The sequence below is a fragment of the Pseudomonas sp. 10S4 genome, from assembly GCF_034344865.1.
Lineage (GTDB): Bacteria > Pseudomonadota > Gammaproteobacteria > Pseudomonadales > Pseudomonadaceae > Aquipseudomonas.
Window position 1 is genome coordinate 977,093 of sequence record NZ_CP133774.1, and the last position, 230,686, is coordinate 1,207,778.

Sequence of the window (230,686 nt, forward strand, 5' to 3'; positions counted from 1 at the left end):
TGCTGCACCTGGGCTTGCCGGACAGCTACGTCGAGCACGCCAAGCCTGCGCAGATGTTGGCTGAGTGCGGGCTGGATGAAGCAGGGATTGAATCTTCAATTCGTCAGCGCCTGCAACTGCTCAACATCTAAACGCAAAACCCTGTGGGAGCGGGCTTGCTCGCGAAAGCGGACGGTCAGTCGACTTAAATGTTGATTGATCCACCGCCTTCGCGAGCAAGCCCGCTCCCACATTGGTTTTGAGCAACCTTCAAATGTGTGTTCGCTGCAGATTGCCAATGGACTGCCAATGAAACTCTCCCGCCTCGCTTTAACGCTGACGCTCCTGCCGGCCGGCCAACTCCTGGCCAACACCTTCGAACGCGACCAAGCCCTGAAGCTCCCCGATGTGTTGATCAGCGCCAACCGCCAGGTCGAAGCACGCAACGACAGCAGCGCCGCCAACACGGTGTTCACCCGCGAAGATATCGACCGACTGCAACCGGACAGCGTTACCGATCTGCTGCGTCGGGTGCCGGGTGTGCAGGTCGGGCAAACCGGCGGGCGCGGCAGCTTGCCGGGGATTTACATTCGCGGCACCAAGTCGGCCCAAACGCTGGTGCTGGTGGACGGCCAGCGCATCGGCAGTTCCACGTCTGGCGACAGCAACCTGCAACACATCAACATCGAACAAGTCGAGCGCGTTGAAGTGCTGCGCGGCTCCCGCTCGGTGATTTATGGTAGCGATGCGATAGGCGGGGTGATTCAGATTTTCACCCGTCGCGGTGGTGAACAAGGCCTGCAACCGCGCCTGCACATGGGATTCGGCAGCAACCAGACGTGGGAGCGCAGTCTTGGGCTGTCCGGTGGCGATGAGAAAACCCGTTTCAACCTCGGCGCCAGCCTCGATGAAACCGCCGGGATCAATCGCACCCACGAGTCGTATCCCAGCGACAGTGATCACGACGAGTACCGCAACAAATCGGTGAGTTTGAGCCTGAGTCATGCGCTGACCGATGACATCGAAATCGGTACCAACCTGCTGGATAACACCGGCAAAAGCGAGTTCGACAACCCGTTCGGCCGCTTCGACACGACCACCTTCAAATCCGTCCAGCAGCAGCCTTACAGCGATTTCGACGTCAGTAGCGTCAGCAGTTATGTCGACGCGCGGGTCAATGATCGGTGGAAAACCCGCGTCGAGTTCGGCCACAGCGAAAACAGCGAGAAGACCCTCGACAAGCTCAGCGACGAACGCATGGTGTTCAACACTTACCGCGACTCGGTGAACTGGCAGAACGACCTGACGCTCAACGAGCGCAATAGCCTGATCCTCGGCGGCGACTGGTACGAAGACCGGATCAACAGCAGCACGCCGTTTGACGAGGACAGTCGCTGGAACCGCGCGGCGTTTATCCAGCATCGCTATCAGGCGGACAGTTTCTCCACGGAACTGGGCCTGCGCCGGGACCAGAATCAACAGTTCGGCGGCCAAAACAGTTGGAGCGGCACGTTCACCCTGCCGTTGAATCCGGATAACGACGTGCTGCTGACCTACAGCGAAGGCTTCCGCGCACCGACTTTCAACGATCTGTATTACCCGGACTTCAGCAATCCAGACTTGAAGCCTGAAACCTCGAAAAGCTATGAACTGCAATGGCGCAGTCAACTGACCGAGGCCAGCCGACTGGAAGCATCGCTGTACCGAACGAACCTGGAAGACGCGATTATCTTCGGCAGCAACAACCGCCCGCAGAACGTTGCTTCGGCACGCATCAACGGTTTCGAAGCAGCGCTAAAGCAGGAACTGTTCGGCTGGCAGAGCAACCTCGGCGTGTCGATCATCGACCCGCGAGATCGCGACAGTGGTCACACCCTGGCCCGTCGTGCCCGGCGAACATTGAGCCTGGATCTGGATCGACAGTTCGATCGACTGAGCCTCGGCGCCAGTTGGCAGGCGGTCAGCGGCAGCTACGACGATGAGAACAATCAGCAGCCGTTGGGCGGCTATGCGTTGCTTGGGTTGCGAAGTAGCTGGGCGTTGAATCGGGAAGTGAAGCTTGATTTGAAGGTGGATAACCTGCTCGACAAGGGTTACAGCCGGGCGTTGTATAGCTATGACGGCAGTCAGTATGGGTATCGCGAGGAAGGTCGGGCGTGGATGTTTGGGGTGACCTGGACGCCGGAAATCTAAAGGCCAACTCGGTCAATTGTGGCGAGGGGGCTTGCCCCCGTTGGGCTGCGAAGCGGCCCCAATCCAGCCACCATGTTTTGTCAGACACACCGCATCAACCTGATTGCGACTGCTGCGCAGCCGAACGGGGGCAAGCCCCTCGCCACAGGTTATTGGTCCGGCGCGATGATTTGGCACAATTTGGCCGTCGCCTCGATCATCTGCCCACTCGGCCGCTCCAGGCCTTTATCCGTCACCAACAACAATTGCCCGCGAGCCACCGCCGCCACCTGCGGCCACGCCTTCCAGGCATCGAGCTGCGCCTGATCACCGGCCAGAATCACCTCGGGATTGCGCTGCAGCACCGCCTCCACGCTCACCTGCGGCGCTGGCAATGTCAGGTCGGCAAACACATTGCGCGCACCGCACACTTCAAGCGCATCGCTGATGATCTGCCCACCGCCGACGGTGTACAACGGCCGATCCCAGACTTGATAGAACACCTGCAACGGCGTGTCCCGTCGATAGCGTTGGCGCAGGTTATCCAGCTTTTGTCGCAGGTCCGCCGCTAACTTCACGCCCCGCTCCGGTCGGCCGAGCTGTGTGGCGATGGATTCAATCTGTGCGGTGAGTTGTCCGAGGTTATGCGGTTCGGCGACGTAGGTAGGAATGTTCAACCGCTTGAGCTGTTCACGCTGCGCCGGGCCGACGCTGCCGGGCCAGAGCAACAGCAGATCGGGCTTGAGGCTGAGCAATCGCTCCATGTCCAACTGACCGTAGCGGCCAACGGAAGGCAGATTTTTGAGTTCAGCAGGACGCTCACCGGCATCCAGCACACCGACCAACAGGTCTGCCGAACCCAGTTCAACCACGATTTCAGATAGAGACGGCGCCAGGCTGACCACCCGCTCGACCGCAGCCGCCGAGCCACTGACGGCGAGCAGCAACACCGCCAGCCAATGACGAAGCATCAGCCGAGTTGACGCGGAATACGGTAGAGGTAGAACAGCACCGTAGTCGACAGCGCCAGCAGCACCAGTGGCACCGCTTCGAGACCGACGAACACCGCTAGCGCACCGATCCACGCCGGCAGGCCGGCAGCCAGGAACGCCGTGCGACGCTTGGCGGCCAAGGTAATCCAGGCAGCAGGTTCTTCAGGGGTGTCGAGGGCTTTCTGGGTGGCGATCAGCGCATGTTTATAGCCACTAAAGAACTTCAGGCTGACAAACATCGAGGCCACACCGGCGATGAACAACGGCATCGCCAGCACCGGCAGGATCGCCTCGCTCTGGCCAAACACGCCGTTGATCACGAACAGCGGCAACAAGGCCAGCGCCAGGTATTGCCACCAGCTGAACGACAGTCGGCGCCGAACCTGGCCGCGGGTCACGCCCGATCTGCCTCGCCCTGATGCTCGTTGCCCATCATGTGGTCGAGCTTTTTGGCCTTGGTGGCCAGGTAGAGTTTGTTGTGCGGGTTGTGCCCGGTGTGCAGCGGCACGCGCTCGGCGACCACGATACCCATGTCGGTCAAGGCTTTGACCTTGCGTGGGTTGTTGGTCATCAGACGCAAGGATTTCACGCCCAGGTGCTGAAGCATCGGCAGGCACATGGCGTAGTCACGCTGGTCGGCGGCAAAGCCCAGACGCTCGTTGGCTTCAACGGTGTCGGCGCCGCCGTCCTGCAACTCGTAAGCGCGGATTTTGTTCAGCAGGCCAATGCCACGACCTTCCTGACGCAAGTACAGCAACACGCCACGGCCTTCGCGGGCGATGGCCTGCAACGCTGCTTCAAGCTGAGAGCCGCAGTCGCAACGCTGGCTGAACAAGGCATCGCCGGTCAGGCATTCGGAGTGCAAGCGGCCGAGCACCGGCGCACCGTCATCGAACTCACCCAGACTGAGCACCACGTGCTCTCGGCCATTTTCTTCATCGAGAAAGCCGTGCATGGTGAATTGCGCAAAAGGCGTTGGCAGCTTGGAAGCGGCGACAAAAACGACAGGCACCGGTGTGCTCCTGATCAATAAGTACTGGAGATTCGCAGACGCGGCATTGTAACAGCAGGTTCTAACCGACGCTTAGGCTGAATTATGGGGCATAACGATCAAAAAGTTTGATCACTGCGTCAACAACACCATTTCCCTGTGGGAGCGGCGGTGCGACGATTCGACTTGCTCGCGAATGCGGTGGATCAGCCTGCATCAATGTTGACTGACCCACCGCATTCGCGAGCAAGCCCGCTCCCACATTGACCGTGTTCAGTCAGTGCCAAACGGATACGGCTGTTTCCACTTGGCGAAGACCGGTTTCAACTGGCCGCTTTTCACCAGCCGTTCCATGCGCTGGTCGAACAACGCCATCAACGCGCGGGCCTTGGGGTTGTCGGCAAAACACAGGAACAATGGCAACTCGGCGATGTGGGTTCGACGAAACTGCGACGGATCCTTGGCCCGGGCGACCATGTAATCGACTTCGGTCAGCGCATCAATGTAATAGTCGGCGCGGTTGTGGGTCAGCATCGACAGGATTCCGGTGCGCCGCACCACTTCGTTGAAGCGGTGAATGTTCGGCAGGTAATCCTGATACTTGTAGCCGCGAACCCAGGCCAGTCGATAGTTGCCCAGGGTGTCGAGGGTCGGCGCCGGATTGCTCGCCAGGCCCAAGGCATAGATGTGATCGGTGTCGAAGTTCCAGTGCGGATAGAGCAGATCGCTGGTTTCATCCCGATAGGAACCGACACAGGCGTCCACTTCGCCCCGCTGGGCCAGGCCCACGGCGCGCGTGTAAGGTTCGGTGCGGATGTCCAGCTTGACACCCGCCGGCTCGAAGATCGCCCGCAGCAGATCCCAGCCCAGGCCGTGGCCGTCAGCAGCGGTGTAGTCTTCCCAGTCTTCGCTGGCCAGATGAATCACGGACGGCGTCGGCGCGACATCCCCCGCCTGGGCGAGTGAGCAAAACATCGCGAAAACCACCATCAACCAGCGTCGAGCCATCCCTAGTTCCCCGGTTTGCCACTCAGGCAAAAAGCCAAACCAGACCCTGCATCCCCAGCCATGCAAAGACCCCGGCCAATACGTCATCGAGCATGATCCCGACGCCGCCATGCACGTGGCGGTCGATCCAGCGAATCGGCCACGGTTTGAGGATGTCGAAGAAGCGGAACAACAAGAACCCTGCCAGCAACCAGTACCAACCTTGCGGCACCAGCCACAGGGTGATCCACATCCCGACCATCTCGTCCCAGACGATGCCTTCGTGATCATGTACTCGCAAATCGTCGGCCACTTTGCCGCACAGCCAGAAGCCGAACAGCATGGTGATGCCGAGCATCAGCCAGTAACCCCAGTCGGGCAACATCTGCCACAACGGAATAAAGGGTAGCGCAACTAACGACCCCCAGGTGCCCGGTGCTTTTGGCAAGGTGCCCGAGCCGAAGCCGAACGCCAGGAAATGCCACGGATTACGCCAGACCGAAGGCGGTACGAATTCCGCCGGGGTCTGTTTGGGATGATCTGTCACGGTGTCTCCCGAAAATGTTGATAGCCCCGGGTTTGCGGGGTGATGTCTTGTCCATCGGCGTCCAGCAGCACAACGCCCTGCCCGGTCACGACCTGGCCGACCACTTGGATCGGCCAACCGTCGGCCAGCAGTCGGGGCAATTCGACGGGCGGCAAAGTAAAGGCCAGCACGTAGTCGTCACCACCGCTCAGGGCCGCGTCTTCAGCGCCCGATTGACCGAGGAACGCCACTAACGCCGTCGATACAGGCAGCTTACTCCGCTCAACCTGAATGCCGACCTTCGACGCGAGCGCAATATGCCCACAATCGGCGAGCAGGCCGTCGGAGATGTCCAGCGCCGAGGTAGCTTTGCCGCGTAACGCCTGACCGAGGGCCAGTTGCGGTTGCGGCGCCCAGTAATGGGCCAGCAACGGATCGGCGATGGCCGCTTCAGTAGTCCGCTGACCAAGCACCAGCGGCAAGGCCCCGGCGGCATTGCCCAGCTCACCGCCGACACACAGCAAGTCGCCCGGCTGCGCGCCACTGCGGGTCAACGCCTTGCCGACCGGCACACGGCCAAACACGGTCATCGTCAGGCTCAACGGCCCACGAGTGGTGTCGCCACCCACCAGCGCCACGCCACAGCTCTGCGCCATGACGTTCAAACCACGGGCGTAGGCGTCCAGCCAATCGGCGGTCACCGTCGGCAACGTCAGGGCAAGGGTAAAGGCAATGGGAGTGGCGCCCATGGCGGCCAGGTCACTGACCGCTACAGCCAGCGAGCGCTGACCGAGCAAAAACGGGTCGCAAGGATCTGCGAAATGCACACCGGCAACGAGGGTGTCGGTGGAAATCGCCAACTGTTCCCCGGAGGGAACAGCCAGCAAGGCGCAGTCGTCGCCGATCCCAAGGGCAACGCCCTCGCCGCCCTGCGCACAAGGCGCGGCGGCGAAGAAATTGCGGATCAGCTCAAACTCGCCCATGGCATTTCCAAGCACTGATCAAAGGATCAGCGCTTGAACGCCTTCACTTCAGCTTCACGCAGACGCGGGGCCAGCTTGTCGAGTACACCGTTGACGAACTTGTGGCCGTCGGTGGAACCGAAGACTTTCGCCAGCTCGATACCTTCGTTGATCACAACGCGGTACGGCACGTCGACACGCTTGATCAGCTCCCAGGTCGACAGGCGCAGAACGGCCAGTTCAACCGGGTCCAGCTCTTCGATCGTAATGTCCAGGCACGGGGCCAGGGCAGTATCGATCTCGGTGCGGTGCGCCGGAACGCCGTGCAGGATGTCGTGGAAGTAGGCGGCATCGACATCGCTGAAATCGTTATCGACCCGAAACTGCGCTTCGATCTCGTTCAGCGATTGCTTGGCCATGTGCCATTGATACAGCGCTTGAGTCGCGAGCTGACGGGCTTCGCGACGCTTGACGCTTTTCGATGGCTTGCCGGCATCCGCAGGCTTTGGATCGCGCGGGTTGAAACGATCACTTTCGTCGCTAATCACTTGGCCTCCAACTGCGCCAGCAGGCTGACCATTTCCAGAGCGGACAGGGCAGCTTCAGCACCTTTGTTACCGGCCTTGGTGCCGGAACGTTCGATGGCTTGCTCGATGGAATCAACGGTCAGGACGCCGAAAGCGACCGGTACGCCGAACTCCATGGACACCTGGGCCAGGCCCTTGGTGCATTCGCCAGCCACGTATTCGAAGTGCGGAGTACCGCCACGAATGACCGCGCCCAGGGCGATGATTGCCGCGTACTCGCCCTTCTGAGCGACTTTCTGCGCAACCAGCGGAATTTCGAAGGCGCCAGGCGCACGGATGATGGTGATGTCGCTTTCGCTCACGCCATGGCGAACCAGGGCATCAACTGCACCGCTAACCAGGCTTTCAACGACGAAGCTGTTGAAACGGCCCACTACCAAAGCGTAGCGGCCTTTAGGGGCGATGAAGGTACCTTCGATGGTCTTCAGGGTCATTCGTTAGATCTCTTAAAGAGCCGGGACGCGTTTTCTACGCGTCCCTCAGTGATGTGTTAACCGCGAATCAAGGACTGGAAACACCCAGTCATTATTCGGAGGGCACGTATTCTACAACTTCCAGATCGAAACCGGATATCGCATTAAATTTCATTGGCGCACTCATCAGGCGCATTTTGCGCACGCCCAGGTCCCGAAGGATCTGCGAACCGGCACCGACGATGCTGTAGGTGGTCGGTTTTTTCGCCGGTACGTGTTCCGCGGTTTCGCGGATGTGTGCCAGCAACACGTCGCCATCGAGCGGGTGACCGAGCAATAGCACCACGCCGCTACCGGCCTCGGCGACCGCAGCCATGGCGGCGCGCAGGCTCCAGCGGCCCGGTTGCTTGACCATCAGCAGGTCGCGCAACGGGTCCATGTTGTGCACCCGGACCAGGGTCGGTTCTTCAGCGCACACGGTGCCCAGGGTCAGGGCCATGTGCACGTCGCCTTCCACGGAATCACGATAGGTCACCAGGTTGAATTGGCCCAGTTCGCTGTCCAGTGGCTGCTCGGCAATCCGCTGAACGGTACGTTCGTGGATCATCCGGTAGTGAATCAGGTCGGCGATGGTGCCGATCTTGATGTTGTGTTCGGCAGCAAAGGTTTCCAGTTCAGCGCGACGGGACATGGTGCCGTCGTCGTTCATCACTTCGCAGATCACACCGCTCGGCTCGAAACCGGCCATGCGCGCCAGGTCGCAGGCCGCTTCAGTGTGGCCGGCGCGAGCAAGGGTGCCGCCGGGTTGGGCCATCAACGGGAAGATGTGGCCCGGGCTGACGATGTCTTCAGCCTTGGCGTCCTTGGCGGCAGCGGCCTGCACGGTGCGGGCGCGGTCGGCGGCGGAGATGCCGGTGGTCACGCCGGTCGTGGCTTCGATCGACACGGTGAACTTGGTGCCAAAACCGGAACCGTTGCGCGGCGCCATCAACGGCAGCTTCAGCAGTTCGCAGCGCTCGCGGCTCATCGGCATGCAGATCAGGCCACGGGCGTGCTTGGCCATGAAGTTGATGTGTTCAGGCTTGCAGCACTCGGCGGCCATGATCAGGTCGCCTTCGTTCTCGCGATCTTCGTCATCCATGAGGATGACCATCTTGCCTTGGCGGATATCTTCAACCAGTTCTTCGATGCTATTGAGCGCCACAAGGCACCCCCTTGAGTCAGGATTTGAGGTAGCCGTTGGCGGCCAGAAAGCTTTCGGTGATGTTACTGGAGCTTGGCTCTGCGGCCTTGTCGCCCAACAACAGGCGCTCCAGATAACGTGCCAGCAAGTCCACTTCCAGATTCACCCGGCGACCTGGCTGGTAAGACGCCATGATGGTTTCGCTCAGGGTGTGGGGAATGATCGTCAGCAAGAACTCGGCGCCATCGACTGCGTTCACGGTCAGGCTGGTGCCATCGACGGTGATCGAGCCTTTATGGGCGATGTACTTGGCGAGGTCTTTCGGCGCGCGGATGCGGAATTCCACTGCGCGAGCATTTTCTGTACGGGCAACCACTTCGCCCACGCCATCGACGTGACCGCTGACCAGGTGCCCACCCAGACGTGTGGTCGGGGTCAGGGCTTTTTCCAGGTTGACCGGGCTGCCGCTTTTCAGGTCGTTCATGGCGGTGCAGTCGAGGGTTTCGCGGCTGACGTCTGCCGCAAAGCCATTGCCTGGCAGTTCAACTGCGGTCAGGCATACGCCGTTGACCGCGATGCTGTCGCCCAGTTTGACGTCGCTCAGGTCGAGCTTGCCGGTTTCTACGTATACCCGCACATCTCCGCCTTTTGGGGTCAATGCACGAATACTGCCGATGGATTCGATGATGCCGGTAAACATGGAGTCCTCCTCGAGAACAAGGCTGTCGCGTGGCGCAAGCCGGGAATTATACGCTCGCTGCTGGCACAGGTATGGCGATGACTCGCCAGTCATCGCCAACCGCGCGAATTTCGATGATTTTGAGCTCGGGCGCATCCTTCATTTGCGCGAGCGGCCAGTCCAGCAATGGGCGCGCGGACGAGCCTAAAAATTTGCCGGCAATAAAGATCTGGAATTCATCCACCAGACCTTGCTGGGCAAACGCGCCGGCCAGACGCGGGCCGGCTTCGACCAAGACTTCATTGACCCCACGATGGGCGAGTTCGACCAGCAATTTGCGCAAGTCGACCAAGCCATCGTCGCCGGCCACGATCAGGCATTCCGGGCCGTTGGCATATTGCTCTTCGATGGCCATGCAGGTGGCGACCAGCGCCGGGCCAGCCTTGAAGAACGGCGCATCCAGCGGCACGCGCAAACGGCCGTCGATCAGCACACGCAGCGGCGGACGGCTCATGGCCAACGCGGTTTGTTCAGCGTCCAGACCCAGTTCAGCGGCACGCACGGTCAACCGCGCATTGTCCGCCAGCACCGTGTCGGCGCCGGTCAGCACCACGCTGGCCTGGGCACGCAGGCGTTGTACCGCCGAACGGGCGGCCGGGCCGGTGATCCATTGGCTTTCGCCGCTTTCCATCGCCGTGCGACCGTCCAGGCTCATGGCCAACTTGACCCGCACGAACGGCAAGCCGTGTTCCATGCGCTTGAGGAAGCCTTCGTTGAGCTTGCGCGCTTCGCCTTCCAGCACACCGCTTTCGGTAGCAATACCGGCCTGGGCCAATCGCGCCATGCCGCGACCGGCGACCGACGGGTTAGGGTCCTGCATCGCCGCAACCACACGGGCGACACCGGCGTTCACCAGCGCATCGGCGCAGGGCGGCGTGTGACCATGGTGGCTGCAAGGTTCGAGGGTTACGTATGCAGTGGCGCCGCGAGCCTTATCGCCAGCAGCGCGCAAGGCGTGGACTTCGGCGTGAGGTTCGCCGGTGCGCACGTGCCAGCCTTCGCCGACAATCTGCCCGTCCCGCACGATCACGCAGCCCACCCGAGGGTTTGGGTGAGTCGTGTAGTGACCTTTGCGCGCCAGTTCCAGCGCGCGGGCCATGTAATGGGCGTCGAGGATGGCTTGTTCTGGGGAGGTGGTCATTCTTTCACCGGCTCACGGGCCAGGCGATCGATCTCTTCGCGGAACTCGTTGAGGTCCTGAAAGCGCCGATACACGGAAGCGAAGCGAATGTAGGCGACTTCGTCGAGCTTTTGCAGCTCGGCCATCACCAGTTCACCGACCACGAGGGATTTGACCTCGCGTTCGCCGGTGGCGCGCAGTTTGTGTTTGATGTGCACCAGCGACGATTCGAGGCGTTCGACACTCACCGGACGCTTCTCCAGCGCCCGCTGCATACCGGCGCGCAGTTTTTCTTCGTCGAACGGCTGACGGCTGCCGTCGGTTTTGATCAGGCGCGGCAACACCAGTTCGGCGGTCTCGAACGTCGTGAAACGTTCGCCGCAGGCCAGGCATTCACGCCGGCGGCGCACCTGTTCGCCCTCGGCGACCAGACGCGAGTCGATGACCTTGGTGTCGTTGGCACCGCAGAAGGGACAGTGCATGGTGGCAGGCAACAAAAAAGGGAGGGCCATGGTAGCGCATCCCGGTGGCAAGACAAGCCATAGGGTTTGCGGTATACAGACGAGCTATTATGGATGTCACCTTGCTGGAGCCTTAAATGTCCCTAAGACCGCTCGTCCTGCTCAGTATTTTAAGCCTGCTGGTGGCCTGCGGCAGCAATGCACCCAAGCCCCAGCCACCGACGCCGGGCCCCGCGCCGCAACAGGCGCAGAAAAAGCCAAGGAGTCGGCTGACCTCGGCCCACTGCCCGCTTTTCAGCGTGAACTGAGCGGCACCCTGCAAGGCGTGCCGGCCGGTGCCGAAGTTGAGCTGGCGTTGCTGGTGATCGACGACAAATCCCGTCCGCAACAGTTGCTGGCCAGCTCCAGCCTGATCGGTACCAACCAAGTGCTGCCGTTTCGCCTGCGTTTCAATCCGGAATCCTTCCCGGTCGGCGCTCGCGTTGAACTACGTGGCCGCGCCAGCCAGTCCGGTCAGTTGATATTGCACTTGCCGGCCGTGCGCGTTGAGCAAGCCACCACCCAGGCCTTGGGCCAGCTGCAATTCGTCAAAGCACCATGATTGCACCGCTCGACCTGCAACAGGCATTGGGTGAACTGCTCGGTGACGCACAGCTTGTTGCTTGTGAGTTGCCGGACACTGACTTGAAGCTTTGGCTGATCGACGGCGACAACATGGATCGCGCCTTCAGCCCCGAAGAAACCCGGCGGATTCTGCACGAGCCGCCGTACTGGAGTTTCTGCTGGGCCAGCGGCTTGGCGGTGGCGCGTTATCTCGCTGAGTTTCCTGAGTGGGTCAAAGGCAAACGGGTGCTGGATTTCGGCGCCGGTTCCGGCGTGGCGGGGATTGCCGCCGTGAAAGCCGGGGCGCTGGAAGTGGTGGCCTGTGACCTGGACCCACTGGCGATTGCCGCGTGTCGGGCGAATGCTGAACTCAATGATGTGGAGCTCAATTACTCGGCGGATTTCTTTGCCGAGGCGGATCGGTTTGATCTGATTCTCGTCGCCGACGTGCTGTATGACCGGGCGAATCTGCCGCTACTCGATGAGTTTTTGAGTCGTGGCCAGGAAGCGTTGGTCGCGGATTCGCGGGTGAGGGATTTTCGTCATCCGTTGTACCGGCGCATCGAGATGCTCGAGGCCATGACCTTGCCGGACCTGGCCGAGCCCGAAGAGTTTCGGCATGTGAGCCTTTACCATGCGCGGCGCGGCTAGAAGCATCGCGAGCAAGCTCGCTCCCACAGTTGTTTTGTGTCGATCACAAAATCCTCGTTCGCCACAATTCCAATGTGGGAGCGAGCTTGCTCGCGATAACGTCCTGTCAGCCAATACCTCTCCAACAGCCACCCCGCTTCCGGCCAGCCCCCACCAAGCCGTATAGTTGCCTCATTCACGCTTCCAAGAGATCCCCCATGAGTCAGGAAACGCCGTACATCTTCGACGCCACGACTGCTGATTTCGACCAGTCGGTGATCGAGAACTCTTTTCACAAACCGGTGCTGGTGGATTTCTGGGCCGAATGGTGTGCGCCATGCAAGGCGCTGATGCCGATGCTGCAAACCATCGCCGAGAGTTATCAGGGCGAGTTGCTGCTGGCCAAGGTCAATTGCGACGTCGAGCCGGACATCGTCTCGCGCTTCGGCATTCGCAGCCTGCCGACCGTGGTGCTGTTCAAGGACGGTCAACCGGTGGACGGTTTTGCCGGTGCGCAACCGGAATCCGCCGTCCGCGCGATGCTTGAACCGCACGTACAAATGCCGCCGCCGGCCGCTGCCGATCCGTTCGAACAGGCTCAGGCGTTGTTCGACGAAGGTCGTTTCGCCGACGCCGAAGCCATCCTCAAGGTGCTGCTGGGCGAAGACAATACCAACGCGAAAGCGCTGATCCTTTATGCGCGTTGCCTCACCGAGCGCGGTGAATTGGGTGAAGCGCAAACCGTGCTCGACGCGGTCAAGACCGATGAGCACAAAGCCGCCCTGGCCGGCGCCAAGGCGCAGATCCAATTCCTGGGTCAGGCCAAGGATTTGCCGGATGCCGCCGACCTGAAAGCGCGCCTGGCGAAAAACCCGCAGGACGATGAAGCGGTCTATCAACTGGCGATCCAGCAACTCGCTCGCCAGCAATACGAGCCGGCGCTGGATTCGCTGCTGAAGCTGTTCATCCGCAACCGCAGCTACAGCGAAGGCTTGCCGCACAAGACCTTGCTGCAGGTGTTCGAATTGCTGGGCAACGATCACCCATTGGTGACCACGTACCGCCGCAAGTTGTTTGCCGCGCTGTATTAAAGATCAAAAGATCGCAGCCTTCGGCAGCTCCTACGCTGGCTCGCGCCAGCTATAGAGCGGCGTATCCCCGCCGCTCACTACTTTCACATCCGCACAATGACGCAAGCGCACTAGCAAGCGTTTGCCCGAGGCCGCGCTGCCGGTCAGTCCTTCCAGTTGTTCCAGCAAATCCGGCCCGCTCAATTGCCCGGCCTTGCGCAGCAGGTCCTTGGCAATCTGCCACAGCGCCTCATCCTGGTTCACAGGTTTGGCTGCAGGGGCGCTGGCCTCTTCGGTTTTGCTCACCTGCAACTGCGCGCCGAGCCGTGCCCAGTCGCTATCGTCCAGCTCCAGGGTCAAATCCACCGGCCAGTCGCCGATGCTTCCGCGTATTCGCAACATAGGTCTGCTCCTGCACATTTCTGACATGCATGCTCCCATGGGTCTTGTGCAACGCCAAGCGGACGGTCAAACTCTCCGCACTTTCGTTATAAGATTACATAACAAACTCTTCACTTTACTTTCCGGAGACCCGCCATGCGTCGTCTGCTGCTCGCTCTGCCGTTTGCCCTGTTGCCGCTGGCCGTTGCTCATGCTGCCAATGAACCTGAACACGGCAGCCTCGGCGCCCATGAACATGGCGTCGGTCGCCTGAACGCGGCGCTGGACGGCCAGACCCTGGAGCTGGAGCTGGAAAGCCCGGCGATGAACCTGGTGGGCTTCGAACACGCCGCCACCACTGACGCCGACAAAGCCAAAGTCGCCGCCGCCCGTGCACGCCTGGAAAACCCGCTGGTGCTGTTCAACCTGCCTGCAGCGGCCGGTTGCAAGGTCGCGACCCAGGAACTGGAAAGCCCGCTGTTCGGCGACAAGCCTGACGCCGACGATCATGACGACGATGACCACGCCGAAGCGGACAAGGACGGTCACGAGCATCACCATGACCACAGCGAAATCCACGCCCACTACCAATTCAGCTGCTCGGCACCTGGCGCGCTGAAGACCCTGGACCTGGCGACGATCTTCAATACCTTCCCGGCGACCCAGAAAATTCAGGTACAACTGATCGGCCCGAGCGGCCAGCAAGGCGTTGAAGTGACGGCGAAGGCTGCATCGCTCAACTTCTGATCAACCCCCGCCCCTTGTAGGAGCGAGGCTTGCCCGCGAAGAGGCCGTCACATTCAGCAGAGATGTCGACTGTAAGATCGCTTTCGCGGGCAAGCCTCGCTCCTACAGGGATCGGGGTTGTAGCTGTAATCAAGACAAACCCATGAAATCGGCGCTATGACCCAAGCACTCATCGAACTGTCCGACCTGGGCTTCAGTTGGCCCGGTCACCCGCCGCTGCTGGATATCCCGGCCTTTCGCCTGGAAGCCGGGGAAACCCTGTTCCTCAAGGGCCCCAGCGCGCAGGCAAGACCACCCTGCTCGGCCTGCTCGGCGGTGTGCAGAAGCCCGATCGTGGCAGCATCCGTTTGCTCGGCCAGGAACTGACCGAGCTCGGTGCCGGCGCCCGTGACCGTTTCCGCGTCGATCACACCGGCTACATCTTCCAGCAGTTCAACTTGCTGCCGTTCCTCTCGGTGCGCGAGAACGCCGAGTTGCCCTGCCACTTCTCCAAGCTGCGCGCCGAACGGGCGAAACAGCGCCACGGCAGCGTCGATCAAGCGGCGGCCACCCTCCTCGCTCATTTGGGCTTGAAGGATGAAAGCATCCTCAGCCGCCGCGCCGATTCGTTGTCCATCGGCCAGCAACAACGGGTCGCCGCCGCACGGGCGTTGATCGGTCAGCCGGAACTGGTGATCGCCGACGAACCGACCTCGGCCCTGGATTACGACGCTCGCGAGAACTTCATTCGCTTGTTGTTCGCCGAATGCCGCGAAGCCGGGTCGAGCCTGTTGTTCGTCAGCCACGACCAGAGCCTCGCGCCGCTGTTCGATCGCAACCTGTCGCTGGCCGAGCTTAATCGCGCCGCCACCCCGTTCGAGGTCTGAGATGTATTTGTTTCGTCTAGCCCTGGCCAGCCTGGCTAACCGCCGCTTCACCGCGATCCTCACCGCGTTCGCCATCGCCCTGTCGGTCTGCCTGCTTTTAGCCGTTGAACGTGTGCGCACTGAAGCCAAGGCCAGTTTCGCCAGCACCATCAGCGGCACCGACCTGATCGTCGGCGCCCGCTCCGGTTCGGTGAACCTGTTGCTGTACTCGGTGTTTCGCATCGGCAACGCCACCAACAACATCCGTTGGGACAGCTTCGAACACTTCGCCAACAACCCGAAAGTGAAGTGGGCGATCCCGATGTCCCTCGGCGATTCCCATCGCGGTTATCGGGTAATGGGCACCACCGAGGCGTACTTCGAGCATTATCAGTACGGCCATCAGCAACACCTGGAACTGGCCGACGGCCGCGCCTTTGCCACCGACCCGTTCGAAGTGGTTCTCGGCGCCGAAGTGGCGGATGCCTTGCACTACAAACTCGGCGACAAACTGGTGCTGGCCCACGGCGTGGCCGTGATCAGCCTGGTCAAGCACGACGACAAGCCATTCACCGTGGTCGGCATTCTCAAACGCACCGGCACCCCGGTGGACCGCACGTTGCACATTAGCCTCGGCGGGATGGAAGCGATCCATATCGACTGGCACAACGGCGTGCCCGCGCAGGGCAAAGGCCGGATCAGTGCCGACCAGGCGCGCAACATGGACCTGACACCGCAAGCGATCACCGCGTTCATGCTCGGTCTCAACAGCAAGATTTCGACCTTCGCGGTCCAGCGTGAAATCAACGAATTCCTTGGCGAACCGATGCTGGCGATCCTGCCGGGCGTTGCATTGCAGGAGCTGTGGAGTTTGATGAGCACGGCGGAGAAAGCCCTGTTCGTGGTCTCGTTGTTTGTGGTGTTGACCGGGTTGATCGGCATGCTCACGGCGATTCTCACCAGCCTCAATGAACGGCGGCGCGAGATGGCGATTCTGCGTTCGGTGGGTGCACGGCCATGGCACATCGCAACGCTGTTGGTACTGGAGGCGTTTGCCCTGGCGTTGTCCGGAGTGATTGCCGGCGTGGCGTTGTTGTATGTGTGCATCGCGGCGGCGCAAGGTTATGTGCAGGCCAATTACGGCTTGTACTTGCCACTGTCATGGCCGAGCGAATATGAATGGACGTTGCTCGGTGGCATCCTGATCGCCGCGCTGCTGATGGGCAGCGTGCCGGCCTGGCGTGCGTATCGCCAATCGTTGGCCGATGGCCTGTCGATCCGTTTATGAGGACGTTAAAGATGCCCCGCGCTCTGTTCGCGCTGTTGATGCTGGTCGCCCTGCCGCTGTGGGCGGCCGAGCCGAAGGATTTGACCTGGCAGGAAATGATCCCGCCGGACGCCCCGGCGGAAGTGCCGAACATGACGCCGCTGCATGATCTGTCACAGATGAGCAGCGCGCTTGAATCGGCCCCGGCCGCCAAGCAGGATTTGCCCAATGCGCCGGTGGTGAAAAGCCTCGATGGCAAGAAGATCCGACTGCCGGGTTATATCGTGCCGCTGGAAGTGAGCGAAGAAGGTCGCACCACGGAGTTCTTGCTGGTGCCGTATTTCGGCGCCTGCATCCACGTGCCGCCACCGCCGTCGAACCAGATCGTGCATGTGAAAAGCGAGGTCGGTGTGAAGCTCGATGAGCTGTATCAGCCGTACTGGATCGAAGGTTCTTTGCAGGTAAAGGCGTCCAGCAGCGAATTGGCGGATGCCGGGTATCAGATGAATGCCGACAAGATTTATGTGTATGAATTGCCGGAGTGAATCCGGTAGTCATGTTGTGTTGGATAGATAGCCATCGCGAGCAAGCTCGCTCCCACATTGGATCTGTGCATAGACACAAATCCCCTGTGGGAGCGAGCTTGCTCGCGATGAGACCCTCAAAGGTTCCACGAAAACTGGACCCATCACTGTTTCATTGAGCTGAATCAAAAGACCGTATCAGATGGCTCTTTACCATTGGACATCGAACATTTTCAACGTCCTTTGGAGCCCCCATGAACAAGTCCTTGCTCAGCGCTTCGCTGTTTGCCCTCGCGCTCGCAGCCCCGCTCGCCCACGCCTTCGACGCTGGCGACATCATCGTTCGCGCCGGTGCAATCACCGTCAACCCGAAAGCCAGCAGCTCCAGCGTCAAGGTCGATCAAGGCCCATTGGCCGGCACCAACCTGGGTGGCAAAGCCACCATGGACAGCGACACACAGTTGGGCCTGAACTTCGCGTACATGGTCACCAACAATGTCGGTATCGAGCTGCTCGCCGCCTCGCCGTTCGAGCATGACGTGAACCTCAAAGGCACCGGCCTGGGCGCGGCCAACGGCAAGCTCGGCACCCTCAAACACCTGCCACCGACCCTGAGCGTTGTTTACTACCCGCTCGACAACAAGTCTGCCTTCCAGCCGTATGTGGGCGCGGGTATCAACTACACCTGGATCTACGACGAGAAGCTCAGCAACGAAGCGCAAGCCAACGGGTTCAGCAACTTCAAGGCTAAAAACTCCTGGGGCATGGCGTTCCAGGTCGGGGCTGACTACATGCTCACCGACAACATCATGCTCAACGCCCAGATGCGCTACATCGACATCAACACCCGTGCGACCGTGGAAAACGACGCCGTGGCGCCAGGCACTCGGGCCAAGGTCAATGTGGATGTGGACCCGTTCGTGTACATGGTTGGCCTGGGCTACAAGTTCTAAACCCCGATTTGTGGTGAAAGCTAAGACTGTGGCGAGGGGGCTTGCCCCCGTTTGACTGCGCAGCAGTCACCATCAGTTTTGGGGCCGCTTCGCAGCCCAACGGGGCAAGCCCCTCGCCACAAGTTCATCGCCTGCCAAGGCGGTGATGTTCGAGCAATAAAAAAGGCGCCTCAACAGGCGCCTTTTTCATGGCCGCGAAAAACTTAGCGACCCAACAACCGTGCCAAGCCAACGCTCATCGGGGTCTGCGCTGGATAAGTAAACCGCTCCAACAAACGCCGGTTGTTCGCCCGCGAGTGACGGATGTCACCAGAACGCGCCGGACCATAACTTACCGGCGGCAACTCACCGACCACCTGGCCAAGCGCTTCCAGCATCTGCTTGAGCGTGGTGGCCTGATTCCAGCCGACGTTGACCGCGCCAACTTCGATCTGTGGTTTCTCGATCGCCTGCACCAGCAAATCGACCAGATCTTCAACGTAGACAAAATCCCGCGTCTGCTCGCCATCACCGAACACGGTGATCGGCAGGCCTTTCTGCGCACGCTCGCTGAAAATGCTGATCACCCCGGAATACGGCGAGGACGGGTCCTGGCGTGGGCCGAAGATGTTGAAGAAGCGGAACACTACCGGCTCCAGGCCATGCTGGCGGCGGTAGAAATCGAAGTAGTACTCGCCAGCCAATTTGTCCGAGGCGTACGGCGTCAGCGGCGCCTTAGCGGTGTCTTCGTCAATCGACTCACCTTCGCCGTTGTTGCCGTAAACCGCCGCGCTGGAGGCAAACAACACCCGTTTTACGCCGGCCTGACGCATGGCCTCGCAGACATTCAGGGTGCCGATGAAATTGCTCTGGTGAGTCTTCACCGGATCGTCCACCGACGCCTGCACCGAGGCCACGGCGGCCAAGTGCGCGACAGCACTGCAACCGATCATCGAGCGGGCGACCAATGCTGCGTCGGCGACGTCGCCAACAATCAGTTCGACCTTGGGGTTGTCCAGCGGCAGGTTAGTGCGTTTGCCGGTGGACAGGTCATCGAGAATCCGCACCGAATGGCCTTGGGCAAGCAAGGCATCAGTGAGGTGCGAACCAATGAAACCGGCGCCGCCGGTGATTAAAACAGGGCCGTCAGCCATGGCGATAAAACCTATCCAGTAAGCCCGGGAGCGCCGCGCGCCAGGCGCGGGGCTTGATCCCGAAGGTGTGCAGAATTTTCTTGCAGGCCAGCACCGCGTGTTGCGGTTCTTCGGCAGCGTCGGGCCGCGCAGCGTGTGCCTGGGCGGTCGGCGCTTCGATGGCCAGTTCGTGCAGGTTGCGTGCTTCGGTGATGATCGCCTGCCCTAATGCCAGCGGCGTGGTCGCCTCATGTCCGGCGTAATGATAGGTGCCCCACAGCGGCGCTGCACAATCGAGTTGCTTGAGCACTGAAATGATCACCCGAGCCGCATCGTCCACCGGCGTCGGATTACCCCGGCGATCGTCGGCCATCAGCAGCTCTTCAGGCGTCTCGGCCCGGGCGAGGAAACGCCCGAGGGTGCCGTCGGGGCTGTCGTCGAGCAGCCAGCCGAAGCGCAACAACACGTGTTGCGGGCAAGTGGCACGCACGCTTTGCTCGATCCGCCACAAGGCCTGACCGCGCAGGCCCAGGGGCACCGGCTCGTCTTTTTCGCTGTAGGCCGTGGCCCGCGAGCCGTCAAACACTCGATAGCTCGAAGGCTGCAGCAGCACGATGTTGTGGTGCTGGCACAGTTCGGCCAGGCGCTCGACCGCGCGTTCTTGCCCGGCCAGACGCTGTTCACTGACCGTCTCCGCCTGGAACCAGTCGAAATAGTAGGCGAGATTGATCAGCGCGTCCGGGCGGGTGTCGTCGAGCAGTTGCGTCAGGCTCGCGGCATCCCAGCCGTCTTGTGGTGGGCGGGGGCGAGGAAACCGATGTCTTCCTCCGCACCGAGGCGAATCAGCGCCTGCCCAAGGGCATTTCCGCCGCCCAGTAACATAAGGCGCATTCGCATAGAGTCAGCAGGCCCAGTCTGATTGGAACGATGGCTGTATCGACAGCGCCGGCAGGCGATGTCGTCGATAGTTGCCGGAATCGTTGCATTTTGCGGGTTTAGTGCGCAACCGTCATCCGTAAAGTGTAGATCGCCGGAATTCGCTGCGCCTCTGTGGCGAGGGGGTTTGCCCCCGCTGGGCTGCGAAGCGGCCCCAAAAACAGGCAACCGCATTTTATCTGACGCGCCGCGTCGGCAGATTTTACGACTGCTGCGCAGCCGAGCGGGGCAAGCCCCCTCGCCACAGGGATACCGGTCGGCTCCCAAGACTTGCATCTTCCCCACCCCGCCCGCATAAATTACTGCATGAACCTGCCCATCCCCGCAGACAGTGCCCTGGCTGGCTTTCACCCTGCCGTCAGTGCCTGGTTCAGCAAGACCTTCCCGACGGTCACCGCCGCCCAGGCTCGGGCGTGGCCGTTGATTCGCCAACGCCGTTCGACCTTGATCGCTGCGCCCACCGGTTCCGGCAAAACCCTGACCGCGTTCCTCGCCGTGCTCGACGATCTGGTTCACCAAGGGCTAGAGAACAACGGCAAGCTGCCGGACCAAACCCTGGTGGTCTACGTTTCGCCGCTCAAGGCGCTGTCCAACGACATACAGATCAACCTGCAAAACCCGCTGGCCGGCATCACCGAGCAATTGCGCGTGATGGGCCTGCCCCAATTGCAGATCAACACCGCCGTGCGTACCGGCGACACCCCGCAAAAAGATCGCTCGGCGATGCGCAAGACCGCGCCGCACATTCTGGTGACCACCCCGGAATCCCTTTACGTGCTGCTCGGTTCCGATTCCGGCCGAAAAATGCTCGGCACCACGCGCACGGTCATCGTCGACGAAATCCACGCCATCGCCGCGAGTAAACGCGGCAGCCACTTGGCGCTGAGCCTGGAGCGCTTGCAGGCGCTCTGCCCGCAACCACTGATGCGTATCGGCCTGTCTGCCACGCAAAAACCCATCGAAGCGGTCTCGCGCTTTCTCGTCGGCCGCGACCGGCCCTGCGAAATCATCGACATCGGCCACGCCCGCCCAAGGGACCTGGGCATCGAAGTGCCGCCAGTGCCGCTCTCGGCAGTGATGGCCAACGATGTTTGGGAATTGGTTTACGACCGTCTCGCCACCCTCGCTCGTGAACACCGCACCACGCTGATTTTCGTCAACACCCGGCGCCTGGCCGAACGCCTGAGCCGGCACTTGAGCGAACGTTTGGGCAAGGACGCCGTGGCCGCGCACCACGGCAGCCTGGCCAAGGAGTTTCGCCTCGACGCCGAACAACGGCTCAAACGCGGCGAGCTGCAAGTGCTGATCGCCACGGCCTCGTTGGAGTTGGGGATTGATATCGGCGATGTCGATCTGGTCTGTCAGATCGCCTCGCCGCGTTCGATTGCAGGCTTTCTGCAACGGGTCGGTCGATCCGGGCACCAGGTCGGCGGCACGCCCAAGGGCCGGTTGTTCGCCACTACCCGCGATGACTTGATCGCGTGCGCCGCGCTGCTCGACGGCAGCGCGCCGGGGCGAACTCGACACGTTGCTGATCCCCGTGGCGCCGCTGGACGTGCTGGCGCAGCAGATCATCGCCGAGGTCAGTTGCCAGGAATGGCAGGAGCAGCCGCTGCTGGAAATGTTCCGCCATGCCTCGCCCTACGCCAACCTCGACGAAAAACACTATCAAGCGCTGCTGCAGATGCTTGCCGAGGGCTACAACGGTCGCCAGGGCATCCGTAGCGCTTATCTGCATCGCGACGCCGTGAGCCGCACCCTGCGCGGTCGCCGTGGCGCCAAACTGACCGCCGTCACCAGTGGCGGGACGATTCCGGACAACGCCGACTACAGCGTGCTGCTGGAGCCCCAAGGGCTGAACATCGGCAGTGTCAACGAAGACTTCGCGGTGGAAAGTATCGCCGGCGACGTCTTCCAACTCGGCAACACGTCCTATCGAATCCTGCGGGTGGAAACCGGCAAGGTCCGGGTCGAAGACGCCCAAGGCCAGCCGCCGACGATTCCGTTCTGGCTCGGAGAAGCGCCGGGGCGCAGCGCGGAGTTGTCGTTTGCCGTGGCGCGCCTGCAAGCGCAACTCGATGAACTGCTCGGCGCCACCCCCGGCAATTTGCAACCAGCGCTCGACTGGCTGACCGAAATCCTCGGCCTGAACCTGGCCAGCGCCGATCAACTGGTGGATTACCTCGCTCGCGCACGCCTGACGTTGGGCGCCCTGCCGTCTCAGGACACGCTGCTGATGGAGCGGTTTTTCGACGAGTCCGGCGGCACCCAACTGATCATCCACACCCCGTTTGGCAGCCGAATCAACCGCGCCTGGGGCCTGGCCCTGCGCAAGCGTTTTTGCCGCACCTTCAACTTTGAATTGCAGGCTGCCGCCAGTGAAGACGCCATCGTCCTGTCGCTGTCCACCAGCCACAGCTTTGAACTTGATGACGTCTGGCGCTACCTGCACAGCAACAGCGCCGAGCACCTCCTGATTCAAGCGGTGCTCGAGGCGCCGTTGTTCGGCGTGCGCTGGCGCTGGAATGCCGGGGTGGCGTTGGCGCTGCCGCGTTATAGCGGCGGACGCAAAGTCCCGCCGCAGATCCAGCGGATGAAAAGCGAAGACCTGATCGCCAACGTGTTTCCCGATCAGATCGCTTGCGTCGAAAATCTTGCGGGCGAACGGGAGATTCCCGACCATCCGCTGGTGGAACAAACCCTCGACGATTGCCTGCACGAAGCCATGGACGCAGGCTGGCTGACACTGTTACGGCGTATGGAACGGGGCGAAATCCGCCTGATCAGCCGCGATTTGCCGGCGCCCTCGCCGCTAGCGGCAGAAATTCTCAGCGCCCGACCCTACACCTTTCTCGACGATGCGCCGCTGGAGGAACGCCGCACCCAAGCGGTGCTCAACCGGCGCTGGAGCGACCCGCAATCCACCGATGACCTCGGCGCACTGGATGCCGAAGCGATTCAAGCCGTACGCGATGAAGCCTGGCCAGCGCCCACTGGCATCGATGAAATGCATGAGGCGTTGATGAGCCTGGCGTGCATCAGCGATGCCGAAGCTAAAGCCAACCCTCATTGGCTCGATTGGCTGAATGCCCTGGCCGACAGTGGCCGCGCCAGCCGTTTGCAGATCAATGCCGGGCAATCGTTGTGGTTGGCGCTGGAGCGGTTGACCTGCCTGCGGGCGATTTATCCACAGGCGATTTTGCTGCCGCCGCTGGAAGCGTTGCCCGGTTTCGATGAAGTCTGGGAAACCGATGAAGCGGTGCTGGAAGTGATCCGTGCGCGGCTCAGTGCGTTTGGGCCGTTACCGCTGAACGCGATTGCCGAACCGCTGGGCTTACCGGCGACTCAGGTCACTCAAGCCCTGGCGCAACTGGAGCGCGAAGGCTATGTGCTGCGCGGGCAATTCAGCCCCGGCGCCGACATTGAGGAATGGTGCGAACGGCATCTGCTGGCGCGGATTCATCGCTACACGGTCAAGCGGCTGCGCCGGGAAATCGAGCCGGTGGCGTTGCAGGATTTCATGCGATTTCTGTTCGACTGGCAGCATTTGTCCAGCGCTACACAAGGTCAGGGCAATGCAGTGTTGCCGGCGATCATTGGTCAATTCGAAGGCTACCCCGCTGCCGCTTCAGCCTGGGACAGCGACATTCTGCCGGCGCGGCTCAAGGACTATTCGGCGAGTTGGCTGGATGACCTGTGCCGCAGCGGCAAACTGGTGTGGACACGCCTGACCGCCCGCAACAAGAGCGCCAGCACGGCGCTGCGCAGTACGCCGATTCTGCTGTTGCCGCGCAGTCAGGTCGGGTTGTGGAGCGGGCTGACCGAACAGACGCCGATCAGCGAGTTATCACCCAAAACGCAAAAGGTCTTCGAGGCGCTGAGCCAGCACGGCGCATTGTTTTTCGATGAGCTGATTCATGAAGCGCACCTGCTGCGCACCGAGCTGGAAATCGCCTTGCAGGAACTGGTGGGCGCCGGATTGGTGAATGCCGACAGCTTCGCCGGGCTGCGGGCACTGATCACCCCCGCGAGCAAACGCCAGCAACGCAGCAGCCGACGTGGGCGCGGAGCGTTTGTCGGCGGCATGGACGATGCCGGGCGCTGGGCCTTGTTGCGACGCGGGCCGCCGGCGCCGGTTGTGGATAACAAACGCCCGGCGCCGACACCCGCCGATACGCTGGAACATATCGCCATGACCTTGCTCCGGCGCTACGGCGTGGTGTTCTGGCGCTTGCTTGAGCGTGAGGCGGACTGGTTGCCGAGCTGGCGCGAATTGCTGCGCACCTTCCATCGGCTGGAAGCTCGCGGGGAGATTCGTGGCGGGCGGTTTGTCAGTGGTTTGGCGGGGGAACAGTTTGCATTGCCCGAGGCGATTCCGTTGTTGCGCGAAGTTCGGCGTCGGCCCCATGACGGGAGTTTGATAGCGGTGTGCGGGGTTGATCCGTTGAACCTTGCAGGGACGTTGCTGCCGGGAGTGAAAGTGCCGGCGCTGGCGAGTAATCGGTTGGTGTATCGAGATGGGTTGCCGGTGGCAGCGGAGATTGCCGGCAAGCAGGTTTTTGGTTGGAGCTGGAGCAGCAGGCATCTGCCGAATTACATAGCAAACTCATCCGACATTGAGGTTGGCTGGGCAGGCCTCTTCGCGAGCAAGCCCGCTCCCACAGGGGATGTGTGTCGGTTACAAAGCTTCGGTCCGACATCGATCCACTGTGGGAGCGGGCTTGCTCGCGAAGGGGCCATCAGCACCAACCCACATCATTGAGTACGAGGCTGATCCGGCAACAACACCGGCGAATTGTCCGGCGCCGGCCCCTCTTCTTCCACTTCATCCATCCCACGCTTCGGAATAAAAACCTGCTGTGGATAAGTCTGCGCGAAATGCACCCACGGGCTGTTATCCACAAGCTTTTTCAGCCGCTGGTTAAACGCCCGGCTCACCGCATATTGCCCGCCCGAAACGGTGCGGAACTGCGCCGTCAGCACCACGCCGTTAAGGTCCATCTTATCGACGCCAAACACATCGAGCGGCCCTTGCAGGTTGTACTTGAGAAACGCGTCGTCACGGATCGAATCCCCCGCTTCGCGGATCAGCTCAATGGCCTTGTCCACGTCAGTGTCGTAGGTGAACTGCACCGAGAAAAACGCATAGGCAAACTGCCGCGATTGGTTGGTCACAGCCTTGATCTGGCCGAACGGTACCGAGTGCACAAAACCCTTGCCGTCCCGTAGGCGCAAGGTGCGGATGGTCAGGCCTTCGACGGTGCCGGCGTGGCCGGAGTCGAGTACCACCCAATCGCCGATCGACAGCGTGTCTTCGATGATGATGAACAACCCGGTGATCACGTCCTGGACCAGTTGCTGCGAGCCGAAACCGATGGCCAAACCGACCACACCGGCACCGGCCAGCAGGGGTGCGACGTTGATCCCCAGATTGGCCATGGTGGTGATCGCACAGATCACCACCAGGATGATTTTGACCGCGTTGCGCAGCAGCGGCAGGATGGTTTTTACCCGCGTACTCGGTTGGCGCGCCGCGCGTTTGCTGACCGGTGGTTTCAACGCTTCCTGAATCGCCGTGTCCATTACCACCCACAGCAGCCAAGTCACCAGGAAGATCAGACCGATGCTGCTCAGCGAATTACTGATTGCCCGGCCTATGGAATTTTCCTCTGCGAATTCGAACAGCGACACGCCCCAGATTCGCCCAAGAATCTCGATGAACGCTACCGCCATGACGATCCGCAGCAGCGCGTGCAGCAAGCTGAGAAAGCGTTCCTTGTAGGCGCTGCTGCGCTGGATTTTTTCGACTTTCCGGGATTTGAACAGGTGCTGGAAAATCGTGCTCAGGAACACCGTGGCAATCAGCAATATCGTGGTGAACAACGCACAGCGCAGGACTTTTTGATTGTCCTCGCCGACGCCGATCAGGTTGATCGCCGAGACCATCACCATCAACAGAATCGGCCAGTACCAGAGCCCGGAAAAGATCCGCAGGGATTCTTGCAGAGACGGTTGTTTGAGCCGTTGGGCCAATGGGCGGTTGCGAATCAGATGCGCCACCGGGCGTCTTAGACGGATGACCAGATAACCGAAGATGATCGAGGCAAACAACCCGGTAAACACTGCGACGCTGCTGGTGATATTGCCACCCAGTTGCCGGGCGATCTGCGGACTGGTCAAGGCATCGCTAAGCGCTGCGAGGAAGCCGATCAGGAACAGTGGTTTGGGGCCGTAGTCACGAATGATCTGCACCGCTGGGCGCTTGTGGCCGGTGTTGAACATGACGATCACGCAGAGCAGCATCGAGGTCGAGAAAATGCCGCTGCTGGTGGCGTAGGCAAAACACAGCGCCAGTGCTCGGCCGGCCGAGGCAGGCAGGAAGTGGCTGACATAAAGGGTCAGTGGCAGGCTGGCGATCGCCGGCAGCGTGTATGGCATCAAATAGCCGAGCAAGTCCTGGCTGCGTTGGCGGGTGCGCAGCCAGTGGCCCTGGACCAGACGCTTGGCCGCGAGGCCGCCGAGGACCGTGAGCAAGGCAAAGGTGCCGAGCCAGACACCGGACAGCATCAGGAAATCGCCGGCCACACTCCAGCCGGAACGCGTCGAGGGCTGGTTGACCAGTTTGTCGACTTCATCGGCCGCCCGATCGGCACGCAGGCGCCAGGCGTCCACCAGGTTTTCGTTGAGGTCGAGTTTGTCCTGCACGTCGTCGATACTGGAACTGATGGCCCCGAGCAGGCCGCCCTGGACCAGCGGCTCAGGCTTGGCCGGTGCTTGTGCGGTAGCAGCAGCGGGAATGCCCGGCAGCGTGACGGCTTCGAGCTCGCCGCTGCCCAGAATCAGCAGCGCCCCCAGCAGTATCGCGGTCTTGATCTTGAACAAAACGCGGAGCTCCTTGAAAAGGGTCTGTAAGGAACTGATCGGGAAATGGCGGGCAAGTTCGGTTTTGACCGCGAGATAGCAGTCACCGCAGTTTCCATGTGGGAGCGGGCTTGCTCGCGAAAGCGGTCATTCATTCAACATTGATGCTGACTGACCCAACGCTTTCGCGAGCAAGCCCGCTCCCACAGGGTCTGTGTTGCCTGGTCGATCTTTGCGCACCAGGCAAATATCAAATGCCTACCCCTGTATTTTTCCGCACAACCCAAACCCCGACACTGCGCTCCATCAATCACCCACCGGAGTTGCAGTCATGCCCATTGCCTTGCTCGCGCTGACCCTCAGCGCCTTTGCCATCGGGACGACCGAGTTCGTCATCGTTGGCCTGTTACCTACCATCGGCGCCGACCTCGGTGTCAGCCTGCCGTCCGCCGGCCTGTTGGTCAGCCTCTACGCCCTGGGTGTCGCCATCGGCGCCCCGGTGCTGACCGCCCTCACCGGCAAAGTCCCACGCAAATTGCTGCTGTTGTCGCTGATGGTGCTGTTCACCCTCGGCAACCTGCTGGCTTGGAAAGCGCCGAGCTACGAATCGCTGATCATCGCGCGGATCGTCACCGGCCTGGCCCACGGGGTGTTTTTCTCGATTGGCTCGACCATCGCCACCAGCCTGGTGCCGAAAGAAAAAGCCGCCAGCGCGATCGCCATCATGTTCACCGGCCTGACCGTGGCGCTGGTCACTGGCGTGCCTTTGGGGACCTTCATCGGTCAACATTTCGGCTGGCGTGAAACCTTCCTCGCCGTGTCGGCGTTGGGTGTGATCGCGTTTATCGGCAGCCTGATCTACGTGCCGAAAAACATCGCCCATAGCAAACCCGCCTCGCTGTTGCAGCAATTGCAGGTGCTCAAACAGCCACGCCTGTTGTTGGTGTACGCCATGACCGCGGTCGGTTACGGCGGCTCGTTCATTGCCTTCACCTTCCTGGCACCGATTCTTCAAGACATCTCCGGTTTCAGCGCCAGCACCGTCAGCCTGGTATTGCTGGTGTACGGCATCTCGGTGGCGGTCGGTAACATCTGGGGCGGCAAACTGGCGGACAAACGTGGGCCGATCAGCGCCCTGAAAATCATCTTCGCCCTGCTCGCTGCGGTGTTGTTTGTGTTGACCTTCACTGCCGGCAATCCATGGCTGGCGCTCGCTACCGTGCTGGTCTGGGGCGCGGTCGCGTTCGGCAACGTGCCGGGGTTGCAGGTGTATGTGGTGCGTCAGGCCGAGCATCACACCCCGCATGCGGTGGACGTGGCTTCCGGGCTGAACATCGCAGCGTTCAACCTCGGGATTGCCGGGGGAGCGTGGGGTGGTGGTTTGATCGTCGCGAATATGGGGCTGATTCACACCGCGTGGATTGGTGGGCTGGTGGTGTTGGTGGCCCTGGCGTTGACGATGTGGAGTGGGCGTCTTGATCGCCTGGGTCCGGTCTACGCCGAAAGCACAACGCGCATCGTCGTCGGTCACTAAACCCTGTGGGAGCGCGCTTGCTCGCGAATACGCTGGATCAGTCAGCATTAATGTTGCCTGACACACTGCTTTCGCGAGCAAGCCCGCTCCCACAGTTGATCGAGGGTGATCCTCCAAGTGTTTACCGTCCGTAGTCCCGTCGAAACTTTCTGGTTTGCCCGGCAGTCATCCAAAGACAACGGCAGTAAGAGGGTCATTCGACGGGAGGGCACATGGCGGCGATTCATATCGGAATTTCAGGCTGGCGCTACACACCGTGGCGCGGGGGCTTCTACCCGAAGGGGTTGACCCAAAAGCGCGAATTGCAATTCGCCTCGCGGGCCGTCAACAGCATCGAAATCAATGGATCGTTCTACGCCCTGCAACGGCCCGAACGTTATGCCCTGTGGTACAGCGAAACCCCGCCGGGCTTCGTCTTCAGCGTCAAGGCCCCGCGTTTTATCACTCACATCAAACGCCTGCGGGACATCCATAAACCCCTGGCGAATTTCTTCGCCTCCGGGGTGCTGGAGCTCAAGGAAAAACTCGGCCCGATCCTCTGGCAATTCCCGCCCAGTTTCAAATTCGACGCCGAGTTGTTTGAACATTTCCTCGAACAACTGCCCCACAACACCGAGCAGGCCGCCACCCTCGCCCGTCAGCATGATTCGCACTTGCACGGCCACGCCAGCCTGAAGGCCCACGGGAAAAAGCCGCTGCGCCACGCCGTGGAAATTCGCAACGAGAGCTTCGTCGACCCGGCCTTCATTCGCCTGCTCAAGCGCTACAACGCTGCCCTGGTGATCGCCGACACCGCCGGCAAATGGCCGTACCGCGAAGACCTCACCAGCGATTTCGTCTACCTGCGGCTGCACGGTGCCGAAGAGCTCTACGCCAGCGGCTACACGCCCCAGGCGCTGAAACATTGGGGCGACCGGATCGACGCCTGGAATCACGGCCAGCAACCGAGCGACCCACACTTGATCGCGCCAAGACAAAAGCCCAAGGCGCGCAAATCCCGGGAAGTGTTCTGCTACTTCGATAACGACATCAAAGTCCGCGCGCCCTTCGACGCCCGCAGCCTGCTGGAGCGTTTCCATCTCGACAAAGACCTCGCCACCCGCCCCGGCGAACCTGCTGCCGAAGGAGTGCTGCCATGAGCATTTCCGAACCGGTCGGCGTCACCGACGAGCAGCAATCCATCATCGCTACCGTACGCCGGTTTACCGTGCTGACGGTCAACACTCACAAGGGCTTCACCGCGCTCAACCGGCGCTTCATCCTGCCCGAGCTGCGTGAAGCGGTGCGCAGTGTGTCCGCCGACGTGGTGTTTTTGCAGGAAGTCCACGGCACCCACGAACAGCATCCCCGGCGCTACAGCAACTGGCCGATGATGCCGCAATACGAATTCCTCGCCGACACGCTGTGGCCGCAGTTCGCCTATGGCCGCAACGCGGTGTACCCGGCGGGCGATCACGGCAATGCGTTGCTGTCGAAATTCCAGATCATCCGCCACGACAACCTCGACGTGTCCATCAGCGGTCACGAAAACCGTGGCTTGCTGCATTGCGTGCTGCGCCTGCCCGGTGACGGCCAGGAAGTACACGCCATTTGTGTGCACCTCGGGCTGCATGAAGCGCACCGCACGGAGCAACTGAAGCTGCTGGCCCGGCGCATCGCAGAGCTGCCAGGCGATGCGCCGGTGATCGTCGCGGGCGACTTCAATGACTGGCGCCAACGGGCCGATACCGTGCTCAAACTCTGTGGCTTGCGCGAAGTCTTCGCCGAACACCAGGGCAAACCGGCCCGCAGTTTTCCGGCGCGCTGGCCGGTATTGCGCCTGGACCGCATCTACGTGCGCAACCTCAAGGCCAGCCGTCCGCAAGTGCTGGCGGCGCGGCCCTGGTCACATCTTTCCGACCATGCCCCGCTGTCGGTGGAGATCGAGCTATGAACAATCCCTCGATGGAAAAAGCCACTGCGGAACAGATTTCCGCGCCGCCGCGGGGCGAGCCGGCGGCGGTCGACGTTGTCTACGGCTGGCACGGGAACAACCGGGTCGAACTGCTGGAAAATGGTGAGGCGTACTTTCCACGAGTGTTTGAGGCGTTGCGCCAGGCCCAGACTGAAATCCTGCTGGAGACCTTCATTCTGTTCGAGGACAAGGTCGGCAATGAGCTTCAGCAGATTCTGATTGAAGCGGCCGGGCGTGGCGTGCGCACCACCGTCAGCCTCGACGGCTTTGGTTGCGGCGAGTTGAGCACGGGGTTCCTCGCCGACCTGAACAAGGCCGGCGTGCATATCCAGATGTTCGACCCGGCGCCCAAGCATCTGGGCATCCGCACCAATTGGTTCCGGCGCTTGCACCGCAAGATTGTGGTGGTCGACGGCACGATTGCGTTCCTTGGCGGGATCAACTTTTCCGCCGACCATTTGGCCGATTTCGGCCCCGAGGCCAAGCAGGATTTTGCCGTTGAAGTACAAGGCCCGGCGGTGGCGGACATTCATCACTTCGCGCTGCTGCAAAGTGGTCGCCCGGCCCGGGCCAAGTATTGGTGGCAACGGCGCAAGCAACGACGTGCGGAACTGGCATTCAACGACCATGACGGTCAGGTTCGGCTGGTCTACCGCGACAACGGTGACCATCGCACCGACATCGAGGAGGTTTATCGGCAAGTGTTGCGCAGTGCTCAGCGCCGCGTCGTGATCGCCAACGCCTACTTCTTTCCCGGTTTTCGTCTGCTGCGCGAGATCCGCAATGCCGCGCGCCGTGGCGTCGATGTGCGGCTGATTCTGCAAGGTCAGCCAGACATGCTGGTGGCGAAGATTGCCGCGCACATGACCTACGACTATTTGCTCAAGGCCGGCGTGCAGATTCACGAATATGGCGACCGCCCGTTGCACGGCAAAGTCGCACTGGTGGACGAGGACTGGAGCACGGTTGGTTCGAGCAACCTCGACCCGTTGAGCCTGTCGATGAACCTGGAAGCCAATGTGTTGATCCGCGATCGCGCGTTCAACCGCGAACTGTTCAAGCGCCTTGAAGATTTGAGTAATAACCACTGCAAAGCCATATCCCCGGACAGCGCCCCGCGCGGGCGGGTCTGGCACATGACCGTCGGTTTTCTGGTGTTTCACTTCCTGCGACATTTTCCGGCATGGGCCGGGTGGCTGCCGGCGCACAAGCCACGCTTGAAACCCTTCATCCATCGGGCCGGGAGCGACAGCCATGAGCCGCGCTGAAGCGCACGCCGCCGCCCACGCCGAGCGCCAAAACAAGTCCCGTTGGAGTCGCTGGAAAACGCCGCTGACGGTGCTGTTTTTCCTCGCGCTGATCGTGCTGTTCACGATGCTCGCCCAGCGTATCGAATGGAACGAAGTGTTCGACACCCTGGCCGATTTCAAGGTGCGCACGCTGATCATCGCCTCAGGGCTGACGCTGTTGAGCTTTCTGGTTTACGCCTGTTTCGATCTGATCGGCCGCACCTACATTCGCCAGGACCTGACCTGGAAACAGATCTTGCCGGTGGGGATCATCAGCTACGCCTTCAACCTCAACCTGAGTGCCTGGGTCGGCGGCATCGCCATGCGTTATCGACTGTATTCGCGGCTCGGGGTGAGCAAAGGCAACATCGCGAAAATCCTCGGCTTGAGCCTGGCGACCAATTGGTTTGGCTACATGGTGATTGCCGGCGCAGTGTTCAGCAGCGGTCTGGTGCGAATGCCGCCGGGCTGGAAGTTGAGCAGTGATGCGTTGCAAGGCGTCGGGGTTTTATTGTTGGTGGTGAGCGCGGGGTATCTGGCGGCGTGCCAGTTTTCCAAGCGGCGGGAATGGGCGATTCGCGGGGTGGAAATTAATCTGCCGTCGCTGCGCATGGCGGTGCTGCAACTGGCGCTTGGGGCGCTGAACTGGTCGTTGATGGCGGCGGTGATTTTCACTCTGCTGCCGAGCAAGCTCGACTATCCGCTGGTGCTGGGGGTGTTGTTGATCAGTGCGATTGCCGGGGTCATTACGCACATTCCGGCGGGGCTTGGGGTGCTGGAGGCGGTGTTTGTGGCGCTGCTGCAACATGAGGCATCGCGCGGGAGCCTGGTGGCGGGGTTGCTGGCTTATCGGGCGATTTATTTCATTTTGCCGTTGTTGATTACGCTGGTGATGTATTTGGTGGTGGAGGCCAAGGCGAAGGCGTTGCGGATTGAGAAGAAGCCTTCTTGAGACGTGTGGTGAAGCGAATGCCGCCTTCGCGAGCAAGCCCGCTCCCACATTTGATCGCGGTCTAATGTGGGAGCGGGCTTGCTCGCGAATGATCGTGAGACCACCACACATTCAACTGGATTGAATAATGCTCAACCGCTCACCCACCACCATTTCCGTAATCCAGTCCACCAGGATCGAGGTGTAGGCCTGTTGCGAAATGGGGTCGCTGAGGGCGTGATCGGCGCCGTCGATGATGCGGTGAGTCAGCGAATGAGTCTGCTGGCACGCCGCCCGATAACTCATGATGGTCGCGTGAGGGATGTGGTCGTCGGTCTCCGATTCCACCAACAACACATCCCCGGTAAACGCCGCGCAGGCATGCAGCGCCCGATTGTTGTCGGCGTGCACCAGCGTGCTGCGGTAATCGAGCAAATCCACCTTATCCAGATCGCGCTTGGGCGTGTGCCATTGTTCGTCGCGATACAGCGCCGGCACCCGCAGCGCCAGCCAGCGCACCGGGCGCAACGAGGTGAGAATCGCCGCCAGATAACCACCGTAACTGGTGCCCACCACCGCAATCGCCGAGGTGTCGAGGGCCGGGTGTGCGAGCAAGCGGTCATAGGCTGCCAGCAGGTCACGTAGGTTGTCATCGCGGGTCACTTTCGACAACGAAATGCCAGTGCCACCGGTATGCCCGCGCAGGTCGAAGGTCAAACAGACACAACCCAAACCGGCGATGCCTTTAGCCCGCTCCAGGTCCCGCTCCTGACTGCCGCCCCAGCCGTGCACAAACAGCACGCCCGGGACTTTCGATTTGGGACTGAGCACGTGCCCGACCATTTGTTCGCCGTCAATGTCGATTCCAATGGTTTCGCTTCTAGCCGTCATAGGATTTAACCGTTACGTACTTGAGAAGAAAGTCGCCGTTTTCCGCCGGGCCGCGATACACCTCGATGGCGTCCGCCGGCAGCGGCTGGTCGATGTAGGTCTCCACCGAAGACACGCAAATCGCGGGCATCCCAGGGTCGTTGACGAAACTCTGCAACGCCGCGACTTCGGCGCTGCTGGCACCGCCCATGCGCCAGGATTGTTCGAGCACGCCGCTGCGCTGCTTGCCGTTACTGTCCAGGCCTTGGGCGATGTCGTAGTTGCGTCGCGAGGCGTAGAAACCGGGATAGGCCTCGTCGGCGGCACTGTCGAACACCTGGGCTTGCTGGATCGCCAACCGCACATCGTCGGGCAATTCCAGTTTCAGTAAGTCTGCGTAGTAGCCCTGCACCACCAGCAGGTTGGAACCACCATAGACCTGCTCGCCCTGACTGTCCTCGGTCAAGTATTGATCACCGCAGTAGCTCAACACTTTATCGCCGATGAACGCCTGGCCGACGCTGTGGGTGACGACCTTTTGCAGATCCTGCTCCAACACTACGCCTTCGGTGAAGAGCTGTTCGGCGTCGGGCCGGGCGAGGATGGCGTCGAACTGGTCGAGGCTCTTGATCACTTCCTGACCACGCCCGGCGCAGGCGTGAATCGGCTTGAGGCGGATCGGCCCGCTGTAGAGCAAGTGCTCCGCCGCCGGCCGGGCGTCCTCAAGGGAAAATACGCTGAGACCATCGAGCACGACACTGCGCACCCGCTCGGAAAACAGCGGCGACCAGCCTTGCGGCGCATGAGCCAACCTATTGAGCAAACCGTGGCTGATGGCTTTGGTGCAGATGAAGTCATGGTCGACGTAGCCGCCCCACAAATCTTCGGGTCCTTTGACGCCCAATTGCCGAGCGGCCGCCGCGCCCACCAGCGTCTGGGTTGGTAGCAGGTAAAGATCACGACCACTGTGGAGTTCGAGGTCGTAGCTGCCGCCGTACTTGAGCCCGAGGATCTGCGCCAGCCAACGGGCCAGCGCACGATTGGTTTCGACTTCGTGCAACGGGGCTTGCGGTCGCACGGAATGGGCAACGACCAGTTTTTTGCGATTTGTTGGGGTCATGCGTCCCCCTCAATCTGCGCTTGATGAATGTAACTGGAGGGGTGCAGAGATCAGGCCAACGGTGGCTGAGGGCAAACGGCTTTCAAATCAGTCGCTTGCTCAAACGGTGATGGCGTTGAGCCTGTTTGATTCTGCACGAAGGCCTTCAAGACTCCGGCATTTTGCACGACCGGAGCCTTACACAAATCCAATGTGGGAGCGGCGGTACGACGATTCGACTTGCTCGCGAAGGCGATGTGTCAGGCAACATTTATATTGACTGACACGACGCCTTCGCGAGCAAGCCCGCTCCCACAGTTTGATCTGCGCTGATGTTTGCTACCGGGCCACAGCGACAGGCGGTGTCACCCCAAACCGAGCCCGATAATCACTCGGCGCCAGCCCGGTGATTTTCTTGAACGTGGCGCGAAACGCGCTCGGGTCCTGATAGCCCACCGTCCAGGCGATGTGGTCGATGGTGCCGTTGGTGAATTCGAGCATTTCCCGGGCCTTGCCGACCCGCAGGTGCTGGCAATACTCGGTGGGCTTCAACCCGGTCGCCGCACGGAATCGACGCAGGAAGGTGCGCTCTTCCAGCCCGGCCCGCTCGGCCATCGCCGTCAGCGACACATCGGTCGCACCGGTGCTTTGCAGCCAATGCTGGACCTTGAGAATCGACGCATCGCCATGGCTGAGAATCGGCGCAAAGTTACTGCCGCATTGGCTGGCACTGTCGCTGTGCTCCACCACCAGAAACCGCGCGGTGCTGGCGGCGATGCTTGGCCCGAGCAAGCGGTCGACCATACGCAGACCCAACTCGGACCAGGCCATCAGCCCAGCGGTGGTGATCAGGTCACCGTCATCGACGATGGGCGTATCGGCCTTGAGCTTGATCGCCGGGTAGCGTTCGGCGAAGGTTTTAGCCGAGGTCCAATGGGTCGTGGCGCTGCGCCCGTCGAGCAGGCCACTTTCGGCCAGCAGGATCGAGCCCACGCAAACGCCGCCCAGCGTTGCCCCTTGCGCATGTTGCTGACGAATCCAGCGGATCAGCCCTTGGGGTGCCTGACTCTCGGAAAACCCGCCAATCGATGGCGGGATCATCACCGCCACCAACGTCTTGTCCGGGCCGGGATGGCTGTCATACACCCGCTCGGGCGCCTGATCGCCTTCGACCCGCCAATGACTGACTCGCAGCACCGGCAACTGCGCCGCCTGATGCTCGGCGGCGATCCGGTTGGCGACCCCGAACAGGTCCGTCAACCCATGCACCGCCGCCATCTGCGCGCCGGGATAGATCAGCACGCCCAGTTCGGCGACTGCCCTTTCTACGCCCATTGTCAGTTTTCCCCTTCTATTGTCGGTGCGGCCAATCCTCGGAGAGTCGGTGAGCGCCAATACTTCATTCCACGCCCACACACACTTCGAGGAAACACCCATGGCCAAGCAAGCGCTCATCGTAGTCGATATCCAGAACGACTACTTCCCCCACGGCAAGTGGCCTCTGGTCGGTGCCGACGCTGCGGCGGACAACGCCGCCCGGATCATTCAGGCCTTCCGCGATGCCGGTGATTCGGTGGTGCACATCCGCCACGAGTTCACCTCCGACGACGCGCCGTTCTTCACCCCGGGCTCCGAAGGCGCGAAGCTGCACCCCAAAGTCCTCAACCGCACCGACGAGCCGGTGGTGCTCAAGCACTTCGTCAATTCGTTCCGCGAAACCGATCTGGAAGCCATCCTTGATGAGCAAGGCATCGAGAACCTGGTGATCGTCGGCAGCATGAGCCACATGTGCGTCGATGGCGTTACTCGTGCAGCCGCCGACCTTGGCTACACCGTGACGGTGATTCACGACGCCTGCGCCACCCGCGACCTGGAGTTCAATGGCTTTACGGTTCCAGCGGCTCATGTTCACGCCGCTTTTATGTCGTCTCTGGGTTTCGCCTATGCCAGCGTGGTCTCCGCTGACGAATTCATCGCCGCCAGCCACTAACGCGCCCCTCTGAAACAACTCGAAAAACAAAAGGCCCGCAGCGTTCTCGCGCTGCGGGCCTTTGCGTTTTGGTTCATCAAAAAAACTCACGCGTGAGCTATTGAGAGGTGCAAAAAATCACTGTAGTGTTTCTCACGCGTGAGATTTTCACAACGGAGTCACCAGTATGAAAAGCCGCTCTCCATCAGGTCCGCCTGCCGAGTCTGTTACCGATACAGCGAGCCGCAAGGGAGAGCGCTCGAAACCGTCCGCGAAAAAACCGTCGAGCTTTTATATGAAGCAGATGCGTGCGGGCCTGGGTGCTGCCGGTTATGTGAAACACGAGACTTGGGTGCTTCCCGAAAACCGAAGCCTGCTCAAGCAGATGGAGAAACAGCTACGCCAACCGATTCTGGCTGGCTCATTCATGTCGGAGAATTACATGAGCGCAGGTACTAACTGGAACATCGACCGCCTCTTCAGCGCCTTCCAGGCCCTTGATGAAGTGGTTTCGAACGACATCACTCTGTCCCTCGTCCAGGGCTCCGAGTCGAGCATCAAGCTGGAAATGAACGACTTCGGTGGCTTGCCAATTTACATCGCAGTCGTGGGCGAGCAGATCATCGTCGACACCGTGCTGGTGGACGTCGAGACGATCAAGGACGTACCGGCCTTCAACGATGCCGTCCTGCGCAGCCGTGAGTTGTTCCCGTTGTCCTCGATCGGTATCGAGTCGATGCCCAACGGGCAGGTCGTCTACAACATGTTCGGCGCGCTCAGCTCCGATTCGAGCCTGACCAACGTCGTGACCGAGGTCAAAACCCTCGTCGACAATGTGCAGCGCGCCAGCGAAGCCTTTGAACGTTTCTTCCATTAATTTTTCAGGAACAGGGAATATCCAATGACACAGTCCATCTGGAGCAAATTGTTCACCGCGCTGCGTGGCGGTGCCACCGAAGTCGGCGAATCCATCGTCGACCAACAGGCCCTGCGCATCCTCGACCAGGAAATTCGCGATGCTGACAGCGCCCTGGCCAACGCCAAGCGCGAGCTGGTCACCATCATGGCCAAGCACAAACTGTCGGCTGACCGCGTGGCCGAGTACAACGCCAAGATCAAGGACCTGGAAACCAAGGCCATGGCCGCGATCCAGGCCAACCGTGAAGACCTGGCGATGGAAGTGGCTGAAGCCATTTCGACCCTGACCAATGAACTCGATGTCGAGCAAAAGCAGGCCACCGAATTTGGCGGTTACGCAGACAACATGCGCAAAGACATCACCAAGGCCGAAAGCCGCATCAAAAGCCTGCGCCAGCAAGTGGACATGGCCAAGGCCCGCGAAAGCGTACAGAAAGCCCAGGTCAGCGCTTCGATCGCCAGTGGCGGCGCCAACGGCAAGCTCGAAACCGCCGTCGGTACACTGAACCGCCTGCAGGCCAAGCAGCAGCAACGCGCTGCTGAACTCGAAGCCCAGGACGAACTGGCCGACGCTTCGACCGGCACTGACCTGGAGCGCAAACTGCGCGAAGCCGGCATTACCCCGGATTCGGGCAGCGCCAACGCGATCCTCGATCGCCTGAAGAAGAAATCGGCTGAGTAACACGGCCCTGCGCTGATGCCTGGCGCATAACCTGTGGGAGCGGGCTTGCTCGCGAAGACGGAATGCCAGTCGACACCAATGTTGCCTGACACACCGCTTTCGCGAGCAAGCCCGCTCCCACATGGATTGCGGTGTTTAGTTTTCTTTCGAGTCGAGGTCAAGGATGGATGCCGTGAAGGGTTTCAAGACAATTGCCGGCGTGGCGATCTTCATGGTCGCATTGCAAGTGCTCAACGCCGTGACCGGCTACAGCCTTGTTGCATTTGGCCTGGTCCCGAGAACACTGCACGGGCTGGTCGGCATCATCACTTCACCCTTTATCCACGCCTCTTTCGCGCACTTGAGCGCCAACCTGATTCCCTTTTTGATCCTCGGCACCCTGGTCATCGTCGAAGGCTTCAACCGATTCTTGGCCGTCAGCGCGATCATCATCGGGCTGGGCGGTTTGCTGGTCTGGCTATTCGGGTTTTCCGGATCACACATCGGCGCCAGCGGTTGGGTATTCGGGCTGTGGGCGTACATTCTGTCCCGCGCCTGGTTCCAGCACAGCTGGGGTAACTTGATCACGGCCGGTGTGGTTGCCTTGTTGTATGGCGGCCTGGTCTTTGGCTTCCTGCCGCGTCAGGGGATTTCCTTCGAAGGCCATATCGCCGGGGCATTTGCAGGGTTTATTGCAGCCAAAGTACTTCTCTCGGCGCCCGGCAACAGGTTTAATGCCGCCCGGTAAAGGCAATAGAACGTTCAGGGTTCGGGCCTGCGCATTGCCAGGAACGAGTCATCCCACGGAGTCAGGGACGTAATGTCGATTTTTCTTTTATTACGCGTGTATGCCGCGTCCTTCTTCCACCGATTCGGCTGGGCAGGACTGGCGATTGCCTTGGGCGTACACCTGAGCACGGCCTGGCTTGGCCTGGTGCTTCTGGGCGAACAACACCTCACCACCCCCGCCACGTTTACCTACTTCTACCTCACCACCACGCTCACTGTCGGCTATGGCGATCTTGCGCCACAGACGTCGGCGGGACGCATTTTCGTGGCTACCTGGGTCATGCTCGGGGGCATTGCGCTGCTGACGGCAGCCATCGGCAAAACCACCAGCAGCGTTATCGATGTATGGAGAAAAGGCATGAAGGGCAAAGGCGATTTCACCGGCAAGGTTGGCCATACGGTTCTTATTGGCTGGGCGGGTTCGTCCAGCGAACGGGTCATTGAGCTGTTGCTTCAGGATGAAACCTCCAACGACAACCTGATCGTCATTTGCGATTGCGACCTTGAAGAAAACCCCATGCCGGGCAAAGCCGCGTACATCAAAGGTGAAAGCCTGTCCTCTGCGGCACTGTTATTACGCGCCGGCGTTCCCGGCGCCGAGCGCGTTCTGGTGCGCACCCATTCCGACGACCTGACCCTGGCCACGGTGCTGGCGGTCAATCAGTTGAAACCTGTCGGTCATGTGGTCGCCCACTTCAATGAAAGCGAAATCGCCGCGCTGGCCAGCTCTTACGCGCCCAGCCTGGAATGCACCTCAAGCATGGCCATCGAGATGCTGGTGCGCGCGTCGCAGGACCCAGGCTCATCCGTGGTCATCAACGAGTTACTGTGCGTGGGCCAAGGCGCCACCCAGTACCTGATGAAACTGCCGCAAAACTATGTGGCGACCTTCGGCGATCTGTACGCGCAAATGAAAGAACGCCACAACGCAACCCTCATCGGCTATCGCGCCAAGGGTGCGCAACAACCTTCGATCAACCCGCCCAGTGCCACGCGCATTGAGGGCGGCGAACTCTTCTACATCGCCTCCACTCGCCTCAAGGAAATCTCCAATGGGATGGTTTAAACAGTTAATGGGGCTTGAGGCCCCGGCCCCGACGAACTCGCAGTGGACCGCCAATGACAGTCCGCAGATTCTCGGCCCTCTAGGTCTGGCACAGGGTAAAGGTGTGATGTTCGACACCACCCTGAGATTACTGCTCGACGAAAAAACCACCGTGACCATTCCGGTAGCCTCCCAGCAGATCTGGAGCGTCGGCACTGTCGATCTCGGGCAGTCGACCTGGCTGTCGCGCTACTACATGAACGACGAAGACTACTGGCTGCAAGTGCACACCACCGGCGACGTCGCCGGGCAGGTCGAGTCGGTGATTCTGTTCAATTACCTCAGCTACGTGACCATCAACAGCGAAGCCGAGTTGAGCCGACTGGCCGGCCCTCAAAGCCTGATCGGGCTGCCGACCTACACCCATAACGGCATCGAATACACCCGCGAGTGGGGCACCGAGAACGGCCAGACGGAATTGGTCCCGCTCAGCGAGCGCGTCGTCAACCCGGACGAGTCCTACACCATTGAGCACCGCTCGATGCTGTATGCCCGCGAAACCGGCCTGACCGATCGGCGCGAGTTGTTGCTGTTTTCCGTGGAGGAAGACGCAGAAGGCACCATCAGCCTGAGCACCTCGCTGGGTATTTCGCTGTACACAACCGATCTGAACATTCTTTAAAAAGGAAGATTCCCATGCTTGAAGCGCTCTCCATCTCCCTGAACAAGGCCGCCGTGGTCGGGTTTGTTTTGTACATCCTCGGTGCCGCCGTGCTGTTCGCGCTGTTCCAATTCGTCTACACCCGCATCACACCGCACAAAGAATTCGAACTGATCCGTTCGGGCAACGTTGCGGCTGCAATTGCCCTGGGTGGCGCGATCATCGGCTTCGCTATTCCGGCCAGCAATGTGATTGCCTACTCGATCAGCATCCTCGACTTCGTGGTCTGGGCGGTGATCGCAGCCTTCGTCCAGTTGCTGGCATTCCTGATGACCAGCCTGGTGCTCAAAGGCACTTCCGAACGCATCCGCAAAGGTGAAGTCGCTGCCGGCATCTATGTCGCAGCGGTAGCCATCAGCGTCGGCATGCTGAACGCCGCGTGCATGACTCCTTCCCAGAACTGATCGCGCCACGGAGATTGTGATGAAACGAAGCAAGTACGTTCAGCTCTCGCTGGCCGCGTCGGTCGCCATGGCGATCTCAGGCTGCGGGCCGACGGAAAAAACCTACGAGATACACAAGAAGTACAACTTCCAGTCTGTTCAGCAGTGCGCGGATGAAAAGCTCCCGGTCGACATCTGTTCCGACGCCTACATGAAGGCCATGGCCCAGCATCGAAGCATTGCGCCGGTGTACGACAACCAGGCCGATTGCGACGCCGACTTTGTCGCCGACTGGTGCCAGCAGGATTCCGCCGGCAAGTTCATCCCCAAGCTCGGCGGTTTCGAGCTGAGCGCCGATGGCGAGGTGACACAGGCCGAAGTAGACGCGGCCAAGGCCAGACTCCCCGCGTCGGAAGCCAGCGCCGCAAACTCGGGCTCGGGCTTCTCCGGCAGCAGCCTGCTGACCGGGCTGCTGATCGGCAACATGCTCAGCAACAACCGCAACAGCTACTACTCCGAGCCGGTCTACCGCTATCGCGATGATCGCGGTAGCTACTCAAACTCAACGCTCAGTCAGCGCGTCTCGTCAGGCTCGACCTTCAACCGGTCGAATCAGGCGCGGTACGGCAGCAGTAGCAGTTACACCGACAGCATCACCCGCAGCAAGCCGGTGTCCGTTGCATCGTCCACCTCCCGCGGCGGCTTCGGCAGCCAGGCCAGCGCACGCAGTGGCTGGGGTGGATCGGGCAAGAGTTCTGGCGGTTCGAGCAGCTAAGGGAACATAGCCATGAAGAAAATCCTCTGCGCAGAGCGTCATGACTGGAAGCAGACCGCCGAAAGTCTCGGCTTTATGTTCCATACCATCGACGACGAACCCTATTGGGACGAGAGCGCGTACTACCAGTTCACGCTCAAACAGATCGAGAACGATCTCGAAGACCCGACCACCGAGCTTCATGACATGTGCATGGACCTGGTGGCCCGCGTGGTGCAGAGCGAGGAACTGTTGGAGCGCCTGAGCATTCCCGCGCCGTTCTTCGACCTGGTGCGCACTTCATGGCTCGAAGGCCACCCGCACTTGTATGGACGGATGGACTTCTCCTACAACGGCACCGGGCCGGCCAAGTTGCTGGAACTCAACTACGACACGCCGACCAGCCTGTATGAGGCGTCGGCGTTTCAGTGGGGCTGGCTGGAGCAGTGCATCGAACGCGGTCTGCTGCCCAAGCATGCCGACCAGTTCAACAGCATCGACACCAAGCTGCATCAGGCCTTTGCTCAACTGCAGCTCACGCAACCGTTCTACTTCGCCTCGATGAAAGACTCGCTTGAAGACAAAGGCACCACCGACTACCTGCGCCTGATCGCGGAAAAGGTCGGCATCGAATCACGCCACATCGATCTCGAAGACATTGGCCTCACCAGTGATGGCCGTTTCGTCGACCTCGAAGATCGCTGGATTCCACACCTGTTCAAACTGCACGCCTGGGAGTTCATCTTCCACGAACCCTTCGGCGCGGCGATTGCCCAGAGCGATACGCAGTTTTTCGAGCCAGCCTGGAAATCGATCATCTCCAACAAAGGCATCCTGCCGCTGCTGTGGGAATTCAACAAAGGTCACCCGAACCTGCTCGCGGCGCACCTTGATACCGATCCAAGCAAAGCGGTGCCCAAAGGTTGGGTGCGCAAGCCGTACTTCTCCCGGGAAGGCGCCAACATCGAGTTGCAAACTGCCGACGGTCTGATCGTGAAAGAGGACGGCCCCTACACCGACGCGCCGTTTATCCTTCAGGAATTCGCCCCGTTGCCGAAGTTTGGCGACAGCTTTACGTTGGTCGGCTCGTGGGTGATTGGCGACCAGGCGGCCGGCATTGGCGTGCGGGAAGACAACAGTTTGATCACCAAGGATTCAAGCCGGTTTTTGCCGCATTTGATCCTTGATTGATCAATCCTTCGCCTACAAAACGGCCCGGTGCCATGTATCGGGCTTTAGGGTGAAACTAGACAACGACAAGACTTACGACTGAAAAGCCGGATAATGGCAGCCAATTCGTCTAGCCCGTTATTCTGGTAATCCCCCATGGAAATCAAGGTCAACTTTCTCGACAACCTTCGGCTTGAAGCAAAGTTCGATGACTTCACAGTCGTGGCCGATCAGCCTATCCGCTACAAGGGCGATGGCTCGGCACCTGGTCCGTTCGATTACTTTCTCGCTTCATCGGCTTTGTGTGCGGCTTATTTCGTGAAGTTGTACTGCGACACTCGCAGTATTCCTACCGAAAACATCCGCCTGTCGCAGAACAACATTGTTGATCCGGAAAACCGCTACAACCAGATTTTCAAGATTCAGGTCGAGCTGCCTGCGGACATCTCCGACAAGGACCGCCAGGGCATCCTGCGTTCCATCGACCGCTGCACCGTGAAAAAAGTGGTGCAAGCCGGGCCTGAGTTTGTGATCGAAGAAGTGGAAAACCTCGACGCCGACGCCCAGGCGTTGTTGATGCCTGCTTCCAATTCAGCGGCGGGCACCTATATCGCGGGCAAAGATCTGCCGCTGGAGCAGACCATTGCCAATATGTCAGCCATTCTGGCTGACCTGGGCATGAAGATTGAAATCGCTTCGTGGCGCAATATCGTTCCCAATGTATGGTCGCTGCACATCCGCGACGCGCACTCGCCGATGTGTTTCACCAATGGCAAGGGCGCGACCAAAGAAGGCGCGTTGGCGTCGGCGCTGGGCGAGTTTATCGAGCGTCTGAACTGCAACTTCTTCTACAACGACCAGTTCTGGGGCGAAGACATCGCCAATGCGGCGTTTGTGCACTATCCGGACGAACGTTGGTTCAAGCCTGGCCGTAAAGATGCACTGCCCGCCGAAATTCTCGACGAGTACTGCCTGAAGATTTACAACCGCGACGGCGAGCTGCGTGGCTCCCACCTGATCGATACCAACTCGGGCAATGAGGAACGCGGCATCTGCTCGCTGCCGTACGTGCGCCAGTCGGACGGCGCGGTGGTGTATTTCCCGTCCAACCTGATCGAGAACCTGTTCCTGAGCAACGGCATGAGTGCCGGTAACACGCTGGCCGAAGCCCAAGTGCAGTGCCTGTCGGAGATCTTCGAGCGCGCGGTAAAACGCGAAATCATCGAAGGCGAATTTGCACTGCCGGATGTGCCGGCCGATGTGCTGGCGAAGTATCCCGGGATACTGGCCGGTATTCAGGCGCTGGAAGAGCAAGGGTTCCCGGTGTTGGTGAAAGATGCGTCCTTGGGCGGTGAATTCCCGGTGATGTGCGTCACGCTGATGAACCCGCGTACCGGCGGTGTGTTCGCCTCGTTCGGCGCGCACCCGAGCCTGGAAGTGGCGCTGGAACGCAGCCTGACCGAATTGTTGCAGGGCCGCAGTTTCGAAGGCCTCAACGACCTGCCTCAGCCGACTTTTGAAGGTCATGCGGTGACCGAGCCAAATAACTTCGTCGAGCACTTTATCGACTCCAGCGGCGTGGTGTCGTGGCGCTTCTTCAGTGCCAAATCGGATTACGAATTCGTGGAGTGGGACTTCTCCGGCCAGGGTGAAAACTCGAATGCCGAGGAAGCCGCAACCTTGTTCGGCATTCTCAAAGGTATGGGCAAGGAAGTGTACATGGCCGTCTACGAGCATATCGGCGCCAAGGCGTGCCGCATCCTCGTGCCGGACTATTCGGAAATCTATCCCGCTGATGACCTGATCTGGGATAACACCAACAAAGCGCTGTTCTTCCGCGCCGATATCCTGAACCTGCATCGCCTGGAGGAAAGCGAACTGCAAGCGCTGGTTGAACGTCTGGTGGAAAGTGAGCTGGACGACTACACCGACATCACCAGCTTGATCGGCATCGAATTTGACGACAATACGGCTTGGGGTCAGCTGACAATCCTGGAGTTGAAGCTGCTGATTTATCTCGCGTTGCAGCAATTTGAAGAGGCGAAAGAGGCGGTAGAAATGTTCCTGCAGTACAACGACAACACGGTTGAGCGTGGTTTGTTCTACCAGGCGGTCAATGTGGTGCTGGAGATGAAGCTGGACGAAGACCTGGAACTGGAAGACTACGAGGCCAATTTCCGCCGGATGTTTGGCACCGAGCGCACGGATGCAGCGATCGGATCGGTGGACGGCAGCGTACGCTTCTATGGCTTGACGCCGACCAGCATGAAACTGGAGGGGCTCGACCGGCACCTGCGGTTGATCGATAGCTACAAGAAACTGCACTCGGCACGGGCCAATGTGACCACGTTGCCCCGTTAACAGCGCCAACAAAAAAGCGAAGCCAGATGGCTTCGCTTTTTTTGTTTACGGTTCTGAAAAAGCTGCGGATCAGAACGGGATATCGTCATCAAAGCTGTCGAAATCCGGAGCCGGTTGCGGCGCTGCCTGCTGTGGAGGCGGAGCCTGACGCGACTGTTGCGGTGCCGACTGCTGAGGACGTGGCGCCTGCTGACGTGGGGCCGGGGCGGACTGCTGGTAGTTATTGCCCCCGCCTTGCTGATCGCCCTGCTGTGGACGGCCGCCCAGCAGTTGCATGGTGCCTTGCATGTCGACCACGATTTCAGTGGTGTAACGCTTGATACCGTCTTTTTCCCACTCGCGGGTTTGCAGTTTGCCTTCGATGTAGACCTGCGAACCTTTACGCAGGTATTCACCGGCGATTTCGGCAACCTTGCCGAACATCGATACACGGTGCCATTCGGTCTTCTCGACCTTCTGACCGGTTTGCTTGTCGGTCCATTGTTCGCTGGTCGCCAGACTCAGGTTGGTCACGGCGTTACCGTTAGGCAAGTAGCGAACTTCGGGATCCTGGCCGCAAGTACCGACCAATATGACTTTGTTAACCCCACGGGCCATAACGTTCTCCTAGGCTACGCACGCTTCCCCGGCCGGGTTGTTCACCAGGCGCTCAAGGGTGGTGCGATCCAATAGTTCTGTGTCCAATTTGATGTAAATCGCCGCTTCGTCTGCAACGATCACTGCATCTGTTACCCCTACGACGGCCTTCAGGCGCTCAACCAGACCCGCTTCGCGGATCGCCTCGGGCGACAGCGGCAAGCGCAGACTCGTCACGTAGGGAGGTTCGCGCATGGTAACAGCAAAGGCCAACCAGAGGGCAGCCAGGCCAGCGCATCCGAGGAAGACAACCGACAAACCGCCATGCTGGAACATCCAGCCGCCGAGGATCCCGCCCAGCGCCGAACCGAGGAACTGGCTGGTGGAATAAACCCCCATCGCAGTGCCCTTCCCGCCCGCTGGTGAAACCTTGCTGATCAGCGATGGCAAGGAAGCTTCCAGCAGATTGAACGCGGTGAAGAACACCACCGTACCAATCACCAGAGCTCGCAAGGTGTCGCCGAACTGCCAGAAGAATAGCTCAGTGAGCATCAGCGTCGTCACGGCGCCCAATAAAACTCGTTTCATTTTGCGTTTCTTCTCGCCGTAGATAATGAACGGGATCATGGCGAAGAAGGAGATCAGCAGCGCGGTCAGGTACACCCACCAGTGCTGCTCTTTGGGCAGCCCGGCTTTTTCGACCAGAGCCAGGGGCAATGCAACGAAGCTCGACATCAACATCGCATGTAACACAAAAATGCCGAGGTCCAGGCGCAGCAGGTCCGGGTGCTTGAGTGTCGGGATCAGCGCCTGGCGCGCAACGCCGGACTCACGGTGCTGCAACGGGCCGGTGGCGCGCGGCACCATGAACATCACGATCACGATGCCGAACAGCGCCATGCCGCCGGTGGCGAGGAACAAGCCAGACAGACCGAACGCACGGGTCAGCAACGGTCCTACAACCATGGCGACCGCGAACGACAGACCAATTGTCATGCCGATCATGGCCATGGCTTTGGTCCGATGCTGTTCCCGGGTCAGGTCTGACAGCAGCGCCATGACCGCCGCGGAAATCGCCCCGGCGCCTTGCAGCACTCGACCGGCGATGACGCCCCAGATCGAATCGGCATTGGCCGCCAGCACGCTACCCAGGGCGAAAACGATCAGCCCCAGATAAATGACCGGACGCCGGCCGATACGATCGGAAATGAAACCGAACGGAATCTGAAAAATCGCCTGGGTCAGGCCATAAGCGCCAATCGCCAGCCCTATAAGGGCCGGGGTCGCTCCAGCCAGGTCCATCCCATAGGTCGCCAGAACCGGCAACACCATGAACATGCCAAGCATACGGAAGGCGAACACCAGGGCCAGACCGCTTGCTGCGCGGGTCTCACTGCCACTCATGCGTTCGCTGTGGGGATCGTGCATGGAAAAACCTCATGTGAACCGGCGGCGATTCTACCAGTCCCATCGATTGACGGGGTATATCGCGACGCTATGACGCGCATAGATGACGCACTCTTCATGTAAGCCTGTGCAACCCGCATTTGATAGTGTGCATCCATCCAGTATTTGGCCGTATACTCCTACGTTTTCGACGCCCGCCGAGCGAGGCCACTTTGGACAAGATCCTGATTCGTGGGGCCCGAACCCACAACCTGAAGAACATCGACCTGACCCTGCCACGGGACAAACTGATCGTCATCACCGGCCTGTCCGGATCCGGCAAGTCGTCCCTGGCTTTCGACACGCTGTACGCCGAAGGCCAGCGCCGCTACGTCGAGTCCCTGTCGGCCTATGCCCGGCAGTTCCTGTCGATGATGGAAAAGCCTGACGTCGACACCATTGAAGGCCTGTCGCCGGCGATCTCCATCGAACAGAAGTCGACCTCGCATAACCCGCGCTCGACGGTCGGCACCATCACCGAAATCTACGACTACCTGCGCCTGCTGTACGCCCGCGTTGGTATCCCGCGCTGCCCGGATCACGACATTCCACTGGAAGCGCAGACTGTCAGCCAGATGGTCGACCTGGTCCTCGCGCAACCGGAAGGCAGCAAACTGATGCTGCTGGCACCGGTGATTCGCGAGCGTAAAGGCGAGCATCTATCGGTTTTCGAAGAACTGCGCGCCCAAGGTTTCGTTCGGGCCCGGGTCAACGGCCGGCTCTGTGAGCTGGACGAACTGCCGAAGCTGGATAAACAGAAGAAGCATTCGATTGATGTAGTGGTCGACCGCTTCAAGGTCCGCGCCGATCTGCAACAGCGTCTGGCGGAGTCCTTCGAGACCGCGCTGAAGCTGGCGGACGGTATCGCGCTGGTTGCACCGATGGACGACGAGCCGGGCGAAGAGATGATCTTCTCCGCACGCTTCGCCTGCCCGATCTGCGGCCATGCCATCAGCGAGCTGGAACCCAAGCTCTTCTCCTTCAACAACCCGGCCGGCGCCTGCCCGACTTGCGATGGCCTGGGCGTTAAGCAGTTCTTCGACATCAAGCGACTGGTCAATGGCGAACTGACCCTGGCCGAAGGCGCGATACGTGGCTGGGACCGGCGCAACGTCTATTACTTCCAGATGCTCGGGTCGTTGGCGTCCCACTACAAGTTCAGCCTGGAAGTGCCGTTCAACGACCTGCCGGCCGATCAACAGAAATTCATCCTGCACGGCAGCGGTTCGCAGAACGTCGACTTTAAATACCTGAACGACCGTGGCGACATCGTCAAACGCTCGCACCCGTTCGAAGGCATCGTGCCGAACCTGGAACGTCGCTACCGCGAAACCGAGTCCGCCTCGGTACGCGAAGAGCTGGCCAAATTCCTCAGCACCCAGCCTTGCCCGGATTGCCGTGGCACCCGACTGCGTCGCGAGGCGCGGCACGTTTGGGTCGGCGAGAAGACCTTGCCGGCAGTGACCAATCTGCCCATCGGCGATGCCTGTGAGTATTTCGGCGTGCTGAAGCTGACTGGCCGACGTGGCGAAATTGCCGACAAGATTCTCAAGGAAATCCGCGAGCGTCTGCAGTTCCTGGTTAACGTCGGTCTCGACTATCTGTCGCTGGATCGCAGTGCCGACACGTTGTCCGGCGGTGAAGCCCAGCGTATTCGCTTGGCCAGCCAGATTGGTGCGGGCCTGGTGGGGGTTCTGTACATCCTTGACGAACCGTCGATTGGCCTGCACCAGCGGGACAACGATCGCTTGCTCGGTACCCTCAAGCACCTGCGAGACATCGGTAACACGGTGATTGTGGTTGAGCACGACGAAGATGCGATTCGTCTGGCCGACTACGTGGTGGACATCGGCCCTGGTGCCGGCGTGCATGGCGGGCACATTGTCGCCGAAGGGACTCCAGCTGAAGTCATGGCTCACCCGGACTCGCTGACCGGCAAGTATTTGTCAGGCCGCGTGAAAATCGCAGTGCCGGCAAAACGTACACCGCGTAACAAAAAGATGACCTTGTCGCTCAAGGGCGCTCGCGGCAACAACCTGCGCAATGTCGATCTGGAAATCCCGTTGGGTCTGTTGACCTGCGTGACCGGTGTATCCGGCTCAGGCAAATCGACGCTGATCAACAACACGCTGTTTCCGCTGAGCGCCACGGCACTCAACGGCGCCACGACGCTTGAAGCTGCCGCTCACGACAGCATCAAGGGCCTGGAACATCTGGATAAAGTTGTAGATATCGACCAGAGCCCGATTGGTCGTACTCCCCGCTCCAACCCGGCGACCTACACCGGATTGTTCACGCCTATTCGCGAACTGTTTGCCGGCGTGCCTGAGTCCCGCTCCCGTGGTTACGGCCCGGGGCGTTTCTCCTTCAACGTGAAGGGCGGGCGTTGCGAGGCTTGCCAGGGCGATGGCCTGATCAAGGTGGAAATGCACTTCCTGCCGGACATCTATGTCCCGTGCGACGTCTGCAAGAGCAAGCGCTACAACCGCGAAACGCTGGAGATCAAGTACAAGGGCAAGAACATCCACGAAACCCTCGAGATGACGATCGAGGAAGCCCGGGTGTTCTTCGATGCGGTTCCGGCGCTGGCGCGCAAGCTGCAGACGCTGATGGACGTCGGTCTGTCGTACATCAAGCTTGGGCAATCGGCGACCACGCTGTCCGGTGGTGAAGCCCAGCGGGTGAAACTGTCCCGCGAGCTGTCCAAACGCGATACCGGCAAGACCCTGTATATCCTCGACGAGCCGACCACCGGGCCTGCACTTCGCGGATATCCAGCAACTGCTCGACGTACTGCATCGCCTGCGCGACCACGGCAACACCGTGGTGGTGATCGAGCACAACCTGGACGTGATCAAGACTGCGGACTGGTTGGTTGACCTGGGGCCGGAAGGCGGCTCCAAAGGCGGGCAGATCATTGCCGTCGGTACGCCGGAAGAAGTCTCGGAGATGAAGCAGTCTCACACCGGCTTCTACCTCAAGCCGCTGCTGGCTCGCGACAAGGCCTGATTCAGGCCCATGAAAAAGCCCCTGTCACTTTATCGGTGACAGGGGCTTTTTTGTTTCTTGCCTCTGTAGGAGCAAAGCTTGCTCGCGATGGCGATCTAAAAGACGCCAACGCCGGCAAGCCATGCTCCTGCAAAGCAGGATCAGAACTGCGATTGCAGATAATTCTCCAGACCGATCAATTTGATCAGACCCAGCTGCTTCTCCAGCCAGTAGGTGTGATCTTCTTCGGTATCGGCCAGTTGAATACGCAGGATCTCGCGGCTGACGTAGTCCTTGTGCAGCTCGCAGAGCTCGATGCCCTTGCAGAGTGCGGCACGGACTTTGTATTCCAGTCGCAGGTCGGCAGCGAGCATATCAGGCACTGTGGTGCCGACATCCAGGTCGTCCGGACGCATGCGTGGCGTGCCTTCGAGCATCAGGATGCGACGCATCAGGGCGTCAGCGTGCTGCGCCTCTTCTTCCATCTCGTGGTTGATACGTTCGTAGAGCTCGGTGAAACCCCAGTCCTCGTACATCCGCGAATGGATGAAATATTGATCACGCGCCGCCAGTTCGCCGGTCAGCAACGTGTTGAGGTAATCGATTACGTCTGGGTGGCCTTGCATCGCCCTACATCTCCCTGCTTGAAAGTCCGTAGTTTGAACCAAGGCGACTGATTGGTCACTCCGCTTACGCGATAAAAGAGAAGATATTCTGAGAAAAGTGGTTTAAATAACGCAAAAGCCGCCCAAATGAGGGCGGTTCTGCTTATCGTTTAGACTTAGTTAAGCTGTACGCCCAACGCCTTTGCGATTGCTTCTCCATATGCCGAGTCAGCCCTGAAGAAGTGCTGCAGTTGACGGTCAACCACATCGCTGGAAACCCCAGCCATGGCGCCGACAATGTTGTTGACCAGCAGGGTTTTCTGCTCATCACTCATCAGGCGGAACAGCGCGCCGGCGTGGCTGTAGTAATCGGTGTCTTCGCGGTGATCGTAACGATCAGCCGCACCGCTCAAGGCCAGCGCAGGCTCGGCGTAGCGCGGGGCTTGTTTCGGCGACTCTACGTAGCTGTTCGGCTCGTAATTGGGCGTTGCACCACCGTTGCTGCCGAACGCCATGGAACCATCACGCTGATAGCTGTTGACCTGATTACGCGGAGCATTCACCGGCAGCTGCTGGTGGTTGGTGCCAACACGGTAGCGGTGAGCATCAGCGTAAGCGAACACACGACCTTGCAGCATGCGATCCGGCGACAGCCCCACACCCGGGACCATGTTGCTTGGGCCAAATGCAGCCTGCTCCACTTCAGCAAAGTAATTCTGCGGATTGCGGTTGAGCTCCAGTTCACCCACTTCGATCAGCGGGAACTCTTTCTGCGACCAGGTCTTGGTCACGTCGAACGGGTTCTCGTAGTGTGCCGAGGCCTGGGCCTCGGTCATGATCTGAATGCACACGCGCCATTTGGGGAAATCACCGCGTTCGATCGCACCGAACAGATCCCGCTGAGCATAATCCGGATCGGTACCGGCCAAGCGTGCCGCGTCTGCCGGCGCCAGGTTCTTGATCCCCTGCTGGGTCTTGTAGTGCCATTTCACCCAATGACGCTCACCCTTGGCGCTGATCAGACTGTAGGTGTGGCTGCCGAAGCCGTGCATGTGACGGTAGCCGTCAGGGATGCCGCGATCCGAGAACAAGATGGTGACTTGGTGCAGCGCCTCAGGAGAGTGCGACCAGAAGTCCCACATCATTTGTGCGCTTTTCAGATTGCTTTGCGGCAGGCGTTTCTGGGTGTGGATAAAGTCCGGGAATTTCAGTGGATCGCGAATGAAGAACACTGGCGTGTTGTTACCAACGATGTCCCAGTTGCCTTCTTCGGTATAAAACTTCAGCGCAAAACCACGTGGATCGCGTTCGGTATCAGCCGAACCACGCTCGCCACCAACGGTCGAAAACCGCAGGAACGTCAGCGTTTGCTTGCCAACGGACTCGAACAGCTTGGCGCTGGTGTACTCGGTGATGTCACGGGTAACAGTGAACGTACCGTAAGCACCCGAGCCTTTGGCGTGGACGCGACGCTCAGGGATGTTTTCACGGTTGAAGTGGGCAAGCTTCTCGATCATATGAAAATCGTCGAGCAGCAGCGGGCCGCGAGGGCCGGCGGAACGGGAATTCTGGTTGTCGGCGACAGGAGCGCCACTGGCGGTCGTAAGCGTTTTGTTTTGGCTCATGCGATCTTCTTCCTCTGTCAGTTTTGGAACTGCCGGCTAATCGGCTTGGGACGGAGTATTGACCATTGATCAGGAAGGCTACAAATTCATTAACTTGTAGAGATCAATAGAAAAATACTACCAACGAAACCCGTTCGCATCATGACGGCATGAGCCGCAGGGAAGCTTGTATAAACAGCGCTTTTCTTACAGGCACAAAAAACCGGGCACTAGGCCCGGTTCTTCGTTTCAGACTGACGTCTTACTCAGCGGATACAGCTTCACCGCCAACTGGACGATCAACCAACTCAACGTACGCCATAGGCGCGTTGTCACCAGTGCGGAAGCCGCACTTGAGGATGCGCAGGTAGCCACCCTCACGGGTAGCGTAACGCTTGCCCAGGTCGTTGAAGAGCTTACCAACGATAGCTTTCGAACGAGTACGGTCGAAAACCAGACGGCGGTTAGCCAGGCTGTCTGTCTTGGCCAAAGTGATCAGCGGCTCAGCAACGCGACGCAGTTCTTTAGCTTTCGGCAGTGTAGTTTTGATCAGCTCGTGCTCGAACAGCGACACTGCCATGTTTTGAAACATGGCCTTGCGGTGCGAGCTAGTGCGGCTCAGGTGACGACCACTTTTACGATGACGCATGGTTCATTCCTTACCAAACACAACGTTCGGTGATTACGACGATCAGGCAGTCGCCTTGTCGTCCTTCTTAAGACTTGCAGGCGGCCAGTTGTCGAGGCGCATGCCGAGGGACAGACCGCGGGAGGCCAGAACGTCCTTGATTTCAGTCAAGGATTTCTTGCCAAGGTTCGGAGTCTTCAACAGCTCTACTTCGGTACGCTGAATCAGGTCACCGATGTAGTAGATGTTTTCCGCCTTAAGGCAGTTAGCCGAACGTACAGTCAGTTCCAGATCGTCAACCGGGCGAAGCAGGATCGGATCGATCTCGTCTTCCTGCTCGACAACCACTGGCTCACTATCACCTTTGAGGTCCACGAACGCAGCCAACTGCTGTTGCAGGATGGTTGCAGCGCGACGGATAGCCTCTTCAGGATCCAGAGTACCGTTGGTTTCCAGATCAATAACCAGCTTGTCCAGGTTAGTACGCTGTTCGACACGGGCGTTTTCCACCACGTATGCGATACGGCGAACCGGGCTGAACGAAGAGTCAAGCTGCAAGCGACCGATGCTGCGGCTTTCGTCTTCATCGCTCTGACGCGAGTCTGCCGGTTCATAACCACGACCACGAGCTACGGTGAGCTTCATGTTCAGGGCGCCGTTAGACGCCAGGTTAGCGATTACGTGATCGGGGTTAACGATCTCGACATCATGATCCAGCTGAATATCGGCAGCGGTAACCACCCCCGAACCCTTCTTCGACAAGGTCAGCGTAACTTCGTCACGGCCGTGCAGCTTGATAGCCAGACCTTTAAGGTTCAACAGGATTTCAATTACGTCTTCCTGTACACCTTCGATGGCGCTGTACTCGTGGAGCACACCGTCAATCTCGGCCTCGACTACTGCACAGCCGGGCATTGAGGACAACAAGATGCGTCGCAGCGCGTTGCCCAGGGTGTGGCCGAAACCACGCTCGAGAGGCTCGAGAGTGATCTTGGCGCGGGTTGGACTGACAACCTGCACATCAATATGGCGGGGTGTCAGGAACTCATTTACCGAAATCTGCATGGATGCACCTATTTTCTAGCCCTTACTTGGAGTAGAGCTCGACAATCAGGCTTTCGTTGATGTCGGCGGACAGATCACTGCGAGCAGGAACGTTCTTGAAAACGCCCGACTTCTTCTCAGTGTCTACTTCTACCCATTCTACGCGGCCACGTTGGGCACACAGATCGAGAGCTTGGACAATGCGAAGTTGGTTCTTTGCTTTCTCGCGAATCGCGACCACGTCACCAGCACGAACCTGGTACGACGGCACGTTTACGGTTTGACCGTTAACGCTTACGGATTTGTGCGATACCAGCTGACGGGATTCGGCACGAGTAGAGCCAAAACCCATACGGTATACAACGTTGTCCAGACGGCATTCGAGCAGCTGCAACAGGTTTTCGCCAGTTGCGCCTTTCTTGCCAGCAGCTTCTTTGTAGTAGCCGCTGAATTGACGCTCGAGAACGCCGTAGATACGACGGACCTTCTGCTTTTCACGCAGTTGGGTGCCGTAATCGGACTGGCGACCGCGGCGTTGGCCGTGGATACCAGGTGCTGCTTCGATGTTGCACTTCGATTCGATCGCGCGCACGCCGCTCTTCAGAAAGAGATCGGTGCCTTCACGACGAGCCAGTTTGCATTTTGGACCAATGTAACGAGCCATTCTTTACAATCTCCTGGATTACACGCGGCGCTTCTTCGGCGGACGGCACCCGTTGTGCGGGATTGGCGTCACGTCGGTGATGCTGGCGATCTTGTAGCCACAGCCGTTCAAAGCGCGGACTGCGGATTCACGACCTGGGCCTGGACCTTTGACGTTTACGTCGAGGTTTTTCAGACCGTATTCCAGCGCAGCTTGACCAGCACGTTCAGCAGCTACTTGAGCAGCAAACGGCGTGGACTTGCGAGAACCGCGGAAACCCGAACCACCGGAGGTAGCCCAAGAAAGCGCGTTACCTTGACGGTCGGTGATGGTCACGATTGTGTTGTTAAAAGACGCATGGATGTGGGCGATGCCATCAACCACTGTCTTTTTGACTTTTTTACGAGGACGAGCAGCAGGTTTAGCCATGATTAATTTCCTGTCGATTCGCTGGGGCGATTACTTGCGGATCGGCTTACGCGGACCTTTACGGGTACGCGCGTTAGTCTTGGTACGCTGACCGCGCACTGGAAGACCACGACGATGACGCAGACCGCGATAGCAACCGAGGTCCATCAAACGCTTGATTTTCATGTTGATTTCGCGACGCAGGTCACCTTCAGTGGTGAACTTCGCCACTTCGCCACGCAGCTGTTCAATCTGCTCGTCGCTCAGATCTTTGATCTTTGCGGCTGGGTTTACCCCAGTCACTGCACAGATCTTCTGTGCAGTAGTGCGACCAACACCATAGATGTAGGTCAGCGAGATAACAGTATGCTTGTTATCTGGAATGTTAACGCCTGCAATACGGGCCATTCAGTGGGACTCCAATTGACAGCTACCTACGCCCCGGAAGCCAAGAAATAGGGCGCGAGATAATATCGCTGTAATAACAAATAATCAACCCGGCAGCGCACTAGCTGCCGGGCTTGAAGCACAATCACACTCAGCCTTGGCGCTGTTTGTGACGCGGTTCCGCGCTGCAAATTACTCGAACAACACCTTCGCGGCGAATAATTTTGCAGTTACGGCACAGCTTTTTCACCGATGCACGAACTTTCATCACCAACTCCTCGAACCTTATGGGTACTCAGCGCAACATGCCGCTGCCGTAACCCTTCAGGTTGGCTTTCTTCATCAGGGATTCGTACTGGTGCGAAACGAGGTGCGATTGTACTTGGGACATGAAGTCCATCACAACCACGACGACGATCAGCAACGAGGTCCCGCCAAGGTAGAACGGTACGTTTGCTGCAACCACCAGGAACTGGGGCAGCAAGCACACGGCCGTCATGTAAAGAGCACCGAACATGGTCAAACGAGTCAGAACGCCATCAATATAGCGCGCAGACTGCTCGCCTGGACGGATACCCGGAATAAAGGCACCGGACTTCTTCAGGTTTTCCGCTACGTCTTTCGGATTGAACATCAACGCCGTATAGAAGAAGCAGAAGAAAATAATCCCTGCACTAAACAGCAGAATATTCAACGGCTGACCAGGAGCGATCGACTGCGAGATGTCCTGCAACCAGCCCATACCTTCAGACTGACCGAACCAGGCACCCAACGAAGCCGGGAACAGCAAAATGCTGCTCGCGAAAATAGCCGGAATAACACCGGCCATGTTCACCTTCAGCGGCAAGTGGCTAGTCTGCGCAGCGAAGACCTTGCGGCCCTGCTGACGCTTGGCGTAGTGAACAGCAATACGACGCTGACCACGCTCAATGAACACCACGAAACCGATAATCGCTACTGCCAGCAAACCGATGGCAACCAGGGCGAAGATGTTGATATCACCCTGACGTGCAGACTCGAAAGACTGCCCGATCGCTCTCGGAAGACCGGCGACGATACCCGAAAAAATCAACATCGAGATACCGTTGCCAACACCACGCTCAGTAATCTGCTCACCCAGCCACATCATGAACATCGCACCAGCCACAAAAGTGGATACCGCGACGAAATGGAAGCCAAAGTCACCAGTGAACGCAACGCCCTGCCCCGCCAGACCAATGGACATGCCAATAGCCTGAACCAGAGCGAGGACGACAGTGCCGTAGCGGGTGTACTGGCTGATCTTGCGACGGCCAGCTTCACCTTCCTTCTTCAACTGCTCCAGCTGCGGGCTGACGGCGGTCATCAGTTGCATGATGATCGATGCCGAAATGTACGGCATGATCCCCAGTGCAAAGATGCTCATCCGTTCCAGCGCGCCGCCGGAAAACATGTTGAACAAGCTAAGAATGGTCCCCTCATTCTGTCGAAACAGGTCCGCGAGTCGGTCCGGGTTAATACCTGGAACCGGGATGTGTGCGCCTATTCGGTAGACGATAATCGCCAGGAACAGAAAACGCAGACGAGCCCAGAGTTCAGACATACCGCCTTTGCCGAGCGCAGAGAGAGCACCTTGCTTAGCCATTTATTCCTCGAACTTGCCGCCAGCTGCTTCGATAGCCGCACGCGCACCTTTGGTGGCGCCGATTCCCTTTCCGATGGTGACAGCGCGAGTAACTTCGCCGGACAGCATGATTTTCACACGCTGTACGTTGACGTTAATAACGTTGGCATCTTTCAGGGACTGCACGGTGACGATGTCGCCTTCCACTTTGGCCAGCTCGGACAGACGCACTTCTGCGCGATCCATGGCTTTCAAGGAAACGAAACCGAATTTCGGCAGGCGACGATGCAGCGGCTGTTGACCGCCTTCAAAGCCTGGAGCAATGGTGCCACCGGAGCGGGAGGACTGACCTTTGTGGCCACGGCCACCGGTCTTGCCCAAACCACTACCGATACCACGGCCCGGACGATGCTTTTCGCGACGGGAACCCGGCGCTGGACTCAGATCATTGAGTTTCATCGATTAACCCTCGACACGCAGCATGTAGTAAGCCTTGTTGATCATCCCGCGATTCTCGGGAGTATCAAGTACTTCTACAGTGTGACCGATGCGACGCAGACCCAGACCCTTAACGCACAGTTTGTGGTTAGGGATGCGGCCGGTCATGCTTTTGATCAGCGTAACTTTAACGGTAGCCATGATCAGAAGATCTCCTTGACGCTTTTGCCACGCTTGGCGGCAATGGATTCAGGAGATTGCATAGCTTTCAAACCTTTGAAAGTGGCGTGAACCACGTTTACCGGGTTAGTCGAGCCGTAGCACTTGGCCAGAACGTTCTGAACGCCAGCAACTTCGAGGACAGCACGCATAGCGCCGCCAGCGATGATACCGGTACCTTCAGAAGCAGGCTGCATGTACACCTTCGAAGCGCCATGAGCAGACTTCATTGCGTACTGCAGAGTGGTGCCGTTCAGATCAACTTGGATCATGTTGCGACGAGCAGCTTCCATTGCCTTCTGGATCGCGGCAGGCACTTCACGTGACTTGCCACGGCCGAAGCCAACACGCCCTTTACCATCACCAACCACGGTCAACGCGGTGAAAGTGAAGATACGGCCGCCTTTAACGGTTTTGGCTACGCGGTTAACTTGAACCAGCTTCTCAATGTAGCCTTCGTCGCGCTTTTGGTCGTTATTTGACATAACTTAGAACTCCAGCCCAGCTTCACGAGCAGCATCAGCCAGCGCCTTGACGCGACCGTGGTACTTGAAGCCAGAGCGGTCGAAAGCCACCTGCGAGACGCCAGCGGCTTTAGCACGCGTAGCGACCAGCTGGCCAACCTTAGTGGCCGCGTCGATGTTGCCAGTGGCGCCATCACGCAGTTCTTTATCCAAAGTCGAGGCAGATGCCAGGACTTTGTTGCCGTCGGCCGAAATGACCTGGGCGTAGATGTGCTGCGACGAGCGGAACACGCAGAGACGCACGACTTCGAGTTCGTGCATTTTCAGGCGTGCTTTGCGAGCGCGACGCAGTCGAGTAACTTTTTTGTCGGTCATTTGCTATGCCCTACTTCTTCTTGGCTTCTTTACGACGGACGACTTCGTCCGCGTAGCGCACACCTTTACCTTTGTAAGGTTCTGGTGGACGGAAGTCGCGGATCTCGGCGGCCACTTGACCTACCAGCTGCTTATCGATGCCCTTAATCAGGATATCGGTCTGGCTAGGAGTCTCAGCGGTGATGCCTTCCGGCAGTTCGTAATCCACTGGGTGCGAGAAGCCAAGAGCCAGGTTCAGCACTGTGCCTTTTGCTTGCGCTTTGTAACCAACACCGACCAGCTGGAGCTTGCGCTCGAAGCCTTGGCTTACGCCTTGGACCATGTTGTTTACCAACGCACGAGTGGTACCGGCCATTGCGCGAGTTTGTTGATCGCCATTGCGAGCAGCGAAACGCAGCTCACCAGCTTCTTCAACGATCTCAACGGACGAATGGATGTTCAGTTCGAGAGTGCCCTTGGCACCCTTCACCGAAAGCTGTTGGCCTGCGAATTTGACTTCGACACCGGCTGGCAGCTTAACGGGGTTCTTAGCGACGCGTGACATGCTTATCCCCCTTAGAACACAGTGCAAAGAACTTCGCCGCCGACACCGGCAGCGCGCGCAGCACGATCCGTCATCACACCTTTGTTGGTGGAGACGATAGACACACCGAGACCGCCACGAACTTTTGGCAGATCATCGACGGACTTGTACTGACGCAGGCCTGGACGGCTAACGCGCTTCACTTCCTCGATGACCGGACGGCCTTCGAAGTACTTCAGCTCGATGGACAGCAGTGGTTTGATTTCGCTGCTGATCTGATAACCCGCAATGTAACCTTCGTCCTTCAGGACTTTGGCAACAGCTACCTTCAAAGTAGAAGATGGCATGCTTACGACGGACTTTTCAGCCATCTGGGCATTACGGATTCGAGTTAGCATGTCCGCTAACGGGTCCTGCATACTCATGGGCTAGACGCTCCTAATACAAAAAAATAAGCCTTGCGGCTACTACCTTCGCCGAGAAACTCCGCACGTAAAAAGCACGGGCTCAGGCGAGCCGGGTATTCTAGACACACCCCACAAATGAATCAAGCCCCAAAAGGGGCTTGATTCAAGTTCAAGGTCACCGATGGTCAGGATCTTGCAATCCTGAACACCGAGACTTTGACAGTGCTTACCAGCTGGCTTTAACCAGACCAGGTACGTCACCACGCATTGCAGCTTCACGCAGTTTGTTACGGCCGAGGCCGAACTTGCGGTAAACGCCGTGTGGACGACCGGTCAGGCGGCAGCGGTTACGCATGCGCGAAGCGCTTGCGTCACGTGGCTGCTTCTGCAGAGCTACTGTAGCTTCCCAACGCGCTTCTGGACTTGCGTTCAGATCAACGATGATAGCTTTCAGTGCTGCACGCTTCTTGGCGTACTTGGCAACCGTGAGCTGACGCTTCAGCTCGCGGTTTTTCATGCTCATCTTGGCCATTTTCCTACTCCAATCAGTTGCGGAACGGGAATTTGAAAGCACGCAGCAGCGCGCGACCTTCATCATCGTTCTTGGCAGTGGTGGTCAGGGTAATGTCCAGACCGCGGAGAGCATCGATCTTGTCGTAGTCGATTTCCGGGAAGATGATCTGCTCTTTAACGCCCATGCTGTAGTTACCACGACCATCAAAGGACTTGGCATTCAGGCCACGGAAGTCGCGGACCCGAGGCAGGGAGATCGACAGCAGACGATCCAGGAACTCGTACATACGCTCACGGCGCAGGGTCACTTTGACGCCGATCGGCCAACCTTCACGGACTTTAAAGCCAGCGATGGATTTCCGAGCGTAAGTCACAACAACTTTCTGACCGGTGATCTTTTCCAGGTCGGCAACAGCGTGCTCGATGACTTTTTTGTCACCGACCGCTTCGCCCAGACCCATGTTCAGGGTGATCTTTGTAACGCGTGGAACTTCCATCACGTTCGAAAGCTTAAGTTCTTCCTTAAGCTTCGGTGCGATTTCCTTCCAGTAAATCTCTTTTAGTCGTGCCATGGTCTTCTACCTAGCAGTGTTCAAGCATCAACCGCTTTTTGGGTCGACTTGAAGACACGAATTTTCTTGCCGTCTTCTACTTTGAAACCAACGCGATCAGCCTTGTTGGTTTCGCCGTTGAAAATGGCGACGTTAGAAGCGTCCAGTGGAGCTTCTTTTTCGACGATACCGCCTTGTACGCCCGACATCGGGTTAGGCTTGGTATGACGCTTAACCAGGTTCAGACCACCAATAACCAGACGGTTATTAGCGAGAACCTTAAGCACCTTACCGCGCTTACCTTTGTCTTTGCCGGCGATCACGATGATCTCGTCGTCACGACGAATCTTTTGCATGTCGGATCTCCTTACAGCACTTCTGGGGCGAGCGAGACGATCTTCATGAACTTCTCAGTACGAAGTTCACGGGTCACTGGCCCAAAGATACGGGTGCCGATCGGCTCTTGCTTGTTGTTCAGAAGAACAGCAGCGTTGCCATCAAAGCGGATAATGGAGCCATCAGCACGGCGTACGCCGTGGCGAGTGCGGACTACAACAGCAGTCATCACTTGGCCTTTTTTCACTTTACCGCGAGGAATTGCTTCCTTCACGGTAACTTTGATGATGTCACCGATACCAGCGTAACGACGATGGGAGCCACCCAGCACCTTGATGCACATAACGCGGCGAGCGCCGCTGTTATCGGCCACATCGAGCATGGATTGAGTCTGAATCATATAATTTCTCCGACCCCTAGTCCTTAGACTTCCACAGCGCGTTCGAGAACATCAACCAGCGCCCAAGACTTGGTCTTGGCCAGCGGACGAGTTTCACGAATAGTGACTTTGTCGCCGATGTGGCACTGATTGGTTTCGTCGTGCGCGTGCAGCTTAGTCGAACGCTTAACGTATTTACCGTAGATCGGGTGCTTTACGCGACGCTCGATCAGAACGGTGATGGTCTTGTCCATTTTGTCGCTGACAACACGGCCAGTCAGCGTACGGACGGTTTTTTCGGCTTCAGCCATGATTACTTACCTGCCTGCTGTTTGAGCACAGTCTTCACGCGAGCGATGTCACGCTTAACTTGCCGGAGCAGGTGAGACTGCCCCAACTGGCCAGTTGCTTTCTGCATGCGCAGATTGAACTGGTCGCGCAGCAGGCCGAGCAGTTGCTCGTTAAGCTGCGGCGCGTCTTTTTCACGAAGTTCATTCGCTTTCATCACATCACCGTCCGTTTAACAAAGGCGGTGGCGAGCGGCAGCTTTGCAGCAGCCAGGGCAAAAGCCTCACGCGCCAGCTCTTCAGTAACACCCTCGATTTCATACAGGACTTTGCCTGGCTGAATCTGGGCAACCCAGTACTCCACACTACCCTTACCTTTACCCATCCGAACTTCGAGGGGCTTTTTGGAGATAGGCTTGTCCGGGAATACACGGATCCAGATCTTGCCGCCACGTTTAACGTGACGGGTCAGTGCACGACGCGCTGACTCGATCTGACGAGCGGTGAGACGACCACGAGCTACAGACTTCAGCGCATATTCGCCGAAGCTGACTTTGCTACCGCGCTGAGCCAAGCCACGGTTGTGGCCAGTCATCTGCTTGCGGAACTTCGTACGCTTTGGTTGCAACATTTGGCGTACCCCTTACTTAGCAGCTTTTTTACGAGGCGCTGGTGCTTGTGGTTTCAGTTCTTCTTGGCGACCACCAATTACTTCGCCTTTGAAGATCCAAACCTTTACACCGATCACACCATAAGTGGTGTGAGCTTCGTAGTTGGCATAGTCGATGTCGGCACGCAGGGTGTGCAGTGGCACGCGACCCTCGCGATACCATTCAGTACGTGCGATTTCAGCACCGCCGAGACGACCGCTCACTTGGATTTTGATGCCTTTGGCACCAATGCGCATGGCGTTCTGTACAGCGCGCTTCATAGCGCGGCGGAACATTACGCGACGCTCCAGCTGCTGAGCTACGCTCTGCGCAACCAACATACCGTCGAGTTCCGGCTTGCGGATTTCTTCGATATTGATGTGCACAGGCACACCCATTTGCTTGGTCAGGTCCTGACGCAGTTTCTCAACATCTTCACCTTTCTTCCCGATAACGATACCTGGACGAGCGGTGTGGATGGTGATACGTGCAGTTTGGGCCGGACGATGGATATCGATACGGCTTACGGACGCGCTTTTTAGTTTGTCTTGGAGATACTCGCGCACCTTCAGATCAGCGAACAAATAGTCCGCATAAGTCCGACCGTCTGCGTACCAGACGGAGGTGTGCTCCTTGACGATTCCCAGGCGAATGCCAATGGGATGTACTTTCTGACCCATCTCTTCGACTCCGTTACTTGTCAGCAACCTTGACAGTGATATGGCAAGACCGCTTGACGATGCGATCAGCACGGCCTTTGGCACGTGGCATGATTCGCTTCAGCGAACGCCCTTCGTTGACGAAAACGGTGCTGACTTTAAGGTCATCAACGTCTGCGCCTTCGTTGTGCTCGGCGTTGGCTACGGCCGACTCCAGCACTTTCTTGATGATCTCGGCGGCTTTCTTACTGCTGAAAGCCAACAGGTTGAGCGCTTCGCCCACCTTCTTCCCGCGGATCTGGTCGGCGACCAAGCGGGCTTTCTGGGCGGAGATTCGAGCGCCCGACAACTTAGCGGCTACTTCCATCGTTCCTTACCCCTTAACGCTTGGCTTTCTTGTCTGCCACGTGCCCACGATATGTGCGGGTACCGGCAAACTCGCCTAGTTTGTGGCCGACCATGTCTTCGTTCACGAGAACTGGAACATGTTGACGACCGTTATGCACAGCAATGGTCAAACCGACCATTTGTGGCAGGATCATGGAACGGCGCGACCAGGTTTTCACTGGTTTGCGATCGTTCTTTTCCGCCGCCACTTCGATCTTCTTCAGTAGGTGAAGATCAATAAAAGGACCTTTTTTCAGAGAACGTGGCACTGTCGTATCCCTCTATTTACTTGCGACGACGGACGATCATTTTGTCGGTACGCTTATTACCACGAGTCTTCGCGCCCTTAGTCGGGAAGCCCCATGGCGATACCGGATGACGACCACCAGAGGTACGACCTTCACCACCACCGTGCGGGTGGTCGACCGGGTTCATGGCAACACCACGAACGGTCGGGCGAACGCCACGCCAGCGTTTGGCACCAGCTTTACCCAGCGAACGCAGGCTGTGCTCGGAGTTCGAGACTTCACCCAGGGTCGCGCGGCATTCAGCCAGCACTTTACGCATCTCACCAGAACGCAGACGCAGGGTCACGTAGACACCTTCACGAGCGATCAGCTGAGCCGAAGCACCAGCGGAACGAGCGATTTGCGCGCCTTTACCTGGCTTCAATTCGATGCCGTGTACGGTGCTACCAACTGGAATGTTACGCAGTTGCAGAGCGTTGCCCGGCTTGATCGGCGCCAAAGCACCTGCGATCAGCTGGTCACCAGCACTCACGCCTTTAGGGGCGATGATGTAGCGACGCTCGCCATCTGCGTACAGCAGCAGAGCGATGTGAGCAGTACGGTTTGGATCGTATTCAATACGCTCGACAGTGGCAACAATGCCATCTTTGTCGTTGCGACGGAAATCGACCAGACGATAATGCTGCTTATGGCCACCACCGATGTGACGAGTGGTAATACGACCATTGTTGTTACGACCACCAGTCTTCGATTTTTTCTCGAGCAGCGGTGCGTGAGGAGCGCCTTTATGCAGCTCCTGGTTGACCACCTTGACCACAAAACGGCGGCCAGGGGAAGTCGGTTTGCATTTAACGATTGCCATGATGCACCCCTTCCTTACTCAGCACTGCTGCTGAAATCGAGATCTTGGCCTGGCTGAAGGGAGATAACTGCCTTCTTCCAGTCATTACGCTTGCCCAGACCGCGAGCAGTGCGCTTGCTCTTACCCAGAACATTCAGGGTAGTAACACGCTCTACTTTCACGCTGAACAGGCTTTCGACGGCCTTCTTGATTTCCAGCTTGGTTGCGTCAGTTGCAACCTTGAAAACGAACTGGCCTTTCTTGTCAGCCAGAACCGTAGCCTTTTCGGAAACGTGCGGGCCAAGCAGAACTTTAAATACGCGTTCCTGGTTCATCCCAGCAGCTCCTCGAATTTCTTCACGGCCGACACGGTGATCAACACCTTGTCGTATGCGATCAGACTAACTGGATCGGAACCTTGAACGTCACGCACATCAACGTGTGGCAGGTTACGAGCAGCCAGGTACAGGTTCTGATCAACCACTTCAGACACGATCAAGACGTCAGTCAGGCCCATGCCAGTCAGTTTGTTCAGCAGATCTTTGGTCTTCGGTGCATCAACAGCGAAGTCCTGAACCACAACCAGACGATCAGTACGCACCAGCTCAGCAAGGATGGAACGCATTGCTGCGCGATACATCTTCTTGTTCAGCTTCTGGGTGTGATCCTGAGGACGAGCTGCGAAAGTGGTACCGCCGCCACGCCAGATTGGGCTACGGATAGTACCGGCACGAGCACGGCCAGTACCTTTCTGACGCCAAGGGCGCTTACCGCCACCACGAACGTCGGAACGGGTCTTTTGCTGCTTGCTACCTTGACGGCCGCCGGCCATGTAGGCCACGACTGCTTGGTGAACCAGCGTCTCGTTGAATTCGCCGCCAAATGTCAGTTCGGAAACTTCGATCGCTTGAGCGTCATTTACATTTAATTGCATGTCAGCTTCCCCTTAACCGCGAGCCTTGGCTGCTGGACGTACAACCAAGTTGCCGCCAGTAGCGCCAGGAACAGCACCCTTGACCAACAACAGATTGCGTTCAGCGTCCACGCGCACTACTTCCAGGGACTGCACGGTCACGCGCTCAGCGCCCATATGACCGGACATTTTTTTGCCCTTGAATACACGACCAGGAGTCTGGCACTGGCCGATAGAGCCTGGAACGCGGTGGGACACGGAGTTACCGTGGGTATTATCTTGCCCGCGGAAGTTCCAACGCTTGATCGTACCCTGGAAGCCTTTACCCTTGGACTGACCGGTTACATCAACCAGTTGACCAGCGGCGAAGATTTCAGCGTTGATCAGATCGCCGGCCTGGTACTCGCCTTCTTCAAGACGGAATTCCATTACGGTACGACCAGCGGCAACGTTCGCTTTAGCGAAGTGGCCAGCTTGAGCAGCTGTAACACGCGAAGCACGACGCTCGCCTACAGTGACTTGCACTGCACGATAGCCATCGGTCTCTTCAGTTTTGAACTGGGTGACGCGATTCGGTTCGATCTCAATGACCGTGACCGGAATGGAGACACCTTCTTCGGTGAAAATACGGGTCATACCGCATTTACGACCGACTACACCAATAGTCATGTTGTAAACCTCATGAGTGTACGGGGCTTTCACCCGCTATGGCCGCCCATTTCAGAGCGTTACACGACTAAGACCGAGTCTTAGCCGAGGCTGATCTGCACTTCCACACCGGCCGCAAGATCAAGCTTCATAAGAGCATCAACGGTTTTATCCGTTGGCTGGACGATGTCCAGAACGCGCTTATGAGTACGGATCTCGTACTGGTCGCGCGCGTCTTTGTTGACGTGCGGGGAGACCAGAACGGTGAACCGCTCTTTACGGGTAGGCAGTGGAATTGGACCACGCACTTGAGCACCAGTACGTTTCGCGGTTTCCACGATTTCCTGGGTGGATTGGTCGATCAGGCGATGGTCAAAAGCCTTCAACCTGATACGGATTTGCTGATTTTGCATTGGATTTCAGACTCCGGCTGCTATTCCCAGCGAGCGCAATACGCCCGTTAAAAGGAGGCGCAATTCTATAGACGGGTTTCTACAGTGTCAACCCAATAAAAAAGCCCCCGCTAGGCGGGGGCTTTTTCAAGTCATCACTTATTAAGCGATGATTTTGGCTACGACGCCAGCGCCGACGGTACGACCGCCTTCACGAATAGCGAAACGCAGACCATCTTCCATTGCGATGGTTTTGATCAGGGTGACAACCATTTTGATGTTGTCGCCTGGCATTACCATTTCAACGCCTTCCGGCAGTTCGCAGTTACCGGTCACGTCAGTGGTCCGGAAGTAGAACTGTGGACGGTAGCCTTTGAAGAACGGAGTGTGGCGACCGCCTTCTTCTTTGCTCAACACGTACACTTCAGCTTCGAAGGTAGTGTGCGGCTTAACCGAACCTGGCTTGACCAGAACCTGGCCACGCTCAACGTCGTCACGCTTGGTGCCGCGCAGCAGCACGCCGCAGTTCTCGCCAGCACGACCTTCGTCGAGCAGCTTACGGAACATTTCAACGCCGGTGCAGGTGGTGACAACAGTGTCACGCAGGCCAACGATTTCCAGCGAATCCTGAACCTTGACGATACCGCGCTCGATACGGCCAGTTACAACAGTACCGCGACCGGAGATCGAGAATACGTCTTCGATTGGCATCAGGAACGGCTTGTCGATAACACGAACTGGATCTGGGATGTAGCTGTCCAGAGTCTCAACCAGCTTACGAACGGCAGTGGTGCCCATTTCGTTGTCGTCTTGGCCGTTCAGAGCCATCAGAGCCGAACCGATGATGATCGGAGTGTCGTCGCCCGGGAAGTCGTAAGTGCTCAGCAGATCGCGCACTTCCATCTCAACCAGTTCCAGCAGCTCAGCGTCGTCAACCATGTCAGCCTTGTTCAGGAAGACAACGATGTACGGAACGCCAACCTGACGGGACAACAGGATGTGCTCACGAGTTTGCGGCATCGGACCATCAGCGGCGACAACGAGAATCGCGCCGTCCATCTGTGCGGCACCGGTGATCATGTTCTTGATGTAGTCAGCGTGGCCCGGTGCGTCGACGTGCGCATAGTGACGGCTTTTCGAGTCTCGTACTCAACATGGGAGATGTTGATCGTGATGCCGCGCTGGCGTTTCTTCCGGAGCGCGAGTCGATCGTACGCGAAGTCGCAGCTGAACGTTGGTCTTGGAACCGGGAACGTGTCGGAGCAAGGACGCTTGAGTCAGATCGCTGCAGTCAGCGTGGTCTTTCCGTGGTCAACGTGACCGATGGTGCCAACGTTAACGTGCGGGAGATCACGTACAAATTTTTCTTTAGCCACGACAATTAACTCCTTGCCTAAAGGGCTGAATCAGCCTTGTTTTTTGGTAACAGTTTCGACGATATGCGACGGAGCTGTATTGTATTTTTGAATTCCATAGAGTAGCTTGCGCGACCTTGGGACATGGAACGGACGTCGGTCGCATAACCGAACATCTCACCCAACGGAACCTCGGCACGAATCACTTTGCCGGAAACCGTATCTTCCATACCCAGGATCATGCCGCGACGACGGTTAAGGTCGCCCATCACGTCACCCATATAGTCTTCAGGCGTAACAACCTCTACCGCCATGATCGGCTCAAGCAACTCACCACCGCCCTTCTGGGCCAGTTGCTTGGTCGCCATGGAAGCAGCCACCTTGAACGCCATCTCGTTGGAGTCGACGTCGTGGTAAGAACCATCAAAAACGGTAGCCTTCAGGCCGATCAGCGGATAGCCGGCAACAACACCGTTCTTCATCTGCTCTTCGATACCCTTCTGGATAGCCGGGATGTATTCCTTAGGAACCACACCACCCACTACTTCGTTCACGAATTGCAGACCTTCCTGACCTTCGTCAGCAGGAGCAAAACGAATCCAGCAGTGACCGAACTGGCCACGACCGCCGGATTGACGAACGAACTTACCTTCGATTTCGCAGTTCTTCGTGATGCGCTCACGATAGGAAACCTGAGGCTTACCGATGTTGGCTTCGACGTTGAACTCACGGCGCATCCGGTCAACCAGGATGTCCAGGTGCAGCTCGCCCATGCCGGAGATGATCGTTTGACCAGTCTCTTCATCAGTCTTAACGCGGAAAGATGGATCTTCCTGAGCAAGCTTGCCCAGAGCGATACCCATTTTTTCCTGGTCATCCTTGGTCTTAGGCTCAACGGCAACCGAGATAACCGGCTCCGGGAAGTCCATACGAACCAGAATGATTGGCTTGTCAGCGGTGCACAAAGTTTCACCTGTGGTGACGTCCTTCATGCCGATCAAGGCCGCGATGTCGCCAGCGCGCACTTCCTTGATTTCTTCACGGGCGTTTGCGTGCATTTGCACCATACGACCCACGCGCTCTTTCTTGCCTTTAACCGAGTTGATCACGCCGTCGCCGGAGCTCAACACGCCCGAGTAAACTCGAACGAAGGTCAAAGTACCCACGAATGGGTCAGTAGCGATCTTGAACGCCAGAGCCGAGAACGGCTCGCTGTCGTCTGCATGACGCTCCAATTCGATAGTCTCGTCATCCGGGTCAGTACCCTTGATGGCAGGAATGTCGACTGGGGCCGGCAGGAAGTCGATAACAGCGTCGAGAACCAGGGGAACACCCTTGTTCTTGAAGGAAGAACCGCAGACAGCCAAGACGATCTCACCAGCGATGGTACGCTGACGCAGAGCGGCCTTGATTTCCGGGATGGTGATTTCCTCACCCTCCAGGTACTTGTCCATCAGCTCTTCGCTGGCTTCGGCTGCAGCCTGAACCATGTTGTCACGCCACTCTTCAGCCAATTCCAGCAGCTCTGCAGGAATAGCTTCGCGACGTGGAACAGTGCCCTTGTCAGCATCGTTCCAGTAAACAGCTTCCATGTTGATCAGATCGATCTGACCCTGGAAGTTGTCTTCGGAACCGATTGCCAACTGGATTGGCACCGGGGTGTGACCCAGACGCTGCTTGATCTGACCGATCACGCGCAGGAAGTTCGCACCAGCACGGTCCATCTTGTTAACGTAAACAAGACGTGGAACGCCGTACTTGTTGGCTTGACGCCATACGGTTTCCGACTGAGGCTCAACACCCGAAGTGCCGCAGAACACAACGACAGCGCCGTCGAGTACGCGCAGGGAACGCTCAACTTCAATAGTGAAGTCAACGTGGCCCGGGGTATCGATGACGTTGAAGCGGTACTTATCAGCGTACTGCTTCTCGGAACCCTGCCAGAAGGTGGTAATAGCAGCAGAAGTAATGGTAATACCACGCTCCTGCTCCTGCACCATCCAGTCGGTGGTCGCGGCGCCGTCATGCACCTCGCCCATCTTGTGGCTTTTGCCAGTGTAAAAAGGAACGCGCTCGGTGGTGGTGGTTTTACCAGCATCCACGTGAGCAACGATACCAATGTTACGGTAGCGGTTAATCGGTGTAGTACGAGCCATAAAGCCCTCGCAAAATTAGTGACGCTAAAATTAGAAGCGGTAGTGCGAGAAAGCCTTGTTGGCTTCAGCCATACGGTGCACGTCTTCACGCTTCTTAACTGCAGCACCTTTACCTTCAGCAGCATCCAACAGCTCGCCAGCCAAACGCAGAGCCATAGACTTCTCGCCGCGCTTGCGGGCGAAGTCTACCAACCAGCGCATTGCCAGGGCGTTACGACGGGACGGGCGAACTTCGACCGGAACCTGGTAAGTAGCACCACCTACACGGCGCGACTTCACTTCGACCAGCGGAGCGATGGCGTCGAGAGCTTTCTCGAAGATTTCCAGGGGATCGCTGTTCTTGCGTTCTTTAACCTTTTCCAGCGCGCCATAAACGATACGTTCGGCAACGGCTTTCTTGCCGCTTTCCATAACGTGGTTCATGAACTTGGCCAGGATTTGGCTTCCGTATTTTGGATCGTCAAGCACTTCGCGCTTGGCTGCTACGCGTCTTCTTGGCATGGATAAGCCCTCAAACGGTCTTCAGGTTCGCTCGGAATCGGTCCCCTTTCGGGACGCCTCCGACCTTACTCTTATCGACTCAGAAAAATAGAAAATCAGTTTTTACAAAAAGCCGCTACTACTTAGGCTTCTTGGTACCGTACTTCGAACGACCCTGGTTACGACCTTTAACGCCGGAAGTATCCAAAGAACCGCGTACGGTGTGGTAACGAACACCTGGCAAGTCTTTTACACGACCGCCGCGGATCAGTACCACGCTGTGCTCTTGCAGGTTGTGGCCTTCACCGCCGATGTACGAGGAAACCTCGAAACCGTTGGTCAGACGCACACGGCATACTTTACGCAGTGCCGAGTTAGGTTTTTTCGGCGTGGTGGTATACACACGGGTGCATACGCCACGACGTTGCGGGCAGTTCTGCAGCGCAGGCACGTCGGATTTCTCGACGATACGCTTACGCGGCTGACGTACCAGCTGGTTGATAGTTGCCATCTACTAGCTCCACTGTTGTCTTGCGACGCTATTGTCTTGCAAGAAAAGCAAAATGGCAGGAACGAATTCCCGCCAAATTTAGGGGTACAAGAGTCTAAAGAGGATCTTGTCCCCAGTCAAGGCAAGGCCCCGACCTCTCCGCTCATCCAACCTCGACAAATTGTCTCGATTCGATGAACGGAGCGGCCGGGGCCCCACGCTTATTTACTACAGAACTCAGTTACCGCTCGAGTTCAATGCTTCGGTCAGTGCAGCTTCCACTTCACTGGCGCTTACGCGCAACGGTTTGTCAGCTTCACGGCGACGCTTGCGCTCGCTGTGATAAGCCAGACCGGTACCCGCCGGGATCAGACGACCCACGACTACGTTTTCTTTCAGGCCGCGCAGGTAATCGCGCTTGCCGGTTACCGCCGCCTGGGTGAGTACCCGGGTGGTTTCCTGGAAGGAAGCGGCCGAGATGCCAGGACTCGGTCGCCAGGGACGCCTTGGTGATACCCAACAGCACGCGAGTGAACTTGGAAACGAATTTCTCGTCGCCCGCCAGACGCTCGTTTTCTACCAGAACGTGAGTCAATTCCATCTGGTCGCCCTTGATGAAAGTGGAATCGCCGGATTCAGCGATTTCAACTTTACGCAGCATCTGACGCAGGATGGTCTCGATGTGCTTATCGTTGATCTTCACGCCTTGCAGACGATAAACGTCCTGGATCTCGTTCACGATGTACTTGGCCAACGCACTCACACCCAGCAGTCGCAGGATGTCGTGTGGATCGCTTGGGCCGTCGGAGATAACTTCGCCGCGGTTTACCTGTTCGCCTTCGAAGACGTTCAGGTGACGCCACTTCGGAATCAGCTCTTCGTACGGATCGCTACCGTCGTTCGGGGTAATGACCAGACGGCGCTTGCCTTTGGTCTCTTTACCGAACGCGATGGTGCCGCTGACTTCAGCCAGAATCGAGGCCTCTTTCGGACGACGGGCTTCGAACAAGTCGGCAACACGCGGCAGACCACCGGTGATGTCGCGAGTTTTCGAAGTTTCTTGCGGGATACGGGCGATAACATCACCGATCGCAACCTGCACACCATCCGCTACACCAACCAGGGCGTTAGCCGGCAGGAAGTACTGGGCCGGTACGTCGGTACCTGGCAGCAGCAGATCCTTGCCATCGACACCGACCATCTTAACGGCTGGACGAATGTCTTTACCGGCAGCTGGACGGTCTTTGGCGTCGAGTACTTCAATGTTGGTCATACCGGTCAATTCGTCAGTCTGACGCTTGATCGTGATGCCTTCTTCCATGCCCACGTAGGTCACGGTACCTTTCATTTCGGTAACGATTGGGTGAGTGTGCGGATCCCACTTGGCCACGATTGCGCCAGCGTCGACCTTGTCACCTTCTTTAACCGAAATCACAGCACCGTACGGCAGCTTGTAACGCTCGCGCTCACGACCGAAGTCATCAGCGATTGCCAGCTCACCGGAACGGGACACAGCAACCAGGCAACCATCCACTCGCTCAACGTGCTTCAGGTTGTGCAGACGGACGGTACCGCCATTCTTCACCTGAACGCTGTCAGCAGCAGAGGTCCGGCTTGCCGCACCACCGATGTGGAACGTACGCATGGTCAGCTGGGTACCCGGCTCACCGATGGACTGGGCAGCGATAACGCCGACCGCTTCACCGATGTTCACCTGGTGACCACGAGCCAAATCACGGCCGTAGCACTTGGCGCAAATGCCGTAGCGGGTTTCACAGCTGATCGGCGAACGCACGATCACTTCATCGATGCTGTTCAGCTCGATGAACTCGACCCACTTCTCGTCTACCAGAGTACCAGCAGGAACGATGATTTCTTCGGTACCTGGCTTGTACACGTCACGGGCAATAACACGACCCAATACGCGCTCACCCAACGGCTCAACAACGTCACCGCCTTCAATGTGCGGAGTCATTACCAGGCCATGTTCGGTGCCGCAATCGATCTCGGTCACAACCAGATCCTGCGCCACGTCTACCAGACGACGAGTCAGGTAACCGGAGTTCGCAGTTTTCAACGCGGTATCCGCCAAACCTTTACGAGCACCGTGAGTGGAGATGAAGTACTGAAGTACGCTCAAACCTTCACGGAAGTTCGCAGTAATCGGCGTTTCGATGATGGAACCGTCCGGCTTGGCCATCAGGCCACGCATACCGGCGAGCTGACGGATCTGCGCAGCAGAACCCCGTGCGCCCGAGTCGGCCATCATGTACATCGAGTTGAAAGATTCTTGGTCGACTTCGACGCCATGACGGTCGATGACTTTCTCTTTCGAGAGGTTGGCCATCATCGCCTTGGAAACTTCGTCGTTCGCCTTGGACCAAAGGTCGATCACTTTGTTGTACTTCTCGCCCTGGGTTACCAGGCCGGAGGCGTACTGACTTTCGATCTCTTTCACTTCATCAGTGGCAGCACTGATGATGCGGGCTTTTTCATCCGGGATAACGAAGTCGTTAACGCCGATGGAAACGCCGGAAATGGTCGAATAGGCAAAACCGGTGTACATCAACTGGTCAGCGAAGATCACGGTCTCTTTCAAACCAACCACGCGGTAGCACTGGTTGATCAGCTTGGAGATCGCCTTTTTCTTCATCGGCTGGTTGACGACATCGTACGACAGGCCAGGTGGAACAACCTGGAACAACAACGCACGGCCGACAGTGGTGTCGACGATACGGGTGTTCTTGACGCTGCCGCCATCACGATCGTTAACGGTTTCGTTGATCCGCACTTTGACTTTAGCGTGCAGTGCGGCTTCGCCGGCACGGAACACACGGTCAACTTCTTGCAGATCCGCGAACACACGACCTTCGCCCTTGGCGTTGATCGCTTCACGAGTCATGTAGTACAGACCCAATACAACGTCCTGCGACGGAACGATGATTGGCTCACCGTTGGCTGGCGACAGAATGTTGTTGGTCGACATCATCAACGCACGCGCTTCCAACTGGGCTTCCAGTGTCAGCGGTACGTGCACGGCCATTTGGTCGCCGTCGAAGTCGGCGTTGTACGCAGCACAGACCAACGGGTGCAGCTGGATAGCTTTACCTTCGATCAGTACTGGTTCAAACGCCTGGATACCCAGACGGTGAAGGGTCGGTGCACGGTTGAGGAGAACCGGGTGTTCACGGATCACTTCAGCGAGAACGTCCCAAACTTCCGGCAGCTCGCGCTCAACCATCTTCTTGGCAGCTTTGATGGTGGTAGCGAGACCACGCATTTCCAGCTTGCCGAAAATGAACGGCTTGAACAGCTCGAGTGCCATCTGCTTGGGCAGACCACACTGGTGCAGACGTTGAGCTGCGGGCCGACGACGATGACCGAACGGCCGGAGTAGTCAACACGCTTACCGAGCAAGTTCTGACGGAAACGACCTTGCTTACCCTTGATCATGTCAGCCAGGGATTTCAGAGGACGCTTGTTGGAACCAGTGATAGCGCGGCCACGACGACCGTTGTCGAGCAGCGCATCGACGGCTTCCTGCAACATACGCTTTTCGTTACGCACGATGATGTCCGGAGCGGACAGATCGAGCAGACGCTTCAAGCGGTTGTTACGGTTGATCACTCGACGATACAGATCGTTGAGGTCGGAAGTCGCGAAGCGACCGCCATCCAGCGGGACCAGTGGACGCAGATCTGGCGGCAGAACCGGCAGAACGGTCAGCACCATCCATTCTGGAAGGTTGCCGGAACCCTGGAAGGCTTCCATCAACTTCAGACGCTTGGACAGCTTCTTGATTTTGGTTTCGGAGTTGGTTTGCGGAATTTCTTCACGCAGACGGCCAATCTCGTGTTCCAGATCGATAGCGTGCAGCAGTTCACGGACAGCTTCGGCACCCATGCGGGCATCGAAATCGTCGCCAAACTCTTCCAGCGCTTCGAAGTACTGCTCGTCGTTCAGCAGCTGACCTTTTTCAAGGGTGGTCATGCCTGGATCGATAACGACATAGCTCTCGAAGTAGAGAACGCGTTCGATATCACGCAGGGTCATGTCCATCAGCAAGCCGATACGCGACGGCAGCGATTTCAGGAACCAGATGTGGGCAACTGGCGAGGCCAGTTCGATGTGCGCCATGCGCTCACGACGAACTTTTGCCAGCGCGACTTCAACGCCGCACTTCTCGCAGATCACACCACGGTGCTTCAAGCGCTTGTACTTACCGCACAGGCACTCGTAATCCTTTACCGGGCCAAAGATCTTGGCGCAGAACAGGCCGTCACGCTCAGGTTTGAACGTACGGTAGTTGATGGTTTCCGGCTTTTTAACTTCACCGAACGACCACGAACGGATCATCTCAGGCGATGCCAATCCAATACGGATGGCGTCGAACTCTTCGACTTGACCCTGGTTTTTCAGCAAATTCAGTAGGTCTTTCAAGGCCTTTCCTCCTGGCGGAGCAGAGAGCGGGCAATCCTGCCCCGCTCTCGATTCGCGTCACGTGTTATTCGGTTTCCAGATCGATATCGATGCCGAGGGAACGAATTTCCTTGATCAACACGTTGAAAGACTCGGGCATGCCCGGCTCCATACGGTGATCGCCGTCCACGATGTTTTTGTACATCTTGGTCCGGCCGTTCACATCGTCCGACTTCACTGTGAGCATTTCTTGCAGAGTGTAAGCAGCACCGTATGCCTCGAGTGCCCAGACCTCCATCTCACCGAATCGCTGTCCACCGAACTGCGCCTTACCACCCAGCGGCTGCTGGGTAACCAGGCTGTACGAACCGGTAGAACGAGCGTGCATCTTGTCGTCTACCAAGTGGTTCAGCTTCAGCATGTACATGTAGCCAACAGTAACCGGGCGCTCGAACTTGTTGCCGGTACGGCCGTCGGTCAGCTGCATCTGGCCGCTTTCTGGCAGGTCTGCCAGTTTCAGCATGGCCTTGATTTCGCTTTCCTTGGCGCCGTCGAACACTGGAGTGGCCATTGGAACGCCGCCACGCAGGTTCTTCGCCAGATCCAGGATTTCCTGGTCGGAGAAGCTATCCAGATCTTCGTTACGACCGCCGATCTGGTTGTAGATCTCGTCGAGGAATTTACGAAGCTCAGCGACTTTGCGCTGCTCTTCGATCATCCGGTTGATCTTCTCGCCCAGACCTTTAGCCGCGAGGCCGAGGTGAGTTTCAAGGATCTGACCAACGTTCATACGCGAAGGTACGCCCAACGGGTTGAGGACGACGTCGACCGGAGTGCCATTGGCATCGTGCGGCATGTCTTCAACCGGCATGATCACGGAGACCACACCTTTGTTACCGTGACGACCGGCCATCTTGTCGCCCGGCTGGATGCGGCGACGGATTGCCAGGTAAACCTTGACGATTTTCAGCACGCCCGGAGCCAGGTCATCGCCCTGCTGCAGCTTGCGCTTCTTGTCTTCGAACTTGTCGTCCAGCAGACGGCGACGATCAACGATGTAGGCCTGGGCCTTCTCGAGCTGCTCGTTCAGAGCATCTTCAGCCATGCGCAGTTTGAACCACTGACCATGCTCAAGACCGTCGAGAACTTCGTCGGTGATGTCCTGACCTTTCTTCAGACCAGCGCCGCCTTCGGCTTTGTGGCCGACCAGGGCGGAACGCAGACGTTCGAAAGTTGCGCCTTCAACGATACGGAACTCTTCGTTCAGATCCTTGCGGATCTCGTCGAGCTGAGTCTTCTCGATCGACAGTGCACGAGCATCACGCTCAACGCCGTCGCGGGTGAAGACCTGTACGTCGATGACGGTACCCTTGGTGCCGGTAGGCACACGCAGGGAGGTGTCTTTAACGTCGCTGGCTTTTTCACCGAAGATTGCACGCAACAGCTTCTCTTCCGGAGTCAGTTGGGTCTCGCCTTTCGGAGTGACCTTACCAACCAGGATGTCGCCTGCGCCAACTTCAGCACCTACGTAAACGATACCGGCTTCGTCCAGCTTGTTCAGTGCAGCTTCACCCACGTTCGGGATGTCTGCAGTGATTTCCTCTGGCCCAAGCTTGGTGTCACGTGCCACACAGGTCAGTTCCTGAATGTGGATCGTGGTGAAGCGATCTTCTTGAACAACTCGTTCCGACAGGCAGATGGAGTCTTCGAAGTTGTAACCGTTCCAGGCCATGAACGCGATGCGCATGTTCTGACCCAGTGCCAGCTCACCCATATCGGTGGACGGACCGTCAGCCATGATGTCGCTACGCTGAACCCGATCACCTTTACGCACCAGCGGACGCTGGTTGATGCAGGTGTTCTGGTTGGAGCGGGTGTATTTGGTCAGGTTGTAGATGTCGACACCAGCTTCACCGGTCTCAACTTCATCATCAGCAACACGAACCACGATACGGCTGGCATCAACGGAGTCGATCACGCCGCCACGACGAGCCACGACGCAAACGCCGGAGTCACGAGCTACGTTACGCTCCATGCCGGTACCGACCAGCGGGCTTGTCAGCGCATGCAGGAGTTGGTACAGCCTGACGCTGCATGTTCGCACCCATCAACGCGCGGTTGGCATCGTCGTGCTCGAGGAACGGGATCAGCGACGCTGCAACCGAAACTACCTGGCTTCGGCGATACGTCCATCAAGGTGACGTCTTCGCGGCGCCTTGACGGTCGAACTCGCCACCTTCATACGTGACGAACAGCTACCGGAGTTCGTCGATCAGCATCTTCTTGTCGTTCATCGTGGCCGATAGCCTGAGCGATCACGTGATCAGCTTCTTCGATGGCGGACAGGAAGACGATCTCGTCGGTGACCAGAGCCGTCTTTCACCACACGGTACGGGCTTTCGAGGAAGCCGTACTGCGTTGGTGCGCGCGATAGGCGGCCAAGCGAGTTGATCAGACCGATGTTCGGACCTTCCGGCGTTTCAATCGGGCATACACGACCGTAGTGCGAGTCGGGTGTACGTCACGAACTTCAAAGCCAGCACGCTCACGAGTCAAACCGCCAGGGCCGAGTGCAGAAACACGACGCTTGTGGGTGAGTCTCGGACAAGCGGGTTGTTCTGGTCCATGAACTGGGAAAGCTGGCTGGAACCGAAGAACTCTTTCACCGCCGCAGCCACTGGCTTGGCGTTGATCAGGTCTTGCGGCATCAGGCCTTCGCTTTCAGCCATCGACAGACGCTCTTTGACCGCACGCTCAACACGTACCAGGCCAACGCGGAACTGGTTCTCGGCCATTTCGCCTACGCAGCGAACACGACGGTTACCCAGGTGGTCGATGTCATCGACGATGCCTTTACCGTTACGGATGTCGACCAGAGTCTTCAGAACCGCGACGATGTCTTCTTTGCACAACACGCCCGAACCTTCGATCTCGGTACGACCGATACGACGGTTGAACTTCATCCGGCCGACCGCAGACAGGTCATAGCGCTCAGGGCTGAAGAACAGGTTGTTGAACAGAGTCTCGGCAGCGTCTTTGGTTGGCGGCTCGCCTGGACGCATCATGCGATAGATCTCGACCAGCGCTTCCAATTGGTTGCTGGTGGAGTCGATCTTCAGAGTGTCGGAGACGAACGGACCGCAGTCGATATCGTTGGTGTACAGAGTTTCGATACGAACAACCTGGGACTTGGCGATTTTTGCCAGGATCTCGGTGTTCAGCTCGGTATTGCACTCTGCCAGGATTTCGCCGGTTGCCGGATGCACGATGACCTTGGCGGTAGTACGACCCAGGACGTAGTCCAGAGGCATGACCAGCTCTTTGATCCCGGCTTTTTCCAGCTGGTTAATGTGGCGAGCGGTAATACGACGACCCTGCTCGACAATAACCTTGCCCTTGTCATCGACGATATCGATAGCGGCAATTTCACCACGCAGGCGCTGAGGCACCAATTCCAGGCTGATGCTTTCGCCCTGCACGTGGAATACGTTGGTGGTATAGAACGCGTCGAGCACTTCTTCAGTGGTATAGCCGAGCGCGCGCAGCAGTACCGATGCAGGCAGCTTGCGACGACGGTCGATACGCACGAACACGCAGTCTTTCGGGTCGAACTCGAAGTCCAACCACGAACCGCGGTAAGGAATGATGCGCGCGGAGTACAGCAGTTTACCGGAGCTGTGCGTCTTGCCACGGTCGTGGTCGAAGAACACGCCCGGGGAACGGTGCAACTGGGAAACGATTACACGCTCGGTACCGTTGATTACGAAGGTACCGTTCTCAGTCATCAGGGGGATTTCACCCATGTAGACTTCTTGCTCTTTGATGTCCTTGATCGCTTTGTTCGACGATTCTTTGTCGAAAATGATCAGGCGCACTTTTACCCGCAAAGGTACGGCGTAAGTTACACCGCGCAATACGCATTCTTTGACATCAAATGCCGGCTCGCCCAAGCGATAACCGACGTACTCCAGCGCAGCATTGCCGGAGTAGCTGATGATCGGGAAAACGGATTTGAAGGCCGCATGCAGGCCCACGTCGCGGAACTGATCTTTAGTCGCTCCCGCTTGCAAGAATTCACGATACGAATCCAGCTGGATGGCCAGGAGGTACGGCACATCCATGACGTCCGGCAACTTGCTAAAGTCCTTGCGGATACGTTTTTTCTCAGTATATGAGTAAGCCATCAGCGTTCCCCAGCTTGGTCACCTGCTTGTTTGGCCCCTCCCGACGGGAGCAGCCAGAAAATCGTGCAAACCCCATGGTTTGCTCCACCGCATCGGGTGGTTACAGCTCGTTATCAGCACCGACCCAGTCGGCTGCCAGTAACGGAAAAAGGCCGGTGGCAAGAGCCACCAGCCATCAGCCTTTCGCTTAACGCTCGGGCTGGAGGTGCAAGTCGATGCTTACTTCAGCTCGACTTTAGCGCCTGCTTCTTCCAGAGTGGCTTTGGCTTTGTCAGCTGCGTCTTTCGAAACAGCTTCCAGAACCACGCCAGGAGCGCCGTCAACTACAGCCTTGGCTTCTTTCAAGCCCAGACCGGTCAGTTCACGTACTGCCTTGATCACGTTAACTTTCTTCTCGCCAGCTTCCAGCAGCATGACGTTGAATTCAGTTTGTTCTTCAACAACAGCAGCGACAGCAGCTGGACCAGCGGAAGCAGCGGCAGCGGAAACGCCGAACTTCTCTTCCATGGCCTTGATCAGCTCAACGATTTCCAGAACGGATTTTTCGCCGATTGCTTCGATGATTTGGTCGTTAGTCAGAGACATGACTATAAATTCCTGTATTGGGGTGACAGCCTACGCGGCCATCGAAATAAACAATAAACGCTGAAAGGAGTGGCTCAGCCTTAGGCTGCAGCAGCTTCTTTCTGGTCGCGAAGAGCCGCCAGAGTACGAGCCAATTTGCTGGTAGCGCCTTGAATCACGCTCATCAGCTGGGAAATGGCTTCGTCACGGGTCGGCAGGCTTGCCAGTACGTCGATCTGGTTAGCTGCGAGGAACTTGCCCTCGAACGCAGCTGCCTTGATCTCGAACTTATCCTGACCTTTGGCAAACTCTTTGAAGATGCGGGCAGCAGCGCCCGGATGTTCTTTGGAGAATGCAATCAAGGTCGGGCCAGTGAACACGTCGTTGAGCACGTCATATTGAGTGCCAGCAACGGCGCGCTTGAGCAGGGTGTTACGTACAACGCGTACGTAAACGCCAGCTTCACGAGCCTCTTTACGGAGTCCGGTCATAGCGCCTACTGTCACGCCGCGGGCATCAGCCACAACAGCAGACAGAGCAACTTGGGCAGCCTTGTTGACTTCAGCGACGATGGCCTTCTTGTCTTCAAGTTTAATTGCCACGGGAAAAACTCCTGCTTGTTACCGTTTCATCCAACCGGGGCCGGATGTCGTTTTGGTGTCTGATTCGGTAAGGAACCGGGAGCACCATCTGCGTAGGCTTGAGGTTTAAGACTTGCGTCGCCTACGGTCTTGGATAGCCCCCGCCAGGCAGGGACCCCAATTTTTCAATTGGCGCAATCGCTTGCGCCAATTTTTGTCTTACGCTTCCAGCGAACCTTGGTCGATGACCAGGCCCGGGCCCATGGTGGTGCTCAGGGTAATGCGCTTGACATAAATGCCTTTCGAGGAAGCCGGCTTGATACGCTTCAGATCAGAGATCAGCGCTTCAACGTTTTCCTTCAGCTTGACGGCATCAAAGCCGACTTTGCCAACGGAGGTGTGAATGATGCCGTTTTTGTCGGTGCGATAACGAACCTGACCAGCCTTGGCGTTTTTAACCGCGGTAGCTACGTCCGGGGTTACGGTGCCGACTTTAGGGTTAGGCATCAGGCCACGTGGACCGAGGATCTGACCCAACTGACCCACAACGCGCATTGCATCCGGGGATGCGATAACTACGTCATAGTTCAGGTCGCCGCCTTTCATTTCGGCAGCCAGGTCGTCCATACCTACACGGTCAGCGCCGGCAGCCAGAGCGGCCTCAGCAGCTGGACCCTGGGTGAACACAGCAACGCGAACAGTCTTGCCAGTGCCGTGTGGCAGCACAGTAGCGCTACGAACAACCTGGTCGGATTTACGCGGGTCAACACCCAGGTTTACAGCAACGTCAAACGACTCGCTGAACTTGACAGTCGACAACTCAGCCAGCAGAGCAGCAGCGTCTACAAAGTTGTAGGACTTGCCTGCTTCGATTTTGCCGGCGATAGCCTTTTGACGCTTGGTCAACTTAGCCATTACACACCCTCCACGTTAAGGCCCATGCTACGAGCAGAACCGGCGATAGTACGCACGGCCGCGTCCATATCAGCTGCAGTCAGATCCGCGTTTTTGGTTTTCGCGATTTCTTCCAGCTGAGCACGGGTAACGGTGCCAACCTTAACGGTGTTCGGACGAGCGGAACCGCTAGTCAGACCAGCAGCTTTCTTCAGCAGAACCGAAGCAGGCGTGGATTTGGTTTCGAAAGTGAAGCTACGGTCGCTGTAGACAGTGATGATCACTGGAGTCGGCAGACCTGCTTCAATACCCTGAGTACGGGCGTTGTATGCCTTGCAGAATTCCATGATGTTCACGCCGTGCTGGCCCAGAGCAGGACCAACAGGTGGGCTTGGGTTAGCCTGAGCGGCCTTCACTTGCAGCTTGATGTAAGCGGTAATCTTCTTGGCCATGAGGCACTCCAATTACGGGTTCGAACGCCTCGAAAGGCTCCCCGGTTACTTGCGCGTTTATCCCAGTGACGACAAAACCCCACAGCCTAGGGCTGTGGGGTTGGGATGCTTGTTCGGCTAGACCTTTTCGACCTGGCTGAACTCTAGCTCTACCGGAGTAGAGCGGCCGAAAATGAGCACTGCCACTTGGATCCGGCTCTTTTCGTAGTTAACTTCTTCAACCGTGCCGGTAAAATCAGCAAACGGTCCGTCGTTGACACGCACCGACTCACCTGGCTCGAAGAGCGTCTTCGGCTTCGGCTTGTCGCTACCATCAGCAACACGACGCAGAATCGCTTCTGCCTCTTTATCTGTGATTGGCGCTGGCTTATCAGCAGTACCGCCGATAAAACCCATCACCCGAGGAGTATCCTTGACCAAGTGCCAAGTCCCCTCATTCATGTCCATCTGAACCAGCACGTAACCTGGGAAGAACTTGCGCTCGCTTTTGCGTTTCTGGCCATTACGCATTTCAACCACTTCTTCAGTGGGAACCAGAATTTCGCCGAAGCCATCTTCCATGCCAGCCAGCTTTACGCGCTCCAACAACGAGCGCATGACATGCTTCTCGTAACCGGAGTAAGCATGCACAACGTACCAACGCTTAGCCACGGGACACCCTTAGCCGACAATCAAGGAAACAAGCCAGCCGAGGAGGGAATCAAGCCCCCACAACAGCAACGCCATAACCAGAACAACAGCCACAACAATCAACGTGGTCTGCGTGGTTTCTTGGCGAGTTGGCCATACGACTTTACGAATCTCGGTGCGAGCTTCCTTAACCAGTACAAAGAAAGACTTGCCCTTGACAGTCTGCAGGCCTACAAAGGCAGCTACAGCAGCAATGGCGAGCAAAGCAAGTACGCGGTACAGGATCGGCGAAGCAGAGTAATACTGATTGCCAACAACGCCAACAACCACCAAAGCGACTACTACTAGCCACTTGAGCAGATCGAAGCGAGAGCCTTGAGCTTCAGCTTTAGGAGTCATCTATGAAGATCCTGTGAAAAGAAAGCCAGACACACCAAGTGAATCTGGCAGGTCAGGAGGGAATCGAACCCCCAACCTACGGTTTTGGAGACCGTCGCTCTGCCAATTGAGCTACTGACCTAAAACAAAATCAGGCCGACCATTATGCCGGCCCGAAAAAGACATTACAACAATTTACTCGATGACTTTGGCTACGACACCAGCGCCGACGGTACGACCGCCCTCACGGATAGCGAAACGAAGACCATCTTCCATCGCGATGGTTTTGATCAGGGTGACAGTCATTTGAACGTTGTCACCCGGCATCACCATCTCAACACCTTCTGGCAATTCACAGTTACCAGTCACATCCGTAGTACGGAAGTAAAACTGCGGACGGTAACCCTTGAAGAATGGCGTGTGACGACCACCCTCTTCCTTGCTCAGAACATAAACCTCTGCTGTGAACTTGGTGTGAGGCTTGACAGTACCCGGCTTGACCAAAACCTGGCCACGCTCAACATCATCACGCTTGGTACCACGAAGCAAAACACCGCAGTTCTCGCCAGCACGACCTTCGTCGAGCAGCTTGCGGAACATTTCAACACCAGTACAAGTAGTTTTGACAGTGTCACGAAGACCAACAATCTCAACTTCTTCCTGAATGCGGACAATGCCACGCTCAACACGACCAGTCACAACAGTACCGCGACCGGAGATCGAGAAAACATCCTCGATCGGCATCAGGAACGGCTTATCAATAGCACGCTCAGGCTGCGGAATGTAGCTATCCAGAGTCTCAACCAACTTCTTGACGGCAGTCGTGCCCATCTCGTTGTCGTCTTGACCGTTCAACGCCATCAGCGCAGAACCAATGATGATCGGAGTGTCATCACCTGGGAAATCATAAGTGCTCAGCAGATCGCGCACTTCCATCTCAACCAGCTCTAGCAGCTCCGCATCATCAACCATGTCAGCCTTGTTCAGGAAGACAACGATGTACGGAACGCCAACCTGGCGAGACAAAAGGATGTGCTCACGAGTTTGCGGCATCGGACCATCAGCGGCCGAGCAAACCAGAATCGCACCATCCATCTGAGCAGCACCGGTAATCATGTTTTTTACGTAGTCGGCGTGACCTGGACAGTCAACGTGTGCGTAGTGACGCACGGCCGAATCATACTCAACGTGAGCGGTGTTGATGGTGATACCACGAGCTTTTTCTTCTGGGGCGCTATCGATCTTGTCGAAGTCGACCTTTGCCGAACCGAAAACCTCGGAGCAGACACGGGTCAGCGCAGCGGTCAAAGTAGTTTTACCGTGGTCGACGTGACCAATGGTGCCTACGTTAACGTGCGGCTTATTACGTTCGAACTTTTCCTTAGCCATCGAAGCAACTCCCAGCAGAAGAATTGAGCAAGTAACATCAGCCATTAAAACAAAGGCAGATATTTTCATATCTGCCTTGTTATATGGAGCTCTTGAGCGGATTTGAACCGCTGACCTCACCCTTACCAAGGGTGTGCTCTACCAACTGAGCTACAAGAGCGTAACACTGTGCAGGACCTGCAAACTTGGAGCGGGTAGCGGGAATCGAACCCGCATCATCAGCTTGGAAGGCTGAGGTTCTACCACTAAACTATACCCGCGGAGCTTGCAGCTCTCGCTAAAAATGGTGGAGGGGGAAGGATTCGAACCTTCGAAGTCGTAGACGTCAGATTTACAGTCTGATCCCTTTGGCCGCTCGGGAACCCCTCCTAAGCGAGCCGGCATTCTATATCATGCCAGCCTTCTGTCAAGCATTTTCTCATTAAAAACCTGAGGTTAGCTGCGTTGACACCGCTTTTGCACTGTTTACCGTTAAAGGTGTTCACTGCGAAGCGGGCGCCATTCTATGCAAACTATTCGACGGGTGCAACCCCCTCGCACTGCATTATTTTATGTTTTAACTCATTGAATTCTTTGGAAAGGTTTTGCAGTTTCGAGTCATCCAGTAAACGCCGGCCTTCGGGTGCAACACGAAGCCAAAATCCCCCTGATTCAGGGGAGTCCTTTGGCAAGGACTGAACCCTTATATCCATACCGCTCAACCGGCGCTCGATAGCCTGTGCTGTCTCCTGTCGAGCAACGCCTCCGACATAGAGACAATCAGTATCCCCCTGGAGGGGCTTTGCCTTATCTCGAGCGGATTCAGTCGTCTCACTTAACAGGCGAATGTCCTGCTGAGAACCTCGATACAAGCTCAAAGGCGTCACATCCTTCGCACGAAGGGGCGCCTCTTGTTGATGCCAGACGTAATAAAACACATTGAGCACAAGTAACAGCAGAAACAACCAACGCATAAGAAACCTCAGGGCAAAGGACAAGCCATAGCCAAGCCTACAAACACCAGATCGGGAACCACCCTGGCCTCAGGCACGATCTCGGAGACTAGGTCGGCATCACCACCAGTGAGAAATACAGTAAAACTTTCCCCCCAATAGCTACGCGCCAACTGTAGCTGCGTCAGGACAAATCCTCTGAGCATCAAGGAGCAACCCCTTTCAACAGCTTCAACGGTTGTGCGACCAGGTACAAGACTTTCCAGCGCTCGCTCAGCCGCAACATCCCCGTAGCGAATCCGACGCGTATGGGTGCGCAGTTGGTTGCGCATCAAAGGCATTCCGGGACAAATGAACCCGCCTAAATGCTCTCCATCGCGAGCTATAAAGTCCGCCGTGACAGCCGTACCGAAATCCAGCACGAGGCATGCGCCGGAGGCGAGATGAAACCCTCCAAGCATCGCTAGCCAGCGGTCGAGACCAAGCTTTTCGTGATCTTCGTACCCGTTACGAACCCCAGACATCTCGCGAGCAGGCGCAGCGCATGTCACAGACACCCCAAAAGCCCCTGTCAAAAGGGAGATCAGGCTGGTGGTTTCTTCAGCAGTCCTGACACTTACCAATCGACAATGCCTGAGAGCCGACACACCAAATTTTTTCAGACCCTCCAACAATGCGAGATCCGAGTCGACGACCCCTTCTGCAACTACGAGCCGGACGTCCGCGCCGAGTACTCGCCACTTGATAAAGCTGTTGCCACAATCGAGCTCAAGAATCATCACGCAACCTCAAACTGAGCTCGCCACCGCTAAATACTTTTTCCACACCATCCACCTTCAAGCGCAGAGCACCCTGACTATCGATACCTACTACAACGCCATCTATCTGGTTAACGCCTGCGATCAAAGAGACGGCTCGCCCTTGCCATAGATGGTTCTGCTCCCACTCAGCATGAATGGCGGAAAAACCACCGCGCTGATGACGCCCCAGGTAATCCTGTAGCACCAATCCAAGCTCTTTCACCAAGCGATTACGATCAAATACCCGGCCAGATTCAAGACGCATGGAGGTCCACTGCTGATCAACCTCATCGGCCGCCTGCATGTTTACATTGATTCCAACCCCCAACACCACATGACACACATCAGCGGGATCCCCCACCAACTCGAGCAGTATGCCGGCGATCTTTTTTGGCCAACAAGAAGATCATTAGGCCACTTCAACCCCACACCCGCGACGCCCTGCTCCCGCAAGGCGCGCATCACCGCAAGCCCCACCACCAAGCTCAAACCTTCCAGCTGCCGCATTCCACCTTCAATGCGCAGCACCAGGCTGTAATAAAGGTTTTCTGCAAATGGACTCACCCATTTTCGCCCCCGCCTACCGCGCCCGGCAGTCTGTCGCTCTGCAAGCACCAGGAAAGGCGCAGCCTGCCCTCGCTCGATAGCACGCAAGGCTTCTGCATTAGTAGAGTCAATAGAATCGAAGACTTCGACAGGCCAACCACAGGCAGACGATTTGCCATTTATCTCAGCGGGATCAAGCAGCATCAATGGAGCAGCCAATTGATAGCCACGACCACGCACAGCATGGATAGGCAAGCCCAACTCAGCCTCTAAATGCTGAAGTTGCTTCCATACAGCACTACGACTGATACCCAGGGCAACACCCAAGGCCTGACCTGAATGGAATCGACCATCCTTTAGAAGCTTTAACAACGTCAGCATGCAAGTCTCGCCTCACAATGAGGCCCGAATAATAGCCATGCCCCGAGCCGTTGCATAGAAACCATAGAGGTCGGATTTTTCTTCGGGCAAAACAAAACCCCTACCTGCATACGCAGATAGGGGTTTCGGAATTTAATCTTGACGATGACCTACTCTCACATGGGGAAACCCCACACTACCATCGGCGATGCATCGTTTCACTGCTGAGTTCGGGATGGGATCAGGTGGTTCCAATGCTCTATGGTCGTCAAGAAATTCGGTAGCCAGGTCGTTCTCCTTACGGAGTACGCTCCAGCGAATGGGTATGTGATAGATCTCGGTGTTTTGTGAGTGTCTCGAACTTTCGGTTCGTTTCGTCTTCACACACCGCAATCTGGTGCTCTTTCGCTTTTCAGCTCGAAGCAAGCAAATTGCTTGGGTGTTATATGGTCAAGCCTCACGGGCAATTAGTATTGGTTAGCTCAACGCCTCACAGCGCTTACACACCCAACCTATCAACGTCGTAGTCTTCGACGGCCCTTCAGGGGACTCAAGGTCCCAGTGAGATCTCATCTTGAGGCTAGTTTCCCGCTTAGATGCTTTCAGCGGTTATCCGTTCCGAACATAGCTACCCGGCAATGCCACTGGCGTGACAACCGGACACACCAGAGGTTCGTCCATCCCGGTCCTCTCGTACTAGGGAGCAGCCCCTCTCAAATCTCAAACGTCGCACGGCAGATAGGGACCGAACTGTCTCACGACGTTCTAAACCCAGCTCGCGTACCGCTTTAATGGGCGAACAGCCCAACCCTTGGGACCTACTCCAGCCCCAGGATGCGACGAGCCGACATCGAGGTGCCAAACCATGCCGTCGATATGGACTCTTGGGCAAGATCAGCCTGTTATCCCCGAGGTACCTTTTATCCGTTGAGCGACAGCGCTTCCACAAGCCACTGCCGGATCACTAGTCCCGACTTTCGTCCCTGCTCGACTTGTCAGTCTCACAGTCAAGCTCCCTTGTGCACTTACACTCGACACCTGATTGCCAACCAGGTTGAGGGAACCTTTGGGCGCCTCCGTTACTTTTTAGGAGGCAACCGCCCCAGTCAAACTACCCACCATACACTGTCCTCGATCCGGATAACGGACCTGAGTTAGAACCTCAAAGTTGCCAGGAGTGGTATTTCAACGTTGACTCCACCTGAACTAGCGTCCAATCTTCACAGTCTCCCACCTATCCTACACAAGCCACACCGAACACCAATACCAAGCTGTAGTAAAGGTCACGGGGTCTTTCCGTCATGCTGCGCGTAACGAGCATCTTTACTCGTAATGCAATTTCTCCGAGTTCGCGGTTGAGACAGCTGGGAAGTCGTTACGCCATTCGTGCAGGTCGGAACTTACCCGACAAGGAATTTCGCTACCTTAGGACCGTTATAGTTACGGCCGCCGTTTACCGGGGCTTCGATCAAGAGCTTCGCGTTAGCTAACCCCATCAATTAACCTTCCGGCACCGGGCAGGCGTCACACCCTATACGTCCACTTTCGTGTTTGCAGAGTGCTGTGTTTTTAATAAACAGTCGCAGCGGCCTGGTATCTTCGACCGGCATGGGCTTACGCAGTAAATCCCTTCACGCCTCCGGCGCCCCTTCTCCCGAAGTTACGGGGGCATTTTGCCGAGTTCCTTAACCACGAGTTCTCTCAAGCGCCTTGGTATTCTCTACCCAACCACCTGTGTCGGTTTGGGGTACGGTTCCTGGTTACCTGAAGCTTAGAAGCTTTTCTTGGAAGCATGGCATCAACCACTTCGTGTTCTAAAAGAACACTCGTCATCAGCTCTCGGCCTTAGAATCCCGGATTTACCTAAGATTCCAGCCTACCACCTTAAACTTGGACAACCAACGCCAAGCTGGCCTAGCCTTCTCCGTCCCTCCATCGCAATAACCAGAAGTACAGGAATATTAACCTGTTTTCCATCGACTACGCTTTTCAGCCTCGCCTTAGGGACCGACTAACCCTGCGTCGATTAACGTTGCGCAGGAAACCTTGGTCTTTCGGCGTGGGTGTTTTTCACACCCATTGTCGTTACTCATGTCAGCATTCGCACTTCTGATACCTCCAGCAAGCTTCTCAACTCACCTTCACAGGCTTACAGAACGCTCCTCTACCGCATCACCTAAGTGATACCCGTAGCTTCGGTGTATGGTTTGAGCCCCGTTACATCTTCCGCGCAGGCCGACTCGACTAGTGAGCTATTACGCTTTCTTTCAAGGGTGGCTGCTTCTAAGCCAACCTCCTGGTTGTCTGTGCAACTCCACATCCTTTCCCACTTAGCACGCGCTTTGGGACCTTAGTTGGTGGTCTGGGTTGTTTCCCTTTTCACGACGGACGTTAGCACCCGCCGTGTGTCTCCCATGCTCGGCACTTGTAGGTATTCGGAGTTTGCATCGGTTTGGTAAGTCGGGATGACCCCCTAGCCGAAACAGTGCTCTACCCCCTACAGTGATACATGAGGCGCTACCTAAATAGCTTTCGAGGAGAACCAGCTATCTCCGAGCTTGATTAGCCTTTCACTCCGATCCACAGGTCATCCGCTAACTTTTCAACGGTAGTCGGTTCGGTCCTCCAGTTAGTGTTACCCAACCTTCAACCTGCCCATGGATAGATCGCCCGGTTTCGGGTCTATTCCCATGCGACTGAATCGCCCTATTAAGACTCGCTTTCGCTACGCATTACCCTACTCGGGTTAAGCTCGCCACTGAAAATAAGTCGCTGACCCATTATACAAAAGGTACGCAGTCACCCAACAAAGTGGGCTCCCACTGCTTGTACGCATACGGTTTCAGGATCTATTTCACTCCCCTCTCCGGGGTTCTTTTCGCCTTTCCCTCACGGTACTAGTTCACTATCGGTCAGTCAGTAGTATTTAGCCTTGGAGGATGGTCCCCCCATATTCAGACAAAGTTTCTCGTGCTCCGTCCTACTCGATTTCATGACTAAGAGATTTTCGCGTACAGGGCTATCACCCACTATGGCCGCACTTTCCAGAGCGTTCCGCTAATCTCAAAGCCACTTAAGGGCTAGTCCCCGTTCGCTCGCCACTACTAACGGAATCTCGGTTGATTTCTTTTCCTCAGGGTACTTAGATGTTTCAGTTCCCCTGGTTCGCTTCTTAAGCCTATGTATTCAGCTTAAGATACCTAACTTATGTTAGGTGGGTTCCCCCATTCAGACATCTCCGGATCAAAGTCTGTTTGCCGACTCCCCGAAGCTTTTCGCAGGCTACCACGTCTTTCATCGCCTCTGACTGCCAAGGCATCCACCGTATGCGCTTCTTCACTTGACCATATAACCCCAAGCAATCTGGTTATACTGTGAAGACGACATTCGCCGAAAATTCGCAATTACTCACAAACTTTACCTTAGCCTGATCCGTTACCAGTGAAAGTAACGTCCAGTCTATCTTTCTATCACATACCCAAATTTTTAAAGAACGATCTAATCAAAGACTAGAAATCAACATTCACCATCACCAGGATGGAATGCTCATTTCTAAGCTTTCAACAAACAGAAGCAGTAGTGGTGGAGCCAAACGGGATCGAACCGTTGACCTCCTGCGTGCAAGGCAGGCGCTCTCCCAGCTGAGCTATGGCCCCATATTTCTACAGGTGTCCCACACAAGCAAAATTGGTGGGTCTGGGCAGATTCGAACTGCCGACCTCACCCTTATCAGGGGTGCGCTCTAACCAACTGAGCTACAGACCCAATTTCGGGCTGCTTCTTTATCGTCTTCTTCAATGAATCAAGCAATTCGTGTGGGAACTTATGGAGCAGCTGATGTCGTCGATTAAGGAGGTGATCCAGCCGCACCTTCCGGTACGGCTACCTTGTTACGACTTCAGTCCTAATCACCGAATCCCACCTTCGTACAGCGTCCTTCCCGAGAGGGTTAGGCCACCGGCTTCGGGTGTTACCGACTTTCATGACTGTGACGGGCGGTGTGTACAAGGCCCGGGAACGTATTCACCGCAGCGTTGCTGATCTGCGATTACTAGCGACTCCGACTTCATGAGGTCGAGTTGCAGACCTCAATCCGAACTGAGACCGGCTTTTTGGGATTAGCTCCACCTTGCGGTATTGCAGCCCTTTGTACCGGCCATTGTAGCATGCGTGAAGCCCAAGACATAAGGGGCATGATGATTTGACGTCATCCCCACCTTCCTCCGAGTTGACACCGGCAGTATCCCATGAGTTCCCACCATTACGTGCTGGCAACATAGGAAGAGGGTTGCGCTCGTTGCGGGACTTAACCCAACATCTCACGACACGAGCTGACGACAACCATGCACCACCTGTCTCAATGTTCCCGAAGGCACCAATCTATCTCTAGAAAGTTCATTGGATGTCAAGCCTTGGTAAGGTTCTTCGCGTTGCATCGAATTAATCCGCATGCTCCGCCGCTTGTGCGGGCCCCCGTCAATTCCTTTGAGTTTTAGCCTTGCGGCCGTACTCCCCAGGCGGGGAACTTAATGCGTTAGCTGCGACACGGAGACCGTGGAATGGTCCCCACATCTAGTTCCCAACGTTTACGGCATGGACTACCAGGGTATCTAATCCTGTTCGCTCCCCATGCTTTCGCTCCTCAGCGTCAGTTACGGCCCAGAGATCTGCCTTCGCCATTGGTGTTCCTCCTGATATCTGCGCATTCCACCGCTACACCAGGAATTCCAATCTCCCCTACCGCACTCTAGTCTGCCCGTACCCACTGCAGGCCCGAGGTTGAGCCTCGGGTTTTCACAGCAGACGCGACAAACCGCCTACGAGCTCTTTACGCCCAATAATTCCGGACAACGCTTGCACCCTACGTATTACCGCGGCTGCTGGCACGTAGTTAGCCGGTGCTTTTTCTGCAGGTACCGTCACTTTCGCTTCTTCCCTACTAAAAGAGGTTTACAACCCGAAGGCCGTCGTCCCTCACGCGGCGTTGCTGCATCAGGCTTTCGCCCATTGTGCAATATTCCCCACTGCTGCCTCCCGTAGGAGTCTGGGCCGTGTCTCAGTCCCAGTGTGGCCGGTCACCCTCTCAGGCCGGCTACCCGATCGTCGCCTTGGTGAGCCATTACCTCACCAACTAGCTAATCCGACCTAGGCTCATCTGATAGCGCAAGGCCCGAAGGTCCCCTGCTTTCTCCCGTAGGACGTATGCGGTATTAGCGTCCGTTTCCGAGCGTTATCCCCCACTACCAGGCAGATTCCTAGGCATTACTCACCCGTCCGCCGCTCGCCACCAGGTACAAGTACCCGTGCTGCCGCTCGACTTGCATGTGTTAGGCCTGCCGCCAGCGTTCAATCTGAGCCATGATCAAACTCTTCAGTTCAAACATCTTTGGGTTTTTAAGAAACCCTAAACTTGGCTCAGCAATCGTTGGTTACATCTTTGATTTCTCGCGGAGTAACTTGTGATGCTGATAATCTTGTTGACTATCAGTCTGACTCCACAAGCACCCACACGAATTGCTTGATTCAGTTGTTAAAGAGCGGTTGGTTAAGATCTTTCGTCTCAACCGAGGCGCGCATTCTACAGCAGCCTCTGTCACTGTCAAGCGGTTATTTTCAGAAGTTTTCAAAGTTTCCTTTGCAACTTCAACCACTTGCGCTTCCGATCTCTCGTTAGCGGGAGGCGAATTCTACAGCGTTACTCGCTGCTGTCAACACCTCTTTTCCGCTACTTTCGACCGAGAAGATCGAACCGTTAATAGAGCCCTACAACACCGCTCTACCAACTCCTTCTGGGCTTCGATGACCTGAAGCAACTCGCTGTCGAAAACCGCATAACTCTTTGTTTACCAAGGAGTTTTCCGCTTCGACTGCGCCGGAAGTGGGGCGAATTATAGACTTCCAGAATCTGCCGTCAAGCCCTGATTTCAGCTTTATTCGGATTTGAGCGTAATACGCGCAAATGCCTTCTTTCCGGCCTGACAAACATGGGTCGCACCCAGTACGTATATAAAGGTGCGATCGACAACCTCACCATCTATACGCACACCACCAGAATTCAGGAGGTCGCGCGCCACCGCCGAGTTCTTCACCAAGCCTGCCTTATTAAGAACAGCAGCAATCGGCATATCCTCAGCAGCAGTCAATTCGATCTCTGGCAGATCATCCGGCAGTTCGCCTTCCTTCATACGGTTACCCGCAGCACGGTGAGCATTGGCCGCCGCCTCTTCTCCATGGAAACGCGCAACGATCTCTTCAGCCAGCTTGATCTTGATGTCCCGTGGATTGGCACCCGCCTCGACATCCGCACGGAATGCATTGATCTCATCCATGGAAAGGAAGCTGAGCAACTCAAAGTAGCGCCACATCAACGCATCCGGAATGGAAACCAGCTTGCTGTACATGACGCCCGGCGCTTCCTGGATACCGACGTAGTTGCCCAACGACTTGGACATCTTCTTCACGCCATCCAGCCCCTCGAGCAACGGCATGGTCAGAATGCACTGCGGCTCTTGACCATAGCCACGCTGCAGCTCACGACCCATCAGCAAGTTGAACTTTTGATCAGTACCTCCCAACTCGACATCCGCACGCAAGGCAACCGAGTCATACCCCTGAACCAGCGGATAAAGGAACTCGTGAATAGCGATCGGCTGGTTGGTCGTGTAGCGCTTATCGACATCGTCGCGCTCGAGCATGCGAGCCACAGTGTACTGCGAGGTCAGGCGAATGAAGTCGGCCGGCGCCATCTGATCCATCCAGGTGGAGTTGAACGCCACCTCGGTTTTGGCAGGATCCAGAATCTTGAAGACCTGAGTCTTGTAGGTCTCGGCATTTTCGAGGACTTGCTCGCGCGTCAGCGGAGGACGAGTAGCGCTCTTGCCACTCGGATCACCGATCATCCCGGTGAAGTCACCTATAAGGAAGATGACCTGATGCCCCAGCTCCTGGAACTGGCGCAGCTTATTAATAAGCACCGTGTGCCCCAGGTGCAAATCCGGCGCAGTCGGATCGAAGCCCGCCTTAATACGTAGCGGCTGGCCACGCTTGAGCTTTTCGATCAGCTCGGACTCGACCAACAGTTCTTCCGCACCACGTTTAATCAGCGCTAGCTGCTCTTCAACCGACTTCATAACAGACCCGCAAGGCTCGAATTCAAAGGGAACCAACCATACAAGATCGCACGTCAAATACAAGGTTTGCCCGGCGCACGGACGCCAATCCACGGGCAGAATGTCCGCGGACTTGCTTCAGAGATGATTTGGTTATATTTTATACAGTTATTTCATCTTCATCATGTCATTCATCTTTTCCAATTCATCTTTTCAAAGTCAAAAACTACCTATGACCACAGAACCGTCTAAAGCGCCCCCGCTTTACCCGAAGACCCACCTGCTTGCTGCAAGTGGCATCGCCGCCCTTCTCAGCCTGGCGCTCCTGGTATTCCCTTCCAGTGATGTTGAAGCCAAAAAGACGACCCTGAGCCTTGAACTGGAAAGCCCTGCTGAACAACTGACACAAGATCAAGACGCTGCTGACGCCGTCCAAGCCACAAATGAGCCAGCAGCCTCCCCTTTCGCGCAGATCGAAGACAGCGCCGAAGACACCAAGGAAACCGCCCAGGCAGCCCCTGCGCCGCTGGTCGAACCGAAGAAGGCGCCCAGCCACAAAGAAGTGATTGTTGGCAAAGGTGACACCCTTTCGACTCTGTTTGCAAAGGTCGGCCTTCCAGCCGCTTCAGTGCATGACGTGCTGGCCAGTGACAAGCAGGCCAAGCAATTCAGCCAACTCAAGCATGGCCAGAAACTTGAATTCGAACTGGGTCCCGATGGCCAGCTGACTAACCTGCACAGCAAAGTCAGCGACCTCGAAAGCATCACCCTGACCAAGAATGACAAGGGTTATGTGTTCAACCGCATTACCGCCAAACCGACCGTGCGCTCCGCCTATGTTCATGGCGTGATCAACAGTTCTCTGTCGCAGTCCGCCGCTCGCGCCGGTCTGTCCCACAGCCAGACCATGGACATGGCCAGCGTGTTTGGCTACGACGTCGACTTCGCCCAGGATATTCGCCAGGGTGACGAGTTCGACGTGATCTATGAGCAGAAAGTGGTCAACGGCAAGGCTGTCGGCAATGGTCCGATCCTCTCCGCACGCTTCACCAACCGGGGCAAGACCTACACCGCCGTGCGTTACACCAACAAACAAGGCAACAGCAGCTATTACACAGCTGATGGCAACAGCATGCGCAAGGCATTCATCCGCACCCCGGTAGATTTCGCCCGCATCAGCTCGAAATTCTCCATGGGCCGCAAACACCCGATTCTGAACAAGATCCGCGCCCACAAAGGCGTTGATTACGCCGCACCACGCGGTACACCGATCAAAGCGACCGGTGACGGCAAAGTGCTTTTGGCCGGTCGTCGTGGCGGCTACGGCAACACGATCATCATCCAGCACGGCAACACCTACCGTACGCTGTACGGCCACATGCAGGGCTTCGCCAAAGGTGTGCAAACTGGCGGCAACGTCAAGCAAGGCCAGGTGATTGGTTACATTGGCACCACTGGCCTGTCCACTGGCCCGCACTTGCACTATGAGTTTCAGGTCAACGGCGTGCATGTCGACCCACTGGGCCAGAAGCTACCAATGGCTGATCCGATTGCCAAAGCCGAGCGTGCACGTTTCCTGGCACAAAGTCAGCCGTTGATGGCGCGGATGGAACAAGAGAAGGCCACCTTGCTGGCCTCGAGCAAGCGCTAAGCCATGGCGCTCTATATAGGTGTGATGTCCGGGACCAGCCTCGATGGCCTGGACATTGCGCTGATCGAGCAAGCCCCGGCGATCAAGCTGATCGCCACGCACTACATTCCCATGCCTGAATCCCTGCGCGCCGAGCTGCTTGGCTTGTGCGCCAGCGGTCCGGACGAGATTGCCCGCTCCGCCATCGCCCAGCAGAACTGGGTGAAACTGGCCGCACAGGGTATCCACACGCTCCTTGATCAGCAGCAACTCAAACCCCACGACATTCGGGCGATTGGCAGCCACGGCCAGACCATTCGCCACGAGCCTGCACGCGGGTTTACCGTACAAATCGGCAACCCGGCGCTGCTGACCGAGCTGACCGGCATCACCGTGGTCAGCGATTTCCGCAGCCGCGACGTTGCCGCCGGCGGCCAGGGCGCGCCACTGGTCCCCGCCTTCCACGAAGCCTTGTTTGAGACTCAACCAGGCAACCGTGCAGTACTGAACGTCGGTGGCTTCAGCAACCTCAGCCTGATTGAACCTGGCAAACCTGTCGCCGGTTTCGATTGCGGCCCGGGGAATGTCCTGCTGGACGCCTGGATTCACCAACAACGGGGCGATAATTTCGATCGCGACGGCCAATGGGCGGCCAGCGGCAAGGTTGAGCCGACGCTGCTGAACGAGCTACTCAGCGATCCATTCTTCGTGACCAAGGGCCCCAAGAGCACCGGCCGCGAAGTGTTTAACCTGCCTTGGCTGACGCAGCACCTGTCGCACTTGCCCACCTTCGCTGCCGAAGATGTGCAGGCGACCCTGCTCGAACTGACAGCTTTGACCATCACCGAGTCGCTGCAAAGTGCTCAAACGGACACCCAGGAACTACTGATCTGCGGAGGCGGCGCGCACAACGCCACGCTGATGGCCCGCTTGGCGAGTCTGCTACCGAGCGCCAAGGTCCGTAGCACCGCGGCTTACGGTGTCGACCCGGACTGGGTTGAAGCCATGGCCTTTGCCTGGATGGCCCATTGCTGCCTTGAAGGCATCGCCGCCAACCGCCCAAGCGTCACCGGTGCCCGCGGGTTGCGCATACTCGGCGCCATCTACCCAGCTTAAAGACCAGACAGCAAAACGCCGCAGGACTGTGAAGCCCTGCGGCGCTTTGTAATACGGTGAAGCGCGATCAGATCGAGAACGAAGAACCGCAGCCACAGGTCGTGCTGGCGTTCGGATTCTTGATCACGAAACGCGAACCTTCCAGACCTTCCTGATAATCCACCTCGGCACCTGCCAAGTATTGGAAGCTCATCGGATCGACGACCAGACTCACACCTTCGCGCTCGACGATGGTGTCGTCATCGGCCACTTCTTCATCGAAGGTGAAGCCGTACTGAAAACCTGAACAACCACCGCCCGTAACGAATACGCGCAGCTTCAAGCGATCATTCCCCTCTTCATCGACCAGGCTCTTCACCTTGTGCGCGGCACCGTGGGTGAATTGCAAAGCCGTGGGGGTGAAGGATTCGACGCTCATGCTAACTATCTCCCGGCGTTACGCCGCCATAATGCGTGATGACGGGCATTATCCGCTTCTCCTAGAAAATTGGTCAACTATTGTTACGGTATATCAATAAACCCGATCGCCAGTCCGAAATGCAAAAAGGCCCACTTAACGGGCCTTTTTGCTGGGCGGGATAAGGCCCTACGGCAGCATGCCCGCGTGGGACAGTCCCAAGCGTTCATCCAGCCCGAACAGAATGTTCAGGTTCTGCACAGCCTGGCCCGACGCCCCCTTGACCAGGTTATCGATCACCGACAACACCACCACCAGGTCACCGTCCTGTGGACGATGCACGGCGATACGGCAAACGTTGGCACCGCGCACGCTACGGGTTTCCGGGTGGCTGCCAGCCGGCATCACATCGACGAACGGTTCGTTGGCGTAACGCTTTTCAAACAGCGCCTGCAGATCCACCGAACGATCCACGACGTTCGCGTACAGCGTCGAGTGAATGCCGCGAATCATCGGGATAAGGTGCGGAACGAAGGTCAGACCAACGTCCTTGCCCGATGCGCGACGTAGGCCCTGGCGAATTTCCGGCAGGTGACGGTGACCTTTGACGGCATAAGCCTTCATGCTTTCCGACGTCTCGGAGTACAGCGAACCTACCGCCGCGCCACGACCGGCACCGCTGACACCGGATTTGCAGTCAGCGATCAGACGGGAAGTATCCGCCAGACCTGCTTCGAGCAACGGCAGGAAACCCAGTTGCGTGGCGGTTGGGTAGCAACCCGGCACAGCGATCAGGCGCGCTTGCTTGATCTGCTCGCGATTGACTTCCGGCAGACCGTAAACCGCTTCTTCCAGCAACTCTGGCGCACCGTGCGGCTGGCCATACCATTTGGCCCACTCATCAGCGTCTTGCAGACGGAAGTCCGCCGACAGGTCGATGACCTTGGTCCCGGCCGCCAGCAGTTCACCGGCCAAAGCATGGGCAACCCCGTGGGGCGTAGCAAAGAACACCACGTCGCAGGCGCCCAGGGTCTTGATGTCCGGAACGCTGAACACCAGGCCGTCGTAGTGGCCTCGCAGGTTCGGATACATATCAGCCACGGCCAGACCGGCCTCGGATCGGGAAGTGATGACAACCACTTCAGCCTGCGGATGCTGTGCCAACAAACGCAGCAGTTCGACACCGGTGTAACCCGTGCCGCCGACGATACCGACCTTGACCATAAACCTGCCCTCAACGAACCCACTGGAAAGCCGTCGATAATAGGGGCCGCGCGGCCCTGCGACAACCGTCAAGGTGACGTGCGGCGGCACAAGCCTCTACTATTCGGGCTACCGTGAACCTGGGAATAACTAAAAATGCTTTATCTGTGGCTCAAAGCGCTTCACATCGTCAGCATGGTCTGCTGGTTTGCCGGCCTGTTCTACCTGCCGCGACTGTTCGTCTATCACGCGCAAAGCGAAGACACCGTCAGCAAGGAACGCTTCAGCGTCATGGAGCGCAAGCTGTACCGCGGCATCATGGGCCCGGCGATGATCGCCACCCTGGTCTTCGGCATCGCGCTGATCGCCCTAAACCCAAGCATATTCAGCCAAGGCGCGTGGATTCACGCCAAGTTGACGCTGGTGGTGATCCTGATCGGCTACCACCACATGTGTGGCGCACAGGTAAAACGTTTTGCCCGTGGCGAAAACACCCGCAGCCATGTCTTTTATCGCTGGTTCAATGAAGTGCCGGTTCTGATATTGCTGGCTATCGTAATTCTGGTCGTCGTTCGGCCGTTCTAAATCCAATAAGTCACCATTTACCGGGGTACTTCCAATGTCGCTGCCCGCTCTGCTCGAACAACGTTTGCGTCTGCCCGTGGTGGCAGCGCCGATGTTTCTGATTTCCAATCCCCAGTTGGTGCTGGCCTGCTGCCGAAACGGCGTAGTGGGCAGCTTCCCGGCTCTGAACCAACGCGAGAGCAGCGGCTTCAAGGCCTGGCTGGAAGAGATCGAAGCAGGCTTGGCGACACTGGAGAACCCGGCGCCTTACGCGGTGAACCTGATCGTCCACAACAGCAATCCACGGCTGCAAGCGGATCTGGAGATCTGCATCGAGCACAAAGTGCCGATCGTGATCACCAGCCTCGGCGCCGTGAAAGAGCTGGTGGACGCGGTCCACAGCTATGGCGGCCTGGTATTTCACGACGTGACGACTCGTCGCCACGCAGAAAAAGCCGCTGAGGCCGGCGTCGATGGTTTGATCGCCGTGGCCGCCGGCGCGGGTGGCCACGCCGGGACCTGGAGCCCGTTTTCGTTAATCGCCGAGATCCGTCAGTTCTTCGACAAGACCCTGCTGTTGGCGGGTTGCCTGAACCACGGTCACGAGATTCTCGCCGCGCAATTGCTCGGTGCGGATTTAGCCTACTTCGGTACGCGATTTATCGGCACCACTGAAAGTCATGCACCTGACGCCTACAAGCAGATGTTGCTGACATCCAGAGCGGCGGACATCGTCCATACTCCAGCGGTGTCGGGGGTTCCGGCAAGCTTCATGCGCCAGAGCCTTGAAGCTGCCGGTTTCGACACGGCAGCCCTGCAAGGCAAGGGCGAAGTAAACTTCGGCTCCAAGCTCAAGCCTATAAGTGATGAAGCCAAAGCCTGGAAAACCGTGTGGTCTGCCGGTCAGGGCGTTGGGGAAATCGATGACTTGCCGAGTGTCGATGAATTGGTCGCACGGCTGGATGCGGAATACCGCAAGGCGCTGGAACTGGCGGCACAGCTGCCGAAACGCTGGCCGCGCTGAGCTGAAAATTTAGCCAGCCCCACCCGGCTGGCTTTACACTCGATACCTGCAATATTTACTAACTCAAATCCTCGCGACAAGGATGCCTCGCAATGAGCGACAACCGTTTCAAGATCGTTTTCGACGGCGCTCTGCTGCCTGGTGTTGATGTCACCACCGCCAAGCTCAATCTCGCCGAGCTATATAAAAGTGAAGTGGCTGCCGTCGAACGGCTGTTCACCGGCAAAACGGTCACGCTTAAACAAGGCTTGTCGCAAATTGACGCGCAAACCTACCTTCAGGCGCTGACTAAAACCGGCATCGATGCCCGGATCGAAAGCGAATCGTCCATAGAACTGAATCTGGCCGATGCTCACGAACATGCTCCTGCCAGCAGCCAATCTGTATTCGCCGATCCAGCCTCCCCTTACGCACCGCCCCGAGCCGCTGTCGGCGAAAGTCTGCCGGCGTTTGCCACGCTCAAGCCGTTCAGCGTCGAAGGCCGCATCGGCCGCTTGCGCTATCTCGCCTGGACGATGGCCCTGACGCTGGTCATGCTGGCCGTAGGTTCGGTTGCGGCCATACTGGCCATCGCGATCATCAGTGCCGATTCGACCGAAGGCTTGATTATTGGTGGTCTGGCAGCGGTCATCCTGTGCATTGTCATCGGGGTCGTCAGCATCCAGTTCAGTGTCCAGCGCCTGCACGACATCGGCTGGTCCGGCTGGCTCTGGCTGTTGAACCTTGTTCCGTTCCTGGGCAGCTTCTTCCCGTTCGTGATCATGGCTGTGCCGGGAACCAAAATAGCCAACCAATACGGCGCGCCACCTCCGCCAAACAGCTCGGCGGTCAAGGTGCTGGCGTCGCTCTGGGTAGCGGTTATCGCGATCGTCTTCATCGGCGCACTGGCCGGGGGCATTACTGCCATCCAGCAAGAGTACGAAAGCGCTGCCGAAACCAGCTATGACAGTGGCTCGGTGACCACCGACGAAGTTGACGCGGAACCGGCCACCGAGGCCGAGCAAGCACCCAAATCCGCAGACGATGAAGCCGAAGAAGCCCCGGCCCCTGTAGACTCTGCGAAAGAATGAACAGCGCTCCCCGCCCGTGACACCTGCGTCGCCGGCGCGGAGCTGTTGCGATGGAGAACTGCATGACCCGTTACGCTCTGATCACCGGCGCATCCAGCGGCATCGGCCTGGCGATGGCCGAAGCGCTGGCCCGCCGTGGCCGCAGCCTGATTCTGGTGGCCCGACAGCGTGATCAGCTGGAAAGCATTGCGATTGAACTGACCCAACGTTTTGGCGTTGAGGTGTTATTCCGTGCCTGTGATCTGGGTGAGCCGTTAAGGCTGTCCGGGTTTCTACTGGAACTGGAAGAAGGCGACCGCCAGATAGACTTGTTGGTCAACTGCGCCGGCATCGGCACGTGCGGCCCCTTCCTGGCCCAGGACTGGATGACCGAGCAAGACTTGATCGAGGTAAACATCCTGGCGCTCACTCGCTTGTGCCACGCCATCGGAAACAGCATGGCCTTGCAGGGCGGCGGGCAGATTTTGAATGTGGCCTCGGTGGCGGCGTTCCATCCCGGCCCCTGGATGAGCACTTATTACGCGAGCAAGGCTTATGTCCTGCATTTTTCCGAAGGCTTACGCGTTGAGCTGAAGAAATGCGCAGTCAAGGTTTCAGTGCTCTGCCCTGGCCCGACCCGCACCGCGTTCTTCCACACCGCGCAACTGGACACCGGAAAACTGGCGCAAAGCAAACTGCTCATGAGCCCCGAGGAAGTCGCGCTGTACACCGTGCGAGCCCTGGAAAAGAATCGCGCCATCATTATTCCGGGTCGAATTAATCGCTGGTTTGCTTTCCTGCCGCGATTAGGCTCGCGATGGCTGACCCGGACCATCGCCGGCATGGTCAACAAGGCCTATTGCCCGCGCTGAATCCCCTTAAAGGTAAATGGCTGGGCTCCGGTCTACCCCATGGGTACACTCAGGTCAGCCCAAACAACGGAGAAAACAGCTGTGGATACTCTGTTCACCAAGATCATCAACCGGCAAATCCCGGCGAAGATCATCTACGAGGACGACCAGGTACTGGCCTTCCACGACATCGCCCCACAGGCCCCGGTGCATTTTCTGGTCATCCCGAAGAAACCGGTGCGCACCCTCAACGATTTGACCGAGGACGACAAGGCGCTGGCCGGGCATATTCTGTTCACCGCCCAACGCCTGGCGCTGGAACTGGGCTGCGAAGAAGGGTTCCGCGTGGTCATGAACTGCAATGAACAGGGTGGGCAGACCGTCTATCACATTCATATGCATGTACTGGGTCAGCGCCAGATGCACTGGCCGCCGGGTTGATTCACCACTCGCCTCTGTAGGAGCGAGGCTTGCCCGCGAAAAGGGCGACGCGGTTCATTCAGACAGACCGCGTTATAGTTCTTCGCGGGCAAGCCTTGCTCCTACAGGATTGGTTGCAAATGACCCAGCGCAAACCTTCCCCGGCCGATTCGGTTAAACTGGCCGCCGAGATTCTTCCCGGAGGTCAGCATGACTACCCAACGTCACTACTCGCCAATTGACCGTCTTCTGCTGCAAGCCGATGCCGCGATGCGTACCCTGCTGCCTTTCAGTGGCCAGCCGTACCGTCCGTCGCCGGCTATCGTGCAGCCTGAAGCGCAAATGAGCGATGAAGACACCCGGCATGTCGCCGGTCTGATGCGCATCAACCATACCGGCGAAGTCTGCGCCCAGGCGCTGTATCAGGGTCAGGCACTGACCGCCAAGCTGCCGAAAGTGCGCGCCGCCATGGAACATGCCGCCGAAGAAGAAATCGATCACCTGGTCTGGTGCGAACAACGCATTCATCAGTTGGGTAGTCACACCAGCATTCTGAACCCACTGTTTTATGGCATGTCGTTCGGGATTGGCGCCGTCGCCGGGTTGATCAGCGACAAGGTCAGTCTGGGATTTGTTGCCGCTACAGAGCATCAGGTCTGTAAACACTTGAACGAGCATCTTGAGCAACTGCCGGCCGAAGACGAAAAGTCTCGAGCGATTCTTGAGCAAATGCGGATTGATGAAGAACATCACGCCGAAAGCGCGCTGGAGGCTGGTGGTTTTCGATTCCCGGCGCCGGTGAAGTTCGGGATGAGTCTTTTGGCCAAGGTGATGACCAAGAGTACTTATCGGATCTGATAGCTCGGTTGCCTGATAGGACCTCTTCGCACGGTTTATCGAGCAGACCGCAATAAAAAAAGGCGACTACCGCTAAGTAGTCGCCTTTTTTGTACCCGAAAATCTTAGCTCGGCATGTTGCGCGCGTAGAAGATTTCCAGCATTTCGTGTTTCACACGATCAGTCACCTGGGCACGTTGCTCAGAGGACAGACTGTTGGTCGCGTCGCCGAACAGGTAGTTATCCAGTTCGAAGTTCTTCAACAGCATTTTGGTGTGGAACAGGTTTTCCTGATACACGTTCACGTCAGTCATCTGGTAACTGTCGCGGGTGTCTTCGGAGAGGTAATTCTGGATCGAGTTGATTTCGTGGTCGATGAAGTGCTTTTTGCCTTCAACGTCACGAGTGAACCCGCGCACGCGATAATCCACGGTCACGATGTCCGAATCGAACTGGTGAATCAGGAAGTTGAGCGCTTTAAGCGGTGAAATGACGCCACAGGTCGACACGTCAATGTCCACACGGAAGGTTGCAATACCGTCCACCGGATGGATTTCCGGGTAGGTGTGCACCGTGATGTGGCTCTTGTCGAGGTGGGCCAGGATAATCTCGGGCAACGGGCCCGGGGACTCTTCGATCTGGCTGTCGGTCGGGGTTACCGGCTCTTCAGAGATCAGAATCGTGACGCTGGCGCCCTGTGGGTCGTAGTCCTGACTGGCGATGTTCAGGATGTTGGCACCAATGATATCGACAACTTCTGTGAGGATCTGCGTCAGGCGCTTCGCGTTGTACTCTTCATTGATGTACTCGACGTAAGCCTGTTGGTCTTGCGGGGTTTCCGCGTAGCAGATGTCATAGATGTTGAAGCTCAAGGTCTTTGTCAGGTTATTGAACCCGTGGAGCTTGAGTTTGCTTTTCACCGTTAAAAACTCTCTATGTATTGCGGCCCAGGCCGCGTGATCAAGCATGCCCGTCAAATGCGAACAACGCACCTGCGTAGGACGGTTAACACCTCTTCGCGATGGCGATTTTGGTTGTCTGTTCGGGTGTGCGGCCTGTCGGGTGACGGGCCACGACCCTGAAAAAAGTGGCGCATTATGCAGACGTCAGCTATGGATCGCCAGAGTCTGCACCGCTTTTATGATAGTTGAATGTCGAATCAACCGAGTTCGATGATTTCGTAATCGTGGGTAATGGCCACGCCAGCCGCGCCGAGCATGATCGAAGCCGAGCAATACTTCTCGGCAGACAGTTCGATGGCGCGTTTAACCTGGGCTTCTTTCAAGCCTCGGCCCTTGACCACAAAGTGCATATGGATCTTGGTGAAGACCTTCGGATCCTCAGTCGCGCGCTCGGCTTCAAGGAACGCTTCGCAGCTCTCGACGGCCTGGCGGGACTTCTTGAGGATGCTGACCACATCGAAATTGCTGCAACCGCCGACGCCCAGCAGGAGCATTTCCATTGGGCGTACACCCAGGTTACGGCCGCCGGCTTCCGGCGGACCGTCCATGACCACGACATGACCGCTGCCGGACTCACCGAGGAACATGGCTTCGCCAGCCCATTGGATGCGTGCCTTCATCGCCAAGACTCCACTGTCTAAAAAAGGGTCGCCAGCTTAGCACAGGGGCCTGGAATGACAGCGTTTCGCGGTCCTAGGACGCGTGTACCAACTGCGTAGGTAAATTCTCAAATCTTGAGGGAATGTGTCTGTTAAGCTGGCGCCAATTCGCTGGCGCATGGCCAGCTATAAAGCGAATGAAAAAATCGCAGGCTTTACTCGCTCCTACAAAAAAACCAAGACACCGTGCAGTCTTTTCGGGATACAACCATGGTTGCTATTACCCCCACACCCAAGATCAAGAACCTCGACAAGCTGTTGATGCATTGCCAGCGCCGTCGTTATGCGGCCAAGAGCAATATCATCTGTGCCGGCGATCGTTCTGAAACACTGTTCTTCATCATCAAGGGCTCGGTCACGATCCTGATCGAGGACGACGACGGCCGCGAGATGATCATCTCCTACCTGAACGCCGGGGACTTCTTCGGCGAGCTGGGGTTGTTCGAACAGGCCGGCCTGGAACAGGAACGCAGTGCCTGGGTACGCGCCAAAATCGAATGCGAAGTCGCGGAAATCAGCTACGCGAAATTCCGCGAGTTATCCCAACAAGATCCAGACATTCTTTACGTGCTCAGCGGACAAATCGCACAGCGCCTGCGCAATACCACGCGCAAAGTCGGCGACCTGGCCTTCTTTGATGTGACCGGTCGCGTCGCCCGCTGCTTGCTGGAACTGTGCAAGCAGCCGGATGCCATGACCCACCCGGACGGAATGCAGATCAAAGTAACCCGTCAGGAAATCGGGCGGATTGTCGGGTGTTCCCGAGAGATGGTTGGCCGCGTGCTCAAGGATCTTGAGGAACGCAACCTGGTGGATGTCAAAGGCAAGACCATGGTGGTCTTCGGCACGCGTTAAGCCTCGAACATCCCGGCCAGCATTTGGCGGTAGAGCGTGTCGAGGCGTTCCAGTGCATCCGGCGCGGCAAACTTTTCATGCAAGGCGATGTGGCTTTCGGCGCGAACCCGCTGCTCGAGGCCGCACGCCTCATTGAAGCGGTTGACCGCCGCGACCATCGAGTCCCGTTCGTTATCCAGCAGCAACGCCCCGTGCACCAACCCTACCGGACGCTGGCCACCCTTGCTCTGGCGCCAACGCTGGGCGGTGCCAACCATCTTGCGACCGTCGAGGTTGACGTTGAAACGGCCATCGCAGAATGCGCCTTCGACTTCGCCCAACGACGATACGCCGCCCAGCTCATCCAGCAACTGGCAAATCGGATCGCAGAGTCGGCGATAGGCGGTTTCGATTCGGCTCTGGTCGCCCTCACTTCGGGGGGGCATAGACCAGTGCGATGTTGATGGTTGAGGCCGACTGCGGGACCGGTTCACCGCCGGTTTCGCGCAGCAGGACGGGCCAGCCGGCGGCGGCCGATACTTCACAGGCAGCTTCAAATCCTGGCAGGCGATTCAAACGCCGCGGCATGACGAGAGCACGGTCACTGGGTTGCCAGAACAGCAGACCGAATTCCGAATCACCGGTGCAGACATGGGCCAGCAGATCCTGCTCGGCGAGCAGGCCGGCTTCGGTCGTCAGGGAGGTAATCAGGGTCATAAGGAATTCCGTAGGACGTTAAGTCTGTGGTGAGTCTTATGCCGCCATCGCGAGCAAGTCCGCTCCCACAGTGGATCTCCAGTGCTGGCAGATTTCCTGTGGGAGCGAGCTTGCTCGCGATGCTTTTTTCAGTCGAGAGTCGAACCGCTCACCGCAGAACCACGTTCAGGGAAGAACAAACGCTGCAGTTCGGTGCCAGGGCTTTCGGCGCGCATGAAGGCTTCACCAACCAGGAACGCGTACACATCGCTGATTTCCATCAGCTCGACATCGGCCCGGTTGAAAATGCCGCTCTCGGTAATCACCAGGCGATCACGCGGAATGCGCGGCAACAAGTCGAGGGTGTTTTCCAGGCTGACTTCAAAGGTATGCAGGTTACGGTTGTTCACGCCCACCAGCGGCGTGTCGAGGGTTTTCAAGGCCCGCTCCAGCTCGTCGCCATCGTGAACTTCGACCAGCACATCGAGGCCAACGCTTTTGGCCACGGCCGCCAGCTCGGCCATTTTCACGTCGTCCAGAGCGGAGACGATCAACAGCACGCAGTCCGCGCCCAAGGCACGGGCTTCAACGATCTGGTACGGATCGATCATAAAGTCCTTGCGGATCACCGGCAGCTTGCACGCGGCGCGAGCCTGTTGCAGATACGCATCGGCACCCTGGAAGAAATCGATATCGGTGAGCACCGATAGGCATGTGGCGCCGCCCTTCTCGTAGCTCTTGGCGATGTCGGCGGGAACGAAGTTCTCGCGAATCACGCCTTTGCTCGGCGATGCTTTCTTGATTTCAGCAATCACCGCCGGCTGCTTGAGCTTGGCCTGGGCGATCAGTGCCTTGGCAAAACCACGGGGTGCATCAGCGGCCTTGGCCAGGTTTTCCAACTCGGCCAGGCTGACACGGGCGCTACGCTCGGCAACTTCCTGGACTTTGCGGGCCAGAATGTTCTCCAGAACCGTCGGTACACTCATCCCTCATTCTCCACTCGAAATACCGCGGTAAACGCACCCAACTCCTCGAGTTTCTCCCGAGCAAGGCCGGTGTGCAGCGCGTCGTGCGCCAGGGCAACGCCCTCTTTCAAACTTGTTGCATGGTCTGCGGCATACAGCGCGGCACCAGCATTGAGCACAATCATTTCGGCGGCTTTTTGGCCGTTCTCGGTCTTGCGTTTGCCCAAGGCATCGCGAATCAGTTCCAGCGAAGCCGCCGGGCTGTCGACCGACAGACCGTGCAGGCTCTGGCTCTTCATGCCCAAATCTTCCGGCTCGACCCAATACTCGGTGATCTGGTCGTTCTTCAGCTCCGCCACAAAGGTCGGCGCCGCGAGGCTGAATTCGTCCAGGCCATCTTTGGAGTGCACGACCAACACGTGCTTGCTGCCCAGACGTTGCAAAACTTCAGCCAATGGCCGGCACAACGCCTGGTTGAACACCCCCACCACCTGATGTTTCACGCCGGCCGGATTCGTAAGCGGGCCGAGCATGTTGAACAGAGTACGCAGGCCAAGATCCTTGCGCGGGCCGGCGGCATACTTCATGGCACTGTGGTGGGTCTGGGCAAACATGAAACCGATGCCGACGTTATCGATGCAGCGCGCGACCTGGACCGGCGTCAGGTTCAGGTAGATCCCGGCCGCCTCCAGCAGATCGGCGCTGCCGCTCTTGCCCGAGACCGCACGGTTACCGTGCTTGGCAACGGTACAACCGGCCGCCGCGACCACGAAGGAAGACGCGGTCGAGACGTTGAAGATATTCGCACCGTCACCGCCGGTGCCCACCACATCGACGACGCCGTCGAGGGTCTTGAGTTCGACCTTGTCTGCCAGCTCACGCATGACGGACACCGCGCCGACGATCTCGTCGATGCTTTCGCTCTTCATGCGCATGGCCATCATGAACGCGCCGATCTGCGCATCCGTGCATTGCCCGGTCATGATTTCGCGCATCACATCGCGCATTTCATCGGTGCTGAGGTCGAGGTGATCGACGATACGGCTCAGGGCTGTCTTGATATTCATGAAAAGTCCTTAGCGCGTGCCGCCGGTTTGTTTGAGAAAGTTGGCGAACAGCTCGTGACCCTGCTCGGTGAGGATCGACTCAGGGTGAAATTGCACCCCCTCGATGTTCAGCGTCTTGTGGCGCAGGCCCATGATCTCGTCGACCGAGCCGTCTTCAAGCTGGGTCCAGGCGGTCAATTCGAGACAATCGGGCAGAGTTTCGCGTTTAACAATCAACGAGTGGTAGCGCGTCACCGTCAGGGGATGATTCAGACCTTCGAATACGCCCTTGTCCTCGTGGAATACCGGGCTAGTCTTACCGTGCATCACTTGACGGGCGCGCACCACATCACCGCCAAAGGCTTGACCGATGGATTGGTGGCCGAGGCAAACGCCGAGGATTGGCAGCTTGCCGGCGAAGTGTTTGATCGCTTCGATGGAAATGCCGGCCTCGGTCGGGGTGCAAGGACCGGGGGACACGACGATGCGCTCTGGGTTGAGGGCTTCGATTTCGGCAATGGTGAGTTCATCGTTGCGCACGACTTTGACCTGGGAGCCGAGCTCACCAAGGTACTGCACAACGTTGTAGGTAAAAGAGTCGTAGTTATCGATCATCAGCAACATGACGTGGGGAACCTCTTGAATTCACTGACTTTTAAGACAGCCTTCGAATGATTACCCGCAGTGTGCTGCGCTTTGTCAGGTGCTGGAGTGGCGCCAGCAAAGCGGCATTTCATACAGGTAAAGAAGGCGAAGCGGTACAGGTCCGGCAGGGCCGGCAAAAGAATTCAGGCGCGCCAACGCCAGCGGGCGTGTGCCTTGATGACTTGATCCAGGAGTTTGCTGATGATCAACACGGGAAAGGTCTCATTCATACGTCTTGGCACAGTAACTTAGCTGGGCAGAGCGTGCAATATGGCGCACGCCAAGGCTTGTAAAACAATCGAAGGGGTCGCGACGGATGGCAAAAGGCCGGGAGTTTTTGGTACTGTCGTTTCGTTCTCTACAACAATAAATAAAACGGACTTGCTCATGATCAAACAGACGTTGTTTGTACCGCTCACCAGTTGCCTGCTCGCCCTGGCCTGCGCCCAGGCTAACGCGGCACCGACCCCTTACTCGAATTTCATCGTCTTTGGCGACAGCCTCAACGATGCCGGGACCTTTGCCGACACTGGCGGGCCTGCCGGGGCCACCGAGCGCTTCACTAACCGCACTGGCCCGATCTACACCGACGGTAGCGGCGAAGTCCGCTCGTTCAACGCCACGCAGATCCTGGGCGGCAAGCTTGGGTTCACACCGGACCAGACAGCGTCCTCTTCCTCGGCAGTACGCGCCGGTGAAGGCCTGCCCGATGGCAACAACTGGGCTGTGGGCGGCTACCGAACCGACCAGATTCTCGATTCGATCACGAGTACCTCCGCCACCGGCGAACGTACCCGCGCGGGCTATCTGCCGTCGAACAACTTCCGCGCCGACCCGAATGCGCTGTATTACCTCTCGGGCGGTGGTAATGACTTCCTTCAGGGGCGCGTGACCAGCCTGCCCCAGGCCAGCGCCGCCGCCGATCGCCTGGTCAGCAGCGTGCAAACCCTGCAACAGGCCGGCGCCCGCTACATCATGGTCTGGTTGCTGCCGGATATCGGCTTTACCCCGGCTTTCAACGGTTCGCCACTGCAAGCGTTCACGTCCCAGCTCAGCGCCCAGTTCAACACTGAACTGGTGAGCCAACTGCAGACCGTCAATGCCAACATCATCCCGCTGAACATTCCGGTGCTGCTTAAAGAGACGTTTGCCAATCCGGCGCAATTCGGCCTGGCCACCGACCAGAACCTGAGCGCCACTTGCTTCAGCGGCGACGGTTGCACTGCGAATGCCCGATACGGCATCAACAGTGCGACCCCAGACCCGACCAAGCTGATCTACAACGACTCGGTTCACCCAACCGAAGCCGGACAGCGTCTGATTGCCGATTACGCTTACTCCCTGCTGTCCGCACCTTGGGAAGCAAGTCTGCTGCCGGAAATGGCCCAAGGCACCCTGCGCGCGCATCAGGATGAATTGCGCAACCAATGGCTGGCCGACTGGGAGAACTGGCAAGGCGTTGGTCAATGGCGGGCGATTGTCTCTGCCGGCGGACAACATCAAGACTTCGACAGCCAGCGCAGCGGCGGCGCCAGTGCTGACGGCAATGGTTACAACCTGAACGTCGGTGGCAGCTACCGGCTCAACGAAGCGTGGCGAGTTGGCCTCGCGGCCGGTTTCTACAACCAGAAACTCGAAGCAGGCAGTAACGACTCGGACTACAAGCTGAACACTTATATGGGTACGGCGTTTGCCCAGTATCAGCAGAATCGCTGGTGGGGTGACGTAGCCATGACTGCCGGGCATCTGGACTACGACAGCCTCAAACGCAAATTCCAGTTGGGGGTCAACGAACGCGGGGAGAAAGGCGATACCGACGGTTATGTACTTGGTATCAGCGGTCGCCTGGGTTACGACATCGCGCCAGAAGCCACCAGCCCGTGGCATTTGTCGCCGTTCGTGAGCGCCGACTTCTCCAAGGTAGAGGTCAACGGTTACTCGGAAAATGGCGCCGACTCCACCGCGCTGACGTTCGATGACCAGTCGCGCAACTCCCGGCGTCTTGGTCTGGGTATCCAGGGCAAGTATCAGATCACTCCGCAAACCCAGGTGTTTGGCGAACTGGCCCACGAGCGCGAGTACAACGACGATGCTCAGGACGTGACCATGAATCTCAACAGCCTGCCGAACAACCAATACACCTTGGCCGGCTACACCCCGCAGACCAACCTGAACCGCCTGAACCTGGGCGTGAGCCACAACCTCACCAAGGAACTGGCACTGCGTGCCAGCTACAACATCCGCAGGGATGATGACTTTACCCAGCAGGGCGTCAACTTAGGGGTCAGCCTGGACTTCTAAACCTCAGGCATAAAAAACGCGGAGCCCTCACAGGCGCCGCGTTTTTTTGCTGAACACTTATTGTGGCGAGGGGCTTGCCCCCATTCGGCTGCGCAGCAGTCGCAAATCCAGGCGACTCGGTAGGCCTGAAAGAGCTTGGGGCCGCTCCGCGCCCCAACGGGGCAAGCCCCTCGCCACAACAGCTCGTTCACACAGGATTACCGGTGGAATCAGCTTTCCGGAGTTTGCTCGGCCAACGCCACGGCGCGGAACATCGCGCGGCGCTTGTTCAGGGTTTCTTCCCATTCCAGCGCCGGCACCGAGTCGGCAACGATGCCGCCACCGGCCTGCACGTGCAGCTCGCCGTCCTTGATCACCGCGGTACGGATCGCAATCGCGGTGTCCATGTTGCCGTTCCAGGCGAAGTAACCGACCGCACCGCCGTAGACGCCACGCTTGACCGGTTCCAGTTCGTCGATGATTTCCATCGCACGGATCTTAGGAGCCCCAGACAAAGTGCCCGCCGGCAGAATCGCCCGCAGAGCATCCATCGCCGTCAGCCCGGCCTTCAATTGCCCGGTGACGTTGGACACGATGTGCATCACGTTGGAATAACGCTCGATGACCATCTTCTCGGTGAGTTTCACCGATCCGATTTCCGAGACCCGACCGGTGTCGTTGCGGCCAAGGTCGATCAGCATCAAGTGCTCGGCGATTTCCTTGTCATCCGACAGCAGGTCTTTTTCCAGCGCCAGATCCGCCTCTTCGTTGGCCCCGCGTGGGCGGGTGCCGGCAATCGGGCGCACGGTGATCAGGTTGTCTTCGACCCGCACCAGCACTTCCGGCGAACTGCCGACGACATGGAAGTCGCCGAAGTTGAAGAAGTACATATAAGGCGTCGGGTTGAAGCAACGCAGCGCCCGATACAAATCGATCGGCGCAGCCTTGAAGTCGATGGACATGCGCTGGGACGGCACGACCTGCATGCAGTCACCGGCCAGGATGTATTCCTTGATGGTATCGACGGCTTTTTCGTAATCGTCCTGGGTGAAACTCGAACGGAACACTGGGTCAGCCGATTGCTGCTTGCTGAAATCCAGGCCACGGCGCGGGGTGATCGGCTGGCGGAGTTTTTCCAGCAACGCTTCCAGACGCACATGACCTTGTTCGAAGGCATCCTCTTGCGACGGATCGGCCAGAACGATTGCGTGCATCTTGCCGGCGAGGTTGTCGAACACCACCACCGCGTCGGAAACCATCAGCAGAATGTCCGGCACGCCCAGCGGATCCGGGTTCGGGCATTTGCCCAGACGCTTCTCCACATAGCGCACGCAGTCATAACCGAAGTAACCCACCAAACCGCCATTAAAGCGCGGCAAGCCAGGGATGGTCGGCACGTTGTAGCGAGCTTTGAATTCTTCGACGAAGGCCAATGGATCTTCGGCTTCGTGGCTTTCGATCTCGACGCCGTCGTGGGTCACGCTGATGTGGTGATCGTGAACCCGCAACACGGTGCGGCACGGCAGGCCGATGATCGAGTAACGGCCCCACTTCTCGCCGCCCTGCACCGATTCCAGCAGGTAGGAGTTCGGCTCGTCGGCCAGTTTCAGGTAGATCGACAGCGGCGTGTCGAAGTCGGCCAGGGTTTCGCAGGCCATCGGGATACGGTTGTAGCCGGCAGCGGCCAAACGCAGGAATTCTTCGCGGATCATGGGGTAGCCTCGTGGCTTGAGGGTCTAACAGTCAGGTATGCAAACGCGCCGGTATGCCGGCCAGGAACAAGTCAGGCGCGCCAACGCCAGCGGGCCAGGGCCTTGATGACTTTCATCCAGAGTTTGCGAGTGACCACCACGATGGCGTTTCCAGAAGGGGGTTGAACAGCGTCGGGCAACGTTATCTCAGCCGCCAGATCCAGGCAACCGGGAATTAGCTTGCGCAGATCGTCGATCACCAGCGCCGGCGACTCTTCGGCAATCGGCCGGCCATGGTTGTAGCCATAACTCAGCGCCACGCACTTGACCCCGGCCGCTTTCGCCGCCAGCACATCGCTACGCGAATCGCCGACAAACAACGACTGCGACGCCGGGATGTTGGCCATTTTCATCACGAAAAACAGCGCAGCCGGATCGGGCTTCTTCTGCGGCAGGGTATCGCCGCCGATGATCCACTTGAAGTAGCGGCCAATCTTCATCTGATCCAGCAGCGGCGCGACAAAGCGCTCCGGCTTGTTGGTAATCAGCGCCATCTCGACGCCCTGCTTGTGCAGCCACTTCAGGGTGTCGCGCACGCCGGGATAAACCACGGTCAGTTCATGGCTCTCGCTATAAGCCTCCATGAAAATCGCCAGCGCGCCCTCAGCCTCACCGTCATCGACCGTCGAATGGTCGATGCCACCGGCCAGCGCGCGGCGCACCAGCACCGGCGCGCCGTTGCCGACCCACTCGCGCACCGACTCGAGGCCGGCGGGTTGGCGACCCATTTTGAGCAGCATGTTATCCACGGCAACCGCGAGGTCGGGGACCGAATCGATCAGCGTGCCATCCAGATCGAACATCACCAGCCGCGGCAGACGCCCCGGGAACAGCTGCTCAAAGCCACTCATGGGCGAGCCAGCGCCAGTTCGGCGCGCATCTTCTCGATCACTTCCTGGTAGTTCGGCGCATTGAAGATCGCCGAGCCGGCCACGAAGGTGTCGGCGCCAGCGGCGGCGATTTCGCGAATATTGTTCACGTTCACCCCACCGTCGATTTCCAGGCGAATGTCACGGCCGGACGCATCGATCAGCGCACGGGCCTGACGAAGTTTGTCGAGGGTGCCGGGAATAAACTTCTGCCCGCCGAAGCCTGGGTTGACGCTCATCAGCAAGATCATGTCGACCTTGTCCATCACGTACTCAAGCACGCTTAGCGGGGTTGCCGGGTTGAACACCAGGCCGGCCTTGCAGCCGCCCTCGCGGATCAGTTGCAGCGAACGGTCAACGTGTTGCGTGGCTTCCGGGTGGAAGGTGATGTAGGTCGCGCCGGCCTCGATGAGTCGCCAACGATGCGATCCACCGGGCTGACCATCAAATGTGCGTCGATCGGCGCGGTCACGCCGTACTTGCGCAATGCCGCGCAGACCATCGGGCCGATGGTCAGGTTGGGCACGTAATGGTTGTCCATGACATCGAAGTGCACGAAGTCGGCGCCAGCGGCCAGGACGTTGTCCACTTCTTCACCCAGGCGGGCGAAGTCGGCGGAGAGAATCGACGGAGCAATTACGAAGGGCTGCATGACGCACCTTATCTGAGCAGAATCACGATGGCGCGCATTGTATACCTCATGCTTTGACGCGCGCACTGTGACCGCGATGATTGGGCCTGCCTTCAATCGGCATTGTCCGCAGGCTCTAATACGCCGCCCGGTAGATCTTTTCGATATCGACGGCGCTCAATTTACGCGGATTGTTGCGCATCAGGCGCTCGATTCCCGCCGCTTCCACGGCCATCGCCGGGATCGCATCCTCGGGCACGCCGAAGCTGCGCAGGCCCCGCGGGATCTCTACCGCCGCACACAATGCAGTCATCGCTTCCACGGCTTTATCCGCCGCATCGGTGGCACTCAGGTGAGCGATCTTGACCCCCATGGCCTCGGCAATATCCTGCATGCGCTCGACACAGGCCATTTTGTTCCAGGTCATGACGTACGGCAGCAGCAAGGCGTTGCTGACGCCGTGGGCAATGTTGTAGCGCCCGCCCAGCGGATACGCCAACGCATGCACCGCACCGACCCCGGCATTGCCGAACGCCATGCCGGCCATCAGGCTGGCGGTGGCCATGTCTTCGCGGGCTTGCAGGTTGGCCGGGTTGGCATAGGCCTTGGGCAACGCCTGGGTAATCAGCTTGATGGCACCAATCGCCAGCGCGTCGGTGATCGCCGAGGCATTGAGCGACAGATAGGATTCGATAGCGTGCACCAGCGCATCGACGCCACTGGCGGCGGTGACACTGCGCGGGCAGGTCAGGGTCATTTGCGGGCTAACCAATGCCACGTCCGGCAATAGATAGTCGCTGACGATGCCTTTCTTCAACTGCGCGACCTTGTCGGAAAGGATCGCCACGTTGGTGACTTCGGAGCCGGTGCCGGCGGTGGTCGGAATGGCGATCAGCGGCGGGCCTTTGCGCGGCACCTGGTCGACGCCGAACAGATCTTCCAGCGCGCCGTGGTAACCGGCGTAGGCCGCCACGCTTTTGGCAATGTCGATGGCACTGCCGCCGCCCAGGCCGATCAGCCCGTCATGCCCGCCTTCGCGGTAGACACGCATGCAGTCTTCGACGATGGCGATTTCCGGGTCGGGCAGTACGCGGTCGAAAATCTCGTAGGTCCGGTCGCCGAGATGCGCCAACGCCAGCTCTACCGTACCGGACTTGACCAGGGCGGCGTCGGTGACGATCAGTGGGTTGTCGACATCAAGGCGTGTCAGCTCGGCCGCCAGTTGCTCGATGGCACCGGCGCCGGTGATCAGTTTGTGGGCAATTTTGAAAGAGGAAAGACTCATGTGCGCAGCCTCTTATCGCTAGGGGAGCTGGGCACAATAGTAGCTGGGGATTGGGGTTTGTCTGTTATTCAGGCAATGAATGACCAGAGATCTCGAACACCGCACAAAACCAATGTGGGAGCGAGCTTGCTCGCGATGACTGACTGACATTCAACATTGATGTCGACAGACAGTCCGCTATCGCGAGCAAGCTCGCGCCCACAGTTAATCGGTGTGTTGCTTCAGACCTGCGCAGTACGCAGCTTCTCGCTACGGCCACGCAACCATTCCAGGGTCAGCAGCAGGATCACCGAGAAGGCAATCAGCAGCGTCGCAGCGGCAGCAATCGTCGGGCTGAGGTTTTCGCGGATGCCGCTGAACATCTGCCGTGGCAAGGTCGCTTGTTCAGGACCGGCGAGGAACAGCGTCACCACCACTTCATCGAACGAGGTGGCGAAGGCGAACAACGCCCCGGAGATCACACCTGGCGCAATCAACGGCAAGGTCACCCGACGGAATGCCGTCAGCGGCGAAGCACCGAGGCTCGCAGCGGCCCGCACCAGGTTGTGGTTAAACCCCTGCAAGGTCGCCGATACCGTGATGATCACAAACGGCACGCCCAACACCGCGTGCACCACGATCAGCGAGGTATAGCTGTTGCCAAATCCCAGCGGCGCAAAGAACAGATAGCTGGCCACACCAATGATCACCACCGGCACCACCATCGGCGAAATCACCAGCGCCATCACCAGCGCCTTGCCCGGGAAGTTACCGCGGGTCAGGCCAATCGCCGCCAACGTACCGAAGACCATCGCCAGCACCGTGGCCGCCGGGGCGACGATGATGCTGTTCTTCAGCGAGCGCATCCATTCCGCCGAGGCGAAGAAGTCCTGATACCAGTGCAGCGAGAAGCCCTGCAACGGGTACACCAGGAAACTGCCCGAGTTGAACGACAGCGGAATGATCACCAGCACCGGCAGGATCAGGAACAGCAGGATCAGCCCGCAAAGCGTGCGCAAGCTGTAGAACCACACCCGTTCAATGGGCGACATATAAGGACTCAGCATTTCGTTCTCCCCTTAGCTCAAGCGCAGGCGACTGGCGCCCACCAGCCAGTTGTAAATCAGATACAGCACCACGGTCGCCAACAGCAGCAGCCCACCGAGCGCGGTCGCCATGCCCCAGTTGATGCTGGTGTTGGTGTAGAAGGCGACGAAGTAACTGACCATCTGATCGTTCGGGCTGCCCAGCAAGGCCGGGGTGATGTAGTAGCCGATGGCGAGGATGAACACCAACAGGCAACCGGCGCCGACACCGGCATAGGTTTGCGGGAAGTACACCCGCCAGAAACTGGCGAACGGGTGGCAACCGAGGGAAATCGCGGCTCGCATGTAGGTCGGCGAAATGCCTTTCATCACGCTGTAGATCGGCAGAATCATGAACGGCAGCAGGATGTGCACCATCGAGATGTAAACCCCGGTGCGGTTGAACACCAGCTCCAGCGGCTTATCGATAATGCCCATGGCCATCAGGCCGCTATTGATCAGCCCGCCCGATTGCAGCAACACGATCCACGCGGCAACGCGCACCAGGATCGAGGTCCAGAACGGCAGCAACACCAGAATCATCAGCAGGTTGCTTTGGCGCGATGGCAGGTTCGCCAACAGATACGCCAACGGATACGCCAGGAACAGGCAGATCACGGTAATGACCAGGCCCATCCAGAACGTGCGGGCGAAGATGTCGAGATAGATCGCCTGATCCGGGGTGGCCGGGGCCACTTCGCCGAGGTCGTCGATGCGGTGATCGACCGCCGCCAGCAAGTAATACGGCGTGATGCTGCTGGTGTTGCGACGCACAGCCTGCCAATAGGCCGGGTCACCCCAGCGTTCGTCGAGGGCTTCCAGCGCTTCTTTATAAGAAGCCGGCTCAGTGGCGAACGGCAAGGCGCGAGCGGTTTTGGTCAACAGGCTGCGGTAGCCGGCCAACTCCATGTTCAAGCGCTTGGACAGGTCGCCCAAGGTCTGATTCTTGCGGGCTTCAGCGAGGTCTTCGCTGGCAGCCTTGTAAACCGGTTCAGCGGGTAGGCCACGACCATCCCAACCGGCGATAGCCGTCACGGTGCGCGGCATGCCGCCGACTACTTCCGGGTTACCGACGCTTTTGTAGAGCAGCGCCACGATCGGCACCAGGAATACCAGCAACAGAAACAGCACCAACGGCGCAATCAAGGCCTGGGCCTTCCAGCGATTGATCCGCTCGGCGTGCTTGAGCCGCTGCTTCAAGGTGGGGTCAGTGCCCGCGTTCAGGGGAACGGCGATAGCCATGGCGTACTCCGGAAATCTTTGATCAATCGATAATGTGGGAGTGAGCTTTTGTGGCGAGCGAGCTTGCTCGCGCCGGGCTGCGAAGCGGCCCCAAAATTCCGTTAACAACTTCCAATTTTGTGAGTGCTGCGCACTCAAGCGGGAGCAAGCTCCTCGCCACAAAAGCTCGCCCTCACAGGAGGGCGAGCCCTCTAGTTACTTCGCAGCCCAGGAATTGAAGCGCTGTTCCAGTTGCTCGCCGTTGTCAGCCCAGAAGCTGACGTCGATCTGCACCTGGTTGGCGATGTTTTCCGGGGTGGTCGGCATGTCTTTCAACACGTCCTTGTCCAGCAACGGTACGGCCTGGATGTTGGCCGGGCCGTAGGCGATGTTTGACGAGTAGATCTTCTGCTGCTGCGGCATGACCGAGTAAGCGATGAATTTCTTCGCCGCTTCGGCACGGGCTTTATCCAGGCCTTTTGGAATGGCCCATGCATCGAAGTCGTAGATGCCACCGTTCCACACGACTTTCAGGTTGCTTTCTTTCTGTACCGCAGCGATCCGGCCGTTGTAAGCCGAGCTCATGACCACGTCACCGGAAGCGAGGTATTGCGGCGGCTGTGCGCCGGCTTCCCACCACTGAATGCTTGGCTTGAGCTCATCGAGTTTCTTGAACGCGCGGTCCTGGCCGTCTTTGCTGGCCAGCACTTTGTAGACGTCTTTCGGCGCAACGCCGTCGGCCATCAGAGCGAATTCCAGGGTGTACTTGGCGCCTTTACGCAGGCCGCGCTTGCCAGGGAATTTCTTGGTATCCCAGAAATCCGCCCAACTGGTCGGCGCCGAGCTCAGCTTGTCGGCGTTGTAGGCCAACACAGTTGACCAGACGAAGAAGCCCACGCCGCAAGGCTGAATAGCGCCTTTGACGTAGTCTTCGGTTTTGCCGAACAGCTTCGGATCCAGCGGTTCGAACATGTCTTCGTCGCAACCACGGGACAGTTCCGGCGACTCAACTTCTACCAAGTCCCAGGACACACTCTTGGTGTCGACCATGGCTTTGACCTTAGCCATTTCGCCGTTGTACTCACCCGCGACGATCTTGCCGTTACCGGCCGCTTCCCACGGTGCATAGAAGGCTTTGACCTGCGCAGCCTTGTTCGCCCCGCCAAAGGACACCACGGTCAGGTCCGGACCCGCGGCCATCGCGTGTGCCGCACCCATCATGCCCACGACCAGGGCGGTGAATTTCAGGGATCTCAACATTTATTGTTCTCTCCACGTGCAGGGTTGGTGTTGGTATTGCGGGGGCGATCAGTTCGCCTCTAAAAGCGGGTCGAGCGCGCGAACGTGCTCGACCTGCCAGCCAAGCGGAACCACGTCGCCGACCGCGAGCGCAGGATCGAGCTCGGCAATCGGTTGTTTCACGAAGAAGTCGGTCTTGCCGCAGACTTCCAGGCGAACCCGGACGTGGTCGCCCAGATAGATGAATTCCGCCACCCGCCCTGAGAAGCGGTTGACGCAGGACTCGCTCGAACCGTTGAGGCTCACGCGTTCCGGGCGAATCGACAGCGTGACGGGTTCGCCGGTCTTGCCGACGTTGACCGCCAGGGCTTCAACCTTTTCACCGCGCCCGAGTTCGACAATGCAGCGGTCGCCGGTCTGGCTGTGCAAGCGGCCGTTGAGGCGGTTGTTCTCGCCGATGAAGTTGGCGACGAAGGTGTTCTTCGGCTCTTCGTAGAGCGTGCGCGGCGGGGCGATCTGCTGGATTTCGCCCTGGTGGAACACCGCCACACGGTCGGACATGGTCAGGGCTTCGCCCTGGTCGTGGGTCACGTAGACCACGGTCACGCCGAGGCGCTGGTGCAGGTGTTTGATTTCCATCTGCATGTGTTCACGCAGTTGTTTATCCAGCGCACCGAGAGGTTCGTCCATCAGCACCAGTTGCGGCTCGAACACCAAGGCGCGGGCCAGGGCCACACGCTGTTGCTGACCACCGGACAGTTGCGCCGGGTAACGCTGGGCGAAGGCGTCGAGCTGAACCATGCTCAGGACTTTTTTACCTTGTCGCTGACGTCGCTTTTGTTCAAGCCGCGCACGGTCAGCGGGAATGCGAGGTTCTCGGACACCGTCATGTGTGGGAACAAGGCGTAGTTCTGGAACACCATGCCGATGTCGCGTTTGTGCGGCGGCACGTTGTTGATGGAGCGCCCGGCCAGCAGGATTTCACCGGCAGTCGGGGTTTCGAAACCGGCGAGCATCATCAGACTGGTGGTTTTGCCGGAGCCGGACGGCCCGAGCAACGTGAGGAATTCGCCTTTGCGAATATCCAGGTTGAGGTCTTTGACGATCAGGTTCTCGCCGTCGTAGCTCTTCTGCACTCCACGAAAGCTGACCAGAATGTCATTGGCCCCTGCACTTGAATCGACCTGGCTCATACCCACACCTTTGTTGTTGATGACTGCTTGTGGGCTAAGCCTAGTGGACGCTGGGGACCACGCAAATCGGGGCGCAGGAGAGAATCGCCTCAGCCGGATGGAAGGTTGGGGGTAGGGATTGCCCTACACGGATGGCGGGATTGGATAGAGCAGCGGCGAATTTCAAGCGGCAAGCCGCAAGAACAGGCAAAAACAGGTTTTCAGGATGTCGCAAATGGACATGTCACCACGATTCCTGTGGGTGCGGGCTTGCTCGCGAAAGCGGTGTATCAGGCAATATTGATGTCGACTGACACGGCCCCTTCGCGAGCAAGCTCGCTCCCACATTGGACTGCGGTGAAGCTCAGAGGAGTTTGTGTTCCATCGCGTACTTCACCAGTTCCGCCAGGGAGGTGATGTTGAGTTTCTGCATCAGCCGCGCCTTGTGGGTGCTGATGGTTTTGCTGCTCAGGGCCAGTTGCTGGGCGATGTCGTTGACGTTCGCGCCCTGGGCCAGACGCTCGAACACCGAAAACTCGCGCTCCGACAATAAGGAGTGCAACGGCCGTGAATCGGTCAGGCCGACTTCGAAAACCATTCGGTCTGCCAGGTCCGGGTCGATGTAACGCCCGCCCGCCGCCACTTTGCGAATTGCCGTCAGCAGCAGTGCCGGATCGCTGTCCTTGGTCGCATAGCCGGCAGCGCCGACCTTCAATGCACGGGCGGCCATTTGCGCTTCATCGTGCATCGACAACACCAAAATCGCCGGCGGATTGTTCAGCGCGCGAATCCGTGGAATAGCCTCCAGGCCATTGACCCCGGGCATGGAGATGTCCAGCAACACCACTTCGCAGGGCACATGACGCAAGGTCTCGAGCAGTTGCTCGCCATTACTCGCCTCCCCCACCACCAGCAAGTCCTTGGCCAGGCCGATCAATTGCTTGATGCCTTCGCGGACGATGGTGTGGTCTTCGGCTACCAGTACACGGATCACAAGCTTCTCCATTCTTCTTATTTCAGAGCCAAGATCATTCGCGAGCAAGCCCGCTCCCACAGTGAGTTGGGGGGGTTCAGCTATCTGTGCAACAACACAAATCCCTGTGGGAGTGGGCTTGCTCGCGAAAGCGTCAGCCCAAACACCACAAAACCATCAGGCCTCAGCCACCGGCACACGCACACTCAGGGTCGTGCCCTCCCCCGGCTCACTCTCAAGCGACAACTGCCCGCCCATGATCAACACCCGCTCACGCATACCCACCACGCCAAAGGATGTCGGCCTGCCTGTAGCGGGAACAAATCCTACGCCATCATCGCTGACGGTCAGGCACAACTGGTTGCCGTCCAATGCCAATGTCAGTTCGACAGTATGCGCCTGGGCATGGCGCATGACATTGGTCAGTGCTTCCTGAAGAATCCGGAACAAGCCAATCGCCTTGGCATCGCTGAGCACCGGCAGATTCTCCGGCACCTGCACCAGGCACGGGATCTGGGTGCGCGCCTCAAAACGCCGGGCCTGCCATTCAATGGCCGAGGCGATCCCGGCATCGAGAATCGGTGGCCGCAGCGCCGTGGCCACATCGCGCACCAGTTGAAACAACTGAGCGATCAGCCGCTTCATGCTGTTCAAGCGTTCGTTCAGCCCCGGATCGAGCTGGGCGTAGGCCAGTTCGCACATGGAGGTTTCCAGTTTCAACACGGTCAACATCTGGCCCAGTTCGTCGTGAACTTCCCGAGCGATGCGGGCCTTTTCCTCTTCCCGCACGCTCTCCAGATGCGCCGACAACTCACGCAGTTGCCCACGGGAGCTGGCCAGTTCCAGTTCGATGCGCTTGCTTTCGCTGATATCCCAGACGATCCCGTCCCAGACATACGCCCCGCCCTCCAGCCGCCGGGTGATCGCTTTGATCTCGGCCCAGCGCTGTTCACCTGAGCGGGTAAGAATCCGTCCCTGCCAGGACCAGTCGCTGTCGGTGTCCAGCGCGTGATCCTGAGTCCGGTGATAACTGGCCTTGTCGTCCGGGTGCACCAGGCTGCGCAGGCCTTTATCCCGATGGGCCAGGGTCGCTGGCGAGTAGCCGACCAGGCTCTCGCTGCCTTCGCTGATGTAGGCAAAGTCGATTTGCCCGGTCACCGGCGCCCGCTCCAGACGAAAGACCAATCCGGGAACGTTGGCGGCGATCCCTTGCAACCGCGCCTCGCTTTCCTGCAACGCGGCCAGCGCCCTACGGCGCTCGGTGACGTCATTGAGGTAGACCACCAGGTACTCGCCGTCGCGAAAACGCAAGAAACTCAGCGAAACGTCCGCCGGCAAAATGCGGCCGTCGGCCCTTACACAATTGGTTTCGAAACTTTGTGGTGCTTCCTCACTGGCCCGCGCGCTTTTCCACAGGTTCAGCCAGCGGTCCATGTGCAGGCCGGGTTCGAAGTCGATCAAGGGACGGTCAATGATCCCGCCCGCCGGATAGCCGAGCATCGATTCGGCGGCGCGATTGGCGTAACGCACGTGGCTGTCCCAGTTGACCCACAGAATGCCGACCGTACTTTGATCAATCGAAAACTGGGTCAACCGAAGGGCTTCTTCACTGGCTTCGCGCAAAGCGATGTCTTCCCGCGCCGCCAGCAGCCGTTGCTCCAGGCTATGTTGCTGACGTCGCTGCCAAAACACGATGGCCATGCTGCTCAGCAGCAACACCGTCAGCAGCAGACAAAGGTTTTGCCAGAACCCCGGGGACTCGGACAACCGCGGGTACTTCGGTTGCAGCCATTGGTTGTGCAGTTGCTCCAGATCCTTGGCCGGAATCGCCCGCAGCGCGTTTTCGACGATACCGGCCAGCTCCGGCCAGTCCCGGCGCGTGGCCACCCGCAGCAGTTGCGGCAAGCCAATGTCGCCCACCACCACCAACCCGGCAAATTCGGGCTCGGCCGACAAGCGCCCCAGTTGCGCCTCATCAATCACCGCGTAAACGGCCTGCTGACTCAACAGCAACTGCAACGCCTGGCGCTCGATCGGTACGCCTTGGAGGTTCAGATGCGGATAATTGCCGCGCAGATAATCGGCCGTGGCACTGGGCATGCGCACGGCGACGCGGGTCTGGCTGTCGAGTTTTTCCAGCTCCACCACGCCGGTGCTCTTCTGGTCACTGACCACCAGTTGCGGCACGCGCATGTACGGATCGGAAAACTGCCAAAGCCGAAGCCCGCTGGGGGTTTGGGTCAGCCCCGGGGCGATATCGACTTCACCGTCGCGCACCGCCGCTTCCAACTGCTCGACGTCGGGGAAGTTGCGCCAGCTGAGTTCGACCTTGAGCGACTTGGCCAGCCACTTCATCAATTCGACGTTAACCCCGGACAAACGCTGCAAGCGCCGATCGTATTGCGCATACGGCGCCTGCAACACCAGCCCGACCCTCAATTCGTTGTGCTGCGCCAACCATTGCTGCTGGGCCGATGACAACTGGGCAACGTGCGCCGGGGACGTGGGCGCCGCCCAACTCATCAAGGGAAACCACAAACAGCCGATAACCCACAGGCAGCGAAAACGCATCATTGAAGTCCCACACACTGACAAATACTGATCAACCCATTAGGCTGCCGGAATAACTTCTGGCCTGGAATATCCGATGCCCCCTGTCTACCGCCTGGCACTGCCAGCATTGTGCCTGTCGCTGATCCTGCCTTGCGCCTTTTCCGTCGAGGCCGCCGACCCTGCACCTGCCGCTGCGGGAAAACCCGCCGAAGCAAAACCGGTCGAGCGTCAGCCGCTGCTTGAGCGTAGTCAGGAAGAAGCGACGGCACTTGAGCGACAACTCCCCGCCCAGGAACAGCAACAACTTCAGGCCGGGGCCGACTCCTTTCTCGCCTTGTGGAAGCCGGCCAATACCGCCGAGCCCAAAGGCGCGGTGATTATCATCCCCGGCGCTGGCGAAACCGTTGACTGGCCGCAAGTCATTAGCCCTTTGCGTAACAAATTGCCGGACGTCGAGTGGAGCAGCCTGAGTATCACCTTGCCCGACCTGCAAAGCGATGCCATTGCGCCACGTATCGTCTCAGCAGCGCCCGCGCCCAAAACGGCTGAAGCCGCCAGCAAAGACTCGACCACCGCCCCGCCTATCGAACAGGCAACCGGTGGCGAAGCGGAGGTTGCAGACAAAGTCATCGCCGAGACCACCGAAGAACAGAGCAAAGCCGACGCCGAGCGAATCTTCGCCCGCATCGACGCTGCCATCGCTTTCGCAGAACAGCAAAGCGCTCGCCGCATTGTGGTGCTGGGGCACGGCACTGGGGCATATTGGGCTGCGCGTTACCTGAGTGAGAAGCAGACGGCACAAGTGGAGAAGTTTGTGATGATTGCGGCGCAGACGCCGGTAACAGGCAAGCCTCCACTGGCCGAGGTGACGCCGACCTTGAAGCTGCCGACCGCCGACCTCTTCTATATGGATAAGCCGCTGGATCGTAGTGCGGCGCTGGAACGCTTGCAGGCCAGCAAACGTTTGAAGACTTCAGCGTTCAGCCAGGTCTCGCTCAAGGCGTTGCCGGGCAACACCAAGGCTGAGCAAGAACAGCTGTTTCGCCGGGTTCGCGGTTGGTTGAATCCACAGCCTTTGGCGAACTGATAGACCGCGTCGCCCCATTCGCGAGCAAGCCCGCTCCCACTCTAGACCGCGTTCATACAAACAACGCCGATCAAATGTGGGAGCGGGCTTGCTCGCGAAGGCGGCATCACTGACAACACAAATATGTGCTGCTAGCGAAAATCCCGCCGCTCCTTGATCAACGTATAGGCATTGTGCAATTCGCGCGTCTTGTCCGTTGCCTCGCGCACCTGCAACGCCGTCGCCCCGGTTCCGGCAATCTTGTCCGGATGATGACGACTGAGCAGACGCCGATAAGCCCGCTTGATCTGCGCCGGCTCACTGGTCGCCGAAACCCCCAGTAGCCGTAAAGCCTCCTGATAAGTCACAGCGTTGCTGAGCTGGCGTTTCTGCGGCTCATAGTCATGGGCCAATGCCAGTACTTGCTGCGGCGTCCAGCCCAACCATTTGCCCCACTGCGCAAGCAACTCTCGCTCACTGGTACCCGCACGACCATCGGCCCAAACCATCCGCCAACAGGCGCGCAAAACGCCTTCAGCGGCATGGGGCTGGGCACTCAAGCGCCGCAAATACCCCCGCAACCGGTCATGCCCCGATTTACCGCGATTGAACGCGGCAATCGCACGGCGTTGCGCCGATTCAGTCATGTCCAGCGAGCGCATCTCCTGACGCGCCTGCTGGATGTGGCCGTCGACCACGCGCCCGTCGATCTTGGCCAACCGACCGAGCAACACAAACAGCAGTTCATCGTTGCGCAACACCGGACGACCGCCGAGTTTTTCCCGCAAATGCCCCCAGCTCTGCAAGTGCATGCGCCGGTCCAGCGCCTGTCCCAACAAGGCGCCGAGCATGGCCCCCGGAATGCTGGCTATGGCAAAGCCCGCTCCGGCTCCGATCAGAGTCCCTGGCCACAACATGTCAGCGTCTCGCTTCTATCAGAGTTTCGGCCTCGGCCAGGCGTTCGTACGTACCGACATCTACCCAATGTCCGTTCAAACGCTCACCCGAGACTTTTCCGGCGGCCATGGCCGTGCGAAACAGTGGCGCCAGCTTGAATGCGCCGGCAGTGCAGCCATCGAACAAGTCGGGGTGCAGCACCGCGATGCCGCTGTAGGTCAGCGTCTTGGCATCCGGCTGGCCATCGCGAACCTGGCCGTAGACCAGCAGGAAGTCCCCGGCCGGGTGATGCGCCGGGTTATCCGCCAGCACCAAGTGAGCCAGCCCGGCAATGGGTTGGCGCAGCGCGTTGAAGTCGTAATCGGTCCAGATATCACCGTTCACCACCACAAACGCCTCGTCACCCAGCAACGGCAACGCGCGGAAAATCCCGCCACCGGTTTCCAGTGGTTCGCCTTCGGGCGAGTACTGAATGCTCAGGCCATAGCGCGAACCATCACCCAGGTAGTCTTCGATCTGCTGACCGAGCCAGGCGTGGTTGATCACGATCTCGGTAAACCCTGCAGCCGCCAGGGCGCGCAGGTGATACTCGATCAACGGCACGCCGCCGGCACGCACCAGCGGTTTTGGCGTGGTCAGGGTCAGCGGGCGCATGCGTTCGCCTTTACCCGCAGCCAGAATCATTGCCTTCATGCAGTGGCTCCGGAACGCAAACTGGCCAGCAACACATCCAACTCCACCAACTCAGGGCGGCGGGCAATCACAGCTTCTATATAAGCAAAGAAGCGTGGCACGTCGGCGAGGTAGCGCGGCTTGCCGTCGCGGTGGCAGATGCGGGCGAAGATGCCGATCACTTTCAGGTGACGTTGCACGCCCATCAGGTCGCTGGCACGCCGAAACTCTTCAAAGTCAGGCTGGACCGGGATGCCCAGCGCGGCGGCCTGTTGCCAGTAATCTTGCTGCCAGGCGAGCACGCGCTCTTCGGGCCAACTGAGGAACGCGTCCTTGAACAAGCAGGTTATGTCGTAGGTGACCGGGCCATAAACCGCGTCCTGAAAGTCCAGCACGCCGGGATTCGGCACGCTGAGCATCAGGTTGCGCGGCATGAAGTCGCGGTGCACCAACACTTTTGGCTGGGCCAGGGCACTGTCAATCAGCAGATCGCTGACTTGCTGCCAGAGCATTTGCTGCGCGGCGTCAAACTCGATGCCCAGCTCTTGTTTCACGTACCACTCGGGGAACAGTTCCAACTCGCGACGCAGCAACGCCACGTCATAACTTGGCAGCGGCGCCACCATCGGCAACTGCTGATAAGCCAGCAACGCCTGCAAGGCATCCTTGAACAAATCGTCGGCGTTTTCGCTGTCGATCACGTCCAGATAAGTCTTATTGCCCAGGTCATTGAGCAAAAGAAAACCGCGCTCGAGGTCCTCGGCATAAATTTTCGGCACATTTATTCCGGATTTCGCCAGCAGAAAAGCAATATCCACGAAGGGTTTGCAGTTTTCCTGGGGGGCGGAGCGTCCATCACGACGAAACTTCTGCCCTCGCCTTCCCAGCGGAAATAGCGCCGGAAACTCGCGTCGCTACTGGCCGCAGTCAACGTGGCCGGGGGCACGGCGCCCCAACCTTGCGCTGCAAAGAGGGTCGCCAGTTGTTCATCAAGCCAAACTTTCAGGTGTTGCAAGCGTACATCTTGGTCAGGCATTACAAGGGTCTCCGACGGCGCTAGCCGTCAAGCGGGTCATGCTTTATTATCCAGCATCTTTTTCAGACCATCGAGAGGCGTGCGGCCCACACCGCGGGCAGATGGCACGCAGGAAGCCCGGACTAATAAGATGGCATTGAAATCCCCCGCGTTTCGTAAAAAATTTCCGTTGTTGGTTACCGGCAGTTTGCTGGCCCTGCAACCCCTAGCCACTTCCTACGTGGTCGCCGCGGAACAGTATGACTGCTCAGTCTCTGCTTCGGGTGCCTGGAACTGTGCGCCAAAGTCGCCGGTAGCAGCATTGCCGCCGCGGCCCGTCCATGACGGCAGCGCAGTCACCGCCACGGGCGAAGCCCCGGCTGAGACCAGTTCCGGCAACGTCGCCCAAGACACCGGCACCAAGCCGATGCTGGTGACCGAAGCCAAGGGCCGTGGCCTGAAGTCCCGTAGCGCAGACTACAGTCACCTCGACTGGGTTCCGCGTGAGAACCTCACTGCTGCGCAGTTGGCCGAAACCGGTCCTTACTGCTCTGGTTCCTATATCGAACCAATTCGTCCTGGCATGAATGACAAGACGAATAAAAGTGACGCACCGACCTTTATCGGCGCCAAGGCTTCTCGCTATAACACCGAAAGTCAGGTCGGTACGCTGGCCGGTGACGTGGTATTGCGTCAGGGCAGCATGCAGGCCGAAGCCGACGAAGCCAGCCTGTACCAGGCCGAGAGTCGTGGCGAACTGAACGGCAACGTCCGCGTTCGCGACAACGGCGCACTGATCGTGGGCGACCACGCCGAAGTTCAACTCGACACCGGTGAAGCCAAGGTCGATAACGCCGAATACGTGATGCACAAATCCCGTATCCGCGGTAACGCGCTTTACGCCAAACGTGCCGAGAACGCGATCATCCGCCTCAAGGATGGTACGTACACCACGTGCGAGCCGAACAGCAACGCCTGGCAGCTCAAGGGCAACAACATCACCTTGAACCCGGCCACCGGTTTCGGTACCGCGACCAACGTGACGCTGCGGGTCAAGGACATTCCTGTCCTGTACACGCCGTACATCTACTTCCCGATCGACAATCGTCGCCAGTCAGGTTTCCTGCCGCCGACCATCGGCACCGGCAGCGACACTGGCTTCATGTTGGTCACCCCGTACTACTTCAACCTGGCACCGAACTACGATGCCACGTTGTACCCGCGCTACATGAGCAAGCACGGCTTGTTGATGGAAGGCGAGTTCCGTTACCTGACCAAGTCCAGCGAAGGTCAGTTCGGTGCTGCGTACCTCAACGACGAAAGCAACGATCGCGACAAGCAGACCGATTCCGAAAAAACCCGCTACATGTACAACTGGCAGCACAAGGGTGGCCTCGACTCGCGCACTTATACGCAGGTCGACTACACCAAGATCAGCGATCCGTTCTACTTCCAGGATCTGCAGACTGACCAGATTGGCGTGAAAAGCGCGGATTACGTGAACCAGCAGGGTTCCATTTCGTACCGTGGTGACAACTACACCGCTCGTTTGAACGCTCAGGCTTATCAACTGGCGACTATTTCGAACATCACGCCGTACGATCGTCTGCCGCAGATCACCTTTGATGGTGCGCTGCCGTATCATCCGGGCGGTCTGAATTTCGCCTACAACACTGAAATCGTACGGTTTGACCGAGACTTGAGAAGCGGCAAGGTCTTCGACGAGAATGGCGGCCCATTTGATGCGAATGGCGTCCCAGTCGGCACTGACCGTCTTGATGAAAACGTCCAGGGCTTGGCCCGTGCCAATGGTAATCGCCTAAACTTGGCACCTGCCGTTAGCCTCCCGCTGAACTGGACTTATGGTTTCTTGAAGCCAACACTCAAATACCAGTACACGCAGTACGACCTGGACCTGGACAGCACTGGCAAGACCCAGATCGCGGCCCAGACCGCGGATCAGAACAGGCTCAACGGCACTTACGATCGCAACCAGAATCGTGGGGTGCCAATTGCGAGCATCGACAGCGGCCTGTACTTCGATCGTAATACCCAGTGGTTCGGCAAGAACTATCGCCAGACCCTCGAACCGCGCCTGTACTACCTCTATGTTCCTGAGGTCAATCAGGAAGACATCCCGGTATTCGACACCAGCGAATACACCTTCAACTACGCGTCGCTGTTCCGCGACAACCGTTTCTCCGGCTCCGACCGTGTCGGCGACGAGAACAAATTGTCGCTGGGCGTGACCAACCGCTGGATCGAAGACAACGGTTTTGAGCGTCAACGCGTCAGCGTTGGTCAAGCCGTCTACTTCAAGGACCGCGAAGTCCAGTTGCCGGGTATCGACCCGAAAACTCGTCAGGACGCGCACTCCAACGTTTCGCCTTACGCACTGGAGTACGAATATCGCTGGAACCGCGATTGGCGCACCACTGCCGACTACAACTGGGACCCGGACAGCCGCAGCCCGCGTTCGGGCAGTGCGATGTTCCACTACCAGCCTGAAGACAACCCGAACAAGATCATCAACGCCGGTTATCGCTATCGCAATGACCAGGTCCGTTACGACCAGAACAGTGGTACATGGACCGTGGGCGGCGGTAACTTGGGTGTCGAAGGCCAGCCTGGTTTCGTGAAAGACTACTACAAGATCAAACAGCACGATTTCTCGGTGATGTGGCCGATCGTGCCGCAATGGAACGCCATCAGCCGTTGGCAGTATGACTACAACCGCAACCGTACCCTGGAAGCCTTCGGTGGTTTCGAGTACGACAACTGCTGCTGGAAACTGCGCCTGATCAACCGTTACTGGGTTGCCTATGACGAATTCAGTCAGGACGTTCAGCAAAACGAAAAAGGCGACCATGGCGTCTTCCTCCAAATTGTTCTGAAGGGTCTCGGCGGCGTCACCGGCGCCAAAGTAGAGAGCTTCCTCGACAAAGGCATTCAAGGTTATCGTGAACGTGAAGACCAAGCTTTCTGATTGTCTGCGCCCGCTGATGCTGGGCGCGCTGTTCCTGGGTACCGCAGCTAACGCTGCGGTGCAGTCCATCGATAAAGTGGTGGCCATCGTCGACAACGACGTGGTCATGCAGAGCCAACTGGACCAACGCGTCCACGAAGTTCAGCAAACCATCGCCAAACGCGGCGCTGCCGTACCGCCGACCAGCGTGCTGGACCAGCAGGTACTGGAGCGCCTGATCGTCGAAAACCTGCAATTGCAGATCGGCGACCGTTCCGGCATCCGCATTACCGATGAAGAGCTGAACCAGGCCGTCGGCACTATTGCCCAGCGCAATAACATGTCGCTCGATCAATTCCGCGCTGCTCTGGCTCACGACGGTCTGTCTTATGACGACGCCCGTGACCAGATTCGCCGTGAAATGATCATCAGCCGTGTGCGCCAGCGTCGTGTGGCCGAGCGCATCCAGGTGTCCGAGCAGGAAGTGAAGAACTTCCTCGCCTCCGACCTGGGCAAAATGCAGCTGTCCGAAGAGTTCCACCTGGCCAACATCCTGATTCCTACGCCGGAAAGCGCCAACTCCGACGCCATTCAGAATGCTGCCAAACAAGCGGACGCGGTTTACCAGCAACTCAAGCAAGGCGCTGACTTCGGTCAGTTGGCTATCGCCAAATCCGCCAGCGAAACCGCACTGGAAGGCGGCGACATGGGCTGGCGTAAAGCCGCTCAATTGCCACCTCCGTTCGATCGCATGCTGAGCACCATGGCCATCGGCGACGTGACCCAGCCAATGCGTACTCCCGGCGGCTTCATTATTTTGAAGATCCTCGAGAAACGTGGCGGCGAGACTCAGATGCGCGATGAAGTGCATGTGCGTCACATCCTGGTCAAACCGAGCCCGATTCGCGACGAAGAAAAAACCAAGGCGCTGGTTCAGTCGCTCTACACCCGTATCGAAGCGGGCGAAGACTTTGCCGAACTGGCGAAAAGCTACTCGGAAGATCCGGGTTCCGCCCTCAACGGCGGCGACATGAACTGGATCGACCCGAACGCCGTGGTTCCTGAATTCCGCGAAGTGATGGCCAAGTCCCCGCAAGGTCAGCTGTCCAAGCCGTTCAAGACTCAATATGGCTGGCACATTCTGGAAGTCCTTGGCCGTCGCGCCACAGACAGCACTGCCCAGGCCCGCGAACAGCAAGCGATGACCGTACTGCGTAACCGCAAATACGACGAAGAGCTACAAACCTGGCTGCGTCAGATCCGTGACGAAGCGTACGTAGAGATCAAACTCCCTGGTGCAGACCAGGCAGCGCAGTGAAACCCAAGCGTTTCGCGCTGACCCCCGGCGAGCCGGCCGGCATAGGTCCTGACCTGTGCCTGCTGCTTGCCTCGCAAGCCCAGCCACACCCCCTGATTGCCATTACCAGCCGCGACCTGCTCATCGAGCGGGCCGCGCAGCTGGGCGTGGCCGTCGACCTGCTGCCGGTCACACCGGATAACTGGCCGGACGTTCCTGCGCCGGCCAACAGCTTGTATGTCTGGGATACACCGCTCAACGCCAAGGTCACCGCCGGGCAACTGGACAAAGCCAATGCCGCTTTCGTCCTGGAAACCCTGACGCGCGCAGGCCAAGGCTGCATGGACGGGCATTTCGCCGGGATGATCACAGCGCCGGTGCACAAGGGCGTGATCAATGAATCCGGGATCGCCTTTTCCGGGCATACGGAATTTCTCGCCGACCTGACCCATACCGCACAAGTGGTGATGATGCTCGCTACACGCGGATTGCGCGTGGCGCTGGTCACCACTCACCTGCCGCTTCGCGAGATTGCCGACGCAATCACCCCGGAGCGCCTGGAGCGGGTTACGCGGATTCTGCACGCCGACCTGCAAGAAAAATTCGGCATCGCCCAGCCACGTATCCTGGTGTGTGGGCTCAACCCCCACGCCGGTGAAGGCGGACACCTGGGCCATGAAGAAATCGACATCATCGAACCCACATTAGAGCGCCTGCGCGGCGAGGGCATGGACCTTCGCGGTCCCCTGCCCGCCGACACTCTGTTTACCCCCAAATATCTGGAGCACTGCGACGCAGTGCTGGCGATGTACCACGACCAGGGCCTGCCGGTGCTGAAGTACAAAGGCTTCGGCGCGGCAGTCAACGTGACCCTCGGCTTGCCGATCATCCGCACATCGGTGGACCACGGCACTGCCCTGGACCTGGCCGGCAGCGGCAAAATCGACACCGGCAGCCTGCAAGTCGCCCTGGAAACCGCCTACCAGATGGCCGAGACCCGTTTATGACCGAGCACTACCAACACAAGGCGCGCAAACGCTTTGGCCAGAACTTCCTGCACGATGCCGGCGTTATCGATCGCATCCTGCGCGCCATCCGCGCCAAGCCTGAAGACCGCCTGCTGGAAATCGGCCCGGGCCAAGGCGCACTGACACAAGGCCTGCTCAACAGCGGCGCACAGTTGGACGTGGTGGAGTTGGACAAGGACCTGATCCCGATCCTCAACCAGCAATTCGCTGGCATGAGCAACTTCAACCTGCACCAGGGCGACGCGCTGAAGTTCGACTTCAACAGCTTGAACGCCGCGCCGAACAGCCTGCGTGTGGTCGGCAACCTGCCGTACAACATCTCTACGCCGCTGATTTTTCACCTGCTGAACAACGCCGGCATCATTCGCGACATGCACTTCATGCTGCAAAAGGAAGTGGTCGAGCGTCTGGCAGCAGGCCCTGGCGGTGGTGACTGGGGTCGCCTGTCGATCATGGTTCAGTACCACTGCCGGGTTGAGCATCTGTTCAACGTTGGCCCGGGGGCATTCAATCCGCCGCCGAAAGTCGATTCGGCCATCGTGCGCCTGGTGCCTCACGCGGTACTGCCGCACCCGGCCAAGGATCACAAGCTGCTGGAGCGCGTCGTGCGCGAAGCCTTCAACCAGCGCCGCAAGACCCTGCGCAACACCCTCAAGTTGCTGCTGAGCAATGACGAGATCGAAGCCGCCGGTGTCGATGGCAGCCTGCGTCCCGAGCAACTCGACCTGGCCGCCTTCGTGCGCCTGGCCGACAAGCTCAGCGAACAAGTCCTACAGGCGCCCGCCGCCGACTAACAGGCGATGAGCGTTATCGGGTAGGACGCCAGACGCGATGTCTGGTTTACTACCCGGTACTTGGCCTAGACTGAATCCCATCAGCTACGCCCCGCGTCCCGCTTCGTTTTTAAGGCCTCTTGCATGTCCGATCCTCGTTATCAGGTCAACGTCAGCGTCGTCACTCGCTATCTGGCAGAACAATCGCAACCCGAGCACGAACGCTTTGCCTTCGCCTACACCATCACGGTGCAGAACAATGGCGAGCTCGCGGCCAAGCTGCTGTCGCGGCACTGGGTCATTACCGATGGCGACGGGCATGTCGAAGAGGTTCGCGGTGCAGGCGTTGTAGGCCAGCAGCCGTTGATCGGTCCGGGCAACAGCCACACTTACAGCAGCGGCACCGTCATGACCTCCAAGGTCGGCACCATGCAAGGCACCTACCAGATGCTCGCCGACGACGGTAAGCACTTCGATGCCGTGATCGCGCCGTTCCGCCTCGCGGTGCCCGGAGCCCTGCACTGATGGCAACGTACGCCGTCGGTGACCTGCAAGGCTGCCTCGAACCGCTGCAATGCCTGCTCAAGCAAGTAGCCTTCGACCCTGCCAAGGACCGTCTGTGGCTGGTGGGTGACCTGGTCAACCGTGGCCCGCAGTCGCTAGAAACCTTGCGCTTCCTCTATAGCATCCGCGAATCCCTGGTGTGCGTTCTCGGCAACCATGATCTGCACTTGCTGGCCGCCGGGCATAACATCGAACGTCTGAAGAAAAATGACACCCTGCGCGAGATCCTTGAAGCACCTGACCGGGCGGAACTGCTCGAGTGGCTGCGCCAGCAAAAACTCATGCACTACGACGAGCAGCGCGACATCGCCCTGGTCCATGCCGGCATACCACCACAATGGTCGCTGCGCAAAGCCCTGAAGTGCGCTGCCGAAGTCGAATCCGCCCTGCGTGACGACAACCTCTTCGCTCCCTATCTGGATGGCATGTACGGCAACGAGCCGACCAAGTGGAACAGTGACCTCACCGGCGTTGATCGCCTGCGAGTCATCACCAACTATTTCACCCGCATGCGCTTCTGCACCAGCGAAGGCAAGCTCGACCTCAAGGGCAAGGAAGGCGCCGACACCGCGCCGCCAGGTTACGCGCCGTGGTTCAAGTACAAGGAGCGCAAGACCAAAGGCCTGAAGATCATCTTTGGTCATTGGGCCGCCCTTGAAGGCAAGTGCGATGAACCCGGCATCTTTGCCCTCGACACCGGTTGCGTCTGGGGCGGCGCCATGACCCTGATGAACGTCGATACCCTGGAGCGCCTGAGCTGCAAATGCGACGAGCAGGGCCACACCAAACCGCCAGTCGCCTCCCCTATTCCCGAACAAACGTCAGCCAGCGCCCAGCGCTAGACTGCGCTTTCAGCCGAGCCACAGGAGCCCGCCATGAGCGAATTCAAACGTATCCCCCAGAACAGGCCCAGGCCCTGCGCGAACAAGGCGCAGTGGTGGTCGATGTCCGCGATCCGGCAACGTTTGCCGCGCTGCATATCAGTGGTTCGAAGCATCTGGACAACGTTTCCATCTCGGATTTCATCCGCGCCGCCGACCTTGATGCACCGACCGTGGTGGTCTGCTATCACGGTAATTCCAGCCAGAGCGCAGCGGCGTACCTGATTAGCCAAGGCTTCTCCGACGTCTACAGCATGGATGGCGGTTTCGAGTTGTGGCGCACGACTTATCCAGCGGAAACCGCACAAGGCACCGCCGAATAATTTTTGTAACGCGCAAGCCCCGGCCCCCGTGGGCTCGCGCAGTGGCAGACGAACGGTCTGCCACAACTAATTACGTATCTCGCCTTTACCTCCCGAATTCCCAACTATCCTTAAGCGCAGGCCATCCAAAACAGGGGAGAGCCGGTACACCGGCGCGCGGGTCATCGGGAGTAGCTTTCGGGGCAGTCAGCTGCGAAAGAGTTCTGGGGGTAAACAGCAACTGCCTGTTCGGTTGCTGCCAGCAGCGACTGAGTGATCCGGCGTCGGCTCCACGTATCGAGCGAGGTGACGTCATGAGTATCTTTAGCCACTTCCAACAACGCTTCGAGTCCACACGCCAGGAAGAACTCTCGCTGCAAGAGTATCTTGAGCTGTGCAAAAAGGACCGCAGCGCCTACGCCTCCGCCGCCGAGCGTCTGCTGCTGGCCATCGGTGAACCGGAGCTGCTCGACACCTCGGCTAACTCGAGACTGTCGCGAATCTTTTCCAACAAGGTGATTCGCCGCTATCCGGCCTTTGAAGACTTCCACGGGATGGAAGAATGCATTGACCAGATCGTGTCGTATTTCCGCCATGCCGCTCAGGGCCTCGAGGAGAAGAAACAGATCCTCTACCTGCTCGGCCCCGTCGGTGGCGGTAAATCGTCCCTCGCCGAGAAGCTCAAACAGCTGATCGAGAAAGTGCCCTTCTACGCCATCAAGGGCTCACCGGTATTCGAGTCGCCCCTGGGTCTGTTCAACGCCACTGAAGATGGCGCGATCCTCGAGGAAGACTTCGGCATCCCGCGCCGCTACCTCAATACCATCATGTCGCCATGGGCCACCAAGCGCCTGGCCGAATTTGGCGGCGACATCAGCCAGTTCCGCGTGGTGAAACTCTATCCGTCGATCCTCAACCAGATCGCCGTGGCCAAAACCGAACCGGGTGATGAAAACAACCAGGACATCTCGGCGCTGGTGGGCAAGGTCGATATCCGCAAACTGGAAGAATTCCCACAGAACGACGCCGACGCTTACAGCTACTCGGGCGCGCTGTGCCGGGCCAACCAGGGCCTGATGGAATTCGTCGAAATGTTCAAGGCGCCGATCAAGGTGCTGCACCCATTGCTGACGGCGACCCAGGAAGGCAACTACAACAGTACCGAAGGCCTGGGCGCGATTCCGTTCACCGGGATCCTGCTGGCTCACTCCAACGAATCGGAGTGGCACACCTTCCGCAACAACAAGAACAACGAAGCGTTCATCGACCGGATCTACATCGTCAAAGTCCCGTACTGCCTACGGGTCAGCGACGAAGTGAAGATCTACGACAAACTGCTGTTCAACAGTTCGCTGGCCAAGGCCCATTGCGCGCCCGACACCCTGAAAATGCTCGCCCAGTTCACCGTGCTCTCGCGCCTCAAAGAGCCGGAAAACTCGAACATCTACTCCAAGATGCGCGTGTATGACGGCGAGAACCTCAAGGACACCGACCCGAAAGCCAAGTCGATCCAGGAATACCGCGACAATGCGGGTGTCGATGAAGGCATGAACGGCCTGTCGACCCGGTTCGCGTTCAAGATCCTGTCGAAAGTCTTCAACTTCGATCCGCACGAAATCGCCGCCAACCCGGTGCACCTGCTCTACGTGCTGGAACAACAGATCGAACAGGAACAATTCCAGGCCGAAACCCGCGAGCGTTACCTGCGGTTCCTGAAAGAATACCTGGCACCGCGCTACATCGAGTTCATCGGCAAGGAGATCCAGACCGCCTACCTCGAGTCTTACAGCGAGTACGGGCAGAACATCTTCGATCGTTACGTGCTGTACGCCGACTTCTGGATCCAGGACCAGGAATACCGCGACCCGGAAACCGGCGAGATCCTCAATCGCGTAGCGCTCAACGAAGAACTGGAAAAAATCGAAAAACCGGCCGGCATCAGCAATCCGAAGGATTTCCGCAACGAAATCGTCAACTTCGTACTGCGCGCCCGGGCCAACAACAACGGCAAGAACCCGACCTGGCTCAGCTACGAAAAACTGCGAGTGGTCATCGAGAAGAAAATGTTCTCCAACACCGAGGACCTGCTGCCGGTCATCAGCTTCAATGCCAAGGCCAGCAAAGAGGACCAGCAGAAGCACAACGACTTCGTCACAAGGATGGTCGAGCGCGGCTACACCGACAAACAGGTACGACTGCTATCCGAGTGGTACCTGCGGGTCAGAAAATCACAGTAACCCGCTGCCGGTAAGACCGGTTGTCGTCAGCCAGAGGCCTGTGTGCGCATTTTCTGTTACACAGACCTCTGAAGGTGTTCGAAAGTCGCTAGCGAGGTTCAGGCAGCATCCAAAGCGCTTGGGGGAGCGTGAACATCCCTTGGCACCGGTCCGATGCTGCATAACCGCTCGCCCCTTTCAGGACAGCTTCTAAGGAGCAGTCATGAGCTATGTGATCGACCGACGTCTCAATGGCAAGAACAAGAGCACGGTGAACCGCCAGCGGTTCCTGCGGCGTTACCGTGATCACATCAAAAAGGCCGTCGAAGAGGCGGTCAGCCGGCGTTCCATTACCGATATGGAACATGGCGAACAGATCAGCATTCCCGGTCGCGACATCGACGAACCGGTGCTTCACCATGGTCGCGGTGGCAAGCAGACTGTCGTGCACCCCGGTAACAAGGAATTCACCAGCGGCGAGCACATTGCCCGACCACCTGGAGGTAGCGGTGGCAGAGGCCCCGGCAAGGCCGGCAATTCGGGTGAAGGGATGGATGAGTTCGTCTTCCAGATCACCCAGGAGGAGTTCCTCGAATTCATGTTCGAGGACCTCGAGCTGCCGAACCTGGTCAAGCGCAACCTGACCGGGACCGACACCTTCAAAACCGTTCGTGCGGGCATCAGCAACGAGGGTAATCCGTCGCGGATCAATATTATCCGCACTCTGCGCTCGGCCCATGCCCGGCGAATCGCCCTGTCCGGCAGCAGCCGGGCAAAATTGCGCGAAGCCAAAGAGGAGTTGCTGCGACTCAAACGGGAAGAACCGGACAACTTTGGCGACATCCAGGAAATCGAAGCCGAAATCGAGAAACTCAGCGCGCGCATTCACCGGGTGCCGTTCCTCGACACGTTCGACCTCAAGTACAACTTGCTCATCAAGCAGCCGAACCCCAGCTCTAAAGCGGTGATGTTCTGCCTGATGGACGTCTCCGGCTCGATGACCCAAGCGACCAAGGACATCGCCAAGCGCTTCTTCATCCTGCTGTACCTGTTTCTCAAGCGTAACTACGACAAGATCGACGTCGTGTTCATCCGCCACCACACCAGTGCGCGGGAAGTGGACGAAGAAGAGTTTTTCTATTCCCGGGAAACCGGCGGCACGATCGTCTCCAGCGCCCTGAAATTGATGCAGGAGATCATGGCCGAGCGTTATCCGAGCAACGAGTGGAACATCTATGCCGCCCAGGCTTCCGACGGCGACAACTGGAACGATGACTCACCGATCTGCCGCGACATCCTGATCAATCAGATCATGCCGTTTGTGCAGTACTACACTTATGTTGAGATAACCCCTCGCGAACACCAGGCCCTGTGGTTCGAGTACGAACGCATCGCCGAAGCCTTCTCTGACACGTTTGCCCAACAGCAACTGGTCTCGGCCGGGGATATCTATCCGGTCTTCCGTGAACTCTTCCAGCGCAGGTTAGTGACATGACCGCCAAAGAGCAGAAGCGCCACCCCATTTCCACCGGCTCCGAATGGACGTTCGAGCTGATCCAGGCGTACGACAAAGAAATCAGTCGTCTGGCGGCTCGCTATGCCCTGGATACCTACCCTAACCAGATCGAAGTGATCACCGCCGAGCAGATGATGGACGCCTACGCCTCCGTCGGCATGCCGCTGGGTTATCACCATTGGTCCTACGGCAAACACTTCCTCAGCACCGAGAAATCCTACAGCCGCGGCCAGATGGGGCTGGCCTACGAGATCGTGATCAACTCCGACCCGTGCATTGCCTACCTGATGGAAGAAAACACCATCTGCATGCAGGCACTGGTGGTGGCTCACGCCTGCTACGGCCATAACAGTTTCTTCAAGGGTAATTACCTGTTCCGCACCTGGACTGACGCCAGTTCGATCATCGATTACCTAGTGTTCGCCAAGCAGTACATCATGCAATGCGAGGAGCGCCATGGCATCGACGCGGTGGAAGACCTGCTCGATTCCTGCCACGCCTTGATGAACTACGGCGTTGACCGTTACAAACGTCCGTATCCGATTTCTGCCGAAGAAGAACGGCGTCGCCAGAAGGATCGTGAAGAGCATCTGCAGAAACAGATCAACGACTTGTGGCGCACCATTCCAAAAGGTGCCGACAAGTACAGCGACAAGGACAACGCACGCTTCCCCGCCGAACCCCAGGAAAACATCCTGTACTTCATCGAAAAGCACGCGCCGCTGCTGGAGCCCTGGCAACGGGAAATCGTGCGGATCGTGCGCAAGATCGCCCAGTATTTTTATCCACAGCGCCAGACCCAGGTGATGAACGAAGGCTGGGCGACTTTCTGGCACTACACCTTGATGAACGACCTTTACGACGAAGGCCTGGTCACCGACGGCTTCATGATGGAGTTCCTGACGTCCCATACCAGCGTGGTGATGCAACCCGGTTTTGACAGCCCCTATTACAGCGGCATCAACCCCTATGCGCTGGGTTTTGCCATGTACCGGGACATCCGGCGCATGTGTGAACACCCGACCGAAGAAGACTATCGCTGGTTCCCGGACATCGCCGGCACCGATTGGCTGTCGAGCATCAAGTTCGCCATGAGCAGCTTCAAGGATGAGAGTTTCATCCTGCAGTACCTGTCACCCCAGGTGATACGTGATCTGAAGCTGTTCAGCATTCTCGATGACGACCAGAAGGACGATCTGCTGGTCCCCGCCATTCACGATGAGCCCGGCTACCGGACCATTCGAGAAACCCTGGCGGCCCAATACAACCTGGGCAATCGCGAGCCCAATATCCAGATCTACAGCATCGACCGGCGCGGCGACCGCTCCCTGACCCTGCGCCACCAGCAACATGACCGCAAACCGCTGGGCGAGTCCACCGACGAAGTGCTCAGGCACCTGCATCGGCTCTGGGGCTTCGATATCCACCTGGAAACCCTGCAAGGCGACCAAGTGATGAAAGTCCTTCATGTTCCACCCAAAGGCGAGCACAGCGAGGGGAATACGGCCGGCTCGACCTGGCTGTCATTCATCTTTGATACGGTTTGTGCCTCCGCGAGTTCGACGCAACGGTTATTCTGTCGAGCTAACGGAGGTTTTTTATGCAGATTTATAAAGTCGGCGGTGCAGTTCGCGATCGCCTGCTCGGCAAGCCTGTCACCGATATCGACTGGGTCGTGGTAGGTGCCACCACCGAAGAAATGCTCGCCAAGGGCTTTCGCCCGGTAGGCGCGGACTTCCCGGTGTTCCTTCACCCAAAAACCGGTGAGGAATACGCCCTCGCCCGGACCGAACGCAAAAGCGGGCGCGGCTATGGTGGTTTCACCTTCCACGCCAGCCCCGAAGTCACCCTCGAAGAAGACCTGATTCGTCGCGACCTGACAATCAACGCCATGGCCGAAGATGATCAGCAAAACCTGACCGATCCTTACGATGGCCAACGGGATCTTGAAGCCCGTCTTCTTCGCCACGTTTCCCCCGCGTTTGCCGAAGATCCGCTCCGAGTCCTGCGCGTTGCCCGCTTCGCGGCTCGCTATGCTGCAATGGGTTTCAGCGTCGCACCGCAGACGCTTGAACTGATGCGCGAGCTCAGCGATTCAGGTGAGCTTGAAGCGCTGACCGCAGAACGCAGCTGGAAAGAAATCTCCCGCGCCTTGATGGAAGATCAGCCTCAGGTATTTATCGAAGTGCTGCGCGCGTGCGATGCACTGAAGGTGCTGATGCCGGAAGTCGACGCGCTGTTCGGCGTACCGCAACCGGAAGCCCATCACCCGGAAATCGATACAGGCGTGCACACCTTGAGCGTGCTGGAGCAATCGGCGCTGCACAAACAGCCACTGACAGTACGCTGGGCTTGCCTGCTGCATGATTTGGGCAAAGGACTGACGCCCGAGGCAGATTGGCCGCGGCATATTGCCCACGAGCACACGGGCCTGAAGTTGATCAAAGCGGTCAACGAGCGGTTTAAGGCACCAAGGGACTGTCAGGAATTGGCGTTGTTGGTGGGTCAGTATCACACCCACGGGCATCGAGCTTTGGAGCTCAAGCCGTCGACTTTGCTGGAGCTGCTGCAGAGTTTTGACGTGTACCGTCGTCCGCAACGATTTGAGGAGTTTATTGCAGCGTGCGAGATGGACGCCCGCGGGCGCAAAGGCCTGGAGCAGAGAAGTTATCCACAGGCGGATTATTTGCGCGGGGCGGCTTCAGCGGCACGGGGTGTCGCGGTGCAGCCGTTGCTGGAGAAGGGATTCAAGGGGCCGGAGTTGGGTGAGGCGATCAAGCGTGAGCGGCTCAAGGCGTTGAAAACCTACAAGGAAGCGGCGTCTACCTGAACAGCATCGCGAGCAAGCTCGCTCCCACATGGATCTCTGACGTTCACGCAATCCAGTGTGGGAGCGAGCTTGCTCGCGATGGCGTCCTCCGACTTACAACAAATCCGAAGGGGTCAACGGCTCGCCGCGCCACTCAAACGCCACCGGCGCCAACACCTGATCAATCTGCGCTTCGCCCCACAATGCCGCAAAGCTTTTGCCTACACCCGGATGCACTCTGTCCGGCGCTATCAGCGACAACGGCCACAGCACGAAGGCATTTTTCAGAATTTCTGCCCGAGGCAAGATCAAGCCATCGAAGTTACCCACCAGATCGCCGAACAACAACACGTCGATATCCAGCGGCAAACCCTTGCGATCCGGCGCGTAGCGACCGTTGTCCGCCTCGATGAATTTCAGTCGGCGATCCAGCTCCATCAACGGCAGGTCGGTGTACGCCGACACCACGAAGTTGAAGAACGGCCCGCTCTTGATCCCCACCGGTTGGCTTTCGAAGACCGCCGAACAGCGGATATCCACCAGAAAACCTGAAAGGGCTTCCAGGCCAGCCTGCAAATGGGTTTCGCGCTCGATATTGCTACCGAGCCCGAGGTACACCTGAGTCAGCGACATCCGCGCTCGATCTCCACGCCCACACCACCAGTGGCCGCCGGCACAGCGCCCGGCTTGGTCAGTTTGAGGCGCATCCAGGTGATCTTGAATTCGCTCATCAGCACTTCAACCAGACGCTCGGCGAAAGTCTCGACCAATTGGAACTGTGCCTGCTCGGCAAACGCCTGAATTCGCGACGAGACACTCGCGTAGTCGAGCGCCAGGGTCAGGTCGTCACCGGCCGCTGCCGGGCGGTTGTCCCAGGCGAAGCTCAGATCAAGTCGCAGGCATTGTCGGATGCCGCGCTCCCAGTCGTAGGCACCAATGACAGTGTCGACTTCCAGGCCCTCGATAAACACTCTGTCCAAGCACTTCTCTCCGCTGCACGACAAGGGCGCAATGCGCCGTTAGAATCAGGGCGTCCTCGCCCGGAATAGTTAGCATGTTTTGGTTATTGGCGACCTTCGCCTACCTGCTCGGCTCTCTGTCCTTCGCCATTTTGCTCAGCCGCCTGACCGGTAACCCCGATCCGCGAATGGGTGGCTCGGGCAATGCCGGAGCCACCAACATGTTGCGCCTGGCCGGCAAGAAACTCGCCGTTCTAACGTTACTCGGTGACCTGTGCAAAGGCTTGTTGCCTGTGCTGATCGCCGGCGTTGTCGGCCTTTCGCTGCAAGATCAAGCCTGGATCGGTGTTTGTGCCGTCATCGGCCACCTGTTCCCGCTGTACTTCCGCTTTCGCGGCGGCAAGGGTGTCGCCACCGCGGCCGGCATGTTGCTGGGCCTCTACCCGCCCGCAGCCCTGCTGGCAGTCTGTGCCTGGCTGCTGACGTTCTACCTGACCCGCACCAGCTCACTGGCGGCACTGATCGCCACACCGCTGACCCTGCCATTGCTCGCCTGGCAAGAGCCGGCGGCACTGCTGCCCATGAGCGCACTCACCGGCCTGATCGTCTGGCGCCATCGCGGCAATCTACGCGACCTGTTTGCCGGGCGCGAACGGCATTTTTAAATACCGGACGTGAACCCCGCTCATCACAACGCCGACAATTGCTCCATCGGCCAGCGCGCCTGCACGCTGATCGCCAGGCTTTCGCTGCTGACCGGCCTGCAAACGGCGGCAGCCGGCAAACGCAATCATCGCGCCGTTATCGGTGCAAAACTCGGGACGGGCGTAAAACACGTCGCCCTTCATGTCGCCGAGCATTTTTTCCAGTGAAGTACGCAGTGCCTTGTTGGCACTGACGCCCCCAGCGATCACCAGACGCTTCATGCCCGCCGCTTTCAGGGCCCGCTTGCACTTGATGGTCAAAGTCTCCACCACGGCTTGCTGGAACGCCAGCGAGATGTCGCAACGGGCTTGCTCGCCGTCGTCCCCGGCGCTGACGCATTGCTGCCAGGTGTTAAGGGCTGAGGTTTTCAAGCCGCTGAAGCTGAATGCCAGGCCCGGGCGATCACACATCGGACGCGGGAAAGTGAAACGTCCTGCAACCCCCTGTTCCGCCAGACGGGCGATTTCCGGGCCGCCCGGATAATTGAGACCCATCTTCTTCGCGGTCTTGTCGAACGCTTCACCGGCGGCATCGTCGAGGGTCTCGCCCAACAACGTGTATTGGCCGATTCCGTCGACCTGAACCAGCTGCGTATGACCACCCGACACCAACAAAGCGACGAACGGGAATTCGGGCGGTTGCGGCTCCAGCATCGGCGCCAGCAAATGACCTTCCATGTGGTGCACGCCCAAGGCCGGAATCCCCCAGGCAAAGGCCAGCGCCTGGGCGCAGGAAGCCCCCACCAACAGCGCACCGACCAGGCCAGGACCCGCGGTATAAGCGATCGCATCGATCTCGGTCGGCACGCAGTCGGCTTCGGCCAAGACCTGACGGATCAAGGGCAGCATGCGTTTGACGTGATCACGCGAGGCCAGCTCCGGCACCACACCGCCATAGGCGCGATGCAGGTCGATCTGGCTAAACAGCGCGTCGGCCAGCAGGCCGCGTTCACTGTCATATAATGCGACACCAGTTTCGTCGCAGGAGGTTTCTAATCCCAGTACTAGCATGGGTTTGCGCCTTGTTTAGGCTGAATTCGAAGGCGCGCATAATAGTCGCCATGGGATGCCCCGACTAGCGGTTTTCGATCAGAGGCTTTGCATTCCGGTCGATGAGGAGTTAACATCCGCAACCCTTAAAAACCGACGTCTTCAAGTGCTCTTTTGCCGCGAGGATGTTGACCCCGGTAATGAATGAAGGTAGCTCTGGATGCCAGCCGTCAAAGTAAAAGAGAACGAACCCTTCGACGTAGCTCTGCGTCGTTTCAAGCGCTCCTGCGAAAAAGCCGGTGTACTGGCTGAAGTTCGTAGCCGCGAATTCTACGAGAAGCCAACTTCTGAGCGTAAGCGTAAAGCAGCAGCCGCTGTTAAGCGTCACGCCAAGAAAGTACAGCGCGAACAGCGCCGCGCCGTTCGTCTGTACTAATACACAGACGTTCGTAGCAAGCTTCTGCCAAGCCCGGCCCTCAGCCGGGCTAATGGCATTTGCGGGAATCGCTTGATGCTTCACCGTCAAAGCCGCAGACGCGACCGAGACAAACCTGCTTCACAGCGTCAGACCTGGCTCTTTTGCCAGCGGTGCACGTCTTTTCTGACGAGCCTTTCAAGGCTACTGACGAGCACACCCACTGATTCCTCTTACGACGATCAGCCCAAGGCACCTGCTTGCGTGCCCGCTTATGAGCTATCCGAGGCCATCGACTGGCCGCAGCGGATTCAGCGCAACACTTTCATATAGTCGAATACTGATCGGTACTAACGTCAGTGGATTTTCGGCAGATACACTTCCCGACAGCGATTACGCAGACGACACTGGTCGAGCCGCATACCTTGCGCGCCTCAAGTAATGACCCGCGTTCGCCAGCCCTTCGTTTTGGGTCCATTTCAGCGCAGATGACGAGACCGCCATGGCCGGGCTAATTCCCCAGAGCTTCATTGACGACCTTCTGAACCGCACCGACATCGTCGATGTGGTGAGCTCGCGCCTGCAAATGAAAAAGGCCGGCAAGAACTACACCGCCTGCTGCCCGTTCCACAAAGAGAAAACCCCTCCTTCAGCGTCAGCCCCGACAAGCAGTTCTATTACTGCTTCGGCTGCGGCGCTGGCGGTAACGCCCTCGGCTTCATGATGGACCACGACAACCTGGACTTCATCCAGGCTGTCGAAGAACTGGCCAAAGCCGCCGGCATGGAAATACCCCGCGAAGAAAGCGGCCGACCGCACAAACCGCGGCAGCCGACTGACTCGCCGCTGTACCCGCTGCTCACCGCCGCCGCCGACTTTTACCGGCAAGCGCTGAAAAGCCATCCATCTCGCAAAGCCGCCGTGGATTATTTGAAGGGTCGCGGCCTGACCGGAGAAATAGCCCGGGACTTCGGCCTCGGCTTCGCCCCGCCCGGCTGGGACAATCTGTTCAAGCACTTGAGCAGCGACACCCTGCAACAGAAAGCCATGGTCGACGCCGGCCTGCTGATCGAGAACGCCGAAACCGGCAAACGCTATGACCGCTTCCGCGATCGCGTGATGTTCCCGATTCGTGACAGTCGCGGACGCATCATTGCGTTCGGCGGCCGAGTACTGGGTGACGACAAGCCGAAGTACCTGAACTCACCGGAAACCCCGGTATTCCATAAAGGCCAAGAGCTTTACGGCCTCTATGAAGCGCGCAAGAACAACCGCAATCTCGACGAAATCATCGTTGTCGAAGGCTACATGGACGTCATCGCTCTCGCCCAGCAAGGCTTGCGCAATGCCGTCGCGACTCTGGGCACCGCCACCAGCGAAGAGCACTTGAAGCGACTGTTTCGCGTCGTGCCTAACGTATTGTTCTGTTTCGACGGCGACCAGGCTGGCCGCAAAGCCGCCTGGCGAGCACTGGAAGCAGCGCTGCCGTGCCTGCAGGACGGGCGACGGGCACGCTTCCTGTTTCTGCCTGAAGGTGAAGACCCGGATACGCTGGTCCGCTCCGAGGGCACCGACGCTTTCCGCGCACGAATCAATCAACACGCCCAACCGCTGGCCGACTATTTCTTTCAGCAACTGACCGAGGAATCGGACCCGCGCTCGCTCGAAGGCAAGGCCCACATGGCCACCCTCGCTGCACCGCTGATCGAAAAAGTCCCGGGTGCCAACCTGCGCATCCTGATGCGTCAGCGACTGACCGAAATCACCGGCCTGACTGGCGAAGCCATGAGCCAGCTGGTGCACAGCGCCCCTCAGGAAGCGCCGCCAGCCTACGATCCAGGTATCGATTACGACGCCATGCCGGATTACAGCGACTACCATCAGCCGCAGGCACAAGAGATGTACGTGCCGCAGCAGGAATGGACACCGAAGAAACCCGGTGCCGGCGGCAAGAAGTGGGACAAGAAACCCTGGGACAAGAATGGCAAGCGTGGCGGCGATCGTGACCAACAAAGTGCCCCGCGCACCCCGATTGCCGTCGAAGCCCCAACACTGATTGCATTGCGCACGCTGATTCATCATCCGCAACTGGCCGGCAAGGTAGAAACCGCCAACCATTTCGCCAATGAAAGCAACACGTATGCACAGTTGCTGGTGGCCCTTATCGAGGCCTTGCAGAAAAATCCTAAGCTAAACTCTATCCAGCTAATGGCCCGCTGGCATGGCACCGATCAAGGGCGCCTGCTCAAAGCATTAGCGGAAAAGGAGTGGCTAATTGACGGCGATAACCTTGAACAACAGTTTTTAGACACCATTACTAGGTTATCAGCGGGTCAACACACAGATACTTTGGAAGCACTTATCAAAAAAGCAAGGCAGCCGGGATTGACCCCAGAGGAAGCAATTCAGATCGCAAATCAGATGCGCGACCTATTAAAACGCAATGTGGCTATATCAAACCCGACCTCAACTGGCGCGTGAGGTCATAGCTCAGGTATAATCCTCGGCTTGTTTTTTGCCCGCCAAGACCTTCAGTGGATAGGGTGTTATGTCCGGAAAAGCGCAACAGCAGTCTCGTATCAAAGAGTTGATCACACTTGGTCGTGAGCAGGGTTACCTGACTTACGCGGAGGTCAACGACCACCTGCCGGAGGATATTTCAGATCCGGAACAGGTGGAAGACATCATCCGCATGATCAATGACATGGGGATCAACGTATTCGAGGTTGCGCCAGATAAGGATTCCCTTATGCTGGCCGACGCCGATACCGACGAAGCCGCGGCCGAAGAGGCAGCAGCAGCGTTGGCAGCGGTCGAGACCGACATTGGTCGCACCACCGACCCAGTGCGCATGTACATGCGTGAAATGGGTACGGTAGAGCTCCTCACACGTGAAGGCGAAATTGAAATCGCCAAGCGTATTGAAGAGGGCATCCGCGAAGTGATGGGCGCAATTGCGCACTTCCCTGGCACGGTTGACCACATTCTGTCCGAATACACTCGCGTCACCACCGAAGGTGGCCGCCTGTCCGACGTCCTGAGCGGTTATATCGACCCGGACGACGGCATTGCGCCGCCTGCTGCAGAAGTGCCGCCGCCTGTCGATCCGAAAGCCGTGAAAGCGGATGACGATACCGACGACGACGAAGCTGAAGCCAGCACCGACGACGAAGAAGAAGCCGAAAGCGGTCCGGATCCGGTCATCGCAGCACAGCGTTTTGGCGCTGTCTCCGATCAGATGGAAATCACCCGCAAGGCGCTGAAGAAGCACGGTCGTGGCAACAAGGCGGCGATTGCCGAACTGGTGCTGCTGGCTGAGCTGTTCATGCCGATCAAACTGGTTCCGAAGCAATTCGAAGGCCTGGTCGAGCGTGTTCGCAGTGCCCTGGATCGTCTGCGTCAGCAAGAGCGCGCGATCATGCAGCTCTGCGTTCGTGATGCGCGCATGCCGCGTGCCGATTTCCTGCGCCAGTTCCCGGGCAACGAAGTCGACGAAAGCTGGTCGGACGCACTGGCCAAAGGCAAAGGCAAATACGCCGAAGCCATTGGTCGCCTGCAACCGGACATCCTTCGTTGCCAGCAAAAGCTGATCGCGCTGCAAACCGAGACCGGTTTGACGATTGCCGAGATCAAGGACATCAACCGTCGCATGTCGATCGGTGAGGCCAAGGCCCGCCGCGCGAAGAAAGAGATGGTTGAAGCGAACTTGCGTCTGGTGATCTCCATCGCCAAGAAGTACACCAACCGTGGCCTGCAATTCCTCGATCTGATCCAGGAAGGCAACATTGGCTTGATGAAAGCGGTAGACAAGTTTGAATACCGCCGCGGCTACAAATTCTCGACTTATGCCACCTGGTGGATCCGTCAGGCGATCACTCGCTCGATCGCCGACCAGGCCCGCACCATCCGTATTCCGGTGCACATGATCGAGACGATCAACAAGCTCAACCGTATTTCCCGGCAGATGTTGCAGGAAATGGGTCGCGAACCGACCCCGGAAGAGCTGGGCGAACGCATGGAAATGCCTGAGGACAAGATCCGCAAGGTATTGAAGATCGCTAAAGAGCCGATCTCCATGGAAACCCCGATCGGTGATGACGAAGACTCCCATTTGGGTGACTTCATCGAAGACTCGACCATGCAGTCGCCAATCGATGTTGCTACCGTTGAGAGCCTTAAAGAAGCGACTCGCGAAGTTCTCTCCGGCCTCACTGCCCGTGAAGCCAAGGTTCTGCGCATGCGCTTCGGTATCGACATGAATACCGACCACACCCTCGAGGAGGTTGGTAAGCAGTTCGACGTGACCCGTGAACGGATTCGTCAGATCGAAGCCAAGGCGCTGCGCAAGCTGCGCCACCCGACGAGAAGCGAGCATTTGCGCTCCTTCCTCGACGAGTGATCACAGAACCCCCGGCCCAGGCCGGGGGTTTTGCTTTATACAGATTAAATCCCCCGCACTGCCCCCCTGCCGAATTGCCCGTCTACACTCGAAACATTCCCCCGAGCCATAACGAGACCGTTATGCCCAGACTGCCGACCGTGCTTTTTTGCTGTCGCTGATGACCTGGACCGCAACGGCTGGCGCGCTGACTCTGACCGACGAAGAACGTAGCTGGCTGGCGGCTCACCCGGACTTGCGTCTGGGCGTAGACGCGTCTTGGCCACCGTTTGAGTTCCGTGATGAACAGAACCGTTATCAGGGCCTGGCAGCGGACTACATCAACGTGATCCGCCAACGCCTGGACATCAAGCTCACCCCCATCGAGCCAGTCAGTTGGACGGTGGTCCTGGAACAGGTCAAACAGGGCAATCTCGACTTGCTGCCGGGAATTATGTCGACACCCGAACGCCAGACTTACCTGGCGTTCACCCGGCCTTACCTGGACTTCCCGATTGTGATCCTCGCCCATGTCGGCGGCGCCCAACCGCGCAAAATCGAGGACCTGTATGGCCTGAAAATCGCCGTGGTGGAAAACTACGCGCCTCATGAGCTGCTGCGTACCCACCATCCGGACCTGAACCTGGTGCCGATGCCCAACGTCAGTTCGGCGTTGCAAGCGCTGGCGACCGATGAAGTGGACGCCGTGGTCGGCGATCTGGCCTCCAGTGTCTGGAGCCTGCGTCAGCTCAAGCTCGAAGGGCTCTATGTCAGCGGCGAGACACCCTATCGCTATCAATTGGCAATGGCGGTGCCGCCGAAGAACAAAATGCTCGTCGGCATTATCGATAAAGTCCTGGCGGACATGAGCCCGAGCGAAATCAGCGCCATCCAGGAGCATTGGGTCGGTAACGTGCTGGATCATCGGACCTTCTGGTCGGATCTGCTGGTGTACGGCCTGCCAGGTTTGCTGTTACTGATCATCGTGCTGGCGGTGGTCATCCGGATCAATCGTCGACTGAGCTCGGAAATCGCCCGACGGATCGACCTGGAACAGGAACTGCGCAGCAGCGAATACCACTATCGCGGGCTGGTGGAGAGTCTGTCGGCCATTGCCTGGGAAGCGCGGATCAGCGACTTCACCTACAGCTACGTATCGCCCCACGCTGAAGACTTGCTCGGCTATCCCCTGTCCCATTGGCTGATCCCCGGGTTCTGGCGCAACATCATCCACCCCGCGGACCTGACCCGCGCGCAAAACTTTTGCGATCACGAAGTGCTGGCCGGACGCGATCACAGCGTCGATTACCGGGTGATCACTGCCGATGGTCGTTGTCTGTGGGTGCGCGACATTGTCAGCTTGATCGAACACGGCCACGAACCGGTGCTGCGCGGGCTGATGATCGACATCAGCGAAGCCAAGCGCACCGAAGAGGCGCTGCGCCTCTCGGAACAGAAATTCGCCTCGGTGTTCGAGCAGTGCCCGGACATTCTAGTGATCGCTCGGCTTTCCGATGGTTGCCTGCTGGAGGTCAATGAGGCGTTCGAAGAACAGATCGGCCTTAAAGCCGTAGACGTCGTCGGCCAAACCGCCACCGAGCTGAACATCTGGGGCATTCCGGGCGTGGGGCCGGGACTGTTACAGCGGTTGCAGGCAGGCAGCATCCGCAACCTGGAGATGCCCTTTCGCCGCAACAATGGGCAGGTGTTCACCGGCCTGATTTCCGCCGAACCCTTCGATCTCGATACCACGCCTGCGCTGGTGGTGGTGGTGCGGGACATCAGTCAGCTCAAGGAAACCCAGCAACAGCTGCAAACTTCTGAAGAGAAGTTCTGCCAAAGCCTTCCATGCCTCCCCTGATGGCTTGCTGCTGTCCCGGCAGAGCGACGGCCTGCTGCTGGAGGTCAACGAAGGGTTCAGCCGTATTACCGGCTTCAACAGCGCGATGTCGTTGGATCGCTCGGCGCTGGACCTGGGCATTTGGGTCAATCTGAACGAACGCAAACAGATGCTCGACCTGCTGAACCGGGATGGCTTCGTCCGGGATTTCACCTGCCACATCCGCCGCAACGACGGGCAGATCCGCCTCTGCGAGGTGTCCAGCCGCCCGCTGCCGATCGGCGATGAAGACTGCATGCTGACCATCGCCCGGGACATCACCGAACGGCACCTGATGCAGGAAAAACTGCAACAGGCCGCCACCGTGTTCGAAAGCACTGCCGAAGGCGTACTGATCACCGACACCCAACAGCACATCAGTGCGGTCAACCGCGCGTTTACCGAAATCACCGGCTACAGCGAGAGCGAAGCACTGGGCCACACCCTCGCCTGCTCGCCTCGGGCCTGCATGACAGCGCATTCTATGCGGCGATGTGGCATCAATTGACCGATGAAGGACACTGGCAAGGCGAGATTTCCAACCGACGCAAGAATGGCGAGCTCTACCCGAGCTGGCTGACCATCAGCGCCGTGCGCAACCGCGACAAGTTCATCACCCACTTTGTCGCGGTGTTCGCTGACATCTCCAGCCTCAAGCACGCCCAGGCCAAACTCGATTACCAGGCCCACCACGATCCGCTCACCGGCCTGCCGAACCGCACGCTGTTCGAAAGCCGATTGCTGACGGCGCTCAACAACCAGCAGGAAAACGGCGGACAGGGCGCGGTGTTGTTCCTCGACCTGGACCGCTTCAAAGAGGTCAACGACAGCCTCGGTCACCCGGTCGGCGACCTGCTGCTCAAAGGCATCGCCGTGCGCCTCAAGGAACAGCTACGGGACATCGACACCGTGGCGCGCCTCGGCGGTGATGAGTTCATCATCCTGCTGCCCGGCCTGCAGCAAGCCAGCGACGCCGACCACATCGCCACCAAACTGCTCAACTGCTTCGCCGCGCCGTTCCAGGCCGGCGAGCATGAGTTCTTCATCAGCGCCAGCATCGGCACAAGCCTGTACCCCAAGGACGGTTGCGACGTCGCCACGCTGGTGAAGAACGCCGACGCGGCGATGTATCGCTCCAAGGCCAAGGGCCGCAACCGGGTCGAAAGCTACACCCGCGACCTCACCGCCCAGGCCAGCGAGCGGGTTGCGCTGGAGCACGAATTGCGTCGCGCCATCGAGCGCAATGAACTGCACCTCTACTACCAACCGAAGATCAGCCTCGACGACCATCGACTGGTCGGCGCCGAAGCGCTGATTCGCTGGCGTCACCCGACCTTTGGCGACGTGCCTCCGGAGCACTTCATTCCCCTGGCCGAAGAAAACGGCATGATCCTGCAGATCGGCGATTGGGTCCTCGAAACGGCATGCCGGCAGATGTTCGAATGGAATCAACTCTACGAAAGCCCTGGTCCGCTGTCGGTCAACCTCGCCGGCGCGCAACTGCGCCAGCCGAACCTGCTCGGACGCATCGAACAACTGCTCAAGGATAACCGCCTCAAACCCGGTTTTCTGCAACTGGAAATTACCGAAAACTTCATCATGAGCCAGGCCGAAGAAGCGTTGTCCGTGTTGCACCAACTCAAACGCCTGGGCGTCCAACTGGCGATCGACGACTTCGGCACCGGCTATTCCTCCCTGAGCTACCTCAAGCGCTTGCCGCTGGATATCCTCAAGATCGACCAGTCCTTCGTCCGCGGCCTGCCTGACGATCCGCACGATGCGGCGATTGTGCGAGCCATCATCGCGCTCGGCCGCAGCATGCAATTCACCATCATCGCCGAGGGCGTCGAAACCCAGGCACAACAAGAATTCCTCGCCCTGGAGGGCTGCGAACAGATTCAGGGCTACATCGTCAGCCTGCCATTACCACCGGAAGAATTCGCTGCAACGTTTCTTTGTATTACCGTATCGGATTTTTCGGATAGCACAGCCGAGAAACCGTCGCTATAATCCGCGGCCTACTGAGGGCCTATAGCTCAGTTGGTTAGAGCACACGGCTCATAATCCCTTGGTCGTAGGTTCGAGTCCTACTGGGCCCACCAAACAAAAAAGCCGCGTGAATACGCGGCTTTTTCGTATCTGCGAATTACCCCTTACTCAGGCAACGCATACGCAATCACATAATCCCCTCGATCAGGCGACTGCCGCGCGCCACCCACCGTCAGCAAAATGTACTGCTTGCCCGTTTTCGGCGAAACGTAAGTCATCGGCCCCGACTGACTTCCCACCGGCAAACGCGACTTCCAGATCTCATTGCCATTACCCGTATCGAAAGCACGCAGATAGAAATCCTGAGTCCCTGCGAAGAACAACAACCCTGACTGAGTCGCCAGTGAAGCCCCCAGCGTCGGCATGCCAATCGGGATCTGCAAGTGCATGCGGATACCCAACGGCCCCGTATCCTGCACAGTGCCCACCGGAACCTGCCACATCAGTTTGTGAGTCTTGAGGTCGATAGCGGACATGGTGCCGAACGGTGGTTTCTGGCACGGAATGCCAGCCGCCGAGAGGAAGCGTTCGCGCATGGCGCCGAACGGAGTGCCTTCTTGCGGTACGACGCCCATTTCGATGCCGCTGGCCCCGACGGCGATTTTGTTGCGCGGGATCATGTAGTTGGCCAGGCCCAGGCGCATGTCGTTGACGAACATGTAGTGGGTGTTCGGATCGACCGAGACACTGCCCCAGTTCATGCCGCCCAGGGAACCCGGAAATTGCAGCGCACGATCAAGGCCTGGCGGGGTGTAGACGCCTTGGTGGCGCATGCCTTTGAACTGGATGCGGCACATCAACTGGTCAAACGGTGTGGCGCCCCACATGTCAGATTCGGTCAGGGTCTGGTTGCCGATTGACGGCATGTCCACCGAGAACGGCTGGGTCGGCGAATAGCGTTCGCCAGGCACGTTGCCTTGTGGCACCGGGCGCTCTTCGACCCGCGCTATCGGCACGCCGGTTTCGCGGTTGAGCAGGAAGATCTCACCCTGTTTGGTGACTTGCGCCAAGGCTGGCTGGGTGGTGCCCTTGTCGTCCGGCACGTCGTAGAGCAGCGGTTGCGCCGGCAGGTCGAAGTCCCAGAGGTCGTGGTGGGTGGTCTGGAAGTGCCAGCGAACCTGACCGGTCTTCACGTCGATGGCGACGATGGACGAGTTCCATTTGTCGTCGAACGCCGTGCGTTGGCCGCCGAAGAAATCCGGAGTGGCGTTGCCGGTCGGCAGGTAGACCAGACCGAGCTTGGCGTCGTAGGACATGGCCGACCAGACGTTCGGCGTGCCACGGGTGTAGGTCTCGCCGGCCGGCGGACGTTTGGTGGTGTTCGGGTTGCCCGGATCCCACGCCCATACCAGTTCACCACTGCGCACGTCGTAGGCACGGACCACGCCTGGCGGCTCGCCGGTGGAGTAGTTGTCGGCCACGCGGCCACCGACGATCACCACATTGCCAGCGACCAGCGGGGTCGAGGTTTGCTGGTAGTAGCCCGGCTTGACTTCGCCCATGTCGGTTTTCAGGTCGACAGCGCCTTTATCGCCGAAGTCTTCGCACGGCTTGCCGGTGTCGGCATTGATGGCGATCAGACGGGCATCGCCGGTCGGCAGAAACAGACGTTTCGCACAGGCGGTTGGCTGGTTATCCGACGATGCAGGGGTTTCGGAATAACCCAGGCCGCGGCAACGTTGCCAGTTCGGCGCGGTGCCTTGGGGGTCGAACTTCCAGCGCTGGGTTCCGGTGTCGGCATCCAGGGCGAAGACTTTGCCGTAGGCGGTGCAGGTGTAGACCGTGTCACCGATTTGCAGCGGGGTGTTCTGGTCCTCGGCGCCAGCGCCGGTGCTTTGCGGGATGTCGCCGGTGTGGAAGGTCCAGGCCACCTGCAACTTGTCGATGTTGCCTTTGTTGATCTGGTCCAGCGCAGCAAAGCGATTGCCGGCGGTGGTGTTGCCCCAATGGGCCCAGTCTTTCTGTTCGGTGCCCGGTTTTACCGGGGTTACAGTGGGCTCAATGCTGGCCTTGACCACGTGGGTCGGCACGAACATGTAGGCCAGCGTGGCGATGACGCCAACGCCCAGAATGGCCGCCAAACCGTAAGCGCCACGGCCAGCATTAGCGCCGGAAGCGCGTACCAGCGTTGGATAAATCAGCGCGACAACCAGACCGATCACGGCAAAAGTCAGCACCCGCGAAACCAGCGGCCAATACTCGAAGCCGCTGTCCCACACCGCCCAGACCGCCGTCAGAATTAGCGCCAGACCGTACAGCCGCGCGCCCTGCGGCTTACGCAGGGCAATCATCAGCCCGGAAACAAGCATCGCCAGGCCCATCAGCAAGAAGTACCAACTCCCGCCCAATGTCACCAAGTAACCACCGCCACCGGCCAGGCCGAGCCCGATCAACGCGATCAAGACACCCAGCCCCCACAGCAACCACTTGCTGCCGGCGGCAGCCCCAGAATTATTCATGTCGGATATTTTCCCCATTTGTGACAAGGGTGAAATGATGTACTACCTAGTTACTTATGGAAATTTGTCACAGGTTCAGCCATCGCATAATTATTTTTTGTCACAGTTGACAGATAATCAATCACAACCGTAGTATTTAAATGCTAATCAATATCGTTAGTATTTAAACGCATGGAGCTATTTAAATGGAAATGAAAACCGTTGCGGGCATTGCTGCTCTTATTCTTGGTGCCTCGGTCATGAACGCTCAGGCCACCCAAAATAATGAAGCGGCCAAGTCGGACAGTGAGCCTCTGACTACTGTCATGGGCAAAAAAACCGTAACTTCGGGCGCTGCAGGCATGATGGGAATCATGTGCTCTGATGGTCGAGTGGTATTCTCCAAACCTCGCTGCAACTAAGTAAATCCCCAGACTGCCGAAATGCAGTCTGGGAATTATCTAGCGCCTAGGAGAAGTAGTATGGAGAGTGCGGGAAGCAATTTTTATCTCAAGGATGAACAAGGGAATATCCTCGGCCTGATTGCCCCATCGACCTTCTTTGCCGAGACCGACAGTGGTTTGCTCATCGACGGTCCTAAAAACACGGTAAAGATCAATCAACGATCAATCAGCGGGCTTGAAAAAGGTTTGAGCGAAGCAGGATCACTGGCTACCGGCACATCCAGTGAACTGTCACAAGTTCTTGCGTTACTTGAACACCCGGCGTCCAGTAGAACGACAAGTTACTTTTTGTGCGCGACATCGTCTTGCAGCGCAATCATCGAGGACATGAACGCCATTCAAAGGGCTACCGTTCTGGTTATCGGTTGCGGGGGGATTGGCAGCGTTACGGCCATGCTACTGGCGGGCTGCGGTATAAAAAACTTCATACTGGTGGACGCAGACATCATTGAAGAAAGTAACCTGAACCGGCAATTGTTCTGGACACGCGCAGATATCGGTCAGCCCAAAGGCGAGACGTTGAAGAAAGCAATTGAAGCGCGCTTTCTGGATACAACAATCGAAGTGCTGAGGATAGAAACAGACAAGCACGCTATCTCTAACCTTCAGCGCCAACATGCGGCGAGCATCATTGTGATCACGGCTGACAACCCATCCTCGTTAGCGGAAGACGCCGCCACTATCTCCCAGTCAACAGGTGTGCCAGTTGTCAGCGGTGGGTATAACCACTCCAATTGCAAGGTTTACCTGCACACAGGAAAGAACACTCAAGTGACTACCGACTCGTTTGTAGACACTCCTTGGCAACGACTTCCCTCTTCGATCATGCCCAGTTTCGGCCCACTAAACGTCAATATGGCGTCGCTACTGGCATCGGGTTCTATTGCCATGCTCGCCAAACGAAGTTTTGTCTCGAACGAAGATCACACCATTGAGTGGGATGCCTGTCACTTTCCTTTAAACTTTCAAACAGCCACCTATCCACCGACCATTAACGGGTAACTTAATGAGCTGCATTTTTTGCGAAATAGCAGCAGGTCAAGCACCTGCGCACATCGTTTGGGAAAGCGAAAGCCATCTAGCCTTTCTTTCCATTTTCCCAAACACTCCGGGCTTTACGGTGGTCATTCCTAAACTCCACGCATCCAGTTATGCCTTTGCCCAGACAGATCAGGCGCTGACTGATCTGACGCTGGCGGCAAAGTCTGTTGCACTGTTACTCGACCGTGCCCTTCCCAATGTGGCGCGCACCGGGATGATGTTGGAGGGCTACGGAGTCGATCACTTGCATGCAAAACTGTTTCCCATGCACGGTACCGGAACTGACAGTGAGTTTAAAAAAATAAGCTCGAGCATCGACAAGTACTTTACCCAGTACGAAGGTTACATCTCGTCGCACGACTGGAAGCGAGCCGATGATGAAGCGTTGGCCGAACTGGCTAAGAGCATTCGCGAATACTCTGCTCAAAAAACACTCTGACACCTTTTTTTACGACAGCGCTGGCAATCCAGACATGCCGTTTGTCCCCAGACCTCCGGTGGACAAGGGTCTGGATAGATGCCCTAATTGACTCTTTCAAATTGGCCTAGGTGTCCGATCAGGCCAAGTCAGAGCCCTATCAATGAGCAATAGTCATATCCCATCCCTCGACGAAATCGACCGCCAGTTAATCGCTGCCTTGCAGATCAATGCCCGTGAAAGCGTGGCCATGCTCGCGCGGCAACTGGGCATCGCGCGCACCACGGTCACTTCGCGGTTGGCGCGCCTGGAAAAGGCCCGGGTGATTACCGGTTACGGCGTGCGTTTGGGTCAGCGGGTGGTGGATGGCGGGTTGCAGGCGTATGTCGGGATCACGGTGCAGCCACGCTCCGGCAAGGAAGTGCTGCGCCGGCTCAGTGCGATGGCTCAGGTTCAGCAACTGTGTGCGGTGAGTGGCGAATTTGATTATGTGGCGTGGTTGCGCACGGACTCGCCGGAGCAGCTGGATCAGTTGCTGGATCAGATTGGCAGCGTAGATGGGGTGGAGAAGACGACCACTTCGATCATTTTGAGTAGCAAGATTGATCGAGGGCAGCCGGTTTAGACTCTGTCCAATGTGGGAGCGGGCTTGCTCGCGAAGAGGGAGTGTCAGTCGGCATTGCTGTTGACTGACCCACCGTATTCGCGAGCAAGCCCGCTCCCACATTGGGCAGTATGTAGCGATACATCGTCATATTGATCTGTTTACCGGCAAAACGACGACACATTGCGTCTTATTAACGTGTTCTACGCTCTCTAGAATGGCTGCCATCTTTTCCTATACTCAGACGCGCATCCCGCGTCGGGTCGCCAGCAAGGTCAGCCATGAACAAGAATAATCGCCATCCTGCAGACGGTAAAAAACCAGTCACCATTTTCGGCCCGGACTTTCCGTTCGCCTTCGACGACTGGATCGAGCACCCCGCCGGCCTGGGCAGTATTCCTGAGCACAACCACGGCGCCGAAGTGGCGATCGTCGGTGGCGGCATCGCCGGTTTGGTCGCGGCTTACGAGCTGATGAAGCTGGGCCTGAAGCCAGTCGTTTACGAAGCCTCGAAAATGGGCGGTCGTCTGCGCTCCCAGGCGTTCAACGGCGCCGAAGGCATCATCGCCGAGCTCGGTGGCATGCGTTTCCCGGTGTCGTCCACCGCGTTTTATCACTACGTCGACAAGCTCGGCCTGGAAACCAAACCGTTCCCGAACCCGCTGACGCCCGCGTCCGGCAGTACGGTGATCGATCTGGAAGGCCAGACCCATTACGCACAGAAGCTGTCGGATCTTCCCGCATTGTTCCAGGAAGTAGCTGACGCCTGGGCGGACGCACTGGAAGACGGCTCGCGCTTCGGCGAGATCCAGCAAGCGATCCGCGACCGCGACGTGCCTCGCCTCAAAGAGCTGTGGAACACCCTGGTTCCGCTGTGGGACGACCGCACCTTCTACGACTTTGTCGCCACCTCCAAAGCCTTCGCCAAATTGTCGTTCCATCACCGCGAAGTGTTTGGCCAGGTCGGTTTCGGCACCGGCGGCTGGGACTCTGACTTCCCGAACTCGATGCTGGAAATCTTCCGCGTAGTAATGACCAACTGCGACGATCACCAACACCTGGTAGTAGGCGGCGTCGAGCAAGTGCCACTGGGCATCTGGCGCCACGTGCCGGAACGTTGCGTGCACTGGCCGGAAGGTACCAGCCTCAGTTCCTTGCACAGCGGTGCCCCGCGCACTGGCGTGAAGAAAATTGCCCACGCGGCTGACGGTCGTTTTGCCGTCACCGACAACTGGGGCGACACCCGCGAATACGCCGCCGTACTGACCACCTGCCAGAGCTGGCTGCTGACCACCCAGATCGAATGCGATGAAACCCTGTTCTCGCAAAAAATGTGGATGGCTCTCGACCGCACTCGCTACATGCAATCGTCGAAAACTTTCGTGATGGTCGACCGCCCATTCTGGAAGGACAAAGATCCGGAAACCGGCCGTGACCTGATGAGCATGACCCTCACTGATCGCCTGACCCGTGGCACCTACCTGTTCGACAACGGCGACGACAAGCCAGGCGTGATTTGCCTGTCGTACTCGTGGATGAGCGACGCGCTGAAGATGCTTCCACAACCGGTGGAAAAACGCGTGAAGCTGGCGCTGGATGCGTTGAAGAAGATCTACCCGAAAGTCGACATCGCCGCGCGGATCATCGGCGACCCGATCACTGTGTCCTGGGAAGCCGACCCACATTTCCTCGGTGCTTTCAAAGGCGCCCTGCCCGGCCACTATCGCTATAACCAGCGCATGTACGCGCACTTCATGCAGGACGACATGCCAGCGGAGCAACGCGGGATTTTCATCGCTGGCGATGACGTTTCGTGGACGCCGGCCTGGGTTGAAGGCGCGGTGCAGACCTCGCTCAACGCGGTGTGGGGCATCATGAAACACTTCGGCGGTGAAACTCACGCCGAGAACCCGGGTCCAGGAGATGTGTTTAACGAGATCGGTCCGATCGCCCTGCCCGAGTAAGAGGAATCCGAAATGCGCGTAGCCCTTTACCAATGCCCACCACTATCCCTGGACGTCGCAGGCAATCTGCAACGCTTGCATCAACTGGCGCTGGAGGCCAAAGGCGCCGACTTGCTGGTGCTGCCGGAGATGTTCCTGACCGGCTACAACATCGGCGTCGATGCGGTGAACGTCCTCGCGGAGGTGCACAACGGTGAGTCGGCGCAGCAGGTCGCGCGCATTGCCAAAACAGCGGGGATCGCCATTTTGTATGGCTATCCCGAACGCACCGAAGACGGCCAGATCTACAACTCGGTGCAGTTGATCGACGCCCATGGCGAACGCCTGTGCAATTACCGCAAGACGCATCTGTTCGGCGACCTTGATCACTCGATGTTCAGCGCCGGCGGGGATGATTTCCCGCTGGTCGAGCTCAATGGCTGGAAGCTTGGCTTCCTGATTTGCTACGACATGGAGTTCCCGGAAAACGCCCGGCGTCTGGCCCTGGCCGGCGCCGAGCTGATTCTGGTGCCAACGGCGAACATGATTCCCTTCGATTTCGTCGCTGACGTCACCGTCCGCGCGCGAGCCTTTGAAAACCAGTGTTATGTGGCTTATGCCAACTACTGCGGCCACGAAGGCGATATCCATTATTGCGGCCAAAGCAGCATCGCCGCGCCGGATGGCAGCCGTATCGCCCAGGCGGGTCTGGATGAAGCGCTGATTGTTGGTGAATTGGATCGGCAGTTGATGGTCGATTCCCGCGCCGCCAATCGTTATCTCCTTGATCGCCGCCCCGAGCTTTACAGTGAGCTGAACAAGCGCTGAGTCCCCGTTATCCGCTAGCATTAGCGCTTCTCTGTATTGGAAGTGCTCATGCCTGCGCTGAATCACCCCCGCCCCCACACTGAAACCCTGGCTAACGGCCTGCGGGTGATGCTGCGTCATGCCCCCGAATTGAAGCGCAGCGCGGCGGCGTTGCGGGTGGCTGCCGGCAGTCATGATGTGCCTCTGGCCTGGCCCGGATTGGCGCATTTTCTTGAGCACCTGCTGTTTCTGGGAACCGAGCGTTTTCCTACCGGCCAAGGGCTGATGGCCTACGTTCAGGGTCATGGCGGGCAGGTGAATGCACGAACCAGTGAGCGCACCACCGATTTCTTTTTTGAATTGTCGCCACAGGCATTTGCCGGTGGGCTGGAGCGTCTGTCAGACATGCTCGCCCACCCGCGTATGAATCTGGACGATCAATTGCGGGAACGGGAAGTGTTGCAGGCAGAGTTTGTCGCGTGGTCCGAGGACGGGACGGCGCAGCAGCAACTGGCGCTGTTCGATGGGCTATCCAAGGCTCACCCGCTAACGGGATTCCACGCGGGTAACCGAGACAGTCTGCCGGTGCCGCAGCCTGAGTTTCAGCAGGCGCTGAAAGACTTCTATCAGCGGTTTTATCAAACCGGGCAGATGACGTTGAGCCTGGCTGGCCCGCAGAGTCTTGATGAGCTGAAGGCGATGGCAGAGGCGTTCGGTGCTGTGATTGCTCGGGGTGAAAAAGCCCTACAGCAAGCGCCGACTCCTCTGATGGACTCTTCGGACAATAGTTATCAACAGGTCGGTGAACGTCGGCTGGATCTGCTGCTCACCTTCGAAGCGCTGCCTGAGTCGTCACCCGAGGCGTTGGCATTCCTGTGTCATTGGTTGAGCGCCGCAAAGCCCGGCGGCCTGCTCGCCAAGCTGCAAAGTAGCGGTTTGGCCGACAGCCTGAAAGCCGCGCCGTTATACGAGTTCGCCGGACAAGCCATGCTGCATATCGAGTTCAAATTGCTCGCCAATGCAACGCCTGCGGCGATCCGTGAACAACTGATGGATTGGCTGGGATTCTTTGCCGCTCAACAAGACTGGAGAGAGTTACGCAAAGAGTACGCGGCCCTGCTGCTACGCCAGCAGCAAGTCAGCAGCGCGTTGCAACTGGCCCGGCGTGACAGCGAACAGCTTGAAATCGGACTATCCGTACAAGGCGTCGCAGCTCTCAAGGAAGTCCTGAAGCAAATCGGCGCTGTGGATAACTTCACCGGCCAATGGCAACTGCCGGCACCCAACCCGTTTTTGCGTTCCGAGGCACCCGCCGCCAACGCCGGGCTGATCCGTGGCCAAACCAGCGCCCACCGCGGCTTGCGCACCTTTGCCCAGGATCGCTCCCGCGGTCGTCGCGAACGTTCGTCGATGCAGTTCAGCCAAGCGTTGCCGGGCAATACTGATGAGGGCGCCATTTACCTGCGCTGGCGCCTGGACCTGGCGCCGGACAGCCGCCTGCAATCGAGCATGGAAAACAGCCTCAAGCCATTGCGCGAGGACGCCCGCCAGGCCGGTGTCGATTTTTCCTTCAGCGCAACGGGCAATGAATGGCTACTGAAGATGACCGGCCTGCAAGAGCCGATGCCGACGGTCCTCGAACATGCGCTAACGGCGCTGACAAATCCTGGTGCCAATTTCCCACACATCGAACCTGCGTTGATGCCGATTCGGCAGCTACTCAAAGCGCTGCCGGAACATTGCCTTGAACACTCCACCGTATCAGCCGACCTGCAACAACTCTGGTCGAGCGCACGCTGGGATGGCTTGGCAGTCGGCCTGTCCGCCCAGACACAAGCAGCCATGGGCGTTGCCTTGAGCCGAATCCCCGGCACTGCGGACAATCAACTGACACCTGCGCCATCGATCAACTCACAGCATCTGTGGAACACCATCGAAACCGGGTCCAGCGAACACGCGCTGCTGCTCTTCTGTCCGACAGCCACACAGGAAATCGCTGACGAAGCCGCCTGGCGTCTGCTCGCACACCTGAGCCAGACACCGTTCTACCAACGCCTGCGGGTCGAGCTGCAACTGGGTTATGCGGTGTTCAGCGGACTGCGCCAGATAAACGGCCAGACAGGTATGCTGTTTGGCGTGCAATCACCGAATGTCGCTGCTGCTGATTTGCTGGAACACATCGAACACTTCCTGCGCGGACTGGCAGAGCAAATCCAAAGCACCGATGACGCGACTTACCTCGCGCAACGCCAGGCCCTTGCCGATCAATTCGACAGCGCCACTTTGCCCACCGCCCAAGCCGCCGAACTGCTATGGCAGGGCAAGCTGGCTGGCCACTCGTCGGAATACCTGACGCAACTGTCCGAGGCGATTCTGGGGACCGACCGAAGCGAGCTGCTCGCCGCCGCCCAACACCTGAATAACGCCGAAGGTGGCTGGCGCTGCCTGGCCAGCGAGGCTTGTCCAGGCGCACCTTGGCAAGTGGCAAAATGATCATTACCGACGCTGCAATTAGCTTTCTCAAAGTTTCACGGGCAACGGCTCTGTAATTTTGAGTAACATAGCCGCCTAACTATCTGAACATCTCCGGCAGGAGATGGACTATATGTATAGGTCTCAACTGTCCCATCCACCTGAAAGGAGCATTTCCATGTCCTGGTCCAAACCTGCTTACACCGACCTGCGTATCGGCTTTGAAGTCACCATGTACTTCGCAAGCCGCTAAGTTTGTATCGTTGTGCAACGCCTCGGTCTGCCGAGGCGTTTTTATTTTCAGTTTTCAAAATGATGGAGCGGCCATGTTTGTCCAGATTCTAGGTTCCGCCGCTGGCGGTGGTTTCCCGCAGTGGAATTGCAACTGCGTGAACTGCGCAGGTTTTCGCGACGGCAGCCTGAATGCCAAGGCGCGGACCCAATCGTCCATCGCGATTTCCGATGACGGCGTGAACTGGGTGCTGTGCAATGCCTCGCCGGACATCCGCGCCCAGCTCCAGAGCTTCGCCCCGATGCAACCGGGCCGCGCCCTGCGTGATACCGGGATCAGCGCGATCATCCTGATGGACAGCCAGATCGACCACACCACTGGCCTGCTCAGCCTGCGCGAAGGTTGCCCGCATCAAGTCTGGTGCACCGACATGGTCCACGAAGACCTGAGCAGCGGTTTTCCGCTGTTCACCATGCTGACCCACTGGAACGGCGGGCTGAACTGGAACCGCATCGAACTCGACCAGAGTTTCACCGTCCCGGCCTGCCCAAACCTGCGCTTCACCCCGCTGCCATTGCGCAGCGCCGCGCCGCCCTACTCGCCGCACCGCTTCGACCCGCACCCGGGCGACAATATCGGCCTGATCGTCGAAGACATCAGCACCGGCGGCAAACTGTTCTACGCACCGGGTCTGGGCAAAGTCGACGCGCCGTTGCTGGAGATCATGGCCGGCAGCGATTGCCTGCTGGTGGACGGCACGATGTGGGATGACGATGAAATGCAGCGCCGTGGCGTCGGCACCCGCACCGGTCGGGAAATGGGTCACCTGGCGCAGAACGGCCCCGGCGGCATGCTGGAAGTGCTGGAACAACTGCCCAAACAGCGCAAAGTGCTTATCCACATCAACAACACCAACCCGATTCTCGACGAGGATTCGCCGCAGCGCGCGGAGTTGGCGCGGCGTGAGGTTGAAGTGGCTTATGACGGCATGAGTATTGTGTTGTAGCTAATGGCCCCTTCGCGGGCAAGCCCGCTCCCACAGGGAACCGCATTCCAATGTGGGAGCGGGCTTGCTCGCGAAGGCGTCAGACCAGACACCAAAGAACCACCGGTCCTACCCGGAGAACCGAAATGACTGACACCGCAATGTCCCCCACCGAATTCGAAGCCGCCCTGCGTGCAAAGGGCGCCTACTACCACATCTACCACCCCTACCACGTGGCGATGTACGAAGGCCGGGCGACCCGCGAGCAGATCCAGGGCTGGGTCGCCAACCGCTTCTACTACCAGGTGAACATCCCGCTAAAAGACGCCGCGATCCTCGCCAACTGCCCGGACCGCGAAATTCGTCGCGAATGGATTCAGCGCCTGCTCGACCACGACGGCGCCCCCGGCGAAGACGGCGGCATCGAAGCCTGGCTGCGATTGGGCCAAGCCGTTGGCCTCGACCCGGATCAGTTACGCTCCCAAGAGTTGGTGCTACCCGGCGTACGTTTTGCCGTGGACGCCTACGTCAATTTCGCCCGTCGGGCCAGTTGGCAGGAAGCCGCCAGCAGTTCGCTGACCGAGCTGTTCGCGCCGCAGATCCACCAATCGCGCCTGGACAGTTGGCCGCAGCATTACCCGTGGATCGACCCGACCGGTTACGAGTATTTCCGCACGCGCCTGGGTCAGGCCCGTCGCGATGTCGAGCACGGTCTGGCGATCACCTTGCAGCACTACACCACCCGGGAAGGCCAGGAGCGCATGCTGGAAATTCTCCAGTTCAAACTGGACATTCTTTGGAGCATGCTCGATGCCATGACCATGGCCTACGAGCTGAATCGCCCGCCGTATCACAGCGTGACCGAGCAGCGGGTCTGGCATAAAGGAATCACCTTATGAGTTTCGACCGCAACAAAACCCCGACCTGGCGTACCGGCTACCGTTACCAGTACGAACCGGCGCAGAAAGGCCACGTGCTGCTGTACCCGGAAGGCATGATCAAACTCAATGAAAGCGCCGCGCTGATTGGCGGTTTGATCGACGGCCAGCGTGACGTGGCCGCGATCATTGCCGCACTCGACGCGCAGTTCCCTGGCGTGCCCGAACTCGGTGAAGACATCGAGCAATTCATGGAGGTCGCCCGTGCTCAGCACTGGATCGAACTTGCCTGACTCTGTGTCGGACAAGTTACCGCCCAAACCGGAAATCGGCCTGCCGCTGTGGCTGCTGGCCGAGCTGACCTATCGCTGCCCGCTGCAATGCCCGTACTGCTCCAATCCGCTGGATTTCGCCGAACAGGGCAAAGAACTCAGCACCGAGCAGTGGATCAAGGTCTTTCGCGAAGCGCGGGAGATGGGCGCGGCGCAGTTGGGTTTCTCCGGCGGTGAACCGCTGGTACGCCAGGACCTCGCCGAGTTGATCGCCGAAGCGCGTAAGTTGGGTTTCTACACCAACCTGATTACCTCGGGCATTGGCCTGACCGAGCAGAAAATCAGCGACTTCAAGAAGGCTGGCCTGGACCACATCCAGATCAGCTTTCAGGCCAGTGACGAGCAGGTCAACAACCTGTTGGCCGGCTCGAAAAAGCCTTCGCGCAAAAGCTCGAAATGGCCCGTGCGGTAAAGGCCCACGGCTATCCGATGGTGCTGAACTTCGTCACCCATCGGCACAACATCGACAAGATCGACCGGATCATCGAGCTGTGCATCGCCCTGGAGGCCGACTTCGTCGAACTCGCCACTTGCCAGTTCTACGGTTGGGCGCAGCTCAATCGGGTCGGCCTACTGCCGACCAAGGAACAACTGGTCCGCGCTGAACGCATCACCAACGAATACCGCGCCAAACTGGAAGCCGAAGGGCATCCGTGCAAACTGATTTTTGTCACCCCGGACTACTACGAAGAACGTCCGAAAGCCTGCATGAATGGCTGGGGCAGTATTTTTCTGACAGTGACCCCGGACGGAACTGCCCTGCCCTGTCACGGAGCCCGACAGATGCCGGTGCAATTTCCGAACGTACGCGACCACAGCATGCAGCACATCTGGTACGACTCGTTTGGCTTTAATCGCTTTCGTGGTTATGACTGGATGCCCGAGCCGTGCCGCTCCTGCGATGAGAAAGAAAAGGACTTCGGCGGCTGCCGTTGCCAGGCCTTCATGTTGACCGGTGACGCGAGCAATGCCGACCCGGTGTGCAGCAAGTCAGAACATCACGGCGTGATTCTCATGGCCCGCGAAGAAGCCGAGCACGCGACCCAGACCATCGAACAACTGGCCTTTCGCAATGAACGAAACTCACGACTCATCGCTAAAGGCTGAGCCTTTCAGCGCCGCCAAAGCCGTCACGGCCGGTATCGACTTCGCCGAACTACAACTGGGCAAACAGGGCCTGTTCTGGAACGAGTACCGTCCCCAAGATGCAGCCTGCCGGATCTGGCACTGGCGTGACGGTCAGGCGAAATGTCTGATACCGCCGGGATTCAGTGTGCGAAGTCGGGTGTACGAATATGGCGGCGGAGCGTTTTGTCTGACGGATGACGGGATTGTTTTCGTCAACGAGGCGGACCAGCAGCTGTATCGGCAATCGCTGAAGGGCGAGACGCCTGAAGTGATGACGTCGGACGAGTGCCGTTATGGCGATCTGCAGTTCGCCAATGGGCAAATTCTGGCGGTTGAAGAACATCGCGATCAGCATCGGCTGGTGGCCATCGACCTGGCGGACGGTGTGCGTCATTTGCTGGCTGAAGGCGCGGACTTTTACGCCTCGCCGACCCTGAGTGCGGATGCTCGACGTCTGGCCTGGATCGAGTGGAGCCGGCCGGATCAGCCATGGACAACGACTCGTCTGATGGTTGCAGAACGCCAGGACGAGAGCGGTTTTGGTCAGCCGCGTTGTGTAGCGGGTGGTAGGGCTCCAGAGTCTGTGCAGCAACCTCGGTTCGACGCCAACGGTCGCTTGTATTGCTTGACCGATCGCGACGGATTTTGGCAACCGTGGGTGGAATCTACCGAGGGTCTGACGCCATTGCCGAGCGCCGCGGCCGATCACGGCCCCGCACCATGGCAATTGGGCGGCTGCACCTGGTTACCGTTGAACGACAACACGTATCTGGCCAGTTGGACCGAAGACGGATTTGGCCGTTTGGGCCTTTGCGGCGAAGCACCTGAGGATTTCACCGGGGATTACAGCCGCTTCCGAAGTCTCGCATTCGATGAACAGTTCATTTACTGCATCGCAGCCTCGCCGGTTACGGCTTCGGCAGTCATTGCCATCGACCGCAACACCCGACAGGTCAATGTACTGGCCGGCGGCATCGCACCGTTGCCTGCCGAAAAGATCAGCCGCCCGCAAACCCTGCGCTACCCGAGCGGTTCGGGCGAGGCTCATGGTTTCTTCTACCCGGCAATGACAGGAGAGGCGAAACCTGCCGCTGGTGGTGTTCATCCACGGCGGCCCGACGTCGGCCTGCTACCCGATGCTCGACCCACGCATCCAGTACTGGGCGCAACGGGGCTTTGCCGTGGCCGATCTCAACTATCGCGGCAGCAGCGGCTATGGCCGGGATTATCGCCAGGCACTGCATTTGAGTTGGGGTGATGTGGATGTGGAGGATGCTTGCGCAGTGGTCGCTTATCTCGCCGAACGCGGGCTGATCGACGGCGACAATGCATTCATTCGCGGCGGCAGTGCTGGCGGTTACACCACGCTGTGCGCGCTCGCCTTTCACAAAGTCTTCCGCGCCGGCGCCAGCCTGTATGGCGTCAGCGATCCCGTTGCATTGGGCAAAGCGACTCACAAGTTCGAGGGCGACTATCTGGATTGGTTGATCGGCGATCCGCTGCAGGATGCCGAGCGTTATGCCGCCCGAACGCCGTTATTGCACGCGAGTAACATCGCCGTGCCAGTGATTTTCTTTCAGGGTGAACTGGATGCCGTGGTGGTGCCGCAGCAAACCCGGGACATGGTCACGGCGTTGCAGGACAACGGCATTCTGGTTGAAGCCCATTACTACGCAGACGAACGTCATGGGTTTCGCAAGGCGGGTAATCAGGCGCATGCGCTGGAGCAGGAGTGGGTGTTTTATCGGCGGGTGATGGCGTTGGTGGACTGAAGTCAGCGCTTCGTGCGGAAATAGTGGCGCCTCATTCGCGAGCAAGCCCGCTCCCACATCTATGGTTCCCCCCTTTTCTGCAATACTGTTTTTGATGATGTGTTTGGCTTGCTTTCATCTATCCGGCGTCTGAGTGGAGGTTGGTCCATTCGCGCCTTGATGAGAATCGATGCCCGGCGATCCTAATTACTTGGACGGCCTTTCAGCCGTGTGGGAGCTCAGGGTTTTCGTCAGGCCGGTTGGCCGTTCACGTCATCTGTTATCCAGCATCGCAAACCAGGTGGGTGGTGCTCGGGTGACAGCGGGGTCAGGCGTTCATCGCGCCTGGCCCCGCATCGAATTCGGTGTGGTGTGCTGCAATCGCCCAGGCGATTCTCGCCAGTTTGTTGGCCAGTGCGCAGACCACATGATTGGAGTGATGGTTGTCCCATAGCCGTCGGACCCAGTCCGCCAGCGCTCCTTTCTGTCGATCCAACTGCATCAGATAGACGCGGGCACACTGGATCAGCAGACGTCTCTGGTTTCGGTCACCCCGCTTGCTGATGCCTAAAAGTACGGTTTTTCCGCCCGTGGAGTGTTGTTTGGGCACTAGCCCGATCGAGGCCGAATAGCCTCGGCCGCACTTGAACTGTTTGCCATCGCCCAACTCGGCAGCCAGGACGCTGGAGGTGATCGGGCCGACACACGGCATCGTCATCAAGCGAACAGCCAGATCATCTTCAGCGGCTTGGCACTCCACTTCCTTATCCAAAGCCTTGACCTGCTCGTGCAAGTAATTGAAGTGCTCACGCAGCCTGGTCAGTAGTTTTTTGATGGAATCGGGAAGTGGATGTGCTTCAAGCAGCGCTGGAAGATCTTTGATGGACTTGAAGCCTGGGGCCAAGCTGATTCCGACTTCCAGGAGGGCTGCGTGAATCCGATTGACGGTAGCAGTACGTTCTTTGATGAACGAATCACGTGTCGAGTTGAGCATGGCCAGCGCCTGCTGAGCCTGATTCTTGGGCGGCACAAAGCGCATTGTTGGACGAGTTGCAGCCTCGCAGATCGCTTCGGCATCAGCGAAGTCGTTCTTGTTGCTTTTCACATACGGACGCACGAGATGCGGAGCAATGAGTTTGGGTATATGCCCCAGTCTTGAGACTTCCTGCGCCATGAAGTGGGCTCCGCCGCAAGCTTCCATCGCAACGGTGCAGGGTTCGAGATTGGCCAGATGCTGGATGAGCGCCGCCCGATTAAACTTTTTGCGGTAAAGCTCATGACCACGATCATCTTGTGCATGCAGATGAAAGGTGTGTTTTCCCAGATCGATGGCGACAATAGCTACTTTGTTCATGGCAACGGTCTCCGATGAGCCCCCTGTGAAAGCTTAGTGGGTGATCACAGGGGGCGGCGGGAGGAGCCATTTCATTATTTGATCGGCGGCGAACACAAACGCTGTGTTCGCTGAAGATCTACTGTGGGAGCGGGCTTGCTCGCGAAAGCGATCTAACCGACGCCGAAAATCTCAACGCTTGGCAATGATGTACACCGCATGCACGATCCCCGGAATATAACCGCACAGCGTCAGCAGAATATTCAGCCAGAACGCCCCGGCGAAACCGACTTGCAGAAACACACCCAGGGGCGGCAACAGAATGGCGATGATGATTCGAATAAAATCCATGGGGCAGCTCCTGATTTGAAGTTGGCTCGCATGAGCCACACAACCAATCGACCTGCGCCGTTCGTCAGGGTTCAGTGCAGTTCTTCAGGCCAGTATCTCAAGACCGTATTTCTGAACAATGCTCAGCAACTTGAGCGCCATGCCGCTGGGGTGCTTGTCTCCCGCCTCCCATTGTTTGACCGTCGAGGCGCTGGTGTTCAGATAACGCGCAAACACTGGCTGGCTGACGTTGTTGCGCTCCCGAAGCGCTTTGATCTGCTCTGCCGGGATCGCGTCCGGTACGGTTGCAAGGCAGGACTCATCAAATTCGCGCATCGTCGCCTTGCTGATTGCGCCGATGGCAAATAAGGCACTGGCCGATTCGTGTATCGATTCAAAAACTTCACTTTTGTATTTTTTACTCATGGGGGATCTCCACAAACTCCTTCGTATCCAGCAAGCGCCGGACTTGCACATCTGTGAGTTCCGCGTAGGTCTTCGCCAGCGTGCGCAATTCAATCAGCTCCGCCGAACTGATATTACTTCGATCCTGTTTGGCAAACAGCACCTGATAGACTCAGTAACGCCCACCTTTTGCCAAGACAAGCGATCGATGGCGATTTGAATTCAAACGTTTTTTCCACACCCTGCCACCGAGATTGACTGCTTGGCCATCGAGCATCTCGATGAAGGCCTCCCGTAGCTCCTCATCACTGATCCAAGCTTTACCAGCCTGTATCGCAAAACCTTTAGCTTTGAATAACCTCGGCGACATCGGTTTCCCTTCCAAAAAACATACCACTCAGTGGTATAGATTTCAAAACCAGTTCTTCAACAATATTGTTTCACTGGCGGCGGCAGTCCTTGCCGACGCGCTCTAAAAAGCCACCGATCCAGCCATCGCTCAAGCACCAAATCACCTTTGGCAAAACGCAGAGACAAAAAAACGCCCCACGCCAAAAGAATCAGGTGTGGGGCGATGCGTTATACCGCGAGACGGTTCGGTAATTCGTGTAGGGCGAGTCTGATCAGACGGCAATCCCTTTGCGGCACTGCAGTTGCGCGGTGCGTACCCGGGAAAAAGCGCGAGCCAGGCGTAGGAGCATTTCGTCGATGTTGGCTTTGCTGACGGTGAGCGCCGGGGTGAAGCGCAGGCAATCGGGTTGTGGGGCGTTGAGCAGCAAGCCTTCATGGTGTGCTGCTTTGACGACCGCGTCGGCTGAATCGTCCGACAGTGTCAGTCCCCAAAACAGCCCTTGCCCGCGCAGTTCGCCGTGGCCGTAGCGATTAGCCAAGCGCCCAAGACCTTCGCCAAGGTACTGACCGGTTTTCTGTACATGTTCGAGAAAGCCTTTGTCCTGCACGCTATCAAGAACGGCCAGGCCGGCAGCGGTCATCAGTGCATTGCCGTGGTGGGTGCCGATCATTTCACCGATGTCGAAACAACAGGCCTTGCCTCGGGCAAGCAATGCCGCCAACGGCACGCCACCGCCCAAGCCTTTGCCGAGCACAACGATATCGGCCCGCACGCCGTAGGATTGTTCCGCGAGCAAGGTGCCGCAACGGCCGATCCCGGTCTGGACTTCGTCGAGGATCAGCAGGATGCCCAGTTCACGACACAACCGTTCAACACCCTTGAGGTAATGCTCGACGGCCGGAATCACCCCGGCTTCACTCTGGATCGGCTCGAGCATGATCGCCACGGTCCGAGCGTCTACGGCTGCATGCAACGCTGGAAGGTCATTGAACGGGACGTGGCTGAAGCCCGGTAGCTGCGGCTCAAATCGATTGGTCAGGTTAGAACTGTCCGACGCCGAAATCGTCCCGAGACTACGGCCATGGCAGCCCTTGTTGGCAACGATGATCCGCGAAGCGCCGCCGCGATGCAGCTGACCCCATTTGCGTGCCAACTTGATCGCCGCGTCGCAGGCTTCGCTGCCACTGTTGAGCAGGTAGGCCTGATCGCTGCCAGTACTGGCGCAAAGCCGTTCGGCGAGGTTGAGCATGGCGCGGTTATGCAGGCCGAAACCGGGGTTGATCAGCGTCCGGGCCTGATCCGAAATCGCGTTGACCAGCACTGACGGGCTATGCCCCAGGCTGTTGGCCCCACCACCCTGGGTGAAATCCAGATAAGCGCGATCATCGCTATCCCACAACCACGAACCTTGCCCACGCACAAAAATCTGCTGTGGCCGCTCGACGCTGGGCATCAGGCATTCGCTGGACAGGTTGTCACGGTGCGATGGCTGCACGGTGTCCATGACCAGATCATCCAGACTGGGAGGGCTGCGCCGCAAATTAAACAAATTCATCTCAAAAAACCTCGCTTTAGGCTTTTCGTCTTTCCTATGCAAACACCATCGATGCAAACGGTATTCATCGTGCTTTCCGGCCCTGTAAGCCTTGTGAATGCGGTTAGACTAGGCGCAGGCACGGCGCTGAGCCATTTCGATTTCACAGCATTTTCGATAAGTATTACTTATGGATTTCAAGCAACTGCGTTATTTCGTCGCGGTCTACGAAGAAGGCCATGTGGGCCGGGCTGCCGAGCGACTGTCCATCTCACAACCGGCGCTGTCGCAGCAGATCCGCCACCTCGAACAGAACCTCGATGTGAGCCTGTTCGAGCGCAGCAGCAAACGCTTGCTGCCGACCCTGGCGGCACACACGTTGTACAACCACGCGCTGCCGTTGCTCGATGGCCTGCAACGGGCGCGGGAAGCGCTGGGCAATTTCAAGGGTCAGGCGCTGCGCACCTTGGCGATTGGCGTGTTGCAGACCGTCCACACCAGCCTGGTGCCGCAGATGCTCGAACGGGTGCGCAAGGCGCAGCCGCATCTGGTGGTGCAGATCTATGAACTGACCGGACTTGAGATCGAACGGCGGTTGCTCAACGGTTCCCTGGACATCGGAATCAGCTACCTGCCGCCTCGCCAGCCAGGATTGCACGGCGTGATGCTGTACGAAGATGAACTGACGCTTGTCATCCCGGCGGATCATCCGTTGCGCGAATTCAAGAAGGTCTCCATGAGTCAGGCCGCGGAATTACCGATGCTGCTATTGGGCGAAGAGTTTCAGTTGCGGCAGATCTGGCAGACGCAATTGGCCAGCCTTGGCCGACGTCCGCAGGTGCAGGCCGAACTGAACAACATGGCGGGGATTCTCGACAGCTTGCCCCACACGCGGCTGGCAACTGTTCTGCCCGGGCGCTCGCAAAAGGCGCTCGGCAATAATGAACTGCTGTGGAAACCACTGACCGAGCCGCGAGTGCCGCTGAAAGTCGGGTTGGTGTGCCGGGATGTGCAACGGCAACAAGCCTCGCTGGCGTTGCTGCGCACGTTGCTGGAAGAAGTACTCAATGGTCCCGATGACCGCTTGAACGGCCCGGCGCCACTGGATGTGATGAGCTGAATACTTTTCTGCAGGCAAAAGAAAACCCCGCCGAAGCGGGGCTTTGCAGACTGTTTCCCTGACATCCATTTCACTCCGCCGTCCTGGCAGAATCCTACGTGTCCGTGTTGTTACTTTGCGCTTCCTGCGCGACGTCCATGTGAAGTAGATTAGCTCTGGATCCAATCGGCGCATATGGGAAAACAGCAGTACGTCATGTAAGAGATTGCTTACATGACGTTACAGGGTCAGAACTGCGATGCGTCCAGCAGGAACAGCGTCTCGCTACCGGCCTTCACCGACGCGCTCAACGAGTGAATCCGCGGCAGCAGACGGGCGAAATAGAATCGCGCCGTGCCGAGTTTGCTCGCGTAGAACTCGTCCTGCGCTTCTTTGCCGAAAGCGGCCTTGGCCATCAATGCCCACATGTAGGCGTAGGCAACGTAGCCGAATGCTTGCAGATATTCGACCGACGCCGCGCCGATTTCATTCGGGTTGTTTTTCGCCCGGTCCAGTACCCACGAAGTCAGCTCATCAAGGGTGCTCACCGCGTCGTTCAACGGCTTGGTGAACTCAGCCAGGTCAGCACTGGCTGTCTCGGTGAAGTGACGAATCTCATCCGCGAACAGGTTGTAGAACGCCCCGCCAGTGCCGACGATCTTGCGACCTACAAGGTCCAGCGCCTGAATCCCATTGGTGCCTTCGTAGATCTGGGTGATGCGTACGTCGCGAACCAGTTGTTCCTGGCCCCACTCGCGTATGTAACCGTGGCCGCCGAAAACTTGCTGGCCATGCACGGTGGTTTCCAGGCCCAGATCGGTCAGGAATGCCTTGGCTACCGGCGTCAGCAACGCCACCAGGTCTTCCGCACGTTTGCGGGTCGTAGGGTCTTCGCTGAACTTGGCGGTGTCCAGTTGCATCGCCACATAGGTGGAGAAGGCACGACCGCCTTCGTTCGAGGCTTTCATGGTCAGCAGCATGCGACGCACGTCCGGGTGGACAATGATCGGGTCAGCCACTTTGTCTTTGTTCTGCGCGCCAGTCGGCGAACGGCTTTGCAGGCGGTCGCGGGCATATTCAACGGCGTTCTGGTAAGAGCGCTCGCCAGTGGCCAGGCCCTGGATACCCACACCCAGACGCTCGTAGTTCATCATGGTGAACATCGCCGCCAGGCCTTTGTTCGGCTCACCGACCAGGTAACCCACGGCCTCGTCGAAGTTCATCACGCAGGTCGCGGACGCCTGGATGCCCATTTTGTGTTCAATCGAACCGCAGTTGGCCGGGTTGCGCGCGCCCAGGCTGCCATCGGCATTGACCATGAACTTCGGCACCAGGAACAGCGAAATGCCTTTCGGCCCCGCCGGTGCGTCCGGCAGTTTGGCCAGCACCAGGTGAATGATGTTCTCGGTAAGGTCGTGTTCGCCGCCGGTGATGAAGATCTTGGTGCCACTGACTTTGTAGGAACCGTCGGCCTGAGGCTCGGCCTTGGTGCGGATAATCCCCAGGTCCGTACCAGCGTGCGGTTCGGTCAGGCACATCGAACCGGCCCAGACGCCGGCATACATGTTCGGCAGGTAGGCGGCTTTCAGCTCTTCGCTGGCGTGGGCGTTGATCGACAGGCAGGCGCCGGCCGTCAGCATCGGGTACAAGCCAAACGACAGGCTGGCGGAGTTGACCATTTCTTCGACCTGGGCCGAAACAGCCTTGGGCATGCCCATGCCGCCGTAGGCCGGATCGCCACCGACACCGACCCAACCGCCTTCGGCATAAGTCTGATAAGCCTGTGGGAAACCTGCCGGTGTGGTGACGGCACCGTCCGCCCAATGGCAGCCTTCTTCGTCCGCCGCTCGGCTCAGGGGCGCGATGCTTTTGCTGGTGACCTTGCCGGCTTCTTCGAGAATGGCTTCGACGGTTTCAGCATCGACGGTATCCGCCAGCGCCGGCAGCTCGGCCCAGAGTTTGGCGACCTCGAAAACTTCATTGAGGACGAAGCGCATATCGCGCAGGGGCGCTTTGTAGTCAGCCATGGCAAACCTCGCAAGATCTAAACGGGTGATTCGTAGGAATGGTGCTTTCGTTGGGTCCGAGTGTAACCCAACAACTTTTACGACACATAGGGTCAGCACGTGACCGATTTGTAATTTTTAGTCACTGAGTTCTTGTGCCTGCCAAACGCATTCGCGGGCAAGCCTCGCTCCTACAGGTCCGTGCGCAAACTTCGCGAACAACATTGGACGTGTAGGAGCAAGGCTTACCCGCGATGCTTTTAAAGCGCGCTCGTCAAAGCGCAAACAACTCCGCCGGCAGCTTCATCAGGCAATCACTCCCCGCCTCGATCGCCGCCCGATGAGCGGCAGTTCGCGGCAGCAATCGCTTGAAGTAGAACTCGCAGGTCGCCAGTTTGCCCTGGCAATATTCGGCATCGCCGCTGCCCGCGCCCAACTGCGCCTGAGCCACCAGCGCCATGCGCAGCCATAGATAGCCGAGGATGATGTAACCGCTGTACATCAAGTAATCCACCGACGCAGCGCCGACTTCATCCGGATTTTTCATCGCGGCCATGCCGATTTTAGTCGTCACCTCGCCCCACTGCTGATTCAAGCCATTGAGCTGTGCCACAAAGCTGCCGAGCTGTGGATGCTCCGCGTTTGCCGCGCAGAACTTGTGGACGATCTTGGTAAAGCCACGCAGCAGTTTGCCCTGGCTGCCGAGGACTTTACGTCCCAGCAAGTCCAACGCCTGAATGCCGTTGGTACCTTCGTAGATCGGCGCAATCCGGCAGTCGCGAACCAATTGCTCCATACCCCACTCGCGGATAAAGCCGTGGCCGCCAAACACCTGCATGCCGTGGTTGGTCACTTCCAGGCCGGTATCGGTCATGAAGGCTTTGCAGATCGGCGTCAGGAATGCCAACAGATCTTCTGCATCCTGCCGCGCCGTTTCATCCGCGCTCAAATGCGCGGCATCCAACAACTGCGCGGTGAAGTAGGTCAGCGCCCGGTTGCCTTCGTTGAAGGCCTTCATGGTCAGTAACATCCGGCGCACATCGGGATGGACGATGATCGGGTCGGCAGGTTTTTCCGGGGCTTTCGGGCCGGTCAGCGAGCGCATTTGCAAGCGATCGTTGGCGTACTTGATCGCGCCCTGGAAGCTCGCCTCGCCCAGACATAAGCCCTGCATGCCGGTGCCCAGGCGCGCGTGGTTCATCATGGTGAACATGCAATTCAGGCCTTTGTTCGCTTCACCGATCAAGAATCCCTTTGCATCGTCAAAATTGAGCACGCAGGTGGCTGAGGCCTTGATGCCCATTTTGTGTTCGATGGAGCCGCAGGAAACGCCGTTGCGCTCGCCCGCTTCACCTTCGGCATCGGGTAGGAATTTGGGAACGATGAACAGCGAAATGCCCTTGGTCCCGGCCGGTGCATCCGGCAGTTTGGCCAGCACTAAATGAATGATGTTGTCGCTCATGTCGTGTTCGCCGGCGGAGATGAAAATCTTGCTGCCGGAGATCGCGTAACTGCCATCAGCCTGGGGCAACGCGCGGGTCTTGATGATGCCCAGGTCGGTGCCGCAATGGGCTTCGGTCAGGCACATGGTGCCGGTCCATTGGCCGGCAGTGAGTTTGCTCAAGTAAGTCTGTTTTTGCGCTTCGGTGCCATGGGCGTGGATCGCCGACATTGCGCCGTGGGTCAGGCCGGGGTACATGCCCCAAGAGGTGTTGCTGGAGCCGACCATCTCGCTGATGACCAGGCCCAGTGAGCTCGGCAAACCCTGGCCGCCGTAAGTTGGATCGGCCGCCAGACCATGCCAGCCACCTTCCACGTATTGTGCGAAGGCTTGCTTGAAGCCTGTAGGCGTTGTCACCACGCCGTTGTCGAAATGGCAGCCTTCTTCATCACCGCTGCGATTCAGCGGTGCGAGAACGTTTTCACAAAATTTCGCGCCTTCTTCGAGGATCGCATTGACCATGTCCGGGCTGGCGTCGGTAGCGCCGAGCGCGGCGTAGTTGCTGTGAAAGTCGAAGACGTGGTCGATCAGAAAGCGCATGTCGCGCAGGGGAGCTTTGTACTCAGGCATGGTCGTTTCTCCGGCAGCAGATACCTCAAACCTACTGCCGCGCACCACGCCTCACAATCACAGTCCAGACGCTGAATGCGCCATCATCACTCAACCCGCAGCAGCGTCCATACGCACCGCGCCACGGCGGCTTTGGCCGAACGCCACCACGCAATTTCGCCCGGCACCCTTGGCGCTGTAGAGCGCTTCGTCAGCCGACTTGAGCACTTGTTCGGGCGTACGCTGCTCCAAGCGTTCGGCGACGCCAATGCTGACCGTAACCGACACACTCGACGCACCGGAGCCGGCTCGACGCTGGCGACCTTGCTGGTCGTCCTGAGGACGGTCCGGATTGCGCAATTGAATGTTGTAGGACGCAATCGACTCGCGGATGACTTCCAGGTGCGGCATGCACTCTTCGAGCGTCTTGCCCGCGAACACCAAGGCGAATTCTTCGCCCCCGTAGCGATACGCCCTACCGCCTCCGCTGATCTTGGACAGTTTGCTGGCAACCAATCGCAGCACCTGATCGCCGACATCGTGGCCGTGGGTGTCGTTGAATTTCTTGAAGTGATCGACGTCGCTCATGGCCAGTACGTAATTGCGTCCCAAGCGCTGCATGCGCTCGTTCAACGCGCGACGTCCCGGCAGCCCGGTGAGTTCGTCGCGGAAAGCCATTTGATAGGCTTCGTGTGCCACCGCCGCCGCAATCATCAGCATGACCTGACTGCACATGATGTTCAGGGTGAACGGCAGGATGAAGGTTTTCGGCAACATCCAGAACAACCCCAGCAAGCCCACGAGTTGCGCGGCGTGCAAGGGCCTCGGGTTGCGCCAGTATTGCCAGGCCAGCAGTAAAAACGCGGCGAAGAACACGGGATAGGACAACTGGATCAGGCTCATCCAGGCACCGTGCAAGGCAGGCCAGCGGATTTCCGAGAGCCACATCAGCAGCGGCTGTGGGTAACTTTGCTCAATGCCCAGCGCCACGCTACCGAACGCCAGCAACACAGCGAAGCGCGCCACCATGTCCTGAAACAGGTGAGTGCGTTCCTGCCACGCCGCGAACAGGCCGAACAGCAACGGCAACAGCAAACAACAGAGATGGAAAACCACCGCTGCGTCTTCGCGAACCTTGCCGTTATCGCGGTAATAGTCGGTCTGGGTGTCGAGCAGGAAGTAGGCGATGTACACCGTGACCATCAGAAACAGTTCACGCTGGCGTCGGTAAACCGCGCAATAAGCACCGCCGAGCAACAGCACCAAGGTTGGCAACACGTTGAACAGCGAAGTGAAGAAGACGTTGAGATCCTTTATGTACGCAGCCGAAAGCCCAGCAAGCAACAGCAGTAGTGAGGGCAAAAAATGACTGAAGCGTACAGCGGAAGAACGCGGCAAGGGTAAAGCTCCGACCCAACAGAAAGATGGCATTGTGCCTGCACCTGGAGCAGTTAAGCACATGAGAGGTGATCTATGTCACATCGCCAGCCTCTGTAACGGCAGGAATCGGGGATTTCTTAGCAATTTAGTAGGGAATATTTATCGAGGGGACGCCAACAATCCATCGTGGGTGGCCTGTCTTGCACAGCGGATTTTCGCCAGGAACAAAAAAGCCGCTGCTCTCGAAAGAACAGCGGCTTTGTGAAGGAACTGCGCGGGGTTTAGTAACCCAGGGCGAAGTCTTCTTCTTTCATGTCCATCAGGTTGTTGGCGCCCGACAGCATGGTCACAACGTGAGTGCGGGTACGCGGCAGGATGCGCTGGAAGTAGAAGCGCGCCGTCTGCAGCTTGGCGGTGTAGAACGCGGTTTCGGTGGTGCCGGCAGCCAGTTTCTCGGCAGCCAGACGCGCCATGTCAGCCCAGAAGTAGGCCAGGCAGGCATAACCGGAGTACATCAGGTAGTCCACCGACGCGGCGCCGACTTCTTCACGGTCTTTCATGGCCGCCATACCGACCTTCATGGTCAGCTCGCCCCATTCTTTGTTCAGCGCAGCCAATGGCTCGACGAACTCTTTGACCGCTTCGTTGCCTTCGTTGGTCTGGCAGAACTTGTGGACGATCTTGGTGAACCCTTTCAGAGCCTCGCCTTGAGTCATCAGCACTTTGCGGCCCAACAGGTCGAGTGCCTGGATACCGGTGGTGCCTTCGTACAGCATCGAAATGCGGCTGTCGCGAACGTTCTGCTCCATGCCCCACTCGGCGATGAAACCGTGACCACCGTAGATTTGCACGCCGTGGTTGGCGGATTCAAAACCGACTTCAGTCATGAAGGCTTTGGCGATCGGAGTCATGAAGGCCAACAGTGCGTCAGCCTTCTTCTTCTCTTCTTCGTCCACGCCGTATTTGACGATGTCGACTTGCTTGGCGGTGAAGTAAACCATCGCGCGGTTGCCTTCGGCGAACGCCTTCATGGTCAACAGCATGCGACGTACGTCTGGGTGCACGATGATCGGGTCTGCGGCTTTTTCCGGCGCTTTCGGGCCAGTCAGGGAGCGCATTTGCAGACGATCACGAGCGTATTTCAGGCCGCCCTGGAAGCCGATCTCGGCGTGGGCCAGACCTTGCAGCGCGGTACCCAGGCGAGCGGTGTTCATAAAGGTGAACATGCAGTTCAGGCCTTTGTTCGCCGGGCCGATCAGGAAACCGGTGGCCGCGTCGAAGTTCATCACGCAGGTCGCGTTACCGTGGATGCCCATTTTGTGTTCCAGGGAACCACAGGTCACGGCGTTGCGAGCGCCGATCGAACCGTCGGCGTTCGGCATGAACTTCGGAACGATGAACAGCGAAATGCCTTTGGTGCCAGCCGGCGCATCCGGCAGACGTGCCAGCACGATGTGGACGATGTTGTCGGCCATGTCGTGTTCACCGGCCGAGATGAAGATCTTGGTGCCGGAGACTTTGTAGGAACCGTCGGCCTGAGGTTCGGCCTTGGTGCGCAACATGCCCAGGTCGGTGCCGCAGTGCGGTTCGGTCAGGCACATGGTACCGGTCCATTCGCCGGAAACCAGCTTGGTCAGGTAAGCATCTTGCTGCTCAGGCGTACCGTGCTCGGAAATGGTGTTCATCGCGCCATGCGACAGGCCTGGGTACATGCCCCACGACCAGTTGGCTTCGCCAACCATTTCACTCACGGCCAGACCCAGAGACTCCGGCAAGCCTTGGCCGCCATGCTCTACGTCGTGGGCCAGGCTTGGCCAGCCGCCTTCAACGAATTGTTTGTAGGCTTCTTTAAAGCCAGTCGGGGTTTTAACGCCGGACTCGCTCCAGGTGCAGCCTTCGGTGTCACCCACGCGGTTCAGCGGAGCCAGCACCTGCTCACAAAACTTGGCGCCTTCTTCGAGAATGGCGTCAACCATGTCCGGAGTTGCGTCTGCGCAAGCCGGAAGGCTCTGATAGTGCGCTTCGTAGCCGAGCAGTTCGTCACGAACGAAGCGAATATCACGCAAGGGGGCCTTGTAGTCAGGCATAGCGATAAACCTCTGCTGATGTAACCGGGAATGAACGACCGTGTTGATTTGTTGTGACGGTCAAACAGTTGTTTGAAACATACGTTTACGCCCAAATCTTGTCAAGCATCGATCTTTTGCCATTCGTCATCATGCCGCGCACATAACGGCCACACAGCCGCACACCGCCGTCGACAAAGCGACAAGCCATGCAGGAAAGATTAGTTGAGGGAGAAGGACTTACGCAGAAAAACGCCGCGAAGATTCGCGGCGTCGGAGTAGCAGATTCAGCAAGTGATCAAGCGTAGGTATCAATCAACGTCCCCAGCATTTCATCGGAAGCCTTGGCGACTTTCGCGCCGAGCTCAACCTGAAACTTGCCCTGAGACATCTCGACCATATTGCTGGCCAGGTCTGATTGCTGGCTGCGATCTACCGAACGCAGACGATCAACCTGTGCTTCGGAGGATTGGCTCTTCTCCGAGCGATCAATCGTGGTGTTGGCGATCTGGCCGGCAGCCTGATCGACACGGTTCTGCCCCGTCTGAATAGAGCTCAGACCGGCATAAAAAGCGGTGCTTCCTGAGATTTCCATGGGAGAACTCGTCCTTGCAAAGGATCAACAGTGGCCATTGAAGCAGACACGTGGGCAAAACACCCGACAAAAACACTAATGGCATAGTGCCTTGTCATAGCAAAAACCCGCACCTGGAAATATTAATCCAACAGATCCAATTGCAGATGCTCGGCCACCGCCTCCGCCGTCACCGACTTGAGTTTCGGCACCCGCCCCAAACACGGTGCGGGTATGCGCTCGGCCAACGTGGCGAGGTTTTCCTCCAGGCGCGAGGTCTTCGGATCAATGATGTTGGCCACCCAGCCCGCCAATTGCAGCCCATCGTTAGCAATCGCTTCAGCGGTCAGCAGTGCATGACTGATGCAACCCAACCGCACGCCAACCACCAGAATCACGGGCAGATTCAGCGCCATCGCCAAGTCCGACAAATTGTCCTGATCCGCCAAAGGCACGCGCCAGCCACCAGCGCCTTCAATCAGCGTGAAGTCTGCGTTCAAATCCAGAATCTCACGCATCGGCGTCAGCAAGGATTGCACCGTCAACGCCACGCCCGCCTCCCGCGCTGCCAGATGCGGAGCGATCGCCGGTTCGAACGCCACCGGGTTGACCTGTGCATACGTCAACGGCACCGAACACTCAGCCAGCAACGCCAACGCATCGGCGTTACGCAATCCCTTGGGTGTCACCTCGCAACCGGAGGCCACCGGTTTGCCCGCCGCCGTACTCAACCCCGCCAACCGCGCGGCATGCAGCAAACCCGCAGCAACGGTGGTCTTGCCGACATCAGTGTCGGTGCCCGTGATGAAATAGGCTGCGCTCATAAGGGTTTCTCCAACACGGCATAAACCACTTGATAAGTCGCCGGCAGTCCCTGTGCCTGACGAAACTGTTCATACGCCTCGATCAAGCCGAGGATTCGCGCCCTGCCGGTCAAACCGCCCGGCCGTCCAGGGTTCAGGTTATGCGCGCCCAGCGCCTTGAGCTCGTGGGTCAGGCTGCGCACATCCGGGTAATGCAGCACATGCACACAGGCTTGCAGACTGACAACCTTCAAGCCACTGGCCGTGCACAGCTGTTGATAAGTACCGAACTCGCGGAAGCGGTTGACGTGCACCATGCCATCCACCTGACGCCAACTGTCACGCAATTCGTACAACGTTCCTACACAAAGACTAGCAAACGCGAAAACACCGCCCGGTTTCAATGCCCGATATGCCTCACTGAGCACCGACGTAAAGTCCGAACACCACTGCACCGCGAGGCTGGAGAAAATCAGGTCACAGGTCGAGTCCTGCAACGGCAGCCGCTCGGCATCGCCGGCGATGAAGTGCGTTGCACCGCCCAATGGCCGAGCGTGATTGAGCATGCCCTCCGCGATGTCCAGCGCCACGCCGTGACCGGCAGGAAAACGCTCACCCAGCGCTCGACTGAAATGCCCGGTGCCGCAGCCCAGGTCCAGCCAGCGACCCGGTACAAAATCATCTGGCAACCGACGTAACAGCTCGCTGCCAACATCGCGCTGCAACTCAGCCACGCTGTCGTAGCTGGCCGCCGCGCGGGAAAAGGACGCTGCCACCTGACGTTTGTCGGGCAAACCACCGGGCAGGTTGGGAAGGGATAAATCAGTCATCACCGGACTCATGCAAAAATGCCTGGATCGCCCCCGCCACACCGTGGGGGTCTTCCAGAAGAAACGCGTGGCTGGCCTGTTCGATCAGGCCGATTTCGACATCCGGCAACAGCGCCAGCAATTCTGCGGCCGCTTCGGCCGGAACCAACCCGTCGAGGCCGGCGAACAGATGCAGTTGTGGGCCACGGAACGCCTGCAACGCCTGACGTGTATCCAGTTGCGCAAGCACTTCCAGACCACTCATCAATACCGCCGTCGACGTACTCGGCGCACCGCCAAGCAACAGTCGCGACAGCCCGCGCGGGTCTTCGGCACCTTGGGCGCAGAGCAGCGAGAAACGTTTCAACGTCATGCGCGGATCGGCGCCACAACCCGCCAGAAACGCATCGAACGTCTCGCCGGGCATCGCACTCAGCCATTGCTCATGGGCGACAAACGAAGGGTTACTCGAAAGCGTCAGCAAGCCGCAGCAGCGATCACCGCGCCGCGCCGCCAACTCGGAGGCGAGCATGCCGCCCAGAGACCAACCGCCGAGCCAGGCATCCTGAGGCAGAGTCGAATCGAGCTCATCAAGCCACTCGGCAAGATCACCCGATTCCAGTTCCGGCAAAGGTTCGATCTCGACCCGCAGGTGTTCATCCAGCCCCTGCAACGCCGCCGCCAAGGGCTCCAGCGGCGAAACGCCGAGTCCCCAGCCAGGCAGCAGAATCAAACGATCACGCATGGCTTGGCTCCGGTCCCAGTTGTGCAAAACAATCGGCCAGTCCATTTAACAATAGCTGCACCTGCGCCTCGCTGTGGGCGGCGGTCAGGGTCACGCGCAAGCGAGCGCTGCCGGCCGGCACGGTGGGCGGACGGATCGCGGTCACCATCAGACCGCGCTCGCGCAGCATCTGCGACAGTCGAACCGCGCGCCCGGCATCGCCAATCATGATCGGCTGGATCGGTGTGAAGCTGTCCATGAGTTCCAGGCCGATTTGTTCGGCACCTCGACGAAATTGACGGATCAGCACATTAAGGTGCTCGCGCCGCCAATGCTCGCTGCGCAGTAATTCGAGACTTTTCAGCGTCGCGCAGGCCAGGGCCGGCGGCTGGCTGGTGGTGTAGATGTAGGGACGAGCGAACTGGATCAGACTCTCGACCAACTCTTCGCTACCCGCCACAAAAGCACCGGCCGTACCGAACGCCTTGCCGAGGGTGCCGACCAACACCGGCACATCCTCCTGACTCAAGCCAAAATGCTCGACGATCCCGGCACCATTGGCGCCCAGCGGACCAAAGCCGTGGGCATCATCGACCATCAGCCACGCACCTTTGGCCTTGGCCTCGCGGGCCAGCGCCGGCAGATCGGCGATGTCGCCGTCCATGCTGAACACGCCGTCGGTGGCTACTAGCGTGTTGCCGGTGGCTTTCTCCAGGCGCTTGGCCAGGCTCTCAGCGTCGTTGTGCAGATAACGATTGAAGCGCGCACCGGACAACAAACCGGCATCCAGCAAGGAGGCGTGATTGAGCCGGTCTTCCAGCACCGTATCGCCCTGCCCGATCAACGCGGTGACCGCGCCGAGGTTGGCCATGTAACCGGTAGTGAACAGCAGCGCACGCGGGCGCCCGGTGAGATCGGCTAACGCCTCTTCCAACGCGTGATGGGGGGTGCTGTGGCCGATAACCAAATGCGAAGCCCCGCCGCCGACGCCCCAGCGAGCCGCACCGGCGCGCCAGGCTTCGATCACTTGCGGGTGATTGGCCAGGCCCAGGTAGTCGTTGTTACAAAACGCCAGCAACGGCTGACCATCGACGACTACTTCAGGGCCTTGAGGGCTTTCGAGCAGTGGGCGTTGGCGATAGAGATTTTCGGCACGACGGGCAGCAAGGCGTGCGGCGAGATCGAAAGACATGCAGGCCTCGGAGGTCAATATGGGTAAACATTCAATCCCAATGTGGGAGCGGGCTTGCTCGCGAAGGGGCCGTCACATCCAACATTTATGGTGACTGAAACTCCGCCTTCGCGAGCAAGCCCGCTCCCACATTTGATTTGTGTCGGGTCAAACAGCAGCGTTATAGAACTGCTCGCTGCTCTTCTGCTCAACCAGCGCCTGCTCGATAGCCGCTTGATGCACTTCATCGGCGTGCTCTTCGCGCGCTTCCGGCAGAATGCCCAGGCGCGAGAACAGTTGCATGTCCTTGTCGGCCTGCGGGTTGGCGGTGGTCAGCAACTTGTCGCCGTAGAAAATCGAGTTGGCACCGGCGAAGAAGGCCAGGGCCTGCATCTGCTCGTTCATCGCTTCGCGGCCGGCGGACAGGCGCACGTGGGATTGCGGCATCAGGATGCGGGCGACGGCGAGCATGCGAATGAAGTCGAACGGGTCGATGTCATCGGCGTTTTCCAGCGGCGTACCAGCAACTTTCACCAGCATGTTGATCGGCACCGATTCCGGGTGTTCCGGCAGGTTGGCCAACTGGATCAGCAGGTTGGCGCGGTCATCGAGGGACTCGCCCATGCCGAGGATGCCACCGGAGCAGATCTTCATCCCCGAATCACGCACATAAGCCAGGGTTTGCAGACGCTCGCCATAGGTGCGGGTGGTGATGATGCTGCCGTAGAACTCCGGCGAGGTATCGAGGTTGTGGTTGTAGTAGTCGAGGCCAGCGTCGGCCAGCGCAACGGTCTGGTCCTGATCGAGACGACCGAGGGTCATGCAGGTTTCCAGGCCCATGGCTTTCACGCCTTTGACCATCTCCAGCACGTACGGCATGTCTTTGGCCGACGGGTGTTTCCAGGCAGCGCCCATGCAGAAACGGGTCGAACCGATGGCCTTGGCGCGAGCGGCCTCTTCGAGGACCTTCTGCACTTCCATCAGTTTTTCTTTTTCCAGGCCGGTGTTGTAGTGACCGGACTGCGGACAATATTTGCAATCTTCCGGGCAGGCGCCGGTCTTGATCGACAGCAGCGTCGAAACCTGGACTCGGTTGGCGTCGAAATGCGCGCGGTGCACCGTCTGCGCCTGGAACAGCAGGTCGTTGAATGGCTGAACGAAGAGTGCTTTGACTTCGGCCAAAGACCAGTCATGACGCAGGGTTGCAGAGGTGCTGGCGCTCATGGGCGTTTCCTTGATTTATGCTTGGCTGGCGACTGGGGTAACGCAATACCCACAGGCGCGACACGGATGTTCGGCATATTTAAGGAAGAGCGATGCGCTGTCAACCACGATACGCAGGACCGGTTTACATCTGGTTAAAAAATAAACAATTCTGTTTGCTTTGTTCAGAGCCCGCCGACGACACCACGCCGATCTGTACAGCCTGCGAAGCCGAGTTGCCCTGGCTCGGCGATCACTGCCAGACCTGCGCCCTGCCACTGCCCGCGTCCGGCCTGACGTGCGGCCAATGCCTGCAACAACCGCCGGCCTTCGAGCGAGTGGCGGCGCCGTGGATCTACAGCTTTCCGGTGGACACGTTGATCACCCGCTTCAAGCACAACGCAAAGTGGCCGTTTGGCCGCTTGCTCGGCGAACTTCTTGCGCAATTCCTGCAACATCGCTTCGATGAAGACCTTGATCGACCCGATGCGTTGATCCCGGTGCCGCTGGCCACGAAGCGCCTGCGCCAACGAGGCTTTAACCAAGCGGCGATGCTCGCGAAGTGGCTCAGCGAAAGCCTGAACATTCCCTGTGACGAAACACTGCTGCTGAGGATTCAGGACACCAGCGCGCAACAGGATCTGAAGGCCGAGGCCCGCAAGCGAAACCTGCGTAACGCCTTCGCCCTGACACCCGATGCGTGCGTCACCGGCCGTCATCTGGCCCTGATCGATGACGTGCTGACCACCGGCGCTACCGCGCAAACCCTGGCGCGCCTGCTGATGGACGCCGGCGCGGCCCGGGTCGATGTCTATTGCCTGGCCAGAACCCCAAAACCCGGCGACACAATTTAACTGAACACCACAAAACCCTGTGGGAGCGGGCTTGCTCGCGAAAGCGGACTGGTATTCAACGCAGATGTCGACTGAACTGACGCTTTCGCGAGCAAGCCCGCTCCCACAGGACTACCGTCTGGCTTGACTCCCGCAGCCCAAGCCGCCAACGTCCTCCCATCGCCACAACCCAAAGCACCTGCCATGTCATTGCCTACGTTGTTGTCCCAGCACATTGTCCGCCGTCCGCAGCGCATTGCCCTGCTGCAACACATCGCCGAACAAGGCTCGATCACCCGCGCCGCGAAAAGCGCGGGCTTGAGTTACAAAGCGGCGTGGGACGCTATCGATGAATTGAACAACCTCGCGCAAAAACCACTGGTGGAACGCAGCGTCGGCGGCAAGGGCGGCGGTGGCGCCAAGTTGTCCAGCGAAGGCGAGCGCGTCTTGCGGCTGTATCAAAAGCTGCAAGTGTTACAGGCTCAGGTGCTTGAAGCGGCCGAAGACGCCAGCGATCTGGACTTGCTCGGTCGGCTGATGCTGCGCACCAGCGCGCGCAATCAATTGCACGGCAGAGTGATGGCGATCGAATCCCAGGGTCGCAACGACCGCATCCGTCTGGAACTGGCCGAAGGCTTAAGCATCGATGCACAGATCACCCACGACAGCACCCTGCGCCTGGAACTGCAAACCGGCACCGAAGTCGTCGCATTGATCAAGGCCGGCTGGCTGGAATTGTTGGCCATCGACCAACCCGCAACACCTGGCAACAATTGTCTGAAAGGCATTATCGAGCAGATTCTCGACGCCGAAGACGGCCCCAGCGAAGTGCGCATCGGCCTGCCCAACGGCCAGACACTCTGCGCCCTGGCCGAGCCGCTGCATTTAAGAACCTCCGGCCTCGCCATCGACAGCCCGGTGCTCGTGCAATTTGCGCCGTCCAACGTCCTGCTGGGTACTCCACTCTGAAACAAAACCTTCACTAACGCTCACTAAGGTGACTGCAAAATCCAGCAGGGAGCCTGATGTGAGCCTATTAGAAGAGAACCAACCCACCGACCTGGAAAAAATGGTCGGCCTCAGCCGTCGTGGTTTCATCAGCGCCGGCGCCCTCTGCGGTGCGGCGATGTTCCTCGGTGGCAACCTGCTGAGCCGCAGCGTGCTGGCCGCCAGTGTCAGCGCCGGCTCGAGCAATTTGCTGGGTTTCAACAGCATCGCCTCCGCCACGACTGACGTCATCACCTTGCCGCCAGGCTACAAGTCCTCGGTGCTGATCAGTTGGGGCCAGCCTCTGCAAAAGAATGGCCCGGCCTTCGACCCGAGCGGTAACGGCACCGCCCAGGCCCAGGAAGTCCAGTTCGGCGACAACAACGACGGCATGAGCCTGTTCGCCTTCCCAGGCGACAACGACCGTGCGCTGATGGCGATCAACAACGAATACACCAACTACCGCTACCTCTATCCCCACGGCGGCATGCCGCAATCGGCGGAAGACGTGCGCAAGGCCCTGGCCTGCGAAGGCGTATCGGTGATCGAAGTACAACGTCGCAGTGGCCAGTGGGAATTCGTTCAAGGCTCGCGCTACAACCGCCGCATCCACGGCAACTCGCCGCTGCGCTTGAGCGGCCCGGCGGCCGGTCACGAATTGCTCAAGACCAGCGCCGACAAGCACGGCAAGAAAGTCCTCGGCACCTTCCAGAACTGCGCCAACGGCAAGACGCCTTGGGGCACCTACCTGACGTGCGAAGAGAACTTCACCGATTGCTTCGGCAGCAGCAACGCCGAGCAAAAATTCGATGTCGCGCAAAAACGCTACGGTGCCGTGGCCGCCAGCAAGGAAATCAACTGGCACCCACACGACCCGCGTTTCGACCTGGCGAAGAATCCTAACGAACTCAACCGCCACGGCTGGGTGGTGGAAATCGACCCGTTCGACCCGCAGTCGACCCCGGTCAAACGCACCGCCCTGGGCCGTTTCAAGCACGAGAACGCCGCCCTGGCTGAAACCAATGACGGGCGCGCCGTGGTCTACATGGGCGACGACGAGCGCGGTGAGTTCATCTACAAATTCGTCAGCCGCGACAAAATCGACCACGGCAATCCCAAGGCCAACCGCGACCTGCTTGACCACGGCACCTTATATGTCGCGCGCTTCGACGCCGGCGACGGCAACGCCGATCATCCGAAAGGCCAGGGCCAGTGGATCGAACTGACCCACGGCAAAAACGGCATCGACGCCAGCAGTGGCTTTGCCGATCAGGCCGAGGTGTTGATTCACGCTCGCCTCGCGGCCAGCGTCGTCAGCGCCACGCGCATGGACCGCCCGGAATGGATCGTGGTCAGTCCCAAGGACGGCCAGGTTTATTGCACCCTGACCAACAACGCCAAGCGCGGCGAAGACGGCCAACCCGTCGGCGGGCCGAACCCAAGGGAGAAAAACGTTTACGGGCAGATCCTGCGCTGGCGCACCGACCGTGATGATCACGGCTCGGAAAGCTTTGCCTGGGACTTGTTCGTGGTCGCCGGCAATCCGGGGGTTCACGCCGGCACGCCAAAGGGCGGCTCGTCGAACATCACGCCGCAGAACATGTTCAACAGCCCGGATGGCTTGGGTTTCGACGAGGCTGGACGCTTGTGGATTCTGACTGATGGCGATTCGAGCAATGCCGCAGACTTCGCGGGCATGGGCAATAACCAGATGCTTTGCGCTGATCCGGTGACTGGGGAAATTCGCCGGTTTATGGTCGGGCCGATTGGTTGTGAGGTAACGGGGATCAGCTTTTCGCCGGATCAGAAAACCTTGTTTGTCGGGATTCAGCATCCGGGGGAAAACGGTGGCTCGACCTTCCCAGAGCACCTGCCGAATGGCAAACCGCGTTCTTCAGTGATGGCCATTACCCGTGAAGATGGCGGGGTCGTCGGCGCCTGATACGGCCCCATCGCGAGCAGGCTCGCTCCCACAGGGTTATGTGTTCACAAATCCAATGTGGGAGCGAGCCTGCTCGCGATGGCGTCCGCCCAGACAACACTCATCTCAAGCCCAACCACTATAGAAGCCCCGTCTGCGCTACCATGCTTGGCCGGACGCGGCAGCCTGCTGCGCGCAGGAGTCAGCATGGCCCACCCGTTTGCAACCCTCACCCCAGACCTCGTGCTCGATGCCGTCGAAAGCATCGGCTTTCTCAGCGATGCTCGCATTCTGGCGCTCAACAGCTACGAAAACCGCGTCTACCAGGTCGGCATCGAAGACTCCGAGCCGCTGATCGCCAAGTTCTATCGCCCGCAGCGTTGGACCAACGAAGCGATCCTCGAAGAACACCAGTTCACCTTCGAACTCGCCGAATGCGATGTGCCGGTGGTCGCGCCGATGATTCACAACGGTGCCAGCCTCCACGAGCACGCCGGGTTCCGTTTCACCCTGTTCCCCCGCCGTGGCGGCCGGGCGCCGGAGCCGGGCAATCTTGATCAGCTGTATCGCCTGGGCCAATTGCTCGGGCGCCTGCACGCCGTCGGGGCAACCAAGCCGTTCGAGCACCGTGAAGCGCTGGGCGTGAAGAACTTCGGTCACGATTCGCTGAACACTTTGCTCGAAGGCAATTTCGTCCCGAAAAGCCTGCTGCCGGCCTACGAGTCCGTCGCTCGTGATCTGCTCAAACGAGTAGAAGAGGTCTACAAGGCCACGCCGCACCAGAACATCCGCATGCACGGCGATTGCCACCCTGGCAACATGATGTGCCGCGACGAGATGTTCCACATCGTCGACCTCGACGACTGCCGCATGGGCCCGGCAGTGCAGGACATCTGGATGATGCTCGCCGGGGATCGTCAGGAATGTCTCGGTCAGTTGTCGGAATTGATGGACGGCTACAACGAATTTCACGACTTCGACCCGCGGGAATTGGCGCTGATCGAACCGCTGCGGGCGTTGCGCCTGATGCACTACAGCGCCTGGCTGGCCCGGCGCTGGGATGACCCGGCATTCCCCCACAGTTTTCCGTGGTTCGGCAGTGAGCGGTATTGGGGGGATCAGGTGTTGGCGTTGCGTGAGCAACTGTCTGCACTCAACGAAGAACCGCTAAAACTCTTCTGATTTCCCCTATCCCCTGTGGGAGCGGGCTTGCTCGCGAAAGCGGTTGCTCATTCAACATCAATGTCGACTGATCCGACGCCGGCGCGAGCAAGCCCGCTCCCACATTGGTCCGCGACCGTTCCTACAAATCTCCTTACAATCCCCTACTTTGTTAGCTGCCTAAGCAAGGATTCTGCATGCAAGCTGCCAACCCGCGTCGCGGGTACATCCTGGGCCTGAGTGCCTACATCATCTGGGGACTTTTCCCGATCTACTTCAAAGCCATCGCCTCGGTGCCGGCTGTAGAAATCATCATCCACCGCGTGCTCTGGTCCGCGCTATTCGGCGCCCTGCTGCTGATGGTCTGGAAACATCCGGGCTGGTGGCGCGAGTTGCGCGACAACCCGAAACGGCTGGCAATCCTGGCCCTGAGCGGCACGCTGATCGCGGCCAACTGGCTGACTTATGTGTGGTCGGTGAACAACGGACGAATGCTCGAAGCCAGCCTCGGTTACTACATCAACCCGCTGGTGAACGTGTTGCTGGGGATGCTGATCCTCGGTGAACGACTGCGGCGCATGCAGTGGCTGGCGGTGGGTCTGGCGGCGGTTGGCGTGGCGCAACAGGTGTGGCAGGTCGGCAGTCTGCCGTGGGTTTCGCTGGTGCTGGCGCTGACCTTCGGTTTCTACGGGCTGATCCGCAAGCAAGCGCCGGTCAAGGCGTTGCCGGGTCTGGTAGTGGAAACCTGGATGCTGGTGCCGATTGCCACGGCCTGGTTGCTGTTCAACCCGACAGCGGGCAGCGCACAGGCCGAGTTCTGGACCACGTCCGCAGCCTGGTGGCTGGTGGCGGCCGGCCCCGTGACGCTGGTGCCGCTGGTGTGTTTCAACGCCGCCGCGCGGCATTTGCCCTACACCACGCTGGGATTTCTCCAATACCTGGCGCCGACGCTGGTGCTGCTGCAAGCCGTTCTGCTGTTTGGTGAACACCTGTCGTCCAGCACTCTGGTGGCGTTCATCTTTATCTGGGCTGGCCTGGCGATTTATAGCGTCGATGCGGTGATCAGTATGCGTCGCCGTCGCTGATCAAAAAACGCACAAACCTCTACAGGCCACGTCTTTCGTGGCCTGCATCAATCCTTCCAAAGGTTATCCACAGCGTGATCCCCGCCGTTTGTGCGCAACTTGTTGAAACTGCTGGTTTTTTGATCAGAACCTGAAGAACCCCGGCCGGCTTGGCCTGGCGGGGTATCTCTACAGGTTATCCACAGGCAGGTGCACGTTAAACTTGGATAACACTGTCAGGGATCACTGCGCAGGACCAATTCAACCATCAAGTCATCGGCCAGGGTTTCCAGCCGTGATTGCAGCACGTCCAGGGACAACGTCAGCGGCACCGCGAGAATCGCTTCGGCATGGAACAGCGGTTCGCTGCTCATCGGCGCCGGGCGTACTTCAGTGACCAAGCGTTCCAGGTTCACGCCCTGCTCGCTCAGTAAACGAGTGATGTCGCGCACGATCCCCGGCCGGTCGTTGCCCACCAGCTCCATGGCAATCGGCTTCCAGGTGCAAGATTGCTCGATGCCACTTTCAGCGATCAGCACCCGAATGCCATGAGCGGACAACGCCTGTAGGGCATCAACCAATTCGTCGTAGGCTTCGGCCGGCACACCCACCCGAAGAATCCCGGCGAACTGTCCGGCCATGCGCGACATGCGGCTTTCCAGCCAGTTGCCGCCATGCTCGGCGATGCATTGGGCAATGCGCTCGACCTGCCCTGCCTTGTCCGGCGCGAATACGGTGAGTACGAGGTGGTCCATGGCGCAGCCCTCTTTTTGTTATAGAAAGAGAAGTATAGGCAAGGGTTGTTTCGGTGCTGAATCGACTGACGCCTTCGCGGGCAAGCCTCGCTCCTACAAGGTCGGCGTTAATCCGCATGAGAACGACGCGGGCCTGTAGGAGCGAGGCTTGCCCGCGAATGGGCCACCACCGACGCCCCTGCAAAAACACAAATCGTGTACAAGTTTTTATATTTAACTGGAACAATCTAATAGTTTTTTGAGAACATCCCGTTCCCCGACATGACCGCAATGCGTCATGGGGTCGCAGAACGACGTAATTAGTCTAATTTTCACAAGCGCAATTCATCATGTAGTATGCCGCAGCGCACACTACATAACGTTGGATCGATGTCTGCCACCGGCACACTCGCAACCCTGAAAGCCCCGTCAGCAAGGCCTCCAAGCCGTTGATTGGACCGAACCCAGCCGCCCGCAAGGGCATGTACTGGCGGACGGGTTTGTGGTTTAAATGGCCAGAGGCTTCATTGTCAAAATTGAAGAGCTGAAAAGCGAAATAGCTGAGCAGAGTGAGGCAAGCAATGACTGAACACGTTCAAGTCGGTGGCCTGCAGGTCGCCAAAGTCCTGTTCGACTTCGTGAACAACGAAGCCATTCCCGGTACCGGCCTCACCGCCGATAAGTTCTGGGCCGGTGCCGACAAGGTCATTCATGACCTGGCGCCGAAGAACAAAGCCCTACTCGCCAAACGCGATGATTTCCAGGCTCGTATCGACGGCTGGCACCAATCCCGTGCCGGTCAACCACACGACGCCGTGGCTTATAAGGCCTTCTTGCAAGACATCGGTTATCTGCTGCCAGAAGCGGCCGATTTCCAGGCAACGACGCAAAACGTCGATGACGAAATCGCCCGCATGGCCGGTCCGCAACTCGTGGTGCCGGTGATGAACGCCCGTTTCGCGCTTAATGCCTCGAACGCCCGCTGGGGTTCGCTGTACGACGCGCTCTACGGCACCGACGCCATCAGCGAAGCTGACGGCGCGGAGAAAGGCAAAGGCTACAACAAGGTCCGCGGCGACAAGGTCATCGCCTTCGCCCGTGCCTTCCTCGACGAAGCCGCGCCATTGGCCGCTGGCACTCACGTCGACTCCACCCGCTACACAATCGTTGACGGCAAACTGGTGGTCGCCCTTAAAGGTGGCAGCAACACCGGCCTGCGTAACGACGCGCAATTGATCGGTTTCCACGGCGATGCTTCGGCACCGACTGCGATCCTGCTGAAAAACAACGGCCTGCATTTCGAAATCCAGGTCGATGCCAGCACCCCGGTCGGCCAGACCGACGCTCGCCGGCGTCAAAGACATCCTGATGGAAGCCGCGCTGACCACCATCATGGACTGCGAAGACTCCGTTGCTGCCGTCGATGCCGACGACAAAGTGGTGATCTACCGCAACTGGCTCGGCCTGATGAAGGGCGATCTGTCAGAGGAAGTCTCCAAGGGCGGTAAGACCTTTACTCGCACCATGAACGCCGACCGCACCTACACCGGTGTCGATGGCAAGGAACTGAGCCTGCACGGTCGTTCGCTGTTGTTCGTACGTAACGTCGGTCACCTGATGACCATCGACGCGATCCTCGATAGTCAAGGCAACGAAGTACCGGAAGGCATCCTCGACGGTCTGGTGACCTGCCTCGCGGCGATCCATAGCCTCAACGGCCACAACTCGCGCAAGAACAGCCGCACTGGCTCGGTCTATATCGTGAAGCCTAAAATGCACGGCCCGGAAGAAGCCGCGTTCACGAACGAGCTGTTCGGGCGTATCGAAGACGTGCTCGACCTGCCACGCAACACCCTGAAAGTCGGGATCATGGACGAGGAGCGCCGTACCACGGTCAACCTCAAGGCCTGCATCAAGGCTGCCAGCGAGCGTGTGGTGTTCATCAACACCGGTTTCCTCGACCGCACCGGCGACGAAATCCACACCTCCATGGAAGCCGGCCCGATGGTGCGCAAGGCTGACATGAAGGCTGAGAAGTGGATCGGCGCCTACGAGAACTGGAACGTAGATATCGGTTTGAGCACCGGCCTGCAAGGTCGTGCCCAGATCGGTAAAGGCATGTGGGCCATGCCGGACCTGATGGCCGCCATGCTCGAACAGAAAATTGCTCACCCGCTGGCCGGCGCCAACACCGCTTGGGTGCCATCGCCGACCGCCGCCGCGCTGCACGCGCTGCACTACCACAAGGTTGACGTGTTCGCCCGTCAGGCCGAACTGGCCAAACGTGCTCGCGCTTCGGTGGACGACATCCTAACCATCCCGCTGGCCGTCAATCCGAACTGGACGCCAGAGCAGATCAAGAACGAACTGGACAACAACGCCCAGGGCATTCTCGGTTACGTGGTGCGCTGGATCGACCAAGGCGTGGGTTGCTCGAAGGTGCCGGACATCAACGACGTCGGCCTGATGGAAGACCGTGCGACGCTGCGCATTTCCAGCCAGCACATCGCCAACTGGCTGCGTCATGGCATCGTCACTGAAGCTCAAGTGATGGAAAGCCTCAAGCGCATGGCGCCGGTGGTTGATCGTCAGAACGCCAACGACGCGCTGTACCGTCCGCTGGCACCGAACTTCGACAGCAACATCGCCTTCCAGGCGGCAGTCGAACTGGTGATCGAAGGCACCAAGCAGCCGAACGGTTATACCGAGCCGGTTCTGCACCGTCGTCGTCGTGAGTTCAAGGCAGCCAATGGCTTGTAACTAAACGCTGATGCTGGACATGAAAAAGCCCTGATCTTTCGATCAGGGCTTTTTTATTTGTGGATGCGCTCACCTGTGGCGAGGGGCTTGCCCCCGTTCGGCTGCACAGCAGTCGTAAAGTCGGCGAACGCGGCCTGTCTGAAAAAAGCAGGGGCCGCTTCGCGTCCCAACGGGGCCAAGCCCCCTCGCCACAAAAGCCCTCTCAGCTTGAAGTCTTTGTTAAGGTTCCATCCCCAGCTCATGCTTGACCAACGCCAGCAACTTAACGGTATCAATCGGTTTAAGCAGAAAATCCACCACGCTCAAATGCATGGCGGCGATCGCGTCCTTCACGTCGGCATCGCCGGACACGATGATGATCGGCATCGCCGCCCGGACCGACTCGCGCACTTCGCGGATCAAGTCCAGGCCATCAACATTCTTCATCCGCAGATCGGTAATTACCAGGCCAATCGAAGGCGTTGTGTCCAACAGTTTGAGCGCGGTTTCGCCACTGGCGGCGGTCATGCAACGTACGCCATCCAGCGCAAGGATCTCCGATAGCAGTTCTCGAGCGTCTTTGTCGTCGTCAACGATCAACACCCGCTGCGGCGGAAGATCGGGTTCCAGCATGATCGCACTGAGCGCCTCGCGCTCGGCGTCACTCAAAATATCGTGGTCGGACATGGCTTACTCTACGTTTTCAATCAATCCCCTAGCACAATGGTCAGACATCGCTAAGCAGAGCTTCAATGTGCACTTCGTCGGATATTTTTCCTAGAGGCAAATTGAAAGGTTTTACGCACAAAGTGTGTAGGACTTCTCTCAAATATAGACATATCCACCGACTACCTAGACTTACGTCCAATGGGCACCCCGCACGCAGGGGCCGACCATGGCTGAACGATCCGACAACAACAATTCAAAAAAGACTGCGGTAATAGTTATGAGTAAAGCGGATGCCTTCACCCAGGCAGGGAAAACCGCGGTGTTGCAGAACATTCAGGGCACTTTGCAATTCCTCCAGCGCTTCCCGCCCTTCAATCAGATGGAACATGCCCACCTGGCCTACCTGGTGGAGCAATGTCAGCTGCGTTTCTACGGTCCCGGCGAGAGCATTATCAAGCCCGCCGACGGCCCGGTTGAGCATTTCTACATCGTCAAACAGGGCCGGGTGGTTGGCGAACGCCCGCACACGGCCAAGGGTGGTACCGAAACCACCTTCGAAATCACCACGGGGGAATGCTTCCCTTTAGCCGCGTTGCTGGGTGAGCGGGCGACTCGTACCGAACACCTGGCTGCCGAAGACACTTTCTGCCTGCAACTGAACAAACTGGCCTTCATCAAGCTGTTCGCCCTGTCGAATACCTTTCGCGACTTTGCCTTGCGCGGGGTCAGCAGCCTGCTGGATCAGGTCAACCAGCAAGTCCAGCAAAAAGCCGTGGAAACCCTTGGCACCCAGTACTCGCTGAACACGCGGCTGGGCGAGTTGGCCATGCGTCACCCAGTGACGTGCAGCCTGGCCACGCCGCTGCGTGAAGCCGTGACCCTGATGCATGAGCAACAGGTCGGCAGCATCGTGATCGTCGACGAGCAGAAGGCGCCCCTGGGGATTTTCACCCTGCGCGACTTGCGCCAGGTTGTCGCCGACGGGACCACCGATTTCAGCGAAGCCATTGAGCGGCACATGACCCAGGCGCCGTTTTTCCTGACGCCGGACCACAGCGCTTTCGACGCGGCGATTGCCATGACCGAACGGCACATCGCCCACGTCTGTCTGGTCAAGGATCAGCGTCTGTGCGGCGTGGTGTCCGAGCGCGATCTGTTCTCCCTGCAACGGGTCGATCTGGTGCACCTGGCCCGAACCATCCGCAGCGCCCAGCGGGTGGAAAACCTGGTGGCACTGCGCGGCGAGATCGGCCAGTTGGTCGAGCGCATGCTGGCCCACGGTGCCTCTTCGACCCAAATCACTCACATCATTACCCTGCTCAACGACCACACCGTGTGCCGGGTGATCGAGCTGACCCTCGCCGAGAAAGGCGACCCAGGTATCCCGTTCAGTTGGCTGTGCTTCGGCAGCGAAGGTCGTCGCGAGCAAACGCTGCACACCGATCAGGACAACGGCATTCTGTTTGAGGCCCGGGACGCTGCGCATGCCGCCGAGATCCGCGGTAAATTGCTGCCCATCGCCCAACAGATCAACCAGAGCCTGGCGCTCTGCGGCTTCACCCTGTGCAAGGGCAACATCATGGCCGGCAACCCTGAGCTGTGTTTGTCCCGGGCCGAGTGGGCCCGGCGGTTCGCGGCGTTTATCCGCGAGGCGACGCCGGAGAACCTGCTGGGCTCGAGCATTTATTTCGACTTGCGGGTGGTTTGGGGTGATGAACAAGGCTGCGAACAACTGCGCCGAGGGATTCTCGATCAGGTGGCGGATAACCGGTTGTTCCAGCGGATGATGGCCGACAATGCCTTGCGCAACCGGCCGCCCGTGGGACGCTTCCGTGAGTTCGTGCTGGCGCGCAAGAATGGCGAGAAAGCCACGCTGGACCTGAAAGTCCAGGGGCTGACGCCTTTTGTCGACGGTGCCCGATTGCTCGCCCTGGCCAATGGCATTGAAACCAACAACACCCTGGAGCGCTTCCGCCAACTGGTAGCCAAAGAAGTCATCGAACGGTTGGACGGTGCGGCGTATGAAGAGGCGTATCACTTCATTCAGCAAACCCGCATGCAGCAACATCAACTACAGACCCGGGAGAACTTGCCCTACTCCAACCGCGTCGATCCCGACAGCCTCAATCATCTGGACCGGCGCATCCTGCGTGAGTCCCTGCGCCAGGCCCAACGCCTGCAAAGCAGCCTGACCCTGCGGTATCAGCTATGAGTCTGTTTTCATGGCTACGCCCCGCCGCCCCGCTGCTGCCCGAGGATCTGCAACAACGCCTGGAACGCTTGCCGGTCGGCGCCCAGTTGAGTGAATGCAGCCTGCGCGAGCAACGCTGGGTGGTGCTGGATCTGGAAACCACCGGGCTGAACCTGAACAAGGATCGGGTGCTGTCCATCGGCGCCGTGGTGATCGAGGACGGCGCGATTGATTTCAGTCAGCAATTCGAACGCACGCTGCAATGTGCTGACATGAAGTTGGCGCCGAGTGTGTTGATCCATGGCCTGGGGCCTAGCGCGATTGCTGCCGGCAGTGACCCGGCGCAGGCACTAATCGAGTTCATGGAGTTTGTGGGCGACAGCCCAGTGTTGGCGTTTCATGCGCCGTTCGATCAGCACATGCTCGGGCGCGCGTTGAAAGATCATCTGGGCTACAAGCTGCAGCATCCGTTTCTGGATGTGGCGGACATTGCACCGCTGGTCTGCCCGCAGGCGAACATCCGCGAGGCCGGGCTGGATGAGTGGATTGAGTGGTTCAAGCTCGAAGTCTTCGAGCGGCATAACGCCAGTGCCGATGCATTGGCCACGGCGGAATTGGCGTTGATCTTGTTCAGCCGGGCGCGGCAGCAGCAGATTCACAGCCCATTGAATCTGCAGCAGCGTTTGAGTCAGTGGAAGCGACGGCAGCGGGCGCCTTCGTTTTAGATATCCGGCGCCTCGTCTGACGCCAATTGCTTCCCTGCGCCGACCCCAACGGTGATCGCACTGCTCACGCGCTGTTGGGCGATGGCGTGTGGGATGCCTTGAGCTAGTTGGGCCTGGGCATCCCCGCCTTCCTCGCTTTGCGCGGGTTGCTGCAACGCCGCTGACCGATCAAAACACCACAATCCTTGTAGGAGCAAGCTTTGCTCCTACAGGTTTCGAGCCGCATTTCTGATCTTGAGCTATCGGGTCAACGCGCTATGCTGCCCGGCACTGCCACTGATCGAGACACTGCCATGTCCGCCCCGAGCATGACCCTGTTCCACAACCCCGCATCGCCCTTCGTTCGCAAAGTCATGGTGCTGCTACACGAGACCGGTCAGACCGATCGTGTTGCCCTGCAACTCAGCCAACTCACGCCGGTCAGCCCGGACCTGGCGCTCTGCGAAGACAACCCACTGGGCAAGATACCGGCCCTGCGCCTGGCCGATGGCAACGTTATCCATGACAGCCGGGTGATTCTCGATTACCTCGATCACCAGCATGTCGGCAATCCACTGATCCCTCGCGAGGGCTCGGCCCGCTGGCGCCGCATGACCCTGGCCTCCCTGGCCGACGGGATCATGGACGCTGCGGTGATGATTCGTTACGAGCAAGCGTTGCGCGCCCCGGAGAAACAATGGGAGCAGTGGCTTGATGCCCAGCGCGAGAAGATTCGCCGTGCCTTGGCGTTGCTGGAAGCGGATGCGATTGCCGAGCTGACCAGTCATTTCGATGTGGCGGCGATCAGTGTGGCCTGTGCCTTGGGTTACCTGGATTTGCGCCATCCCGATCTGGAATGGCGCGAGGCGAATCCGAAGCTGGCCGAGTGGTTTTTTGAAGTGAGTCAGCGGCCTTCGATGTTGGCGACGATGCCGAAGGTTTAGCTCTTCATAGGCTGGACCGGCCTCTTCGCGAGCAAGCCCGCTCCCACATTTGATCGGTGGTTTGCACATATATTGTGTTCACTGGAGATCCCTTGTGGGAGCGGGCTTGCTCGCGAATGCACCACACCGGATCTAACGGAAACAACCCAAAGATAAGCGTCGCCAACACCTCCCCTTCCCGCTGATCCTCACGCAACCCCAACGACCGGCTCATTCCACCGCTCCAATATCAAACGCCAACGGCTTGGCCGACTTCTGCCCAATCCCGTACCAGTCCAGCTTGCGGGTCAGCACCATGAACACACCCAGCAACCCGAACAGCAACAACGAGCCCATCAACAGCGCGTAATCCTCGGCACTCAACAAGCCATAAAGCAAACCGTACAACGCCGCCAACCCCGCCGAAAAACTCAAGCCGTGACGCACGCTGCGCAGTACGTGGCAGACATAGAACCCGATCAACAACACACATCCGCTCGCCGACAACACATACGCCAAGGCAAAACCGATGTGCTCGGACAACGACAGCAACAACAGGTAGAAAAACGCCAGGGCCACGCCCACCAACGCATATTGCACCGGGTGCACCGCCAGGCTTTTCATCACTTCGAACAGGAAGAAACCGGCGAAGGTCAGGACAATGAACAGCAGCGCATATTTGATCGCCCGATCGCTTTTGAGGTACTGGTCCACCGGGTCGATGAAGCTCACGCCGAAGCTGCGACCGTTGAACGCGTCACAGCCAGCGCCGGAGACACAACTGTTCAAGGCTTCTTGCAGGTTGGTGGAGAAAAACGTGGTCTGCCAATTCGCGGTGAAGCCCTGATCGGTGACTTCACGCTGGGCCGGCAGGTAGTTGCCGATAAAGCTGGGGTGCGGCCAGTTGGCGGCCAACGCTACTTTGCTGGTCTTGCCCACCGGCAGCACTTGCAACTGACCGGTGCCTTGCAAACGCAGGTCGAAACCGAAGGCCAGTTCCGTGGCTTGTCTGGTATTCAACGCCGGCAGCATCACGTGCACGCCCTCCCCCAAGAAGCCGACCTGGCTGCCAGGTACGAAGTCCAGGCGCTGACCATCGAGTTCCAGTTTCAGCGCGTTTTCGATGCCGCGGATGTCGCTGATGCCCACAGCCAGAAACGGCTGGTCGAACTGATAGTCGGCGAAGTCTTCCTTGATGCCCAGTTGTTCAGGGATCGTGAAATGGCCGCTGATGCGGTTGTCGGCATGGAACAGCCGCGCTTCATAAATGCCCCGGGAACGCAGCTCGGTCTGAACCTGGCCATCCAGTTCGAAGTGTTCCGGGAGGAAGTACAGACGACCGCGTTCTTCACCGACTTCCTGGTAACGCTCGTTGGTTTTCTCGTTGAGTTTCCAGGTGCGCACCACTTTGCGATACGGCACCACCATCAGCGGCCCGCTCAACTGCTGGCTGTAGCTGGAACTGCGGGCGATGTCTTCGAGCACACCGTCGCGCAGTTGCTGACGGTCCTGGATCACGCCGTTGATCATCAGCAACGGAATCATCAATAACAGAATCATTAGGGCAATCGCCCCGAGTTTTATGGTCAGGTTGCGGTTCATGGGACTCTCCCTGTTTGGATGGGGGAAGTCTGGGATGGGTGTGTGGGGGTTTCGTGGAGGCTATGTGGGGATTGTGTGGAAATGCCTGTAAAAGCCGATTGCACCTAGGCACACTGCGGCCCCTTAAGGCCATCTCCGGGTATTTACCGGAGTATTTTCCGGCCAAGTACAGCTCAATATTTTGGCCGTTGGTTTGCTCCAAAGCAGACCAGACAAGGAGCGCTCCATTGCGAAACAACTCGTTTGACCTGATCAGGCACCTTGCCGCCCTTATGGTCCTGGTAAGTCATCACTATGTGTTAGCGGGTATGAACGAGCCCGTCATTCAAGGTTACAACTCGCTGGGCGGTGTGGCGGTGCTTTGTTTTTTTGCCATTTCCGGGTTGTTGATTACCCTCAGCTATTTGAATGCCGCCAGCCTTCAGGACTATCTGGTGAAACGCGTCGCCCGGATCTTTCCTGCGCTCATCGTTTGCTCATTCGTAATGACTTATGTAGCCGGGGCTTTTTTTGCCAGCGACTATGTCTCGGGGAAAGAAGCCCTCATCGACTTTCTGCGAATTTCAGCGTTCGGGCGGGCAACTATTGATGAAATAACCAGCGATTTCGTATTCAGCGAATCCTTCAATGGAAGCCTGTGGACATTAAAAATCGAGTTCGCTTTTTATATTCTGCTCGCACTAGTGCTGACCCTATACCGCAAAGCCATGATGCCTTGGACGCTGCTCTTGCTATTTTGCATAGCGACTTATGTGCTGGGCAACTACCCGATGAATGCCCTGGCACAGAAGCTTCTGGCCTACTGCGCAGCCGGCATCGCGTTTTTCGCCGGGTCATTGATAGCGTTTTATAAAGACCGCTTCAGTGGCGTGCGCACAAAGGCAATAACCCTGGTGGCTTGCTGTCTTCTGGTATTCGCATCACTGGGTACTTCGATGGTCTGGGTTCTGGCAACTCTGGGGATCAGCCTGGCAACCCTCAGTCTGGGTTTGTTGTACGTTGATAAAAACATCAGAGGACGGTTCGATATCTCCTATGGCATGTACCTGTATGCCTTTCCCGTACAGCAATTGGTCATCAATAAAACACAACTGGCCTTCTTCCCTTCCATGGCCGTTTCAACCGTCATTGTCATTAGCCTGGCAACTCTTTCATGGTTGCTCATCGAACGGCCGGTACTTGCCTTGGCCCACCGAAACAAGCCTCGTAAATCAGTACCTGATTCGGCGGTGTCTTGAGTTACCAAGGACCTCAAGGCAAGCGAACCCGAGCCTCGACGCCACCGCCCACATTGCCAACCCATAATTGCCCTCCATGCAACTTAACCACCTCTTCAACGAAGTTAAGCCCCAACCCAGTACTTTTGCGCCCACTGTCCGGCCGCGGCAGCGAGTAAAACCGCTCACTCAAGCGTGGCAACGCATAGTCGGGAATCGCCTGAGCCTGGTTGAACAACCTGAACTCAACCTGCTCACCAACCCGCTCGGCACTGAATCGCAAAACACCCTGCGCCGGCGTGAAATCCAGCGCGTTCTCCAGCAAGTTGCCCAACGCCTGACGTAACAGGAACGGCTCACCGATCAAAACCAGATCCTCGGCAATCCTCTGTTCAACACACAATTGTTTGCCTTCAATCCGCGCAGCCTGAGCGTCCAGCAGTTCTTCCACTAACGCCGCCAACGGCACTTCAACTCGTTCTTCCAACCCTTGACGCTGCTCGACCTGAGCCAGGTTCAGCAACCGCTCGATCAACTGTTGCATCCGCGCACTTTCGCTGTCGATGTTGCTGACAAAACGCTGCTGCTGGGCCAACGGCATCTCGCCCTGAAGCAACTCCGCCGCGCCGCGAATCGCCGCCAATGGGCTTTTCAATTCATGGGTCAGGGTGTGCACGTAGCGCTCGACGTAGGCCTTGCCTTCGAGTTGCGTGCGCATCTGCTCCACGGCTGTCGCCAGTTGCTCCAGTTCGCCGCCGCGATAATGCGGCACCTCGACCCGTCGACCTTCACTGACCGCCTGGGCATAAGCAGTCAACCGTCGCAGCGCCGCGCTCAGCCACCACGACAGCAGCGCGCCAAACAGCAGACCGAGGCCGATCAGCCCGGCACCGTAATAGACCAATCGCCGTTCAGTGCGGTCGACGTAGGGTTGCAGCGAACTGTTGGGCTTGGCCACGGTGACCACGCCGATGATCTGGCCGTTGTCACGAATCGGCGCGCCTACGTGCATAACCGAGGAACTCGGGTCGTCGGGATCGCTGCGGGTCGAGCGCGCACCGTATTCGCCGCGCAGGGTCAGGTAAACATCGTTCCAGCGCGCGTAATCCTGGCCCACCGCTACACCGCTGGAATCCAGCACCACGATGCCTTTGGCATCCGTGACGTAGATGCGGTTGTTGACCTGATTCTTTGTCAGGCCCCAGATGCTTGCCTTCGGCTGCCGCTCGCCGTAGGCGTTGAGCAGTTCTGGCCAGTGATTCTGGTTGAGAGTGCCGGCCTTGAAGTCATCGCGCAGGATCTCGGCCATCAGGTTGGCCGTGTCTACCAGGGTTTCTTCGGTGGTCTGGCGCACACCGGGGCGGATTTCCTGCATCACGGTGTTGAGCACGAAGTAACCGGTCAGGCCGATAAACAGCACATAGACCAGAAAGATCCGGATGCCCAGCGCCATCAGCTGTGCCCCGGACTGTAGCTGTAGCCGAGGCCCGCGATGGGTCTGGATCGGTTCGGCGTCGGCTCGCACCAGCCGCAGCTTGGCGCGCACGCTTTTGATATGGCTGTCGATGCTGCGCTCGTAACCGGCATCGGCCGGCACACCCAGGGCGTCGAGCAATAGCTCGCGGCTGAACACCCGTTCGGGTTGTTCCAGCAGGCATTGCAGCAGACGGAATTCGTGGCGGGTCAGGCTCAGGGGCTCGCCGCGATAGCTAATCTGCACCCGTTCGCTGTCGACGCGAAACAGCACCGGTGAAACTTCGGCCACGGCACGGGGTGCCATGCGCTTTAGAATCGCCCGGACCCGCGCCGCCACTTCTCGCGGGCTGAACGGCTTGACCACGTAATCGTCGGCGCCAATCTCCAGGCCCACCACCCGGTCGATTTCGCCGTCGCGGGCGCTGAGGAAGATCACCGGAACCTCGCTGAAGCGGCGCAATTGCTTACAAGTCTCGAAGCCGCTGATGTCCGGCAGGCCGATGTCGAGAATGATCAGATCGGCCGGGGTCTGGCGTTGATGCTCAAGCGCGGCCTCGCCGAGGCTCACCCAGGTCGTGGTGAAGCCTTCACCCTGCAACGCAAAAATCAACGTGTCGGCAATGGCCGCTTCGTCTTCGACAATCAGGATATGAGGCATAGCGTCCGAGCACGGCAGTTAAGTTGCGCAACGGTGGCCCAAGCCTCACATCCCGTCAATCAGCAGTCAGGTTTATCCGCGGTAAAGCGACGTGCCGGGTTCACCGCAGCGCCAAACTCGCGCAAGGCCTTGGCGCCGATCAGCAACGGATAGTTGAAGCTGCTGCGGTCGGTGAGATTAACCTCGACCGTGCGTTTGACGTTGCCCAGGCACAATTCCAGATCAACCACCGGACGCTTGGTCGGGGCGCTCACGTCCTTGTCGTCTTCGTCTTCTTCGGCGCGGGTCTTGATCTTGCTGATCCGCGCGATCTTGTGCTCGTAGACCTTGTTGCTCGCGTCCTTGGTGCCGAGACGGAAGCGCACCCAGTCTTCGCCATCACGGGTGAAGGTTTCGATGTCCTTGGCCGACAGCGACGCGGTCAGGGCGCCGGTGTCCATCTTGGCCTTGAGGACTTCACCGCCGATTTCCGGCAGCGCGATGTATTCGTAACGCCCGTACAGGGTCGGCTCGGCGGCCATGACCGGCAGGGCCACGAGGGTCAGCAGTGCAAGGAGGGATTTCACGTAATGGGCTTCCTTGGGGAATTGGGGCGCATAGGCCGAATTCTAGACCGCAAAAAACAATGATAGTTGAACTGGCACAGACCTTTGTGGCGAGGGAGCTTGCTCCCGTTCGGCTGCGAAGCAGCCGTAAATCCAATTCACTCGGTACACCTGAAACAGCGTGGTGTTTGGTTTTGGGGCTGCTTCGCAACCCAGCGGGAGCAAGCTCCCTCGCCACAGGTTATTTCATATGGCCTGAAGCATAACGCCGTAAAGGTGAAACATTCGTCACCCCCGATTTGGCCTGCCGCCCGAAGCTGCTTATCATGGCGCGCCAAAATTCGTCCAAGAGTTACTTATGCGCCGCCTGCTCACCGGCTGTTTCGTTACCCTGCTGCTGTTACTCAACACCCTGGTCCTGTTCGGCCCGCTGATGGTGTTTGCCCTGCTCAAACTGGTCCTGCCCGGCCGTTATCGCGACTACGCCTCATGGTCGGTGATGTGGATCGCCGAAACCTGGGCCGAAATCGACAAGCTGATCTTCCGGCTGTGCATCCCAACCCAATGGGACATTCGCGGTGGCGATGACCTGCGTGGCGATACGTCTTATCTGGTGATCAGCAACCACCAATCCTGGGTCGACATCCCAGCGCTGATCCAGACCCTGAACCGGCGCACGCCGTTCTTCAAATTCTTCCTCAAGAGAGAATTGATCTGGGTGCCGTTCCTGGGCCTGGCCTGGTGGGCGCTGGATTATCCGTTCATGAAGCGTTACACCAAGGCGTTTCTGGCGAAGAACCCTGAACTGGCCGGCAAGGATCTGGAGATCACCAAAGCCGCGTGCGAGCTGTACAAACGCCAGCCGGTAACGGTGGTGAATTATCTGGAAGGCACACGGTTTACCGCGGCAAAAAGCGCTCAGCAGCAATCACCGTTCAGGCACCTGCTCAAGCCGAAGGCCGGCGGTGTGGCGTTTGTACTGGCGGCGATGGGCGAACAGCTGGACGCCATTCTGGATGTGACGATGGTGTATCCGCAGCAACGGATTCCGGGGTTTTGGGATTTGATCAGCGGCAATGTGCCGAAGGTCATCATCGATATCCAGACCCGCGAACTGGACCCGGCGTTGTGGCAGGGGGATTACGAAAACGATCCGGTGTTTCGCGAAACGATCCAGAACTGGGTCAACCAGCTCTGGATCGAAAAGGATCAGCGCATCGACGCGTTGCGCGCCGAGAGCCGCTGAATCAGCTGCCAGCGCCCCAGATCCCGCCCAGGCTTTTCAGCAGTGGACCGCCAACGCCTTGGCCACCGAGGTACTGGAGGATCACCGGGGCAAATTTGCCGACCATCCCGCTGTCCATGCCCAGGGCGCCAAACGCGCTGTTCATGTCGCTGGTGCTTTTTACATTGCCCAAGGCATTTTCCAGACCGGCCGATTTACCGGACGAACCGAGCATCCCGGCCAACGCCCCCATCTGACCGCCGCCGGACAGTTTGTCCAACCCCGGCACGTCTTTGGCCAGTTGCGAGTAATCGGTGGAGCTCAGTTGATTCTTCGCCAGCCCCAGCATTGCCCCGGTGCCGCCGACGGCTTGTTGCGGGGTGACGTTCAGTTGCGAAGTCAGCGCACCGAGCAGGCCCGCTGTTTGCGAGGTCGGCGCGGCATTAGTGGCCGCATCGCCGCCCTGCATGCTCGAAGCCGCTTTGGTCACATCGTCCAGGCTGAATGCTGCGAAGACCGGGCTGGCGGCCAGGGTCATGAGCGAAGCCAGTGCAAAACCGCGTGAAATCTTCATCGAGACAACCTCTTTAGGCATAAAACCGCCCACCCATGGACGGCGAAAAACTGTGTGTTGGACTGGCACCCCAGAGGATTGTTCCCTGTCCCCTGTAGGAGCGGGCTTTATGTGGCGAGGGGGCTTGCCCCCGTTCGGCTGCGAAGCAGTCGTCGGCCCGTTGAATGCGATCAGCCTGGAAAATGCGGGGGCCGCTTCGCGACCCAACGGGGGCAAGCCCCCTCGCCACAATTGACCACAGTCAGAAAAGAATTCCGTTGTGCTGCATCCAGTCTAGCCGCCCCTGCGTATATCAAGCACGGACAGACACTCCTGGCCGATTCTCCCCCACAAGGATCACCCCCATGAAACGCACTTCGATCAAAACCCCGTTGATTGCCAGCCTGCTGACCCTGGCCCTTGGCGGCGGATTCGCCCTGAACAGCGTGCAAGCGGCGAGCATGAGTCATGACAGCGTAATGGTTGGCGGCCAAGCCATGATGCCTAGCAAAGACATCATCGATAACGCCGTGAATTCCGCCGACCACACCACCCTGGTGGCCGCAGTCAAAGCCGCCGGCCTGGTCGACACCCTCAAAGGCAAAGGCCCGTTCACCGTGTTCGCCCCGGTCAACTCAGCGTTTACCGCCCTGCCCGCCGGCACTGTCGATACCCTGCTCAAACCAGCCAACAAAGCGACCCTGACCCACATCCTCACCTATCACGTGGTCGCCGGTAAGCTCGACATGATGACCCTGGCCGAGAAGATCAAGGCCGGCGGCGGCACCGCCGAACTCACCACCGTCGCCGGCGGCAAGCTGTGGGCGATGATGAATGGCCCGCACAACATCGTGATCAAGGATGAAAAAGGCGACGTCGCCGACATCACCACCTATGACGTGAACCAGTCCAACGGGGTAATTCAGGTCATCGACAAAGTGCTGATGCCCAAAGGTTGAGCAGTGCTCGCCGACCCCGCGCATCGGGGTCGGCGTTTTCCTGAGGTATCCGCCCGTGAATGGAACAACTGCGCGCCGTGAACTAACCTCTGCCTGCAACCGGCACCGCTCGCAGCCAACCACCGCTATCTCGATTGCCCGGAGAACCGTTATTTCCATCGCCGACACCGATCAGCTCAGGCAGCTTCTGGCCCAGTGTTCATTGGGTGACCGCCGCGCGTTCGAGACGCTTTACCGCAGCGTCGGCCCGCGCTTGCACGGTGTCGCCCTGCGTTTCATGGGTCGGCATGACCTGGCCGAAGAGGTGCTGCAGGAAAGCTTCGTACGGATCTGGAACAACGCCTCGCGCTATGAATCGCACCTGTCGGCACCGCTGACCTGGATGATCAACATCACCCGCAATCAAGCCATCGACCAATTGCGCAAACACCGCGACCGGCCGCTGACCGATCTTGAAGAACAGGCCCTGGAGGATGAAAGCCCTTCGGCCCATGAATTGTTAAACCGCGCCCGCGAAGCCAAGGCCCTGAACCAGTGCCTGGAAAGCCTCGAAGGCATGCAGCGCCAATCGATCACCGTCGCCTATTTTCAGGGGCTGTCCTGCGCTGAACTGGCCGAACACCTGGCCGCGCCGCTGGGCTCGGTCAAATCCTGGATCCGCCGCGGTATGGAGCGCCTGCGCAGGTGCCTGGAATCATGAACTATCAAACCCCGACCTTGCGCCGCGCCCTTGCCGCCGATTACGCCATCGGCTTGATGCCTGCTGCGGCTCGCCGGCGTTTTGAACAGTTGTTGCTGGAGGACGCCGCTCTGCGTGCGGAACTGGCGAACTGGCAGGACAGCCTCACCAGCCTGACCGAAGCATTACCTGAACAACCGGTGCCGGATCGCGTGTGGCAAGGCATCACCGCACGCATCGATCCGCAAGAACTGCACGTGCCAGAGAAGCGTTCGTTCTGGAACTGGATGCGGGTCACGGTCGCGGTGTGTTCACTGGCGGTGATTATGTTCCTGAGCGTGCTTTATAACCGTGATGAAGCACGTTACAGCGCGACCCTGCTGACGGCCGATGCGCAACCGGCGCTCAAGGTACAAGCGCACGAGAATTACCTGCAAGTTGAGCCGTTGACGTTGGCGGCAGTTGATCCGGGACGCAGCCTGGAACTGTGGGCGATACCGGCGAACGGCAAGCCGATTTCCCTGGGGGTGATTCCGGCGGGCGGCAAGGGCAAGGTTGAGCTGAGCGAGGCGCAGAAGGCGCTGATCGGCAAGCCGATTGCGTTGGCGGTGAGCCTGGAGCCGAAGGGTGGTTCGCCGACCGGGCAACCGACGGGGCCGGTGTTGTATCAGGGGGCGTTGGCGGCACTCTGAAAGTACCGATGAGCTTTTGTGGCGAGGGAGCTCGCTCCCGCTCGGCTGCGCAGCAGTCGTAAAACCACCAGACACGTTCAGCCTGAAACAAAGCGGTGTGTGGTTTTGGGGTTGCTTCGCAACCCAGCGGGAGCAAGCTCCCTCGCCACAGGGTTTGTGTTCTACCAATAAAAAACGGCGACCCGAGGGTCGCCGTTTTGCATTGCGTGAAGCCTTACGCCGCGCTGAACAGCTTGTGCGGATCGATCACAAACTTCTTCGGTACGCCGGCATCGAACTCGCCGTAGCCACGTGGTGCGTCATCCAGGCTGATGACTTCCACGCCAACGATGTCGGCAATGTGGATACGGTCCCACATGATTGCCTGCATCAGTTGGCGGTTGTACTTCATCACAGGCGTCTGGCCGGTGTGGAAGCTGTGGGATTTGGCCCAGCCCAGACCAAAGCGAATGCTCAGGCTGCCCATTTTCGCGGCAGCGTCCACAGCACCCGGATCTTCAGTCACGTACAGGCCCGGAATACCGATTTTGCCCGCCACGCGAACCACGCCCATCAGCGAGTTGAGCACGGTAGCCGGTGCCTCGTGTTTCACGCCGTCATGACCGTGACCGCGCGCTTCGAAGCCTACGGCGTCGACGGCGCAATCCACTTCTGGCTCGCCCAGCAATGCAGCGATTTGTTCGTGCAGCGGAGTGTCGAGGGACAGGTCAGCGATTTCGAAACCCTGAGCCTTGGCATGCGCCAGGCGTACGGTGTTGACGTCACCGATGATCACCACCGCCGCGCCCAGCAGGCGAGCCGAAGCGGCAGCCGCCAGACCTGACCGGGCCGGCACCGGCGATGTACACGGTGCTGCCTGGACCAACGCCAGCCGTCACGGCGCCGTGGTAACCGGTCGGCAGGATGTCGGAGAGGCAAGTCAGGTCGCGGATTTTTTCCATCGCGCGATCGCGATCCGGAAGTTTCAGCAGGTTGAAGTCAGCGTACGGCACCATCGCGTATTCAGCCTGGCCGCCGGTCCAGTCACCCATGTCGACATAACCGTAAGCACCGCCGGGACGGGCCGGGTTAACGCTCAAGCAAACACCGGTGTGCATCTCTTTGCAGGAACGGCAGCGCCCGCAAGCGACGTTGAACGGTACGGACACCAGGTCGCCGATTTGCAGGTTTTCGACGTCGCTGCCCTTCTCAATCACTTCACCAGTGATTTCATGCCCCAGCACCAGGCCGGTTTGAGCCGTGGTACGACCGCGCACCATGTGCTGATCGGAACCACAGATGTTGGTGGACACCACACGCAGGATGACAGCGTGATTAATCTTCCTGCCGCGCGGGTCCTGCATTTTCGGATAGTCGATTTTCTGTATTTCGACCTTGCCATTGCCGAGATACACCACACCACGATTGCCAGACATGCTTTCACCTCGCTGTTGTTTTTATGTAGCGGTCGCGTCGCCATGGAGCGGCGGCGCGTTGATTGCTCGGGTTAGTGCTTGTGTCTTTTGTTGTTTGTTATGGCCTCTTCGCGAGCAAGCCCGCTCCCACATTGGTTTTGCGGTGTACCCGAGATTTGTGGGCAGACACAAATCCCCTGTGGGAGCGGGCTTGCTCGCGAAGGCGTCCTAAAGAACGACCGTGCGATTGGCGTTCAAAAACACTCGTCGTTCAATGTGATAACCAACCGCTCGGGCCAGGGTCAGGCCTTCGATATCCCGCCCCTTGGCGATCAAATCTTCCGGGTAATGGCTGTGGTCCACCGCTTCCACGCCTTGGGCGATGATCGGGCCTTCGTCCAGGTCGTTGTTGATGTAGTGCGCCGTCGCGCCGACCAGTTTCACGCCTTTGTTGTAGGCCTGGTGATACGGCTTGGCGCCCTTGAAACCCGGCAGCAGGGAGTGGTGAATGTTGATCGCCTTGCCGTCGAGTTTGCGGCACAGTTCCGGCGACAGGACCTGCATGTAACGGGCAAGGATCACCAGTTCGGCGCCGGACTCTTCGATCACCTGCCACACCTGACGCTCTTGCGACGGTTTGTCGTTCGGGTCGAGCGGGAAGTGGTAGTACGGAATCTGGTGCCAGTCGGCCAACGGTTTGAGGTCCGGGTGGTTGGAGACCACGGCGGCCACGTCCATCGACAATTGACCGATGCGCTGGCGGTAGAGCAAATCGTTGAGGCAGTGATCGGCCTTGGAGACCATGATCACCACTTTTGGCCGATAGTTCGGCGCGGTGAGTTCGAAGATCATGCCGAAGGCCTGGCCACGCTCTGCCAGGCCGGCGCGGAAGGCGAGTTCGTCGAAGCCGTCGGGCTGGCGGAATTCCACGCGAATGAAGAAACGGCCCGAGAGTCGGTCATCGAAGGAATGATGCTCGGTGACGTAGCAGCCCTGCTCGAACAGAAAGCGGGTCACCGCATCCACGGTGCCGAGGACGCTTGGGCAGTCGGCGGTCAGAATCCATGTGTCTGGGGCGCGGCTCATAGTGCGGTGACTCCTGTTCGAAAATACCTACGCGACTGCGAAGACCTGTGGCGAGGGGGCTTGCCCCCGTTCGGCTGCGAAGCAGTCGTAAAACCGGCAAACGCGGTGTGTCAGTCAAACCGCGTCTTGAGGATTTGGGGCTGCTGCGCAGCCCAACGGGGCAAGCCCCCTCGCCACAGGTGGGAACGATCATCCATCAGGCCTGAACGCTAAGCCCGTATTCAGCCGCCGCATCCTGCAACCACAACCACCAGTAATCCGAGAAGCTGCGACGAATCAGCAGTTCCCAGGTGTCTTCGGCGGTGTGGCGGATCACCAGTTGCGACTTGGCAAACACGGTGCCAACAGCCTTGCCCACCGGGAAGCTGTTGGGGTGTACGTCGTAGCTGGTGGATTTCATCAGCACCTGGCGCACATTCGGGCCGCTCAGTTCGAGGATCTGCTGGCCGCCGCTGACGTTGACGATCTGAATGTGCAGGTCGCCCAGCGCTTCACGGAGTTTTTGCTCGGCGGCGAATTCTTCACCGCTCGGCACGATCAGCAGCCACTCGTCCGGCCCCATCCATTGCAGGCTGGTTTCGCCTTTGACGATGACGGTCAGGGCGCCCGGCAACTCGATGCCCAAGGCCTTGTGCACGCCAGCGCTGAACGCGGCATCGTGGCCATCGCCTCGGATGGTCAGGTGGCCGAGGAGTTTTTCTCACGCACGATCACGCCGGCGTTTTTGCGACCCTTGCCCACCAGGTTGGCGAGGTCGGCATGATGCAGCGACGACTCGGCCTTGGCCCCGGTGGTTGGGCGTTGTTGGTAAACATTGGCTGCGGTCATAAAGCACCTTTATCAATTCTGTTGGTTCCGGCCCCTGTGGTGGCTGGACTGACGCCTTCGCGAGCAAGCCCGCTCCCACATTTGACCGCGTTCCCCTGTGGGAGCGGGCTTGCTCGCGAATCGCTCAGACGACTCGGTGCAACCGCCCGCCCACAGGACTCGAGGCCATTAGATGTTCTGGCGATCACCCTTCGGATCGAAGAACACCGAAGAAACAATCTCCGCCTCGATCACGCTACCGTCGGCCAGCGGTGCGAACACCCGCTCACCGATGCGTTTCAAGCCGCCCTTCACCACACCCATGGCAAACGAATAGCCGAGGGAGTTGTGCGCGTAGCTGGAGGTCACGTGACCAACCATGGTCATCGGGATGGTTTGCTTGGTGTTGAACACCAGTTGCGCCCCTTCCGGCAGCCATTTGGTCGGATCGATCGGCTTCAGGCCCACCAACTGTTTACGTTGATCACGCACGCAGTCTTCGCGGTTCATGCCACGCTGGCCGATCCACGAGAACGGTTTGGTGCGACCGACACACCAACCCATGTTCAGGTCGTCAGGGGTCATCGAGCCGTCAGTGTCCTGGCCGACGATGATGAAACCCTTCTCCGCCCGCAGTACGTGCATGGTTTCAGTGCCGTACGGAGTCAGGTTGTACTGCTTGCCAGCCGCGACGATTTTCTCGAGCACGCCCATGGCGTAGTCGGCTTGCACGTTGACTTCGTACGACAGCTCACCGGTAAACGAAATCCGGAACACCCGCGCCGGCACACCGCCCACCAGGCCTTCTTTCCAGGTCATGAACGGGAACGCTTCGTTGCTCAGATCAATGTCGGTAACTTCGCTGAGCAGCTTGCGGCTGTTCGGCCCGGACAGGGTCATGGTTGCCCAGTGATCCGTCACGGAAGTGAAGTACACCTTCAGGTCTGGCCATTCAGTCTGTTGGTAGATTTCCAGCCATTGCAGCACGCGTGCAGCGCCGCCGGTGGTGGTGGTCATCACGAAATGGTTGTCGGCGAGACATGCGGTTACGCCGTCGTCGAACACCATGCCGTCTTCTTTGCACATCAGGCCGTAGCGGGCTTTGCCCACGTCGAGCTTGGTCCAGGCGTTGGTGTAGATGCGGTTCAGGAACTCCCGCGCATCCGGGCCTTGAATGTCGATCTTGCCGAGGGTCGACGCGTCCAGCAGGCCGACGCTGTCGCGCACGGCTTTGCATTCGCGCTTGATCGCGGCGTGCAGGTCTTCGCCGTTTTTCGGGAAGTACCACGGACGTTTCCACTGACCGACGTCTTCGAATTCAGCACCGTTCTTCACGTGCCAGTGATGCAGCGCGGTGAAACGTACTGGTTCGAAGATGTGCCCACAGTGACGACCGGCCACAGCGCCGAAAGTCACCGGCGTGTAGTTCGGGCGGAACATCGTGGTGCCCATCTGCGGGATGGTCACGTTCAACGAACGGGCGGCGATGGCCAGACCGTTGACGTTGCCGAGCTTGCCCTGATCGGTGCCGAAGCCCAGCGCGGTGTAGCGTTTGACGTGCTCGACCGACTCGAAACCTTCGCGGGTCGCCAGTTCGATGGCGGCGGCGGTGACGTCGTTTTGCAGGTCGACGAATTGCTTCGGCGCCCGTGCGGTCGCTTTTTCGTGCGGCACCTGGAACAGCGCCAGAGTCGGCTCTTCATGACGAGTCAGGGCTTTGGGCAGTACGCCCTCGACCACACTGAAACCGGCTTCGCTGGCAGCGCGAGCGCCCCCTTCAAAACCATCGGCCAGGGAATCGCCGAGACCATAGACACCGTTGATGCCACCGACGCACACGCGTTTCTGCGGTGCTTCGCCCGGTACGAAACCGAGGATGTCTTCACGCCAGGTCGGCTTGCCGCCCAGGTGCGAAGCCAAGTGGACCACCGGGCTGTAACCACCGGAGGTGGCAACCAGATCGCAATCCAGCCATTCGCCAGGACTGGTCACAGCGTGGGCTTTGACATCAATCGCCGCCACGCGAGCCGCGGTAACGTGCTTGCTGCCACGGGCTTCGATCACGGCGCTGCCGGTCAGGATGCGGATGCCTTTGGCGCGTGCCTCTTCAACCAACGCACCGCGCGGGTTGCTGCGGGCATCGGCGATGGCCACCACTTGCAGGCTGGCGTCGAGCCAATCCAATGCAACGCGGTAGGCGTGGTCGTTGTTGGTCGACAGCACCAGTTTCTTGCCCGGTGCCACGCCGTAACGACGAACGTAAGTCGACACAGCGCCGGCGAGCATGTTGCCCGGCACGTCGTTGTTGCCGTAAACCAGTGGACGCTCGCAAGCGCCGGTCGCCAGTACTACGCGTTTGGCGCGAACCCGGTGAATACGCTGACGGACCTGGCCAATCGGAGCGCGGTCGCCGAGGTGATCAGTCAGGCGTTCGTGAATGGTCAGGAAGTTATGGTCGTGGTAACCGTTGACGGTGGCGCGCGGCAACAGCAGCACGTCCGGGGTGTCTTTCAGTTCCGCGATGACGCTGGCAACCCATTCGGTCGCCGCTTTGCCGTCGAGGCTTTCGCGGGAATCGAGCAGGCTGCCGCCGAACTCTTCCTGCTCATCGGCCAGGATTACACGAGCACCGCTGCGCGCAGCGGCCAATGCAGCGGCCAGGCCAGCAGGGCCGGCGCCGACGATCAGCACGTCACAGTGCTGGTTCATGTAGTCGTAGGTGTCCGGATCGTTCTCGGTCGGCGAGCGGCCAAGACCGGCAGCCTTACGAATGTACTTCTCGTAAGTCATCCAGAACGATTGCGGGTACATGAAGGTTTTGTAGTAGAAGCCCGGCGGCATCAGCTTGCCGCCGACCTTGCCGAGAATCCCCATCATGTCGTTGTTCACGCTCGGCCAGCCGTTGGTGCTGGTGGCGACCAAACCTTGGTACAGCGCTTGTTGCGTGGCGCGCACGTTCGGGATTTGCGTAGCTTCGGTGGCGCCGATCTGCAGCACCGCGTTCGGCTCTTCGGCACCGGCGGCGAAGATGACCGCGTGGCCGGGAATACTTGAAGCTGCGACCGATGATGTCGACACCGTTGGCCAGCAAGGCTGCAGCCAGGGAATCGCCTTCAAAGCCTTTGTAGATCTGGCCGTTGAAGGTGAAGCTCAGCACTTTGTTGCGGTCGATCCGTCCGCCGTTGGACAGGCGATTGATCTGGCTCATACCTTCTCTCCCAGAGCCGTGGCGGCCGCTTTCGGGCTGTCGGTCTTGTCGGTGAATTGTGGCTTGGTGCCGATCTTGTAGGTTTCGAGAATCTCGTAGGTCACGGTGTCGCGGGTCGCGTTGAAGTACTGACGGCAACCGGCGGCGTGAATCCACAGTTCGTGGTGCAGACCGCGAGGGTTATCGCGGAAGAACATGTAGTCGCCCCACTCCTCGTCGGTGCAGGTAGTCGGATCCAGTGGACGCGGGATGTGCGCCTGACCGGATGCGTGGAATTCCTCTTCGGAGCGCAGTTCGCCGCAGTGAGGACAGAAGATATGCAACATGGGGATTTCTCCTGTTAGTGGGCAACCGCAGCAGCGCCGTGTTCATCGATCAACGCACCGTTGTGGAAACGGTCGATGGAGAAAGGTGCAGCCAATGGGTGCATTTCACCCTTGGCCAGGCTCGCGGCAAATACGTTGCCCGAGCCAGGTGTTGCCTTGAAGCCGCCGGTGCCCCAACCGCAGTTGAAGAACATGTTCGGTACCGGGGTTTTCGAGATGATCGGGCATGCATCCGGGGTGGTGTCGACGATGCCGCCCCACTGACGGTTCATACGTACGCGGGACAGCACCGGGAACATCTCGACGATGGCCTGGATGGTGTGCTCGATCACCGGGTACGAACCGCGCTGGCCGTAACCGTTGTAGCCGTCGATGCCGGCGCCGATCACCAGGTCGCCCTTGTCGGACTGGCTGATATAACCGTGCACGGCGTTGGACATGATCACGCTGTCGATAATCGGCTTGATCGGCTCGGACACCAGCGCTTGCAGCGGGTGGGATTCGATCGGCAGGCGGAAACCGGCAAGTTTGGCCATGTGCCCGGAGTTACCGGCGGTCACTACGCCGACGCGCTTGGCGCCGATGAAACCCTTGTTGGTTTCAACACCGATGCACACGCCGTTTTCCTTGCGGAAACCGATCACTTCGGTCTGCTGGATCAAGTCCACGCCCAAGGCGTCGGCGGCACGGGCAAAGCCCCAGGCCACGGCATCGTGACGAAGCCACGCCGCCACGGCGCTGAACGGTTGCGCCCAGCACCGGGTAGCGGGTGTTCCTGGAGCAGTCGAGGTACGGAATCTCGTCGGCCACTTGCTTGGCATCGAGCAGTTCGCCATCGACGCCGTTGAGGCGGTTGGCGCTGACCCGACGCTCGGAATCACGAATGTCTTGCAGGGTGTGGCACAGGTTGTAAACGCCACGCTGGGAGAACATCACGTTGTAGTTCAGGTCCTGGGACAGGCCTTCCCACAGTTTCATCGCGTGTTCGTACAGGTGCGCCGACTCGTCCCACAGGTAGTTGGAGCGAACAATGGTGGTGTTGCGCGCGGTATTACCGCCGCCCAGCCAGCCTTTCTCGACCACGGCCACGTTGGTGATGCCGTGCTCCTTGGCGAGGTAGTAGGCGGTCGCCAGACCATGCCCGCCACCGCCGACGATGACCACGTCATAGACCTTTTTAGGGGTCGGCGTGCGCCACATTTTCTGCCAGTTTTCGTGATGGCTGAGGGAGTGTTTGAAGAGGCCGAAGCCCGAATAGCGTTGCATAGTCATTTACTCCAAAACCGCGCTCAGCGATAAACCGGGAAGTCCGCGCACAGGGCTGCCACTTGCTGCGCGACATTCGCCTCGACATCGGCATCGCCGAGGTTGTCGAGGATGTCGCAGATCCAGCCGGCCAGCGTCACGCACTGGGTAACCTTGAAGCCGCGAGTGGTCACCGCCGGGGTGCCAATGCGCAGGCCCGAGGTCACGAACGGCGACTGTGGATCGTTCGGCACAGCGTTCTTGTTCACGGTGATGTGGGCGCGACCGAGGGCAGCGTCCGCTTCTTTACCGGTGAGGCCCTGACGAATCAGGCTGACCAGGAACAGGTGGTTGTCAGTGCCGCCGGACACTACATCGTAGCCGCGTTTGATAAACACGCCGGCCATGGCCTGGGCGTTGTCGATCACTTGTTGTTGGTAAGCCTTGAAACCAGGCTCCAAAGCTTCCTTGAAGCACACCGCCTTACCGGCGATCACGTGCATCAGCGGGCCGCCCTGACCACCGGGGAACACGGCGGAGTTGAATTTCTTTTCCAGTTCTTCGTTGGCCTTGGCCAGGATCAGGCCACCACGTGGACCGCGCAGGGTTTTGTGGGTGGTGGTGGTGACCACATCGGCGTACGGCAGCGGGTTCGGGTACAGGCCGGCAGCGACCAGACCGGCGACGTGAGCCATGTCGACGAAGAAGTACGCGCCAACCTTGTCAGCGATCTGACGGAAGCGCGGGAAGTCCAGAGTCTTCGAATAGGCCGAGAACCCGGCGATGATCATTTTCGGCTTGTGCTCGACCGCCAGGCGCTCGACTTCGTCGTAGTCGATCAGGCCGGTGTTGGTGTCGATGCCGTACTGAACGGCGTTATAGAGCTTGCCGGAGAAACTGACTTTGGCGCCGTGGGTCAGGTGACCGCCGTGGGCCAGGCTCATGCCCAGCACGGTGTCGCCTGCGTTCAACAGGGCCAGATAAACCGCGGCGTTCGCCTGGCTGCCGGAGTGCGGCTGGACGTTGGCGTAATCGGCGCCGAACAGTTGCTTGGCGCGCTCGATGGCCAGGGCTTCAACCTTGTCGACGTGCTCGCAGCCACCGTAGTAGCGCTTGCCCGGATAACCTTCGGCGTATTTGTTGGTCAGGCCACTGCCTTGCGCTTCCATGACGCGTTTGCTGGTGTAGTTCTCTGACGCGATCAGTTCGATGTGATCTTCCTGGCGTTGCTCCTCGGCATTCATCGCCGCCAGCAGTGCATCGTCGTAGCCCTTGATCTGGTCTTGCTTGCTGAACATCGCGTCTCTCCCAGCGGCGGCTTGTGCGCCTTTCGTCTCGGTGAGGCACGTACCTTTCGGCAGTGCCCTTTGGATGCGATGGTATGACCGGCGCAGACAGGTCAAATGCCTATGGACGCCACGCAAAGGTGCGTTTACGACATGGGCTGAAATGGCTGGCCGAACACGGTCATCGAATCAGCTGAGATCCCCTGTGGGAGCGGGCTTGCTCGCGAATGCGTCAGGTCAGTCAACATCGTTGGTGGATGACAAACCGCATTCGCGAGCAAGCCCGCTCCCACAGGGAATGTGTCAGGCGATGAGTTGGCGCAAGGCCAACAGTGCGAGGAAATGCGCGGGGTAGAGCACATACGCCCAGCGGCGCATCGGCGGCGGCTTGAGGCGCCCGGCGTGACGCAACAGAAGTACGCCGGCCAGTGGCGCGATCAGACAAGCGGCGATCCCGAAGATCGCCACACTGTTGCCCAACTGCGCCGCCTCATATAGCACCTGCCACTGATTCGCCGCCAGACACACCAACCCCGGCAACAGGCTGAAATACCACGGCCGGCGGATCACCAGCAGCATCGTCAACGGCAACAGCACGCCGAAGAAACCGAACATCAGTCGCTCCGGGAACAGCACCGCGAGCAACACGCAAGCGACCGCCAGCAGTCGCGATTGAAGCGTCGGACTTTGCCAGCCCCGCGCCACCAACAGGCCCAGCGCCAACGTCGGCAGCACGTTCAACGTGTCGGGATCAGGAATGAACAACCGATAGGGAATTTCACTAATCGCACTAAACAGCATCAACCAACCCAGATAGCGCCACTGACCGTCAGTCGTTACCGCACGCATGCGCGCCAGATTCGCCGCCATCGCCAGACAGAACCAGGGAAACGCCAACCTGCCCGGCACATACAGAAAATCGAGGGAGTAACCGACATATCGCAGGTGATCGAGCACCATGCTCAGCAGCGCCAGCCACTTGAGCAGATCCAGCGCGCCGTCCCGTTGCGTCATGTGCATAATTGCCCGTCAATTGTGTAATTTTCTGACAGCATCATCGCGTGTGCTCTCCGGACGATCTTCGGTAAAGTGCGCACCATCATTGACCACAAAACCCTTCACCATAGGGGTTTTGAACACGGAATCAGGCCATGACCGATAAGAGCCAACAATTTGCCAGCGACAACTATTCCGGTATCTGCCCTGAAGCCTGGGCGGCCATGGAACAGGCCAACCACGGCCACCAACGCGCTTACGGCGACGACGAGTGGACCGCCCGCGCATCCGACGATTTCCGCAAACTGTTTGAAACCGACTGCGAAGTGTTCTTCGCCTTCAACGGCACCGCAGCCAACTCGCTGGCCCTGTCGTCGCTGTGCCAGAGTTACCACAGCGTGATCTGCTCGGAAACCGCCCACGTCGAAACCGACGAATGCGGCGCGCCGGAATTCTTTTCCAACGGTTCCAAACTGCTGGTCGCACGCACCGAAAACGGCAAGCTGACCCCGGAATCGATCCGCGAAGTCGCGCTCAAGCGCCAGGACATTCACTACCCCAAACCCCGCGTCGTGACCCTGACCCAAGCCACTGAAGTCGGCAGCGTCTACACCCCGGAAGAAATCCGCGCCATCAGCGCCACCTGCAAAGAGCTCGGCCTGAACCTGCACATGGACGGCGCACGATTCTCCAACGCCTGCGCATTCCTCGGCTGCTCCCCGGCCGACCTGACCTGGAAGGCCGGCGTCGACGTACTGTGCTTCGGCGGCACGAAAAACGGCATGGCGGTGGGAGAGGCGATTCTGTTCTTCAACCACAAACTGGCTGAAGACTTCGACTACCGCTGCAAACAGGCCGGGCAACTGGCTTCGAAAATGCGCTTCCTGTCCGCCCCGTGGGTCGGCATCCTGGAAAACGACGCCTGGCTCAAATACGCCAAACACGCCAACCATTGCGCGCAACTGCTGGCGGAACTGGTCAGCGACATCCCAGGCGTGGAACTGATGTTCCCGGTACAAGCCAACGGCGTGTTCTTGCAACTCTCGGAGCCGGCCATCGCCGCACTGACCGCCAAGGGCTGGCGCTTCTACACCTTCATCGGCAACGGCGGCGCACGCTTCATGTGCTCGTGGGACACCGAAGAAGAGCGCGTGCGGGAATTGGCGGCGGATATCCGCGAAGTCATGTCCCGCTAAGAGCAACCTGCCCCCTGTGGCGAGAGAGCTTGTCGAAACGTCGCACCGTCCCGCTCGGCGGCGCAGCCGTCGTAAAACCAGCCAATGCGGTCTGCCTGACAGACCGCATTCTCAGTAGTTGGGGCCGCTTCGCAGCCCAGCGGGAGCAAGCTCCCTCGCCACAGTGACCGCGTACACCTGAAGACTTCGTCTACATTGTCTGGCGAGCCGTTCCATCTGCTCAGACAATAATAATCAGGAGCGCACGCATGTCCTTACAAGGCAAAACCCTGTTCATCACCGGCGCCAGCCGGGGCATTGGTCGCGAGATCGCACTGAGGGCCGCGCGGGATGGGGCCAATATTGTGATTGCCGCCAAGAGCGCCGAGCCGCATCCCAAGTTGCCGGGCACGATTTTCAGCGTGGCCAAGGAAGTCGAGGCGGCGGGTGGCAAGGCGTTGGCGTTACAGGTGGATGTGCGCGATGAAGTGGCGGTGCGTGAGGCGCTGGCCCGGGCCAATGAGCATTTCGGCGGGATTGATGCACTGATCAACAATGCCGGGGCGATCAAGTTGACGGGTGTTCAGCACGTCGAGCTTAAGCGCTTCGACCTGATGCATCAGATCAACACCCGCGCGGTATTGCTCTGCAGCCAGGCTGCCCTGCCCTATCTGAAGAAAAGCAGCGGACACATTCTCAGCATTTCCCCACCGTTGAACCTGGCGAGCAAATGGTTCGCGCAATACAGCCCTTACACCGTGACCAAGTACGGCATGAGCATGCTGACCCTGGGCATGAGTGAGGAATTCGCCAGTTACGGCATCAGCGTCAACTCGCTGTGGCCGCAGACCATGATCGCCACCGCTGCCATCGAATTTCAGCTCGGTTCGCGGGAATCCTTCAAACACGCACGAACGCCGGCGATCATGGCGGATGCTGCTTACGCGATTCTGAGCAGCAGCGGTCGCAGCATTACCGGGCGGTTGCTGATCGATGAAGAGATTCTCGGAGAAAATGGGGTGACGGATTTTGAAGGCTATCGGTTTGAACCGGGCTCAACCGACAAACTGATGCCGGACCTGTTTGTCGACTGAAAACACCGACCCATGTGGGAGCGGGCTTGCTCGCGAAGGCGGCGTGTCATTCGACATCAATGTTGACTGATCCGACGCCTTCGCGAGCAAGCCCGCTCCCACATTAGGTTTTGCGCAGTGCGTTAGAACTCAATCCGCACATCGCCCTTCGGCACGCTGCAGCACGACAAAATAAACCCTTCGGCCTCGTCTTCCTCGGTAATCCCGCCGTTGTGATCCATTTCGACCTCGCCGCCCAGCTTCATCACCTTGCACGTGCCGCAAATCCCCATCCCGCACGCCTTCGGAATCAGCAGACCAAGCTTGGCCGCCGCCGCATGCACCGTCTCACCCGGCGCCACGCGAATGCTCTTGCCGGATGCAGTGAATTCCACTTGATGCAGGTCCGCCACGTCGATGTCTGGTGCGTCGGCGGCGATTTCGGCTTGTTCCACCGCATCGGCACGGGCTTCCGGTGGCGTCGCACCGAAGGATTCCTCGTGATAACGGCTCATGTCGAAGCCGACCGCTTCGAGCATGCGCTTGACCGCGTTCATGTACGGCGTCGGGCCGCAGCAGAAAACTTCGCGTTCCAGGAAGTCCGGCGCCATCAGCTCCAGCATCTTGTGGTTCAGGTAACCGCGATAACCGGCCCACGGTTCGCCCAGACCATGCTTCTCGCAGATCAGGTGCAGGCTGAAGTTGTCGATCCGCGACGCCATGTGTTCCAGCTCGCGGTGGTAGATGATGTCTTTCGGTGAGCGGGCGCTGTGGATAAACACCATGTCGACGTTGCCGTTGGTGTCGTAGAACCAGCGCGCCATCGACATGACTGGCGTAATACCAACGCCGCCGCTGAGGTACAAAACCTTCGGCGCGGTGAAGTCCATGGCGTTGAACAGCCCGACCGGCCCGTGCACCGCCAGCTCCTGGCCTTCATGCAAGGTGTCGTGCAGCCAGTTGGAGACCTTGCCCCCCGGCACACGCTTGATCGTCACCGAAAAGCTGTACGGCACCGACGGTGAGCTGGAAATGGTGTAGGAGCGCATGATCGGCACGCCGTCGATTTCCAACTCCAGGGTGACAAACTGCCCCGGCTTGAAGAAGAACAGGATTGGCTGATCGGCCATAAAACAGAAGGTGCGCACGTCCCAGGTTTCCTGGATGACTTTGACGCAACGGACGATGTGTCGACCATTGGCCCAGGTCTGGGTGGTTACCGGATTCAGGAAGCTGTTGGACATGCTGTTCTCCACCGCCGATGGTCGGCCTTATGTTGGCGATTCTGCGTATAGCGCGAGCCACCCATTTACCTATCTGCGACATTCACATACTTATCGCGACCAGCCCCCAATTACCGGGGGTTGCGCGTCGGGAACAGATTGGGCCATGTCGCCCATGGATAAGGTTCTGGGCAGCGCCGGGCCCACACTCGCTTCACACAAAGACAGATTCTTTACACCTTGCGTAGCAAACCGTATCAGCCACTTTTCGCCGGCCACACAGAAATGGCCTTGAGGATCAAATCGATGGACGTCACCGCAAAAATCAGCCTGGGCGATCCGCTGGAACCCGCACGCAAGGCAACCGCGCAGATGCTGCAAGAACGCGAGCGCACTTACTCGCTGCCGCAGCCGTTTTACTCTGACGAGCGGCTGTTTGATATCGATATGCAGGAGATCTTCCAGAAAGAGTGGCTGATCGCCGGCATGACCTGCGAAATCCCGACCAAGGGCAACTACCTGACCCTGCAAGTCGGCAAGAACCCGATCATCGTGATTCGCGGCGCCGAAGGCGTGGTGCATGCGTTCCACAACGTCTGCCGCCACCGCGGCTCGCGTCTGTGCACCAGTGAAAAAGGCAAAGTCGCCAAACTGGTCTGCCATTACCACCAGTGGACCTACGAGCTGGACGGTCGCCTGCTGTTCGCCGGCACCGAAATGGGCGCCGACTTCGACATGAAGCAGTACGGCCTCAAACCTGTAAATGTGAAGACTGCCGGCGGTTACATCTTCATCAGCTTGTCGGAGAACCCGCCGGCGATTGATGACTTCCTGCAGACGCTGAACCATTACATGGAACCGTACGACATGGAGAACACCAAGGTGGCGATTACCACCACCTTGATGGAAAAGGCCAACTGGAAACTGGTGCTGGAAAACAACCGCGAGTGCTACCACTGCAACGCGTCGCACCCGGAACTGCTGAAAACCCTGCTGGAATGGGACGACGTCACCGACCCGCGCGCCGACCAGGGCTTCAAGGACCACGTCGCTGCTTCCGCCGCTGCCTGGGAAGCCGAGAAGATTCCTTACGCTCACGCCAGCTTCGGCCTGCGGAACCGTATCGTGCGCATGCCGCTGCTCAAGGGCACCGTGTCGATGACCATGGACGGCAAACAGGGCTGCGCCAAACTCATGGGCAGGATCAAAACCCGGACCTCGGTTCGATGCGCATCCTGCACCTGCCGCACTCGTGGAACCACTGCATGGGCGACCACATCATCGTGTTCACCGTGTGGCCGATCAGCGCTCAGGAAACCATGGTCACCACCAAGTGGGTCGTGCACAAGGACGCCGTCGAAGGCGTGGACTACGACGTGGAGCGCATGCGCCAGGTCTGGGATGCCACCAACGATCAGGACCGTCGCCTGGCCGAAGAGAACCAGCGCGGGATCAACTCCACCGCTTACCAGCCTGGGCCTTACTCCAAAACCTATGAGTTTGGCGTGGTGAACTTTGTGGATTGGTACAGCGAGCGCCTGCTGAACAACCTTGGGGCTGAGCCTGCGCCTTACCTCAAAGGTGTGCCGGTACAGGGCTAACATCAAAGCTTCGCGAGCAAGCCCGCTCCCACAGTTGACCGTGTTGTTCACAGATGTTGTGCACGACACAGATCCAATGTGGGAGCGGGCTTGCTCGCGAAAGCGGTTTCACATTCACCCAATCATTTTGAAGACCACCGCACCGACCCATCCTCACCAATAAACGTCTCTTCGATGTTCTCCCCCACCAGCCGTACCTTCACGTAACCGTTCAATACCCGATCCGGGTACGCTTCATCCTGCGCATTTTGGGTTTCCGACCACAGCACCCGCGAATGCCCGTCCAGCTCGCTGGCATTGCCGTATGGAATCGCCCCATGCCCGGCGCAGCGTGCATGCAACCCGCCCTGGGCCGCATAGCAAATGCCGTTGTGCAAATGCCCCCAATACCAGTAATCCGGCTCCCGTCCCAGCGCATCACACACCGGTTGATACAGCGCGGTTTTGTTGTGCCCGGAAATATCGAAGCCCTGATGATGACTGAGCACCATGATCTTTTTGCGCTGGGGCAGCTCTTTCATCCAGGCGATCTGTTCCTTGTTCAGCGTGCCGTCCATGTACAGGTTCATCGCATCCGAGGCATAGGCGCTGTCGAGGCCGATCACCAGCCAGTCGTCGTTGTACAGCGCGAAATAGCTGGTGCCCTGCTGCGTCGGAAAACGCTTGGCCAGTTCCTTGAAGTAACCGTGGGCGCCGCTGTACATCTCGTGGTTGGAATTGAGCGTGAACGAACCGTGCTTGCCCATCGGCCAGCCGACCATATCGACATCTTCCTGAGAGTGCGAGCCGGCGTAGTACACGTCCCCCAAGTGAATGGTGAAATCAGCCTGGGCGAGCTGCATTTGATTGGCCACTGCCACCGCCGGAGCGTGGGTATCGAACGGCCCGGTGCCCCAGTCGCCGGCAATCGCCAGGGTCACGTCGCTGTCCATTTTCATCAGCGCCGGGGTGGTGGCGAACGGTGCGTGATGGCGCAGGTTTTCAATCCACTTCAGCAGCGCCTCGCTCCACAGCAGGTCCAGCAGCTCCCATTTTCGACAACCGAGCAAGCTGCCGTCCTTGAGCACTTGGGTTTGCAACTCGTCGGTCGATTGCGGCAACGGCGTGGCATTGCCGATGTGCAGGATCGACAAACCGTGGGACAACTCCCACGGCACGCTCGGTTCATCGTCCGGCAGTTCGCCGTGTTTGAGCACGTATTGCGCCTGATCGTGACCGCGTTGCAGCAGCGTGACAATGGCCTCGAACTCTTCGGGCTCGATGTCGCTGATGAGTTTTTTCCAGGCCATGTCCAGCCGTGTATACAACCCGTGCAGGCGAACCTTGACCTTGTCGTACTCATGTTCCCAATGAGCGACTAGTGACATGTTGGCATTCCTCCATCCGTAGTGGGATCACAGGGTTTTCATGAATTCGATGAGCGCCCGTTTATCGACGTCCGACAGTTGCGTGCCATACAGGTGGCCGCTGTTGTGATTGCCTTCAAGTCGAGTGTCGAATTTGAAACCGCCCGGTGTTTGACCCGTGGTGACGAAGCCAACCTTCTGTTGGTCGTAGACGTCGGAACCGGTGAAGAACACCTGCGGCCGCTGTTCCGGCGGTTGCAGCAAATCCCACAGCGTCGGCACCGAGCCGTTGTGCAGGTAAGGCGCGCGCATCCAGATGCCGTCGGTGGGGGTGTTGCTGTAGCTCTGGGTCTTGCGGTAGGCGTTGAAGTCGAACGGCGGTTTCTTGAAGCCGTGGAAGGCGTCGACTAAACCGGTGGTGAACGAGTCCAGTCGATGAGGATCGGTGCCCAGTTCATCGATGCTGGTGGTGACCTGGCCGGTGTCGGTGCGGCCGAATTCATGGCAACTGGCGCAGTTTTTGTCCCAGATCGGTTTGCCTTGGGCGACCTTGGCCTGATCCAGCGCCCACGGCCACGCCGGTGGCTTGGTACCGAGCAGCCAGTTGGTCACGCGGTTGAAGCTTTCGGGCAGTACCGATTCCGGCGTCGCACCCACGGCCATGGCCGCTGCGTAGTTACGCTCGTGGATGTCGTTGTTGTTGCCGTCCCAGTGCAGGTACAGCGACTCCCGGGGTTTCTGGTTCCAGACTTGCGGCAAGTCGACGGTGCCGATGGTCGAGTCATCCGGGAAGCCGAACACCACCATTTTCGTCGGGTTGAAGGTGTCGGTACGCCCCGGTCCTTGGGGTGGCCGCAGTTTTTGCCAGGCGTAGGCCTGTTTCTGTTTGAGCAACGCGCTCTTGGCCATCGGGATGATCAGGTAGCGGTTGTACAACCGTTCGAAAAAACCGAGCTGGAACTTGCTATTGATCGCCGTCATCACCGCATCGGTGGTGAATTTCGGATCACTGGCGCAATCGTAGGCGAACCACTGGAACGCTTGCAGTTGCAGGGTGTTGGCCGGTGCGGTGGCCACTGTTGTGGCGACGTCGCTGGCATTCGCCCGGTAGGAACCGGTGTGGCACAAGGCGCAGTTCGGCTCGACCGTCGGGTAGCCGATCTGCCGCTTGGCCATGCCGATGGGCAGGTCCTTGCCGTTTTCGTAGAGGAAGCCGAAGACTTCGTAGCTGCCGGGTTTCGGCAGTTTCTCCGGGCACATCTGCGGCAGCACGGCGAACAGGTAATACGGGATTCGCGCTTCGATGCCGAGGCCGATGGCGGCGTATTTGTAGTGGTCTTCGTCGGAGGCATATTTCTGCGCTGGCACCACTCGCAGCATCTGATACCAGGTTTCGTAGCCGATGAATCCGAGCAGCAGCACCACGATCAGCGTGCCGACTTTGAACCCATGACTTTGCCAACGCCGCGCCCAGCCCCCGCGCCATTCCCGCCAGCCGTCGCAGAGCAGCGCCAGCGGTCGATTGGCCGGCGATGTGCCGAGGTACAGCAGAATCCCGAGGATCAGAAAGAAGCTCAAATCCCCCATCAGCATCGGCACAAATACCGTGGCCTGGTTGCTGGTGTTGATCAGATAAATCCAGAACGCCACGGCGATCAGCCGCGTCAGCACGCACAACCAGGAATGCACCACGAAGCGCGGCGCGTTGAAGCCCGACGGCATGTAGAACACGCTGATGCCGACCAGCAACATGCCAGCGTTTTCCAGCCAGGGATCGGAGAGTTGCGGCGCCAGGCCGAGCATCGATGTCAGCAGCGCCGGGGCGAACAGGGCCGGCAACGCGAAGAACATATTCATCACGATGCCTAGCCAGATGAAGCGTTGAAACCAGCGGATGTAAGTGTCCATATCATCCATTTCCTTGTTGTCACCAAAACCCGAGGTAACACACCTGTGGCGAGGGGCTTGCCCCCGTTCGGCTGCGAAGCAGTCGTAAACCTGCGAATGCGGTTTCTCCTGATGGACCGCATACACCGGTTTGGGGCCGCTTCGCGACCCAACGGGGCAAGCCCCTCGCCACAAAAGCTCCCTCGCCACAGGGGATTTGCGTTAGCCGAGGGCGGTCTTCTCCAGGTGTTGCAGGATGATCGGGTACACATCCACCACCGCGTCCTTGCCGAACATGCAGTCGATATGGCCATAACCCGGCACCACCTGCCGGCTATAGCGTTCCGGCCCGTGGACCTTGCACACCCGCTCATAGGTCCTGAGCGTGCTCTCCGGCAGGTAGCACTGGTTGTCCGCCCCGCTGATAAAGCAGATCGGCATGCTCAACCGGTCGAAGTGCGACATGTAAACGTCTTCACCCTTGAAGTTCACCAGATGACCTTTGCGCACGATCAGCGCCAGGTGCTCGAAGGTCTGCATGTTCGACTCGCCAAACAGCTCGTGCAGGTTGTCGTGCAAGGTTTCATTGAGGGTGTCGTGGCGGTACAACGACGCGTACATGAAGGTGATGCGGTGGCACACCGGGTTGGTGCAGTAGCCCTGGGCCTCGATCCGGGCGTAGCCGTTGAGGGCTTTGTCGTAGAGTTTGTTGAACCAGTTCTCCTTGTTGTCGGCGTAGGCGGTAAGGGATTTGACCCCGATGGCATCGAGCATCCCCGGCAAGTGCAAACCGGCCTTGAGCCCGGTGGCCGTGGCCACGACGGTATCGGCGGCTATCTGCGAGCAAACCACTGACCGCACACCTTGCAGCCCGGCCAGCAGCGACATGAAGAAGGTCGTCGCGCCGTAGCAATGCACCACGCACTGCACGTCGGCGGCCTTGGTCGCTTGCTGAATCTGGCCGATGGCAGCCTTGAAGTCGTACTCGGCGATCTGGTCGCCATTCCATTCCTTCTTGCTCGCCGGCAGCAGGATGCTCACCCGCAAATCCAGCAACCAGACGTCGTACTCGTGCTTGCACAGGTACTCCAGCAGGTTGGTCTGGATGGTGTCGGTGGAGAAAATATTCGAGCCCACACCCAGCCCGTGCACCAGCATCACCGGGCCTTTGGTGCCACCCTGATAACGGGTCAGGCGCAGTTCGACGTTGTCCTCGGTCGGGAAGAAATGCACGCTCGGAGTTGGCGCATCCAGCGGTCGTTTCAGCCGCGGTGGTGCGTCGGGGTTGAAGTAGATGTCGCCGGCAAACACGCCGCCATAACTCTCCCAGAGAATCCCGGCGAAGAACTTGCCGAAGCGTGCCAGGCCTTCAATGCGCTCGCGCTCGTTGCGGGCGTTGAGCACCTTCATGGTGGTCATTTGCTTGGCGAAATCGGTCGGGTGAATATGCATCACCCCGGAACCGATCACTGCACCGGTCTTGTCCGG

At 58.6% G+C, this 230,686-nt stretch carries 185 protein-coding genes, 7 tRNA genes, 3 rRNA genes and 31 pseudogenes (2 of these 226 cut by a window edge); 88 read left to right on the plus strand and 138 right to left on the minus strand.

Annotation, left to right across the window (positions count from 1 at the left end; all coding sequences use genetic code 11):
• Together dxs and RHM58_RS04580 are read left to right on the plus strand one after the other, a co-directional pair.
• On the plus strand, nt 1-131 hold the 3' portion of the coding sequence (gene dxs / locus RHM58_RS04575; protein ID WP_201198191.1) for a 1-deoxy-D-xylulose-5-phosphate synthase. The gene continues 1,768 nt to the left of window position 1, outside the view; 131 of the gene's 1,899 nt are visible here — the last part of the coding sequence; its start codon lies off the left edge, out of view; its stop codon occupies nt 129-131.
• Nucleotides 132-288: 157 nt separating this feature from the next.
• On the plus strand, nt 289-2,172 hold the full coding sequence (locus RHM58_RS04580) for a TonB-dependent receptor domain-containing protein (protein WP_322269762.1): 1,884 nt from the start codon (nt 289-291) through the stop codon (nt 2,170-2,172).
• Between the two features lie 149 nt (nt 2,173-2,321).
• Here the strand turns inward: RHM58_RS04580 and RHM58_RS04585 are convergent, their stop codons facing one another.
• From RHM58_RS04585 to nrdR, 12 genes are all read right to left on the minus strand, one after another.
• Nucleotides 2,322-3,122 (minus strand): cobalamin-binding protein, encoded by an 801-nt coding sequence (locus RHM58_RS04585; protein ID WP_322269763.1) that lies wholly within the window; start codon nt 3,120-3,122, stop codon nt 2,322-2,324.
• Complete coding sequence (locus RHM58_RS04590; RefSeq protein WP_201198194.1) at nt 3,122-3,541, minus strand: MFS transporter; 420 nt, start codon at nt 3,539-3,541, stop codon at nt 3,122-3,124. Before RHM58_RS04590 ends, RHM58_RS04585 begins: the two co-directional genes overlap by 1 nt.
• Complete coding sequence (gene ribA, locus RHM58_RS04595; protein WP_201198195.1) at nt 3,538-4,155, minus strand: GTP cyclohydrolase II; 618 nt, start codon at nt 4,153-4,155, stop codon at nt 3,538-3,540. Before ribA ends, RHM58_RS04590 begins: the two co-directional genes overlap by 4 nt.
• Nucleotides 4,156-4,407: 252 nt before the next feature.
• Nucleotides 4,408-5,142, minus strand: coding sequence for a substrate-binding periplasmic protein (locus RHM58_RS04600; protein ID WP_322269765.1), 735 nt, complete (start codon nt 5,140-5,142; stop codon nt 4,408-4,410).
• 22 nt (nt 5,143-5,164) lie between these two features.
• Nucleotides 5,165-5,668: a phosphatidylglycerophosphatase A gene (locus RHM58_RS04605; protein WP_201198197.1), complete on the minus strand. Its 504-nt coding sequence runs from the start codon at nt 5,666-5,668 to the stop codon at nt 5,165-5,167.
• On the minus strand, nt 5,665-6,630 hold the full coding sequence (thiL, locus tag RHM58_RS04610; protein WP_322269766.1) for a thiamine-phosphate kinase: 966 nt from the start codon (nt 6,628-6,630) through the stop codon (nt 5,665-5,667). Before thiL ends, RHM58_RS04605 begins: the two co-directional genes overlap by 4 nt.
• Nucleotides 6,631-6,656: 26 nt before the next feature.
• The gene (nusB, locus tag RHM58_RS04615) at nt 6,657-7,157 is read right to left on the minus strand and encodes a transcription antitermination factor NusB (RefSeq protein WP_007944234.1); all 501 of its coding nucleotides are present in this window, start codon (nt 7,155-7,157) and stop codon (nt 6,657-6,659) included.
• On the minus strand, nt 7,154-7,630 hold the full coding sequence (gene ribE, locus RHM58_RS04620) for a 6,7-dimethyl-8-ribityllumazine synthase (RefSeq protein ID WP_003185938.1): 477 nt from the start codon (nt 7,628-7,630) through the stop codon (nt 7,154-7,156). The genes nusB and ribE overlap by 4 nt, the downstream gene beginning before the upstream one ends.
• Before the next feature lie 91 nt (nt 7,631-7,721).
• Entirely contained in the window at nt 7,722-8,813 is a 1,092-nt protein-coding gene (ribBA, locus tag RHM58_RS04625; protein WP_123509922.1) for a bifunctional 3,4-dihydroxy-2-butanone-4-phosphate synthase/GTP cyclohydrolase II, read from the minus strand.
• 16 nt (nt 8,814-8,829) lie between these two features.
• Nucleotides 8,830-9,492, minus strand: coding sequence for a riboflavin synthase (locus RHM58_RS04630; RefSeq protein WP_201198199.1), 663 nt, complete (start codon nt 9,490-9,492; stop codon nt 8,830-8,832).
• Nucleotides 9,493-9,538: 46 nt separating this feature from the next.
• Complete coding sequence (gene ribD, locus RHM58_RS04635) at nt 9,539-10,672, minus strand: bifunctional diaminohydroxyphosphoribosylaminopyrimidine deaminase/5-amino-6-(5-phosphoribosylamino)uracil reductase RibD (protein ID WP_322269768.1); 1,134 nt, start codon at nt 10,670-10,672, stop codon at nt 9,539-9,541.
• Entirely contained in the window at nt 10,669-11,133 is a 465-nt protein-coding gene (nrdR, locus tag RHM58_RS04640; protein WP_003228656.1) for a transcriptional regulator NrdR, read from the minus strand. The genes ribD and nrdR overlap by 4 nt, the downstream gene beginning before the upstream one ends.
• Nucleotides 11,134-11,249: 116 nt before the next feature.
• Between nrdR and RHM58_RS04645 the strand changes: the two are divergent.
• The 3 genes and pseudogenes from RHM58_RS04645 to trxA all read left to right on the plus strand — a co-directional run bounded on the left by RHM58_RS04645 (nt 11,250) and on the right by trxA (nt 13,436).
• Nucleotides 11,250-11,713: pseudogene (locus RHM58_RS04645) on the plus strand (hypothetical protein).
• Nucleotides 11,710-12,366, plus strand: coding sequence for a class I SAM-dependent methyltransferase (locus tag RHM58_RS04650; protein WP_201198202.1), 657 nt, complete (start codon nt 11,710-11,712; stop codon nt 12,364-12,366). Before RHM58_RS04645 ends, RHM58_RS04650 begins: the two are co-directional and overlap by 4 nt.
• Before the next feature lie 197 nt (nt 12,367-12,563).
• Nucleotides 12,564-13,436, plus strand: a complete 873-nt coding sequence (gene trxA / locus RHM58_RS04655; protein ID WP_149660947.1) for a thioredoxin — start codon at nt 12,564-12,566, stop codon at nt 13,434-13,436.
• A 30-nt stretch (nt 13,437-13,466) separates the two neighbouring features.
• Here the strand turns inward: trxA and RHM58_RS04660 are convergent, their stop codons facing one another.
• Nucleotides 13,467-13,817: a hypothetical protein gene (locus RHM58_RS04660; protein WP_201198203.1), complete on the minus strand. Its 351-nt coding sequence runs from the start codon at nt 13,815-13,817 to the stop codon at nt 13,467-13,469.
• Between the two features lie 135 nt (nt 13,818-13,952).
• Here RHM58_RS04660 and RHM58_RS04665 point away from each other — a divergent pair, with 135 nt between their 5' ends.
• From RHM58_RS04665 to RHM58_RS04685, 5 genes and pseudogenes are all read left to right on the plus strand, one after another.
• Nucleotides 13,953-14,543 (plus strand): DUF2796 domain-containing protein, encoded by a 591-nt coding sequence (locus tag RHM58_RS04665; protein ID WP_201198204.1) that lies wholly within the window; start codon nt 13,953-13,955, stop codon nt 14,541-14,543.
• A 156-nt stretch (nt 14,544-14,699) separates the two neighbouring features.
• Nucleotides 14,700-15,409: pseudogene (locus tag RHM58_RS04670) on the plus strand (ABC transporter ATP-binding protein).
• Between the two features lies 1 nt (nt 15,410).
• A complete protein-coding gene (locus RHM58_RS04675) occupies nt 15,411-16,676 on the plus strand; it encodes an ABC transporter permease (protein WP_201191833.1) in 1,266 nt (421 codons plus the stop codon).
• Nucleotides 16,677-16,687: 11 nt separating this feature from the next.
• Nucleotides 16,688-17,200, plus strand: coding sequence for a DUF3299 domain-containing protein (locus RHM58_RS04680; protein ID WP_322269770.1), 513 nt, complete (start codon nt 16,688-16,690; stop codon nt 17,198-17,200).
• Between the two features lie 233 nt (nt 17,201-17,433).
• Nucleotides 17,434-18,132 (plus strand): OmpW/AlkL family protein, encoded by a 699-nt coding sequence (locus RHM58_RS04685; RefSeq protein WP_201198207.1) that lies wholly within the window; start codon nt 17,434-17,436, stop codon nt 18,130-18,132.
• A gap of 203 nt (nt 18,133-18,335) precedes the next feature.
• Here the strand turns inward: RHM58_RS04685 and RHM58_RS04690 are convergent, their stop codons facing one another.
• Nucleotides 18,336-19,265 (minus strand): NAD-dependent epimerase/dehydratase family protein, encoded by a 930-nt coding sequence (locus RHM58_RS04690; protein WP_201256267.1) that lies wholly within the window; start codon nt 19,263-19,265, stop codon nt 18,336-18,338.
• Nucleotides 19,258-20,141 (minus strand): annotated as a pseudogene (locus tag RHM58_RS04695) (sugar nucleotide-binding protein). Before RHM58_RS04695 ends, RHM58_RS04690 begins: the two are co-directional and overlap by 8 nt.
• Nucleotides 20,142-20,486: 345 nt before the next feature.
• Between RHM58_RS04695 and RHM58_RS04700 the strand changes: the two are divergent.
• Nucleotides 20,487-24,800: pseudogene (locus RHM58_RS04700) on the plus strand (DEAD/DEAH box helicase).
• Between the two features lie 135 nt (nt 24,801-24,935).
• On the opposite strand, the gene RHM58_RS04705 reads toward RHM58_RS04700, so the two are convergent.
• Nucleotides 24,936-27,062, minus strand: coding sequence for a mechanosensitive ion channel family protein (locus RHM58_RS04705; protein ID WP_322269771.1), 2,127 nt, complete (start codon nt 27,060-27,062; stop codon nt 24,936-24,938).
• 310 nt (nt 27,063-27,372) lie between these two features.
• On the opposite strand from RHM58_RS04705, the gene RHM58_RS04710 reads away from it, so the two are divergent.
• The 5 genes from RHM58_RS04710 (at nt 27,373) to RHM58_RS04730 (ending at nt 32,770) form a co-directional block, all read left to right on the plus strand.
• Nucleotides 27,373-28,575: an MFS transporter gene (locus tag RHM58_RS04710; RefSeq protein ID WP_322269772.1), complete on the plus strand. Its 1,203-nt coding sequence runs from the start codon at nt 27,373-27,375 to the stop codon at nt 28,573-28,575.
• Between the two features lie 212 nt (nt 28,576-28,787).
• Nucleotides 28,788-29,714: a DUF72 domain-containing protein gene (locus tag RHM58_RS04715; protein ID WP_201198212.1), complete on the plus strand. Its 927-nt coding sequence runs from the start codon at nt 28,788-28,790 to the stop codon at nt 29,712-29,714.
• A complete protein-coding gene (locus RHM58_RS04720) occupies nt 29,711-30,508 on the plus strand; it encodes an endonuclease/exonuclease/phosphatase family protein (RefSeq protein ID WP_322269773.1) in 798 nt (265 codons plus the stop codon). Before RHM58_RS04715 ends, RHM58_RS04720 begins: the two co-directional genes overlap by 4 nt.
• The gene (gene clsB / locus RHM58_RS04725) at nt 30,505-31,797 is read left to right on the plus strand and encodes a cardiolipin synthase ClsB (RefSeq protein ID WP_322269774.1); all 1,293 of its coding nucleotides are present in this window, start codon (nt 30,505-30,507) and stop codon (nt 31,795-31,797) included. Before RHM58_RS04720 ends, clsB begins: the two co-directional genes overlap by 4 nt.
• Nucleotides 31,784-32,770, plus strand: coding sequence for a lysylphosphatidylglycerol synthase domain-containing protein (locus RHM58_RS04730; protein ID WP_322269775.1), 987 nt, complete (start codon nt 31,784-31,786; stop codon nt 32,768-32,770). The genes clsB and RHM58_RS04730 overlap by 14 nt, the downstream gene beginning before the upstream one ends.
• Nucleotides 32,771-32,881: 111 nt before the next feature.
• Here RHM58_RS04730 and RHM58_RS04735 read toward each other — a convergent pair whose 3' ends face one another.
• The 3 genes from RHM58_RS04735 to RHM58_RS04745 all read right to left on the minus strand — a co-directional run bounded on the left by RHM58_RS04735 (nt 32,882) and on the right by RHM58_RS04745 (nt 36,053).
• Nucleotides 32,882-33,640 (minus strand): alpha/beta hydrolase family protein, encoded by a 759-nt coding sequence (locus RHM58_RS04735; RefSeq protein WP_201198216.1) that lies wholly within the window; start codon nt 33,638-33,640, stop codon nt 32,882-32,884.
• Nucleotides 33,630-34,739: a DUF3182 family protein gene (locus RHM58_RS04740; protein ID WP_201198217.1), complete on the minus strand. Its 1,110-nt coding sequence runs from the start codon at nt 34,737-34,739 to the stop codon at nt 33,630-33,632. Before RHM58_RS04740 ends, RHM58_RS04735 begins: the two co-directional genes overlap by 11 nt.
• Before the next feature lie 318 nt (nt 34,740-35,057).
• Nucleotides 35,058-36,053 (minus strand): GlxA family transcriptional regulator, encoded by a 996-nt coding sequence (locus RHM58_RS04745; RefSeq protein ID WP_322269776.1) that lies wholly within the window; start codon nt 36,051-36,053, stop codon nt 35,058-35,060.
• 100 nt (nt 36,054-36,153) lie between these two features.
• Here RHM58_RS04745 and RHM58_RS04750 point away from each other — a divergent pair, with 100 nt between their 5' ends.
• The 10 genes from RHM58_RS04750 to RHM58_RS04795 all read left to right on the plus strand — a co-directional run bounded on the left by RHM58_RS04750 (nt 36,154) and on the right by RHM58_RS04795 (nt 45,489).
• Nucleotides 36,154-36,708: a cysteine hydrolase family protein gene (locus RHM58_RS04750; RefSeq protein WP_322269777.1), complete on the plus strand. Its 555-nt coding sequence runs from the start codon at nt 36,154-36,156 to the stop codon at nt 36,706-36,708.
• Nucleotides 36,709-36,982: 274 nt separating this feature from the next.
• The gene (locus RHM58_RS04755) at nt 36,983-37,564 is read left to right on the plus strand and encodes a YjfI family protein (RefSeq protein WP_201198220.1); all 582 of its coding nucleotides are present in this window, start codon (nt 36,983-36,985) and stop codon (nt 37,562-37,564) included.
• Nucleotides 37,565-37,588: 24 nt separating this feature from the next.
• Complete coding sequence (locus RHM58_RS04760; RefSeq protein WP_201255374.1) at nt 37,589-38,287, plus strand: PspA/IM30 family protein; 699 nt, start codon at nt 37,589-37,591, stop codon at nt 38,285-38,287.
• Nucleotides 38,288-38,450: 163 nt separating this feature from the next.
• A complete protein-coding gene (locus RHM58_RS04765) occupies nt 38,451-39,014 on the plus strand; it encodes a rhomboid family intramembrane serine protease (protein ID WP_201255373.1) in 564 nt (187 codons plus the stop codon).
• Nucleotides 39,015-39,086: 72 nt separating this feature from the next.
• Nucleotides 39,087-40,121: an ion channel gene (locus RHM58_RS04770; protein ID WP_201255372.1), complete on the plus strand. Its 1,035-nt coding sequence runs from the start codon at nt 39,087-39,089 to the stop codon at nt 40,119-40,121.
• Complete coding sequence (locus tag RHM58_RS04775; RefSeq protein WP_322269778.1) at nt 40,108-40,782, plus strand: DUF2491 family protein; 675 nt, start codon at nt 40,108-40,110, stop codon at nt 40,780-40,782. Before RHM58_RS04770 ends, RHM58_RS04775 begins: the two co-directional genes overlap by 14 nt.
• A 14-nt stretch (nt 40,783-40,796) precedes the next feature.
• On the plus strand, nt 40,797-41,225 hold the full coding sequence (locus tag RHM58_RS04780; protein ID WP_201255370.1) for a DUF350 domain-containing protein: 429 nt from the start codon (nt 40,797-40,799) through the stop codon (nt 41,223-41,225).
• Nucleotides 41,226-41,244: 19 nt separating this feature from the next.
• The gene (locus tag RHM58_RS04785) at nt 41,245-41,979 is read left to right on the plus strand and encodes a DUF1190 domain-containing protein (RefSeq protein WP_201255369.1); all 735 of its coding nucleotides are present in this window, start codon (nt 41,245-41,247) and stop codon (nt 41,977-41,979) included.
• Between the two features lie 12 nt (nt 41,980-41,991).
• Entirely contained in the window at nt 41,992-43,149 is a 1,158-nt protein-coding gene (locus tag RHM58_RS04790) for a glutathionylspermidine synthase family protein (RefSeq protein WP_322269779.1), read from the plus strand.
• 135 nt (nt 43,150-43,284) lie between these two features.
• Complete coding sequence (locus RHM58_RS04795) at nt 43,285-45,489, plus strand: OsmC domain/YcaO domain-containing protein (RefSeq protein ID WP_322269780.1); 2,205 nt, start codon at nt 43,285-43,287, stop codon at nt 45,487-45,489.
• 69 nt (nt 45,490-45,558) lie between these two features.
• Here the strand turns inward: RHM58_RS04795 and RHM58_RS04800 are convergent, their stop codons facing one another.
• Both RHM58_RS04800 and RHM58_RS04805 read right to left on the minus strand, forming a co-directional pair.
• A complete protein-coding gene (locus tag RHM58_RS04800; RefSeq protein WP_010467282.1) occupies nt 45,559-46,086 on the minus strand; it encodes a single-stranded DNA-binding protein in 528 nt (175 codons plus the stop codon).
• 9 nt (nt 46,087-46,095) lie between these two features.
• Nucleotides 46,096-47,493 carry an MFS transporter gene (locus RHM58_RS04805; RefSeq protein ID WP_201190756.1) on the minus strand — a complete coding sequence of 466 codons (1,398 nt, stop codon included), beginning with the start codon at nt 47,491-47,493 and terminating at the stop codon, nt 46,096-46,098.
• Nucleotides 47,494-47,684: 191 nt separating this feature from the next.
• On the opposite strand from RHM58_RS04805, the pseudogene uvrA reads away from it, so the two are divergent.
• A pseudogene (gene uvrA / locus RHM58_RS04810) lies at nt 47,685-50,520 on the plus strand (excinuclease ABC subunit UvrA).
• Nucleotides 50,521-50,660: 140 nt separating this feature from the next.
• On the opposite strand, the gene bfr reads toward uvrA, so the two are convergent.
• The 57 genes and pseudogenes from bfr to tyrS form a co-directional block, all read right to left on the minus strand.
• Nucleotides 50,661-51,125, minus strand: a complete 465-nt coding sequence (gene bfr, locus RHM58_RS04815) for a bacterioferritin (RefSeq protein ID WP_123359019.1) — start codon at nt 51,123-51,125, stop codon at nt 50,661-50,663.
• 155 nt (nt 51,126-51,280) lie between these two features.
• Nucleotides 51,281-52,729 carry a catalase gene (locus RHM58_RS04820; protein WP_322269783.1) on the minus strand — a complete coding sequence of 483 codons (1,449 nt, stop codon included), beginning with the start codon at nt 52,727-52,729 and terminating at the stop codon, nt 51,281-51,283.
• A gap of 241 nt (nt 52,730-52,970) precedes the next feature.
• Nucleotides 52,971-53,357, minus strand: coding sequence for a 50S ribosomal protein L17 (gene rplQ, locus RHM58_RS04825; protein ID WP_201190750.1), 387 nt, complete (start codon nt 53,355-53,357; stop codon nt 52,971-52,973).
• Nucleotides 53,358-53,399: 42 nt separating this feature from the next.
• On the minus strand, nt 53,400-54,401 hold the full coding sequence (locus RHM58_RS04830) for a DNA-directed RNA polymerase subunit alpha (RefSeq protein WP_003186012.1): 1,002 nt from the start codon (nt 54,399-54,401) through the stop codon (nt 53,400-53,402).
• Between the two features lie 22 nt (nt 54,402-54,423).
• On the minus strand, nt 54,424-55,044 hold the full coding sequence (rpsD, locus tag RHM58_RS04835) for a 30S ribosomal protein S4 (RefSeq protein WP_003210056.1): 621 nt from the start codon (nt 55,042-55,044) through the stop codon (nt 54,424-54,426).
• Nucleotides 55,045-55,062: 18 nt separating this feature from the next.
• Nucleotides 55,063-55,452: a 30S ribosomal protein S11 gene (gene rpsK, locus RHM58_RS04840; RefSeq protein ID WP_002555466.1), complete on the minus strand. Its 390-nt coding sequence runs from the start codon at nt 55,450-55,452 to the stop codon at nt 55,063-55,065.
• 30 nt (nt 55,453-55,482) lie between these two features.
• The gene (gene rpsM / locus RHM58_RS04845; protein WP_003186020.1) at nt 55,483-55,839 is read right to left on the minus strand and encodes a 30S ribosomal protein S13; all 357 of its coding nucleotides are present in this window, start codon (nt 55,837-55,839) and stop codon (nt 55,483-55,485) included.
• A gap of 130 nt (nt 55,840-55,969) precedes the next feature.
• Nucleotides 55,970-56,086, minus strand: a complete 117-nt coding sequence (gene rpmJ, locus RHM58_RS04850; RefSeq protein ID WP_002555468.1) for a 50S ribosomal protein L36 — start codon at nt 56,084-56,086, stop codon at nt 55,970-55,972.
• 27 nt (nt 56,087-56,113) lie between these two features.
• A complete protein-coding gene (secY, locus tag RHM58_RS04855) occupies nt 56,114-57,442 on the minus strand; it encodes a preprotein translocase subunit SecY (protein ID WP_003228718.1) in 1,329 nt (442 codons plus the stop codon).
• Nucleotides 57,443-57,880 carry a 50S ribosomal protein L15 gene (gene rplO, locus RHM58_RS04860; protein WP_007896782.1) on the minus strand — a complete coding sequence of 146 codons (438 nt, stop codon included), beginning with the start codon at nt 57,878-57,880 and terminating at the stop codon, nt 57,443-57,445.
• 3 nt (nt 57,881-57,883) lie between these two features.
• The gene (gene rpmD, locus RHM58_RS04865; RefSeq protein ID WP_003186033.1) at nt 57,884-58,060 is read right to left on the minus strand and encodes a 50S ribosomal protein L30; all 177 of its coding nucleotides are present in this window, start codon (nt 58,058-58,060) and stop codon (nt 57,884-57,886) included.
• A gap of 2 nt (nt 58,061-58,062) precedes the next feature.
• Nucleotides 58,063-58,563 (minus strand): 30S ribosomal protein S5, encoded by a 501-nt coding sequence (gene rpsE / locus RHM58_RS04870; protein WP_003186035.1) that lies wholly within the window; start codon nt 58,561-58,563, stop codon nt 58,063-58,065.
• Nucleotides 58,564-58,566: 3 nt separating this feature from the next.
• Nucleotides 58,567-58,917 (minus strand): 50S ribosomal protein L18, encoded by a 351-nt coding sequence (gene rplR / locus RHM58_RS04875; protein ID WP_003186037.1) that lies wholly within the window; start codon nt 58,915-58,917, stop codon nt 58,567-58,569.
• 10 nt (nt 58,918-58,927) lie between these two features.
• Entirely contained in the window at nt 58,928-59,461 is a 534-nt protein-coding gene (gene rplF / locus RHM58_RS04880) for a 50S ribosomal protein L6 (RefSeq protein ID WP_003176412.1), read from the minus strand.
• Nucleotides 59,462-59,472: 11 nt separating this feature from the next.
• The gene (gene rpsH, locus RHM58_RS04885; protein WP_003186040.1) at nt 59,473-59,865 is read right to left on the minus strand and encodes a 30S ribosomal protein S8; all 393 of its coding nucleotides are present in this window, start codon (nt 59,863-59,865) and stop codon (nt 59,473-59,475) included.
• A 208-nt stretch (nt 59,866-60,073) separates the two neighbouring features.
• Nucleotides 60,074-60,379: a 30S ribosomal protein S14 gene (rpsN, locus tag RHM58_RS04890; RefSeq protein WP_003176414.1), complete on the minus strand. Its 306-nt coding sequence runs from the start codon at nt 60,377-60,379 to the stop codon at nt 60,074-60,076.
• A gap of 13 nt (nt 60,380-60,392) precedes the next feature.
• Entirely contained in the window at nt 60,393-60,932 is a 540-nt protein-coding gene (rplE, locus tag RHM58_RS04895) for a 50S ribosomal protein L5 (protein ID WP_003176415.1), read from the minus strand.
• 20 nt (nt 60,933-60,952) lie between these two features.
• The gene (gene rplX / locus RHM58_RS04900) at nt 60,953-61,267 is read right to left on the minus strand and encodes a 50S ribosomal protein L24 (protein WP_003176416.1); all 315 of its coding nucleotides are present in this window, start codon (nt 61,265-61,267) and stop codon (nt 60,953-60,955) included.
• Between the two features lie 11 nt (nt 61,268-61,278).
• Nucleotides 61,279-61,647, minus strand: a complete 369-nt coding sequence (rplN, locus tag RHM58_RS04905; RefSeq protein WP_002555479.1) for a 50S ribosomal protein L14 — start codon at nt 61,645-61,647, stop codon at nt 61,279-61,281.
• A 23-nt stretch (nt 61,648-61,670) separates the two neighbouring features.
• Entirely contained in the window at nt 61,671-61,937 is a 267-nt protein-coding gene (gene rpsQ / locus RHM58_RS04910; protein WP_003176419.1) for a 30S ribosomal protein S17, read from the minus strand.
• A 2-nt stretch (nt 61,938-61,939) separates the two neighbouring features.
• Entirely contained in the window at nt 61,940-62,131 is a 192-nt protein-coding gene (rpmC, locus tag RHM58_RS04915) for a 50S ribosomal protein L29 (RefSeq protein WP_008030901.1), read from the minus strand.
• Complete coding sequence (gene rplP / locus RHM58_RS04920) at nt 62,131-62,544, minus strand: 50S ribosomal protein L16 (RefSeq protein ID WP_045057467.1); 414 nt, start codon at nt 62,542-62,544, stop codon at nt 62,131-62,133. Before rplP ends, rpmC begins: the two co-directional genes overlap by 1 nt.
• Before the next feature lie 12 nt (nt 62,545-62,556).
• Nucleotides 62,557-63,243 (minus strand): 30S ribosomal protein S3, encoded by a 687-nt coding sequence (gene rpsC, locus RHM58_RS04925; RefSeq protein ID WP_003176422.1) that lies wholly within the window; start codon nt 63,241-63,243, stop codon nt 62,557-62,559.
• Nucleotides 63,244-63,256: 13 nt separating this feature from the next.
• The gene (gene rplV, locus RHM58_RS04930; protein WP_003210077.1) at nt 63,257-63,589 is read right to left on the minus strand and encodes a 50S ribosomal protein L22; all 333 of its coding nucleotides are present in this window, start codon (nt 63,587-63,589) and stop codon (nt 63,257-63,259) included.
• A 13-nt stretch (nt 63,590-63,602) separates the two neighbouring features.
• Complete coding sequence (gene rpsS / locus RHM58_RS04935) at nt 63,603-63,878, minus strand: 30S ribosomal protein S19 (RefSeq protein WP_002555486.1); 276 nt, start codon at nt 63,876-63,878, stop codon at nt 63,603-63,605.
• 16 nt (nt 63,879-63,894) lie between these two features.
• Complete coding sequence (rplB, locus tag RHM58_RS04940) at nt 63,895-64,719, minus strand: 50S ribosomal protein L2 (protein ID WP_201190748.1); 825 nt, start codon at nt 64,717-64,719, stop codon at nt 63,895-63,897.
• 14 nt (nt 64,720-64,733) lie between these two features.
• The gene (rplW, locus tag RHM58_RS04945; RefSeq protein WP_002555488.1) at nt 64,734-65,033 is read right to left on the minus strand and encodes a 50S ribosomal protein L23; all 300 of its coding nucleotides are present in this window, start codon (nt 65,031-65,033) and stop codon (nt 64,734-64,736) included.
• The gene (gene rplD / locus RHM58_RS04950) at nt 65,030-65,632 is read right to left on the minus strand and encodes a 50S ribosomal protein L4 (RefSeq protein ID WP_007896707.1); all 603 of its coding nucleotides are present in this window, start codon (nt 65,630-65,632) and stop codon (nt 65,030-65,032) included. The genes rplW and rplD overlap by 4 nt, the downstream gene beginning before the upstream one ends.
• 12 nt (nt 65,633-65,644) lie before the next feature.
• Nucleotides 65,645-66,280, minus strand: a complete 636-nt coding sequence (rplC, locus tag RHM58_RS04955; protein ID WP_003186059.1) for a 50S ribosomal protein L3 — start codon at nt 66,278-66,280, stop codon at nt 65,645-65,647.
• 80 nt (nt 66,281-66,360) lie between these two features.
• Entirely contained in the window at nt 66,361-66,672 is a 312-nt protein-coding gene (gene rpsJ, locus RHM58_RS04960; RefSeq protein ID WP_003186070.1) for a 30S ribosomal protein S10, read from the minus strand.
• Nucleotides 66,673-66,813: 141 nt separating this feature from the next.
• Nucleotides 66,814-67,835, minus strand: a pseudogene (tuf, locus tag RHM58_RS04965) (elongation factor Tu); the annotation flags it as partial.
• Nucleotides 67,836-67,934: 99 nt separating this feature from the next.
• Nucleotides 67,935-68,027, minus strand: a pseudogene (locus RHM58_RS33925) (GTP-binding protein); the annotation flags it as partial.
• A 30-nt stretch (nt 68,028-68,057) separates the two neighbouring features.
• Nucleotides 68,058-70,162: pseudogene (gene fusA, locus RHM58_RS04970) on the minus strand (elongation factor G).
• Between the two features lie 30 nt (nt 70,163-70,192).
• The gene (gene rpsG / locus RHM58_RS04975; RefSeq protein ID WP_002555493.1) at nt 70,193-70,663 is read right to left on the minus strand and encodes a 30S ribosomal protein S7; all 471 of its coding nucleotides are present in this window, start codon (nt 70,661-70,663) and stop codon (nt 70,193-70,195) included.
• Nucleotides 70,664-70,781: 118 nt separating this feature from the next.
• Nucleotides 70,782-71,153, minus strand: coding sequence for a 30S ribosomal protein S12 (gene rpsL / locus RHM58_RS04980; protein WP_002555494.1), 372 nt, complete (start codon nt 71,151-71,153; stop codon nt 70,782-70,784).
• A gap of 216 nt (nt 71,154-71,369) precedes the next feature.
• Nucleotides 71,370-75,572, minus strand: a pseudogene (gene rpoC, locus RHM58_RS04985) (DNA-directed RNA polymerase subunit beta').
• Between the two features lie 64 nt (nt 75,573-75,636).
• Nucleotides 75,637-79,735 (minus strand): annotated as a pseudogene (gene rpoB, locus RHM58_RS04990) (DNA-directed RNA polymerase subunit beta).
• A 219-nt stretch (nt 79,736-79,954) separates the two neighbouring features.
• A complete protein-coding gene (gene rplL, locus RHM58_RS04995) occupies nt 79,955-80,320 on the minus strand; it encodes a 50S ribosomal protein L7/L12 (RefSeq protein ID WP_008145490.1) in 366 nt (121 codons plus the stop codon).
• A gap of 80 nt (nt 80,321-80,400) precedes the next feature.
• The gene (gene rplJ, locus RHM58_RS05000) at nt 80,401-80,901 is read right to left on the minus strand and encodes a 50S ribosomal protein L10 (RefSeq protein WP_010467255.1); all 501 of its coding nucleotides are present in this window, start codon (nt 80,899-80,901) and stop codon (nt 80,401-80,403) included.
• Between the two features lie 198 nt (nt 80,902-81,099).
• The gene (gene rplA, locus RHM58_RS05005; protein WP_128872506.1) at nt 81,100-81,795 is read right to left on the minus strand and encodes a 50S ribosomal protein L1; all 696 of its coding nucleotides are present in this window, start codon (nt 81,793-81,795) and stop codon (nt 81,100-81,102) included.
• On the minus strand, nt 81,795-82,226 hold the full coding sequence (gene rplK, locus RHM58_RS05010; RefSeq protein ID WP_322269785.1) for a 50S ribosomal protein L11: 432 nt from the start codon (nt 82,224-82,226) through the stop codon (nt 81,795-81,797). Before rplK ends, rplA begins: the two co-directional genes overlap by 1 nt.
• 117 nt (nt 82,227-82,343) lie before the next feature.
• On the minus strand, nt 82,344-82,877 hold the full coding sequence (gene nusG, locus RHM58_RS05015; RefSeq protein ID WP_054052239.1) for a transcription termination/antitermination protein NusG: 534 nt from the start codon (nt 82,875-82,877) through the stop codon (nt 82,344-82,346).
• 9 nt (nt 82,878-82,886) lie between these two features.
• The gene (secE, locus tag RHM58_RS05020) at nt 82,887-83,255 is read right to left on the minus strand and encodes a preprotein translocase subunit SecE (protein ID WP_008145488.1); all 369 of its coding nucleotides are present in this window, start codon (nt 83,253-83,255) and stop codon (nt 82,887-82,889) included.
• Nucleotides 83,256-83,300: 45 nt separating this feature from the next.
• A tRNA-Trp gene (locus RHM58_RS05025) sits at nt 83,301-83,376 on the minus strand.
• 53 nt (nt 83,377-83,429) lie between these two features.
• Nucleotides 83,430-84,623 (minus strand): elongation factor Tu, encoded by a 1,194-nt coding sequence (gene tuf / locus RHM58_RS05030; RefSeq protein ID WP_007896619.1) that lies wholly within the window; start codon nt 84,621-84,623, stop codon nt 83,430-83,432.
• Between the two features lie 84 nt (nt 84,624-84,707).
• Nucleotides 84,708-84,783, minus strand: a tRNA-Thr gene (locus RHM58_RS05035).
• 26 nt (nt 84,784-84,809) lie between these two features.
• A tRNA-Gly gene (locus RHM58_RS05040) sits at nt 84,810-84,883 on the minus strand.
• 24 nt (nt 84,884-84,907) lie between these two features.
• Nucleotides 84,908-84,992: transfer RNA gene (locus tag RHM58_RS05045), tRNA-Tyr, on the minus strand.
• A gap of 143 nt (nt 84,993-85,135) precedes the next feature.
• Nucleotides 85,136-85,576 (minus strand): hypothetical protein, encoded by a 441-nt coding sequence (locus RHM58_RS05050; protein WP_201255365.1) that lies wholly within the window; start codon nt 85,574-85,576, stop codon nt 85,136-85,138.
• Nucleotides 85,577-85,584: 8 nt separating this feature from the next.
• The gene (locus RHM58_RS05055) at nt 85,585-86,334 is read right to left on the minus strand and encodes a pantothenate kinase (RefSeq protein ID WP_322269787.1); all 750 of its coding nucleotides are present in this window, start codon (nt 86,332-86,334) and stop codon (nt 85,585-85,587) included.
• A pseudogene (birA, locus tag RHM58_RS05060) lies at nt 86,324-87,282 on the minus strand (bifunctional biotin--[acetyl-CoA-carboxylase] ligase/biotin operon repressor BirA). Before birA ends, RHM58_RS05055 begins: the two are co-directional and overlap by 11 nt.
• A 136-nt stretch (nt 87,283-87,418) precedes the next feature.
• A 5S ribosomal RNA gene (gene rrf, locus RHM58_RS05065) occupies nt 87,419-87,534 on the minus strand.
• A 173-nt stretch (nt 87,535-87,707) separates the two neighbouring features.
• Nucleotides 87,708-90,607, minus strand: a 23S ribosomal RNA gene (locus RHM58_RS05070).
• 234 nt (nt 90,608-90,841) lie between these two features.
• Nucleotides 90,842-90,917, minus strand: a tRNA-Ala gene (locus RHM58_RS05075).
• A 32-nt stretch (nt 90,918-90,949) separates the two neighbouring features.
• Nucleotides 90,950-91,026 (minus strand) — tRNA-Ile (locus RHM58_RS05080).
• A gap of 83 nt (nt 91,027-91,109) precedes the next feature.
• Nucleotides 91,110-92,639 (minus strand): 16S ribosomal RNA (locus RHM58_RS05085).
• Together the 16S, 23S and 5S rRNA genes with 2 tRNA genes alongside form the textbook arrangement of a ribosomal RNA operon.
• Nucleotides 92,640-93,191: 552 nt before the next feature.
• Nucleotides 93,192-94,391: a tyrosine--tRNA ligase gene (tyrS, locus tag RHM58_RS05090; RefSeq protein ID WP_322269788.1), complete on the minus strand. Its 1,200-nt coding sequence runs from the start codon at nt 94,389-94,391 to the stop codon at nt 93,192-93,194.
• Between the two features lie 211 nt (nt 94,392-94,602).
• Here tyrS and RHM58_RS05095 point away from each other — a divergent pair, with 211 nt between their 5' ends.
• On the plus strand, nt 94,603-96,021 hold the full coding sequence (locus RHM58_RS05095) for a peptidoglycan DD-metalloendopeptidase family protein (RefSeq protein WP_201198232.1): 1,419 nt from the start codon (nt 94,603-94,605) through the stop codon (nt 96,019-96,021).
• Nucleotides 96,022-96,024: 3 nt separating this feature from the next.
• Nucleotides 96,025-97,116 (plus strand): anhydro-N-acetylmuramic acid kinase, encoded by a 1,092-nt coding sequence (locus RHM58_RS05100; protein ID WP_201198233.1) that lies wholly within the window; start codon nt 96,025-96,027, stop codon nt 97,114-97,116.
• 67 nt (nt 97,117-97,183) lie between these two features.
• On the opposite strand, the gene erpA is transcribed toward RHM58_RS05100, so the two are convergent.
• Both erpA and argC read right to left on the minus strand, forming a co-directional pair.
• Entirely contained in the window at nt 97,184-97,534 is a 351-nt protein-coding gene (gene erpA / locus RHM58_RS05105; protein ID WP_007947969.1) for an iron-sulfur cluster insertion protein ErpA, read from the minus strand.
• Between the two features lie 168 nt (nt 97,535-97,702).
• Nucleotides 97,703-98,737, minus strand: coding sequence for an N-acetyl-gamma-glutamyl-phosphate reductase (gene argC, locus RHM58_RS05110; RefSeq protein WP_322269790.1), 1,035 nt, complete (start codon nt 98,735-98,737; stop codon nt 97,703-97,705).
• Nucleotides 98,738-98,872: 135 nt separating this feature from the next.
• Here argC and hemJ point away from each other — a divergent pair, with 135 nt between their 5' ends.
• From hemJ to coq7, 6 genes are all read left to right on the plus strand, one after another.
• Nucleotides 98,873-99,301 (plus strand): protoporphyrinogen oxidase HemJ, encoded by a 429-nt coding sequence (hemJ, locus tag RHM58_RS05115; protein ID WP_201189646.1) that lies wholly within the window; start codon nt 98,873-98,875, stop codon nt 99,299-99,301.
• A 34-nt stretch (nt 99,302-99,335) separates the two neighbouring features.
• A complete protein-coding gene (locus tag RHM58_RS05120; protein WP_201198234.1) occupies nt 99,336-100,304 on the plus strand; it encodes an NAD(P)H-dependent flavin oxidoreductase in 969 nt (322 codons plus the stop codon).
• A gap of 92 nt (nt 100,305-100,396) precedes the next feature.
• Nucleotides 100,397-101,374 (plus strand): DUF805 domain-containing protein, encoded by a 978-nt coding sequence (locus RHM58_RS05125; RefSeq protein ID WP_322269792.1) that lies wholly within the window; start codon nt 100,397-100,399, stop codon nt 101,372-101,374.
• A gap of 62 nt (nt 101,375-101,436) precedes the next feature.
• On the plus strand, nt 101,437-102,225 hold the full coding sequence (locus tag RHM58_RS05130; RefSeq protein WP_201198236.1) for an SDR family NAD(P)-dependent oxidoreductase: 789 nt from the start codon (nt 101,437-101,439) through the stop codon (nt 102,223-102,225).
• 81 nt (nt 102,226-102,306) lie between these two features.
• Nucleotides 102,307-102,645, plus strand: a complete 339-nt coding sequence (locus RHM58_RS05135; RefSeq protein WP_322269794.1) for a histidine triad nucleotide-binding protein — start codon at nt 102,307-102,309, stop codon at nt 102,643-102,645.
• Nucleotides 102,646-102,834: 189 nt separating this feature from the next.
• Entirely contained in the window at nt 102,835-103,482 is a 648-nt protein-coding gene (gene coq7 / locus RHM58_RS05140) for a 2-polyprenyl-3-methyl-6-methoxy-1,4-benzoquinone monooxygenase (protein ID WP_201198238.1), read from the plus strand.
• Nucleotides 103,483-103,586: 104 nt separating this feature from the next.
• On the opposite strand, the gene speD is transcribed toward coq7, so the two are convergent.
• Complete coding sequence (speD, locus tag RHM58_RS05145; RefSeq protein WP_201189656.1) at nt 103,587-104,381, minus strand: adenosylmethionine decarboxylase; 795 nt, start codon at nt 104,379-104,381, stop codon at nt 103,587-103,589.
• Nucleotides 104,382-104,620: 239 nt separating this feature from the next.
• Nucleotides 104,621-105,043, minus strand: a complete 423-nt coding sequence (locus RHM58_RS05150) for an OsmC family protein (protein ID WP_003176451.1) — start codon at nt 105,041-105,043, stop codon at nt 104,621-104,623.
• A 249-nt stretch (nt 105,044-105,292) separates the two neighbouring features.
• Here RHM58_RS05150 and crp point away from each other — a divergent pair, with 249 nt between their 5' ends.
• Nucleotides 105,293-105,937, plus strand: coding sequence for a cAMP-activated global transcriptional regulator CRP (gene crp / locus RHM58_RS05155; protein ID WP_201198239.1), 645 nt, complete (start codon nt 105,293-105,295; stop codon nt 105,935-105,937).
• On the opposite strand, the pseudogene RHM58_RS05160 reads toward crp, so the two are convergent.
• From RHM58_RS05160 to RHM58_RS05175, 4 genes and pseudogenes are all read right to left on the minus strand, one after another.
• Nucleotides 105,934-106,633 (minus strand): annotated as a pseudogene (locus RHM58_RS05160) (biotin/lipoate A/B protein ligase family protein). The gene crp and the pseudogene RHM58_RS05160 overlap by 4 nt on opposite strands.
• Before the next feature lie 128 nt (nt 106,634-106,761).
• The gene (gene trpC, locus RHM58_RS05165; RefSeq protein WP_201198241.1) at nt 106,762-107,598 is read right to left on the minus strand and encodes an indole-3-glycerol phosphate synthase TrpC; all 837 of its coding nucleotides are present in this window, start codon (nt 107,596-107,598) and stop codon (nt 106,762-106,764) included.
• Nucleotides 107,595-108,644, minus strand: a complete 1,050-nt coding sequence (trpD, locus tag RHM58_RS05170) for an anthranilate phosphoribosyltransferase (protein ID WP_201198242.1) — start codon at nt 108,642-108,644, stop codon at nt 107,595-107,597. Before trpD ends, trpC begins: the two co-directional genes overlap by 4 nt.
• A 9-nt stretch (nt 108,645-108,653) precedes the next feature.
• Nucleotides 108,654-109,247 carry an aminodeoxychorismate/anthranilate synthase component II gene (locus RHM58_RS05175; protein ID WP_157713839.1) on the minus strand — a complete coding sequence of 198 codons (594 nt, stop codon included), beginning with the start codon at nt 109,245-109,247 and terminating at the stop codon, nt 108,654-108,656.
• A gap of 47 nt (nt 109,248-109,294) precedes the next feature.
• On the opposite strand from RHM58_RS05175, the gene RHM58_RS05180 reads away from it, so the two are divergent.
• Both RHM58_RS05180 and estP read left to right on the plus strand, forming a co-directional pair.
• Nucleotides 109,295-109,561, plus strand: a complete 267-nt coding sequence (locus tag RHM58_RS05180) for a hypothetical protein (protein ID WP_201256348.1) — start codon at nt 109,295-109,297, stop codon at nt 109,559-109,561.
• A 94-nt stretch (nt 109,562-109,655) separates the two neighbouring features.
• Nucleotides 109,656-111,569 carry an esterase EstP gene (gene estP / locus RHM58_RS05185; protein WP_322269797.1) on the plus strand — a complete coding sequence of 638 codons (1,914 nt, stop codon included), beginning with the start codon at nt 109,656-109,658 and terminating at the stop codon, nt 111,567-111,569.
• Nucleotides 111,570-111,778: 209 nt separating this feature from the next.
• Here estP and trpE read toward each other — a convergent pair whose 3' ends face one another.
• From trpE to RHM58_RS05240, 10 genes and pseudogenes are all read right to left on the minus strand, one after another.
• Complete coding sequence (gene trpE, locus RHM58_RS05190; RefSeq protein WP_201256350.1) at nt 111,779-113,260, minus strand: anthranilate synthase component I; 1,482 nt, start codon at nt 113,258-113,260, stop codon at nt 111,779-111,781.
• 71 nt (nt 113,261-113,331) lie between these two features.
• Nucleotides 113,332-114,150 carry a phosphoglycolate phosphatase gene (locus RHM58_RS05195; RefSeq protein ID WP_201198245.1) on the minus strand — a complete coding sequence of 273 codons (819 nt, stop codon included), beginning with the start codon at nt 114,148-114,150 and terminating at the stop codon, nt 113,332-113,334.
• A pseudogene (gene rpe / locus RHM58_RS05200) lies at nt 114,147-114,820 on the minus strand (ribulose-phosphate 3-epimerase). The gene RHM58_RS05195 and the pseudogene rpe overlap by 4 nt, the downstream one beginning before the upstream one ends.
• 115 nt (nt 114,821-114,935) lie before the next feature.
• Entirely contained in the window at nt 114,936-116,084 is a 1,149-nt protein-coding gene (locus tag RHM58_RS05205) for an iron-containing alcohol dehydrogenase (RefSeq protein WP_322269801.1), read from the minus strand.
• Between the two features lie 221 nt (nt 116,085-116,305).
• Nucleotides 116,306-117,130, minus strand: a complete 825-nt coding sequence (locus RHM58_RS05210; RefSeq protein ID WP_201198247.1) for an ABC transporter permease — start codon at nt 117,128-117,130, stop codon at nt 116,306-116,308.
• 12 nt (nt 117,131-117,142) lie between these two features.
• Complete coding sequence (locus RHM58_RS05215; protein ID WP_201198248.1) at nt 117,143-118,390, minus strand: ABC transporter permease; 1,248 nt, start codon at nt 118,388-118,390, stop codon at nt 117,143-117,145.
• A 195-nt stretch (nt 118,391-118,585) separates the two neighbouring features.
• Nucleotides 118,586-119,629: an ABC transporter substrate-binding protein gene (locus tag RHM58_RS05220; protein WP_201198249.1), complete on the minus strand. Its 1,044-nt coding sequence runs from the start codon at nt 119,627-119,629 to the stop codon at nt 118,586-118,588.
• Between the two features lie 48 nt (nt 119,630-119,677).
• Nucleotides 119,678-120,801, minus strand: a pseudogene (locus RHM58_RS05225) (ABC transporter ATP-binding protein).
• Between the two features lie 343 nt (nt 120,802-121,144).
• The gene (locus RHM58_RS05235; protein ID WP_175479186.1) at nt 121,145-121,786 is read right to left on the minus strand and encodes a response regulator transcription factor; all 642 of its coding nucleotides are present in this window, start codon (nt 121,784-121,786) and stop codon (nt 121,145-121,147) included.
• Nucleotides 121,787-121,930: 144 nt separating this feature from the next.
• A complete protein-coding gene (locus tag RHM58_RS05240; RefSeq protein ID WP_201198250.1) occupies nt 121,931-124,327 on the minus strand; it encodes a PAS domain S-box protein in 2,397 nt (798 codons plus the stop codon).
• Nucleotides 124,328-124,400: 73 nt separating this feature from the next.
• Between RHM58_RS05240 and RHM58_RS05245 the strand changes: the two genes are divergently transcribed.
• Entirely contained in the window at nt 124,401-125,393 is a 993-nt protein-coding gene (locus RHM58_RS05245) for an alpha/beta hydrolase family protein (protein WP_201198251.1), read from the plus strand.
• Between the two features lie 131 nt (nt 125,394-125,524).
• Here RHM58_RS05245 and RHM58_RS05250 read toward each other — a convergent pair whose 3' ends face one another.
• From RHM58_RS05250 to RHM58_RS05260, 3 genes and pseudogenes are all read right to left on the minus strand, one after another.
• Complete coding sequence (locus tag RHM58_RS05250) at nt 125,525-126,289, minus strand: TerB family tellurite resistance protein (RefSeq protein WP_201198252.1); 765 nt, start codon at nt 126,287-126,289, stop codon at nt 125,525-125,527.
• Nucleotide 126,290: 1 nt separating this feature from the next.
• Nucleotides 126,291-126,962, minus strand: a complete 672-nt coding sequence (gene murU / locus RHM58_RS05255) for an N-acetylmuramate alpha-1-phosphate uridylyltransferase MurU (RefSeq protein WP_322269803.1) — start codon at nt 126,960-126,962, stop codon at nt 126,291-126,293.
• Nucleotides 126,959-127,977, minus strand: a pseudogene (locus tag RHM58_RS05260) (aminoglycoside phosphotransferase family protein). The gene murU and the pseudogene RHM58_RS05260 overlap by 4 nt, the downstream one beginning before the upstream one ends.
• Before the next feature lie 130 nt (nt 127,978-128,107).
• Between RHM58_RS05260 and RHM58_RS05265 the strand changes: the two are divergent.
• The 11 genes and pseudogenes from RHM58_RS05265 (at nt 128,108) to RHM58_RS05315 (ending at nt 142,328) form a co-directional block, all read left to right on the plus strand.
• Complete coding sequence (locus RHM58_RS05265) at nt 128,108-130,942, plus strand: LPS-assembly protein LptD (RefSeq protein ID WP_322269804.1); 2,835 nt, start codon at nt 128,108-128,110, stop codon at nt 130,940-130,942.
• Nucleotides 130,917-132,239: a peptidylprolyl isomerase SurA gene (gene surA / locus RHM58_RS05270; RefSeq protein WP_322269806.1), complete on the plus strand. Its 1,323-nt coding sequence runs from the start codon at nt 130,917-130,919 to the stop codon at nt 132,237-132,239. Before RHM58_RS05265 ends, surA begins: the two co-directional genes overlap by 26 nt.
• A complete protein-coding gene (pdxA, locus tag RHM58_RS05275; RefSeq protein ID WP_201198257.1) occupies nt 132,236-133,225 on the plus strand; it encodes a 4-hydroxythreonine-4-phosphate dehydrogenase PdxA in 990 nt (329 codons plus the stop codon). The genes surA and pdxA overlap by 4 nt, the downstream gene beginning before the upstream one ends.
• On the plus strand, nt 133,222-134,040 hold the full coding sequence (rsmA, locus tag RHM58_RS05280; RefSeq protein ID WP_201198258.1) for a 16S rRNA (adenine(1518)-N(6)/adenine(1519)-N(6))-dimethyltransferase RsmA: 819 nt from the start codon (nt 133,222-133,224) through the stop codon (nt 134,038-134,040). Before pdxA ends, rsmA begins: the two co-directional genes overlap by 4 nt.
• Nucleotides 134,041-134,163: 123 nt before the next feature.
• Nucleotides 134,164-134,544: a Co2+/Mg2+ efflux protein ApaG gene (gene apaG / locus RHM58_RS05285; protein ID WP_201189707.1), complete on the plus strand. Its 381-nt coding sequence runs from the start codon at nt 134,164-134,166 to the stop codon at nt 134,542-134,544.
• Nucleotides 134,544-135,425 carry a symmetrical bis(5'-nucleosyl)-tetraphosphatase gene (locus RHM58_RS05290; RefSeq protein ID WP_322269807.1) on the plus strand — a complete coding sequence of 294 codons (882 nt, stop codon included), beginning with the start codon at nt 134,544-134,546 and terminating at the stop codon, nt 135,423-135,425. Before apaG ends, RHM58_RS05290 begins: the two co-directional genes overlap by 1 nt.
• 33 nt (nt 135,426-135,458) lie before the next feature.
• A pseudogene (glpE, locus tag RHM58_RS05295) lies at nt 135,459-135,787 on the plus strand (thiosulfate sulfurtransferase GlpE).
• A gap of 293 nt (nt 135,788-136,080) precedes the next feature.
• On the plus strand, nt 136,081-138,003 hold the full coding sequence (locus RHM58_RS05300) for a PrkA family serine protein kinase (protein ID WP_201198261.1): 1,923 nt from the start codon (nt 136,081-136,083) through the stop codon (nt 138,001-138,003).
• A 202-nt stretch (nt 138,004-138,205) separates the two neighbouring features.
• Nucleotides 138,206-139,477 (plus strand): YeaH/YhbH family protein, encoded by a 1,272-nt coding sequence (locus RHM58_RS05305; RefSeq protein WP_201198262.1) that lies wholly within the window; start codon nt 138,206-138,208, stop codon nt 139,475-139,477.
• A pseudogene (locus tag RHM58_RS05310) lies at nt 139,474-141,035 on the plus strand (SpoVR family protein). The gene RHM58_RS05305 and the pseudogene RHM58_RS05310 overlap by 4 nt, the downstream one beginning before the upstream one ends.
• 63 nt (nt 141,036-141,098) lie before the next feature.
• Nucleotides 141,099-142,328: a multifunctional CCA addition/repair protein gene (locus tag RHM58_RS05315; RefSeq protein WP_322269810.1), complete on the plus strand. Its 1,230-nt coding sequence runs from the start codon at nt 141,099-141,101 to the stop codon at nt 142,326-142,328.
• A 93-nt stretch (nt 142,329-142,421) separates the two neighbouring features.
• On the opposite strand, the gene folK is transcribed toward RHM58_RS05315, so the two are convergent.
• Complete coding sequence (gene folK, locus RHM58_RS05320) at nt 142,422-142,940, minus strand: 2-amino-4-hydroxy-6-hydroxymethyldihydropteridine diphosphokinase (protein WP_201198265.1); 519 nt, start codon at nt 142,938-142,940, stop codon at nt 142,422-142,424.
• On the minus strand, nt 142,931-143,287 hold the full coding sequence (gene folB / locus RHM58_RS05325) for a dihydroneopterin aldolase (RefSeq protein ID WP_008051601.1): 357 nt from the start codon (nt 143,285-143,287) through the stop codon (nt 142,931-142,933). Before folB ends, folK begins: the two co-directional genes overlap by 10 nt.
• 74 nt (nt 143,288-143,361) lie before the next feature.
• Here folB and plsY point away from each other — a divergent pair, with 74 nt between their 5' ends.
• Entirely contained in the window at nt 143,362-143,931 is a 570-nt protein-coding gene (gene plsY / locus RHM58_RS05330) for a glycerol-3-phosphate 1-O-acyltransferase PlsY (protein WP_201198266.1), read from the plus strand.
• 23 nt (nt 143,932-143,954) lie between these two features.
• Here the strand turns inward: plsY and tsaD are convergent.
• Nucleotides 143,955-144,981 (minus strand): annotated as a pseudogene (tsaD, locus tag RHM58_RS05335) (tRNA (adenosine(37)-N6)-threonylcarbamoyltransferase complex transferase subunit TsaD).
• 199 nt (nt 144,982-145,180) lie between these two features.
• Between tsaD and rpsU the strand changes: the two are divergent.
• From rpsU to RHM58_RS05365, 5 genes and pseudogenes are all read left to right on the plus strand, one after another.
• Nucleotides 145,181-145,396 (plus strand): 30S ribosomal protein S21, encoded by a 216-nt coding sequence (rpsU, locus tag RHM58_RS05340; RefSeq protein ID WP_002551877.1) that lies wholly within the window; start codon nt 145,181-145,183, stop codon nt 145,394-145,396.
• 481 nt (nt 145,397-145,877) lie between these two features.
• Nucleotides 145,878-147,856: pseudogene (gene dnaG, locus RHM58_RS33930) on the plus strand (DNA primase).
• Between the two features lie 67 nt (nt 147,857-147,923).
• On the plus strand, nt 147,924-149,774 hold the full coding sequence (gene rpoD / locus RHM58_RS05355; RefSeq protein ID WP_201198269.1) for an RNA polymerase sigma factor RpoD: 1,851 nt from the start codon (nt 147,924-147,926) through the stop codon (nt 149,772-149,774).
• A 122-nt stretch (nt 149,775-149,896) separates the two neighbouring features.
• Nucleotides 149,897-153,642 (plus strand): annotated as a pseudogene (locus tag RHM58_RS05360) (bifunctional diguanylate cyclase/phosphodiesterase).
• 15 nt (nt 153,643-153,657) lie between these two features.
• Nucleotides 153,658-153,734, plus strand: a tRNA-Ile gene (locus tag RHM58_RS05365).
• Between the two features lie 51 nt (nt 153,735-153,785).
• Here RHM58_RS05365 and RHM58_RS05370 read toward each other — a convergent pair.
• On the minus strand, nt 153,786-156,140 hold the full coding sequence (locus tag RHM58_RS05370) for a glucose/quinate/shikimate family membrane-bound PQQ-dependent dehydrogenase (RefSeq protein ID WP_322269812.1): 2,355 nt from the start codon (nt 156,138-156,140) through the stop codon (nt 153,786-153,788).
• A gap of 185 nt (nt 156,141-156,325) precedes the next feature.
• Here RHM58_RS05370 and RHM58_RS05375 point away from each other — a divergent pair, with 185 nt between their 5' ends.
• From RHM58_RS05375 to RHM58_RS05435, 13 genes and pseudogenes are all read left to right on the plus strand, one after another.
• Nucleotides 156,326-156,541 (plus strand): hypothetical protein, encoded by a 216-nt coding sequence (locus RHM58_RS05375; protein ID WP_322269813.1) that lies wholly within the window; start codon nt 156,326-156,328, stop codon nt 156,539-156,541.
• A 60-nt stretch (nt 156,542-156,601) separates the two neighbouring features.
• The gene (locus tag RHM58_RS05380) at nt 156,602-157,585 is read left to right on the plus strand and encodes a HesA/MoeB/ThiF family protein (protein WP_322269814.1); all 984 of its coding nucleotides are present in this window, start codon (nt 156,602-156,604) and stop codon (nt 157,583-157,585) included.
• Between the two features lie 4 nt (nt 157,586-157,589).
• Nucleotides 157,590-158,063, plus strand: coding sequence for an HIT family protein (locus RHM58_RS05385; protein WP_322269815.1), 474 nt, complete (start codon nt 157,590-157,592; stop codon nt 158,061-158,063).
• 142 nt (nt 158,064-158,205) lie between these two features.
• The gene (locus RHM58_RS05390; RefSeq protein WP_322269816.1) at nt 158,206-158,667 is read left to right on the plus strand and encodes an Lrp/AsnC family transcriptional regulator; all 462 of its coding nucleotides are present in this window, start codon (nt 158,206-158,208) and stop codon (nt 158,665-158,667) included.
• A gap of 260 nt (nt 158,668-158,927) precedes the next feature.
• Nucleotides 158,928-160,610, plus strand: coding sequence for a flavin monoamine oxidase family protein (locus RHM58_RS05395; protein ID WP_322269817.1), 1,683 nt, complete (start codon nt 158,928-158,930; stop codon nt 160,608-160,610).
• A 12-nt stretch (nt 160,611-160,622) separates the two neighbouring features.
• Entirely contained in the window at nt 160,623-161,417 is a 795-nt protein-coding gene (locus tag RHM58_RS05400) for a carbon-nitrogen hydrolase family protein (protein WP_322269818.1), read from the plus strand.
• A gap of 48 nt (nt 161,418-161,465) precedes the next feature.
• Nucleotides 161,466-163,889 (plus strand): pyrroloquinoline quinone biosynthesis protein PqqF, encoded by a 2,424-nt coding sequence (pqqF, locus tag RHM58_RS05405; protein ID WP_322269819.1) that lies wholly within the window; start codon nt 161,466-161,468, stop codon nt 163,887-163,889.
• Between the two features lie 157 nt (nt 163,890-164,046).
• Nucleotides 164,047-164,121 (plus strand): pyrroloquinoline quinone precursor peptide PqqA, encoded by a 75-nt coding sequence (gene pqqA / locus RHM58_RS05410; protein ID WP_009045898.1) that lies wholly within the window; start codon nt 164,047-164,049, stop codon nt 164,119-164,121.
• A 73-nt stretch (nt 164,122-164,194) separates the two neighbouring features.
• Nucleotides 164,195-165,106 carry a pyrroloquinoline quinone biosynthesis protein PqqB gene (gene pqqB, locus RHM58_RS05415; protein WP_201198274.1) on the plus strand — a complete coding sequence of 304 codons (912 nt, stop codon included), beginning with the start codon at nt 164,195-164,197 and terminating at the stop codon, nt 165,104-165,106.
• Nucleotides 165,107-165,231: 125 nt separating this feature from the next.
• Nucleotides 165,232-165,984, plus strand: a complete 753-nt coding sequence (pqqC, locus tag RHM58_RS05420; protein ID WP_054044160.1) for a pyrroloquinoline-quinone synthase PqqC — start codon at nt 165,232-165,234, stop codon at nt 165,982-165,984.
• Entirely contained in the window at nt 165,981-166,256 is a 276-nt protein-coding gene (gene pqqD / locus RHM58_RS05425) for a pyrroloquinoline quinone biosynthesis peptide chaperone PqqD (RefSeq protein WP_322269821.1), read from the plus strand. The genes pqqC and pqqD overlap by 4 nt, the downstream gene beginning before the upstream one ends.
• A gap of 4 nt (nt 166,257-166,260) precedes the next feature.
• Nucleotides 166,261-167,402, plus strand: a pseudogene (pqqE, locus tag RHM58_RS05430) (pyrroloquinoline quinone biosynthesis protein PqqE).
• A pseudogene (locus RHM58_RS05435) lies at nt 167,368-169,195 on the plus strand (S9 family peptidase). Before pqqE ends, RHM58_RS05435 begins: the two co-directional pseudogenes overlap by 35 nt.
• A gap of 307 nt (nt 169,196-169,502) precedes the next feature.
• On the opposite strand, the gene RHM58_RS05440 reads toward RHM58_RS05435, so the two are convergent.
• The 4 genes and pseudogenes from RHM58_RS05440 to RHM58_RS05455 form a co-directional block, all read right to left on the minus strand.
• Nucleotides 169,503-170,528 carry an IS110 family transposase gene (locus tag RHM58_RS05440; protein ID WP_201256610.1) on the minus strand — a complete coding sequence of 342 codons (1,026 nt, stop codon included), beginning with the start codon at nt 170,526-170,528 and terminating at the stop codon, nt 169,503-169,505.
• Between the two features lie 171 nt (nt 170,529-170,699).
• Nucleotides 170,700-170,858 carry a YqaE/Pmp3 family membrane protein gene (locus RHM58_RS05445; RefSeq protein ID WP_007904205.1) on the minus strand — a complete coding sequence of 53 codons (159 nt, stop codon included), beginning with the start codon at nt 170,856-170,858 and terminating at the stop codon, nt 170,700-170,702.
• A gap of 84 nt (nt 170,859-170,942) precedes the next feature.
• A complete protein-coding gene (locus tag RHM58_RS05450; RefSeq protein ID WP_201256692.1) occupies nt 170,943-171,263 on the minus strand; it encodes a helix-turn-helix domain-containing protein in 321 nt (106 codons plus the stop codon).
• Nucleotides 171,256-171,612, minus strand: a pseudogene (locus tag RHM58_RS05455) (type II toxin-antitoxin system RelE/ParE family toxin). Before RHM58_RS05455 ends, RHM58_RS05450 begins: the two are co-directional and overlap by 8 nt.
• Between RHM58_RS05455 and RHM58_RS05460 the strand changes: the two are divergent.
• Complete coding sequence (locus tag RHM58_RS05460) at nt 171,524-171,718, plus strand: hypothetical protein (protein ID WP_201256695.1); 195 nt, start codon at nt 171,524-171,526, stop codon at nt 171,716-171,718. The pseudogene RHM58_RS05455 and the gene RHM58_RS05460 sit on opposite strands and share 89 nt — an antisense overlap.
• A gap of 147 nt (nt 171,719-171,865) precedes the next feature.
• Here the strand turns inward: RHM58_RS05460 and RHM58_RS05465 are convergent, their stop codons facing one another.
• Nucleotides 171,866-173,149 carry an aspartate aminotransferase family protein gene (locus tag RHM58_RS05465; RefSeq protein ID WP_322269822.1) on the minus strand — a complete coding sequence of 428 codons (1,284 nt, stop codon included), beginning with the start codon at nt 173,147-173,149 and terminating at the stop codon, nt 171,866-171,868.
• A gap of 169 nt (nt 173,150-173,318) precedes the next feature.
• Here RHM58_RS05465 and RHM58_RS05470 point away from each other — a divergent pair, with 169 nt between their 5' ends.
• Entirely contained in the window at nt 173,319-174,248 is a 930-nt protein-coding gene (locus tag RHM58_RS05470) for a LysR family transcriptional regulator (RefSeq protein WP_201198278.1), read from the plus strand.
• A 227-nt stretch (nt 174,249-174,475) separates the two neighbouring features.
• Here RHM58_RS05470 and RHM58_RS05475 read toward each other — a convergent pair whose 3' ends face one another.
• The 10 genes from RHM58_RS05475 to bioB form a co-directional block, all read right to left on the minus strand.
• Nucleotides 174,476-176,254: an acyl-CoA dehydrogenase C-terminal domain-containing protein gene (locus RHM58_RS05475; RefSeq protein WP_322269824.1), complete on the minus strand. Its 1,779-nt coding sequence runs from the start codon at nt 176,252-176,254 to the stop codon at nt 174,476-174,478.
• 253 nt (nt 176,255-176,507) lie between these two features.
• A complete protein-coding gene (locus RHM58_RS05480; RefSeq protein WP_322269825.1) occupies nt 176,508-178,304 on the minus strand; it encodes an acyl-CoA dehydrogenase C-terminal domain-containing protein in 1,797 nt (598 codons plus the stop codon).
• A gap of 90 nt (nt 178,305-178,394) precedes the next feature.
• Complete coding sequence (locus tag RHM58_RS05485; RefSeq protein WP_201198281.1) at nt 178,395-179,681, minus strand: GGDEF domain-containing protein; 1,287 nt, start codon at nt 179,679-179,681, stop codon at nt 178,395-178,397.
• A 263-nt stretch (nt 179,682-179,944) separates the two neighbouring features.
• Nucleotides 179,945-181,750, minus strand: a complete 1,806-nt coding sequence (locus RHM58_RS05490) for a phenylacyl-CoA dehydrogenase (protein WP_201198283.1) — start codon at nt 181,748-181,750, stop codon at nt 179,945-179,947.
• 277 nt (nt 181,751-182,027) lie between these two features.
• Entirely contained in the window at nt 182,028-182,324 is a 297-nt protein-coding gene (locus RHM58_RS05495; protein ID WP_322269829.1) for a pyrroloquinoline quinone biosynthesis protein PqqE, read from the minus strand.
• 122 nt (nt 182,325-182,446) lie between these two features.
• Nucleotides 182,447-183,127 carry a dethiobiotin synthase gene (bioD, locus tag RHM58_RS05500; RefSeq protein WP_201198287.1) on the minus strand — a complete coding sequence of 227 codons (681 nt, stop codon included), beginning with the start codon at nt 183,125-183,127 and terminating at the stop codon, nt 182,447-182,449.
• Nucleotides 183,124-183,936 carry a malonyl-ACP O-methyltransferase BioC gene (bioC, locus tag RHM58_RS05505; RefSeq protein ID WP_201198289.1) on the minus strand — a complete coding sequence of 271 codons (813 nt, stop codon included), beginning with the start codon at nt 183,934-183,936 and terminating at the stop codon, nt 183,124-183,126. The genes bioD and bioC overlap by 4 nt, the downstream gene beginning before the upstream one ends.
• Nucleotides 183,929-184,660, minus strand: coding sequence for an alpha/beta fold hydrolase (locus tag RHM58_RS05510; RefSeq protein WP_201198291.1), 732 nt, complete (start codon nt 184,658-184,660; stop codon nt 183,929-183,931). The genes bioC and RHM58_RS05510 overlap by 8 nt, the downstream gene beginning before the upstream one ends.
• Complete coding sequence (bioF, locus tag RHM58_RS05515; protein ID WP_322269830.1) at nt 184,653-185,831, minus strand: 8-amino-7-oxononanoate synthase; 1,179 nt, start codon at nt 185,829-185,831, stop codon at nt 184,653-184,655. The genes RHM58_RS05510 and bioF overlap by 8 nt, the downstream gene beginning before the upstream one ends.
• A 147-nt stretch (nt 185,832-185,978) precedes the next feature.
• Nucleotides 185,979-187,034 (minus strand): biotin synthase BioB, encoded by a 1,056-nt coding sequence (bioB, locus tag RHM58_RS05520; protein WP_201198295.1) that lies wholly within the window; start codon nt 187,032-187,034, stop codon nt 185,979-185,981.
• 92 nt (nt 187,035-187,126) lie between these two features.
• On the opposite strand from bioB, the gene RHM58_RS05525 reads away from it, so the two are divergent.
• The 5 genes from RHM58_RS05525 to rarD all read left to right on the plus strand — a co-directional run bounded on the left by RHM58_RS05525 (nt 187,127) and on the right by rarD (nt 193,000).
• Complete coding sequence (locus RHM58_RS05525; protein ID WP_201256691.1) at nt 187,127-187,867, plus strand: ComF family protein; 741 nt, start codon at nt 187,127-187,129, stop codon at nt 187,865-187,867.
• 183 nt (nt 187,868-188,050) lie between these two features.
• Nucleotides 188,051-188,815: a TOBE domain-containing protein gene (locus tag RHM58_RS05530; RefSeq protein WP_201256690.1), complete on the plus strand. Its 765-nt coding sequence runs from the start codon at nt 188,051-188,053 to the stop codon at nt 188,813-188,815.
• 58 nt (nt 188,816-188,873) lie between these two features.
• Nucleotides 188,874-190,775, plus strand: coding sequence for a PhoX family protein (locus tag RHM58_RS05535; RefSeq protein ID WP_201198302.1), 1,902 nt, complete (start codon nt 188,874-188,876; stop codon nt 190,773-190,775).
• 186 nt (nt 190,776-190,961) lie between these two features.
• Nucleotides 190,962-191,936 (plus strand): serine/threonine protein kinase, encoded by a 975-nt coding sequence (locus RHM58_RS05540; RefSeq protein WP_054616850.1) that lies wholly within the window; start codon nt 190,962-190,964, stop codon nt 191,934-191,936.
• A 176-nt stretch (nt 191,937-192,112) separates the two neighbouring features.
• Nucleotides 192,113-193,000, plus strand: a complete 888-nt coding sequence (gene rarD, locus RHM58_RS05545; protein WP_201198326.1) for an EamA family transporter RarD — start codon at nt 192,113-192,115, stop codon at nt 192,998-193,000.
• A 215-nt stretch (nt 193,001-193,215) separates the two neighbouring features.
• Here the strand turns inward: rarD and RHM58_RS05550 are convergent, their stop codons facing one another.
• The gene (locus RHM58_RS05550; RefSeq protein ID WP_201198328.1) at nt 193,216-193,734 is read right to left on the minus strand and encodes a glycine cleavage system protein R; all 519 of its coding nucleotides are present in this window, start codon (nt 193,732-193,734) and stop codon (nt 193,216-193,218) included.
• A 560-nt stretch (nt 193,735-194,294) separates the two neighbouring features.
• Here RHM58_RS05550 and RHM58_RS05555 point away from each other — a divergent pair.
• Nucleotides 194,295-196,473: pseudogene (locus RHM58_RS05555) on the plus strand (malate synthase G).
• 219 nt (nt 196,474-196,692) lie between these two features.
• Here RHM58_RS05555 and RHM58_RS05560 read toward each other — a convergent pair.
• Nucleotides 196,693-197,139, minus strand: coding sequence for a response regulator (locus RHM58_RS05560; protein ID WP_201198332.1), 447 nt, complete (start codon nt 197,137-197,139; stop codon nt 196,693-196,695).
• 259 nt (nt 197,140-197,398) lie between these two features.
• On the opposite strand from RHM58_RS05560, the gene RHM58_RS05565 reads away from it, so the two are divergent.
• Together RHM58_RS05565 and RHM58_RS05570 are read left to right on the plus strand one after the other, a co-directional pair.
• The gene (locus tag RHM58_RS05565) at nt 197,399-199,333 is read left to right on the plus strand and encodes a putative nucleotidyltransferase substrate binding domain-containing protein (protein WP_322269832.1); all 1,935 of its coding nucleotides are present in this window, start codon (nt 197,399-197,401) and stop codon (nt 199,331-199,333) included.
• Nucleotides 199,330-200,037, plus strand: a complete 708-nt coding sequence (locus RHM58_RS05570) for a PolC-type DNA polymerase III (RefSeq protein ID WP_201256689.1) — start codon at nt 199,330-199,332, stop codon at nt 200,035-200,037. Before RHM58_RS05565 ends, RHM58_RS05570 begins: the two co-directional genes overlap by 4 nt.
• On the opposite strand, the gene RHM58_RS05575 is transcribed toward RHM58_RS05570, so the two are convergent.
• Entirely contained in the window at nt 200,034-200,234 is a 201-nt protein-coding gene (locus RHM58_RS05575) for a hypothetical protein (protein WP_322270941.1), read from the minus strand. The genes RHM58_RS05570 and RHM58_RS05575 overlap by 4 nt on opposite strands.
• Nucleotides 200,235-200,330: 96 nt before the next feature.
• Here RHM58_RS05575 and RHM58_RS05580 point away from each other — a divergent pair, with 96 nt between their 5' ends.
• Nucleotides 200,331-200,960 (plus strand): glutathione S-transferase, encoded by a 630-nt coding sequence (locus tag RHM58_RS05580; RefSeq protein ID WP_201256688.1) that lies wholly within the window; start codon nt 200,331-200,333, stop codon nt 200,958-200,960.
• 210 nt (nt 200,961-201,170) lie between these two features.
• Here the strand turns inward: RHM58_RS05580 and creD are convergent, their stop codons facing one another.
• Nucleotides 201,171-202,541, minus strand: a complete 1,371-nt coding sequence (gene creD, locus RHM58_RS05585; protein WP_201198349.1) for a cell envelope integrity protein CreD — start codon at nt 202,539-202,541, stop codon at nt 201,171-201,173.
• 227 nt (nt 202,542-202,768) lie between these two features.
• Between creD and RHM58_RS05590 the strand changes: the two genes are divergently transcribed.
• Nucleotides 202,769-203,779, plus strand: coding sequence for an acyltransferase family protein (locus RHM58_RS05590; RefSeq protein ID WP_201256687.1), 1,011 nt, complete (start codon nt 202,769-202,771; stop codon nt 203,777-203,779).
• 13 nt (nt 203,780-203,792) lie between these two features.
• Here the strand turns inward: RHM58_RS05590 and creC are convergent, their stop codons facing one another.
• The 3 genes and pseudogenes from creC to RHM58_RS05605 all read right to left on the minus strand — a co-directional run bounded on the left by creC (nt 203,793) and on the right by RHM58_RS05605 (nt 206,458).
• On the minus strand, nt 203,793-205,211 hold the full coding sequence (gene creC, locus RHM58_RS05595) for a two-component system sensor histidine kinase CreC (protein ID WP_322269833.1): 1,419 nt from the start codon (nt 205,209-205,211) through the stop codon (nt 203,793-203,795).
• A pseudogene (gene creB / locus RHM58_RS05600) lies at nt 205,211-205,892 on the minus strand (two-component system response regulator CreB). The gene creC and the pseudogene creB overlap by 1 nt, the downstream one beginning before the upstream one ends.
• A gap of 59 nt (nt 205,893-205,951) precedes the next feature.
• A complete protein-coding gene (locus tag RHM58_RS05605) occupies nt 205,952-206,458 on the minus strand; it encodes an ATP-dependent zinc protease (RefSeq protein WP_201198355.1) in 507 nt (168 codons plus the stop codon).
• Nucleotides 206,459-206,795: 337 nt separating this feature from the next.
• Between RHM58_RS05605 and RHM58_RS05610 the strand changes: the two genes are divergently transcribed.
• Nucleotides 206,796-207,683, plus strand: a complete 888-nt coding sequence (locus RHM58_RS05610; RefSeq protein WP_201198356.1) for an acyltransferase — start codon at nt 206,796-206,798, stop codon at nt 207,681-207,683.
• A 1-nt stretch (nt 207,684) separates the two neighbouring features.
• Here the strand turns inward: RHM58_RS05610 and RHM58_RS05615 are convergent, their stop codons facing one another.
• Nucleotides 207,685-208,236, minus strand: a complete 552-nt coding sequence (locus tag RHM58_RS05615) for a DUF2780 domain-containing protein (RefSeq protein WP_201198357.1) — start codon at nt 208,234-208,236, stop codon at nt 207,685-207,687.
• 344 nt (nt 208,237-208,580) lie between these two features.
• Here RHM58_RS05615 and RHM58_RS05620 point away from each other — a divergent pair, with 344 nt between their 5' ends.
• From RHM58_RS05620 to RHM58_RS05630, 3 genes are read left to right on the plus strand one after another with little or no spacing between them, the layout of a single operon-like run.
• Nucleotides 208,581-209,174, plus strand: a complete 594-nt coding sequence (locus tag RHM58_RS05620) for a fasciclin domain-containing protein (RefSeq protein ID WP_201256685.1) — start codon at nt 208,581-208,583, stop codon at nt 209,172-209,174.
• Between the two features lie 55 nt (nt 209,175-209,229).
• A complete protein-coding gene (locus tag RHM58_RS05625) occupies nt 209,230-209,874 on the plus strand; it encodes a sigma-70 family RNA polymerase sigma factor (protein WP_201256684.1) in 645 nt (214 codons plus the stop codon).
• Nucleotides 209,871-210,545 carry an anti-sigma factor domain-containing protein gene (locus tag RHM58_RS05630; protein ID WP_201256683.1) on the plus strand — a complete coding sequence of 225 codons (675 nt, stop codon included), beginning with the start codon at nt 209,871-209,873 and terminating at the stop codon, nt 210,543-210,545. Before RHM58_RS05625 ends, RHM58_RS05630 begins: the two co-directional genes overlap by 4 nt.
• A gap of 214 nt (nt 210,546-210,759) precedes the next feature.
• On the opposite strand, the pseudogene fdhA reads toward RHM58_RS05630, so the two are convergent.
• The 8 genes and pseudogenes from fdhA to RHM58_RS05675 all read right to left on the minus strand — a co-directional run bounded on the left by fdhA (nt 210,760) and on the right by RHM58_RS05675 (nt 220,917).
• Nucleotides 210,760-211,960 (minus strand): annotated as a pseudogene (fdhA, locus tag RHM58_RS05635) (formaldehyde dehydrogenase, glutathione-independent).
• Between the two features lie 207 nt (nt 211,961-212,167).
• The gene (gene purU / locus RHM58_RS05640) at nt 212,168-213,025 is read right to left on the minus strand and encodes a formyltetrahydrofolate deformylase (protein WP_201189863.1); all 858 of its coding nucleotides are present in this window, start codon (nt 213,023-213,025) and stop codon (nt 212,168-212,170) included.
• 196 nt (nt 213,026-213,221) lie between these two features.
• Nucleotides 213,222-213,853, minus strand: a pseudogene (locus RHM58_RS05645) (sarcosine oxidase subunit gamma).
• 168 nt (nt 213,854-214,021) lie between these two features.
• Nucleotides 214,022-217,040 (minus strand): annotated as a pseudogene (locus RHM58_RS05650) (sarcosine oxidase subunit alpha).
• Nucleotides 217,037-217,366: a sarcosine oxidase subunit delta gene (locus tag RHM58_RS05655; RefSeq protein WP_201198362.1), complete on the minus strand. Its 330-nt coding sequence runs from the start codon at nt 217,364-217,366 to the stop codon at nt 217,037-217,039. Before RHM58_RS05655 ends, RHM58_RS05650 begins: the two are co-directional and overlap by 4 nt.
• Nucleotides 217,367-217,380: 14 nt before the next feature.
• A pseudogene (locus RHM58_RS05660) lies at nt 217,381-218,632 on the minus strand (sarcosine oxidase subunit beta).
• Between the two features lie 23 nt (nt 218,633-218,655).
• Nucleotides 218,656-219,909: a serine hydroxymethyltransferase gene (gene glyA, locus RHM58_RS05665; protein ID WP_201256681.1), complete on the minus strand. Its 1,254-nt coding sequence runs from the start codon at nt 219,907-219,909 to the stop codon at nt 218,656-218,658.
• A gap of 291 nt (nt 219,910-220,200) precedes the next feature.
• Complete coding sequence (locus RHM58_RS05675) at nt 220,201-220,917, minus strand: TraX family protein (RefSeq protein WP_322269834.1); 717 nt, start codon at nt 220,915-220,917, stop codon at nt 220,201-220,203.
• Nucleotides 220,918-221,048: 131 nt separating this feature from the next.
• On the opposite strand from RHM58_RS05675, the gene RHM58_RS05680 reads away from it, so the two are divergent.
• Both RHM58_RS05680 and RHM58_RS05685 read left to right on the plus strand, forming a co-directional pair.
• A complete protein-coding gene (locus tag RHM58_RS05680; RefSeq protein WP_201198366.1) occupies nt 221,049-222,089 on the plus strand; it encodes a low specificity L-threonine aldolase in 1,041 nt (346 codons plus the stop codon).
• A 248-nt stretch (nt 222,090-222,337) separates the two neighbouring features.
• On the plus strand, nt 222,338-223,162 hold the full coding sequence (locus tag RHM58_RS05685; RefSeq protein WP_322269837.1) for an SDR family oxidoreductase: 825 nt from the start codon (nt 222,338-222,340) through the stop codon (nt 223,160-223,162).
• Between the two features lie 122 nt (nt 223,163-223,284).
• On the opposite strand, the gene gbcB is transcribed toward RHM58_RS05685, so the two are convergent.
• Nucleotides 223,285-224,385 carry a glycine-betaine demethylase subunit GbcB gene (gene gbcB, locus RHM58_RS05690; RefSeq protein WP_201189876.1) on the minus strand — a complete coding sequence of 367 codons (1,101 nt, stop codon included), beginning with the start codon at nt 224,383-224,385 and terminating at the stop codon, nt 223,285-223,287.
• 465 nt (nt 224,386-224,850) lie between these two features.
• Here gbcB and RHM58_RS05695 point away from each other — a divergent pair.
• Nucleotides 224,851-225,965: pseudogene (locus RHM58_RS05695) on the plus strand (aromatic ring-hydroxylating dioxygenase subunit alpha).
• A 122-nt stretch (nt 225,966-226,087) separates the two neighbouring features.
• Here the strand turns inward: RHM58_RS05695 and RHM58_RS05700 are convergent.
• From RHM58_RS05700 to RHM58_RS05710, 3 genes and pseudogenes are all read right to left on the minus strand, one after another.
• The gene (locus tag RHM58_RS05700; RefSeq protein ID WP_201198371.1) at nt 226,088-227,332 is read right to left on the minus strand and encodes a metallophosphoesterase family protein; all 1,245 of its coding nucleotides are present in this window, start codon (nt 227,330-227,332) and stop codon (nt 226,088-226,090) included.
• A 27-nt stretch (nt 227,333-227,359) separates the two neighbouring features.
• Nucleotides 227,360-229,219 carry a cytochrome c gene (locus RHM58_RS05705; RefSeq protein ID WP_322269839.1) on the minus strand — a complete coding sequence of 620 codons (1,860 nt, stop codon included), beginning with the start codon at nt 229,217-229,219 and terminating at the stop codon, nt 227,360-227,362.
• A gap of 201 nt (nt 229,220-229,420) precedes the next feature.
• A pseudogene (locus RHM58_RS05710) lies at nt 229,421-230,686 on the minus strand (GMC family oxidoreductase N-terminal domain-containing protein) (it continues 2,186 nt past the right edge of the window).

What these genes read in the sequence shown, in the direction of transcription:
- RHM58_RS04580 (WP_322269762.1), top strand. Translation starts at nt 289, where the DNA reads ATGAAACTCTCCCGCCTCGCTTTAACGCTGACGCTCCTGCCGGCCGGC.
- RHM58_RS04585 (WP_322269763.1), bottom strand. Translation starts at nt 3,122, where the DNA reads ATGCTTCGTCATTGGCTGGCGGTGTTGCTGCTCGCCGTCAGTGGCTCG.
- RHM58_RS04600 (WP_322269765.1), bottom strand. Translation starts at nt 5,142, where the DNA reads ATGGCTCGACGCTGGTTGATGGTGGTTTTCGCGATGTTTTGCTCACTC.
- thiL (WP_322269766.1), bottom strand. Translation starts at nt 6,630, where the DNA reads ATGGGCGAGTTTGAGCTGATCCGCAATTTCTTCGCCGCCGCGCCTTGT.
- ribE (WP_003185938.1), bottom strand. Translation starts at nt 7,630, where the DNA reads ATGACCCTGAAGACCATCGAAGGTACCTTCATCGCCCCTAAAGGCCGC.
- RHM58_RS04630 (WP_201198199.1), bottom strand. Translation starts at nt 9,492, where the DNA reads ATGTTTACCGGCATCATCGAATCCATCGGCAGTATTCGTGCATTGACC.
- ribD (WP_322269768.1), bottom strand. Translation starts at nt 10,672, where the DNA reads ATGACCACCTCCCCAGAACAAGCCATCCTCGACGCCCATTACATGGCC.
- nrdR (WP_003228656.1), bottom strand. Translation starts at nt 11,133, where the DNA reads ATGCACTGTCCCTTCTGCGGTGCCAACGACACCAAGGTCATCGACTCG.
- RHM58_RS04650 (WP_201198202.1), top strand. Translation starts at nt 11,710, where the DNA reads ATGATTGCACCGCTCGACCTGCAACAGGCATTGGGTGAACTGCTCGGT.
- trxA (WP_149660947.1), top strand. Translation starts at nt 12,564, where the DNA reads ATGAGTCAGGAAACGCCGTACATCTTCGACGCCACGACTGCTGATTTC.
- RHM58_RS04660 (WP_201198203.1), bottom strand. Translation starts at nt 13,817, where the DNA reads ATGTTGCGAATACGCGGAAGCATCGGCGACTGGCCGGTGGATTTGACC.
- RHM58_RS04665 (WP_201198204.1), top strand. Translation starts at nt 13,953, where the DNA reads ATGCGTCGTCTGCTGCTCGCTCTGCCGTTTGCCCTGTTGCCGCTGGCC.
- RHM58_RS04675 (WP_201191833.1), top strand. Translation starts at nt 15,411, where the DNA reads ATGTATTTGTTTCGTCTAGCCCTGGCCAGCCTGGCTAACCGCCGCTTC.
- RHM58_RS04680 (WP_322269770.1), top strand. Translation starts at nt 16,688, where the DNA reads ATGCCCCGCGCTCTGTTCGCGCTGTTGATGCTGGTCGCCCTGCCGCTG.
- RHM58_RS04685 (WP_201198207.1), top strand. Translation starts at nt 17,434, where the DNA reads ATGAACAAGTCCTTGCTCAGCGCTTCGCTGTTTGCCCTCGCGCTCGCA.
- RHM58_RS04690 (WP_201256267.1), bottom strand. Translation starts at nt 19,265, where the DNA reads ATGGCTGACGGCCCTGTTTTAATCACCGGCGGCGCCGGTTTCATTGGT.
- RHM58_RS04710 (WP_322269772.1), top strand. Translation starts at nt 27,373, where the DNA reads ATGCCCATTGCCTTGCTCGCGCTGACCCTCAGCGCCTTTGCCATCGGG.
- RHM58_RS04715 (WP_201198212.1), top strand. Translation starts at nt 28,788, where the DNA reads ATGGCGGCGATTCATATCGGAATTTCAGGCTGGCGCTACACACCGTGG.
- RHM58_RS04720 (WP_322269773.1), top strand. Translation starts at nt 29,711, where the DNA reads ATGAGCATTTCCGAACCGGTCGGCGTCACCGACGAGCAGCAATCCATC.
- clsB (WP_322269774.1), top strand. Translation starts at nt 30,505, where the DNA reads ATGAACAATCCCTCGATGGAAAAAGCCACTGCGGAACAGATTTCCGCG.
- RHM58_RS04730 (WP_322269775.1), top strand. Translation starts at nt 31,784, where the DNA reads ATGAGCCGCGCTGAAGCGCACGCCGCCGCCCACGCCGAGCGCCAAAAC.
- RHM58_RS04735 (WP_201198216.1), bottom strand. Translation starts at nt 33,640, where the DNA reads ATGACGGCTAGAAGCGAAACCATTGGAATCGACATTGACGGCGAACAA.
- RHM58_RS04740 (WP_201198217.1), bottom strand. Translation starts at nt 34,739, where the DNA reads ATGACCCCAACAAATCGCAAAAAACTGGTCGTTGCCCATTCCGTGCGA.
- RHM58_RS04745 (WP_322269776.1), bottom strand. Translation starts at nt 36,053, where the DNA reads ATGGGCGTAGAAAGGGCAGTCGCCGAACTGGGCGTGCTGATCTATCCC.
- RHM58_RS04750 (WP_322269777.1), top strand. Translation starts at nt 36,154, where the DNA reads ATGGCCAAGCAAGCGCTCATCGTAGTCGATATCCAGAACGACTACTTC.
- RHM58_RS04755 (WP_201198220.1), top strand. Translation starts at nt 36,983, where the DNA reads ATGAAGCAGATGCGTGCGGGCCTGGGTGCTGCCGGTTATGTGAAACAC.
- RHM58_RS04760 (WP_201255374.1), top strand. Translation starts at nt 37,589, where the DNA reads ATGACACAGTCCATCTGGAGCAAATTGTTCACCGCGCTGCGTGGCGGT.
- RHM58_RS04765 (WP_201255373.1), top strand. Translation starts at nt 38,451, where the DNA reads ATGGATGCCGTGAAGGGTTTCAAGACAATTGCCGGCGTGGCGATCTTC.
- RHM58_RS04770 (WP_201255372.1), top strand. Translation starts at nt 39,087, where the DNA reads ATGTCGATTTTTCTTTTATTACGCGTGTATGCCGCGTCCTTCTTCCAC.
- RHM58_RS04775 (WP_322269778.1), top strand. Translation starts at nt 40,108, where the DNA reads ATGGGATGGTTTAAACAGTTAATGGGGCTTGAGGCCCCGGCCCCGACG.
- RHM58_RS04780 (WP_201255370.1), top strand. Translation starts at nt 40,797, where the DNA reads ATGCTTGAAGCGCTCTCCATCTCCCTGAACAAGGCCGCCGTGGTCGGG.
- RHM58_RS04785 (WP_201255369.1), top strand. Translation starts at nt 41,245, where the DNA reads ATGAAACGAAGCAAGTACGTTCAGCTCTCGCTGGCCGCGTCGGTCGCC.
- RHM58_RS04790 (WP_322269779.1), top strand. Translation starts at nt 41,992, where the DNA reads ATGAAGAAAATCCTCTGCGCAGAGCGTCATGACTGGAAGCAGACCGCC.
- RHM58_RS04795 (WP_322269780.1), top strand. Translation starts at nt 43,285, where the DNA reads ATGGAAATCAAGGTCAACTTTCTCGACAACCTTCGGCTTGAAGCAAAG.
- RHM58_RS04800 (WP_010467282.1), bottom strand. Translation starts at nt 46,086, where the DNA reads ATGGCCCGTGGGGTTAACAAAGTCATATTGGTCGGTACTTGCGGCCAG.
- RHM58_RS04805 (WP_201190756.1), bottom strand. Translation starts at nt 47,493, where the DNA reads ATGCACGATCCCCACAGCGAACGCATGAGTGGCAGTGAGACCCGCGCA.
- bfr (WP_123359019.1), bottom strand. Translation starts at nt 51,125, where the DNA reads ATGCAAGGCCACCCAGACGTAATCGATTACCTCAACACGTTGCTGACC.
- RHM58_RS04820 (WP_322269783.1), bottom strand. Translation starts at nt 52,729, where the DNA reads ATGAGCCAAAACAAAACGCTTACGACCGCCAGTGGCGCTCCTGTCGCC.
- rplQ (WP_201190750.1), bottom strand. Translation starts at nt 53,357, where the DNA reads ATGCGTCATCGTAAAAGTGGTCGTCACCTGAGCCGCACTAGCTCGCAC.
- RHM58_RS04830 (WP_003186012.1), bottom strand. Translation starts at nt 54,401, where the DNA reads ATGCAGATTTCGGTAAATGAGTTCCTGACACCCCGCCATATTGATGTG.
- rpsD (WP_003210056.1), bottom strand. Translation starts at nt 55,044, where the DNA reads ATGGCTCGTTACATTGGTCCAAAATGCAAACTGGCTCGTCGTGAAGGC.
- rpsK (WP_002555466.1), bottom strand. Translation starts at nt 55,452, where the DNA reads ATGGCTAAACCTGCTGCTCGTCCTCGTAAAAAAGTCAAAAAGACAGTG.
- rpsM (WP_003186020.1), bottom strand. Translation starts at nt 55,839, where the DNA reads ATGGCCCGTATTGCAGGCGTTAACATTCCAGATAACAAGCATACTGTT.
- rpmJ (WP_002555468.1), bottom strand. Translation starts at nt 56,086, where the DNA reads ATGAAAGTTCGTGCATCGGTGAAAAAGCTGTGCCGTAACTGCAAAATT.
- secY (WP_003228718.1), bottom strand. Translation starts at nt 57,442, where the DNA reads ATGGCTAAGCAAGGTGCTCTCTCTGCGCTCGGCAAAGGCGGTATGTCT.
- rplO (WP_007896782.1), bottom strand. Translation starts at nt 57,880, where the DNA reads ATGAAACTCAATGATCTGAGTCCAGCGCCGGGTTCCCGTCGCGAAAAG.
- rpmD (WP_003186033.1), bottom strand. Translation starts at nt 58,060, where the DNA reads ATGGCTACCGTTAAAGTTACGCTGATCAAAAGCATGACCGGCCGCATC.
- rpsE (WP_003186035.1), bottom strand. Translation starts at nt 58,563, where the DNA reads ATGTCAAATAACGACCAAAAGCGCGACGAAGGCTACATTGAGAAGCTG.
- rplR (WP_003186037.1), bottom strand. Translation starts at nt 58,917, where the DNA reads ATGACCGACAAAAAAGTTACTCGACTGCGTCGCGCTCGCAAAGCACGC.
- rplF (WP_003176412.1), bottom strand. Translation starts at nt 59,461, where the DNA reads ATGTCACGCGTCGCTAAGAACCCCGTTAAGCTGCCAGCCGGTGTCGAA.
- rpsH (WP_003186040.1), bottom strand. Translation starts at nt 59,865, where the DNA reads ATGAGTATGCAGGACCCGTTAGCGGACATGCTAACTCGAATCCGTAAT.
- rpsN (WP_003176414.1), bottom strand. Translation starts at nt 60,379, where the DNA reads ATGGCCAAGATGAGCATGAAAAACCGCGAGCTGAAGCGTCAGCTCACG.
- rplE (WP_003176415.1), bottom strand. Translation starts at nt 60,932, where the DNA reads ATGGCACGACTAAAAGAGATTTACTGGAAGGAAATCGCACCGAAGCTT.
- rplX (WP_003176416.1), bottom strand. Translation starts at nt 61,267, where the DNA reads ATGCAAAAGATTCGTCGTGACGACGAGATCATCGTGATCGCCGGCAAA.
- rplN (WP_002555479.1), bottom strand. Translation starts at nt 61,647, where the DNA reads ATGATTCAGACTCAATCCATGCTCGATGTGGCCGATAACAGCGGCGCT.
- rpsQ (WP_003176419.1), bottom strand. Translation starts at nt 61,937, where the DNA reads ATGGCTGAAGCCGAAAAAACCGTCCGTACGCTGACTGGCCGTGTTGTC.
- rpmC (WP_008030901.1), bottom strand. Translation starts at nt 62,131, where the DNA reads ATGAAAGCGAATGAACTTCGTGAAAAAGACGCGCCGCAGCTTAACGAG.
- rplP (WP_045057467.1), bottom strand. Translation starts at nt 62,544, where the DNA reads ATGTTGCAACCAAAGCGTACGAAGTTCCGCAAGCAGATGACTGGCCAC.
- rpsC (WP_003176422.1), bottom strand. Translation starts at nt 63,243, where the DNA reads ATGGGTCAGAAAGTACATCCCATTGGCATTCGCCTGGGAATCGTCAAG.
- rplV (WP_003210077.1), bottom strand. Translation starts at nt 63,589, where the DNA reads ATGGAAGTAGCCGCTAAGTTGTCGGGCGCTCGAATCTCCGCCCAGAAA.
- rplB (WP_201190748.1), bottom strand. Translation starts at nt 64,719, where the DNA reads ATGGCAATCGTTAAATGCAAACCGACTTCCCCTGGCCGCCGTTTTGTG.
- rplW (WP_002555488.1), bottom strand. Translation starts at nt 65,033, where the DNA reads ATGAACCAGGAACGCGTATTTAAAGTTCTGCTTGGCCCGCACGTTTCC.
- rplD (WP_007896707.1), bottom strand. Translation starts at nt 65,632, where the DNA reads ATGCAATTAAATGTAAATGACGCTCAAGCGATCGAAGTTTCCGAACTG.
- rplC (WP_003186059.1), bottom strand. Translation starts at nt 66,280, where the DNA reads ATGACTATTGGTGTAGTCGGTCGTAAATGCGGTATGACCCGTATTTTC.
- rpsJ (WP_003186070.1), bottom strand. Translation starts at nt 66,672, where the DNA reads ATGCAAAATCAGCAAATCCGTATCAGGTTGAAGGCTTTTGACCATCGC.
- rpsG (WP_002555493.1), bottom strand. Translation starts at nt 70,663, where the DNA reads ATGCCAAGAAGACGCGTAGCAGCCAAGCGCGAAGTGCTTGACGATCCA.
- rpsL (WP_002555494.1), bottom strand. Translation starts at nt 71,153, where the DNA reads ATGGCAACTATCAACCAGCTGGTACGTCAGCCGCGTAAGCGTATCGTC.
- rplL (WP_008145490.1), bottom strand. Translation starts at nt 80,320, where the DNA reads ATGTCTCTGACTAACGACCAAATCATCGAAGCAATCGGCGAAAAATCC.
- rplA (WP_128872506.1), bottom strand. Translation starts at nt 81,795, where the DNA reads ATGGCTAAGTTGACCAAGCGTCAAAAGGCTATCGCCGGCAAAATCGAA.
- rplK (WP_322269785.1), bottom strand. Translation starts at nt 82,226, where the DNA reads ATGGCCAAGAAGATTACCGCTTACATCAAGCTGCAAGTGAAGGCCGCT.
- secE (WP_008145488.1), bottom strand. Translation starts at nt 83,255, where the DNA reads ATGACTCCTAAAGCTGAAGCTCAAGGCTCTCGCTTCGATCTGCTCAAG.
- tuf (WP_007896619.1), bottom strand. Translation starts at nt 84,623, where the DNA reads ATGGCTAAGGAAAAGTTCGAACGTAATAAGCCGCACGTTAACGTAGGC.
- RHM58_RS05050 (WP_201255365.1), bottom strand. Translation starts at nt 85,576, where the DNA reads ATGCGTTGGTTGTTTCTGCTGTTACTTGTGCTCAATGTGTTTTATTAC.
- RHM58_RS05055 (WP_322269787.1), bottom strand. Translation starts at nt 86,334, where the DNA reads ATGATTCTTGAGCTCGATTGTGGCAACAGCTTTATCAAGTGGCGAGTA.
- tyrS (WP_322269788.1), bottom strand. Translation starts at nt 94,391, where the DNA reads ATGAAGTCGGTTGAAGAGCAGCTAGCGCTGATTAAACGTGGTGCGGAA.
- RHM58_RS05095 (WP_201198232.1), top strand. Translation starts at nt 94,603, where the DNA reads ATGACCACAGAACCGTCTAAAGCGCCCCCGCTTTACCCGAAGACCCAC.
- RHM58_RS05100 (WP_201198233.1), top strand. Translation starts at nt 96,025, where the DNA reads ATGGCGCTCTATATAGGTGTGATGTCCGGGACCAGCCTCGATGGCCTG.
- erpA (WP_007947969.1), bottom strand. Translation starts at nt 97,534, where the DNA reads ATGAGCGTCGAATCCTTCACCCCCACGGCTTTGCAATTCACCCACGGT.
- argC (WP_322269790.1), bottom strand. Translation starts at nt 98,737, where the DNA reads ATGGTCAAGGTCGGTATCGTCGGCGGCACGGGTTACACCGGTGTCGAA.
- hemJ (WP_201189646.1), top strand. Translation starts at nt 98,873, where the DNA reads ATGCTTTATCTGTGGCTCAAAGCGCTTCACATCGTCAGCATGGTCTGC.
- RHM58_RS05120 (WP_201198234.1), top strand. Translation starts at nt 99,336, where the DNA reads ATGTCGCTGCCCGCTCTGCTCGAACAACGTTTGCGTCTGCCCGTGGTG.
- RHM58_RS05125 (WP_322269792.1), top strand. Translation starts at nt 100,397, where the DNA reads ATGAGCGACAACCGTTTCAAGATCGTTTTCGACGGCGCTCTGCTGCCT.
- RHM58_RS05130 (WP_201198236.1), top strand. Translation starts at nt 101,437, where the DNA reads ATGACCCGTTACGCTCTGATCACCGGCGCATCCAGCGGCATCGGCCTG.
- coq7 (WP_201198238.1), top strand. Translation starts at nt 102,835, where the DNA reads ATGACTACCCAACGTCACTACTCGCCAATTGACCGTCTTCTGCTGCAA.
- RHM58_RS05150 (WP_003176451.1), bottom strand. Translation starts at nt 105,043, where the DNA reads ATGAAGGCACGCATCCAATGGGCTGGCGAAGCCATGTTCCTCGGTGAG.
- crp (WP_201198239.1), top strand. Translation starts at nt 105,293, where the DNA reads ATGGTTGCTATTACCCCCACACCCAAGATCAAGAACCTCGACAAGCTG.
- trpC (WP_201198241.1), bottom strand. Translation starts at nt 107,598, where the DNA reads ATGAGTGTACCGACGGTTCTGGAGAACATTCTGGCCCGCAAAGTCCAG.
- trpD (WP_201198242.1), bottom strand. Translation starts at nt 108,644, where the DNA reads ATGAATATCAAGACAGCCCTGAGCCGTATCGTCGATCACCTCGACCTC.
- RHM58_RS05175 (WP_157713839.1), bottom strand. Translation starts at nt 109,247, where the DNA reads ATGTTGCTGATGATCGATAACTACGACTCTTTTACCTACAACGTTGTG.
- RHM58_RS05180 (WP_201256348.1), top strand. Translation starts at nt 109,295, where the DNA reads ATGATTACCCGCAGTGTGCTGCGCTTTGTCAGGTGCTGGAGTGGCGCC.
- estP (WP_322269797.1), top strand. Translation starts at nt 109,656, where the DNA reads ATGATCAAACAGACGTTGTTTGTACCGCTCACCAGTTGCCTGCTCGCC.
- trpE (WP_201256350.1), bottom strand. Translation starts at nt 113,260, where the DNA reads ATGATCCGCGAAGAATTCCTGCGTTTGGCCGCTGCCGGCTACAACCGT.
- RHM58_RS05195 (WP_201198245.1), bottom strand. Translation starts at nt 114,150, where the DNA reads ATGAGTGGCTTTGAGCAGCTGTTCCCGGGGCGTCTGCCGCGGCTGGTG.
- RHM58_RS05205 (WP_322269801.1), bottom strand. Translation starts at nt 116,084, where the DNA reads ATGAGTCTTTCCTCTTTCAAAATTGCCCACAAACTGATCACCGGCGCC.
- RHM58_RS05210 (WP_201198247.1), bottom strand. Translation starts at nt 117,130, where the DNA reads ATGCTGAGTCCTTATATGTCGCCCATTGAACGGGTGTGGTTCTACAGC.
- RHM58_RS05215 (WP_201198248.1), bottom strand. Translation starts at nt 118,390, where the DNA reads ATGGCTATCGCCGTTCCCCTGAACGCGGGCACTGACCCCACCTTGAAG.
- RHM58_RS05220 (WP_201198249.1), bottom strand. Translation starts at nt 119,629, where the DNA reads ATGTTGAGATCCCTGAAATTCACCGCCCTGGTCGTGGGCATGATGGGT.
- RHM58_RS05235 (WP_175479186.1), bottom strand. Translation starts at nt 121,786, where the DNA reads ATGGAGAAGCTTGTGATCCGTGTACTGGTAGCCGAAGACCACACCATC.
- RHM58_RS05240 (WP_201198250.1), bottom strand. Translation starts at nt 124,327, where the DNA reads ATGATGCGTTTTCGCTGCCTGTGGGTTATCGGCTGTTTGTGGTTTCCC.
- RHM58_RS05245 (WP_201198251.1), top strand. Translation starts at nt 124,401, where the DNA reads ATGCCCCCTGTCTACCGCCTGGCACTGCCAGCATTGTGCCTGTCGCTG.
- RHM58_RS05250 (WP_201198252.1), bottom strand. Translation starts at nt 126,289, where the DNA reads ATGTTGTGGCCAGGGACTCTGATCGGAGCCGGAGCGGGCTTTGCCATA.
- murU (WP_322269803.1), bottom strand. Translation starts at nt 126,962, where the DNA reads ATGAAGGCAATGATTCTGGCTGCGGGTAAAGGCGAACGCATGCGCCCG.
- RHM58_RS05265 (WP_322269804.1), top strand. Translation starts at nt 128,108, where the DNA reads ATGGCATTGAAATCCCCCGCGTTTCGTAAAAAATTTCCGTTGTTGGTT.
- rsmA (WP_201198258.1), top strand. Translation starts at nt 133,222, where the DNA reads ATGACCGAGCACTACCAACACAAGGCGCGCAAACGCTTTGGCCAGAAC.
- apaG (WP_201189707.1), top strand. Translation starts at nt 134,164, where the DNA reads ATGTCCGATCCTCGTTATCAGGTCAACGTCAGCGTCGTCACTCGCTAT.
- RHM58_RS05290 (WP_322269807.1), top strand. Translation starts at nt 134,544, where the DNA reads ATGGCAACGTACGCCGTCGGTGACCTGCAAGGCTGCCTCGAACCGCTG.
- RHM58_RS05300 (WP_201198261.1), top strand. Translation starts at nt 136,081, where the DNA reads ATGAGTATCTTTAGCCACTTCCAACAACGCTTCGAGTCCACACGCCAG.
- RHM58_RS05305 (WP_201198262.1), top strand. Translation starts at nt 138,206, where the DNA reads ATGAGCTATGTGATCGACCGACGTCTCAATGGCAAGAACAAGAGCACG.
- RHM58_RS05315 (WP_322269810.1), top strand. Translation starts at nt 141,099, where the DNA reads ATGCAGATTTATAAAGTCGGCGGTGCAGTTCGCGATCGCCTGCTCGGC.
- folK (WP_201198265.1), bottom strand. Translation starts at nt 142,940, where the DNA reads ATGTCGCTGACTCAGGTGTACCTCGGGCTCGGTAGCAATATCGAGCGC.
- plsY (WP_201198266.1), top strand. Translation starts at nt 143,362, where the DNA reads ATGTTTTGGTTATTGGCGACCTTCGCCTACCTGCTCGGCTCTCTGTCC.
- rpsU (WP_002551877.1), top strand. Translation starts at nt 145,181, where the DNA reads ATGCCAGCCGTCAAAGTAAAAGAGAACGAACCCTTCGACGTAGCTCTG.
- rpoD (WP_201198269.1), top strand. Translation starts at nt 147,924, where the DNA reads ATGTCCGGAAAAGCGCAACAGCAGTCTCGTATCAAAGAGTTGATCACA.
- RHM58_RS05370 (WP_322269812.1), bottom strand. Translation starts at nt 156,140, where the DNA reads ATGAATAATTCTGGGGCTGCCGCCGGCAGCAAGTGGTTGCTGTGGGGG.
- RHM58_RS05375 (WP_322269813.1), top strand. Translation starts at nt 156,326, where the DNA reads ATGGAAATGAAAACCGTTGCGGGCATTGCTGCTCTTATTCTTGGTGCC.
- RHM58_RS05380 (WP_322269814.1), top strand. Translation starts at nt 156,602, where the DNA reads ATGGAGAGTGCGGGAAGCAATTTTTATCTCAAGGATGAACAAGGGAAT.
- RHM58_RS05385 (WP_322269815.1), top strand. Translation starts at nt 157,590, where the DNA reads ATGAGCTGCATTTTTTGCGAAATAGCAGCAGGTCAAGCACCTGCGCAC.
- RHM58_RS05390 (WP_322269816.1), top strand. Translation starts at nt 158,206, where the DNA reads ATGAGCAATAGTCATATCCCATCCCTCGACGAAATCGACCGCCAGTTA.
- RHM58_RS05395 (WP_322269817.1), top strand. Translation starts at nt 158,928, where the DNA reads ATGAACAAGAATAATCGCCATCCTGCAGACGGTAAAAAACCAGTCACC.
- RHM58_RS05400 (WP_322269818.1), top strand. Translation starts at nt 160,623, where the DNA reads ATGCGCGTAGCCCTTTACCAATGCCCACCACTATCCCTGGACGTCGCA.
- pqqF (WP_322269819.1), top strand. Translation starts at nt 161,466, where the DNA reads ATGCCTGCGCTGAATCACCCCCGCCCCCACACTGAAACCCTGGCTAAC.
- pqqB (WP_201198274.1), top strand. Translation starts at nt 164,195, where the DNA reads ATGTTTGTCCAGATTCTAGGTTCCGCCGCTGGCGGTGGTTTCCCGCAG.
- pqqC (WP_054044160.1), top strand. Translation starts at nt 165,232, where the DNA reads ATGACTGACACCGCAATGTCCCCCACCGAATTCGAAGCCGCCCTGCGT.
- pqqD (WP_322269821.1), top strand. Translation starts at nt 165,981, where the DNA reads ATGAGTTTCGACCGCAACAAAACCCCGACCTGGCGTACCGGCTACCGT.
- RHM58_RS05440 (WP_201256610.1), bottom strand. Translation starts at nt 170,528, where the DNA reads ATGAACAAAGTAGCTATTGTCGCCATCGATCTGGGAAAACACACCTTT.
- RHM58_RS05445 (WP_007904205.1), bottom strand. Translation starts at nt 170,858, where the DNA reads ATGGATTTTATTCGAATCATCATCGCCATTCTGTTGCCGCCCCTGGGT.
- RHM58_RS05450 (WP_201256692.1), bottom strand. Translation starts at nt 171,263, where the DNA reads ATGAGTAAAAAATACAAAAGTGAAGTTTTTGAATCGATACACGAATCG.
- RHM58_RS05460 (WP_201256695.1), top strand. Translation starts at nt 171,524, where the DNA reads ATGAAGGCCTCCCGTAGCTCCTCATCACTGATCCAAGCTTTACCAGCC.
- RHM58_RS05465 (WP_322269822.1), bottom strand. Translation starts at nt 173,149, where the DNA reads ATGAATTTGTTTAATTTGCGGCGCAGCCCTCCCAGTCTGGATGATCTG.
- RHM58_RS05470 (WP_201198278.1), top strand. Translation starts at nt 173,319, where the DNA reads ATGGATTTCAAGCAACTGCGTTATTTCGTCGCGGTCTACGAAGAAGGC.
- RHM58_RS05475 (WP_322269824.1), bottom strand. Translation starts at nt 176,254, where the DNA reads ATGGCTGACTACAAAGCGCCCCTGCGCGATATGCGCTTCGTCCTCAAT.
- RHM58_RS05480 (WP_322269825.1), bottom strand. Translation starts at nt 178,304, where the DNA reads ATGCCTGAGTACAAAGCTCCCCTGCGCGACATGCGCTTTCTGATCGAC.
- RHM58_RS05490 (WP_201198283.1), bottom strand. Translation starts at nt 181,750, where the DNA reads ATGCCTGACTACAAGGCCCCCTTGCGTGATATTCGCTTCGTTCGTGAC.
- RHM58_RS05495 (WP_322269829.1), bottom strand. Translation starts at nt 182,324, where the DNA reads ATGGAAATCTCAGGAAGCACCGCTTTTTATGCCGGTCTGAGCTCTATT.
- bioD (WP_201198287.1), bottom strand. Translation starts at nt 183,127, where the DNA reads ATGAGCGCAGCCTATTTCATCACGGGCACCGACACTGATGTCGGCAAG.
- bioC (WP_201198289.1), bottom strand. Translation starts at nt 183,936, where the DNA reads ATGACTGATTTATCCCTTCCCAACCTGCCCGGTGGTTTGCCCGACAAA.
- RHM58_RS05510 (WP_201198291.1), bottom strand. Translation starts at nt 184,660, where the DNA reads ATGCGTGATCGTTTGATTCTGCTGCCTGGCTGGGGACTCGGCGTTTCG.
- bioF (WP_322269830.1), bottom strand. Translation starts at nt 185,831, where the DNA reads ATGTCTTTCGATCTCGCCGCACGCCTTGCTGCCCGTCGTGCCGAAAAT.
- bioB (WP_201198295.1), bottom strand. Translation starts at nt 187,034, where the DNA reads ATGAGCGCCAGCACCTCTGCAACCCTGCGTCATGACTGGTCTTTGGCC.
- RHM58_RS05525 (WP_201256691.1), top strand. Translation starts at nt 187,127, where the DNA reads ATGCGCTGTCAACCACGATACGCAGGACCGGTTTACATCTGGTTAAAA.
- RHM58_RS05530 (WP_201256690.1), top strand. Translation starts at nt 188,051, where the DNA reads ATGTCATTGCCTACGTTGTTGTCCCAGCACATTGTCCGCCGTCCGCAG.
- RHM58_RS05540 (WP_054616850.1), top strand. Translation starts at nt 190,962, where the DNA reads ATGGCCCACCCGTTTGCAACCCTCACCCCAGACCTCGTGCTCGATGCC.
- rarD (WP_201198326.1), top strand. Translation starts at nt 192,113, where the DNA reads ATGCAAGCTGCCAACCCGCGTCGCGGGTACATCCTGGGCCTGAGTGCC.
- RHM58_RS05550 (WP_201198328.1), bottom strand. Translation starts at nt 193,734, where the DNA reads ATGGACCACCTCGTACTCACCGTATTCGCGCCGGACAAGGCAGGGCAG.
- RHM58_RS05560 (WP_201198332.1), bottom strand. Translation starts at nt 197,139, where the DNA reads ATGTCCGACCACGATATTTTGAGTGACGCCGAGCGCGAGGCGCTCAGT.
- RHM58_RS05565 (WP_322269832.1), top strand. Translation starts at nt 197,399, where the DNA reads ATGAGTAAAGCGGATGCCTTCACCCAGGCAGGGAAAACCGCGGTGTTG.
- RHM58_RS05570 (WP_201256689.1), top strand. Translation starts at nt 199,330, where the DNA reads ATGAGTCTGTTTTCATGGCTACGCCCCGCCGCCCCGCTGCTGCCCGAG.
- RHM58_RS05580 (WP_201256688.1), top strand. Translation starts at nt 200,331, where the DNA reads ATGTCCGCCCCGAGCATGACCCTGTTCCACAACCCCGCATCGCCCTTC.
- creD (WP_201198349.1), bottom strand. Translation starts at nt 202,541, where the DNA reads ATGAACCGCAACCTGACCATAAAACTCGGGGCGATTGCCCTAATGATT.
- creC (WP_322269833.1), bottom strand. Translation starts at nt 205,211, where the DNA reads ATGGCGCTGGGCATCCGGATCTTTCTGGTCTATGTGCTGTTTATCGGC.
- RHM58_RS05610 (WP_201198356.1), top strand. Translation starts at nt 206,796, where the DNA reads ATGCGCCGCCTGCTCACCGGCTGTTTCGTTACCCTGCTGCTGTTACTC.
- RHM58_RS05615 (WP_201198357.1), bottom strand. Translation starts at nt 208,236, where the DNA reads ATGAAGATTTCACGCGGTTTTGCACTGGCTTCGCTCATGACCCTGGCC.
- RHM58_RS05620 (WP_201256685.1), top strand. Translation starts at nt 208,581, where the DNA reads ATGAAACGCACTTCGATCAAAACCCCGTTGATTGCCAGCCTGCTGACC.
- RHM58_RS05630 (WP_201256683.1), top strand. Translation starts at nt 209,871, where the DNA reads ATGAACTATCAAACCCCGACCTTGCGCCGCGCCCTTGCCGCCGATTAC.
- purU (WP_201189863.1), bottom strand. Translation starts at nt 213,025, where the DNA reads ATGAGCCGCGCCCCAGACACATGGATTCTGACCGCCGACTGCCCAAGC.
- RHM58_RS05655 (WP_201198362.1), bottom strand. Translation starts at nt 217,366, where the DNA reads ATGTTGCATATCTTCTGTCCTCACTGCGGCGAACTGCGCTCCGAAGAG.
- glyA (WP_201256681.1), bottom strand. Translation starts at nt 219,909, where the DNA reads ATGTTCAGCAAGCAAGACCAGATCAAGGGCTACGACGATGCACTGCTG.
- RHM58_RS05675 (WP_322269834.1), bottom strand. Translation starts at nt 220,917, where the DNA reads ATGCACATGACGCAACGGGACGGCGCGCTGGATCTGCTCAAGTGGCTG.
- RHM58_RS05680 (WP_201198366.1), top strand. Translation starts at nt 221,049, where the DNA reads ATGACCGATAAGAGCCAACAATTTGCCAGCGACAACTATTCCGGTATC.
- RHM58_RS05685 (WP_322269837.1), top strand. Translation starts at nt 222,338, where the DNA reads ATGTCCTTACAAGGCAAAACCCTGTTCATCACCGGCGCCAGCCGGGGC.
- gbcB (WP_201189876.1), bottom strand. Translation starts at nt 224,385, where the DNA reads ATGTCCAACAGCTTCCTGAATCCGGTAACCACCCAGACCTGGGCCAAT.
- RHM58_RS05700 (WP_201198371.1), bottom strand. Translation starts at nt 227,332, where the DNA reads ATGTCACTAGTCGCTCATTGGGAACATGAGTACGACAAGGTCAAGGTT.
- RHM58_RS05705 (WP_322269839.1), bottom strand. Translation starts at nt 229,219, where the DNA reads ATGGACACTTACATCCGCTGGTTTCAACGCTTCATCTGGCTAGGCATC.